Genomic DNA, 226,543 nt, shown 5'->3' on the forward strand with positions numbered 1-226,543 from the left:
TGTCGCTGCCGAAGACGGTGTTCCCGGGCGGCGCGCTGATCGGCGACGACGCGGGCTTCCTGAACGCATCGCGGATCAAGGGCAGCCACGCGGCGATCAAGACCGGCATGCTGGCGGCCGACGCCGCGTTCGACGCGGTGCAGGCTGGCCGCCAGAGCGACGAGCTCAACGCGTACCCGGACGCCTTCAAGCAGTCGTGGCTGTACACGGAGCTGTACCGCGCGCGCAACTTCAAGCAGTGGATGGCCAAGGGGCTGTACCTCGGCACGCTGATGGTCGGGCTGGAGCAGAAGGTGATGGGCGGCAACGTGCCGTGGACGCTGCACCACAAGCATGCGGACCACGAAATGCTGAAGCCGGCATCGCAATGCCAGCCGATCGAGTATCCGAAGCCGGACGGCAAACTGACGTTCGACCGTCTCTCGTCGGTATTCATCTCGAACACGAACCACGAAGAGAACCAGCCCGCGCACCTGACGCTGAAGGATGCGAACGTGCCGGTGAACGTGAACCTGCGCACGTACGCGGGGCCGGAGGCGCGCTTCTGCCCGGCGGCCGTGTACGAATTCGTGAAGAACGACGACGGCAGCGATCGCCTGGTGATCAACGCGCAGAACTGCGTGCACTGCAAGACCTGCGACATCAAGGACCCGACGCAGAACATCGTGTGGGTCACGCCGGAAGGCGGCGGCGGGCCGAATTACCCGAACATGTAACGCAACGCATCCCCGCGCCTGCGGGCGCGAACGAACCGGAGTGAGACGATGAGCAATGCAGCGAAAGAAGTCGTGGTAGTGAGCGGTGTTCGTACCGCGATCGGTGATTTCGGCGGCAGCCTGAAGGATTTCTCGCCGACCGACCTCGGTGCGAAGGTGGTCGCCGAAGTGCTGTCGCGTGCGAACGTGTCGGGCGACGCAGTCGGGCATGTCGTGTTCGGCCACGTCGTGAACACCGAGCCGAAGGACATGTATCTCGCGCGCGTCGCGGCGATCAATGGCGGCGTGGCGCAGCATACGCCCGCGCTGACCGTGAACCGCCTGTGCGGTTCGGGCCTGCAGGCGATCGTGTCGGCCGCGCAGACGATCATGCTCGGCGACGCCGACATCGCGATCGGCGGCGGCTCCGAAAGCATGAGCCGCGCCCCGTACACCGTGCCGGCCGCGCGCTTCGGCCAGCGCATGGGTGACGGCAAGCTCGTCGACATGATGCTCGGCGCGCTGCACGACCCGTTCCAGACGATCCACATGGGCGTGACGGCCGAGAACGTCGCGGCGAAGTACGGCATCTCGCGCGACGCGCAGGATGCGCTGGCGCTCGAATCGCATCGTCGCGCGGCGCGCGCGATCGCGGAAGGGCGCTTCAAGGATCAGATCCTGCCGATCTCGATCCGCACGAAGAAGGGCGAAGTTGCGTTCGACACCGACGAGCACGTGCGCCTCGAAGCCAGCGCGGATGATTTCACGAAGCTGAAGCCGGTGTTCCAGAAGGAGAACGGCACCGTGACGGCCGGCAACGCGTCGGGCATCAACGATGCGGCCGCGGCCGTGCTGATGATGAGCGCGGACGCCGCGCGCGCGCAGGGCGTGAAGCCGCTCGCGCGCCTCGTCGCCTATGCGCACGCGGGTGTCGATCCGGCGTACATGGGCATCGGCCCGGTGCCGGCCACGCAGAAGGCGCTCGAACGCGCGGGCCTGAAGATCAGCGATCTCGACGTGATCGAGGCGAACGAGGCGTTCGCGGCCCAGGCATGCGCGGTCACGCAGGAGCTCGGCCTCGATCCGGCGAAGGTCAACCCGAACGGCTCGGGCATCTCGCTCGGCCACCCGATCGGTGCGACCGGCGCGCTGATCACGGTCAAGGCGCTGTACGAACTGAAGCGCATCGGCGGCCGTTACGCGCTCGTGACGATGTGTATCGGCGGCGGCCAGGGGATTGCTGCGATCTTCGAGAACATCTGATAATCGAACGCTCAGCACCCGAACACACAGGAAATTTCATGGCCATCGAAATCGTCGGCGTCGTGGGCGCCGGAACCATGGGCAACGGCATTGCGCAGACCGCCGCCGTTGCGGGTCTCAACGTCGTGATGATCGACGTCAGCGACGCGGCGCTCGAGAAGGGCATCGCGACGCTGAAGGGCAGCCTTGAGCGGCTCGTGTCGAAGGACAAGCTCGACGCCGCCACGCGCGATGCGGCGCTGGCGCGCATCACGACGTCGACCGACTACGCGAAGCTCGCAGCGGCCGATATCGTGATCGAAGCCGCGACCGAGAACGTCGAGCTGAAGGGCCGCATCCTGAAGCAGATCGAGGCCGTCGCGCGGCCTGAAGCGATCATCGCGACCAACACGTCGTCGATCTCGATCACCGCGCTCGCGGCGCCGCTCGCCGATCCGGCGCGCTTCGTCGGCATGCACTTCTTCAACCCGGTGCCGCTGATGCCGCTCGTCGAGATCATCCGCGGGCTGCAGACGAGCGACGCGACCGCGTCGGCGGTGCGCGAGCTGACCGAGCGTTTCGACAAGTCGCCGATCGGCGTGCGCAATTCGCCGGGCTTCGTCGTGAACCGGATTCTCGTGCCGATGATCAACGAGGCGTTCTTCGTGCTGGCGGAAGGCATCGCGTCGGCCGAGGAGATCGATGCGGGGATGAAGCTCGGCGCGAACCACCCGATCGGGCCGCTCGCGCTGGCCGACCTCGTCGGCCTCGACGTGTGCCTCGCGGTGATGGACGTGTTCGTGAAGGACTTCGGCGATCCGAAGTATCGTGCATGCCCGCTGCTGCGCGAGATGGTGACGGCCGGCAGGCTCGGGCGGAAGACCGGGCGTGGGGTGTACGACTACAGCAAGTAAGCAGAAGGCTGGAAAGTCATCAACGCGGGTGGCGAGTTGTGTCGGATGGTGTAATTCATCCGGTGCGGCTCGCCACCCGCGTTTTTCATTGATGGAAGCGGCTCGCCGAATACTGTCCGCTGGTTGAATTATTTCGAAAATAGATTTTAATCGTTAAATAGTTAAGTCAGTTAACTTGGAGTTATCTTTCATATCGATTAAATTGACGTTTCAATGTGTAATGTTATATCGTGATTGCCCAAAAACAACCGAGAGAAAATAAAGTGGCAATAAACGAGGGGTTTCAAAAAAAATGCCGCTGGTCGGCCATCGTCGCGTGGTCGGTATTCGCCGGACTGGCAGGCGCCGCATCGGCCAATACCGAGCCGGCGCAGCAGACGCAACCCAGGCAGGCGCGCATGCCTCGCGTGCCGCAGAATCTGCCGGTGTCGCCCGAGCAGGCGCAGTACAACCTGCCGCTCAGCGAGCAGGATCGCGCGGCGCTGACCCGGCCCTCGCCGCTCAAGCAGCCGGCCACGCGCAGCAAGCGCAGCACGTCGGGCGCCGATTGCCGCGACATGTCGGTGATGACCCAGTATCGCGGCGCGGCACTCGCCGATTACATCGCGAATCTTCCCGATTACGAATGCCATTACGGCCTGTTCTCGGTCGATAAAGCGCAGGCTACGCAGATATTCAATGCCGAAAACGTGCACGCTGTCGCGGGTCGTTTCGTGCAGGAAATTTATCAATACGACGCGAGCAATTTGATCCTGGTCAATTTGCTGATTTATCTGCGTGCCGCTTATTACCAATATGATGTATCGGGCATCGCAAACCCGATTCCGAATCTCGCGGTGTCGCTGCGCCCGTATATCAGGCAAAGCCTGGAGGGCGATGCGCTCTATCGCGACAATTCGCGTGCGCCGAGCACCGCGAACGAGCTGATGAAGCTCATCACGAACATGCGGGACGAAGCGTACTACCTGCCGACGCTGAAGAACCGCATCGCGTCCTACACCGTGAGCGCGTCGAATCCGCAGGCAGCGGCGCCGCTGCTGCAGCGCAGTGCGGCGGGCGGCTTCACCGGCTTGCTCACGGTGTTCTTCTACGCGCACCAGCGCAGCGGCGCGCAACCGATGCTCGACAGCGATGCGACGCTCCCGGAGACGCTCAACCGCTTCGTCACCGCGAACCGCGCGAGCCTGTCGAACACGAGCGCCGCCTATCAGCTGGCCGACGCGGCGCGCGAGACGTTTCGCTTCCTCCGTTATCCGGCGCAGAAGCCGCGCGTGAAGAAAATGATCCAGGACATGCTCGCGTCGACGAGCATGACGGGCGCGGACAGCGACCTCTGGCTCGCGGCGGCGGAAGCGGTCGACTACGGCGATCCGGGCAACTGCGCGGACTACGGCACCTGCGACTACAAGAAGCGGCTGACCGACGCGGTGCTCTCGCATCGCTACGCATGCAATGCGGGCGTGCGCATTCTCGCGCAGGACATGACGCCGCCGCAGCTGCAGTCGGTCTGCACGGCAGTCGCGCGGCAGGACGACTACTTCCACCGGATGATGAAGACCGGGCGCAAGCCGGTCGCGGGCGACCGCAACGACACGATCGAACTCGTCATTTTCGATGACTACGCGAACTATCGAAAATACGCGTCGGTGATCTACGGCATCAGCACCGACAACGGCGGCATGTACCTCGAGGGCGATCCGTCCGCGCCGGGCAATCAGGCGCGCTTCATCGCGCACGAGGCATCGTGGCTGCGGCCCGAGTTCAAGGTGTGGAATCTCGAGCACGAGTTCACGCACTATCTCGACGGCCGCTACGACATGGCGGGCGACTTCTCGGTGAGCACCGCGAAGCCGACCGTGTGGTGGATCGAAGGCGTCGCCGAGTATCTGTCGAGAAAGAACGACAACCCGGAGTCGATCGACGCGGTGCGCACGGGCACGTACCGGTTCTCTGACGTGCTCGGCACGCGCTACACGTCGAGCGACTACGTCACGCGCGCGTACCGGTGGGGCTACATGGCGACGCGCTTCATGTTCGAGCGCCATCGCGCGGACGTCGACACGATCGTGTCACGCTTCCGGGTGGGCGATTACGACGGTTACGCAAACCATGTCGCTTACATCGGCAATCGCTACGACACCGAGTTCGTCGACTGGGCGCGCAGCGCGACGACGGCGGGCGAGCCGCCGGTGCCGGCGAAGCGCTGACCGGCACGGGCCGGCGCCGCGTGATCGGACGCCGGCCTCCGATCGTCACCCCCGCTCTGCCCGGGTGTGACGCGCCGGCCTGCACGAACGGTTGCACTTCCCGGATGTCAGTCACGCGCCGTCGGCATCGCGCGCGTCTATCGCGCGCCTTTCTTCCATCGTCGGGTTCACGTTCACGCAGCTGGTGGTGCATTTGCCGCTGGTGATCGTCATGCTCTGGGCGCTTGCGAGCACGCTCAGCTACCATCCGCCCGTCATGCCGTGACGAACGTCGGGCTTGCTTGCCGCCGGCGGATTGCGTGTCCGGCAGGCGCGGCGTGAAGTCGGTGCCGGCCGCGTACTGCGTTGGACACGACTACGCGCCCAGCACCGACAGATCCCGCGGCAGCGCACGCTTGAACATCGCGAGAATCTGCTGCGCCGCCTTCGGCGGCAGCGTGATCGCATGGCGCACGGCCGCCGCGATCTGGATCATCATCAGCTCGGCGAATGTGCTCCGTTGCGCATGCGGAATATCGGGCGCCACTTCGCCCAGCGCATCCGCGAACAACCCCGCCAGGAATTCCCCGTCCGCCCGGTCGAGCGCCTGCAATGCGCGGTCGGCCTGCGTGGCGCGCCAGATGTCGCGCATCAGCGGCTCGTCGACGAACATCCGGTAGTAGCTGTCCGTGATGCGGGCGAGCGTGGCGTGCAGGTCGTCGAGCGTCTTCATCGTCGCGAGGTCGCGCCGCACGCAGACGTGGCCGGCTTCGTTGTAGCGCTCCGCGAGCGTGCCGATCACGGCCGCCTTGTCAGGGAAGTACTGGTACAGCGAGCCGAACGAGATGCCCGTGCGTTCGACGATGTCGCTCATCCGGAACGCATCGCAGCCTTTCTCGATCATCACTTCCGACGCGCACGCGAGGATGCGCTCGAACCGCTCGCGGCTGCGCTGCTGCGTCGGCACCAGCCGTGCGCGCGCCGGTGTATCCGCTGTGTCCGCCGTTGTTGCAGGCCCGTCGTTCTGCCCCGATTTTTGTCGGCCCATGCCGCCTCCAGAAAAACTTGACGTTGCTAATGCGAGAGTCTATCGTGTTTTATAAACACGAGACGCTCTCGTATTTTAGTCAAAGGAGACGGTCATGTCGGCACTTCCCATCCTCATCGTCGGCGGTTCGGGCAAGACGGGCGCCCGCGTCGATGCCCGGCTGCGTGCGCGCGGCATCGCGACCCGGCCCGTGTCGCGCACGTCGGCCGTCCGCTTCGACTGGACGGCGCCCGACACGTGGCCGGCCGCGCTCGACGGCGTATCGGCCGCGTACGTGACCTATCAGCCCGACCTGGCTGTCGAAGGCGCGGTGGATGCGATCGCCGCATTTGCACGCCTTGCGCGGGAAAGCGGTGTCGAGCGGGTCGTGCTGCTGTCCGGGCGCGGCGAGCCCCGCGCGCAGGCCGCCGAGGCCGCGCTGCAGGCGTCGGGCGTGGGTTGGGGCGTGGTGCGCGCGAGCTGGTTCAACCAGAACTTCTCCGAGGGCTACCTGATCGACGGCGTGCTGGCCGGTGAGGTCGCGCTGCCGGCCGGCGCGGTGCGCGAGCCGTTCGTCGATGCGGACGACATCGCCGATGTAGCGGTGGCCGCGCTCACCGATGAGCGCTTTGCGAACCGCGTGATCGAGGTCACGGGGCCGCGCGCGCTGACGTTCGCCGAAGCGGTCGGCGAAATCGCACGGGCTGCCGGCCGGCCGGTCGTCTATCGCGAGATTCCGGCCGATGCGTTCGTCGCCGGATTGCGCGAGGCGGGCGTGCCGGAGCCGGTCGTCGCGCTGCTCGACGATCTGTTCAGCGTGGTGCTCGACGGGCGCAACAGCGCGGTGACGCACGGTATCGAAGCGACGCTCGGGCGGCCGGCGCGCGATTTCGCCGACTATGCGCGCGCGACGGCCGCCACCGGCGTGTGGCGCGCACGATCATGATCGCGTTCGCGACCGCCGCCTTGCTGTGGGGCTCGGCCATCGGCTGCGGGCTGATGGCCGGCGTGTATTTCGCGTTCTCGACGTTCGTGATGACGTCGCTCGGACGGATCGCGCCGCAGGCCGGCGTGGCCGCGATGAACGCGATCAACGTCGACATCGTGCGCTCGCCGTTCATGCCGCTGTTCCTCGTCACGACGCTGATGGCGCTTGCCCTAGTCGTGCTCGCGCTGTTCGATCGCGAGCAGCCGGGCGCGATGCTGGCGGTCGCCGGCGGCGTGCTGTACGTGGTCGGGATGTTCGCGGTGACGATGGCCGTCAACGTGCCGCTCAACGATGCGCTCGCCGCGGCCGATCCGTCGACCGCGCAGGGCGCGGCGCTGTGGACGCGTTACGTGCACGACTGGACGATGTGGAATCACGTGCGCACGGTGGCGTCGGCCGCCGCGTGCGTGTTTTTCATCGCGGGGATCGCGGCGCGCTAGCGGCGGGCGTCATGCGGTGGACGCGGCCTGTGCGGGCAACCGGCATTCGTCGAGCGTGCCGCACAAGAACCCGCCCTACGCATAAAACGCCGACGGCGACACGCCGAAATGCCGCTTGAACATCGCGGAGAACGCGCTCTGGCTGCTGTAGCCGTGATCCATCGCGACGGTCAGCACCTTCTCGCCGTGCGCGAGGCGCTTGAGCGCGAGCAGCAGCCGCGCCTGTTCGCGCCAGCGGCGGAAGCTGAGCCCCGTCTCGCGGCGGAACGCGCGATGGAGCGTGCGGACCGACAGCCCGAGCCGGTCGGCCCATTCGGCGATCGTGCGCAGGTCGTCTGGCGCGGCGACGAGCGCGTCGCAGATCGTGCGCAGGCGCGGGTCGTGCGGCCACGGCAGGTACAGCGGCAGCAGCGGGGCGACCGTCACCTCGGCGAGCAGCAGGTGCATCAGGTGGTCGTGGCGCGAGCCCGGCGCGTAGTCGAGCGGCACGTCCACCGCGGCGAGGATCAGCTCGCGCAGCAGCGGATGCACTTCCACGACGCAGCTCCGCGCGGGCAGGTGCTCGACCGCGCCCGGCTCGACGAACACGGTGCGCATCTGCACGTCGCCGCTCATCTGCACCGTGTGGTCGAGACCGGCTTCGAGCCACACGCCGCGCGTCGGCGGCACGACCCACGACGCGCCTTCGGACTGCACGTGCATCACGCCCTCGATCGCATAGAGCAGCTGCGCGCGGCGATGCCGGTGCGGCGCGATCGACGTGCCGTGCGCGTACGTCGCCGCCATCGCCGAGACGGGCATCGGCGTCGATTCGAAGCGCAGGTGGGCACCGGGCGGGGTGGACTCGAGTGTCCGATTGGCGACAAGTCGTGACATTTTGGCGTGAGACAGGCAGGTGGACGGGCGGGCACGATGGCGTTCCCATCCACGCCAACCCCCTGCCAGGATATTAATCCGTCGAATGCGATGAACAAGTCTCCTTTTCTGTTTCCCTTCTGCGCGATCGCGCTGTGGGCCGGCAACGTGGTCGTGTCGAAGCTGTCGGCGTCGACGATCGACCCGTCGGCGATCACCTTCTACCGGCTGCTGCTCGCCGTCGCGCTGATGAGCGTGTTCACGCTGCGCCCCGCGTGGCGCAATCGCGCGGCGCTCGTCGCGCACCTGCCGAAGCTCGCGGTGCTCGGCTTTCTCGCGATGGCGCTGTTCCAGAGCCTGTCCTACGAGGCCGCGAAATCGACCAGCGCGACCAACATGGCGATCATTACGGCGCTCGTGCCGCTGATGACGATGGCGCTCAGCTCGCTGCTGCTCGGTGATCCGCCCAGCGTGGGCATGATCGGCGGCGGGGTGCTGTCGCTCGCGGGCGTCGTCTACCTGATTGCCGAAGGGCACCCGACGACGATCGCCGCGCGCGGCGTGCATACGGGCGACCTGCTGATGCTGGCCGCGTCGGCCGCCTATGCGCTGTACGGTGTGCTGCTCAAGCGCTGGCGCATCGGTGCGCTGCCGGCGTGGCAGTCGACCTACGTGCAGGCGCTCGCCGCGCTCGTCTTCATGGTGCCGATGCTGCTGCGCTTGCCCGCGCCGGCGGCATGGCCGACGCGTGCGAGCGTGCCGCTGATCCTGTATGCCGGCGTGCTGGCGTCGGTCGTGCTGCCGTATCTGTGGATGCAGGGCGTGCGGCTGCTCGGCCCGAGCCGGTGCGCGATGTTCATGAACCTGCTGCCGGTGATGACGGCCGGCGGCGCGATCGTTCTGCTCGGCGAATCGCTGCGGCTGTATCACCTGATCGGCGGCGGCGTGGCGCTTGTCGGCGTGGCGATCGCGCAGCGGTTTCCGTTCCAGGCGAGCGCTTCGCAGGGCGTGCGGCAATGAGCGGCGACCGCGATATGCAGCACCTGATGGCCGCGCTGCCGGACGCGCTTGCATCCGTGGAGGGCCCGGCGCTCGCGCATCAGCTCGAACGGATCGCAGCCGCGCTCGAAGCGCTGGCGGGCACCGGCCAGCCGGCGCAAGTCGATTTCGATGCGGCCGTCGCATTCCGCTGGCGAGGCTTCGACGGCGGGCCGCGAGCGGCGCCGCTCGAACCGGTCGCGGCGCCCGCGCTCATCGCGTTCGATGCGCTGCGCAACGTCGAGCGACAAGTGGCGATCGTCGAGCGGAACACGCGGCAGTTCGTGCACGGCTTCGCGGCGAATCACGTGCTGTTGACCGGCGCGCGCGGCACCGGGAAGTCGTCGATCGTGAAGGCGTGCCTGCATGCGTTCGCGCCGCACGGGCTGCGGCTGATCGAGGTCGGCAAGGAGCAGTTGAGCGACCTGCCGGCGATCGTCGAGCTGGTGCGGGCGCGGCCGGAACGATACATCGTGTTCTGCGACGACCTGTCGTTCGAGGCGGGCGAGACCGGCTACAAGGAACTGAAGACGGTGCTCGACGGCTCGGTCGCGAGCGACCTGTCGAACGTGCTCGTGTACGCGACGTCGAATCGCCGCCACCTGATGCCCGAGCAGGCGAGCGACAATGCGAACGTGTCGCGTGCGGAGAACGGCGAGCTGCATCCGGGCGACGCGGTGGAGGAGAAGATTTCGTTGTCCGAGCGATTCGGGATCTGGGTGACGTTTTACGGGTTCACGCAGGACGCATATCTGGCGGTGGTCGACAGCCGGCTGAGCGAAGCCGGGTTCGATACGGAGCAGATTCGCGCGGCGCGCGAACCGGCGCTGCGGTGGGCGCTGGAACGCGGTGCGCGGTCGGGGCGGATTGCCGTGCAGTTCGTGCGGGATTACATCGGGCGGATGGCGGACGAAAGTGACGCGGAGGAAAGCGCCCGCGCGTTGCGAGCGGGTTGAGCAGGGCGTTACAACACCCGCTCCGACAGCACCTTGAACGCGACATCCGGCACGACGAAGCACATCGGCTCGCCGGTCGCGCCGATGCGCGCGAGGAATTCGCCGCCGCCCACCGGTTCGACCGGTTTCAGCGGCCGAACCGCGTCGACATCGATCGGCAGTTCGATCGACGCATGCGCGAGGCGGTCGCAGTCCGCGACATGCGCGACGGCCGCGTGCTGCAGCGACAGGTAAGCGACGGCGTCGCGCCAGCTTTCGAAGAACGGCGCGAACGCCTCGGGTAGCGTGGCGTCATCCGACATCGCCGCCGAGCAATGGAAATCCGGCGCGCTTCCGCTGCCGCCCGACAGCCGCGTCCGATACCGTCCATCTTGTTCGGCATGCGTGAAGCGTTCGGCGAGATGCGACGGCAGCGCATCGCTGAAGAGTCGGCTGCCGAGTGCATAGAGCGGATGATCGAACACGTTCTTGACGAACAGCACCGTGCGATCGGCCGGCACACCACCCGGCAGCGCATCGACGTAAAGCCGCCAGTTGCTTTGCAACGGCGACGGGAACACGCGTCGCAGCGGGCCTGCGATACGTGGGCCGAAATGGCGGTGCGCATAGGTGAGGATCGTGAACGGCGTGCGGCCGTCGCGGCTCGCGAGCGTGACGCCGCGCGGCACCAGATGCGCGACCGCCGCAACATCGACGAGCCACGTGCAGTACACGACGTTCTCGACCTCGCTCGCGAGCTGCAGGAACGGCAGGCGCGACAGCAGCGCGCGGCGTGTGCGCAGCAGCGGGCGACTCGCGACGAGCCGGTTGACGAGGCGGCCGACGGGGCCGGCGGACGGGGAAACGAAGGCGTTGTCCTGGAGCATGAGCGGCATTGTGCCGATGTCGCGGGGCGGGTGGAAGAGGCGTTGCGGTGCCCCTGTCGAAACTGTCAGGGCATGTCGATCGCGAGCAGGATGCCGGGGATTTCAAGCAGGCGGAGAGCGCTCTCGTCGGATGGACGCAGGCGCCGCGCGCAAGCCGGCGCACAGGCGCGAAGCCTGGCGTCGTGCCCGCGTCCGCGTCCGCCAATCCGTCGGCGGCCTGCAGCATCGGTCAATACCCCGACCCACTCCCGCCCTGATCCGTCACGATCGCCACCCCCGAGCTCGTGCCGAGCCGCGTCGCGCCGGCCTCGATCATCGCCAGCGCGGCCGCGCGGTCGCGCACGCCACCCGACGCCTTCACGCCGAGCACGGGGCCGACCGTGCGGCGCATCAGCGCGACATCCGCGAGCGTCGCGCCGCCGTGGCCGAACCCGGTCGACGTCTTCACGAACGCGACGCCGAGATCGCGGCACATCTCGCACACGCGCACCTTCTCGTCGTCGGTCAGCAGCCCCGTTTCGAGGATCACCTTGAGCGGCACCGCGCCGCATGCCTGGTGCACGGTGTCGATGTCGGCCTTCACGTCGTCGGCGCGGCCGCTCTTCAGCGCACCGATGTTGATCACCATGTCGATCTCGCCGGCGCCCGCCGCGATCGCGGCGGTGGCTTCGAACGCCTTGGCGGCCGACAGCCCGGCACCGAGCGGAAAGCCGACCACCGCACAGACGAGCACGCCGGTATCGGCCAGCTCGCGCGCGGCGAGCGGCACGTTCGCCGAATTCACGCAGACCGAGTAAAAGCGATGCTCGGCCGCCTGGCGGCAGAGTTCGCGGATCTGCGCGTCGCTCGCGTCGGGCGCGAGCAGCGTGTGATCGATGGTTTGAGCGAGTTGGGCGTTGGAAAGCGGCATGTTTCAGGACTCCACGGAGCGTGTGCCGGGAGGGCACACGTAAAGTTGATGTTTTCACATCGGTTTGTTACAAATACGACATTCCGGCCGGGCCCGCGCGCCCGGCACGACGAGCGACGGATGCAGCGGGCACGCAGGATACTGGCATGGAAACGAAGAAAGGCGAACGGATCAAGACATTGATGAACGTGCTGCAAGGGCAGAACGCGATTCATCTGAAGGAAGTGGCCGAGCTGTTCGGTGTGTCCGAGATGACGATCCGCCGCGATCTCGCGGACAACCCGCACGGCCTGAGCCTGATCGGCGGCTACGTGACGCGCCACTTCGCCGCGCAGCGCAGCGACATCGGCGAGTACGTGGTCAGCACCGAGAACGACCGGCAGACCGAGGAGAAGCGCCGCATCGGCAAGCTGGCCGCGCAGTTCGTGACGACCGGCGACACGATCTTCGTCGACTGCGGCTCGACCACGCCGTTCATCGTCGACTTCATTCCGGACGACCTCGAATTCACCGCGGTCTGCAATTCGCTGAACGTGTTCGCGAAGCTGCAGCAGAAGCCGCATTGCAGCGTGATCCTGTGCGGCGGCGTGTACCACCGCAAGAACATGGTGTTCGAGTCGGTAGCCGAGACGGGCATCCTCGACACGGTGCGCGTGTCGAAGGCATTCATCTCCGCCGCCGGCGTGAGCGACCGATGTGGCGTGACCTGCTTCAACTTCCACGAAGTCGACGCGAAGAAGAAGGTGATGGCGCGTGCGCAGAACCGCTTCCTGCTCGTCGACCACACGAAGTTCGACGAAGTGCGCGCGGCCTACTTCGCCGAGCTGACCGACTTCAACTACGTGATCTCGGACGGGCAACTGAGCCGCCGCTACGAAACGGCGATCCGCGAACACGGGATCGCGCTCGTGACCTGACGCCGCGCGGCCGCGCATCGCTTCACGCATGGCGGGCTTCCGCCGCGCTCAGGTAGCCGGTGACGACTTCGAAGCGGCGCGTCGCGCCCGGCGCGAGCGCCGCCACATGGCCCTTGCGGCGCTCGGCTTCATACCCCTCCGGCTCGCAGGTCGACGGCAGCGCGAACGCGGCGACCTGCTGGTCCGCGTTGTGCAGGATCCAGCGCGTCGCATGCGGGAATTGCTCGGGGCCGTACGCGGTATGGAAGGCGCCGCCATCCGGATGTTCGAGCAGGAAATGCGCGAGCCCGTCTGCATCCGTTTCCGCACCGTTCATGAAGAACACGATCTCCGGGTCGTACAGCGCGGGCGCATCGAGCGTGTGAAGCCGTTCCGGCTCGTGCGCGAGCGTGGCCGTGTAGTCGCGCCACGCGGCGGTCGGCTTCACGTGTGCCGGCACGCTGTCGCGCAAGCGCAACCCGCCACGCGGCAGCGATTGCACGAAACGGCCGCCCGGCACGTACGCGTAGTTCAGGTGGGCCATGTACATCAGGTCCATCGGCGTGCCGCCGAGATTCGTCACGTCCATCGCGATCGTCATCTGCGCGTCGTGCCCGGCGAGCCGGACCGACGGGCGGGCCAGATAGTGGCTGCCGAAACCCTGCACGTATTCGTATTCGCCGGTCACTTCGACGAACGCGCCGCGCGCATCCGAGCCGACGACCAGGCTCGCGCGATCCATCGGCGCGCACGGCATTTCGCCGTGCAGCGCATGCGTGTCGTCCGGCCCCGGGCAGCCGTTGCGCAGCAGCCCGCTGTGGAACATGAAGCAGCCGTAGGTATCGATGATCGATGCCGCGCGCTTCGGCTGCCGGAACATGTGCTTCATCGTCAGGTCGCGGCCGTCGAACGCGGCGGCCCAGATCATCTGGCCGAGATACGGCAGCACGACGAGGTGGCCGCGACGGTTCTCGAGCTTCAGCGCCTCGACGCCGGACGGATACGCGAACGCTGTGACGGTCAGGCCGTCGGTGCGGTACAGCGTGCGCGGCGTGTCGCGGCAGTCGTCGCGGCGCAGTTCGATTTCGCCTCGCATGCTCAGGCTCCCGACGTGTTGCGCGTGGCGGCGTAGCGCGCGGGCGCGTTGCCGTCGGCGGCTGCGTCGGGCGTCGCGGCCGGCAGGTGGCGCAGGCAGTAGAAGCCGTAGTAGACGATCACGACGAAGCACGCGAGCGGCACGACGAACGCGAGCTGCATGTTGCCGCCCGTGTGATCGGAGATCAGCCCCTGGATCAGCGGCACGACCGCGCCGCCGACGATGCTCATCACGAGGATCGAGCCGCCGTATTCGGTGTCCTTGCCGAGCCCGTCGATCGTGAGGCCGTAGATCGTCGGCCAGCACGGGCCGAGGAACACGCTCACGCCCACGGCCGCATAGACGGCCGTGATGTCGTGCACGCTGATCGTGTACGCGAGCAGCGCGATGCACAGGATGCCGTAGACGATCAGCACCTTGGCCGGGCCGACACGCTTCATCACGAGCGTGGCGACCAGCTTGCCGACGAAGAAGGCGAAGAACGTCGCGAGCAGGTAGTGCGACGCGCCGCGCTCGGTCAGGCCGCCGATCTGCATCGCGAGCCGGATCGTGAAGCTCCACACGCCGACCTGCGCGCCGACATACAGGAACTGCGCGACGACGCCCGCGACGAAGCGCCGGTTGCCGAACAGGCGCGCGAGCGTGCCGCGCGCGTCGATCCGGTGCGTGGCCACGCTCGGGCCGTTGCCCTTGCAGGCCGGGTAGGGCGTGAGCGCGAACACGATGAACACGGCCACGAGCACGACGATCAGCCACTTGTACGGCTCGAGCGTGGCCTGGATCATCGCGAGCTGGTGCACGTGCGCGTCGGCGGCCGACATCGCGGCGAGCTGCGCATGCGACGCATCGCCTTCCTTGAAGATCAGGAAGCTGCCCATGTACACGCCGGCCATCGCGCCGAACGGATAGAACGTCTGCGAGATGTTCAGCCGCCGCGTGCTGGTTGCGCGCGGGCCCATCAGCGTCGAATACGAGTTCGATGCGGTTTCGAGGAACGACAGGCCGGCCGCGATCACGAACAGCGCGACGAGGAACATCCCGTACTTCGCCATCGATGCTGCGGGGAAGAACAGCAGGCAGCCGGTCGTGTAGAGCAGCAGGCCGACGAGGATCGTCGTCTTGTAGCTGAACTTCTTCACGACGGTCGCGGCCGGAATCGCGAGGAAGAAGTAGCCGAGATAGAACGCGGACTGCACGAATGCCGATTCGAAATCGGACAGGAAGAACGACTTCTTGAATTGCGCGATCAGCACGTCGTTCAGGTTCGCGGCGGTGCCCCACAGCGCGAACAGGCAGCACAGCAGCGTGAACGCGAAGAGCGGCGTGCGGTTCAGGTAATAGCCGTCGGGGGTGTGTTCGATCCTGGCTCGGCTCATGGGTGTCTCCTTCCCAATTGTCTCGTCGATGAAGGCGCCGCTTACATGCCGGCGTCGCGGAGGAAGCGTTCGAACGTCGCGGTGTCGGCATACGACTTCTGCGTACCGAGGCCCGTGACCGAATGCGCGGCATACGCGGACGCGTAACGCATCGCGTCGAGCGCGTCGCGTGACGCGGCATAGCAGCGCGCGAAGCAGCCGATGTACGCATCGCCGGCGCCCGTCGTGTCGCGTGCGTCGACCGGCACGCCCGGCACATGCCGCACGCCGTCGCGCGATACCAGCAGCGAACCGTTGCTGCCGAGCGTGACGAGCACGTGCTTGAGCCCGCGCGCGACCAGCGCTTCGGCGGCACGCGCCGCGCTGTCGCGCGAATCGACCGGCATGCCGGACACGATCGCGAGCTCGGTTTCGTTCGGCACGAAGAATTCGACGGTGCGGATCCGCTCGAAATCGAGATCGGCCACCGCGGGCGCGGGGTTCAGCAGCACCGGAATGCCGTGTCGCGCGCCGAATGCGATCGCGTGATAGACGGTGTCGAGTTCGATCTCGAGCTGCAGCACGATCAGCGCGCATGCGGCGAGCTGCGGCGCGGCCGCGTCGATGTCGGCCGGCGTCAGGTGGCGGTTCGCGCCCTTGACGATCAGGATGCTGTTGCTCGAATCGGGTTCGACGAAGATCGGCGCGACGCCGCTCGGCACGCCGGCGACCTTGCGCACGTGCGTGGTGTCGATGCCTTCGCGCTCGAAGTTGCGGATCGTGTTGTCGGCGAAGACGTCGTCGCCGACCTTCGTGACCATCACGACGCGCGCGCCGAGGCGGGCGGCCGCGACGGCCTGGTTCGCCCCCTTGCCGCCGCAGCCGAGCTCGAAGTTCGGTGCTTCGAGCGTTTCGCCCCGGGCGGGCATGCGTGCGACGTAGGTCACGAGATCGACCATGTTGCTGCCGATGACGGCGATTGTCTCCATCTGCGTCTCTTCCTTGGTATGGGGTGCGCCGCGCGCGTGGTGGGCGGCGGCGTGCGACAGGTGGTAATAAAATCACATAAAATGTGATAATGCAATCATGTGATGTTCGGAGGGTTACTTTTGTCGGGGCGCAGCTGTGCCGGCATGTGCTACCGATGCCGCCTGATGCAAGCCTTGATCCGGCCGGGCGGCGCTTTCGGCGCTGTTCCGATGCGCTCGTCCTGGCCGTGACGAAACCGCTCGACGAAATGTCGCTCAGCAAGCTCGGCGTTGCTCAATGGGTGCGGCGTGCAGGCATGAGGGAATCCGAACGCAGCGGAAGGGGCTGCCTCACCTTGCTGGGCGGCGGCCTGATGTGAACGGCGGTGCACCGGCTTCGGCAGGGCCCGCGCGCGCGAATCCGGACGCGACGGCCACGCGAATGGCCGGCACGTCGGCGACGATCCTCGACGCGTTCGATCCGACGTGCGGGTTCGCGCAGGCCGGCTCCAAATAACGGCGGCAGGGGCTCGGGAGGGCGCCTTTAAGTTCGGTTGCATACGCGTTCACGACGCGTGCGATGTGCGGACATCGCCGTCCGGGTCGTCCTCGGTACCCGTCGTCCGCACCGCGCCCGCGTGTGCCGAGCTGCCCGTCCCCTGAATACCGATCGGCGCCGCCAATGGGGATTCGGGGGTTCGCCACCGCACGCCACGCTGACGGCCTGATTACCGTTTTGTCATCCACCCCGTTCCCGCTTGCACCGTGCAGTGCGCCGTCGCCGTTTCCCGGTAACATCGCCGCATGTCACCACGACCGCGACGGAACCGCCATGCGCATCCTGATAGTTGAAGACGAGCCGAAGACGGGCGCCTACCTGAAGAAGGGCCTCGAGGAATCGGGGTTCAGCGTCGATCTCGCGAAGGACGGCGGCGAAGGGCTGACGCTCGCGCAGGAAGAGCGCTACGACGTGATCGTGCTCGACGTGATGCTGCCGGTGCTCGACGGCTGGGGCGTGCTGAAGCGGCTGCGCGACACGCATACGACGCCGGTGCTGTTCCTGACCGCGCGCGACGACGTGCAGGACCGCGTGCACGGCCTCGAGCTCGGCGCCGACGATTACCTGGTGAAGCCGTTCGCGTTCGTCGAGCTGCTGGCCCGCATCCGCACGCTCGCGCGGCGCGGGCCGCCGCGCGAAACCGAGCATCTCGCGGTGGGCGACCTCGAAATCGACGTCGTGCGCCGCCGCGTGAAGCGCGGCGCCACGCGGATCGACCTGACGCCGCGCGAATTCTCGCTGCTGCAGCTGCTCGCACGCCGGCAGGGCGAGGTGCTGAGCCGCACGCAGATCGCGTCCTACGTGTGGGACATGAATTTCGACAGCGATACCAACGTCGTCGAAGTCGCGATCCGGCGCCTGCGCGCGAAGATCGACGACGCATTCCCGGTGAAGCTGATCCACACGGTGCGCGGCGTCGGCTACGTGCTCGAGCCGAAGGACGACGCATGAGGTGGCCGCGTTCGCTGGCCGCGACGCTCGCCCTCGCGATTGCCGCGACCACGCTGGCCGCGTTCGGGCTCGTCGGCGTGTACGTGTACGCGAGCCTCGAGCGGCAGGTCAATACGCAGGACGACCTCGACATCGTGCTCGCCGCGCGCCATACGCGCCGGCTCGCGGGCGAGCTCGAATCGCTCGACGCGGTGCGCGCGCATACGGAGCGGCTCACGAGCCAGGTGCTCGGCAACGAGGCGCTGTCGATGGTCGTCACCGACGGGCAGGGCGACATGCTGGTGCGCCACAACGTCACGCTCGCCGCGCTCGACGACGCGCGGCCGGCCGCGTCGATGCCGCTGGCCGACGCGCAGCTGGTTGCGCCGAACGCGACGCCGATACCCGCGAACGACCGGATCACGGCCGACCAGCTCGTCACATGGATCGCTGCGAGCGGCACGCCGATGCGCGGCGTCGTGATCGAGGCCGTGCTCGGCGATCGCACGCCGATTCACATCGCGATCGCGCGCAACATGCGCGACCGGGCCGCGCTGCTCGACGGTTACCGCGACCGGCTGAAGCTTGCCGGCGGTGTCGGCGCGCTGTTCGCGCTGCTGCTCGGCTACGGGCTGATCCGCAGGGCACTCGAGCCGCTGCGCGAGATCGTCGACAACACCGGCCGGATCACGGTCGACAAGCTCGACACGCGGCTCGACGCGTCGCGCGCGCCGCGCGAGCTGCGGGCGCTCGTCGATGCGCAGAATGCGATGCTCGGCCGCCTGCAGCAGGCGTTCTCGCACCTGTCGCAATTCAGCGCCGATCTCGCGCACGACCTGCGGACGCCGCTGAACAACATGCGCGGCGCGACCGAAGTCGCGCTCGCCCGGCCGCGGCCGGCCGATGAATACCAGGCGCTGCTCGAATCGCATCTCGAGGAGTACGACCGGCTCGCGCGGATGATCGACAACGTGCTGTTTCTCGCGCGCGCCGAGCATCCGAGCTTCGTCACGCGGCAGCGGGCGTTCGACGTGCGCGACGAACTCGAACGCATCGCCGGGTATTTCGAGGGGCTCGCCGACGAAGCGGGCTCGACGCTGCGCGTCGAAGGGCAGGGGCGGCTGACTGCCGACGTCGAGCTGTTTCGCCGCGCGATCGGCAACCTGCTCGCGAACGCGCTGCGTTACACCCCGGCCGGCGGTGTCATCACGCTCGCCGTCGACGAAACGCCGGATGCGGTGCGCGTCGTCGTCGCCAATCCCGGCGAGCCGATCGATCCCGCGCTGCTGCCGCGGATCTTCGACCGGTTCGTGCGCGGCGACCCGGCGCGCAGCGGCGGTGCGCCGGGCGGCACGGCCGGGCTCGGCCTCGCGATCGTGCGGTCGGTGATGGAACTGCACGGCGGGAACGCGCGCGTCGAAAGCGATGCGGCCGGCACGCGTTTCATGCTCACGTTCAGCCGGCCGTCGGCGTCGTAACGGCGGTATCGTGCGGCGCGGCGGCCGCGTCGCTTGCGATGCCCGTCTGCGTCTGTGCCGCCGCGCCGGGCGCCGGCTCCGCCTGCCAGCCACCGCCCAACGCCTTCAACAACCCGACCTCGGCCTCCATTCGCCGCGCGTCGATCTGGTCGGCCGTGCGCCGGTTCGTCAGCGCGATCGTCTGCGCGGTCACGACATCCAGGTAGCTGACGGCACCTGCGTTGAACCGGTTCGTCGTCAGCCGCAGCGACAGGTCGGCCGCGTCGGTCGCGCGCTGCTGGCTGTGTGCCTCCGACGCGAGCGCATCGAGCGACGACAACTGATCTTCGACCTGCTGGAATGCCACCAGCACGGTTTGCCGGTAATCGGCGACCGCGCCGTCGTATTGCGCATGCGCGCCGCGCAGCGACGCGCTGCGGCGGCCACCGTCGAACAGCGTGCCGGCGAGCTGCGGGCCGAGCGACCAGAACAGGCTCGGCGCGGTGAGCCACGGCGCAAAGAACGAACTTTCGAGCCCGGCGCTCGCCGACAGCACGAGGTCCGGAAAGAACGCCGCGCGCGCCTCGCCGATCTGCGCGTTCGCGGCCGCGACGCGGCGCTCGGCCGCCGCGATGTCGGGCCGACGCTCGAGCAGTTGCGACGGCACGCCGGGCGGGATGGCCGGCACGTCGTACGACCGCACACGCGGCGGTAGCGCGAACGTCGACGCGCTTTCGCCGACCAGCGTTGCAATCGCATGCTGGAGTTGCGCGCGCGACGCGTCGATGTCGGTGTCCTGCGTGCGCGTCGCTTCGAGCTGCGTGTCGGCCTGCGCGACCGCCGATGCGTCGATCGCACCGGCCGCGAGCTGCTGCTTCAGCAGCGTCAGCGCGTCCGCGTACGCGTGCACCGTGTCGTCGAGCAGTTGCTTCTGCGTGTCGAGCGAGCGCAACGCGAAATAGTCGGTCGCGAGCTCGGCCGTCACCGACAGCTTCACGGCCTGCAGGTCGGCCGCGCTCGCGGCGGCGTTCGCCTGCGCGCCCGTCACCGCATCGCGCACGCGGCCGAATACGTCGGGCTCCCAGCTCGCGGCCACGCCGGCCTGATAGTCGGGCGTGGTCTTGCCGGCCAGCGACGAGCCGAGCCGGTTCTGCGACACGCGTGCGCGGCTTTGCGCGGCGCCCGCGGTGATCGTCGGCAGGAACCCCGCGTGCTGGTAGTCGACCATCGCGCGGGCCTGCTGCAAATCGGCGAGCGCTTTCTTCACCGTCTGGTTCGATACGTCGACGCGCGCTTCGAGCGCGTTCAGGTCGGCGTCGCCGAACACCGTCCACCACGCGCCGCGCGCAGCGGCGTCGGCGGGCATCGCGACGTGCCAGCCGGCTTGCGCAGCCGGTGCGGTCGGTGCGGCCGGTGCGCCCGCAAAGTGCGTCGGGACGGCGACCGCAGGCGGTGAATACGGCGGCAGCGTCGTGCAGGCGGTCAACGCGGCCAATGCCGCGGCGGCGCCGAGCGCGACGGCGCGGCGGGCGAACGGGAACGGATGAGCGAGGCGCATGGCGGATATCTCGTCAGGGGTCTTCGATAGGTCAGCCGCGTGCGGGCGCCGAGGCGGGTGTCGATGCGGCCGGCGCGGCCGGTGCTGCGCCGCTCGCGCGCATCGGCGGCACGCCGCCTGCACCGCTCGCGGGCGCGGGTTGCGCGCGTTGCGCGGACGAAGCGGCAACCGGTGCCTCCGCGTGCGCGATCGACACGATCTTCACGACTTCGCCGGCGGTGATCGCATCGCCCGGGTTGTCGATCACGCGATCGCCTGCCGCGAGCCCCGAGACGATCTCGACGCGTGTGCCGAAATCGCGCCCGATCTGCACGCGCTTGAGCGCGGTGCGTCCGTTCGCGGCGACGGTCGCCACCGTCACGCCGTCCGGCCGGAACAGCAGCGCGCTGACGGGCAGCTCGAACGCGGGCGCGGCGCTCGCGACGACGAGGTGCGCCTGCGCATACGCACCGGGCAGCAGCGCGCCATCGGCGTTGTCGACGTCGATTTCGACGCGCAGCGTGCGCGTGACCGGATCGATCGCGCCGGCCGTGCGTGCGACGCGCGCGGCAAAGTGCCGCCCCGGATACTGCTGCGTGGTCAGGTAGACCGGCGTGCCGGTCGAGACGTCGGCTGCGCTGTCCTGCGGCACGTCGACGAATACGCGCAGCGTGCCGGTTTGCTCCAGATGGAACAGTTCGCCGGACAAGCCCGGACTGCCCGGCGTGCCGCCCGCGGTGACGAGCGTGCCGACGTCGACGTTGCGCGCGGTGATCACGCCGTCGAACGGCGCGCTGACCGCTTCGTACGACACCAGCTCGTTCAGGTGCGCGACGTTCGCCTGCGCGGATGCGAGCATCGCACGCTTCGCGTTCATGTCGGCCACCTTCGTGTCGGTGTCCTGCTGCGACACCGATTGCGACGTCAGCATGTCCTGCCAGCGCTGCGCGGTCGATTTCGCATAGTCGTAGTTCGCCTGCGCGGTGGCCGCGTCGGCGCGCGCCTGGCGCAACTGCGCATCGAGATCGGGCGCGGCGATCTGCGCGAGCGGCTGGCCGGCCTTCACGTGCGCGCCGAGATCCGCGCTCCAGTGCGCGATGTAGCCGCTGGTGCGCGCATAGATCGACGCTTCCGCGAACGGCATCACCGAACCGGGCAGCGTCAGCGTCTGGTCGGCGGGTGCCGTGCCGGGCGCGATCACCGATACCGGCAGCGCCTGCTGCGCGGCCACCTGCGCGCGCTGCGCGGCGCGCGCATCGATGCGCGGCACGATACCGATCGCGAGCAGCACGGCGGCGAGCGCGACGGCGGCGAGCGGCACGGTCAGTCGGCGGCCGCGTCGGCGGTGCGGCGCATCGGGCGCCGCCTCGCGGGAGCCGGGCGGGACGGCCGCGCGTTCGATCGTGCTTCCGGCAGGGTGGGCCGCGTCGGCGGCCGGCGGGGCGAGGGGTTCGATCGAGTCGTTCATGATGGGGGCTCGAGGTTGGACGAATCGGATGAAAGGGCGGCGGCGCGATCAGCCGAGCGCCGGCGTATCGGAGGTGGGCTGCGCGCGCCGTGCGGCCGCGGCCTCGCGACGCCGGTCGAGCCATGCGTGGACGAAGCCGAACACGACCGGCACGAACAGCAGCGTCGACACCGTGCCGAACGCGAGCCCGCCGATCACCGCGCGGCCGAGCGGCGCGTTCTGCTCGCCGCCGTCGCCGAGGCCGAGCGCCATCGGCAGCATCCCGATCAGCATCGCGAGCGCGGTCATCAGCACCGGGCGGAAGCGGTTGAACCCGGCGTCCAGCGCGGCCTGCCACGGCGGCGCGCCGCCGGCGAGCAGTTCGCGCGCCGTGTTCACGACGAGGATGCTGTTCGCGGTCGCGATGCCGATGCACAGGATCGTGCCCGTCAGCGCAGGCACGGACAGCGTCGTGCGCGTGACGAACAGCATCCACGCGATGCCGGCGAGCGACGCGGGCAGGCCGCCGACGATCACGAGCGGGTCGAGCCACGACTGGAAATTGACGACCATCAGCAGGTAGACGAGCGCGATCGCGAGCACGAGGCCGCCGAGCAGTCCGGTGAACGACTCGTGCATCGCCTGCACCTGGCCGCGCAGCACGATCGACGCGCCGGGCGGCAGTTGCGCGCGGGCTTCGTCGACGAGTGTCGTCACGTCGGCGGTGACGCCGCCGAGGTCGCGCCCCTGCACCGACGCGAAGAGGTCGAGCACCGGCTGCACGTTGTAGTGCGACACGACCGCCTGCTGCGTGGTGCGCGAGAAGCTGCCGAGCGTGCCGAGCAGGTTCTGCGCGGGTGCGCCGGCCGCCGGGCCGCCGGCCGGCGTCTGCGGCGCGCGGGCGGTGCCGGCGGGCAGCGGCACGTTCGCGAGCGCCTGCAGCGAATTCACCGTGTACTGCGGCGTCTGCACGAGCACCGGGTAGCTGACGCCGTTGCGCGGATCGAGCCAGAAGTTCGGCGTGGTCTGCGAGCTGCCGGACAGCGCGATCAACAGGTTCTGCGCGACGTCGCGCTGCTGCAGCCCGGCCAGGATCGCCTTCGTGCGGTCGACGTTCACGTCGATCGCCGGCTCGTCGCCGGGTTGCTGGATGCGTGCGTCGACGAGGCCGCGCACGCCGCGCAGCTTCGCGAGCAGCGCGTTCGCGACCGCGCGGTTCTGGTCGAGCTGGTTGCCGACGATCTGGATGTCGATCGGCGCGGGCAGCCCGAAATTGAGGATCTGGCTGACGATGTCGGCCGGCAGGAACGCGAACGTCACGCCGGGGAACGACTGCGCGAGCACGTTGCGCAGCGTCGCGACGTACGCGGCCGTGGACGCATGGTTCGGCTTCAGCGTGATCAGCACGTCGGCGTCCCCGGTGCCGATCGGGTCGGACGCGTCGTACGTGAGGTTGATCCCGCTCACCGGCACGCCGATGTTGTCGAGCACGCCCGCGAGCTGGTCCGCCGGGATCACGCCGCGGATCTTCGCTTCCACTTCGTCGGTGAGCCGTGCGGTCTCCTCGATCCGCGTGCCGGTCGGCGCGCGCAGGTGCAGGCGGATCTCGCCGGTATCGACCGACGGAAAGAAGTCCTGGCCGGCGAACGCGAACAGGCCGGTCGATGCGACGCAGGCGAGCAGGAACGCGGCCGCGAAGCGGCGGCGCCGCGCGATCGCCGCGGTGAGCAGCGCGCGATAGCGCAGCCGGACGGCCTCGAAGCGATGTTCGAACGCGGCCTGGAAGCGCACGAAGCGGGCGAACACGCCGCGCGGCGGCCGGCCGTGGCCCTTCGCGCGCATCAGCGCCATCGCGAGCGTCGGCACCAGCGTGCGCGAGAAGAAGTACGACGCGATCATCGCGAAGATCACGGCTTCGGCCAGCGGCACGAACAGGTAGCGTGCGACGCCGGTGAGCAGGAACATCGGCACGAACACGATGCAGATCGACAGCGTCGACACGAAGGTCGGCACCGCGATCTCGCCCGCGCCGGTCAGAATGGCCTCTTCGAGCGGCGCGCCCCGTTCGAGATGATGCGTGATGTTCTCGATCGCGACGGTCGCGTCGTCCACCAGGATCCCGACCGCGAGCGCGAGGCCCCCGAGCGTCATGATGTTGATGGTCTGGCCGAGCACGGCGAGCGCGAGCAGCGACGTGAGCACCGCGAGCGGGATCGTGATCGCGATGATCAGCGTCGCGCGCCAGCTGCCGAGGAACAGCAGGATCATCAGCGCGGTCAGGCACGCGGCGATCAGCGCCTCGCGCACGACACCCTGGACTGCCGCCTTCACGAACACCGACTGGTCGTCGAGCGGCGAAATGTGCAGCGCCTTCGGCAGCCCGGCCGCGATCTTCGGCAGCATCGCCTTCACCTGGTCGATGATCGTCAGCGTCGACGCGCTACCCGTTTTCTCGACGGTCAGCAGCGCCGCGCGTTTGCCGTCCACCCGCACGATATTGGTCTGCGGCGCGTAGCCGTCGCGTACATGAGCGACGTCGCGCACATAGACGACCGTGCCGCCGATCGTCTTCACCGGCAGGTCGTTCAGCGCGGCCACCGTCTGCGTGCTGCCGTTCATCTGCACGTCGTACTCGTGCGTGCCGATCTTCGCGGTGCCGCCGGGCAGGATCAGGTTCTGCGCGTTGATCGCGTTCACCACGTCGATCGGCGCGAGGCCCTTCGCCTGCAGCGCACGCGTGTCGAGATCGACGACGATCTGGCGGATCTTGCCGCCGAACGGCAACGGCACGGCCGCGCCCTGGACGGTCGCGAGCTGCGTGCGGATGAAGCTGTTGCCGAGGTCGTACAGCTGCTGCTCGGCGAGCGTGTTGCTCGACAGCCCGAGCTGCAGGATCGGCACCGTCGACGCGTTGTACGTGATGATGTTCGGCGGCAGCGTGCCGGGCGGCAGGATGCGCAGGATCGACGCGGCGTTGCTCGAGGCTTCCGCGATCGCGCGATTGATGTCGGCGCCCGGGTGGAAGAAGATCTTCACGACCGACACGCCGTTCAGCGATTGCGATTCGATGTGCTCGATGTCGTCGACGTCCGACGTGAGCGCGCGTTCGTAGTTCGACGTGATGCGCTTGGCCATGTCCTCCGCGGAGAAGCCGTTGTACGACCAGACGATGCTGACGACCGGAATGTCGATGTTCGGGAAGATGTCGGTGGGGGTGCGCAGCAGCGCGAGCGGCCCCGCGATGAAGATCAGCAGCGCGAGTACGACGAACGTGTAGGGCCTGCGTAACGCCAGCCGGACGATCCACATGATGGTGCTCCTCGAAGCGGGGAATGGACGCGCATTCGATGCGACGAGCACGCAGTCTGCCGGCGCGGCGTTGACCCGACCCTGACTCGAAGATTACGAAACCGTTATCCGTGCCGGCGCGGCGGCAGCGGCCGTGCGGCGGGCCGCGCAGCGCGATGCGGGCTGGCCGGACTCTCGCCGCCGACGGCGGGGCGCCGCTTCATCCATAATGTCCGGCGGCAAACCTTCGCTCATTCGCGTATCTCGCCGATTTCAGGAGCCAGACCGATGTCGTTGCGCACCGATGCAAACTTCTTCCGCCTTCTTGCCGACTCGTATCGCCGGCTCGTGAACTGCCCGCTCGTGCCCGACGGCATGAGCGCATCCGACGGCGCCGCGTGGCTGTACGAAGCGGCGCCGTTCGGCATCCTGGCGCACGACACGTCGGCCGACCCGGTGTTCGTGTACGGCAACCGGCGCGCGCAGGCGATTTTCGAATACGACTGGGATGAACTGACGGCGTTGCCGTCCCGTCTGTCGGCGGAGCCGATGGAGCGACACGAGCGCCAGGTGTTTCTCGACAAGGTGATGCGCGATGGCTTCGTGGCCGAATATCGCGGCGTGCGCGTGACGAAGTCCGGCAAGCGGTTCTGGATCGAACGCGCGACCGTGTGGCAGCTCATGGACGCGGACGGAGTCGTGCACGGCCAGGCCGCGATGATTCCGGAAGTACGGCCGCTCGACGCGCCCGCATGAACGCGACGATCGACTGGCACGCGCATCGCGTCGCGGGCCCGCGCGATGTCCGGCGAACCGGGGCGGCCCGCCCACGACGGACGCGAGCGATCAGATAACAAAACCGTAATCGAAGCCTCACCTTCAGGAAAGCGCGCGAATCGCAGAATGAATCCAACTCTTCATCACATCGATGGGGAGCGGATGTCCGGCCTGATCTGCGGACGCGAACACGCCATCATTGAGAGGTGAACATCATGAACAACCTGATTCGTGCAGTCCTGCTTTCCTGCGCACTGAGCGCACCGATCGTCGCATTTGCGCAAACCGCCGACCATGCGCTCACACGGGCCGACGTGCGCGCCGATCTCGTCCGCGTCGAACAGGCCGGCTATCGGCCGATCGGTAACGATCCGAACTATCCCGACGACATCCAGGCCGCCGAGGCGAAGGTCGCCGCGCAGCAAGCGCAATCGGCCGCCGCGCGGCCGAGCGTCGCCGCAAAGCGCACTGATGCGCAATCGCTCGCGTCGCTCGACGAGCACCAGTTGTACGACCATCACTGAGCGCGATTGGCGACCGCCGTCCGCGGCCCGACGGCGGTTCCTTCAACGGACGGCACGCATGCCGTAGCGAGTCAGTCGTCGCCTTTCTCGAGCACGTTCTGCGTCAGCGTGATCGACGGAATCGTCGGCTTCAGCAACGCGCGGCGCGCGCGACGGCTCAGCCACTTCCAGCCGGCCACGAGCAGCAGCGCGACCAGCGGGATCGACGCGATCGTCCATGTCCCGTTCGGGTAGTCGAATGCCATCAACACCAGCACGCCGAGCAGGAACAGCAGGGTGAGCCACGACGTCACGGGCGCGCCGGGCATCCTGAACGAGACGTCCTCCACGTCGCCGCGCCTGACCGCGGCGCGGAACTTCATCTGGCATACGACGATGAAGCCCCATGTGCTGATGATGCCGAGCGACGCGATGTTCAGCACGATCTCGAACACGCTCGACGGCACCAGATAGTTGAGCAGCACGCCGACCACATAGATCGCGACCGTCACCAGAATGCCCGCGTACGGGACGGATTGCCCGCTCATCCGCGCGAGGAACGCGGGGGCCGAGCCGCCCATCGACAGCGAACGCAGCACGCGCCCCGTCGAATACAGGCCGGAGTTGAGGCTCGACAGCGCGGCCGTGAGCACCACCAGGTTCATCACCGAGCCGATGCCCGGCACGCCGAGCGCGCCGAAGAACGTGACGAACGGGCTCTGGCCCGCCTTGTACGCACTCCACGGCAGCAGGCAGACCAGCAGCACGACCGATGCGACGTAGAAAATCGCGATGCGCCAGATTACGTTGTTGATCGCGCGCGGCAGCACCTTGCGCGCATCCTTGCATTCGCCGGCGGCCGTGCCGACCAGTTCGACGCCCGCGAACGCGAACACCACGCCCTGCACCAGCACCAGCGCCGGCATCAGTCCGTGCGGAAAGAACCCGCCGTTGTCGGTGATCAGATGCAGGCCGGTGCCATGGCCGGCCACCGGCATGCCCGTGCCGAGGATCGCCGCGCCGATCACGAGAAACAGCACGATCGCGGCGACCTTGATCAGCGCGAACCAGAACTCCATTTCCGCGAACCATTTCACGCCGATCAGGTTCATCGTCGCGACGATGCACAGCGCGACGAGCGCGAAGATCCACTGCGGCACGGCCGCGAACGGCGCCCAGTAATGCATGTAGAGCGCGACGGCGGTGATGTCGACGATGCCGGTCATCGCCCAGTTCAGGAAGTACATCCAGCCTGCGACGAACGACGCCCTCTCGCCGAGGAATTCGCGTGCGTACGATACGAAGCTGCCGCTGCTCGGGCGATGCATCACGAGCTCGCCGAGCGCGCGCAGGATCAGGAACGAAAACGCGCCGCAGACTAGATAGACGATGGCGAGCGCCGGGCCGGCGGCCTGCAGCCGGGCGCCGGCGCCGAGAAACAGCCCGGTGCCGATGGCCCCGCCGATCGCGATCATCTGCACCTGTCGATTGCCGAGGGTCTTGTGATAGCCGGCTTCGTGCGATTCGAGCCAGCTGCGTTTGTCGGTTTCGCCGGTTGTCGACGGGTCGGGAATCGATGCCATGACGGGTTCCTCGCGCATGGAGGGGATGGGATTCGTCCCGGTCGCGGACGATCGGGACCACCGGTACCGGAGGTCCGGCGCGCGCAATCGCGCGCGCCCGTCCAGATTGCGGTTCGTCGGACGTGACGAAAGGCACGGTACGTCGCGAACGTATTCAGCCGTAATTCCGGTCACAAACGGAATGCAAATTTGGACTGAGCCTGGTCGAATCCATGCATAGGTGTCGGCGCCGGGTGAACCGGATAGGTAATTTGGTGCGCCGGCGCGCGCTGCGGGGGCAACCGTTACCGACGGCGCCGGCTCATGCACCGAAATGAGGAATCCGGCACATCGAATTTTTCGTCTCGCGCCGGTGCGGCAAGCGTTTCACGGCGATGGCCCGGTTTTTGCTGGAGTGGTGTCGGCCGCGCAATCGTTGCGCGCTGCCCGACGACATACCAGACAAGGAAGATTCACCGTGAGCCCGACGACCCGACCGTTCCCCCGACGCACCTGGCTGGCTGCGCTGCTCGCCGCCCCCGTGATCGCGCTGTTCGCCGCCGCGCCGGCCCACGCCGATGCGCTCGACACCATCGCGAAAAACGGCACGCTGCGCGTCGCGGTGCCCGAGGACTATCCGCCGTTCGGTTCGGTCGGCACGGACATGCAGCCGCAGGGCTACGACATCGACATGGCAGGCCTCCTCGCCAAGGCGCTCGGCGTCAAGCTGAAGCTGGTGCCCGTGAACAGCGCGAACCGGATTCCGTACCTGACGACCAACAAGGTCGACATGGTGATTTCGTCGCTCGGCAAGACGCCGGAGCGCGAGAAGGTCATCGATTTCTCGAGCGCGTACGCGCCGTATTTCCAGGGCGTGTTCGGGCCGTCCGACGTGAAGGTGAGCGTGCCCGCCGACCTCACCGGCAAGACGGTCGGCGCGACGCGCGGCGCGCTCGAGGAGATCGCGCTGTCGCAGCTCGCGCCGAACGCGACGATCAAGCGCTTCGAGGACAACAACGCGACGATCCAGGCGTTCCTGTCGGGGCAGGTCCAACTGATCGCGGCCGGCAACATCGTCGCGGCGGCGATTCTCGCGAAGCATCCGCCGCGCCGCCCCGAGGTCAAGTTCGTGATCAAGAATTCGCCGTGCTTCGTCGGCGTCAACAAGAACGAACCGCGCCTGCTCGCGAAGATCGACGATGCGATTGCGCATGCGAAGCAGGACGGCTCGCTCGGCGAGCTGTCGCGCAAGTGGCTCGGCCAGCCGCTGCCGGCCGGGCTGTGACGTATCGCAGTGCAGCCTGACACGTTGCCGCGGCCGGGATGCCCGGCGTGGCGCGTGTCGTTGTCCGAACCCGAATTCATCCGCTTCCCATGAGCTACCAGCTTCAATTCGGCGAGCTCGCCGATTACGCCGGCGTGTTCGCGAGCGGCGCGGCGATCACGCTCGCGCTGACCGCGGTCGCGACCGTGCTCGGCGCGGCCGTCGGCGTGCTCGGCGCGGCCGCGTACAGTGCCGACGCGCGCGCGGCCGTGCGCTTGCGCCCGCTGATCGGCGCGTACGTCGAGGCGATTCGCAATACGCCGTTCGTCGTCCAGCTGTTCTTCATCTTCTTCGGCTTGCCGGCGCTCGGCGTGCACATCGACGAATACACGGCCGCGATCCTCGCGATGACGCTCAACCTCGGCGCGTACTCGGTCGAGATCGTGCGCGCGGGCGTGGCCGCCGTGCCGAAGGGGCATCTGGAGGCGGCGTCCGCGCTGGCGATGTCGCGCGCGCAGATGCTGCGCCACGTCGTGCTGCCGCAGGCGCTCGCCAAGGTGTTTCCCGCGCTGTCGAGCCAGATCGTGATCACGATGCTCGGTTCGGCGGTCGTGTCGCAAATCTCGGTGGCCGACCTGACCTATGCGGCCGGCTACATCCAGTCGCGCAACTTCCGTGCATTCGAGACGTACTTCGTGATCACGCTCGCGTATCTGGCGATGGCGCTGCTGATGCGCGCCACGCTCGGCGCGATGGGCCGCCGCCTGTTCTCCCGCCGCGTGCGAGGTGCGCGATGACCGATTTCACGTTCGGGCAGATTCTCGCGAACCTGCTGCTGGCCGCGCGCTGGACGATCGTGCTGTCGATCGTGTCGTTCGTGTCCGGCGGCCTCGTCGGGCTCGGGCTGCTCGTGATGCGCGTGTCGGGTTCGACGGTGCTGCGCGGCATCGCGAAGCTCTATATCGAAGTGTTCCAGGGCACGCCGTTGCTGATGCAACTGTTTATCGTGTTCTTCGGCCTGCCGCTCGTCGGGCTCGACGTGCCGCCGTGGGTCGCGGCCACGGCGGGGCTCACGTTCTTCACCAGCGCCTATCTGGCGGAGATCTGGCGCGGCTGTGTCGAGGCGGTGCCGAAAGGGCAGTGGGAGGCGTCGGCCAGCCTGGCGATGAGCTATGTCGAGCAGTTGCGTCACGTGATCCTGCCGCAGGCCGCGCGCATCGCGATCGCGCCGACGGTCGGCTTCGGCGTGCAGGCGGTGAAGGATACGGCGCTCGTGTCGATCATCGGCTTCACCGAGCTGACGAAGGTCGGTATCGCGATCTCGAATGCGACGTTCCGGCCGTTCGTCGTGTATGGCCTCGTTGCGCTGATCTATTTCGCGCTCTGCTATCCGCTTACCCGTTATGCGCGCACGTTGCAAAGGAGATGGCATGCCGCTCGTTGAAACCCGGGGTCTCGAAAAGCACTTCGGCACCCATCATGTGCTCAAGGGCATCGACCTGTCCGTCGAGCGCGGGCAGGTCGTGTCGATCATCGGCCGCAGCGGCTCGGGCAAGAGCACGCTGCTGCGCACGCTCAACGGGCTCGAGAGTATCGACGCGGGCACGATCTCGGTCGACGGCGAACGCGTCGATGCGCGGCATGCGGACTTGCGTGCGCTGCGGCTGAAGGTCGGCATGGTGTTCCAGCAATACAACCTGTTTCCGCACCTGAGCGCCGGACAGAACGTGATGCTCGCGCAGTCGGTGGTGAAGAAGTCGCACCCCCAGCAGGCGCGCGCGATCGCGGAGCTGATGCTCGAGCGCGTCGGCCTCGGCGACAAGTTTGACGCGTTTCCGGAACACCTGTCGGGCGGCCAGCAGCAGCGCGTCGCGATCGCGCGTGCGCTCGCGATGAAGCCGAGCGTGCTGCTGTGCGACGAAATCACGTCGGCGCTCGATCCCGAGCTCGTCGGCGAGGTGCTGGGCGTGATCGAGCAACTCGCGCGCGAGGACATGACGCTGATCATGGTCACCCACGAGATGAACTTCGCGCGTGCGGTGAGCGACAGGATCGTGTTCATGCACCAGGGACGCGTGTGGGAGAGCGGGACGGCCGACGAGATCTTCGAGCGTCCGCAGACGGTGGAATTGACGCGGTTTCTGGGCAGCGTGCGGAACCCGGAAACGGTTGCGCGCTGACTGACACGGCCGTGCGGCCGGGCCGCGACCTGATAACAAGACCGTAATCGAAGCCTCACCTTCCGGAAAGCGCGCGAATCGCAGAATGGACACACTCCTCATCGCATCGATGCGGAGCGGATGTCCGGCCTGATCTGCGGACGCGAACACGCCATCTCGAGAGGTGAACGTCATGAACAACCTGATTCGTGCAGTCCTGCTTTCCTGCGCACTGAGCGCACCCGTCGCCGCATTCGCGCAAACCGCCGACCATGCGCTCACCCGCGCCGACGTGGTCGCCGACCTGATTCAGGCGGAGCGCGACGGCACGTTGCCGACGTCGAACTGGGACTATCCGCCGAGCGCGCCGACGATCGCGCGCAATCGCGAGCTGTATGCGATCGCGCACGGCGAGCCGCGCACCGCGACGGCGGGCGTGGGAACGGGCGCGGCTGTTTCAACGGCGAGCGCGCAATGAAGCCGGCTGCCGTACTGGCCCGCGTGGCGGGCCTGGCGCTCGCCGCGTGGCTCGCGGCGCATGGCGCGCCGGCCGCCGCGCGTGGCCAGCCGCAACTGCCCGACGACGATGGCGGGCGCGCCAGCGTGCTGCGCGCGCTCGATCCGTCGAGCGATACGCTGCGCCGGCCCGCCCACGCGCGGCCGGCCCATGTTCAAGCCGCGCCCATCAGGCGGGCGCCCAGCGCGATGCCGCGCGCGGCGATCATCGCACTCGCGGCGCGCTGACGGGCGTCCCAGCCCGCCAGCGCGGCGTCGAACCCGCGGCCGTGGCCGACTTCACGCAGCGCTTGCGCGAGGCCGACCGCGTCGTCCGCCGCTTTCGCGACACCGGCCGCCGTGTGCGGGCGAACGAGGCACGCGGCGTCGCCCAGCAGCACCGCACGCCCCACCGCCATCCGTTCGACCGCGAGATCCTGGATCGCCTGCGCGAACGGCGCGGGTGTCGCGTCGACGAGCGCGGCGAGCGTCGGCGCGAGCATCCGGCCACCGGCGTCGACGAGTTCCGCGCGGCTGTCGTCGCGCATCGCGCCGGGCGGCAGCGATCCGTCGCGCTGCGTGCCGTCGCGCGCGACGAACAGCGACCGCAGCCGGTCGGACGCGAGACGCCGGTACCAGACCCAGTTCACGCGCCGCTTGCCCGGCTCGATCGCGCCGTCCGCGCCGGGCACCAGATAGGTGAGGAACAGGTGCGCGTCGCCTTGCTGGAACGTGAAGCGCTCGCGCAGCAGATCCAGCACCTGTTCGGGCAGCGCCCGCTCGTCGACGAGCCCGCGCCATGCGACATAGCCCGCATACGTCGGCCGCACGTCCGGCATCAACTGTGCTCGCACCGCCGAGCGGCCGCCGTCCGCACCGATCAGCAGGTCGGCCGTCTCGGCGTGGCCGCTCGCGAAATGCGCGACGATGCGCTCGCCGTCCTGCTCGAATCGCTCGAACGCGTCGCCCGCCTGGACGATGCCGGCCGGCAGCGCGCGCTTCAACGCCGTGTAGATCACGTTCCACGCGGTCTGCGTTTGCGGCATCGTGAAGCGTTGCACGATGCGGTCTTGCGCATCGACGTAGATCCGGTCGATCGAATCGACGGCGGCCTCGCGCGGCAGCGGTACGTTGCCGAATGCGAACGCCCGCTCGATCGGCGGCTGCAGCACGATGCCGCCGCCGCGGCTGTCCAGGTCGTGCGGGGATTGCTCGAATACGCCGACGTCCCAGCCGGCTGCGCGCAGGGCGGTCGCGGCGAACAGCCCGCCGACCGACCCGCCGACGATGACGGCCTTGCGGCCCGATCCGTGTTCCATCCGATGTCTCCCGATGATGGCCGAGCATAGGGCAAGCAACGGACGCAGCGGTTGAATCGTTCTGAAGCGGCCTGCGTGACAGCGTGACGCGTGCGCCGCCGCTCAGCCTCGGCGGCGTTTGGCGGGGGCGGCGCAGGAGCCGGATGCCACGCATTGCAGTGCGGCCGGCGTGCCGTTCAGGAACGCGTCGACCTGCCGTTCGATTTCGGCGTCGAGATCGTCGGGCACCGGCAATCCGTATACCCGCTTGCACACGCCCAGAGGGAAGAGGCTCGCGTGCGGGCTCCAGCCCCGTTCGATTTGCGCGTTGCGCTGCGCTTCCGCCGCCGGCGTTGCTTCAGAAAAATTCAGTTCGCCGCCATGACTTTCAGGCGCACGTCCCCTAGTCTTGCTACCGAACCGCCGCATGGGCCGGGCGCGCAGGTCGAGGGCGCGGACTGCGCCGGCAAAACCAAGGAAACCACGACATGCAACCTGGACACGTAACGGCCGCCGGCGCGGCCGCGCCCGATCGCCTGCCCGGCGAAGACGTCTTTCTCGCGTCGATCGCAGGCTATGTCGACACGCTCGGCTTCGTCGCGCTGTTCGGCCTCTTTACCGCCCATGTGACCGGCAACTTCATCCTGATCGGCTCGGGCCTGGCCGGGGTCGGGCAGGGGCTGCTGATCAAATGGCTCGCGTTTCCGGCGTTCATCGCCGGGATCGTGGCCGCCCGCCTGCTCGACCACCGGATGCGCGTGCGCGGTCATGGCGCGCGGGCCGGTTCGCTGTACGCGTTGCAGGCGATCCTGCTCGCCGGCTTCATGTTCGCGGGGATCGCGGCGTCGCCGATCGGCAGCGCCGACGCGCCCGCGACGATCGTCTGCGGGCTGCTCGGCGCGGCGGCGATGGGCGTGCAGAACGCGCATGGCCGGCTGACCGCGCGCTCGGTGGTCGCCAACACGGTGATGACCGGCAACGTCACGCAGGCCGTCATCGATGCCTTCGACTGGCTCGTGCCGATCGCCGCGCCGGCCGAACGGGACGCCGCCCGCGCGCGGCTGCAGCGCACGCTGCCGCCGGTGGCCGGCTTCGCGCTCGGCGCGGGCGCCGGCGCGACGGCGTACCTGTATGCCGCGTTCTGGGCGCTCGCGCTGCCGCTCGCGGTGCTGGGCTTTCTCACGTATCGATCCGCACGCTTGGCCGAGCTGCCCGCGTCGCGCTGAACCCGTTTTCGCGCGCGGCGTGCCGCTGCGCGCCACCTTCAAGGAGAACCCGATGATTTCACTGAACCTGCGCCACGTGCTGCGCATGACGACTGCGTCGACGGCGATGCTCGCCGCGTTGCTGGCGGCCGCCCCGTCGCATGCCGACGAAACGCATCTGGACGACACGGCGCGCCAGCCGGCCGCCGCGCGCTTCCCGGCGGTCGCGGTCGGCCCGCAGTACGACACGACGCACGTGTGCGTCGCGCCGGAAGACTTCGACCGCTTCACCGACAGCTTCGTCGCGACGTTCGGCGGCAAGAAGTCGAAGCAGGGCGTGTTCCAGGTCACGCCGACGCCGAGCCAGACGATGTCGCAACTGGTGCTCACGCCGGTCGGCACGATCTCGGTGTTCGGCTTCAAGACGCCGATCCCGTATCCGTTCTGCGAGGAGCGCACCGGCTATCTGGTGACCGACATGGACATGGCCGTGAAATCGGCGCGTTCGCATGGCGCGGACGTGGTCGTCGCGACCTTCCCCGATCCGATCGGGCGCGACGCGATCATCCGCTGGCCGGGCGGCGTGAATATGCAGCTGTACTGGCATACGCAGGCGCCGAATTACGACCCGCTGCAGACGGTGCCGGAAAACCGCGTGTATGTGTCGCCGGAACGCGCGGGCAAGCTCGCGCACGACTTCGCCGCGTTCTCGCACGGCAAGATCGTGTCGGACGTGCGCAAGGCGCCGGGCATCGAGATCGGCCGGCCGAACGACACGTACCGCCGCATCCGCATCGAATCGGGCTTCGGCAAGATGACCGTGCTCGCGACGGACGGCCATCTGCCGTTCCCGTTCGGGCGCGAGATGACCGGCTATGAAGTCGCCGACCTGGCCACGACGCTGAAGCAGGCCGAAGCCGCGGGCGTGACCGTGCTCGTGCCGCCGTTCACGTCGGACGGCCGCGACGCGGCGCTCGTGCAGTTCCCGGGCGGCTACGTCGCCGAAATCCACGCACGGTCGAAATAACGGTGCGCCGGCCGATCAAACCATCGTGGCGCGGCGCGCTGCCGGGCGTCGTGCTGGCCGGCGGCGTCGCGCTGCATGCCGGGACGGCGGCCGGTGCCGATGCGCCGGCCGCAGCAGCCGCAGCAGCACCCGTCGTTCAGCCGCAGGCGCCGGCGGCAGCGAGCGCCGCCGTGGCGTGCACCGCGAAGCGTCCGACCGTGCTGTTCAACCGCTGGCAGGAGGACTGGTCGGTGCTCGCGAACCCGTGCGTGCCGCGCAAGCCGTTCGACGCTCTGAAATACGTGCCGCTCGGCGACGACCCGTCGACCTACCTGTCGCTCGGCGCGAACCTGCGCGAGCGTTTCGAGCTGAACAACGCGCCGCTGTTCGGCCTCGGCTCCGCGCACGACGACAACTACGTGATCCAGCGCACGAACGTGCACGCGGACCTGCGCTATCGCGGCCATCTGCAGGCGTTCGTGCAGTTCGTCGATGCGCGGCCGTTCGGCAAGAATACGGTCGGCCCGGTCGACAGGGACCAGCTCGACATCGAGCAGGCGTTCGTCGCGTATGTCGACCAGATCGGCCCCGGCACGTTGAAGACGCGGGTCGGCCGGCAGGAGATGGCGTTCGACTTGCAACGCTTCGTGTCGGTGCGCGACGGCCCGAACGTGCGGCAGGCGTTCGACGCGCTGTGGGCCGATTACGAAATCGGCAAGTGGCGGCTGATCGGCTACGTGACGCGCCCGGTGCAGTATCGCGACGCCGCCGCGTTCGACGACGTGTCGAACCGGCACCTGCGATTCGACGGCGTGCGCGTCGAGCGCAACGGCACGGGGCCGGGCGACCTGTCCGCGTACTGGTCGCGCTACACGCGCGACAACGCGCGCTTTCCGGATGCGTCGGGCACCGAGCGGCGCGACGTGTTCGACATGCGCTATGCGGGCAAGGCCGACGGGCTCGACTGGGACGTCGAGGCGATGCTGCAGACGGGCCACGTCGGGCAGGACACGGTCGGTGCGTGGGCGTTCGGCGCGCTCGGCGGCTATACGTTCGCGAAGACGGCCGGCACGCCGCGCATCGGGATCCAGATTGACGGTGCGTCGGGCGATGCTCACCCGGGCGACCGGCGCGTGGGCACGTTCAATCCGATGTTTCCGAACGGCTATTACTTCACGCTCGCCGGTTATACCGGATACAGCAACCTGATCCACGTGAAGCCTTCGCTGACCTTCAAGCCCGCCAGCTCGGTAACGGTGCTGACCGCCGTCGGCTTCCAGTGGCGGCAGACGACGGCCGATGCGATCTACGGACAGGGCATGTCGGCCGTGCCGGGCACGGCGGGCAAGGGCGGCGCGTGGACGGGGGTGTACGCGCAGGCTCGCGTGGACTGGCTCGTCAATGCGAACACGGCCCTGGCCGTCGAGGCGGTGCACTTCCAGCTCGCCGATTCGATTCGCGCGCTGGGCGCGCGTAATGCCGACTATGTCGGCGTGGAAGCGAAGTTCGGTTGGTGACGCGGCGCGCGCTGCCGCTTCTGCAGGGCGGCGCGCGTGTAACCGAACGACGCCGGGCACGGGGCAGGTCGCCCAACGACCTGCGCGAATACGTCGTTCAGAGGGTGCCGATCGGAAAAGTCGCAAATGGCCCCGATCTCGGCGAAGGTCAGGTCGGCGTGCCGATCAGATGCGGAGCACGCGTCATGCGTCGTTCGAGCAGCCGGCGGTGCTGCCGGCGGACGGTCGCAGAAACAGCGGCGTCACGCAGGCCATTGACGAACGTCTTGAAACACATGCAAGCGCCCCGACCGTCCTGGTCGGATGCGCTCGAACCTTCCGATCACAGCGGTGTCGATTCGCGGCGCTTCGCGCCAGCGTCGGTTGCATGGGCGCCCGGCAGCGCACCGAACATGTGCTGGCTGCACTTCGCGTCGCGCCATGCGGTTCCCAGCCGGATGCCGCTGAACAGCCGTCGTGCCAGCGGGAGAATCTGTTCGCCGGCCAGAATGCCAAGCAGGCCCGCCAGGGCGACCGCGGGCGGCGCCGGCGATTGCACGCCGATCAGCGCATAAACGATGCCGGCGAGGATGCCGGCGAACAGCGAAGCAGTGTACGGTTTCATAGGTCTGGAATGGTGTGTCGGCAGTTGGAAATATGGACAACTACCGATCTTGAGTCGATCCGAAAGTCCTGGGTCAGCCTATCAGTTCTGCCTGTTCGTTGCGGGTCCGTTCAATGAAATTCAGATCTTTTCAGCCTGGATTCATGAAGGTCGCGAGAATCAGAACAATTAATTGGTGTGGCCGCGCATTAGTCGATTGAATGACGCAGGCCGGCTGCCGAGTCTTCCGCCCCAGCGCATTCGACGCGTCGCGGATTCGTCGGCCCGGCGAGCCTCATTTCTCTCTGCGTCAAAGGACATCACCGCCATGAGCAACCCGAAGCTTGAAGTACTTACCCCGCACAACAGCCAACTGATCTTCATCGATCAGCAGCCGCAGATGGCGTTCGGCGTGCAGTCGATCGATCGCCAGACGCTGAAGAACAACGTCGTCGGGCTCGCGAAGGCCGCGAAGGTCTTCAACATCCCGACCACGATCACGACGGTCGAAAGCGACAGCTTCTCCGGTCACACGTATCCGGAGCTGCTCGACGTGTTCCCGAACCAGAAGACGCTGGAACGCACGTCGATGAATTCGTGGGACGACCAGAAGGTGCGCGACGCGCTGGCCGCAAACGGCCGCAAGAAGGTGATCGTGTCCGGTCTGTGGACCGAAGTCTGCAACACGACGTTCGCGCTGTGCGCGATGCTCGAAGGCGACTACGAAATCTACATGGTCGCCGACGCATCGGGCGGCACCACGCAGGCCGCGCACGACTTCGCGATGCAGCGCATGGTGCAGGCGGGCGTCGTGCCCGTCACGTGGCAGCAGGTGCTGCTCGAGTGGCAGCGCGACTGGGCGCACCGCGAGACGTACGACGCCGTGATGGCGATCGCGAAGGAGCATTCGGGCGCGTACGGGATGGGCGTCGACTACGCGTACACGATGGTCCACAAGGCCGCGCCGCGCACCGCGACGCCGCACGAGTCGATCGCGCCCGTTCCGGCGAAGTAAGCGCGGACGGCCTGCGATCGTTGATGCCGGTGCGGCGGGTTCGAGGCGAACGCGCCGCATTGGCTCCCTTGCGCGGGCGGCGGACGTGACCGAAACACGAATGCCGCCCGCAGCAGGCTGATCGGAACACGGCCGCTGCATTCGAAATTTCCGGGAGATTTATCGCATGGAACCTTATCTGGTTTCCCTTGGTGCGGGCCTGCTGATCGGTGTGATTTACAGCGCCATCAAGGTTCGCTCTCCCGCACCGCCGCTGATTGCGCTGGTCGGGTTGCTCGGCATGCTGATTGGCGTGCAGGCGTTGCCCACCGTGAAACAGCTGCTTGGCTTCTGATCAACAAGAGGTGATGTCTATGACCGCAACCGTGACCCAACCGGATCTGATCCTGCATAACGGAAGATTCACGACGCTCGACCGCGCGAACCCCGTCGCGACGGCGGTCGCGATTGCCGCCGGCCGCTTCGTCGCCGTCGGCAGCGACGCGGACGTGATGCCGCTCGCGGGCCGCGCGACGAAGGTGGTCGATCTCGGCGGCCGTGGCGTGCTGCCGGGTCTGATCGACAACCACTGCCACGTGATTCGCGGTGGACTGAACTACAACATGGAACTGCGGTGGGACGGCGTGCCCTCGCTCGCGGTCGCGATGGAAATGCTCAAGCGCCAGGTGGCCGTGACGCCCGCGCCGCAGTGGGTCCGCGTGGTCGGTGGCTTCACCGAGCATCAATTCGTGGAGAAACGGCTTCCGACGATCGACGAACTCAATGCCGCCGCGCCGGACACCCCGGTGTTCATCCTGCACCTGTACGATCGCGCGCTGCTGAACGCGGCCGCGCTGCGGGTGGTCGGCTACACGAAGGACACGCCGGAGCCGCCGGGTGGGACCATCGTTCGCGATGCCGCCGGCAACCCGACCGGCCTGCTGCTTGCGAACCCGAACGCGACGATCCTCTACGCGACGCTCGCGAGGGGCCCGAAGCTGCCGTTCGAGTATCAGTACAATTCGACGCGCCATTTCATGCGCGAGCTGAACCGGCTCGGCGTGACGGGCGTGATCGACGCGGGCGGCGGCTCGCAGAATTATCCCGACGACTACGAGGTGATCCGCAAGCTGCACGACTCGGGCGAGATGACGATCCGGATCGCGTACAACCTGTTCACGCAGAAGCCGAACGCGGAGAAGGAAGACTTCGTGAACTGGACGAAGAGCGTCAAGTACCACGACGGCACCGACTATTTCCGCAACAACGGCGCCGGCGAGATGCTGGCGTTTTCCGCGGCAGACTTCGAGGACTTCCGGGTGGCACGCCCGGACCTGCCCGACCAGATGGAGGATGATCTCGAAGGCGTGGTGCGCGTGCTCGCGGAAAACCGTTGGCCGTGGCGCATGCACGCGACCTATGACGAGACCATCAGCCGCGCGCTCGACGTGTTCGAAAAAGTGAACCAGGACATCCCGCTCGACGGGCTGAACTGGTTCTTCGATCATGCGGAAACCATCACCGAGAAATCGATGGACCGGATCGCCGCGCTCGGCGGCGGCATCGCGGTGCAGCACCGGATGGCGTACCAGGGCGAATACTTCGTCGAGCGCTACGGCGCGCAAGCCGCGGAGGCCACACCGCCCGTGGCGAAGATGCTCGGCAAGGGACTCAAGGTCTCGGCCGGCACCGACGCGACCCGCGTCGCGTCGTACAACCCGTGGGTGTCGCTCGCATGGCTCGTCACCGGCAAGACGGTCGGCGGGATGCGGATGTATCCGCAGCGCAACCTGCTCGATCGGGAGACGGCACTGCGCATGTGGACCGAGTACGTGACGTGGTTCTCGAACGAGGAGGGCAAGAAAGGGCGCGTCGCGGTGGGGCAGCTGGCCGACCTGGTGGTCCCGGATCGCGATTTCTTCGCGTGTGCCGAGGACGACATCGCCGGCACGACGGCGTTGCTGACGGTCGTGGGCGGAAAGATCGTGTGGGGCGCGGGGCCGTTCGAGTCGTACGATGCACCGATCCCGCCCGCGATGCCCGACTGGTCGCCCGTGCGTGAGTTCGGCGGCTATGGCGGCTGGGGGGCGACGCAGCGCGCCGGCGCGCCGCTGCAACGGGCGGCCGCCGCTGCGATGTGCGGTTGCGCGAACGCATGCAACGTTCACCAGCATGCGCATGCGAGCGCATGGGCAAGTGCGCTACCGACGTCCGACGCAAAGGGCTTCTGGGGCGCGTTCGGGTGCTCCTGCTGGGCGGTCTGACACGGCGCGCGGCCCCATTGCGACTCCGCGACGTGGGTCCGCGCGCTTCATCGCCCTTGACGCCTTTTGCGAGCCCCCGGGACTGATCGGCGGGCTCGTTCTCGTCACTTCTGCTCGACCATGGACGAGACCCGGCTGGCAGTCGTCCCGTCGTTCGGTGACGATACGACGACCGGGATAAAGCGATGAGCCCGCCTCCTCCACCAAAAAGGTGGATGGAGCGGGCTGGCGCCGCAATCTGTCGGATCAGACGGATGGCGGCATGAACCTCGATTGAACAATCGGCCGGGCTACCGGTGCGCGCGTCCGCGACCGCGCAGAGGCTTCAGCGCGAGCGTGCGCGCCGCCACGCGCCGGGCGGATGGCCGACGATCCGCGCGAAGATGCGGTTCAGATGGCTCTGGTCCGCGAAGCCGCACGCGATCGCGATGTCGGCGAGCGTCATGTCGGACGTCTCGATCAGTTCGCGCGCACGCGTCACGCGCTGTTCGAGCAGCCACTGGTGCGGCGTGCGGCCGGTGGTGCGCGAGAACGCGCGGATGAAGTAGCCGCGCGACAGGTCGCATTCGTTCGCCACTTCCTCGATCGATACGCCGAGATCCGCCTTTTCCAGCAACAGCTCCTGCGCGCGCGCCAGTTTCGCCGGCGACAGGCTGCCCTTGTGGTCGAGTTCGCGCGTGCGCGCGTTGCCGTAACGGCGCACGAGGTGCGTGCCGATCGCGAGCCCCACCTGCTCGATGAACAGCGCGTTCAGCGGGCCGGGCGCGTCGAGGCTGCCGGCCACCGCGTGCGCGAGATGGCCGAGCACCGGATCACGCACGTCGGGGCGGCACGTGAGGCCGCCGATTGCCTGCCCGCCGTGCTCCGGGCCGACGCGCTCGAGATACGCATGCGGCAGCTCGACCAGCACGAAGTCGAAGTTGCCGTACAGGTCCGCATGGAAGTGGCGCGAGAAATCGCGAATGTAGATCGAGTGATGCTGGAACCGGCGCTCGCTCGCGCCGGCGCGCCCGTAGAGCGTGCGGCGATGGCCGGCGGCCAGCGATACGCCGACCAGGAAGCCGCGGTCGCACGCGGGCATGTCGATGTGTTCCACGTGCGCTTCGCGCATGCATTTGCGGTGAAGCCGCAGGCCGCCGGTGGCGGTCTCGACATCCTTCGACAGCAGGCTGGCCACGCAGCCGAGCGTGTCCTTCGGCGGTGGGGGCGGGGATACCGCCGGCGCTGCGGTAACGGAGTCTGACATGGAATTCCCGGGCAAGTGACTCGGCGCGCGAAATGGCGAGTCCAGTTTAGCGACGCAAGTGAACATTCAAAATGAATTTGCACAAACGTCCGCTCGTGAATCTGACGAATTGCTTTCAATGACGGCGCACGGCCGCCGCATCGCCCGTCACGTCCGGCGTGCGAGCGGCCCGGCAGAGTATCGCGCCCCACTTTTACATGCAAGCGAATGCGCCGATCGCGTGATCCGGCCGCCGTCCACAGTGCATTTTCCTTCAAGATTTTCGTCGCGCGCCCGTCTACACTCAGCCCGTAATTCAACAGTGTCCGGCCGGCGCCACGGTGCGCCGGGGCCGGACATCCTGCCGGGTGGACTGCCGCGTTCACCGGGCGGTCATCCTGAGGGACCCGGAGGCGGCCATGATCCAGATCGGAACGTTGTCGGTGGATTTCGAGCAGCGCGACATTCGCCGTCAGGGCGCGTCGTTGCGCATCGGTGCACGCGCGCTCGACATTCTCGAAGTGCTGCACCGCGCGAGCGGGGCGGTCGTGTCGAAAGACGACATCATGGACGCGGTCTGGCCCGGGCTGATCGTCGAGGAAAACCGCCTTCAGGTGCATGTGGCGACGCTGCGCAAGGCGCTCGGCACGAGCCGCGATCTGATCAAGACGGTGCCCGGGCGCGGCTACCTGCTGGTCGCGTGCGCGTCGCCGGGCCCGGAACCCATGCCCGCGGCCGACACGCCGGCCGCCGTACCGACCGTACCTTCCGCCCTACCGACCGATGCCCACGCGTCGTCGCTGCCCGCGCCGCTCGCCGGACGCGACGCCGAAATCGCGCCGCTCGTCGGACGCGACGCCGAAATCGCGCAGATCGTCGAGATGCTCGAACGCACGCCGGTCGTCACGCTCGTCGGCGCGGGCGGGATCGGCAAGACGAGCCTCGCCGTACGCGTGGCCCACGCGGTGCGCAGCCGCTCGCGCGAGCGCGTGCTGTTCGTGGAGCTGGCGCGCGCGGGGACGCGCGCCGACATGCTGATCGCCGTCGCGGCCGAGCTCGGCCTGGACACGCAGCGCGTGCCCGCCATCGAGGACATCGGCGCCGCATTCGCGGCGTCGCGCTACCTGCTCGTGTTCGACAATGCCGAGCACATCGTCGACCTCGTCGCGAGCCTCGTCGAAACGCTGACGTCGTGCGCCGGCTCGCTGCGCGTCCTCGTGACGAGCCGCGAGCCGCTGCATATCTCGGCCGAAGCGGTGTTGCGCTTGAGCCCGCTCGCGGTGCCCGACGACGACGCGCGCACCGACGAGATCGTTCGTTGTTCCGCCGTCGAGCTGTTCCTGGAACGGGTTCGCACGGCCGCGCCGGATTGTCCGGTCGACGAAGCCGGCATGCGGCTGATCGCCGATATCTGCCGGCGACTCGACGGGCTGCCGCTCGCGATCGAACTGGCCGCGGCGCGCGTCGCGACGCTCGGGCTCGCGGTCGTCGCGTCGCGGCTGGACGACCGGCTGAACCTGCTGACCGGCGGGCTGCGCTCGGCGCTGCCGCGTCATCAGACGCTGCGGGCGACGTTCGACTGGAGCTACGTGCTGCTCGACCCGGCCGCGCGTGCGCTGTTCCGCCGGATGGGATGCTTCATCGGGCCGTTTACGTTCGATGCCGCGCACGCGGTCGCCACCGAGCCCGGCACATCGGCCGCGGACATGATCGCGGTGCTCGGCGAACTGGTCGCGAAGTCGCTGGTGACCGTCGAGTTCCACGGCGCATCGGCGCGGTACCGGCTGACCGAATCGACGCGTGCGTATGCGCTGGAAAAACTGCACAACGAGGGCGAGTTCGAGCGCATCGCGGCGCGTCACGCACGATACGAGCGTGAGCAAGGGCATGAACGCGAGCACGCGCACGCGGCGGCGAGCGTGGACGCCGCGCGGCGCGACGATGGGGTCACCGAAACACCGAACGACGCATCAGCGGATGCGGTCACCGGGGCACTGAACGACGTAACAGCCGGTGCGGTCACGACAGCGCCGAACGACGCACCAGCCGATCCATCAACCGACGCGCCCGTCCTGGCCGCCGACGCAACGCCCGTGCCCGAAGCGGACCGCCTGGCGCGCGCGCTGCTGGAGCCGGCACGGATGCACGAGTGCGCGGCGCGGGCGCGCCAGGTGCTCGACGCTTTCGACACGGCGGCGGCCGACCCGGTCGATGCCGCGCGCGAGATGCGGTTGCGCGCGGCCTGCGCGTCGGCACTGCTGCATACGGACGGCGACGCCGTGGCCGCGGCCGCGATGTGGGACCGCACGCTCGGTCTTGCCGCCCAGGTCGGCGACGATACGTTCGATGCGCGCGCGCTGGTCGGGCAGTGGCATACGATGCTGACGCTGTCGGACATTCACGAATCGCTGCGCTACGCGACACGCTTCGAGCGCGCGGCCGAGCGGCGCGGCGACCGCTCGCAGCGGCTCCTGGCCAACGCGATGGTCGCAACGTCGCTGCACTACTTCGGCGAGCACGCGCAGGCGCGCGAGCGGCTCGAGGCGGCGACGGCCGAACTCGGCGCGGTGGGCGAGCCGCCGTGCGCGCAGGCAGCGCTCGGCGTCGACATGACGACGCTCGCGCGCACGATGCTCACGCGGCTCGTGTGGATGCAGGGCGACCCCGACCATGCAATGCGCATCGCCGCGCAAGCGGTCGAGTGCGCGCGCCGCGGCCCGTCCGCGCTCGCGCTTTGCGTGGTGCTGGGGGCGGCCGCCGTGCCGATCGCACTGCGCTACGGCGACCACGACATCACGTCCGACTATCTCGCGACGCTGCGCGCGACCGCGAGCGCGCACGGCTTCGACATCTGGCGCAATCACGCGGAATGCCTGACCGGCCAGTTCGACATCCAGGCCGGTCATCCCGGCGCGGGCCTCGCGCGGCTCGAACCCGCGCTGCGGCGTGTCGAGGCGAGCGGATTCCGGCGGCTGCTCGCCCCGTTGAACGTCGCGTATGCGGAGGGCCTCGTGCGCGTCGGCCGCGCAAGCGAGGCGCGCATGCGGCTCGATGCGACGCTCGCGCGCTGCCGTGCGCACGGCGAGCATCTGTTCGTGCCGGAACTGCTGCGCGTGACGGGCGTCGCGATGCTCGAACAGGCACGCTCCGCGGCCCCCGACGTCGCGCTCGCGTACGAGGCCGACGGGCATCGTCATCTGCAGATGGCGATCCAGACCGCGAACGGGCAGGGCGCCGCGATGTGGGCGCTGCGCGGCGCGCTGGATCTCGCCGATCACCTGATCGAGCGCGGGCGCACCGCGCACGCGTCGACACTGGTCGCCGGCGTCGCGCGGCACTTCGATCCGCATTCGCGCGCGCATGACGTGCGGCGCTTGCTGCGCGTGCAGAATTTCGTGCGCCAGGACGCGCCGTCTCCGCCGTCCCGCACGCGTGCGCGCCACGACGCCGCCGACGCGGCGCAGCAGGCCGCATAGCGATGCGCGCGTTCCTGGCAGCCGCGCGACTGCGCGATCGCGGCATGCGTGCCGATGCGTGCGACGCAGCCCTGTTCCGTCGTTCGACGACGCGCCGCACGTGCGGCGCGGCGCGGCGTGCGCGTGCGCACGGGAGGCCCGACGGTGCTTAGAGCGACGGAACCCGCGCGCGCGGCGGACCTCGTCGTCTTCAACGGCAAGATTGCGACCCAGGACGAGCAGCGCTCGTTCGTCAGCGCACTGGCGGTGAAGGACGGGCGCATCGTCGCGACCGGCAACGATCGCGACGTGCTGCGTCATGCACACGGTGACACGACCTGCATCGACCTGAACGGCCGCACGGCGATTCCCGGCCTCGTCGACGCGCACCTGCAGGCGATCCGCGGCGGCACGCACTTCAACCTCGAGCTGCGCTGGGACGGCGTGCCGTCGCTCGCCGCCGCGCTCGACCTGCTGCATCGGCAGGCCGAGCGCACGCCCGCACCGCACTGGGTGCGCGTGGGCGGCGGCTGGACCGCGCTGCAGTTCGCGGAAAAGCGTGGCCCGACGGTGGCCGAGCTCAATGCGATCGCACCCGATACGCCGGTGTTCGTCCGGCATCTCGGCGACAGCGCGTGGTTGAATGCGGCCGCGCTGCGCGCGATCGGCTACGGGCGCGACACGCCCGATCCGCCGGGCGGCGAATTGCGGCGCGACCGCCATGGGCGGCCGACCGGGCTGCTGCTCGCGCGCCCCGATCCGGCCGTGCTGGCCGCGGCGCTCGCGCGCGCGCCGGTGCTCGGCGCGGCCGACCGGGTCAACTCGACGCGGCAGTTCATGCACGCGCTGAACCGCGTCGGCGTGACGAGCGCGATCGACGCCGGCGGCGACGGTCTGGCGTATCCGGACGATTACGCGGCGGTCATCGCGCTGGCACGCCGCGGCGAACTGACGACGCGCATCGCGTACGCGCTGGGCGCGCGGCACGCCGGCCGGGAAATCGACGACTTCGCGCAGTGGATCGCGCTGACCTCGCCCGGCGACGGCGATGCGTTCCTGCGCGCGAACGGCGCAGGCGAGCGGCTGCTGTTTTCGGCGGTCGACCTGGGGAATTTTCTCGACCCGCGCACCGAGCTGCCCGCGTCGGTCGATGCGGAACTGGCCGCCGTCGTCCGGCTGCTGGTCCGCCACCGCTGGCCGTTCCGGCTGCATGCGACCTACGACGAGTCGATCGGCCGCTTCCTCGACGTGTTCGAGGCGGTGAACCGCGAAACGCCGTTCGCCGGGCTGCGCTGGTGTTTCGACCGGTGCGAGACGATGTCGGATGCGAACATCGCGCGCGTGGCGGCGCTGGGCGGCGGCGTGACCGTGCAGCCGCGCATGGCGTTCGAGGGTGAGGCGTTCATCGCGCGCGACGGGGCGGCCGCGGCGACGCGCGCGCCACCGATCCGCGCGATGCTCGCGGCCGGGCTGCCGGTCGGGGCAGGCTCCGGCGCGCTGGATGCCGGGAGCTACAACCCGTTCGTCGCGCTGTACTGGATGGTGTCGGGGCGCAGCGTCGGCGGCACCGTGCTGTATCCGGCGCGCAACCGGCTCGGCCGGATGGAGGCGCTGCGCCGCTACACGGTCGGCAGCGCATGGTTCTCCGCCGACGAGCATCGCAAGGGGGCGCTGGTGCCCGGCCGTTACGCGGACTTCGCGGTGCTGAGCGACGACTATTTCACGATCGACATGGCGCGCATCCCGCAGCTGTCGTCGGTGCTGACGGTCGTCGACGGCAAGGTCGTGCACGCGGAACGGGAATTTGCGTCGCTCGCGCCGCCGCCGCCGCCGCCCGTCAGCCCCGAATGGTCGCCGGTCGCCGACGGCGGCGGCACGCCTGCGCCCGGTGCGAACGGGCACGGCGGTCCGCGCGCAGCGGCGGTGGGCGACGCGTGCACGGAACCCGGTACCGATGCGTGCCGGGCACGCGGCCCCGGGCGCCGCTTCGCGCGGCCGCGCTATCCGACGGCCAGCGCGGCCGGCGGCCGCTGCGACGCGTGCGGCGGCCGCTGCGCCGTGTGCTAGCCGGCACGCACCGGTGCGCGCGCCGGTGCGGCCGGGGCACGGCCTTGCCTTGAACGATTTTTGTGTCCCGTGCACGGGACAGGAAGGAGACACGATGAACGTTGCGCACACGCGCGCACCGTCGAGCGCCGACGAAGTGGCCGGCGTCAGCATTCCGCGCACGACGCTTGCGGTCGAGGCGGCCGACGCGGCGCGCGCATCGTTGCCTGCCGCGCTCGCCGATCATGCCGCACGCGTGTTCGTGTTCGCGTCGCTCGCCGCGCGGCGCGCGGGCGAAGGGTGCGATCCCGATGCGCTGTACGTCGCCGCGATGTACGCGAACATGGGGCTGAGCCCCGCTTACTGCCGTTCGCCCGAACGTTACGAACTCGACGGCGCCGATGCCGCGCACGCGCTGCTGGTGCGGCATCGGCGCGCGCGCAGCATGCGCGACGAGGTATGGCACGCGATCGCGCTGCATACGACGCCCGGTGTGGCCGCGCGTGCGTCGCCGCTCGCCCGCGCGCTGGCCCGCGCCGTGTCGACGGATCTGATGGCAACCGATTTCGACCGCTACACCGACGACGAGCGCGCCGCGCTGCTCGCCGCGTACCCGCGCGGCAGCGGATTTCGCGAAACTTTCCTTGCTGCGGTCGCGCGCGGCGTCGAGCATCGGCCGCAGTCGACGTTCGGCACGTGGAGCGCCGACGTGCTCGAGCGCGCGGATCCGGATTTCCAGCGGCCGAATTTCTGCGGGCGCGTGCTGGGGGCGCGCTGGAACGACGCGTGACGGCGCCGTTGCCCCGCGCGGGAATCGGCCGCGCGGGCCCGGTATCGCGATGGGGTGCGTGACGACCCGTGCCGTGCGCGGGGCATTCGCCGGTTACGCGGGCGATTCGGCCGCGTCGTGCCGCGCATAGTCGACGTAGCCCGCGCGGTCGCCGCCGTACCAGCCGACGTTTTTCGGCTCCGCGAGCGGGGCGCGTGCGGCGAGGCGCTCGACGAGATCGGGGTTCGCGATATAGGCGCGCGCGAACGCGACGAGATCGGCGTCGCCTGCGTCGATCAGCGCGTTCGCCGCGTCCGGTGAAATGCCGCCGTTGACGATCAGCGTGCCGCCGAATGACCGGCGCGCGTGCTCGACGATACGCGGCAGGTCGGGCTCGCCGCTCCAGCCGTTGGTGTCGGCCGCGTGCAGGTAGGCGACACCCGCGTCGTCGAGCATCCGGCCGACGTACGCGAGCGTCGCATCCGGATCGGCATCGCGCACGTTGTTGTACTTCGCGTACGGCGAGATCCGCACGCCGACACGGCCGAGCGGCATCACGCCGCCGACCGCGTCGACGATTTCCGCGAGAAAGCGCGCGCGGTTCGCGACCGAGCCACCGTAGCGATCGTCGCGGCGGTTCAGCGTCGACGACAGGAACTGGTGCGGCAGGTAGCCGTTGGCCGCATGGATCTCGACGCCGTCGAAGCCGGCGGCCATCGCGCGCGTTGCCGCTTGCCGGAATTCATCGACGGCCGCGACGACTTCGTCGGTCGTCATCGCGCGCGACGGCGTCGCGTGAATCTTCGTGTAATAGCCGTTCTGCAACTGCGCCCATACCTGCAGCCGTTCGAGGTCGTCGTTCACGCCGGACGGCGACAGCGGCGCGGCGCCGCCTAGCAGCGTCAGCGAGCTGACCCGGCCGCCGTGCCACAGCTGCGCGAAGATCCGGCCGCCGTTCGCGTGCACGGCATCGGTGACGACCTTCCAGCCGGCGGCTTGAGCATCGTCGACGAGCCCCGGCGTCAGCTCGAATGCGGCGGAGGCCCGGCTGACGTTGGTCGCCTCGGTCACGATCAGGCCGGCCGACGCGCGCTGCGCGTAGTACTCGGCCATCAGTTCGGTAGGCAGCCCGCGCGACGGCGCGCGCGAGCGCGTCATCGGTCCCATCACGACGCGGTTCGGCAGCGCGAGGCCGCGCAGATCATAGGTACTGAGCAGGGAAGACATGATGGACTCCTTTTCTTCGACGGGGAGCGGGACGGCAACGCGCCCCGCGAACGAATCGGTTTGAAGGGCGGCGGCGGGGTTCAGCCGAGTACGTGACGTTGCGCGTGCGGCCGCCCGACGAGCAGGTAGTGCGCGAGCGCGACGATCGGGAACGCACCGGCCACCGCCGCGACGAGCGACCAGCCGCCATGCTCGTACAGCGGGCTCGCAAGCGCCGAGCCGACGGCGCCGCCGACGAAGATGCTCGTCATGTACAGCGCGTTCAGCCGGTTGCGGCTGGCCGCGTGCAGCGCGTAGATCTCGCGCTGGCCGAGCACCATGTTCATCTGCACCGCGAAGTCGAGCACGATGCCGGTCACGACGAGCCCGTACAGGCCGGTGCCGTGCACGAACCCGATCGCGTACGACAGCGTGCCGGCGACCAGCGCGATCAGCGTCGCGCGCACCGTATGGCCGGCGTCCGCGAGGCGCCCGGCCACCGGTGCCGACGTCGCGCCGATCGCCCCGACCAGCGCGAACAGGCCGATGGCCGACTGCGACAATCCGTAGTGACGCGTCAGCTCGACCGGCACGGCGGTCCAGAACAGGCTGAACGACGCGAACATCAGGCCCTGGTAGAACGCGCGATGGCGCAGGACGGGCATCGTGCGGACCAGTTGCAGCAGCGAGCCGATCAGCTCGAAATAGGTCGCGCGATGGTCGGGCTGGCGCGGCGGAATCGTCAGCGCGAGCACGGCCGTGACGAGCGCCATCAGCACGGCGGCCGCCGCGAACACGAAACGCCAGCCGAACGCGTCGGCCACGACGCTCGACAGCGGGCGGGCCAGCAGGATGCCGAGCAGCAGCCCGCTCATGATCGTGCCGACCACGCGGCCGCGCGAATGATCCGGCGCGAGATGCGCGGCGAGCGGCACGAGGATCTGCACGGCCACCGAGCTGAAGCCGATCAGCAGCGAAATCGCGAGAAAGAGCCCGGGTGTGCGCACGAGCGCCGCCGCGGCGAGGCTCGCAATCGACACGACTGCCGTCACGATCATCAGCTTGCGGTTCTCGAGCAGGTCGCCGAGCGGCACGATGAAGAACAGGCCGAGGGCATAACCGATCTGCGTCAACGACACGATCAGGCTCGCCGTGCCGCCGGACATGTGCAGGCCCGGCGCGATGAGTTCCGTGATCGGCTGCGCGTAGTACAGGTTCGCGACGATCGCGCCGCAGCTGAATGCGAACAGCAGGATCAACCCCTGCGTGAGTTGGGTGCCGTGCGCAGGCGGCGCGAGCGGCGTGGAATCTGCTGACATGGTGGACTCCTTGAGAAGAGAGAGGTGGGTCACCGTGTCGCCGCGCCTGCACGGGGTTCGCCGGGGGCGCGATACGGTGCACCGCGTTGCCGCCCATACTATTGACCGGTCGATCAAACCGGAATCGAGCCGCAGCGCAATCGAGCTTTGCGCGACACGCAAAGGTCGCGTCCGGTCAGCCGCGCTTGCCCTGCAGCGTCGGAATCTGCTCGAACAGGCCCGCGAGCCAGTCGACGAACACCTTGAGCTTGACGGGCACGTGGCGATTGGGCGGATACAGCACCGAGATCGGCCGGGCCGGCGCGTTGAAGTCGGTCAGCACTTCGCGCAGCCGCCCCGATTTCAGATAGGGCTCGACGAGGTACAGCGACGTCTTGATCAGGCCGATGCCCGCGATGCCGCACTCGATGTAGTTGTCCGCATCGTTGACGGCGACCGTGCCGCACATCTGCACGACGCGCGGCTCGCCGTCGACGACGTAGTCCCACACGCGGGGGCGCCCGGTATCGGCCGAGATGTGGCTGACCGCCACGTGCTGCGCGAGATCGTCGACGGTCTCCGGCTCGCCGCACCGTGCCAGGTACGCGGGCGAGCCGCACGTGCAGGTGGTCAGGCTGCCGATGCGCCGCGCGACCATCCCCGAGTCGTCGAGCGCGCCGATGCGCACCACGCAGTCGACGCCTTCGCCGACGAGATCGATCTGCCGGTCGGTCACGCCAAGCTCGATCATGATGCCCGGATGGGCGTCGAGGAAGGTGGGCAGCGCGGGCACCACGACCTGCTTGGCCATCGCCGGCGGCAGGTTCACCTTCAGCCGGCCGCGCGGCACGTTGCGCGCCTGCGAGACCGACGCCTCCATGTCGTCGATTTCGCGCAGCACCGCGACGGAACGTTCGTAGTAAGCCTGGCCGTCCTCGGTCAGCGAGATGCGGCGCGTCGTGCGGTTCAGCAGCCGGCAGCCGAGGTGCTGTTCGAGCGCGCTGAGCAGCGCGGACACGCGCGGCGTCGTGAGGCCGGTCGTGTCGGAGGCGCGCGTGAAGCTGCCGGTTTCGACGATGCGCGTGAACACGCGCATCGAAAGCAAGGTATCCATCGTCGGGGGGCTCCAGTTCTGTCGGGTCGCGGCGCCGGTTCATGCCGGCGCCGTCCGTCGTGTCGGGTGTCGGTCGCGCATATCGGGCGCGACCGGATCGCTATGCGTCGATGCGTCGTCTCAGCGCGTCGCCGGCGAACGGCATTTCGCGCATGCGCTGGCCGGTCGCGTCGAAGATCGCGTTGGCCAGCGCGCCGGCGGTGGGCCCCATCGACGCCTCGGCCGCGCCGAGGAACGGCGCGCCCGGGCGATTGATCAGGTGGACCTTCACGCTCCGCGGTGCGGCCGAGAAGCGCAGGATCGGGTAGCTGCTCCAGTCGAAGCTGCGAATTCGTTCGGTGTCGTACTTCAGCGCCTCGTACAGCGTCCAGCTCGCGGCCTGCACGATGCCGCCCTCGATCTGGTTGCGGATCCCGTCCGGCGATACGACCTGCCCCGCATCGACGGCGGCTTCCGCGTGCTCGAGCGTCACCTGGCCGGTTTCCGGCACGACCGACACCTCGACCGCGATCGCGACGTACGCCATCAGGTTCTTGTACTTGCCGAACGCGAAGCCGACGCCGCGGTTGCGCGCACGCGGCGGCCGCGGCCAGCCGAAGTGCGTCGCGGCGAGCTTGATCACCTGAAGCGCGCGATGATCTTCCATGTGGCGCAACCGGAATTCGACCGGATCGACACCGGCCGCGTGCGCGAGTTCGTCCATGAAGCTTTCGATCGCCCACACGTTGGTGTGTGCGCCGAGCGAGCGCATCGCGGACGTCTGCAGCGGCATCGTCGGCGAGAAGTTGTTCACGATGTGCTGGTTCGGCAACGCGTACAGCGGAATCGCGTTGCGATCGGCGCCGCCCTCCGGTTGCAGCATCGGCGTCGACGGCGCGGGCACGAACGGCGGCTCCAGCATCCGCGCCGGCAGCAGCCTGCCGGCGTTGACGATCCGCTCGTTGTGCGAGCTGCTCCACAGCGCGTAGTTCCAGTCGACGATGCGGCCGCTCGTGTCGAGCGAAGCGCTGACCTCCGTCACCATCGCCGGCGTGAAGTGGTCGCACGTATGTTCCTGCTCGCGCATCCACTGCACGCGAATCGGCTTGCCGGGCATCGCGGCGGCGATCAGCGCCGCGTGCGCGGCGGCGTCGTCCGCCCCGTTGTGTCCGTAGCAGCCCGATCCTTCGGTATGAATGCAGCGGATGCTCGCCTTCGGCATCGACAGCATCTCGGCCAGCGCGTCGCGCAGCGGATAGACGCCCTGCGAGTGGGTCCATACCGTCATCGCCCCGTTCTCGAGATGCGCGACCGCACACGACGGCCCGATCGAGCCGTGCAGCAGGTAGTTCTTCAGGAACGTCGCATTGAGCGTCTTCACGGCCGGCGCGGTGGCCGCGTGCGTGTTGGCGATCTCGATGCGCTGCGTTGCGATCCGCTTCAGGTCGGCATGCACGGTGGCGCGATCGGGCAGCTTGCGGCCGGGCGACCAGCGGCACGCGGCGGCCAGCGCGCGTTGCGCGACCACCGCCTGCCATTCGCCCTGCGCGACCACCGCGAGCATGCTGCCGTTGCGCACGATCCGCACGACGCCCGGCAGCTTCAGGATCGCCGCGTCATCGAACGACAGCAGCTTCGCTTCGTACACCGGCGGCATCACGATGCGTGCGTGCAGCATGCCGGGCAATTCCATGTCCTGCACGTAGCTGACGCCGCCCGTCACCTTGTTCGGGATGTCGATGCGCGGCAGCGACGTGCCGATCACCGTGAACGTCGCCGGGCTCTTCAGCGGCGACGTGGGCGCGGCGCTGCGATGCAGGTCGACGGTGCGGATCGCGTCGCCGTAGGTCATCGTGCGGCCGTCGGGCGCCTTGATGACCGCGTCGGCGGTCGTCAGCGTGCGCGCGTCGACGCCGAAGCGCTTCGCCGCGCCTTCCACCAGCAGCGCACGCACCTGCGCGGCCGCGTTCAGCAGCGCGGAACCGCTGTCGGCCATCGTGTGGCTGCCGGCGGTCAACCCTTCGTCGGGCGAGGCGCCGGTGTCGGCCGTCAGGAACGTGATCAGTGACGGCTTCATGTCGAGTTCTTCGGCCGCCACCTGCAGCAGCGCGGTGCGCACGCCGGTGCCGAGCTCGACCTTGCCGGTGAATACGGTGACCTTGCCGTCCGGCGCGATCTTGATCCACGCGTCGAGCAGCGGATTGGTCTTCAGGCTGCCGGCGAGCGCCTGCGTGGCTTTCGCCACATGCACGGCGGCGCCTTCGTCCGCGATCACGAGCTGCGCGGCCGCGCGGGTGGCCGGCGCGAGCGTGAACGCGACGAACAGCGCGCCGGAGACGATGAAGTGCCGGCGGCCTTCGTCGATGTCGTCGTGGGAATTCATCAGTTGCTCCGAGAAACCCCGTCCTTCAAGACGGGGAGGAAAGGCGTGCTGTTGACAGGCTGCTTCTTCCACGGGTTAGGATCACCGGCATGATCCTTGTCTATCGCTACCGGGTGAAATCGCTCAACGGACTGCTTAACAAGCAGAGCCGTGCGGTGAATTACGTCTGGAACTTCTGCAATGACACGCAGAAGCACGCGCTCAAGTGGGGCAAGAAGTGGCCGACAGGATTCGACCTGAACGTACTGACGACCGGCAGCAGCAAGGAACTCGGGATCCATTCCGGCACGGTCAACGCAACGTGCGAGCAATACGCGAAGTCGCGCAGCCAACACCGTCGGCCCTACCTGCGCTATCGCGGCAGGAAATCGCTGGGCTGGGTGCCGCTGAAGGGCCGTGACCTGAAACGCGAGGGTGACGCGTTCCGTTTCGCCGGCAACACGTTTCGCGTGTTCAACAGCCGCCCGCTTCCCGAAGGCAAGATCAAGGACGGGACCAACTTTGCGCAGGATGCGCGCGGCAACTGGTTTCTCAACATCGTGATCGAGATGCCCGATGTTCAGGCGCGCCCGATCCGTTCCGGCGTCGGCATCGATCTTGGCCTGAAAGACTTCGCCACACTTTCGACGGGCGAGAAGCTGCCCAATGACCCGTTCGGTCGACGAGCGGCGGACAAGCTGGCGAAAGCGCAACGGGCGCGAAAACACAAACGGCATATCGCGAAGCTGCACGCCAAGGTCGCGAATGCCCGTGCCGATTTCCAACACAAGCTCGCGCTCGATCTGGTGCGGCGTTTCGATTACATCGCGGTCGGCAACGTGTCGGCTGCCAAGCTCGCCAGAACCAGGATGGCGAAGAGCGTCTACGACGCATCCTGGTCGTCCTTCCGAAGCAAGCTCCGCTACAAGGCGATCGCGCACGGGGCCACGTTCGAGGAAGTCGACGAAAGCGGTTCTACCCAGTCCTGTTCGGCGTGCGGGTCGAAAGACAGCACGACGCGGCCGAAAGGTATCGCGGGACTGCGAATAAGAGAGTGGGCCTGCAGTGACTGTGGTGTCGAGCATGATCGAGATACCAACGCTGCGTTGAACATTCTCCGATGCGGACGTGCATCGCCAGGTGTGGGAATCCTCTCCCTTTAGGGAGCGGAGGACGTCAACAAAGTCCCTTGCTGATCGTAACGGGGGCGGAGGCGGGTTCCGGGGGCGGCAGCCCGGCGACCGAGCGCACGGCCGCGAGGATCCGCATATGGGTGCCGCAGCGGCACAGGTTCGGCTCCATATGCGTACGCAGTTCCTGTTCGGTCGGCTTCGGGTTGCGCTCGAGCAGCGCCTGCGCACGCATGATCATCCCCGCGATGCAGTAGCCGCACTGCGCGGCCTGATGCTCGACGAACGCGCGCTGCAGCGGGCCCGGATGCTCGGCGGTGCCGAGGCTCTCGATGGTGCGCACGCTGCGCGCGCCGACCGCGGCCACCGGCATCAGGCACGAGAACGTCGGCTTGCCGTCGACGATCACCGTGCAGGCGCCGCATTGCCCGAGGCCGCAGCCGAATTTCGCGCCGTGCAGGTGCAGGTCGTTGCGCAGCGCATACAGCAGCGGCGTGGACGGATCGATGTCCAGCGTGTGCCGCACGCCGTTGACGGTGAGGGTAATCATCGGGCGGTGTCCTCTTTTCTGAGCTTCGCGGCGAGCGCGTCGATGCCCGACCATGCGGGGCGATCGGTGTAGGTCGCGCGCACGTATGCGGCGAGATCGGCGATTTGCGCGTCGTCGTACTGGTCGATGAACGACGGCATGTAGTTCAAGGTGTCTTCGCCGTGCCAGCCGATGCCGTTGAACATCATCTGGATCGCATTGCGCGGCGCATCGGCGTTGACCGCCGTGCTGAACGCGAGCGTCGGCCGCTCGCCGATCGACTGCATCGGCGCGGCCGGCCCGTGGCACTGCGCGCACGATGCCTGGAACAGCACCGCGCCACGCTGCGCGGCGGGCGTCGTCGCGGCGCGTTCGGCCGGTGCGGCGGCCGCGGTCGCATGCCCGTTCGCCGGCTTCTGGATCGACAGGATGTACGCGGCGATCGCTTCCACGTCCTCCACCGGCACCGTCGCGAGATCGCGCGTGACGGGCAGCATCGGCCCGGCCGCCGCGCCGTGCTCGCTCGCGCGGCCGGTGCGCAGGTACGTGACGAGCTGCGCCTGCGTCCACGGCCGTGCGGCATGGCCGAGCGTATTGAGCGGTGGCGCTTCCCAGCCGTCGACGATGCCGCCGTCGAATGCGCGGCCGCTTTGCTCGCCGCCGATCGCGTTCAGCGGCGAATGGCACGACGCGCAATGGCCGAGCCCGTCGACGAGCATCCTGCCGCGGTTCCATTGCGCGGACTGCGCGGGGTCGGGTTGAGACGCGCCTTCGCGCAGGAACAGCACGTTCCAGAACGCGACCAGCGGCCGGAAGTTCAGCGGAAATATCAGGTCGTTGGCGGGTGTCGTCGCGCGAACCGGCGTGCGGGTCATCAGGTACGCATACGCGGCGGCGATGTCGTCGTCCGACATCTTCGTGAAATGAATGTACGGAAACGCCGGGTACAGCGGCTGGCCGTTACGCCCGATCCCGGTGCGCAGCGCACGGGCGAACGCGTCGCGCGACCAGCGGCCGATGCCGGTTTCCGGATCCGGCGTGATGTTGGTCGCATAGATCGTGCCGAACGGCGTCGCCAGCGGCAGGCCGCCGGCGAACGGCTTGCCGTCCTTCGCGGTATGGCACACGACGCAGTCGCCGAGCGCGACGACGCGCGCGCCGGCGCGCACCAGCTGCGGATCGAACGAAGCAGGGGCGGGCGGATCGATCGGCGCGATCGACGGCCGGATCATGATGCCGATCGCGACGGCGATGCCCGCGATCGCGATGCCGGCCGCGCCGATCCAGAGTCGTTTGTGCTTCATGCGCGCTCCAGGCGAAGTGGTGCGGCGCAAGTGATGCGATGCGCGGCAACACCGGACGATGCGCATCGGCCGTGCGTGGCCGTCCGATGCGGCCGCGACCGTCTTGCGGCGCGGCGTTGATTGGCGACGGGAATCAAGTTGTCACTCCAGCAGTCGATAACGGGCGCCGAGCGCCGTCCTGCGCGGCAGCTCGTGACCGCAGTCTACGCAGAGGCCGCGATCATGGCCTGAAGCGGCGCTGAAACGTTCTGAACGGTGTCCGGCCCCGGATCAGCCGGGCCGCGGCGCGCGGGCGGATGACGGGCGCGCCGTGTCGCGGCGGCCCCGCGCGTCACGTCAAGACGGAATCTCGCCGGCGACGACTTCGTCCGCGTAGCACCAGATCCAGCGCTCGCCGGGTTCGATCGAGCGAACGAGCCGGTGGCCGGTGTCACGGAAATGCCGGCTCGCATGGCGATTCGGCGACGAGTCGCAGCAACCGACGTGCCCGCAGCTCAGGCACATCCGCAGATGCACCCAGCCGCTGCCCGATCTGACGCATTCCTCACAGTAGTCCTTGTCGGTGTCGAACACGCGTGCTTCGTCGAGATGCGTACAGTCGTTGGCCATCTTGCGCTCCGATGCCGGCGCGGGAGCGACGCTCGCGGCGTGGCCGGCACGCGGCCGCAAGCGGGAGGGATACGCGGCATTGTGCAGCGTCGCGTCGCGGCCGGACCTTAATTGTCATGAAGCGGCCCGCGCGGCGCGCGGCGGCGGCGTACAGTCGCGAATGCGTTCGGCCACGCCGCGGCACCGGCCGAACCGCATCCGACATCGACATCGACATCATCGGGAGGCGCTCATGGATCAACCGCAACACGTGCGGATCGTCGGTCTGCCGCGCAGCAGGGACGCGTACGCGATCCGCGATTTCCTGCAGCGGCGCATGATTGCGTACGACTGGTGCGAGCTGACCTCCGACGCCGACTGCGCGCAGGTGCTCGGCATCGCGCCGCTGCGCGACATCCGGCTGCCGGTCGTGATCTTTCCGGACGGCTCGCGCCTGTACCAGCCGACCCTGGCCGAGATCGCCGCGCGGCTCGGCTGGGTCGCGCGCCCGCGCTTCGTCGAATACGACGTGTCGATCTACGGCGCGGGGCCGGCCGGGCTGTCGGCGGCGGTCTACGCGGCGTCCGAAGGGCTGCGCGCGGTCGTGATCGAGCGCGGCGCGATAGGCGGGCAGGCCGGCACGAGTTCGCTGATCGAGAACTACATGGGCTTCCCCGACGGCATCCCGGGCGCGGCGCTCGCGGAACGCGCGCGCGAGCAGGCGGTGAAGTTCGGCGTCGAACTGCTGACGATGCGCGAGGGCGTGCATGCGACGTTCGTCGACGGCAAGATCCGCGTCGAGCTCGCCGACGGGTCGATCCTGGTCGCGCGCGCGAACATCTGCGCGACCGGCATCGAATATCGCAGCCTCGGGCTGCCGGAGGAGCCGGCGTTTCTGAATGCGGGGCTGTTCTACGGCGCCGGGTCGAGCGAAGCGCCGATGTGCGCGGGCGAGCAGGTGTTCATCGTCGGCGGCGGCAATTCGGCCGGCCAGGCCGCGATGAATTTCTCGCGGCATGCGCGCCAGGTGACGATGCTCGTGCGCGGTGCGTCGCTCGCGGACACGCTGTCGCGCTACCTGATCGACCGGATCGAGCGCACGCCGAACATCGAGGTCCGCTACCGGTCGAGCGTCGCCGCGCTGCACGGCGACGGCTGGCTCGACGCGATCGAGCTTCGCTCGGCGGATGGCACGCGCGAACGGCTGCCGGCCACGCGCCTGTTCGTGTGCATCGGCGGCGCGCCGAATACCGACTGGGCGAAGGACACCGACATCATTCGCAATCCGGACGGTTATCTCGTCACCGGCGGCGACCTGTACGACTGTCCGGCGTTCGAACGCGTGTGGCCGCTCGAACGACGGCCGTATCACCTGGAAACCAGCGTGCCGGGATCGTTCGCGGCCGGTGACGTGCGATCGGGATCGGTCAAGCGCGTCGCGTCGGCGGTCGGCGAAGGCGCGATGGCGGTGACCTTCGTGCACCGGTTTCTCGGCGAGGATGCGTATCGGCTCGCGAGCGCGTGACGCAGGTGCGGGCCGTTCGATGGATTCATCGTGCGTCCGCCTGCGTCGCGTCGCGCAATCCGTCCCGGGCGGCGCGCGCCGGCGGTGTCCAGCCGCCGCCCAACGCACGCACGAGACTCACCGTCGCGACGGCCAGTGCCTGCCGGCTGTGAATCAGCTGGCGTCGCGCATTCAGTGCATCGCGATCGGCGTCGATGACTTCCAGATAGCTGACGTACCCATGCGCATAACGGCTCAGCGACAGCCGCGCCGCCGCATCCGTCGCGCGCGCCGCGTCGTCGTAGCGCACGATCCGCTCCTTTTGCGCGGCGATGTCGTTGAGCGCGTCCTGCACGTCGCGCAACGCGCCGATCGCGGTGGCGCGATAGTTCGCGTCGGCTGCGTCCATGCCGGCCCGCGCGGCGGCCACCGTGGCGTCGCGCTTGCCGCCGTCGAACAGCGTCAGCGCGACGTTCGCGCCGAGACTCCACAGCGAGCTGTTGCGGTCGAGAAACGACCGCAGGTCGCGGGTGGCGAAACCGCCGTCGGCGGTCAGCGTCAGTGTCGGCAGCCACGCGGTGCGCGCGATGCCCAGTTCGAGCGACGCCGCATCGGCGCGCCGTGCCGCCGCGAATACGTCCGGGCGTTGGGCGAGCAGCGCGGACGGCAGCCCGGCCGGCACGTCGGGCACTTGCACGGGCACGGGGCGCGCGTCGACGTCGAACGCGGTCGGCGACACGCCGGTCAGCACCGCGATGGCGTCGACGAGGTTCTCGCGCAGCCGGCGGCTCTCCGCGAGATCGGCATGCGCGGTATCGAGATCGGCCGACGCGCGCAGCCCGTCGAGATCGCTCGCCGCGCCGGCCCGCACGCGGGCGGCGATCACGTCGAGCGCGGTGCGCCGCAGCCCGATCGCGCGCGTGAGCGTCACGAGATCGTCGTCGACGTAACGCAGCGTCAGGTAGTCGACGGCCACTTCGGTCGCCACCCGCAGACGCACCGCATCGCGATCGGCCGCCGCCTGCAGCACGTTCTGTTCGCCGATGTCGGCGCCGCCGCGCAAGCGGCCCCATAGATCGACTTCGTAGCTCGCGGCGACGGGAACCGACCAGTTGTGCATCGTGCGCTTCGGCAGCGCGTTGTCGACCGTGCCGGATACGCGCGTGCGGCTGAACGACGGGTCGACGCGCACGGTCGGCGCCAGCGCGGCATCGCGCACGCCGAGCAGCGCCTGCGCCTGGTCGACGCGTGCGGCCGCTGCGCGGATATCGAGGTTGTGCGCGAGCGCGGCGTCGACGAGGGTGCCGAGCTGCGGGTCGCCGAACCACGCGGGCCACGCAGCGAGCGACGGCGTGCGCGTAGCGGGCGACGTATTGGTCGACGGATCGGCATGGCGGAACCCGTCGTGTCCGACCGGCACGGGCGCGAGCGGCTGCGGCGCGATCGAGCACGCGGCGAGCAGGCTGGCGGCGAGTACGGCGGCGGCGCGCTTCATCGCGATTCGCCGCCGGGTTGCAGCGTGACGACGACCGACAGCCCGGGCCGGATGCGCGGCTCCGTCGCGGCCGGGCCGTCGAGCAGGATCTTCACGGGCACGCGCTGCGTGACCTTCGTGAAATTGCCGGTCGCATTGTCGGGCGGCAGCAATGCGAACTGGGCGCCCGTCGCGGGCGACAGGCTGTCGATGCGGCCGGTGAACACACGCTGCGGCAGCGCATCGAAGCGCAGTTGCACGGCATCGCCGGCGCGCACGCGGCGAAGCTGCGTCTCGCGGAAATTCGCGACGATCCACGGGTGCGGCTCGACCAGTGTGAGCAGCGCCTGGCCGGGCGCGACGTGCTCGCCGGTCTCGACGGTCTTCTTGCCGACGTAGCCGTCCGACGGCGCGACGACCGCCGTGTAGCCGAGCTGCAGCAGCGCGTCGCGCAACTCGGCATCGTTCTGGCTCGCCGCGGCATCGGCTGCCTCGGCGGCGGCGACGGCGCTGCGCCGTTGCGCATCGGCCGCCGCGACGCGCGCGCGGGCCGACTTGCGGGCGGCATCGGCCGCATCGAACTCCTGCTTCGACAGCCCGCGCGGCGTCTCGCGGGTCAGTTCGCGTGCACGCGCGTAATCGAGTTCGGCCTTGTCGGCATCGGCGTGCGCCGACACGAGCGCCGCGTCCGCCTGCTCGATCAGCGCGTGTGCGCGGCTCGCATCGGCATGTGCCTGGGCGACGCGTGCGCGCTGCGCGGCGACCCGCACGTCGAAATCGCGCCGGTCGATCTGCACGAGCGCGTCGCCCGCGTGCACGAACTGGTTGTCGTCGACGAGCACGCGTTCGACGGTGCCGGCCACGCGCGGCGAGATCACGTGCAGGTGGCCGGTCACATATGCGTCGTCGGTGCCGCGATCGCGCGCGTCGAACTCGTACACGAGCAATCCGACGAGCAGCAGCGCGATCGCGGCGATCGCCACGATCGCGGGCCGGCGCGAGCGAACGGGCGCGGCGGTCGGCGGCGCCGAAGCGGCCGGCGTATCGGCAGAAGGTGAGGTCATGGTCGACAAACTCCATCGTACGGGCAGGGTTCGATGCATCGCGTTATGCTTGCGCCAGCTTGACAGCGGGGAGCCGCTTGACGATGAACACCACGTTTGCAACCGGTCGTGCCGCGCCGGCGGCGGCGCCGGACATCCCGACGTTCCGCTCGATCGCCGCGATCGCGGCAGTCTTGCTCGGCGCGATCATCGCGACGCTGACCTCGCGCATCACGTCGCTCGGGCTCGCCGACGTGCGAGGCGCGCTCGGCGTCGGCGTCGACGAAGGCGCGTGGATCAACACCGCGTTTACCGCGTCGCAGATGTTCGTCGGGCCGCTGGCGATCGCCGCGGCATTCATGTTCGGCACGCGCCGCGTGCTGGTCGCGGGCGCCGTCGTGTTTCTCGGCGCCGAAACCGTGCTGCCGCTCTGCACGCAGTTCGGCGCGTTCGTCGTGTTCCAGGCGATCGCGGGGCTCGCGTCCGGCGTGTTCGTCCCGCTGACGGTCGGCTTCGTCGTCCGGACGCTGCCGCCGCGCCTCATTGCGTTCGGCATCGCCGCGTATGCGATGAATCTCGAGATGTCGCTGAACCTGTCGGCCACGCTCGAGGGCTGGTACAGCGAACACCTGAGCTGGCGCTGGCTGTTCTGGCAGAACGCGGTGCTGACGGTGCCGTTCATCGCGTGCCTGCTGCTGTCGCTGGCGGACGAGCCGGTCAAGCGCTTCGCGTCCGGCCTCGATGCACGCGGGATGCTGCTCGGCGCCGGCGGCTTCGCGTGCCTGTGCGTCGCGCTTGACCAGGGCGAACGGCTGTTCTGGCTGCAGTCGCCGCTGATCGTCGCGCTGCTTGCGCTCGGCATCCTGATGGTCGCCGCGTTCCTGATCCATGAGCTCGCGTCGCCGCGTGCGGGCCTCGACCTCGGCTATCTCGCGCGGCCGAACGTCGCGCTGCTGATCGTGCTCGTCGGCCTCGTGCGCTTCACCGTGCTCAATACGAGCTTCATCCCGTCGCTGTTCCTCGCCAGCACCTACGGGCTGCGGCCGTTGCAGATCGGCGATACGCTGCGCTGGATCGCGATTCCGCAGCTGTTGTTCGCGCCGTGCGTCGCCCTGCTGCTGCAGCGCGTCGATCCGCGCCGGCTGATCGTGGCCGGCTTCGTGACGGTGGCGTTCGCCTTCGCACTCGGTGCGCGCCTCACGTCCGCGTGGGCCGAACCCGACTTCATTCCGTCGCAACTGCTGCAGGCGCTCGGGCAGACGATGGCGCTGACGTCGGTGATCTTCTTCTTCGGCAAGCACGTGACGGCCGAACACGCGCTGACGTTCGGCGCGGTCGTGCAGACGACGCGCCTGCTGAGCGGGCAGCTCGGCACGACGTCGATCGCGGTGATTCAGCGGATCAGGGAGGGTACCCATTCGAGTCTCGTCGGTCTGCATGTGTCGCTGTCGGATCCCGAGACGCTCGAGCGGCTGCGCGCCGGCGCGGCGTCGCTGGTCGCGCATGGCGCCACGGTCGCGACCGGCAACCAGGCTGCCTACGCGCTCGTCGATCGGGCGGTGCGCGTGCAGGCGACCACGCTCGCGCTGGCCGACAATTTCCGCGTGGCGATGGCGTGCGCGCTCGCCGGTGCGCTGATCGGCATCCTGCTGCGGCCGGTGCGCTCGCCGTGAGCGCGGCGCGGCTGAATTTTTCTGAAAAATCCTGAACGGCACGTCTGCCGCTGCGGCATGCGCGCCGCGACGGCAGACGGCGCGCTTACGCCTGCAGGAACGCGAGCAGCTCGGCGTTGATGCGATCGGCGTTCACGACGCACATGCCGTGCGAGCCGCCTTCGATCACCTTCAACTGCGCGTGCTTGACGATCTTCGACGACAGCCGGGCCGAATCGTCGATCGGCACGATCTGGTCGTCATCGCCGTGCAGCACGAGCGTCGGCACGTCGATCTTCTTGAGATCGTCCGTGTAGTCGACTTCGGAAAACTCCTTCACGCACAGATACTGGCCGTGAATGCCGCCCATCATGCCCTGCGACCAGAACGCGTCGATCGTGCCCTGCGACGGCTTGGCGTTCGGGCGGTTGAACCCGAAGAACGGTACCGCGAGATCCTTGTAGAACTGCGAACGGTTCTCGGCGACGTTCTTGCGGATGCCGTCGAACACCTCCATCGGCAGGCCGCCGGGGTTGGTCGGCGACTTCACCATCTGCGGCGGCACCGCGCCGATCAGCACGGCCTTCGCCACGCGCTTCGTACCGTGGCGGCCGATGTAGCGCGCCACTTCGCCACCGCCCGTCGAGTGGCCGACGAGCGTGGCTTCGCGCACGTCCAGGGCGTCGAGCAGGGCGGCCAGATCGTCCGCGTACGTGTTCATGTCGTTGCCGCGCGACGGCTGGCTCGACCGGCCGTGGCCACGACGGTCGTGCGCGATCACGCGATAGCCGTGCTGCACGAGGAACAGCATCTGCGCGTCCCACGCGTCCGCACACAGCGGCCAGCCGTGCGAGAACACGACCGGGCGGCCGGTGCCCCAGTCCTTGAAGTAGATCTGCGTGCCGTCCTGGGTGGTGATCGTGTTCATCGAATGGGCTCCTGGGTGGGCTGAAGAGGCGCTGCGGGCGGGGGTGCCGGCCGCGGCCGCCATCGCGGGCAGCGCGGCGGCCGCGACGGCCGTCGCGCCGGCAAGCAGCATGTCGCGGCGGCGCGCCGACGAAACGGCGTCGGTCTGTACGGGGTGCATCTGGACTCCTGAAATATGCGGCGCAACGATGCCGCGCGGGAGGGTGGATCGGTGACGACCGGCCGCGGCCATCCCGCCGGCAGCCGGTCCGCTTGCGTCGTCGCACGTCGGTTCGTGCCGCGTGGGCGAACGAATGCCGTCGGGAGCGTATCGCGGTGCGCCGCGCGCCGTACTGAAATCCGGCTGAATTTTCTTGAACGCGCTGCGTCGCGGACGGAAATTCGCCGGGCTGCAGAAAAATTAAGCGCGCAACCGGGACTCTTCAGCGCGCGGCGACTATCGTCGACATCGGATCATCCGCGCACCTTTCGCGCCGCGCGCACGGATCCGACACCCGCACCGCCCGTCACTCGCCTGGATATGCCGCCATGGATGCCTTCAATCGCTGGGAGCACATGATCACGTCGCTCGGGCCGCCTTCCGTGGCGGGCCTCCGGTCGATGCCGATGCCGCGCGCGCGACAGGCGGACGGCCCGCGCCGCGGTCATCGCGGCGACGCGCCGACGCCGTCGAGCGGCGACATCCGCCGCCGCAGCGCGATCGTCACCGCCGAGCGGCAGACCGATTCGTCGATGCTGGTGTCGTGGAGCGACCCGACGCACTGCCGCTACGACGAGCAGCGCTGGATCAGCGCCAAGGCGCGCGGGATTGGGCGTTGCGCGCTCACCGGCGGGCCGATCCGGGTCGGCGATGCCATCTACAAGCCCCAGTGGCGCGGCGCGAAACGGCCGGCGAACTGCCGCGAGATGATTCTAGCGTCGGCGCTCGACGTGTTCGCCGCGCGACAGTCCCGGCCATGACGCCGGCAGCGCGGCGCTGCGCCGGTTGCGACCGGCGCGATACATCGTGAAGCCGCCAGCCGCGGAATGGAGGCGACCGCGACACGCTCGCCGATACCGCGTGACGAATGGCCGCAGTTTGCACCGGCCCGATCGCACGGCTGCTCGAAGCGGGAATCGTTCCGCTATCGACACGGAGCAACGATCTACTGGCGCGATAGGTGGAGCCCGCGCGCATTCGATCGACCGGCCGAATCAAACGGAAAATACGTCGAATTTTCCCGAACCGGCAAGCATATCGTCTGATATATGAAAATCATATTTACGAGCGAATCGGCAATTCGCACATGAATCGTGCGCCGCCGTGCTTCTCTTGCCGCATTCGGGTGCATAGGGCCACACGCTTGCCACACGACGTCGTCACGGCATTTTTCGTCATTTCAAAAAATTCGATCGCTTCATTCTGATAATTTGAATCATTCTGCTACGTAAATACCGTAGCATTGACGCGAAACCGGCGCGCGGTTAAACCGTGCGCCGTTGAATGTCACCATCAAGAAATTGCGATGATCCGAATTGGAACACTTCACGTTTTTCTCGACAGACGTGAAATTCGTTCGAACGGCAAGCTGTTGCGCATCGGTAGCCGCGCATTCGAGATTCTCGAGCTGTTGATTCGGGCGAACGGCGCACTGGTATCGAAAGACGAAATCATGCAGCGCGTGTGGCCGCACACCGTGGTGGAAGAAAACAACCTGCAGGTGCACATCGCGTCGCTGCGCAAGGCGCTGGCCGACGATCGGAACCTGATCGTGACGGTGCCGGGCCGCGGCTATCGGCTCGTCATCGAGCAACATGACGACGGCGGCGCGCCCGTGCGCCCCGCGATGTCGCGGCCGTCCGCCGCGCCCGGCGCGCTGTTCGGCCGCGAACGCATGGTCGGCGAGGTGCTGGCCGCGTTGCAGGACGCACGCATCGTGACGCTGGTCGGCGCGGGCGGCATCGGCAAGACGCGAATCGCGATCGAGGCGGCCGCGCGCGCGGATGCGCGTTTTCCCGAAGGCACCGTGTTCGTGTCGCTCGCGACGGTCGCGTGCCCGCGCTTCGTGCCGGATGCGCTCGCGGGCGCGTTCGGCATCGCGCAGCCGACCGGCGCGCTGACCCTCGAAGCCGTGCTCGCCGCGGTCGCACGGCGCCGGATGCTGCTCGTGCTCGACAATTGCGAGCACCTGCTCGATGCCGCGGCGCGGATCGCGAGCGCGCTGACCGATGCGGACGACGGGCTGTGCGTGCTCGCGACGAGCCGCGAATCGCTGCGCATCCACGGCGAGCGCGTGTGCCCGGTGTTGCCGCTCGACGTGCCGGACGAAGGCGCGGCCGAACACGATGCGATGCGCGCGAGCGCCGTGCAGTTGTTCGCCGCACGCGCCCGCGCGGCCGATCCGCGTTTTCCGCTCGATGCGCGCAGCCTGTCGCTGATGGCGTCGGTCTGCCGCCGGCTCGACGGTCTGCCGCTCGCGATCGAACTGGCCGCGGCGCGTGCCGCCGTGCTCGGCATCGACGTGCTGGCGGCCCATCTCGACGATCATTTCCGGCTGCTGACGGGCGGTTTTCGCACCGCGCTTCCGCGCCATCAGACATTGCAGGCGATGTACGACTGGAGCGACCGGCTGCTGGGCGATGCCGAGCGCCTGCTGTTGCGCTGGCTCGGCGTGTTCCGCGACGGTTTCTCGATCGAGGCCGTGCGCGCGGTGGTCGGCCCGAACGGGCTGGCCGGCGCCGACCTGCTCGATACGATCGCGGGCCTCGTGTCGAAATCGCTGCTGATCCTCGAGACCGCGCACGGCGCGCCGCGCTACCGGTTGCTGACGACCACGCGCGCGTATGCGCAGCAGCAGCTCGACGCGCACGGCGACGGCGCGGCGGCCGCGCGGGCGCACGCCGGCTATTTCCTCGAGTTGTTCCGGCAAGCGGCGCATGGCGGCGGCGCGCGGGGCAGCGATCATGGCGGCTCCACGCAACTCGAGGCGGTGCGGCGTGAGCTCGGCAACCTGCGTGCCGCGCTCGACTGGGCATTCTCGGCGAACGGCGATGCGGCGCTCGGCGTCGCGCTCGCGGCCGTCGCGGTGCCTTGCCTGTTCGACCTGTCGCTCGTCGACGAATGCCGCGAACGGGCGCGCGTGGCGCTCGATGCGATGCGCGACGCCGACACCACGGCAGAGGCCGCCGATGCGCGCGTGCGCCTGCTCGCCGCCTATGCGGCGGCGCTCGCGCATACGGCCGGATCGACGCAGGCGGTGCACGACGCGTGGTCGGAAGTGCACGCGCTCGGCTTCGATGCGGCCGAGGCGGAGCTGCCGGCGCGCGACGGCTGACGGCGAATGGGCGGTGTGCCTGCCGCGCTTCAGAACGTTTCAGCGCGGCTCAAGGACACGGGCACGCGGCACGCGTAGATTGCGTGCGTAAGGCGCGGCCATTCCGGCACGCTTGCGTGGCGACCCTGTGCGCGCGCCGAGATATCGCGACGCCATTCGCCACGCGGGCGTCGCGACGCGTGCGGTGCCACCTGCGCCGCCGCGTACCCGCCCAACCGGACGAACCGCCGCATGAAACTTCCCGAATCCGACCTTTCCCGCCACGCGGCCGACCTCGGCCTGCTGTTCCTGCGCGTCACCGCCAGCGTGCTGCTGCTCGTGGTTCACGGCTTGCCGAAAGTCCTGCACTACACGTCGGAAGCCGCCGCCATCGAGGATCCGTTCCATCTCGGCCGCACGCTGTCGATCCTGTTTGCGATCTTCGCGGAAGTCGTGTGCCCGGTCTTCATGATCGTCGGCGTATGGCCGCGCCTGGCCGCGCTGCCGGTGATGATCATCACGCTCGTCGCGCTGGTGTTCGTCCATCCCGACTGGTCGCTGCGCGATGCGCAGTTCGCGTGGATGCTGCTGATCCTGTTCGGCACGATCGCGATCGCGGGGGCCGGCCGCTATGCGTTGCCGGGCGTGGTGCGCCGGCGCGAGTAACGTGGCGGCGGGCGTCGCCCGCGCCCATCATCCCGTCGCAGCGACGGCGGACCGACCGTCACGCTGCCGTCGCCATCGTTCCGTTCCGTTCCGTTTCGTTCCGATATGCTGAATCTCTCCGACACGGCGCTCTACGGCGCGCCGATCGTGCTGGCCGATCTCGTCGCGTGGCGCCTGTTCGGACGCGGTCGCGGCGCGACGCGGGCGGTGTGGCGCTGTGCGGCGTTCGCCGCACTGACCGCCGTGCTGTTCGCGCACGGCGTGAGCCCGCTCGCCGTTCCCGCGTCGGCCACCGGCCTCGATCGCGTCGCGCTCCAGGCCATCTGCGTCGCGTGGTGGCTGCAATGCGCGATCGTCTTCAGCCTGCTGCTCGATCATCTGCTGTTGCCGCCCGCGTGGCGCAGCCAGCGGCTCTTTCACGACATCGCCGCGGGCATCGTGTTCGGCGCGGCCATGGTCGCCGCGCTGGGCTACGTGCTCGGCCTGCCGTTGAGCGGCGTCGTCGCGACGTCCGGCGCGGTGGCGGTGATCCTCGGTCTCGCGCTGCAGAACACGCTGAACGACGTATTTTCCGGACTCGTGCTGAATACCACGCAGCCGTTTCGGCTGAACGACACCGTGTCGATCGGCGAAATCGAAGGGCGGATCGTCGAGAGCAACTGGCGGGCGACGAAGCTGATCGACAGCCTCGGCAACCTGGTCGTCGTGCCGAACAGCGCCGCGGCCCGCGCCACCATCGTGAACCTCAGCGAACCGTCCGGCCTGCACGGCGTGACGCTCACGCTCGACGTCGATCCCGCGGTGCGGCCGGCGGTCGTGGTCGGCGCGCTCGAGCGCGCGGCGGCCAGTTCGCTCGACGTGCTCGCGCGCCCCGCGCCGGTTGCCGTCGTGAAGGCGTTCGGCACCAACGCGATCCGCTACGAGCTCCTCGGCTACGTCGACGCGCTGCAGAAGACGACGGCCGTGCGCAACGCGCTGTACGATCTCGCGCATCGGCATCTGGCCGCGGCAGGCACCGCGTGGCGGCCGCTCGCGAGCGCCGCGCCGGCAGCGGCGCCGGACGGGCGCGACGGGCACGATCGACGTGACGTGTCGCGCCGGTTGCTGCTGTTGCGTGCGGTGGACCTGTTCGCGCGCGTCGACGGCGACGATCTCGCCGCGCTGGCCGATGCGCTGGTCCCGCGTTCGTTCGGCCAGGGTGACGTGATCTATGCGTCGAATTCGGATACGCGCGTGCTGACGATCGTCGAATCCGGCGTCGCGGCCGTATTCGTGCCGGGCCCGTCGGGCGACGTCGAGGTGCGGCGCATGGCGCCCGGCGATGCGATCGGGCAATCGGTCGTGCTGGCCGGCACGCGCCTGCATGCGACGGTGCATGCGGTGACCGCGATGACCGTCCTGCAGCTGCGCAGCGACGACCTGTCGGCGCTGATCCGCAGGAAGCCGGAGCTCGGCAGGCTGATGTGCGAATCGGTGACCGAGCACATCGCGGCCGAGGAAAGGATGATGATCCCGCCGGTCGAGAAGGCGCACGCGTCATTCAGCCTGATCGCGTGGCTCGAGAAGGAAATGAAGCGCGTGCACGATTCGATCGTCTGACGCGGGTCGCGCCGCGGTCAGTGACCTTCGCTGGCGCCGAACCACGCGCCCGGGCAAGCGCAGCGGCTAAGGGCCGGCGCGTTGCAAGCGTTCAGGCGAGTCAGGTCGTTCAGGCGGGAAGGCCGGAAGGCAGACAGCACGCGTGCGCGCGGCGCACGGACGGCGCGATCACGCGAGCTGCAAGAGGCGATCGACGAGATCGGGGCGATCGAGTTGCTCGACCCACCACAGGAGTGCACGGCCGGCCTCGTCGCTGCGCCAGGCGAGATAGCAATGCGTGGTGTCGCGCATGCCGGTCACGCTGCGGGCGACGAGCTTGCCGTCGGCGATCGCACGGGCGGCGATGCATTCCGGCAGCGTGCCCACCGCCAGCCCTTCGCATTGCGCATCGAGCTTGGCAGCGAGCGTCGGCACCGCGAGCGTCGGCTGGCCCGCGTCGATCGCAACCGATTGCGGCGGCAGTTCGCGCGACGTATCGCTGATCACCGCGCCGCGATACCGGACGACCGTTGCCATCGACAGCGGCTCGGGAAGCGCGGCGAGCGGGTGGGTCGGCGCAACGGCGAACACGTGTTTCAGCGCGCCGATCGGGCGCGCGATGATGTTCGGCAGCTCGGGTGGCGCGCCGGCGGCGCCGACGACGAGATCCGCGCGGCGCGAGATCAGCGCGTCCCAGGCCCCGCCGAGCACTTCGGTCGACAGCCGCAGCCGCGTGTCCATCTCGAGCGCATAGAACCGGTGCACGAACGGCCACATCGCATCGAACGGCAGGATCTCGTCGATACAGATGCGGACCTCGGTTTCCCAGCCTTCCTGCGCGCGCTGCGCCTTCATCTCCAGCTGTTCGGCCGCATGCAGGAGCCGCCGGCCTTCCTCGACGACGATGCGGCCCGCGTGCGTGAGCTTCGCGCGTCGCCCGCTGCGGTCGAACAGCATGACGCCGAGATCGCTCTCGAGTTTCTGTACCAGGTAGGTCAGGGCGGACGGCACGCGATGCAGCAGTTCCGCGGCTTCGGCGAACGTTCCGGTACGGTCGATCGCATCCAGTGCTTCGAGCGCTTCGAATGACAGCTTCATCGCGAGTTCCGGGTGGAGGAGGCTGGCGCATCATACCAGCGCGTGCCGCACGAAGGGCAGCGCACGTCATGGTGGTTTGCTAGACTGACACGCCTCGTCATTCACTTGCTTGTCTCCACTCATGACTGCGCGTCAGGCGGACAACGCTTCTTCCGATTTCATCCCGGCCGACGTCAGGCAGACCGTCGTCGCGCAGGCGCTGCCGAAGGGACAGGTCAGCATCGTCCGGCTGAAGACGCTGCGCCGCAACAGCGGGCTCACCGCGCCCTATCAACTGGAGAATTCGGATCTCATCGTGTTGCAGTTGCGCCCGTTCGGCGAACAGGATCTGTGGCTCGACGGCCGCCGCGCGCCGTTCGTGCCGTACGGCGCGGGCACGGTCACGGTTTACGATCTCGATCGCGACTGGGTAGCCGATCTGAAGGGCGCGTTCGACTGCCTGCATTTCCACATGCCGCGCCCGCTGCTCGAGGAAACGGTGGACGACCTCGGCGGCCGGCAGCGGCCGCGGCTTTACCTGCCGCCTCACCTGAGCGCGCACGATCCGATCATCCACTCGCTCGGCCAGTCGCTGCTGCCCGCGCTCGCGCGGCCGGGCGAGGCGTCGCAGATGTTCATCGATCACGTCGGCCTCGCGTTTCAGGCGCACGTGGCCCACCGTTATGGCGGCGTCAGCGAGCGACGGGAAAAGACGTACGGGAAACTCACGCCGTCGCAGGCGCGCCGTGCGAAGGAATTGCTGCTCGAGCATCTCGACGGCAACCTCGGGCTGGCCGACGTGGCGAGCGCATGCGGGCTGTCTCGCAGCTATTTCGTGAAGGCGTTTCACCAGACCACCGGGCTGCCGCCGCATCGCTGGCTCATCGTGCAGCGCGTCGAACGGGCGAAGGAGTGGATGCGCAATCCGAGCCTGCCGTTGAGCATGATCGCCGACGCGTGCGGCTTTGCCGATCAGAGCCACTTCTCGCGGACCTTCACGCGCCTGACCGGCGTCAGCCCTCGCCGCTGGCGCGCGGACCATACCTGAGCGTCGTGATGCGGGGCCGGGCAGGCGAGGTTCGCTTCGTCATCCGGTATCGGAGCGTGTGCATCCTGCGCGGCTCGATTCGGCCGGGTGCGGGGCGGGCGCGGTAGCGGCGATCGCACGTGCGGCGCGCGGCTTGCGCCACGCCGGCCGGATTAGCGCGCGCCTGTAGCGGTGTGCGCAGGGTGCTTATGCGTAGAAGCCGATCAGCATGTCGAGATTGCGTTGCGCGTGCGGCTCGAGCGGCGCGAATTCCGCCGATCGAAACAACGGGGCCTGCGCGCGCAGATGCTCGAGCGCCTGCTTCCGGCCGGCGCGGAAGGCTGCCGACGGTGCATCGGGATCCTGCGCGCACTCGCACGCGATTGCGCGGTCGTACTCGCGCAGCCGGTCGGGTGCGGCCGCGAGGATCGCGAGATCGGCATCGAGAAAAATTTGCGTGGCGCGCTGCAATTCCGGATCGGCGGCGAACCCGTCAGGCAGCCGGTGCGACTTCGTCGCCAGCACCAGGTCGCGGGCAACGGACACGTGCGATGCATGCGCATGCAACCAGGCTGCGTCGCAACGCGCGTGCGTGACCTGCGCGAGCCATTGCGCGCTGAGCGCTTCGTTGTCCGCATACGCCGGCAGGGTCGTCGCGTAGACGATATCGTGCGCCCACACGGCCAGCTCGATGGCCGGCCACAGCGGGTTCGCACGATACGGCGCGAGGTGAGCGAACAGTTCCGCCAGATGGGCGAGCGTGTGATAGAAGCGCTGCGGCTCGCCGTACGCGCGCTCGACGAGCGGCCACACGGCCGTCGTGCCGAAGCAGGCGTTGCAGGCGGCGCGCAGCGTGCGCGCGATATCGGGATCGAGGGCGTTCATGGCGGCGATCGGCTCGGGCGGGCGATGCGCGCAGCATAGCAAACGTGGCCGCGAGCAGGCATGCCGCTTGCGCACGCGCACGGATTGCACCGTATCGGAGGTTGCCATGAAACGAATCTGGCCGCGCTTCCCGCTGCTCGCGATCTGGGCGGTCGGGGCGCTCGCGCTGTACGCAGACCTCGCCTCGGCGGCGCCCGATGTATCGATCAGCCGCGCGGATGACGGAACGACCGCGTCCGGGCAGCGGGTGAGCCAGTACACGCTGGCGAACCAGCGCGGCGTGACGCTGAAAGTCATCACGTACGGCGCTATCGTGACCGCGCTCGACGTGCCGGATCGAACCGGCCACGTTGCCGACATCGTGCTCGGCTTCGATTCGCTGCACGACTACGAAGCGCACAACGGCAACATCCATTTCGGCGCACTGATCGGCCGGTATGCGAACCGCATTGCCGGCGGCCGGTTCCCGTTCGATGGCCGGACGTGGACGCTGCCGGTCAATGACGGGCCGAACACGCTGCATGGCGGCCCCGGCAGTTTCGACGCGAAGGTATGGACGGTCACCGGTACGCACAGCGACGCGAGCGGGTCGAGCGTCACGCTGCGCTACGTGAGCCCCGACGGCGAGAACGGCTTTCCCGGCACGTTGACGACTGACGTCACCTACACGCTGACGCGCGACAACCAGATCCGCATCGACTACCGCGCGACGACCGACAAGGACACGGTCGTCAACCTGACCAACCACAGCTATTTCAATCTGGCCGGGCAGGCCGGCGGCAGCGTCGAGCGGCAACTGATCGAGATCGCCGCCTCGCGCTTCACGCCGACCGACGAGACGTCGATTCCGACCGGGCAACTGGCGAGCGTGGCGGGCACGCCGATGGATCTGCGCCAGCTGACACCGATCGGCGCGCATTTGCGCGACGCCTATCCGCAGCTCGTCATCGCGCATGGGTACGACCAGAACTGGGTGCTCGACCAGGGCGGCCAGCCGGCGCCGGCGTTTGCTGCGCGCGCTTACGACCCGGCGTCGGGGCGTTTCCTCGAGGTGTACACGACGCAGCCGGGGCTGCAGTTCTATACGGCCAACGGATTGAACGGCAGCGTCGCGGGCAAGGGCGGGACGGTCTATCGGCAAACCGATGCGTTTGCGCTGGAGGCCGAGCATTTTCCCGATTCGCCGAATCATCCGGCATTCCCGACGACGGTGCTCAAGCCCGGCGAGACGCTGCACGAAGTGACGGTGTGGCGGGTGGGGGCGCGATGAGCCGGGGCGCGGCCCGGATCGTCTCCGCTACAGGTTGAGCACGCCGCGCCCGAGTTCGATCACGCGGCCGCCCACGCCGATTTCGCCGCTCGCATTGACCGACAACCGCAACCGGCAAGGCCGGCCGACGGCGTCGCCCTGTTCGACCTGAAACGCGGCCGGCAGGTCGCGCTTCATCGCAAGCAGCCACCCGCCCAGATTCGCGCAGGCCGACCCCGTGCCCGGGTCTTCGGAAACGCTGCCTTGCTTCACGAAGAAGTAGCGCGACACCACCGTCCCCGGACGCTCGGCATCGAACGCGAAGACGTAGGCGGTCTTGCGGCCGAGGCTGCTGGTCGGCCAGATATCGAGGCAGGCGCTGTCGGGCTGCGCGCGGCGCACGGCGGCGGGATCCTTGAGCGCGACCAGCAACTGGTCGGCGCCGGTGTCGACCCAGATCGGCGACGTGAGCAGATCGTCTTCCGTGAGCCCCAGCAGCGCCGCCATCCGGGCGTCCGACAATTCGCACGGCGCCGTCTTCGGCATGCCTGCGTGCGGCGCGGTGAACGTCCACACGTCGTCATGCGCGCTCACGTCGACCACGCCGGCCTTGAATTCGAGCGCGAGATCGCCGCCGGCGCCCAGCAAGTCGCGCACGACATGCGCGGTGCCGAGCGTCGGATGGCCCGCGAAGGCCATTTCATAACCGGGCGTGAAGATGCGAACCCGCGCATGGGCGCGCTCCGACGGCAGCACGAAGGTCGTTTCGGACAGGTTGAACTGCACCGCGAGCGCCCGCATGGTCGCGTCGTCCATGCCGCGCGCATCGTCGAATACGCAAAGCGGGTTGCCGCCGAAAGTCGATTCGGCGAATACGTTCAGCAGGCGGAAGGCGTAGGCAGGCATTTGAATCTCGTGTGGGTGCGGCAATCGACGGACCGAGGGGCACGTTTGTCGGCGGCTTGCGGCAGAGCGGCGGCGACATCGCGTCGCAATGCGGTGCGTCATTGTGCCCGCAAGATGCGATGAAAGGGCGCCATCTGGGCTGGCCGTTTTTCATGCATGATCGGGGTCTCCGGTTTGCGGATGGAGATCCGGTTCGATCATTCGACTATCCGCAACGTGCAGGTTCGAGCGTGCAGGGGGACGACATGGGATCTGACGGAAGCGCCCCGGACACCGGCGGCGACCAAGCGAATGCCGGCTCGCCGCAAACGCTCCTGGACGCGATCGTCCGTGGCGTCGAAGGCCACGGCATTCCTGCCGGCACCGATTGGCCGACCGCGAAGCAACTCCTCGCGGACAACGATGGCCAGTGGAAATTCTCGGCGGTGCTGGTCCCAATCGTCGCGCGGCGCGAGCCGACGATCCTGCTGACCCGACGCGCGTCGGACCTCAGCGAATACTCGTCGCATGTGAGTTTTCCGGGCGGACGCCCGGCCGAGTCCGACCGCGATATCGGTACGACCGCTTTGCGCGAGGCATTCGAGGAAATCCGTCTCGCGCCTGATGCGGTCCGCGTGGCCGGCAGCTTGCCGATCCACAAAACCAGAAAACGCAATCACGCGATCTTTCCCGTGGTCGGCATCGTGCCGGAAACGGCGATATGGGAGGCGGCGCCCGCGGAAGTCGCGGAGATCTTCGAGTTTCCGTTCGCCGTGCTGCTGAATCCGGATCTGCTGCGGCAATACACGGACGGCGAACGCACGGGCGCATGGTACTGGGCGGAGCAGGCGCAGGACATCTGGGGCGTGACGGCGCTCATCCTGAGATCGCTCGCCGGTCTGGTGCGCGATGCCATGCGTTGACGGCATGCGTCGACGGTCGCATGCCGACGCACGTCAATGCGACGACACGAATTGCGCATCCTCGAAGGCTTCCGGAATCGCGAAGCTGTCGCGCATGCGCTGCGTTTCCTTCGCCGGCGTCAGGCCGAACAGGCGCTTGAATTCGCGGCTGAACTGCGACGGGCTCGCATAGCCGACCGCGTAGCCGGCCGCCTCCGCCGTCAGGTCCTCACGCACCATCAGCAGGCGCGCCTGATGCAGCCGTGTCGACTTCAGGTACTGCATCGGCGACACCTGCGTGATCGCCTTGAAGTGGCTGTGAAAGCTCGGCACGCTCATGCCGGCTGCGTCGGCCAGTTGCGGCACGTCGAGCGGCTGCGCGTAATCGGCATGGATCACGCGCAGTGACCGGCCGATCCGGCCGAACTGCCCGCGCATCGCCAGCGCGCTGCGCATCGCGCTGCCCTGCGCGCCGGTGAGCACGCGGAAATACAGCTCGCGCAGCAGTGCCGGGCCGAGCACCGCGGCGTCGAGCGGCCGGTGCATCGCCTCGACGAAACGCAGCACCGACGCGTGCATCGTCGCATCCATCGGCGTCGACATCATGCTCCTGGGCGCCTGCACCGGCTCCGCCGTCCCTTCGCGGTCGATCTGCGCCGCGAGTTCGGCGGCCATCGTGAAATCGAGGTGCAGATACAGCGCGAGCAGCGGGCGCTCGGGCGTGGCGTCGGTTTCCATGCTGAACGGCACGGGCACGGACACCGCCAGGTAGTGATGTTCGTCGTACAGATAGCGCTCGCCGCCGAAGTAGCCGCGCTTGCAGCCCTGGCACACGATCACGATGCCCGGGTCGTACAGCACCGGCGTGCGCGACAGCGCGCGGTTCGAACGCAGGATGCGCACGCTCGGCAGCGCCGTCAGGTTGTAGCCTTCGTCGGGCGCCAGCGTGCGCAGCAGCGCCACCAGGCGCTTCCGGTCGCGCGGCGGCAGCGTCGGGGATCGGGCGGGGACGGGATCGGCGCTCATAGTTTTGTGCAAGAAAATCAGCGGAATCGGGCTTATTCGACGTGGCTCGTCAGACTAGTATGCACGCTCCAATCGACATTCGGGAGAAGCTCACATGGCATCCGGCAAGCTCATGCTCATTACCGGCGTCAGCAGCGGCTTTGGCCGCGCGCTCGCGCAGGAGGCCCTCGCGGCGGGTTACACGGTGGTCGGCACCGTGCGAAGCGCGCAGGCGGCGCAGGATTTCGACGCACTGTCCGCGCGGGCGTTCGCGCGGGTGCTCGACGTGACCGACTTCGACCGCATCGACGGCGTCGTGGCGGACATCGAGGCGAACGTCGGGCCCGTCGACGTCCTGGTGAACAACGCCGGCTACGGGCACGAAGGGATCATGGAAGAGGCGCCGCTCGCGGAGATGCGCCGGCAGTTCGACGTGAACGTGTTCGGCGCGGTCGCGATGATGAAGGCGGTCATACCTTACATGCGCGAACGGCGGCGTGGCCACATCCTGAACATCACGTCGATGGGCGGCCACATCACGATGCCGGGCATCGCGTACTACTGCGGCAGCAAGTTCGCGCTGGAAGGTATTACCGAAACCGTCGGCAAGGAGCTGGCGCCGTTCGGCATCGCGGTGACGGCCGTGGCGCCGGGTTCGTTCCGCACCGACTGGGCCGGCCGCTCGATGCTGCGCACGCCGCGCTCGATCGCCGATTACGACGCGCTGTTCGATCCGATCCGCCAGGCGCGCGAAGAGAAGAGCGGCAAGCAGCCGGGCGATCCCGCGAAGGCCGCGCGGGCGATGCTCGCGGCGATCGCGGCGGACCATCCGCCCGCGCACCTGCTGCTCGGCAGCGATGCGTTGCGGCTGGTACGCGGCAAGCTGGCGGCGCTGGACGCGGAAATCCGCGCGTGGGAGGCCGTGACGGTGTCGACGGACGGTTGACGTGCCGTGCCGCACGATCGTTCGCCCGTAGCGGGTTCGTCCACGTTGTCGACATCGTCGACGGTCATTCGCAACTTGGCATCCTCGTTTAACAAACCTGTCCGATAATGGCTGCCGGCCAGTGCGCCGTTCATCCACCTCACAGGAGTCATCGCGATGCCATACGTCACAACGAAGGATCACGTCGAGATCTTTTACAAGGACTGGGGCCCGAAGGACGCGCAGCCCATCGTCTTCCATCATGGCTGGCCGTTGTCATCGGACGACTGGGACGCGCAGATGCTCTTCTTCGTCCAGAAGGGCTATCGCGTGGTGGCGCACGACCGGCGCGGCCACGGCCGGTCGGCGCAGGTGTCGGACGGCCACGACATGGATCATTACGCGGCGGACGCGTTCGCGGTCGTCGAGGCGCTCGACCTGCGCAATGCGGTGCACATCGGCCACTCGACCGGTGGCGGCGAAGTCGCGCGCTACGTCGCGAAGCACGGCGAGCCGGCCGGCCGCGTCGCGAAGGCGGTGCTGGTCAGCGCGGTGCCGCCGCTGATGGTGAAAACCGCATCGAACCCGGAAGGCTTGCCGATCGAGGTGTTCGACGGCTTCCGCAAGGCGCTCGCCGACAATCGCGCGCAGTTTTTCCTCGATGTGCCGAGCGGCCCGTTCTACGGGTTCAACCGCGAAGGTGCAACCGTGCATCAGGGCGTGATCCGCAACTGGTGGCGACAAGGGATGGAAGGCAGCGCGAAGGCGCATTACGAAGGCATCAAGGCGTTTTCGGAAACGGATCAGACCGAAGACCTGAAGTCGATCTCCGTCCCGACGCTCGTGCTGCATGGCGAAGACGACCAGATCGTGCCGATCGCGGATGCCGCGCTGAAGTCGATCAAGCTGCTGAAGAACGGCACGTTGAAGACGTACCCGGGCTACTCGCACGGGATGCTGACGATCAACGCGGACGTCCTCAACGCCGACCTGCTGGCTTTCGTGCAGGCGTAACAGTGTGAGCGCAGGCCCGCTTCGGCGGGCTGCGCTGCCCTTGCGGGCCGGCGGCGCGCGGTCGCGCCCGTCGCGCCGTCGGCCACGCGGCCGGATCACTGGCCGCTGCGGTTCAGCCCGGGCCGTTGAAGCGGATGCCCGGAAACGTCAGGCGCGGCAGCCGGCTTTCCAGAAACGCGAGCAGTTCGCGCACCTGCGCGGCCTTGGCGGAATCGTCCGGCCAGACGAGGTAGTACGCGTCCCCCGTATTGACGGCGGTCTTGAACGGCAGCACGAGCTGCTTCTCGTCGATGGCCGTCGCGCACAGCGCGAGATCGCCGATCGAAATGCCGTGGCCGGCAATCGCCGCCGCGATCCCCTGTTCGAGCATGTCGAACACCTGCCCGCGCGTGATGTCCACCTCGAGATCATGGCCGCTGCCCTTGAGCCAGCGGCGCCAGTCGCGCCGGTCGGGCGACGGGTGGATCAGCTCGCACGCCGCCGGATTCGTGCGTGCGACCGTCGCGGTCGCTCGCGAGCACACCGGAATCAGCCATTCGTCGAACAGCTTCACGCACTGCGTGGCCTCGCCGAACTTGCCCGCGCCGAGCAGGATCGCGCAATCGTAGGATTCGCTGAAGAAATCGACGGTATCGACGTCCATCCACACGCTCGCGATCTGCACCTCGAACGCGGGCCGCGTGGCGCGAAACGCGGCCAGGGCGTCGAGCAGCCAGCGCATCGTGAGCGTGGACGGCGCCTTGAGCCGCAGCACGTCGCGTTGCGACTGGAACAGCACGCACGCTTCCTCGATCTGCCGGAAGCCGCGCCGCAGGCCCGACGCGAAGATGTGCGCTTCCGCCGTCACGGTCATTTTCGGGCCGTGCCGGACGAACAGCTTCCGCCCGAAGTACGCCTCGAGCGTCCTCACGTGCTTGCTCACCGCGCTTTGCGTGAGGCTGAGTTCCTCGGCGGCCAGCGTAAACGAGCCGGTGCGCGCGGCGCTTTCGAACGCGCGCAGCGCGTAGACAGGCGGGAGCGGTTTGGCCTTCATGGGTTTAGAACAGGAATAAAACTCATGTCATCCGGCAGGATTTTCCGTTTTTTAACAGCAGGCCGGGTACGCAATACTTCAGAAAACCGTGCAATCCGGTGCGCTGAAGCACGATGATGCCACCGTGGCGGGCACGCGCGTCCATTCACCCCACAACTTTTTTTCATGGCACTTCATTACCCGCTGCTGTTCGCCTATCTCGCCGCGATCGTGCTGCTCATCGCGACACCCGGCCCGGTCGTCATGCTCGTGGTCGGCACCGTCGCGCGGCGCGGCTTCCGCCAGGGGATGCTGACCGCGGTGGGCGCGAATGCCGCGAGCCTCGTGATGATCGCGGGGGCGATGCTGATGGTGTTCGGCGTCGTGCTCGTCAGCGAGCGTCTGTTGACCGGGTTGCATGTGGCCGGTTGCGTGTTCATCGCGGTGCTGGCGGTCCGGACGCTGCTCGGCGAATGGCGCGCCGGCCGCACGCGTAACGGCAACGGCGCGCGGGAAGGAGAACCGGCAGCGCAGGCGCGCGGCTTGCCGGGCGTCGTGCGCGGCTTTCTCGTCGGCATCGCGAATCCGAAGGACCTGCTGTTCTTCGTCGCGTTCTTTCCGCAGTTCGTCGGCATCACGCCGGATTCGCGCGTGAGCCTGGCCATCCTGGCCGCACTGTGGATCGCGGTCGATTTCACGATCCTGACCAGCTACGTGGCCGCGATCAACCATCCGCTGATTCAGCGCAAGCAGCGCTGGATCACGGCGTCGTCGGCGGGTGCGCTGCTCGTGATTGCGCTCGCCGGGCTCGGCAGCACGATCGCGGGCGCCGCGTAAGGCCGCCGGCGATCTGCGTGACGCTTCGTTCGCTCCCACTCCTTGACCGATTTCGATCATGTCCAGCACCCGTCCGGCTTTCTCCGAACACCTCTTTTCCTATGGCACGCTGCAACTCGAACCCGTGCAGCTCGCGACCTTCGGCCGCAAGCTCGACGGTCGCGAGGATGCGATGCCCGGTTACGCGATGACGATGCTGAAGATCGACGATCCGGAAGTGGTGGCGACGAGCGGGAAGACGCATCATCCGGTGGTGGCTTATACCGGCCAGTTCGGTGATCGTGTCACCGGCACCGTGTTCGCGATCACGCCGGCAGAACTGCAGCACGCGGACGACTACGAAGTCGACGCGTATCGCCGCGATCGCGTGGTGCTCGAATCGGGCGTCGCCGCGTGGGTGTACGTGGACGCGACTTCGCCGCGACCGGCCTGAATCCGGCGCGTGGACAGGCGCGTGGCTGTCGCGCCTGCGCCTGCTAGTCGTTGCGCAGGAACACGACGTAGCCGCGGAACCACGGATTCGTCGCGAGGTACGGCGGCGCGTCCCATTCGCCGCCCTGGAGGATGCCGATGCGAAACGGCAACTGCAGCCGTGCGACGCGCGGCAGGTAGTCCGCATAGTCGGGGATCGTGCGGCGGCCCTGGTAGGTCTGCACGACCACCTCGTCGACGATCCCCCTGAGCTGGTTGACCTGGTCGGTATCGATGCGGCTGCTCCAGTCGAGCAGCCCGGTGATGCTCAGCCGGCAATCGGCGGGCAGCGTGTCGCGCAGCGACCGCAGGAATTCGAGGTAATCCTGCAGGTGGCGCGTGCGCGCATCGAAGTCGATCTGGATGCCGGTGATCGTGCGGCCCGACGCGCGCCAGCGCGTGAGTTGCGCGAGCATGATCTGCGTGACGCGCGGCGTCCAGCGTAGCGTATGCGCGCGATAGACGAGCCACACGCGCGCCTGCGGCGCGGGCGGCAGCGCCACCCCTTGCGCGATCACGCGGACCTGCGACTCGTCCCGCGGCGACGCCTCGATCTGCCCTTGCAGCACGTAGACGGCACGTGCGCCGTGCACGACCGCCTGCGGCTTCACGCCTGCCCACAGCCAGAACGCGTCGTACCGCGCGGCGTCGACGGTGCCGGCCAGTGCGACGCGTCCGGCCAGCAGCAGTGCGAGGCACGCCAGGCATGCGATGCGCGTCACGCGGCGCTTACCAGTAGTAGCGAAGCTTCTGCGCCCACGGGCTCCCCGCGTAGCTGGCCTTCAGCGTATCGAACCAGCGCTTGCGCACGTTCTTCGGTACTTCCTTGCCGCCGCATTCGTTGGAGCCGCCCGGTGCATAGCACTTGATCGCGCGGTAGTACGCGTAGGCGCGGTCGTTCGGGTTCGCCTGCGCATCGGCCATCACCGTCACGTAGCTCGACATCCGCTCGAACGGCTTGCCCGCGAACTGGGACGGCGCGGCGCCGAGCGTCGGCGGGATGCGCGTGGCGGCCGTCGTCGACGCGTTGCGCATCCACAGCGGCACCGGATCGTTTTCGAGGCCGGCCGCGGGCGGGTGCAGGCGCACGAAATCGGCGAGACAGTTCAGCCCTTTCGCATCGGCGGGATTCTGCTGGAGCACCGTGGCGATGTCGTGCGCGGACGGGCACGTATAACCGTCTTCGTTCCTGGCGCCGGCCGCGATGAACGGCTTCAGCGGATCGGCCGGCTTGCCGGACACCAGCGCGGCATCGGCGATGAATTCGGCGTAATGCGAACGCGTGAGCTCCTTGTACAGCAGCGTGTACAGCGCGGTGTCGCGCAGCGCGCCGCCGGTCGCCTGGTTTTGCGCCTGGGCGCGCAGCAGGTCCGCATTGGCCGAGCGTTGCAGCAGCACGGCGCGGATCGCGGCGTTCTGCACGGGCGAATCGTCGGCGAACGCATCGTTGACGAGTCCGGCCTGCTCCAGGTTGATCGCGAGCGCGAGTTCCAGCGCCTCGCGCTGGAAGCGGAATGTCGCGAGCGGGATCAGGTCGCGCCACAGCTGGCGCGCCTTGTCGGACTGGCCGCTATCCTCCAGCGCGAACCCGCGCAGCGCCTGCTGGCTCAGGCCGAAGTAATCGAGCGGCTCGGCGGGCGTCTGCGGCAGCAACGCGAGTGCGGCGTCCGGCTTGTGGCCGATCTGCACGTACCAGGTCGCGAGCAGGTAGTCGTAGAGCGCGGGCGCGTTCGCGAAGCGCGGCTTCTGCGCCTGCAGGTCGTCCAGCGTCAGCGGCTTGGCGCGGCTCGAGTCGCTGTTTTCCGACGTGCGCATGCGCAGCAGGTCGACGGTCGCGAGCACGGTCGGCGACTGGATCTGGCTCGCGTCGAATTCCGACCCGAACAGCAGCTTGCTGTCGAGTTCGTTCGCCAGCTGGATCAGCGGCACGTTCGACGTCGCCGGCGACCAGCGCGCGAGCGCGTGGCCGTACAGGTCGGCCTGCTGCGTGACGTTGCCGCCGAGCCACGCGACCCGCCGCAGCAGCCCGTTCGCGGAGGTCGCATAGCGCCCCTGCGGGTACACCTTCAGGTAAGTGCGAAACACCGTATTCGCGGCGTCGAGCGACACCTTCGTCACGCGGCCGCGCGACGGCGTGGGGCTGTCGTTGTCGAACACGTTGGCCTGCGCGGCGTTCAACTGCGCGCGCCCGGTCATGTAGAGTCCGGTTTCCTTCAGCCACGGGTTCGCGCTGTGCGACGCGCTCGCGAACGCACGGGTCGCGGTGAGGAAGTCGGCGCGGTAGAACGCGTTCGTGCCGTCGAGGTACGCGGCGAACTGCTGGCCGAGCGGCGACTTGACCGGCGGTTTCGTCCACGCGGCGCTCGCGCCGCCGGCGGCGCAGGTCTTCTGCGCGATGTCGGCACGCGCTGCGCGCAGGCGCGCGGCTTCGTCGGCGGGGAGGCCGCCGGCACTGCCCAGTGCGTCGTTGAATGCGTCGGCGCCCGAGGTCATGCTGCGGCAGATGCTGCCTTCGCCGTCGGCGTACTGGTTCGACGGTGTTTCGGTCTGCGCCGCGCCGCCGGTCTTGTCGGGCGTCTTCTGCCCGATAGAGATCCATCCGGAAAAGTCCATCGGAAACGGCACGATGATCTGGTGGATCCGGTCTTTCGCCGGGATCGTCTTCGGGTCGGGAAACGCCTGCGCGACCTTGGTGCTGTCGACCATCATCAGCATCGCGTTGATACGCGTGTCGTTGGCGGGGCTCAGTATCGGCAGGTTGCCGCAGAAGTACGCGTTCTGCCGGAGCGTGACCGGCGCTTCGCAGCTATCGTCCGAGCTGGCATGGGCCGCCGGAATCCAGAACAGGCTGACCGCCAGCGCGGCGAACAGGTTTCGATGCAGCAATGGGCTTTTAGGCATTTTTTCTTGTGCCGGGTGTGGGGCCGCAGCGGCCGGGTCTCTCAGGTGAGGCGTTTCGCCCCGGCGCGTATCGTACCTCACTGGTCGCTTCGGCCGCGAGCGCGCGCAGGCCGGCCGATCGCCGCATCGAATGCGGGCCGGCGAAATGGAAGTCCACTTACTGTAGACGCAACGCCACCTTGAATCCGGACCGCCTGAATTAAGATGCAGCCGGCAGTGACGGACATCCGACGATAGACGACCTGTCGTCGTCCTCGCTGCCTGACGGGGGCGGTCTGCCGGAAGCGGCGTTCGCATCGATCCGCACGACCGGGTCGATCATGATTGAGGGTGAGCGGACGCCGGTTTCCATGCCTGTTCAATAGTATTGCTTATCAATAGGCCGATCGACGCGAGGCATCGTGAGGCGAACGGCAGACGAGAGTGCGCCGGCACACGAAAAGAAGAGGATCCCGATGAAACCCATTACATGGATGGTCATGGCAGTCGCGCTCGCGCTGTCCGCCTGCGGCGGCGACGACGTCGCCACGAACGGCGGCGCGTCGTCGTCGCCGAACACGCCCGGTACGCCTTCCGGCCCGACCTCGCCCGGTGGCGGCTCGAACGGCGGCTCGAACGGCGGGCCGACGGGCGGCGGCGGGACGACGCAACCGCAGGCCGGCTGGTCGAAGGCTGCCGCCGTGGACGGCAACGGGCCGGAGGGCCAGCCCAGCGTGACCATCGACGCGAGCGGCAACGCGCTCGCCACCTGGATGACCAATGGCCCGGCCGGCACGAACGGCAACGAAATGTGGGGCGCGCGCCGTGTGGCGGGCTCGGGCTGGGGCAGCGCGACGCGGCTCGACACGGGCGACGGTTCGCATGCGATGAACACGCTGACCGGCGTGCAGCCGAAACTGGTCGGCAATGCGAGCGGGCAGGCGGTCGCGTTCTGGACCGAATGGACGCCGGGCGCCAACACGTACGCGTTGTGGGCGCGCCCGTACAGCCCGGGTAGCGGCTGGGGCACGCCGGTCACGCTCGCGCCGGACATGGCCGGGTCGTCCTATTCGGCCGGCATGGACAACCAGGGCAACGCGCTCGTCACCTGGACGCAGTCGATCAGCCTGCTCGATACGCGCATCGCGTGGTCGCGCTATACGCAGGCCGGGCAGTGGTCGCCGACGGCGCTGGTCCAGATGCCGGTGCAGAGCGGCCCGGACGCCGTGACCGGCGACACCGACAACGTGCGGCCGATGCTGTCGGTGCTGTCGTCCGGCCGGGCGGTGCTCGCGTGGCGGCAGACCAACCATACGAAATCGGCGCTGTGGACGGCCACGTACGACGCGACCAACGGCTGGACCAACGTCAACCCGGTCGTCTCGAACTCGAGCCTGTTCACGACGATCATCTCGCCGGTCGCCGGCATGGACGCGAAGGGCAACATCACGCTGGTCTGGGGGCAACTCGACGTGACGGGCGGCAAGCTCTACAACGCCACGATGTCGCAGCGCTATGTGTCCGGAACCGGGTGGCAGCCCGCGCAGCCGGTCGCCCCGGCGATCGTGGTGCCCACGGGCTTCATCGCGACGCCGATGCTGACCGTCAACGAAAACGGCGTGGCCGCCGCGATGTGGGCGGAAGGCGGCGCGGTGCTGCAGGCGAGCGTGTCGGACGCCAGCGGAAACTGGGGGCCGCTGCAGAAGCTGACGGAACACCTGAACGGGGCGGCGCTCCAGTACCCGCCGCTGGTGATCGACCCGGCCGGCAACGTGACGGTCGCCTGGGAGGACACGGGCACGCCGAACGCGTCGGTCCTCCTCGTGGCCGGCTACCGGAACGGCGCGTGGAGCACGTCGACGGCGGATCCGCAGGATGGAACGTGGCCGGCGCTGGCCGTCAACGCGGCGGGGGCGATGGCGCTCGTCTGGCAGGGGTTTGCCGCGAACATCGGCAGCCAGATCCAGTCCAGTTTTTATACGCCGGGCTCGTAATCATGTCGCGTCGGGCATTCGAAGGAGAAGCCATGAAGCAAGTCTTGCAATGCACTGTTGCTACCTTGCGGACCGCGCTGGGCGCGGCGGCCGCCGGCCTCGTGTTGTCCGCGTGCGGTTCGACGCAGATGAACATGGTCGACGTGCAGACGTCGACCGCGAAGACGCTCGGCCTCGCGTCGTCGGACGAGATCACGATCGCCAACGTGCAGTACGGGAAGAAGGACGGGCTGGGTGGCCAGAAGGTGGGTTACGACGCGACGACCGGCAAGGGGCGGCGTTTCGGCTGTACGGTGTTCATGATTCCGGGGCTCACGCCGATCGATCGGCCGACGTACAACAACTGGGAATGCCATCCGCAACGCTGATGGCCGTGAGATCGACGGCGCCCGTTGCAGGGCGCCGGTCGGCCGCTTGTGTGGACGACATGCCGCGCCGGCCTTGCGCCGGCGCAATTTGGTCCGATAATCGACGAACCGATCTATCCTCCCGTGTCGGCTCGATAAAAAAAACTGTCATGGATCAAGCGGCATTCGTCCCTGTTTTCAAGTTTCGCACGATCGACTACCCCGAACAGGACCGGTTCCACGTCTGGGTCAAGGACATGCTGTGCGACTACCGTCTGGATGACGACGGCGGCCACGGCGCGTTCGACGCGGAAGCGAGCGGCGCGGCGCTCGGCCCGCTGATCCTGTCGGGCCGGCAATGGCGGTCGCGCGCACCGGCCTATCGGGTCAATCGCACCACACGGCGAATCCGGCTCGACGGCCAGGATTCGATCCGCTTCACATTGTTGCTCGGCGGGCGGCTGGCCAGTTACACCGGCGGGCCCGAACTGGTCAAGCGCGCCGGCGACGTGTTCGTCTACGACGTCGCGCAGGTCAACGACTGCCGGGTCGAGGCCGGCGACGTGATCAGCCTGGTCGTGCCGAGGTACCTGCTGCCGAGCCATGCCGCACAGGCCCACGGCCAGACGCTGACGAGCGGCGTGGGGCGGCTGCTGGGCGATCACCTGCTGTCGCTGTTCCGCAACCTGCCGACTCTGCGCACGCACGAGATCCCGGGCATCGTGCAATCGATGTTGCTGCTGCTGGCCGCGGCCGTTTCACCCACCACGCAGGCGCTGCACGACGCACGCGGCCCGATCGACGGGGCGCTGGCCGAGCGGGTCCGGCGCTACATCGACGTGCATCTGCTGGAGCCCGATCTCGATCCCGACCGGATCTGCCGCGACATCGGCGTGTCGAGAGCGCGGCTCTACCAGTTGTTCAAGGAGGACGGCGGCGTGATGCGGCAGATCACGCGCCGGCGGCTGCGCCATGCGTACCACGTGCTGGGCGACCCGCAGCGCCGGCATCGGCGCATCGCGGAAATTGCGTGGGCGCACGGCTTTCCCGACGAGAAGTATTTCCACCGGCTGTTCAAGGCGGAGTTCGGCCACACGCCGAAGGAAACGCTCGAATGCGCGACCGCGCCGGTGCTGCTGCCATGCGATGCGGCCGAGGATCGATGGGCGGACGGCGGCCGGCTGACAGGGTGGACGTTGCCGTTCGGCGTGCTCACCAACTGAGCGGGCGGGGCACGCCGGCCGCCGCACGGCGGTTCGTGTCGTGCGTCACGCGTACGCGCTGCTCGCCACACCGCCTTCGTCGACATCGTCGATCGCGGCCCGCAAGTCGTCGATCGCCACCATCAGCTCGCGGACCTGCCGCAACGACGGGTACTGGTGCAGCACCGCATGCCATTGCGGCAGCGTCAGCAGCGCGTGCCAGACCACACCGAGGCCGTCCGGATCGGCATCCGGCCGCTGCGCGAGCGCGCTCGCGTATTCGAGGCTCGCCTGTGCCGACAGCAACTGCATCCGGCTGGCGGCGCCCAGCAGGCGCGGCGTCGTGTCGGCGGACGCATCGCAGCAATAGAGCACTTCGCGTGGCAGCGTCGCTTCATCGGTCGTCAGTGCGCGCAGCGACGCGCCGTGCACGCGCACCGTGCCCTGGTGCGTCTCGAACGCATAGAGTGTGTCCGGGTCGGCCTGCGCGAGCAGGTTCAGGCCGCGCAGCAGCCGCGGCAGATCGGTCGTCGCGGCATCCGCGGACGCTTTCGCTTCGACGAGGAAGCGTACGTTCCAGGCGGGCGCCGGGTCATCGCCGCGCGGGCGTTCGAGCAGGATCGCGTCCCATTCGGTTTTCGCGCGATCGTGGCGGCCCGGAATCGATGACGGCACGCGCATCGACGTCACCACCCGGTACGTGCGGCGTGCGTCGACGGCGTCGAGCCGGCGCGCCAGCGCATCGAGCGCCTGCGCGGCCAGCGCTTCGACGGCCGCGCCGCGCTGCTGCGACGCGACGCCCTGCGCGACGGCGACGGTGCTGCCTTCGAGCGGGCCCTGGCGCACCCACAGCGCCCGGTAGCGCCGCACGTGCTCGTCCGATGCCAGTGCGGCGACGCGCAGCATGCGTTCGAGCGCGGGGCTGTCTTTCAGCTTGACGATGTCCTGCTCGAACGCGGCGTCGGTCGCCATGTCGGGCAGCGCGAGCAGGTGCAGCAGCGTGTCGTGCAGGTCGGCCCACGACGCGGTGGTGGCGGCCGCATGCAGCCGCGCGAGGCCGTCGCGTTGCCAGGGGCGGGCGCTGCGCTCGAGCTTGGCCGGGTGCGCGATCGCGTTGACGGCCGAGTGCAGCGCGCGACGGTCCTGCTCGGCGTGCGCGGACAACGACGCGTATTCGCGCACGCTCGGCGCATCGTGCCGCAGCACCGCGGCCTGAAAGGCGGGATCGCCGGCGTGCGTGTCCATTGCATCGCGGATCATCCGCGCGAGGGCGTCGATGAAGCGCTGCCGTAGCGCCGCGTCGGGCGTCCGTCCGTCGCTTCGCATCCGGCGCGCTTCCTCGATCACGATCGCGAGCGTGGCGGCCGGGTTCGCGGCGTCGGCCGGCGACAGCGTGCTGTCGAGCGGCGGCAGCCGGTAGCGGCGCGCGACGGTGTGCAGGATTTCGTCGAGCAGGGCGGGAAGCGGTGTCAGCGACATGGTCGGTATCGGCTTGAAGGCGATGCGCGGGCCCGGGGGTAGGGTGTGGTGGACGCGATGATGATGTGCAACGTTATCACGCCGGGTCGGTCGGCACGACGGCGCAGGCGTACCTGCGCGTCAGCGATCAGCGCAACCGCTCCCGCACACCCCACGCATCACGCCGTCAACGTCACCGACAGGCTGCCGAGTTCGCCGAAGCGCACCGTCAGCGCATCGCCGAGCGGCACGTCGATCGCGCCCGCGTACGAACCGGTCGTCACGATCTGTCCGGCGCGCAGGGGATCGCCGCGCGACGCGAGGAAATTGACGAGCCACACCAGCGGCTTCAGCGGATCGCCGTCCGGATGGCGGCCGTCGATCGTGCGGTTCAGCGCGCCTTCGAACGACAGCGCCAGCGTCTCGAGCGGCACGTTCAGCCCGTCGGGCACGACCGGGCCGACGCACAGCCCCTGGTTGAATTGGCCGTCGGCCAGCAGCTCGAACTTCGACGCGCGCGTGGGCTCCGCATAGCGGCAACCGAGCACTTCGAGCACGATGCGCACTTCGCGGATCGCGGCGCGCACGTCCTGTTCGTCGTACGGCTGTTCGCGTGCAGGCAGGTCGCGATCGAGCACGAACGCGATTTCCGGTTCGATCCGTACGATCGGGCCGCCGACGACGCGGTACGGCGCATCGGCCTCGCGGATCGTCGACGCGAAGATCGGCGCCAGGATCACGCGGTCGGGCGGCGGCAGCGCGCATTTCCAGCCGCCGACGGGTTCGCCGAGCAGGTCGGCCACGCGCTGCTGGATCGCGAGCGCAGTCTCGACGTCCTCGGGGCGCAGCGCATCGGGCAGCAGCGGGCCGGGCGAGCCGGCATGGCGGGCGGCGACGAGATGCTGGGCGGCGCCGTCCACGCGTTCGGTAGTCGTTGTCATGTCGGTTGAGCGAGTTGAATGTGGGCCGGCAAATAAGGGCCGGACGAAAGTCGCACATTCGATGATAGCGCTTTCGGCACGATGACCGCTCGATCCCGCTGCGTCGGCTTCCGTGTCAGCCGGGTTTGCGACCTGGCCGCAAGCGAGCGGTAGCGGCATCACGTCGCGACGCTTTGCCGCACGGACGGTGTCCGGTCGACCTTGATCGCCATCAACATTCGAACCTGCCATCCGCCGATGATGGTGACAAGGCCGCGCGATCGGACGCGTGGCAACTCACCCCAGCGAGGTTCGCATGTACGAGAAGATCATGGTGGCCGTCGACGGCAGCGCTTCGTCGAAGCAGGCGCTTGCCGAGGCAGTGAAGGTCGCGCTGGCAGGCGACGCACACGTCAGCGTCGTGTATGTGGTGGACAAGTCGGTGCTGTTCACTTACGCGGGCCGTTTCGATCCGCACGCACTGGTCGAGGAGATCCGCGACGACGGGCGCAAGGTGCTGCGCGAAGCCGAGCAGATCATCGCGCTGGCCGGCGCGAAGGGCGAGGCCGAACTCGTCGAGACCGAAAGCATCGGCGAGGACATCGCGGAGCGGCTGCAGCGCTACGTGAAGGAAGGCGGGTTCGATCTCGCGGTGGTCGGCACGCATGGGCGGCGCGGGATCCGGCGCGTGCTGCTCGGCAGCGTCGCGGAGCGCTTCGTGCGCGGCTCGAAGTGCCCGGTGCTGCTGATTCGCGGCGACGATGACGACGTCGCGGCTACCGCCGCGGCTGCCTGACGCGGCGCGCGATGATCCGCCGCCAGTCCCGCGTCGTCGTCGCGGCGATCGCCGTGTTCGTGTCGCTCGCGGGGATGATGGCCGTCGTGTCGGGGCTGCTGTTCGACAACGCGATGGCGCTGCACGGCGGCGCGATCGCGCTGGTCGTCGGCGTGGCCGGCTTCGTCGTAATGCTCAACCCGGGCGCGAAGGGCGAAGAGTGAGGCGGGCAGGCCCGCACGGCTGCTTGCGTCCGAGCGGGCGGGAGGCAGCCGGCAACCGCTTTCCGCAAGACCGGCGACAGTCGCTGCCGCGCGGCTTTTCCACTTACTCGCTGGCGGTACCCGGCGCCTTCGTGTCGTCCTGCCCGATCCGTATCGCCAGCCGCTTCAACGTTTCCGCCAGCTCGTCGTTCTTCGGCTGAATCTTCCGCGCCTGCGCGAACACCTCGCGCGCTTCATCCTGGCGGCCCAGTTTCCACAGCACTTCGCCCTTGTGCGTCAGCCCGGTCGCATGGGCTTCGCTTGCGTCCTTGTCCGTGTCGCCGCCCTTCGCGAAGATCGCAATCGAGCGGTCGAACCACGTCAGCGCCTCGTCGTTGCGGCCGAGGCGATACAGCGCCCAGCCCTTGCTGTCGAGCGCATACGCATCGTCCGGCGATTCCGCCAGATGTGCGTCGATCATCGCGAGCCCGCGCTCGACTGCGACGCCGGCGTCGGCGAGCCGATAGCCGATGTCGTTCCGGCGATCGTCGGGGATCCTGTCGAGATCGAGCGCGGCGGCCACGCGCCCCTCATCGCGTTCGGCGATCGCGAGCGACAGCAGCTTGGCGACTATCTGCTGCCGCAACTCGCTGCTGATCCGGTCGCGGTTGGCGACCAGGCTGCCGAGGTATTGCGTGTAGAGGTCAGGCGCGCCCGGCGCATTCGCGCTGTTCGCGATGGTCAGGCCCGCGCCCGCGCACCAGTCGGTGTCGGCCGACCCGGCCAGCGTGCCGGCGTAAAGATTGACGTTGCGCGGCGTGCGCGATTGCGCGTAGTAGGTGTAGCCGTTCGCATCCGAATAGCCGCACGCCAGGTATTCGTTCTCCACGTCCAGCACGTACGGGAAATGGCCGATCGGTGCCGAGCCGCCCGGCTCGACCAGCCGGAACGATTCGCCGAGATCGCCGTCGCCGACGATCGGGTTGAACACCCACTGCTTCTCCGGATGCAGCTTCGGCAGTCGGATCCGGACGGTGCGCCCGGCCGCGTCGGTCGTGCCGAAGATCACGCTGTCATGCTCCTCCGGCTTGACGGGTAGCCCCGCGATGACCTGACCGGGCAGGAACAGCCGGTAGCGCGCATTCGGCAGCGGCTGGTGCGTGACGGGGTCGCGCAGCACGAACTGGTGAACGTAAGCCCCTTTTCCGAGCGACGCGGTCGGCGCGATGTAGGTGCGTGCGTACGCGGCGGGCAGGGCGGTGCAGTTCAAGGCCGCGGCAACGAGCGCGGCGAGAAGACGGGATGTCATGAAATTTCGGTTCTTGTTGGTAATGGTGTGATTGACGACGGCCGGAATTGCATTGGACGATCCACGCAGCCTTTGATATCCGGCGGCGCATATTGATACGGATGGCCGGATCGTCCAGCGCAGTTCAATGCGGAACCCGCCCGTCGCAACGTGATGCGAAGAAGCGGCGGACGGATGACGCGGGAATGCAGCGCGCAGCATAGCAGGCCACGTTGAGCGTCCTGCGTGTGAACGCGTATCTCGCCCGGAACCCCACGCGCGACGTATCCGGCCGCGCGCGCTTCTGTCAAACTCGCGGTCATGAAACCGCGCCTCGCCTCACCGTCTTCCTCCGATTCCGCGCCTGCGCCCGCAGGCTTTCCCGACGCCGACGAACTGGCCGCGCTGCGTGCGTGGTACGCAGGCATGACCGTGCGCCAGGCCGTCGAGCGCTACCTGCCCGATCGGCTCGGCGAAGGGCGGTCGGCGCGCGGCGTGATCGGCGGCATTCGCCGCCGCCTCGTGCGCGTCGCGCGGCAGGTGGGCCGGCCCGATCTCGCGGAACGGCTCGGTCATGCCGACGGTGAGCGTAGGCAGGAAGCGAAGGCGGCCGCCGAAGCGATCGGCCTGCTGCGTCATGCGCGTGCGCCGGTTCCGCAGATCAGCGACGACGTCGGCCTGTGGCTGCCCACGCGTGCGGTCGGCGCGCTGCGTGCGCACGGGATCGCGACGCTGGCCGATCTCACGGTGCGGATTCCGCGCCGGCGCCAGTGGTGGCGTGCGATCGCGGGCCTCGGCATGGCCGGTGCGCGGCATATCGAGGCGTTTTTCACCGCGCATCCGGCGTTGACCGAACGGGCGCGCGCACTGATCGCGGCGACGCCGCGCGGCGCCATCGTGCCGTGGGAGCAACTGAAGCTGCCGCACGAGGTCGACGGCTCCGCCGGCACCTTCCGCGCGCCGCGCGCGACCAGCACGCTCGATGCGGACAACGATTACGCGGCCGTGCACGCGTGGCTGTCGCTGCACGAATCGGCCGCGACGCGGCGGGCGTACCGGAAGGAGGCCGAGCGGCTGATCCTGTGGGCGATCGTCGAGCGCGGCCGCGCGCTGTCGTCGCTGACGACCGAGGATGCGGTCGCGTATCGCGCGTTCGTGCGGCGCCCGACACCGCACGAGCGCTGGGTCGGGCCCGTGCGGCCGCGCAGCGCGCCCGACTGGCGGCCGTTCTCCGGTGCGCTGTCCGCGCGCTCGGCCGCCTACACGCTGTCGGTGCTCGGCGCGCTGTTCCGCTGGCTGATCGAGCAGCGCTACCTGCTCGCGAATCCGTTCGCGGGCGTCAAGGTGCGCGACACGCGCGGCCCGAACGCACTCGACACGTCGCATGCGTTCACCGAAGGCGAGTGGCTGCTCGTGCGCACGATCGCCGACGGGCTCGAGTTCCGCAAGGGCACGCCGGCCGCGCCGCAGTCGGGCTGGACGCCGGCCGCCGCGCAACGGCTGCGCTTCATTCTCGATTTCGGCTATGCGACCGGGCTGCGCGCGAGCGAGCTGGTCGGCGCGACGCTCGGCGACATCGAGACCGATGCGCACGGCGACGCGTGGCTGAAGGTGATCGGCAAGGGCAGCAAGGCCGCGCGCGTCGCGCTGCCGCCGCTTGCGCGCACGGGGCTCGACCGTTTCCTGGTCGCACGCCGGCTGCCGGTCACGCCGTCGCGCTGGCGGCCCGACACGCCGCTGATCCCGAGCCTCGCGGAAGACGGTGCGGCCGCGATCACGAGCGTGCGGCTGTGGAAGGTGATGCAGCGCTTCTTCGCGCAGACGGCCGATCAGGTCGATGCCGACAACCCCGCGCTCGCGCAGAAGTTGCGGCAGGCCAGCCCGCACTGGATGCGTCATACGCATGCGACGCACGCGTTGGCGCGCGGCGCGGAGTTGACGACCGTGCGCGACAACCTGCGCCATGCGTCGATCTCGACGACGTCGATTTACCTGCATGGCGACGACGTGAAGCGGGCGCGGCAGATGTCGAGCGCGTTCGCGGCCGAGAAGTAACGGCGTCGTGCCGATCGGGCAGAAGCTGGCCGCGCGTCGTGAGCCGGAAAGGCTCGCAGCCCGTGCCTGAATGCGCGTTCCGCAGACGAATGGATGACACGCTGCCATCTCTCTTCCAATCAGGCGGAACGGTCGGCCACCCACTGCGGTCATAAACTTTTTCAAAGGAACAGCGATGGCATCGAGCCAAGGCACGGTCGATTTCATCGTCGAGCAGATGGCGGCGGCCGGTACGGTATCGGCACGCAAGATGTTCGGCGAATACGGCATTTATTGCGACGGCAAGATGGTCGCGCTCGTCTGCGACGATCGGCTGTTCGTCAAGCCGACGGCAGAAGGCCGCGCGTTTCTCGGCACGTGCGAAGAAGGTTCGCCGTATCCGGCCGCGAAGCCGCACCTCGTCATCGCCGGCGAGCGCTGGGACGATCGCGAATGGCTGTCGGCATTGATCCGTATCACCGCCGCGCAGTTGCCGGTGCCGGTGAGGCGGCGCCGATAAGGGTTCGTTCGCGTGCCATGTTGCGCTGCGGCCAGGCGTATTCTGTGTCACATGTGCGCGACCATCGCGCATCCGGTGGGAGCACAAGAATGAAGACATCCGGACATCCGCGCGGCACGTGGCTTGCTCGCCGCGCCCGGCACGCGCTCGTCGCGGCCCTGTGCGTGGGCTGGAGCGCGCTGTCGTTCGGCGCGGACGATGCGGCGACCCTGCTCGAACGTTACCGCAGCCTCGGCCCGCAACTGAAGGACAACGCGTTTCACCGGCCGCTGGTGCTCGAATCGGCGGAAGCGTCGTCGTCGCTGAAGGGCGACATCTACGCGGTGGTCGACTATCCGTATGCGGTCGTGAGCGGCCAGCTCGACGATCCCGCGCAGGGCCCCGCGAACTGGTGCGCGGTGCTGATCCTGCACTTGAACACGAAGTATTGCCACGCGTCGACTGGCAGCAACGGCCCGGTGCTCGACGTGAACCTCGGCCGCAAGATCCAGCAGAAGCTGCCGGACACCTACCGCGTGCAGTTCCGCTATCGCGTGGCGGCCGCGACGCCCGACTATTTCCAGGTCGACCTGACCGCCGACAGTGGCCCGATGGGCACGAAGGATTACCGGATCGCGCTGGAGGCCGTGCCGGTCGGCGCGTCGCGCACGTTCCTGCATCTGACGTATTCGTATGGCTTCGGCACGGTGGGCCGCATGGCGATGAAGACCTACCTCGCGACCGTCGGCAGCGACAAGGTCGGCTTCACGACCGTCAGCGGCGGATCGGCCGCGCAGCCGCAGTACGTCGGCGGCGTGCGCGGGCTGCTCGAGCGCAACACGATGCGCTACTACCTCGCGATCGACACGTATCTCGCGACGCTCGACAAGCCGCTCGACCAGCGCCTCGCGCGCTGGTTCGATGCGACCGAGCAGTATCCGCAGCAACTGCATGAGGTCGAGCGCGGCGCCTATCTGCAGATGAAAGCGCAGGAGGTGCAGCGGCAGCAGGCGGCGCGGTAGGCGGTGCATGCGTGACGGCGCGCGGCCTACCGCGCCCGGAAAATGCTCTCCAGCACGACTTACTTCAGTGTGCGCACGGCTGCTTCCGTGCCGGAAGTAGGGGCCAGTTCGGCAACCACCTTGAGCGGTACCTCGCCCACCCCCATCGCACGGTCGATCAGCAAGTCGTCACCATGTTGGGCCAGCAACGCCTGCAATCGGCCGAACTCGCCACACCAGAGCGTTTCGACATCCTTGTCGCGGGCCACGTCGCGATTCGCGACGAGGGAGACGGCCCGAACCTGCAGGCGACCGGCTTGCGCCTGACCGCCGACTTCGACGCCATAATCCGGCAGCGAAGATTTCTTGACGACGACCCGGCCGTCCTTCGCCCATGCGGTCGCCATGCCCTCATGCACTTCGTAGCCGAGTCGCGCCAGACCGTTCAGGATCGCGTTGCGCCGCGCCTCCGCTGCCTGTTGCTGCCGCACCTGCGTGATCAGGTCCTGTCCGGTTCGGGTCAACTCGGCCACGATGTCCGGCGCGGTGGCGAGATCGCACTGTCGAGCGCGGTCGACAAAAATCGTCGCGTCTGCCGTGTGGCAAGCCCGAATCTCCGCCGTCAGTTCTTCCAGTGCCGCGATCGCCGCACGACGTGCACGGGCGGCCTCGATTGCACTCGACAGGTCGAGGATCAGGCTGTCGAGCAACAGGTTCTTGCGCGCGTCGTTCAGCTCGTCTTCGAGCGCATCCAGTCTCGACGAAAACCCCGCAACGGCTTGCGGATCCAGAAATACCCGTGCCTCCCCGATCTGTCGATCGACACGGTCGATGGACGGATCACGAGACGCCGCTCGTTGCGCGGCCTTCCAGGTCTCGAAGTCCGCCGATGCTTCGGCGGGCATCAGTCGATTCGCCAGCGCCCGTTGCGCATCGGTGAGTGTGCGTCCAACAGCCGGCGTCAGAAGGGCGAACCCTTGCGCCAGCAGCGCATCGGCCTGCTCGAGCAGGTCGCCCGAGCGCAGGCGATCAAGCTGGCCGCGGAGTTCGGCCGGAATTTCTATCCCTTTCGCTTCCAGCGCGCCGAGCAAGGTCGTCGCGCCGTGCCGTCCTTGCCGTCGGCGTGTCGCTGCTTGCTCGGCCTGCTCGACTGCCACCTGTTGACGCCGGGCGAGATCCGCCTTCAGGAAAGCCATCTCGTCGGGCACTTTCTTCTGTAATTCCAGGAACGCGTCGGCGGCGATCATTGCGGCCAGCGCTTCACGTCGAGCCCGGGTTGCCGCGATCTCGTCGTCCGATAGCACGCCGGTACGTCGGCCTTCGGCAATCCAGGTGGCAATGGCCTGGTCGAGGCGCTGCAGATGTCCTTCGCAGATCGCGACGATTTCCTCCCGCGTCACGATCCTGACGACTTTCGGGCCGCTCATGCCATCACCTCCTGGTTCAGTGCCTGCGCTACGGCTGCTTTCAGGCGAGCCTTCTCTGTCTCCGGTTCGTGGTACCAGGCTTGCGACGAGACGCGATGCAGCGTCGGAATGGCGCGCCTCAGCACGGACGGCCGCCAGATTTCCCGCGCACGCGCATGTTCGAGCAGGGGATGACGCGGCGCATCGCACTCGATGCCGATCGCGTAAAGGCCGGTTTCCGGATCGGCGATCGCAAAATCGAGCCCGAAGGCGTCGCCTTCCTGGGCGGGCACCGGCGACAGGCCGAGCTCCTGCAGATAAGCCAGCACATCTTCCGCGAAGCCGTCGACGCCACCCGTCTGCCGCAACTTCGCATGCGCGCGCTCGCTGCTCATGCGGCCAAGCAACGCGCGGCCGGCGGGCAGTTCGCCGTTCGACATCGCGCGAGCGTATTCCATATAGCCTTGAAGATAATCGCGCGGAATCGCCGGCTTGCGCTGCGTCGTGAGCATGTCGGAGATCTCGCGGATCGGCATCGACGTGATGAGCACGACCTTGTGGCGCGCACGCGTCACGGCCACATTGAGGCGCCGCTCGCCGCCGCTCTGGCCCAGCACGCCAAACATGCGCCGGAAGGTGCCCTGGCCGTTGCGCCCGAAGGTCGTGGAGAAGACGATGATGTCGCGTTCGTCCCCCTGGACGTTCTCGACGTTCTTCACGAACACGGCCATGTCCTCGCCGCGATCGGTTCGCTCGAGTTCCTCGCGATACGCGTCGCGGAATGCTTCATCCTCTTCCGCGCGCTGCTCCAGGCGCTCCAGAATGAGGTCGGCTTGCTTGCGGTTGAACGTGACCACGCCGACGGACGGACGCTGCGCGTAAGGCTGTTGCCACAGTTGCGCCAGATAGGCGACCACGCGATCCGCTTCGTCGCTGTTGGTCTGCTGCTCGTAAAGGCCATTCACCTGGATGAGTTCGAGCGGCTTGACCTCGCGCACCGTGGCATCCGGATGGCGAACCGGCACGCTGAGGTTGTTCTCGTAGAACGCGGCGTTGGAATAGCCGATCAGCTCTCGATACGCCGAACGATAGTGAATCTGCAGCGTCGACACGGGCAGTGCGCTCCGTGCCAGTTGCAGCACGTCAGGGCAGTCCTTGATTTCGCGCCGGTTCCAGGTGTCCTCGAAGCGCTCGCGTTCGTCTTCCGTCGCGCCCTCGTCGGGTTGCTCGCCGTCGAAGATGTCCGTCTCGTCGCTGTCCGCGCGGCTCGAAAAGAACGCCGTCGGCGGCATTTGCTTCTCGTCGCCGCTGACGATCGACAGGTTGCCGCGGAACAGCGTCGGAATCGCGTATTCCACCGGCATCTGCGAGGCCTCGTCGTAGACGACGGAATCGAACAGCCCGGATTTCAGCGGCAGTACGCGGCTCGCGACGTCGGGGTTCATCAGCCAGACCGGCCGCAGCGCCATCAGGCCCAGCCCCGTCCCGAGTTCGATGAATTCGCGCAGACGCCGGGAGCGCCTGCCGGTCAAGCGCGTCACGTCTTCCCAATCGCGCGCCGAACCCAGTCGGCCGTGGTCGATGCCGTTGCGAAGCATCTCGCGGTTCAGGCGCCGCATTTCCGCGTCGGCGGCCGCGAGTGCTTCGATCTTGGCGGCCGTTTCGCTCTGGTCAAGCAGCAACTCGGGATGGTCCTGCTCCATGCGCCGCTTCCATCCGAGCCGCGCCTCGCGGTTGATCATGCGCCGCACGGCGTCGTCGAGGCGTTCAGGCGGCAGACGTGTCAGCGCGTCTTCGTGGTCGCGCATGATCGCAAACACGTCGAGTGCGTCGGCGCTGACATGCCGTGCCCGGGTGCGGAATTGCTGGTACGCGGCCAGCGTCGGCAACGCATCGCCGATTCGGTTCAACGGCGCCTGATAACTGATGTTGTCGGCGATGGCCTGCCGACACGCAGTGACGAGTTCTGCCGAGAGCCACTCGTCGAGCAACCTCAGCGCCCGCAGACTATGCTGGCGCGCGTTGTGCCGCACGAACGCGGTCTCGAAGCCGTCGAGCAACTGTTCGACGGGCGCCCGGTCGCCCGTCATCACGGCCGAGTCGAATTCGTCGCCGCGGGGCGCGATCGCCAGATGCTGCGCGAGTTCGCGGATCTCCTCGAGCTGGCGCAGGCGGGTCAGGCAGGCATCGGCGAGCGCAGGCCCGCAGGCGGGTTCGACCGTCTCGAGATGCAAGGCCCGGCTGATCGTGTTCAATGTGTCGCGCAGCGGCCGCCAGGTCTGTTCGAGCCGGCTGGCGGCCAGCAGCTTGCGGAGCGTCTCGTCGGTTGCGGGCGCGCCGCAGCCGGTGACGAATTTCATCAGGCGGCCACGCCGCAGATACGTGACCGGGTTAAGGCGGCGCAAGAGCGACGGGGCGCGAGTCGCCAACGTCGCCTGGGCCTCGAGCTTGCGGAGCGCGGGATCCGGCAGGTGCGCGACGGCCGCCGACAGCACCGCGTCGAAGCCGCTGGTGTCGACGGCCAACAGATCGCGATGCAACGCACCGAGCGCCGTGTAATACCGATGGCCTTCCGCATCGGCATTGTCGGCCGGTCGGAACAAGGGGAGCCATTGAGCCAGCCGTTTGCGTTGCGTCTCGTCCAGCGCGACGAGGCGGCCGGCGTTGGCATCGAGCCACGCCCGATACGGGGCGGGGTCGTCGACATCGAAGCGCGCGGGATGCGCGGCGAGCGTCTCGATCCGCAGGCGCTCCGCTTCGCGGAAATCAGCGAAGGCCGCGTTGAACGCGTCGAGCGTGGCGGCATCGGTCGCGAACGATTTCAATTGCGCCAGCGGGCTGCCCTCGAACTTCGACGGTAGCCAGTAGCGGGCGAGCGGTGCGCAGTGTTCTTCCAGCGTGGTCAGTGCCGAAATATCCAGCGTGGCAAGCCGGGTACGCAACTGCGGCACGCTGACGGGCGGCGTGCCGGCCTCGAGTCGGATCAATTCGCCGAGCAGCCCCCGATAGCTGAGGCCGGTCGATTCGTCGACGCGATGCAGCGCGGCATGCTGGCGATCGAGTTCGCCCTCGAGGGCCTCGATTCTCGCGGCCATGCGTTCACGCTGGCGTATCGAACCGTGGTCGAACACGGCATCGTGAAAGATCGCATCCAGTTGCTCGCGGACGGCTCGAATCGTCGGCTCGCGATCCTTGTTGACGTCGTTGAGCATCACGATGCGATCGCCCAGGCCTTCCGCGACGAGACGCTTGCGAACGACTTCCAGTGCCGCATGCTTCTGGCAGACGATCAGCAGGCTCCGGCCTTGTCCGATCGCGTCGGCGACCATGTTGACGATCGTCTGGCTCTTGCCGGTACCCGGCGGCCCTTCGACCAGCAGGCCGGGGCCCTGACGCGCCTGCAGGATGGCCGCTTCCTGCGACGGATCGCTCGCCACCGTCAGGAATCGGTCGAGCTCGGTCGACTTGGCCTCGGACGCATCGTAGTCGGATTTGTCCTTGAGCCGCAGCATCGATTCGAGCGCCGTGCCGGACGGCGACAATTGCTTGAGCTGACGCAGATCCTCGCCGATGGCCTGGCCGGCGAAGTCGACGTGAAAGAGCACGCCGGCGCAGGCGAGACGCGTCGCGCCGGCGGGCAGGTCGAGGGTCGGCGGCGGCAGCGCGCCGAGTTTGCGGCTTTCCACGTCGGCCAGCAGGCCGAACGCATCGACCACGTCGGCTGCTTTCAACGCGGAACGTCCGAGCACCTCGTCGGCTGCGACACGCCACGCCTTGACGGCTTCGCGTCCCAGCAGGCCCTCGAGTGCGGGATTCAGGCGAACCTCTTCGCGCTCGCCGTCAAAAGCCATCGCCACCTGGCGTCGCGTGCCGAGTTCCATCAGCAGTTTGACCGGCCACAACAGAACGGGGGCGATACGAGGGCGTGTCGTGCTGCGATGATCCTTGGAAAGCAGGAACGGGAAACCGAGATAGAGGCCGTCGATGCCGGTATCCCGCTTGTAGAGCGAGGTCTGCCGGTACAGCGTGTTCAACCGGCCCTCGAGCGTTCCGTTTGCACCGAACACGGCCGGGTCCACCGATACCGTCTGGACATTGCGCTGGAGCAGATGGTCGAGCAGTGCGGTGCTGGCGAATCGCTCGCCGTTCAGTTCGTGAAGATCGACGCGCCCCGTGGTCTTGCCGATGGTCATCCGTACCAATGGGCCGCGCAAGACGGTCGTGGCGACTTTTTTCTCGAAGAAGTCGAGGATCTGCGACACGTATTGCTGCTTCTGCGGCTCCAGCCACTGCTCGGCGGGCACCGACAGCAGAACGACCACTTCGTGCAGCGGCAAGCGACGTTCCAGCCGGAACTGCTCCGCCCATTCATCGACGGTCGGGTTGCCGGTGCGCGCGAATCCGGCGATGCGGTCGTCGACGGCATGGAACAGGTCAACGCGCGGCAGCGCAAGCGCGGTCCGGGCAGCCTGGCGATCGAAGACCAGAATCTGCTCTCGTTGCGCGATGGCCGCCGCCTGGTCGAGGATCTCGTCGACCGAGCGAAACTGCGAAATGGCCGCGCTCAGCAGAACGATCAGGTCTTCCTCGCTGAGAACGCGGCGTTCCGACAGCGACAGCAGGCCGTGATGATCGGAGTCCGGCAACAACAGGCGTCGCTCTTCCCATTGCGCGCCCAATTGGGCACGCGACGTGGAAAGCAGCGCGATGCGCACCAGATCCTCGTTCAGTTCGATGCCAAGTTGCGCGGCCCGGTGTCGTACTTCATCGGCTCGAGCGCGTAGCCTGGACAGCCAGCTTTCCGTGCCCAGCCGCGCCAGGAACGTCGGCACCGGCCCGGTCACCAGGTCGTAACCCTCCAACGGGTTGTGCAGCAACCAGCCGGGCGTGACGATGTCGCCGCGCAGAATGAGCGGCATGTCGGGATTCAGCAGCTTGAGCGCGATCATCAGGCGGCCATCGTCATCGACGCCGTCGAGTTGCGCAACCTGGCGCAGGCCGGCCAGCACTTTCGCATCGGCACCGGCTTGTTCCGCCCAGGTCAGGACGACGCCGCGATTCAGGTGATCGCGTGCCGCTTCCCAGTTCTCGCGCTCCGCCGCGGCGAGCGCGAAGATCGCCGGCTTGCGATATTGGCGGGCGCCCAATGCGATGCTGGCGCCTTCGTCGCCATCGGCATCGATCGTCGCCGCCGATGGTGCATCGACCGGTTTGCCGTCCAGCCAGGCCTTGACTTGCGGCCATTGCCAGCGTTGATGTCGATCGCGCGCGAGCAGGCCGCGCAGCAGCAGGTGAAGCGACGGATCCAGGTCGTCCGGCAGCGTGACGCCGTTGGCCAGCACGTGAATCAGAAACGCGCGCGGGTTGATGCCCTCGAAGCAGCGGCCGTCGGTCAGCTGCTCGAGCAGGATCATGCCGAGGCTCCACCAGTCGGACGCCGCGGCGACACCGCCGGCAATGGCCTCGGGCGCCATGTAGCGCGTCGTTTCGAGCGGCGAGACGATATCGAGATCGAATTCGGACAGCCGTGCCGAACCGAAGCCGCTGATGACGAGATCCAGCGGTTCGCGGCTGCGCACCAGCAGCGTGCCGGGCCGCAGGTCCCGATGCCGCAGCCCCACGTCCGAAAACGCCTGCAAGGCCTGGCCCAGTTCATCGACGACATGGCGGATCGTCGCGCTATCGCGGACGGCCATGCCGAGATCCGCCAGCGTCCCGCCGCTCATCTCCTCGGCGACTTCGTACGCACGTTGATCCCAGCGTCCCGTAGCGATGATCTCCGGCACATGCTCGCGCGGCAGGCGGCGCACCACGTCGTAGACCGCCGGATCCGGTTCCGCGCCCGGTCGATACAGCGTCAGGACGGCTTGCCGGCCGGTCCCGTCCTGCTGGGCCACGTAGCGTTCGCGCACGCCATCCGTGCTGGAAATCTGGCGCAACAACCGCCAGCCGTCGATCCGCGTTTCTTCGACGGGCGGCGGCGCGTCCTCTGCCGAGCGGCCGGCAGGACCCTCGTCGCCGGCGCCGAGCGGCTGGGCGGCGGCGGGCATGGCCGGATCCGCGCCGCATTCGAGGCACATGAGGTCGCCGTCGTTCATCGGATGGCCGTTCGTGCACGACAACGAGGGCGGCAGGGCAGACCCGGGCACGTCCGCAGCCACTTGCTGGCTAACCGTCTCGACCGTGACCACATCCTGGGGGCGCCAGCCGTTTGCCCGGATCGGTACGCCTGACAAATCCCAGTTGCAAACGGCATCGCCGACCGTGCCGGCACAGTACCACTCGTCCACCGACCGCTCGGTTCGGCAATTCGGGCAAAAACGCATCATGGCTGACATTTCCTGTCTTATCTGTTTCTCGCCTTGTCGGCACTGATCCGGACGTGATGCCCCTGATCGGTCAAAAGGTCTCTCAATCGATGAAAATCGTCCCGGCCCGGTATCCCCGCGAACCAGACGCTACCGTCCTCGTCGAACATGACATCCAGCGCCTTGCCGCTGTGCGGCGGCGCGCGCTCGTACTGCGCAAAGCGCGCGTGGCCGAGGGCCGTCAGGCAATGCAATCGCTGGTTGTCGCTGCCGCGCAGCGCGCGTGTCTGCGGCGCGTCGATGTCGAACGGATCGGAGATCAGCGCATCGATCAGGCCGTCGGCGCGGGCCAGCGTATCGGCCAGGGATTCGATCGGGTAGCCGCTGTAGACGAGGATGTCGCCCGCCGACAGTTGCCGCAGGCCATGCAGGAGCGCAATCAGCGCATCGGCCTGCTCGAACGGCTCGCCGCCCGAGATCGTGATGCCGGTGGCGTCAGGCAGCCAGGCTCGGACCTGGGCCAACAGCGCATCGACGGTGGTTTCGCCCCCGGCATGTGCCCAGGTATCCATCGAAATACAGCCCGGGCATCGGACCGCGCAACCCTGAAACCAGATGCCGATCCGCTGCCCCGGCCCGAGCGTCGTCACGGGAAAGTGCAGGCGCGAAACACGGATGTCCATGGCCTACTGCTTTTGCAACTGGAACGAACCCGAGTCGATGCCCGAGATGACGAATCGATCGCCGGCGGCCGCGTCCTGATCGAACAGGCCGCGTGCCAGCGGGTTGAGCAGGTGCGCTTCGATCTGGTTGCGGATGCCGCGGCCGCCGTTGGACAGATCGCCGAGGCATTGCGCCTGGAGCGCGATCCTGGAACTGGCGTCCAGGTCGACGGCGATCCCCTGGGAGGCGACGTCGTCGAGCACGGCACGCACCATCTGCTCGAAGATCTCCGTCGCGACATCGTCGCGGATGAAGTCGAAGACGATGATGTTTTCGCCGATGCGGTTCAGGATTTCAGGCCGGTTCAGGACCAACTTGAAATGCTGCTGGATTTCCCCGAGTACCTTTTTCTGGATGTCCGCAAAGGCGTTTCCTGGATGGATATTCGCGACGCGCTGACCCGATTCGTCCTGGCGGTAAATGCCGAGATTCGACGTGAAAACGATCAGCGCTTCGGAAAAATACACGCGGTCGCCGCGCCCTGACGTCAGCACGCCGTCATCGAGGATTTGCAGAAATTTGTCGAGAATGCGCGGATGCGCTTTTTCGATTTCGTCGAAGAGCACCACGCTGAACGGGCGTTCGCGAATCGCATTCGTCAATTCTCCGCCGACGTCGTAGCCGACGTAGCCGGGCGGCGCGCCGATGAGTCGCTGGTCGGCGTGTTCCGCGCTGAATTCCGACATGTCGAAGCGGATGTAGGCGCTTTCGTCGCCGAACAGCAGGCTCGTGATCGTTTTGGCGAGTTCGGTTTTCCCGACGCCGGTCGGGCCGGCGAGGAAGGCGACACCGCGCGGCCGGTTGCCTTTCCGTTGAGAACCCACCCCCGTCATGGCGCGCTTGACGAGATCGAGCATGTGCGTGACAGCATGCGCTTGGCCTTTGACGCGGCGGCGAATGAACGCGTCGGCGTGACGGATCTTGTCGCGGTCGATTTGCTGCCACGGATCCTCGGTGACGCCCACTTTATAACGTCGCACGGCGTCGGCAATTTTATCGAGGGGCACCTGCTCGACGCGGGCGAGCGTGGCGATCGCATTCATGTCGGCGAGCAGCAATCCCTCGGAGCCGTCGACGAAGGCGGATGCCGCCTCGGCCAGATGATCCGGCGTAGCGGCCTGCGCACCGGGTACGCCGCGCAGCAATGCACCGGCCAACGCGCGACGGGCGGCACTGTCGGGTTTCGACACGGGAATATGCCGGATGCGCGGATTGTCGATCAGCAACCAGTCCGGCAGATCGCCTTCCTTGTCGACGATCCAGATCACGGTATTGAAAAACGGACGTCGCAGTTCTCCCGCGGGGCGCGGGGCCGCCATATGTGCCAGCACCAGGGCGCGTGTGAACAGCGTGTGCTCGGCCGGGTTCAGCGTTTCGGCGCGAATCGCCAGTCGAGAAGCAAAATCGACGACGAGGGCAACCGGCGGGCCGGGCAGCGCGACCAGGCGTTCAATGCATGCGGTGAGTACATCGATGCCGCCCGGCGCCGTGCCATCGACCGGTGTCAGGCCGAGACGTCGCAGGGTTTCATCGGGAGGCTCCGTGTGCGATACCCGGCTATCGGGCACCGTGAAGCCTGAAACCGGATTCCAGACGACCAGCTGCGCATAACCCGCCTCGCGGAGATTGTCGCCGAGCGTATTCACTAGCGACTGCGCCGTCACCACGTCGGGGGCCACTTCACAGGCCTGCAAATCGCGGACGTTTCCCGAGAGCACGAACTGGCTTTTCAACGGGAGGAAACGCAGCAGATCCCGTAACCATCTGGGTTTGACGTAGGCAGGCATGTCGTGATGGCGCGCAAAGAAAGCGAAAGCAAAACGTTATCATAGCCGCCCGACCGATATATACCGAATGAATAGGGCGATCGGAAACGCGTCGATCGTTTTATCGGCGTCGAGAAATGAATCTCGACGGCGCTATTCATTTTCCGGTTTAGCCCAGCAACCCCGCGACCACATCGACGATCCGCTGCAGCAGCGCTTCGTCATAAGGCAGCCACGGCACCGCGCGCAGCGGCGACGGCGGCGGTTCGATCGCGGGTTCGACGGGTTCGCCGTCGCGCGTCACGCGCCCGGTCGCGCAATGCACCGACCACGCGCCGACGCGCACATGGCGTTCGTCGAGCGTCACCCGGCCTTGCGCGATCGGCTCCGCGAACACGAGCGCGAGCACCTGCTTGCGATGCCGCGCCATCGCGCCGAGCGGCAGGTCGGACAGCCGGTGCAGGCGCTGCTCGCGCGCGTTCCGCGCGGCGCGCTGGCGCACCGGGTCCGCCGGCGTGTCGGCCGCGCGCGGCGCTTCATCGTCGAGCGCGAAGGCGGCGACGCTGACGAGCAGGTCGACCGCGCGTGCCACTTCCGAGAACACGACGGGATCGATTTCACCGATCGGCGCGGCCATCCAGCGCCGCTCGAGCCTGCGTTCGACGTGCAGCCGGCCCGACGTGCCCTGGCCGTCCGTGCCGGGAAAGAGCCGCGCGGCGACGCTGAAGGTCGCGCGCACGTCGCCGAACTCGCGTGCCAGGCCGTCGTCGTACGCGCGGATCGACCAGCCTTCGCGGCGCGCGACGCCGAGCAGCGGGCGGCTTGCGAGGACATGACCTTCGAACATCGCGGAATGACTGGTCGCGGTGTCTTCGTCGGCCGGCACGTAGAACTCGCGGAACGCCTGCCGAACGGGCTGCCGGATCGCACGGCCGACGATCGCGCGCTGCCACGCGAGCCGCTCGTCAGCATCGGCCAGCAGCGGATGCCAGAGCCGGATCTCGCTGTCGACGTCGAGTTCGCACGCCACGCCGGCGGCGTCGCGCAGTACGACCTTGCCCTTCGCGATATCGGGCATGAACGAGACCGTCGCGCCGTCGCGCGCGCGTGCCTGCCAGATCGTGCGGGTCGAGAACGCGGCGCCGGCCGGCGCATCGACGAGGCGCTCGCGCCATTCGGCATGGCCGAGCGTCATCGACTGCCAGAAACCCGCTTCCATGCAGGTGGCGAGCATCGTGAGCTGCTTCTTGTCGGGTTTCGCGTCGAGCGTCATGCGCAGCGCGGTGTGCGGTCGTTCGCCGAGCGCGCGTTCAGCGGGCTTCAGGTTACGAGCGAGCTTCTTCTGCACGCCCGCGTGGCGCACGGCGGCCAGCGCATCGCGCAGCGCACGCACGCTCTCGGGTGTCGGGATCGTCTCGACCGCATGGCCGAGCGCGATCGCGAGCGATTGCGACGGCGCGGTTTTCGCGGCGGTCGGCGCGACGCACACGCCGGTCAGCAGCGGCCCGATCAGCGGGGGGAGCCACGGCGCGTCGCGATAGGCCGCGACGCGCGCCGCGCGCGCGACGACCTGCGCGTCGTCGGTCGTGAACGCGCGATCGGCCTGATAGGGGACGTCACCCGCGTGAATCGCGGCGACGTGCCGCGCGGCGTCGGTCAGCGTGTCGCGCGCGAAGTCGACGTAAGCGGGCTCTTCCGCGAGCGTGGCGGCCGGATCGTCGGCGTTGAACCACAGCCGTTTCGGCGCGAAATAGCCGTCGTTCGTCGCGGCCAGCGCGAGCAGCGCCGCCGGCCCGAGTTCGGGCAGCACGTCGAGCTCGCGCACGCGCGCCGGTGAATCGGCGTTCAACTGCGCATACGCGTCGCGCAAGGCCGTGATGTCGCGCTGGCCGGCGAACGCGTGCAGGGCATATTTCCCGTACACGGAGAGTCTTTGCAGGCCGTCGTTCTGCGGTTCGCCGAGGATGCGCGCGAGTTCGGCCTGCAGTGCGGGCGCGGGCAGCGCGTCGAGACACGACAGTTCCTGTAACGCGCGCTGCCACGCGCCGGCCGGAATGTTGCGGAACAGTTCGAGCGCGGCTTCGGCGTCGACGAGCGGCGCGAGCCCGAGCGCGTCGATCTGGGTGCGCAGCCAGCGCGCGAACTCGGCGCGCGGATCGTCGTACGCGTAGTCGTGTTGCGCGACGTGTTCCTCGGTGCGGCGCAGCGCGGGCCACACCGCGCCGAGCGCGTGCGCGTCGAGCGTCGACAGGTCGAGCGGCGCGCCGGTGAAGCGCGGGTGGTCGGCAGTGCCGGTCAGCCGCGCGACGAGCTGGTCGACGAGGGGCGGGTGGACGGATTCGGTCATGAGGTTGGGCGGCCCTCGCGTGGCGGGATCGGATCGGCTTGGGTGGTGTCGTGGCGTCAGCGCGGCCGCAGGCGCTCGACCATCTCGTGGATGACGATATGGCGGATCGCGCGCAGCAGGTGCATCTCACCGCCGAGCGTCGCCGTGAGTTCGGGGCGGGCAGTCTTCATCGCGTCGTTGTCGGCGGCGATCTCGAGCAGCAGCGCGTCGGCCTGCACCGGAATGCGCGCGAGCAGTTCGTCGATGTGGCGCTGCGCGGTCGCGCGCGTCAGCCCGAGCGTCGCGCCGGCCTGGTCGAGCACGTCGCGCGTGAAATCCGCATAGCGCTGCACACCCGCGACGGGCCGCGTGAATTCCGTCAGGTCCGGCCAGCGGCTGCGCGCGCTGTAAGTCGCGGTTTCGTAGACACCGTCGCACAGCAGGTCGTAGTGCGGTGCCAGCGCGAGCCCGCTGTCGGTGACGAGGAAGCTCAGATTCTTCAGGTGTGAATCGCCGTTGCCGACGACGATGCAGAACACGAGCCAGCGGAACAGGCGCAGGCGAACCGGTGCGGGCGCGCGGCACGCGTTGGCGAGCGTTGCGAGCGCGTCGAGCGACCAGCCCGTGTATTTCATCGTCGCGGGCAGGTTGAGCGCCTGGCAACCGTCGATCGCGTGGCGTCGTTCGACGCCGGTATCCGTCTGCGCGCGGTCGAAGCGGCGGATCACGTACACGGGCGCCGGCACGTAGCGGCGCTCGACCTCGGGCACGTCGAGGCCGACGCGGCGCGCGAGCGTCATCACGAACCACTCGTTGATGACCGAATGCGGATAGTCGTGCGCGTGCGGATGATTCGGCTTCAGGATGTGCGTCGACACCGCCTGGCCGCTCGGCTCGAACAGCGCGCCGTCGCGCAGCACGACCGGCAGCTTGTGCTGCGCGCCGGCGAGCGACATCTTCTTCGGCGCGTCGTGCGTCAGCGGCACGGCAGGCAGGTGGCGGATGCGCGCGTCGAGTTCGGTATCGTCGAGCGGGCGCAGGCGCGTGTCCTCGTCGGCCGTGTCCACCGGCAGGCGCAACGTCACCGAGCCGGCCGATTCGCGTCCGTAGTGCTCGAGCAGCGCGAACGCGTCGCCGATGTCGGGCAGGCCCGCGTCACGCGCCAGCAGCGCCCGCACCGATTCTTCCGGCAGCAGGTTGTCGAAATACCACTGGACGGGGCGGGTGGTCGCGCCGTCGCGCAGCACGCCGGCCTGCAGCGGGAGATGCGGGCTCAGCGCGAAGCGGGACGCCTGCGCGAGCCACGACGGCGCGTATTCGAACGCCCACAGATTGCGGTTTTCATGCAGCGTGCCGATTGATTGGCCGTCGATGGCGGCGACGAGGGTGCGCTCAGTCATGCGACGCGTCCTCGCCGGCGGGGCGCGCGTGGTCGGGTACGGCTTCACCGGCGTCTGTCAGCACGCGGCGCGCGATCTCGATTGCACGGGCCGAGGCCTGACGGCCGGCGTCGGTCGTCCTGATCCGCGGGCGGCGCGTGTCGTCCGTCCCCACGCCGAACGCTTCGGCAGGCGACAGCACGAGACGTGCGGCCGAGAGCACGCGTGCGGCCGCGCGGGTGGGCGGCGCGGATTCGCCGGCCGGGGCCGGGTGCGCGGCGTCCGCGCGCAGCAGCAGGCGCTCGGCCGCGCGCCGTGCACGCACGCCGGCCCGATGGCTCGCGCGCGCCGACTGGCGTTCGAGCAGTTCCTCGCTGGCGTCGGGAATGTCGACGACGACCCGAACGCCGAGCCCCTGCAGGATCTGGAACACCTTGGCCCACTGGATGGTGTCCGCGCCGCGCTCGGCCTTGACCATGAACGACTCGCTGACGCCGACGCTGCCGGCCGCGTCGTCCTGGCGCAGTTGCTGCACTTTCCGCGCGGCGCGGATCACGCCGCCGATGTCGGATGCCTGTTCGATCGTGTATCGCATGGTTGGGCCCCGCTACCGTTGCCGGTGCGGCAAGATAAAAACTGTGAGATCAAACAGTATTGCATCTCGATGGAAGAATTCAAGGAAAAACCGTGCGATCGACGAGTTTTGGCTCGTTGGCGACGGTATCGAAAGAAAAACTGTTAGATCGAACAGTTTTTCATCTCCGAATGGCCGGCAACGTGTACCGGCCGCCCCGCGACCGCATGGTGCATTCGCGGTTCGTTGTCGTGCCTTCCCCGAAAGCCACGCGTACCGTCCGGCGTCGCTGCGCGCGATTCACCGCCCTCGCGCCCATTCTTAAGACGTACAGTTTTCCTGCCGTGAGCGATGCGCGCCGAACTGTACTCTTGTTCGCGCGATCGATGTGTGTACTCGTCGCCAACTGTTCTGCTCTTAAGATTCCATCATCAAGTGCACAGTGCCGCAGATCCAGTCGGACCGGAACCCTGTCGGCGCATCTTCAAGAGAGAGCCAGTGCGATGGAAAAGGCAAAACCGGAGGGAAAGATCAGGAATCACGACGGCCCGGCCGGCGGGCGAAACACGGGCGTGTCGGACGCAAACGGCGGGGCAGCCCAGCTGCGCCGCCCGGCGGGAGGCACGCGATGAAACTCTATGAAAAACTCGCGGACGACATCGAGCGCCTGATCCGCCAGGGCGTGTACCGGCACGGCGACCGGATTCCTTCGGTGCGGCAGGCGAGCCAGCAGCACCGGATCAGCATCACGACCGTGCTGCATGCGTATCTGTTGCTGGAAAGCCGCGGGCTGCTCGAAAGCCGCCCGCAGTCGGGCTATTTCGTGAACCTGCGACGCGACGACAGCCATGCGCCGGTGCGCGAGCTGCGGCCGTCGAAGCCGATCGCGATCTCGTCGTCGGTCGACGTGAGCCGGCTGGTGCTGTCGACGCTGCGCTCGATCGGTACCGACGACGCGGTGCCGCTCGGCTCGCCGTATCCGGACCCGAGCCTGTTTCCGTTCGAGAAGCTGAACCGCTACGCGTATGCGGCCGGCCGCGACAAATCGCTGTGGGGCGTGACGGACGGCTTGCCGCCCGGCCATCCGCGGCTGATCCGCCAGATTGCACGCCGCTACCTGGAAAACGGGATGTCGGTGGACCCGAACGAGATCATCGTGACGGTCGGCGCGACGGAGGCGATCAACCTGTGCCTGCAGGCCGTTGCGAAACCGGGCGACACGATCGCGGTGGAGTCGCCGACGTTCTACGCGATGCTGCACGCGATCGAGCGGATGGGGATGAAGGCGATCGAGGTCGCGACACATCCGGAATACGGGATCGACATCGCGGCGCTGGCCGCGATCGCGAAGTCGCAGCCGATCGCCGCGTGCATGGTGATGCCGAACTTCCAGAACCCGCTCGGCTTCCAGATGCCGGACGAACGCAAGCGCGAGCTGGTCGAATTCGCGACGAAGACCGGGATGCCGCTGATCGAGAACGGCGTGTACAACGAACTGTATTTCGGCGATGCGCATCCGAGTTCGCTGAAGTCGTATGACCGCAGCGGGATCGTGCTGCACTGCTCGTCGTTCTCGAAGAGCCTGACGGCCGCGTACCGGATCGGCTGGGCGTTGCCGGGCCGCTATCGTGACCAGGTCGAGAAGCTGAAATTCCTGAACACGCTCGCGACGCCGTCGCTGCCGCAGCTCGCGATCGCTGAGTTTCTCGAACGCGACGGCTACGAGCATCACCTGCGGCGCCTGCGCAAGGCGTATGCGCAGCAGGCGAACCTGATGCGCGCGATGGTGTCGCGGTTCTTTCCGGAAGGCACGCGCATCTCGAGCCCGGCGGGCGGGTACGTGCTGTGGGTCGAGCTGCCCGCGCAGATCGATGCGATGCGGCTTTACCAGCTCGCGCTGGAGCAGGGGATCACGATCGGGCCCGGCTACATGTTCTCGATCACGGACAGCTACCGGAACTTCATCCGGTTGAACTACAGCAGCCCGTGGTCGCCGGAAATCGAGCAGGCGGTGATCACGGTCGGGAAGCTGGCGGCGGCGTGCATGCGGTAGAAGGGGGCGTGCTTGCCTGGCGCCGTCCGGCGTAACCCGGACGGCGCCAGGCGTCAGCGATTGAGCTCCTCGAGCCGCACGCCATTGGTCCTCGGGCCGAACGCGCCGATGACGACGACCACGACGAGCATGAACACGGTGATCCCGGTGAACACGCCGGGCACGCCGAAATCCTTCAGCAGCGCCGCGATGATGAAGCCCGACATCATCGCGCCGGCGCGGCTGGCCGAATACGCGATGCCGCTCGCGCGGGAGCGCACCTCGGTCGGGAACAGCTCGCACTGGTACGCGTGATACGCGACGGAGATGGTTTGCCCGGCGAGGCTGATCAGCACGCCGAGCACGATGAGCGGCACGACGGTCCTGACCTGCGCGAACGCGAGCCCGCAGACGATCACGGCGAGCGCGCCGCCGACGATCAGGTGCTTGCGCTGAATCCGGTCCGCAAAGCGCATCGCGAGCAACGGCCCGGCCGGCAGCGCGAACGCGATGACGAACGCGTACAGCAGGCTCTTCGTGACGGTGATGCCCTGGCCGATCAACAGTGTCGGCACCCAGTTCGCGAATCCGTAGTAGCCGATGGCCTGGCAGAAGTTGAACGCGACGAGCATCAGCAGACGGGTGCGATAAGGCGCACGCCACAATGCCGCGAACGCCGCGCGGTGCACTTCAGGCGCTTCGCTTGTCGGCGCGGGCGGCGGCAGCGGCATGCCCGACTCGCGCTCGGCGATCGCTTCCATCCGGCTCACGATCCGCTCGCTTCGTTCGGCATCGCCGTGCGCGGCCAGCCACCGCGGGCTTTCGGGCACCGCACGGCGGATGAACCAGACGATCACGGCGCCGGCCGAGCCGGCCAGCACCACGATGCGCCAGCCGTCGAGCCCGAACACCGTCGCGGGCACGAGCCACCACGACAGGATCGCGGCGACCGGCGCGGCGGCGAACATCACCACCTGGTTGAACGCGATCGCGCGGCCGCGCATCTGCTGCGGGACGAGTTCGGTCACGTAGGTGTCGATCGTGACGATCTCCAGCCCGACGCCGATGCCGGTGATGAAACGCCACAACAGCACGCCTTCGGGCGTCGTCTGGAACGCCATGATGGCCGAGCCGATCGAGTACCACAGCAGCGAGTACGTGAAGACGGCGCGGCGCCCGTAGCGGTCCGGCATCCAGCCGAAGCCGAACGTGCCGGCGAACAGCCCCGCGAAGGTCGCCGCGATGAAGGCGGCGATGCCGGTGAAGCCGAAGAATGCCTGCGTGGTGGTCTGCAACAGGCCGCTTTTGGCCATGCCCGGTGCGATGTAGCCGGTGAAGATCAGGTCGTAGACTTCGAAGAAGCCGCCGAGGGAGATCAGCAGCACGAGCATCCACTGGTGCCGGGTGATCGGCAACCGGTCCATGCGCGCGGAGATGTCCGCGCCGGTGCGGATGCCGGCGCGTACCTGCGGCGTATCGAGCGGGGCGCCGCCCGCGGTGACGGTCTGATGCATGGGTTGTCTCCTGATCTTCTGTCCGGCGGCATGCTTCTCCGAGCTGCCTGCCTTGATAACGGTTATAGACGCACGCGGCGTGCACGGGGTGCCGGATTCATGGCGGCGCGCGACCGCGCCTGAATCGACGCCCGCAACCTGCTGCCGGGCCTTCGGCGGCTGCCGCTCATGCGACCGCGCGGCGTGTCAGCCGAGCCAGCACTTCCTGCGTGTGCTCGCCGACGCGCGCGAGCGCCTGGCGCACGCCGGGCCGTCGCCCGCCCATCGTGATCGGCAGCAGCACGACATCGGTCGTGTGCCCGTCGTCGGTCTGCATCGGCACCAGCCCGCCGCTCGCTTTCAGGTGCGGATCGTCGAGCAGTTGCTCGGGACGGACGATCGGCGCATACGGAATGCCGGCCGCTTCGAGTTTCGGCGACAGCTCGGCGGCGCGATGGTCCTTCAGGATCGCGCCGAGCCGTTCGAGCAACCGCGGACGCACGGCGACCCGCTGCGCATTGGTCGCGAAATCCGGTTCGGCGGCGAGCCCGGGGCAGGCGAGCACGTCGCACAGCGTGACGAACTGCCGGTCGCTGACCGCGCCGATGAACAGCTGTTCGCCGTCCGCGAGCGTGAACACGTCGTAGACGCTCCACGCGGACACGCGCGCAGGCATCGGCGGCGGCGGTTCATGCGTCATCGCGTATTGCTGCATGTGCTGCGCGCACAGGAACACGCAGTTCTCGAACAGCGCGCTCTGTACTTCCTGCCCGCGGCCGGTGCGTTCGCGTTCGCGCAGCGCGGCGAGCACGCCGATCGCACCGAACATGCCGCCCATGATGTCGTTGACCGACGTACCGGCGCGCAGCGGCCGGCCGACCGGCCCCGTCATGTACGACAACCCGCCCATCATCTGCACGACTTCGTCGAGCGCGAGGCGCCGGTCGTACGGGCCGGGCAGGAAGCCCTTGTGCGTCACGTAGACGAGCGCCGGGTAGCGGGCCGACAGCGTGTCGTAGTCGAGGCCGAGCGTCGCCATCAGGCCGGGGCGGAAATTCTCGAGCATCACGTCGCAGGTGCCGATCAGTTCGACCGCGGCCTGCTTGCCTTCGGGCGTATGGAGGTCGAGCACGACGCTCTTCTTGTTACGGTTGAACGAACGGAAGAAGCCGATGCCGAGGCCGGGCAGGTTGCGCGTCTTGTCGCCGCCGGGCGGCTCGATCTTGATCACTTCGGCGCCGAGATCGGCGAGGATCATCCCGCACGTCGGTCCCATGACCATGTGCGTGAATTCGATGACGCGAATGCCGTCGAGTGGAAGTCGGGTGTCGTGGTTCATGATGGATTCAGACGGTGGTGGTGGCGGCGGCATGGGTGGCCGGCAGGCCCGCGCGCCACAGCGCGCCGTGCAGCGTTTCGCCGTCCAGCCAGCGCGCGACCTTCGCGCGCAGCGTCAGCAGCGCGGCAATGTCGATGCCGGTCTCGATTCCCATGTCGGCAAGCATGAACGCGAGGTCTTCGCTCGATGCGTTGCCGCTCGCGCCCGGCGCATGCGGACAGCCGCCGATGCCGGCGAGCGTCGCGTCGAAGCGGGTGACGCCCGTTTCGAGCGCCGCGTACACATTCGCGAGCGCGAGGCCGCGGGTGTCGTGAAAATGGCCGCACCAGAAGCGCTCGCCGGCGGCGGCGCGCGCCTTGCCGAACAGTTCGCCGACGGCGGCCGGCCCCGCGTAGCCGACCGTATCGGCGAGGCTCACGCGGTCGGCGCCGGCATCGAGCAGCGCATGCAGGTAACGCAGCACCTCCGACTGCGCGACGCGGCCCTGGATCGTGCAGCCGAACGCGGTGCCGATGCCGCCTTCGATCAGCGTCTTCGAGCCGGCCGCGTCGCGCGCGGCGCGGATGCGCGCCACCTCGGCGACGACTTCGTCGGGCGTCTTGCGCAGGTTCGCGATGCTGTGGGCGCGGCTCGCCGAGAGCGGCACCAGCATCAGGTCGGCGCCCGCGTCGAGCGCGTGTTCCGCGCCCTTGAGGTTCGGCACCAGCACCGACACGCGCAGGCCGGGCAGCGTCTTCGCATACGCCACGAGCTCGGCCGTATCGGCCAGTTGCGGGAGCAGGCGCGCCGGCACGAACGATCCGACCTCGATTTCGCGCTGGCCGGCCGCATACGCGTCGCCGATCCACTCGATCTTCCGTTTCGTCGGAAGAATGCGCGGGATGCTTTGCAGCCCGTCGCGCAAGCCGACTTCGCGTATGACTGCATGCTGGGGGAACGACCGCATGTCGCTTGTCTCCGTTGATTTCACCCGTGTCGATGCACCGGCGTCGTGCTAACTTTAGACATTCCTGATGGACATTAAAGCGGTATTTCGGAACCGCCATGTTTCCGGAATGGAATGCCTGAATGCCTGATTGCCTGATTGCCTGGAGACGGCGGATGCGTGACATTGACCTGAAAACGCTGCGGCTGCTGGTGGCCGTGTGCGATCACCGCAACATGGCGCGGGCGGCGGAGGCGGTTCATATCGAGCCGTCGGCGATCAGCAAGCGCATCGCGCAACTCGAAAGCGACCTGGGCGTGCCGCTGCTCACGCGATCGCGGCGCGGCGTCGAGCCGACGGCCGCGGGCAATGCGCTGCTCGAGCACGCGCGCAGCGTGCTCTTCACGATGGAGCGCATCGCGAGCGATGTCGCCGCGTTCGGCGGCGGGCTGAAGGGGCGTGTGAGCATCTGCGCGTCGGCATCGGCGATCGCGGAAGCACTGCTCGACGACATCTCGTCGTTCATGCGCGAACCGGCCAACGAGAACATCCGGGTCGACGTGGAAGAGCGGCTGTCGTCCGAACTCGTGCGGCAGTTACGTGAGGGCGCGGCGAGCGTGGGCGTGTGCTGGGACAACGTCGATCTTCAAGGTTTGCAGCATCGGCCGTATCGGCAGGACCGGCTGGCGCTGGCCGTGCATCGCGATCATCCGCTCGCGAACGAGCCGTCGCTGCGCTTCGAGCAGACGCTGGGCTACGAGCATGTCGGCCTGCTGCCGACGACCGCCGTCCACACGCTGCTGCAGCGCGCGGCTGCCGATGCCGGCACGACCGTGTCGTATCGCGTGATCGTGTCGGGTTTCGATGCCGCGTTTCGCGTCGTAGCGGCCGGGCTCGGGATCAGTGTCGTGCCGATGGAAGTGGCCGACACGTATCGGCCGGTGTTCGGCATCAAGGTGATCCCGCTCGTCGACGCGTGGGCGAAGCGCCGGTTCGTCGTTTGTTTCAGGAGCTTCGACGCACTGCAACCGGCCGCGCAACGGATGGTCGACTATCTGTCGGGCCGGGCCGCGATGCCGTCCGCGAGCGGCTGATACGCAGCGTCGATGCGTGTGACCTGCAACGGGCAATCGATGTCGCGCCGGGTTCCGTCCGGCTCGTCGTGACCTCAGCCGCCCGTCACCGGCGGGAAAAACGCCACCTCGCTATCCTCCCGCACGACGAATCCCCCCGTCACCATCTCGAGATTCACGGCGGCCCGCACGGGCCGGTCCATCCGCAGCGCTTCCGCGCTGCGCGCGTCGCGTGCGGCCAGCGTGTCGCGCAGCGCGTCGACGGTGAGTTCGCGCGCATCGATCTCGACGGTTTCTTCATCGATTGCCAGTTGTTCGCGAATGCTTGCGAAGTATTTGATCGTCAGTTTCATTGCGTTGTCTTCAGAAGGAGCGGCGGAATCGGAAACACGAAGCGAACGCAATCAGCCCCAGCGCCGCATCGCCTGGTCGTCGTGCGCTTTCGCCTCGACCCAGCCGGACACACCGTCGTGGCGGATCTCCTTCTTCCAGAACGGCGCATGGGTCTTCAGGAAGTCCATCAGGAATTCGCACGCGTCGAACGCGGCGCCGCGATGCGCGGCGGCCACCACGACCAGCACGACCGTCTGGCCGAGCGGAATGCGCCCGACGCGATGCACGATCTTGATCGTTTCGAGCTGCCAGCGCGCGCTGGCTTCCTCGACGATGCTCCATAGCGCTTGTTCGGTCATCGTCGGATAGTGCTCGACCTCGAGCGCGATCACGTCATCGACGTCGCCTTCGTTGCGCACCACGCCGAGGAAATTCACGACCGCGCCGACATTCGGATTGCGAACGATCGGCGCGAGCTCGGCGCCGGCATCGATCGATGCGTACTGGACGCGCACTTCGAAGCCCGCGGCAATCGACGGTGGCGGTTCGGGATGCGGGTCGGTCGCGTTGTCGGGCGCGGGGCTGCCCGCGTGCAACGGATCGTCCGGCAGCCCGGCACGGGATTCGGTGAAGCTCGTCATGACGATTCTCCTGTAGGCGGTGCGGCCTGGGGCGCGCGGCGGCCCCTCAGCCGCCGACCAGCGACATGCGCACGGTCGGATAGGTCTTGCCCGGCGCGCGGGCAGGCCGTGCGGCCCGGCGCTCGGAATAGCGGTCGTCGCGGTGCGTCCAGCGTTCGCGCACGGCGGCGGCGAGGTCGGCGCTCGACGCTGCGTCGTCGAGCCATGGCCGCAGATCGGTGCCTTGCGTCGCGAACAGGCACGTGTAGAGCTGCCCGTCGGCCGACACGCGGGCGCGCGAGCAGGTGCCGCAGAACGGATGCGACACGCTCGCGATGAAGCCGACTTCGCCCGCGCCGTCGATGTGCGCGCAACGGATCGCGGTCGCATCGTGCGCCGGTTCGCCGACGAGCACGAGCGGATAGTGTTCGTCGATCAGCTCGCGCATTCGCGCGGCCGGCACGACCTTGTCGCCGGACCAGAAGCTCGCGCCGCCGACGTCCATGTATTCGATGAAGCGCACGGCCACGCCGGTGTGCCGGAAGTGCCGCACGAGCGGGAGGATCTGGTCGTCGTTCGCGCCGCGCTCGATCACCGCGTTGACCTTGACCGGCGCGAGCCCCGCCGCCTGCGCGGCCTCGATGCCGGCCAGCACGCGCGACACGGGCACGTCGGTGTCGCTCATCCGGCGGAACACCGCGTCGTCGAGCGCATCGAGGCTGACCGTCACGCGCGACAGGCCCGCGTCGCGCAGCGTGCGCGCCTTCGCGGCCAGCAGCGAGCCGTTGGTCGTCAGCGCGATCTCGACGGGCTTGCCGTCGACGGTCGTCAGCGCGGCGAGACGTTCGATCAGCGCTTCGAGGTTGCGGCGCAGCAGCGGCTCGCCGCCCGTGATGCGGATCTTTTCGACGCCGAGCGACGTGAACGCACGGGCGATCTTTTCGAGTTGCGCGAACGACAGCCGCTCGGACGACGGCATGAACGCATAGTCGGCGCCGAAGCTTTCGCGCGGCATGCAGTAGCCGCAGCGGAAGTTGCATTGATCGATTACGGACAGGCGCAGGTCGCGCAGCGGGCGGCCGAGCGTGTCGGTCGTGCGGGGGAATGCGCCGGGCGATGCGCCGCCGGATAGTGCGGCAGCGGCCGGCGCGGCGGAAACGATGGCATTCACGATCGGTTCGTCGGCCTGCAAGAAGTAAGCGGTGGGGCGTCGCCGGTCGGCCGTGCGTGTGCGGATGGGCAGGCGCACGGCGCGTGACGAGCCTCATCGTGAGGATAGTCCGCGGGGTTTTCGCGGCAGGGACACAATCGCGCCCGAATTGCAGGGATACAGTTCGTCGTACGACCTGCGCGACGGCGAAGGCCGTGAATCGGGCGGGTGAGGGTCATCGCGCTCATGCAAGCCAGTGCGCGAATTCGTAATACGGTACCGCGTCGCCGCACGCGATGCGCTGCCCGGCCGGCAGCCGCGCGAGCCCGCTCGCCTGCACGAGCGACTGCAGCGTGCCGGCGCCTTGCTGGCGCAGCGTGTCGAGCGCGGGCGTGCCGTCGAGGCCGACGGTGCAGTGCACGCGCACGAAGCGTTCGCGCTGCGGATCCGGTTCGAAGTCGGCGTCGATCGGCAGCGACGGCACGATCGGCAGGCGTGCGCTGCGCCCCTGCAGGCGGCGGATCAGCGGCGCGACGAACAGCGCGAACGCGGTCATCGCGGCCCCCGGATTGCCGGGCAGCAACACCACCGGCCGCGTGTCGAGCCGGGCGAGTGCAACCGGCTTGCCCGGCTTCATGCGCACGCCGGCGACGATGAACGACGCGCCGAGCGCGTCCAGCGCGGGGCGCAGCAGATCCTTGTCGCCGACCGATGCGCCACCGACGCAGATCACCAGGTCGCAACCCGCGTGCAGATCGCGCAGCGCACGATCGACGGCGGCCGCGGTGTCGGCCGCATGCAGGCGCATCGCGACTTCGGCACCGGTTCCCGAAACGAGCGCGGCGAGCATCGGCGCATTGCTGTTGTAAATCTGTTGCGGCGCACGCGGCCGCCCGCACGCGACGAGCTCGTCGCCGGTCGTCAGGATGCCGACGCGCAGCGCCGGGCGCACGTCGACGCGCGCGAACCCCTGCGCGGCGGCCACGCCGACGTGCATCGGGCCCATGCGCACGCCGGCCGGCACGAGCCGGTCGCCGGCGCGCACTTCCTCGCCCTGGCGGCGGATGTGCGAGCCGCTGCGCTGCGGCGCGTCGAACGCGACCCAGCCGTCCTGCTCGCGTGCGTGTTCCTGCATCACGACGGTGTCCGCGCCGGGCGGAATCACGCTGCCGGTGAAGATGCGTGCGGCCGTGCGCGGGGCCAGCGGCGCCGGCGTGTCGCCTGCGTAGCAGCGCTGCGCGACGTGCAGCGGCTCGCCGTGCGCGAGATCCGCGTGACGCACGGCGTAGCCGTCCATCGCACTCTGGTCGGCCGGCGGCTGGTCGAGCACGGCGATGAGCGGCGCGGCCAGCACGTGGCCGGCGGCTTCCGCGACCGGGACGGACGTGGTGGCGCCGAGCGGCGCGAACGCAGTGGCGAAATGCTGCTGCGCGGTGTCGAAATCGGTCAGGGGTTTCATCAGGAGCGCGCCGGATGCGCTTGAGCGAGCGCGGGTTGATCGGGTTGAGAGGGTTGAGCGGCGTCGGGCGACACGTACTCGACGAAGCCGTCGTTGCGGCAGAAGCCGACCAGCCGGACGCCAGCTTCGCGGGCGACGTCGATCGCGAGCGAGGTCGGCGCCGAGATCGTCGCGATCATCGGGATGCCGACCCGCGCGGCCTTGCGCACCAGTTCGTAGCTTGCGCGGCTGGACAGGAACACGAAGCCGTCGTGCAGGTTCGCGCGGCGCCGCGCGAGCCGGCCGATCAGCTTGTCGAGCGCGTTGTGGCGGCCGACGTCCTCGAACACATCGAGCACGTCGCCGTCGCGGTTGCACCACGCGGCCGCATGGATGCCGCCCGTCTCACGCATCAGCGTCTGGTGGGCCGGCAACGCGCGCGCGGCACGTTCGATCGCTGCCGTGCCGATACCGGCGGCCGTGCCGGCGGCAGCGATGCGCGGCGGGTGCAGGTCGAGCTGCGCGATGCTTTCGATCCCGCAGACGCCGCAGCCGGTGCGGCCGGCCAGCGCGCGCCGGTGCGCCTTCATCGCCATGAATGCCTGCTGCGACACGGTCAGCCGCACTTCGGCGCTGCCGGCCCGGCATTCGCTTTCGAGGTCGAACACGTCCGATGCGCGCTCGACGATGCCTTCGCTCAGCGCGAAGCCGAGGCCGAACACGTCGAGGTCGATCGGGGTCGCCATCATGACCGTGTGCGCAATGTCGTTGAACACGAGTGCAACCGGCGTTTCCTCGACGACGCTGTCGACGGTGTCGCGCGCTTCGCCGGCACGGTGGCGCGTCACCTGACACGCGGTGCTGCCGGTCGGCTCGTCGCGGCGGATGCAGGACTCCATGCGGTTTTCTCCAGGCGGATCGGCCGGTGGGCCGGCCGGGTCGGGCAGGTACGCCGGACCAGGGGAATCGGGATGCTGCCGGGCGGGCGCGGCCGAGGGGGCGCGCCGTCGCTTCCGGCAGGCGTTTCATGGGATGTTAAGGGGGATGACAGGCACGCCGGATATACAGCGCTGCAACGCCGAAAGCAGTACAGCTGACCCTCCCGCAGGCACGAAATGTGTTTTCCGTGCACACATCTTCGGCGGCGTAAGCAGCACAGTTTCAACGCACGTTCGAACGATTGCGAGTATCGTTGCAAACGCGATATCGTCATTCACGCTTCGATGCCATGCGAGTGACCGTTTGTGTTCGCATGTGTTGTCGCCAAGCCGTCGCGCGATTTCCTGCTTCGAGCGTACGTCCTCACAACCACGAGCAAATTACGGTCATGGAAATCTTCGATGCGTTCCATCTCGCCCGCTTGCAATTCGCGTTCACGGTGTCGTTCCACATCGTGTTTCCCGCGATCAGCATCGGTATGGCGAGCTTCCTGGCAGTGCTGGAATGGCGCTACCTCGTCACCGGCGATGCCGCCTACAAATCCATGTTCCAGTTCTGGTCGAAGATCTTCGCGATCGGCTTCGGGATGGGCGTGGTCTCCGGCGTCGTGATGGCGTACGAGTTCGGCACCAACTGGGCCGGCTTCTCGCGCGTCGCCGGCAACATCACGGGCCCGCTCCTCACGTATGAAGTGCTGACGGCGTTCTTCCTCGAAGCCGGCTTCCTCGGCGTGATGCTGTTCGGCTGGCAGCGCGTGAGCCCCCGCGCACACTTCTTCGCGACGCTGATGGTCGCGGTCGGCACGCTGATCTCGACGTTCTGGATCCTCGCGTCGAACAGCTTCATGCAGACGCCGCAGGGCTACAAGATCGAGAACGGCCTCGTCGTGCCGGTCGACTGGTTCAAGGTCGTCTTCAACCCGTCGTTCCCGTACCGTCTCGTGCACATGACGATCGCGGCGTTCATCGTCGCGGGCTTCATCGTCGCCGCGTGCGGCGCGTGGCACCTGCTCAAGGGGCGCCGCGACGAGCCGGTGAAGCGCAGCTTCTCGATGGCGCTGTGGATGCTGCTGATCCTCGCGCCGATCCAGATCGTCGTCGGCGATGCGCACGGGCTGAACACCCGCGAATACCAGCCGGCCAAGATCGCGGCGATCGAGGGGCTGTGGGAAACCGAGAAGGGCGGCACCGCGCTGAACCTCTTCGGGTTGCCCGACATGCAGGCCGAAACCACGCGCTATGCGATCCAGGTGCCGCACCTCGGCAGCCTGATCCTCACGCACAGCTGGGACGGCGAGATTCGCGGGCTGAAGGAATTCCCGCCGCAGGACCGCCCGTATTCGCCGATCGTGTTCTGGACGTTCCGGATCATGGCGGGCCTCGGGATGCTGATGCTGCTCACCGCGCTGCTCGGGCTGCTGCTGAGAAAGGGCGGGCGCCTGTATGAAACGCGCTGGTTCCAGTGGTTCGTCGTATGCATGGGGCCGTCGGGCATCCTCGCGCTGCTGGCCGGCTGGATCACGACCGAGGTCGGGCGTCAGCCGTGGACCGTGTACGGCGTGCTGCGCACCATCGATTCGGTCGCGCCGCTGAGCGCGCAGCAGGTCGGCGTGTCGCTGCTGATCTTCGTGGTCGTGTATTTCCTGGTGTTCGGAACGGGTATCTATTACATGATGAAACTGATGAAGCGCGGGCCGGCTGCCCAGGCCGGGTATATCGAGCTGCACCGGCATCCGGGGCTGCGCAAGAGCGCGCTGTCCACGCCGCTGAACGTCACCGAAGCGGAGTAAGCCATGCACATCGATCTTCCTGTCATTTGGGCCGCGATCATCGGCCTCGGCGTGTTCATCTACGTGATGCTGGACGGCTTCGATCTCGGCATCGGCCTGCTGTTTCCGTTCTTCGACGCGAAGGCCGAGCGCCAGGTGATGCTCGACACCGTCGCACCGGTGTGGGACGGCAACGAGACGTTCCTGGTGCTCGGCGGCGCGGGGCTCTACGGCGCGTTCCCGGTCGTGTATTCGACGCTGCTGCCGGCGAACTACCTGCCGCTGGTGCTGATGCTGGTCGGGCTGATCTTCCGCGGGGCGGCGTTCGAGCTGCGCGCGAAGGCCACGCGCACGCAACACATGTGGGATCTCGCGTTCATCGGCGGCTCGGCGCTGGCCGCGTTCTGCCAGGGGATCGTGCTCGGTTCGCTGCTGCAGGGCATCAAGATCGAGAACAACCAGTTCGCGGGCGGGCCGTTCGACTGGCTGTCGCCGTTCAGCCTGCTGTGCGGGATCGGCGTGCTCGTCACGTATGCGACGCTCGGCTGCGGCTGGCTGATCCTGAAGGTCGACGGCGAGCTGCAGCGCAAGATGCGGTTGCTGATGAAGCCGCTCGCGGGCGTGCTGCTCGCCGTGATGGGCGTGGTCAGCCTGTGGACCGTGATCGGGCTGCCGGCCGTCGCGCACCGCTGGTTCGGCAGCGGCAACCTCGGCTGGTTCCTGCCGGTGCCGGTGCTCGTCGTCGCCTGCGTGTGGGGCATCTTCCACACCGTGAAGCGCGAGCACGAGGCCACGCCGTTCCTGCTGACGCTCGCGCTCGTGTTCCTCGGCTACACGGGGCTCGTGATCAGCATCTGGCCGAACATCGTGCCGCCGTCGCTGTCGATCTGGGACGCGTCGTCGAGCCACTCGAGCCAGCTGTTCGCGCTCGTCGGCACCGTGATCGTGCTGCCGATCATCCTCGTGTACAACGCGATGCAGTACCGCGTGTTCCGCGGCAAGGTGCGCGAGGGCGACATCGGTTATCACTGAGCGGCCATCACTGAGCGGCCATCGATGAACGCCGCATGATGTGACGGGCGCGGCGGGCGCTGGCGTGGGCGTATCATCACGCGCAGCGCGGCACACGTGCCCGGCATTCACCCGACAGCGGCCCGCCACGCGCGGGCCGTTGCGCATCGGGCGCAGGCGCGCCGTACGATGCATCCCTTGGCAGTCGAGAAAACACCATGATCGTCCGACCACAACAAAACTGGCTCAGGATGCTGTTCGTCTGGAACGGCTCCGTGCTGCAATCGATCATTCCGCAGCTCGTGTTCATGGCGATCGTCAGCACGCTGGCGGTCTTCACGAACGGGCGCATCTTCGGCGAGAAGATCCCGCTCAACACCGCGCCGTTCACGCTGTTCGGGCTCGCGCTCGCGATCTTTCTCGGGTTTCGCAACAGCGCGAGCTTCGAGCGCTTCAAGGAGGCGCGGCATCTGTGGGGCAACCTGCTGATCGCGGCGCGTACGCTGACGTCGCAGTTCAATCGCTACCTGCCCGACAGCGTGAGCGACGCCGAGCGCAATCGGCTGGCCGACCTGCTGATCGCGCTCACCTATGCGCTGAAGCATCAGCTTCGTCATACCGATCCGACCGCAGACCTGCAGCGCATTCTCGGTGCGGAGCGCACGGCCGAGCTGGGAGGCAAATGCTTCAAGCCCGTCGCGATCCTCGACGAGCTGCGCGGCGGCATCGTCCGCGCGCTGGGCCGTGCGCCCGGCAGCGACGCGACCTGCTGGATGTTCGAGACGCAACTCGACGAGGTCGGCAAATCGGTCGGCGGTTGCGAACGCATCCTGTCGACGCCGATCCCGTTCTCGTACAGCGTGCTGCTGCATCGCACGGTGTATGCGTATTGCGTGCTGCTGCCGTTCGGCCTTGTCGATTCGACGGAGTTCTTCACGCCGTTGATCTGCGTGTTCATCTCGTACACGCTGATCGCGCTCGAGGCGATCGCGAGCGAGGTGGCCGAGCCGTTCGGCCTCGCGCCGAACGCGCTGGCGCTCGATGCGATGACGCGCACGATCGAGCGGTCGGTGCTCGAACTGGGCGACCGCCCTCTGCCGGAGGAATTCGTGCCGGCGTCGACGTACCAGATCACGTAAGCGGCGGCACGTCGCGGCGCTGCGTCGATTTCGGGCCGACGTCGGGCGGCAGGGTCGTGCGTTTCCTGCACGATCCCGACAGCTATGCGGCGATCGCCGACGACTTCGATGGCTACCTGCGCAAGCTGATCGACAACGGTGATGCATTTGTCATCGATTTCGACGAAGAATAGTGGCAGGGCGGTGGCTGCCGCGACAGGAGCGATTGAAATGCGAATCTACGTGACGAGTATCTTTGTCGACGACCAGGACACGGCGTTGACGTTCTATACCGACAAGCTCGGGTTCAAGCTGAAGAACAACGTGCCGGTGGGCGAGACCCGCTGGCTGACGGTAGTGTCGAAAGACCAGCCGGACGGCACCGAGCTGCTGCTCGAGCCGAGCAACCACCGAGCGGTCGGGCCTTACAAGCAGGCGCTGTACGAGGACGGCATTCCGGCGGCATCGTTCCAGGTCGACGACCTCGATGCGGAGTTTGCGCGGCTGACGGATCTCGGTGTGCGCTTCACGCTGGAGCCGATGGACGCGGGGCCCGTGCGTGTCGCGATCATCGACGATACGTGCGGGAACCTGATTCAGCTGATGCAGATGAAGTGACGTCACGCGCCGCGCGCGGGGCGCTCAGCGCACCGCGACCGGCGGCGCATCGTGCATCCAGCTGCGCTCCTGCGTGCGGCGCTGGATGCGCCACCCGCATTCGGTCCGCACCAGCAGGTCGCGATACCAGAGCCCGACGAAGCACACGCGATCGTCGCCGGCTTCATCGGCGGAGATCAGCATCGCCTGGCCGGCCGTTCGCGCGGTCGCCGCGTCGCCGTCGACGATCAGCAGCGACGTCGAGATCGTGTGCTGCGTGCCGCGCATCGCCGACGTCACTTGTTCCAGATACCCGGCAATTTCCGCACGGCTGCCTACCGGACCGCCGAAGGCCGTGTAGTCGAGCGTCGCGTTGGCCGCGAAGAGGCGTTCGAATTCGTGCCAGTCGTGGCGGTCGACGGCGTGGCAATAGCGGGTCAGCAGATCCTGGATCTCCATCCGGTCGATCGTTTCCTGGGGCGTCATGCTGTCGTGGGGAGGTGGATGACGGGGAAACGATACCGGGGGCGTGCGGGGGTGGCATCGGCTGAGTGGACTAAGGCGGCTAGAGATTCACGATCAGTCGAGCAGGCGCGGGAGGCGACCAGTGCCGATCATTCCTTGATTGCCTCGGAGTCCCACCTGCCGAGTGTGACGGCTTTGCACAGCATGTTGACGGTCAGTGCCTCCCGTTTGAACGTATGAGGTTTCCTGAGCAGGTACTTGCGCACGACGTGATACAGGATCCCTTCACCTTCCATCAGTCGCTGGCCGTGTTCAGGGCCAATGCCCGTCTTGAAAGCGGCTTCGTGCTGCATCCGTTTGAGCGTGCAGCGAGCCGAGATGCTGACCGAATGCCGCGACCGGTCGCACGGACGCCAGCAGGGAGGGGCGGTCGAGGCAAAACGCGCACGGGTGTGTAGACTCATGCTCATTCCATGGAGCAAACCCTATGCAATTGCTTGATCACGTATCCATCAGCGTGCCGGATATTGACGTTGCGCGCCCGTTCTACGATGCCATCATGGCCGCGCTCGGCGCAGCCAAGGTCTATGACCGGCCGACCGCGCTCGGCTATGGCGAACGTTGCAATGCGAACGACACCGCATCGACGTTTCTGGCGGTCTATCTGGATCCCGCTGAAATCGGCGCGAGCAAGCGGCACTGGTGCTTCAAGGCCGCGAGCCGCGAGCAGGTGGATGCGTTTTTCGAGGCCGGCCTGGCGACGGGCGGGCAGTCCGACGGTGAACCCGGCTTGCGGCCGCGTTACCACGGCGACTACTACGGCGCGTTTCTCGTCGACCCGGCCGGTAACCGCGTGGAAGCGGTGTGCCACGCGTCCGTGCCAGTGCGGGCATCGTGATGAAGGTGCGGTTCGCTCGGCACTCGCTCGATCGCTCGCGCACGTGACGCGGTGAACGCCACGCGCCGGCTCGGTACCGACCGGCGCGCAAAGCGGGTTCGCGTGCTCGCAGCCTGTGCCGTTCAATCGAAGTAATTCAACCCCATCGCGCCCTTCACCTCGGCGAGCGTCGCGCCGGCCACGTCCCGTGCGTGCATCGTGCCGCACTTCAGGATCGCCATCACTTCAGCCTTGTCGGCCTCGAATTCGCGACGGCGCGCGCGGATCGGCTCGATCAACGCCTGCAGCCGCTCGTTCAGCACGCGCTTGACGACGCTGTCGCCGAGCCCGCCGCGACGGTAGTGCGCCTTCAGCTCGTCGACCTTCTGCACGTCAGGTTCGAACGCATCGAGGAACGTGAACACGACGTTGCCCTCGACCTGGCCGGGATCGCTCACGCGCAGGTGGTTCGGGTCCGTGTACATGTCCTTCACGGCCTGCGTGATCTCGTCCGGCGTCGAGCCGAGCGTGATCGCGTTGCCGAGCGACTTGCTCATCTTCGCCTTGCCGTCGATCCCCGGCAGCCGCGTGACCGCCGACAGCACGGCCTCGCATTCGACCAGCACCGGCTGCTCGACGGTCGCGTTGAAGCGGCGCACGAGTTCGTTGGTCTGCTCGATCATCGGCAACTGGTCGTCGCCGACCGGCACGTGTGTCGCCTTGAACGCGGTGATGTCGGCTGCCTGGCTCACCGGGTAGGTCAGGAAGCCGGCCGGGATGTCGCGCTCGAAACCGCGCAGGCGGATCTCTTCCTTGATGGTCGGATTGCGTTCGAGGCGCGCGACCGTGACGAGGTTCAGCAGGTATTGCGTCAGCTCGGCGAGCTCGGGCACCTGCGACTGCACGACGATCGTCGAGATCGCCGGATCGATGCCGACCGCGAGATAGTCGAGCGCGACTTCGATCACGTTCTCGGTGACGCGCTGGCGGCGGCCCATGTTGTCGGTCAGCGCCTGCGTGTCGGCGAGCAGCAGGAACTGCTTCGCTTCGTGCTGCATCTGCACGCGCGCGCGCAGCGAGCCGATGTAGTGGCCGAGGTGCAGCGGGCCGGTCGTGCGGTCGCCGGTGAGGATGGTCGGTCGGGCGGGGTGGGTCATGTTGGTCGTGGCTCCAGGTTATCGAAGCCGCCAGCCATGGTGTCTGCGCAGAAACGCAAATGCCGCCATCGCTGGCGGCATCACGTTTGGGACATGCAAAAGGAAACGGGCCGCCTGGGTCAGGCGCGCCACCAGCAATGCACGTTGGGCGAGGCGGGTCGGGTTTCCATTGCGTGAGTATAGCGTAGTGCGGGGACGGATGGCCGGGCGCGTCAGCGGATCACCGACTCCATCGCGAGATACGCGGTTTCGGCCGACGGCCACAGCAGATACAGCAGGCCGGCCATCAGCAGCAGCGCGCCGGCGCGCGCCAGCGGCGTGCGGTCTTTGTGCTGCGGGGGGCGGGGGGGCTGCTTCGAGTTCTTCATGCTTTCAGACTTGCCGGCGCGAAAGGCGCCGCTCCAACGGTTGCTGCAACGGGGTCAGGCGGGTGGAGCCTAACGCCGCGGTGTTGCGAAGGTTACAAGGGGCGCGGGTGGCGTGCCGCCGTCGCACTGGCGGGTATCGCCGGTTGCGCAGCACCAAAATAAGGGGGCGATCGGTGGTATCGATCAGGCACGGGGCAGGCTTGTGCTGCCTGTTGTAAGGCGAACGGCATGGTACCAGTCTAGCGAGGTGGGCGCAGTCAAGAATTGTTGGGCGGGGACCAGCGCGAAATATGAGTTTTCAACCCCTGCCGGTGACGGTACGGCTTCGACATCAAGCCAAAACAACGGGCCGGGGTTAGAAAGATATAACTTTGTCCAGGTCGGATCGTTGGACTCACCGATCTTTCCTTGCTTGACCTTGTTTCCGATTCATTTGACTGTAGAATCGCGCGGGAGAGATGTGTGTCATATCGGTGACAATAAGTAATATAAATGTAAGGTTCGGATAAAAATGGATGCGCAAGACATCGTGAGGGCGATGCAGGGTGGATTACTTCAGCAAGATCGGCTGCTGAAGCTCGATACACCCCTTGGGGACAATGTATTGTTACCTCAGCGTGCCGCAGGCTGGTCCCGAGTCGGCAGACATTTCGACTTCACGATCGACGTCCTGTCGACGCACAACGATCTCGAACTGAAAAAACTGATCGGGCAATCCATCACCCTGTGGATTCAACAGGCAAACCGGTCATATCTTCCGCGAAACGGCTACGTCTATGCCGTGCGTAGGCTGGGATCAGAAGGTGGACTGACCAGTTACCAGCTCCGCTTTGCATCGTGGATGCATTTCCTGAAATTCCGACGCGATCAGCGTATCTGGCAGGACAAGCCTGTCGATGAAATTCTCAGGGATGTGTTCAACGCCCATCCGCAGGCGAAAGGGCGATTCGATTTCGCGCTCTCCAGGTCGCTTCCGTCGAGATCGTACTGTACGCAGTACGAAGACGACTGGAATTTCGTCCATCGGCTGATGGAAGAGGAAGGGCTGTTCGGCATCTGGAAGCAAGCCGACGACGGCAAGTCGCACACGCTGACGGTCACGGATCATCTGGATACCTGCGAGCCACTCGCGGTGCGCTCGGTTCAGTTTTCCCGATACGGCACGAGTAGCGAGGTCGATGCGCTGGTTTACTGGTCCGGCTTGCGAACCCTCCATAGCGCGGCTCTGACGACGCGTACGTTCGATTACAAGCATCCGTCACCGCTTGCCAATCCGAAGGGCACCACGATCCCGACCGTGTCGCACGAGTTGCCGGAGCAGCTCGAGATGTATGAGTACACCGGTCCCTATACCTATCTGGAGCAGGAGCGCGGCGATCACCTCACCAAAGTGCGGATGGAGGAGTGGGAGTCGCGCGCAAAGCGATTCCACGGTATGGGGGGATTGCGCGGTGTCGACGCCGGACGGTGGTTCGAACTCGTTGGGCACCCGGAGCACGATCGGGCATCGCGGGAGCGCAACGAATTCGCGGTCATCGAAGTTGCGTGGCTGATAGAGAACAACCTGCCAGGATCGAGCCATCACGGGGATCTTCCGCATAGCTTGAATGGGCGACTGGCCGAAGCGAAAGCAAATTTCAAAGGGCAGCCAGCCTCGGGCGTGACGCATTTCGACGGATCCGAAGGTTTCTTCGTGGTTGAAATCGAAGCGCAGCGCAAATCCGTGCCCTTCCGCAGCCCGTACGAACATCGTCAGCCTGTCATGCAGATGCAGACGGCCACCGTTGTCGGTCCGCAAGGCCAGCGTATCTATACCGATGAGCTGGGTCGTGTCAAGGTCCAGTTCCATTGGGATCGGATCGGTCAGCGTGATGAGCGCAGTTCTTGCTGGGTTCGAGTGAGTCATCCGTGGGCGGGCGAGGGATTCGGGATGATCCATATTCCTCGAATTGGCGATGAGGTCGTCGTGTCGTTTCTGGATGGGGCGCCGGACCGCCCGATCATTACGGGCCGCGTGCCGAACGGCACCAACTTCGTGCAATGGAAGCTGCCGGATAACCAGATGCTCTCGGGGCTGCGCTCTCGCGACCTTGAGGGGACGCAGGCGAATCACGTTGTGGCCGACGACACACCGGGGAAACTGCAGGTGCAAGTATCGAGCGACTACGAGCAGTCGCGCCTCGTCGTCGGCTACAACACTCGCATCAACGGCAATGCGGGGCGCAGCGAAGCGCGAGGTATGGGGTGGGAACTGGCAACGGATTCGTGGGGCGTGCTGCGCGCGAACCGCGGCATGCTGGTGACGACCGAGACACGCTCGGGCGCGACTGCTGCGGCAAAGGACATGAGCGAGACCGTCACGCGACTGGAGAAGGCGCAGCAGTTGCATGAGGCGCTGACGAAAATTGCCCAGCAGAGCGAAGCGCAGGATGCGGACGGCCATCAGACTGACATCGTCAATACCATCGGGGCACAGAATGAACAAATCCGCGGTACGGGTACGAGCAGCGGCAACACGTTCCCGGAACTGTCGGAACCGCACCTGGTGATCGATGGCAAGGCGGGCATCGAGATTACTACGCCAGCTACCGTGCATGTGGCGTCTCAACAGGCGGCGATCACGACGGAAGGGCATATCGGTATTGCGAGCGGACGCAGTCTCTTTGCATCGGTGCGCGATACAGTTCGCCTGTTTGCGCAGACCGGCCCCATGCACCTCGTTTCGGCTGCGGGCGACATCGTATTGAATGCGCTGACGAAATCCATTGTGGCACGGGCGCAGAAGCAGATCCTGCTGGAAAGCGAGGAGATCCTGTTGCGTGCACACAAATTCCGCGTCGAGGTCAACGGCAGCTTTCTGAACATGGATTCAAGCGGTGTGATGAGCGGCACAACGGGCAAGTTCACTGCGTATGCGGCGTCTCACGATCTGCCGGGCCCGAAGGATCAGATGGTCGATCTGTCGCCCAAGAAGATCTGTGTCGAATGCATGCTGAAGGCGGCGCGGGGTGGGGCAGCACTGGTGCCTCGTTAAACCGTAGACCCTATTCACGATGACAGACCGCCTTTCCCGTTACGCGCTATGGGCGAGTTATGGGAGGCTTGCGGGCTGTCTTCCTGCCGGGTGACCGGGTGCGCATCAAGGTAGCGGACGGCTGGAAAGGCGATGCTAGCGACCTTGGCATACGCCCCCCGGACACCGATCAGTACATCGCGCACGGTGCGGTGGATCAGGAATGGAACCGGTTATACCGGAATGGAGGAAGTGCGCAATGAGTCGTAGATGGGCAGACCAAATGTGTCACGGAGAGGACGCGTTAGCGTATGAACAAGTGCAGATAGCCAGGTCGATCCGGACAGGCCGACTTTCCGGGTATGGACGACGCGCGATCCGGGTTGCGGCGCTTATCGCCGTATTGAGTCTCGGAGCATGCGACAAGCATCCCGGCGCGATGGCGCAATCCCTTGACCTCTCCAGCTTGCCCAAGCATTACGACACGCTAGGTGTTGGCACCTCGACTCTGAACTATTCCCCTTGGTATATCCACCAGTGGGGGATAGAGGGGCCTGAAGGGTCTGGTGTGGCCGGTGGTGGTCCCAATGTGTGGCCTGCGGAGGTTGGTGGCAAGCCGTCCGGTGGAGGTAAGGAAACGTGCTGTAGTGACATCCCGTCTGTCTGGCAGCCGGATTTGAGGTTGACCGTGCGTTGGCTGGCCTATCGGAAAGAGGACCACACAACGAATTGGTACAAGGCTGAAAACGTCAGGATACCGAAATACGGAAAAATCATGGGGGGGCTGTGGGCAGTTTTCCTGCCAGGTGAGCGGGTCCGCATCATGGTAGCTGATGGTCAGAAAGGTGATCTGAACGATCCCGGCATACGTCCGTTGGACAGCGATCCGTACATCGCACAAGGGGTAGTGGATCAGGAGTGGAACCGGCTACACCGGGATGGAGGAAGTGCGCAATGAGTCTCAGATGGGCAGACCCGATGCCTCCGGGGGGGCGAGTGGTGGGTAGCGCCGCAGCGTTGAGGAAGGGGCGCGCACTGGTGTGCGATGCGCTGATGTCCTGCCCTCAAACGCTTCACATCACACTATTCTTCGACGGTACGAACAATAATGATGGGCAGACGAATCCGTTCAGGGATTCGCTGGTTCACACACATTCCAACGTTGCCCGACTCTACAACGCGGCAGCGGACAAGAGCGAGCAAGGGATTTACGCATTCTACATTCCCGGTGTAGGCACACCGTTCAAGGAAATTGGCGAACTGACGTATTCAACTTCCGGAAAGTCAATGGCAGCGGGATTTGGAAGCCGTTGTGTTTGGGGTTATACGAGAGTGCTGAACGCCATATATCAGGCTATTGCAACGGACAAAACCCGAAGACTGATTCCGGATGGCGAAGCTAAAAATGTATGCGACGAGGTGTCCGATGGCCATAAACTCCCGCTGGTTGGTTACACGGACCGACTAGGCCTCGCTCACAGACAGGCCGTCAACGAGGGGCGATATCCACAGACGATCAAGCAGATCTGGATTAACGTGATCGGCTTCTCGCGAGGGGCCGCATGTGCGCGTGTATTCGTCAACAAGCTGATCAATGAATGGGCACGAAACGGGCGAATCGGCTACCAGACTGGCCAGTACGCGCTGAATTACAAGGTTAATTTCGTTGGCCTGTTCGACACGGTTGCTTCCGTTGGACCACCTGACTCGACTCGTGCGACCCTGGACATCGGCAAATTCGATGGGCACTTCGCGTTCGCCAACGACGGTCGGCTCGATATTCCGAAGGAGGTGCGATTCTGTTATCACGCGTTCTCGGTACACGAGCAACGCATGAGTTTTCCGCTCGATTCGATCCGCAATGGAGACAGCTACGGCAGCGGTATCCGTGAGGAGGTGGCCTATCCAGGGGTTCATTCGGACGTGGGAGGTGGCTATGCGCCCAATGAACAGGGCAAGGGAGGGGCTACGTCAAAAGCGAACGACGACAGCTTCAAGCTGAGCCAAATCCCGTTGCACGACATGTATCTGAAGGCTGCTGCATATGGTGTGCCGCTTCGAGGCGAGGATGACTTTGACCCACGGTCTCCGCTCGGAAAGGACTTCGCTCTCGACCAATCAGTGATCGATGCCTTCAATGCATGGCGCAAGACCGTCGATAACGTCAGCAGCGTGGAGGACGCACTGAAGGTCGGACTGGGCCAGTTGCTGACGTGGCGGACGCTGCGTGCGGATATCGGAAATCCACAGCGCTATGTGACCGGGCAACCGTTCTTCAAGCGGGCGCATGAAGACAAGATGACGCCGTACAAGGTTCAGCAGGCGCTGCCGAAGGCAGGGGAAAACGATCCGGCCATGCGCAAGCTCAAGTCGCAGTCCGAGTTGCTCGAGGCCAACGCGCTGACGATGGGTGCGGGATACACGTCGTACATGAACCTGCAGAAGGCGCAGGTGACGGCGCTGAAAGAAGCCATGGACCGCCGCAATGAGCAACTGTGCGGCGTGATTGCCCATCCGGGGGTCGCCAACCCGAGACCGGCTCGCCCGGGCGAGGGGCCGCTCGATGTTGTGACCAACGACCAGACCGACATGCGGCAAGGGGCGGAGGAAATGCGGTTGCTTCTCGGGTACCTGTATCCGGACCAGTGTGAGCGATGGCAGGTGAAGCGCGTGGACCATCGCTCGATCGTGACCCGCGGCGGCGACGTAATCAAGGTGCCGACGACGTTCTCCGTCTCGCACGATCAACCCGGTAGCGACTCCCCCTGCGTCACGCTTGCATATAGCGGGATACTGCTCAATTCGACCTGGTCGACGCTCGTGCAGCACTACCGTCCGCAGGACGACGTCGTGGCAGCGCCGCTGCCTGGCGTGGAATCATTCCTGCGGCAGCATACGTCGCCTGATGCAGTGAACAAACTGCCGGCAGGGGCGATTGCCCTGTTCGATGACTACGTGCACGATAGCCGCTGCTGGTTCCGTATTCCGTATTTTCACGAGTACGCGCCGGGCGGGTACGGCTTCCCGCGAGTCGTGTTTATCGGCGGGGACAATCGCAAGGCCTATCTCGGTCTTGCATCGAACGGGGCGCCACTAGACATTGGTGGTGGCAGGACCCAGGCTGGGTGGGCGTGAAGTAGGTTGGAACGCGCACCGATAACCGGAATTTCTGATGGAACTACAGACTTCCTCACCGCCAGCGCGCCTGATGGGGTTGATCGACGCAGCGGTATGCCCGCCGAAGGTCGTGCCTTTGCTGGAGCGCGCCGGCGTCCCGTATCTCTCCGTTTTCGCCGGCTTGCCCGAAGACGAACTCGGGCACGCGTCGCTGTTTCTGGTGTCAGTGACCGACACGGAAGCGGACTGGTTCATGGAACTCGATCGACTCGATCTTCAAAGTCCATGCCTATCGTTGATCTGGAGCACGGTCGAAATGGATGCGCTCGTCACGCATCTGCAGGCATTCCTGTTTGCCGACATAGGCGACAACATGACCGCGATGGTTCGGTTCTTCGATCCGCGTAACACCGAGGCGGTATTCGGCGTATGGGGCGAGCAGGTCCGCGCCATGTTCATGGGACCTTTCGAGAGGTGGATGTACAGGGGCCGCCATAGGGCCTGGCAGCATATCCGGAACGATTCGACCGCGCCAGCCAGGGTTTGCCGATCAGTCATGATTCGACTGGAGCAGGTGGATATCGACGTCCTGACCGTGCACACGGAACCTGACGAAATTCTGGCTGCACTGGTCGAGTCCGGTGACGTCGATGGCGAGCGCCCCTATCTTGACCGGTTCGAGGATTTTATTCCGCGATATCTCCGTGCAGTGCAGTGGGGGATTCGCGAGCCGGGGGATCGCCTGGTTTTCTGTCAGTACACCTACTTGTACGGTGCTGATTTTGATCAGCATCGGGTTGTCAACGATCTGCTGATTCAGCGTCAGCAGTCTGATGAACCGTTCGGGGCCGCGATCGCGGGCGTTCCGGCGAGCGTATGGGATGAGATCGAACGGGGAGCGGTGCGCGACACCGGGATTGCGTCGCAATCGGTAACGATATGAGGAGTTGACATGGCATTGAAGATGATCGTGGTTGGCGACGCGACCTCGCATGGTGGACGGGTCATCACGGGATCGGAAACCCACAGCATCGACGGGAAGAAAATTGCCCGTCTGCATGATCTGGTGGATTGCCCGGAAAAATATCCGGATGGGCGGCCCCACGGTGTGAACAAGATCGTCGAGGCACATCCGACCGTGACGATCGACGGTCAGCGTGTCGCGCTGCATGGCCATCGTACCGAGTGCGGGTGCACGCTGATTGGGAGCATGACGGCCAGCGTCGGGGATTGAAGCAACGGTAACGAACCTATCCGAACTTTTGTGTGCGCGGCATGAACTGATGGCCAAGGAGCCACGTTATGCCACGCAAACGTCAGGACGAAGCGACCGTAGGACCGCGCAAGGGCTTGAACCTGGACCCGGAACTGATCAAGCAACGGGTACCCGGAACGCTGGATCGGGCGACGATCAACGCGCATCCCGCGGCGCTCAAGAAGGCGAATTTCGAGCACGCACTGTGCTGCGCACTGACTCACCACCTCGACTACGAGAAGGACGAAACCAAGCCGGTAGGCGGCACGAACCATCGCAACGGCAGCAGCCGCAAGCGCATCGCGACCGACGACGACCTGCTCGACGTCGAGATTCCGCGTGACCGCGAAGGCACCTTCGATCCGGTGCTGATCGCGAAGAGCGAGCGATGCTTCACCGGGTTCGGTGTCGATGCTCGCCAGCATGCCGGCGTTCTACGCATTGAGCGATCGGGCGGCACGCGTAGGGCGGGCACTGAATGGTCGATTACGAAATAAAAACGGCCATATTACTCAGGATGACAAAAGACTGAAGATCGTATTCGACGAAACATGATCGTGGCGTGAGTCGATTGCAATAATGAGGACCACGCGTTCGGCGGCAAGCGAATGGTGCGCAACGGTATCGGTGGGGATGCGCTGGGCGCTTGCCTGCGAATCGCCGCGTTGGACGTCGGGTCGTGCGCGCAGTGGCGTTCGCGCCGACGCCGCGCAACGAGCATGCGCCGGCAGCGAGTACACGCCTACTTTCGATGTGACGGTGTGGAAGGTCGCAGGAATGCAGTTGATCGGGCGACCATGCCACTGCGCAATATCAAAAAAAGGCGCGGCCATCTCTTGTCAGACGAGGCCGCGTTCAAGCTGATCTGGAAAAGTGTGATGACACGGTTTGCGCTCATTTACCGGAGCGCTTTGGCATCGGAATCCGGGTTTTGACCCGCGTCACACGGAAGTTGCGCGTACGCCAGGCGGCGGTCGTCACTATTCACGATGCTCGCCCTCGCGCTCGTGCTCATGCTCGCGCCACGGATCACGATCGCGCGGATGACGATGCCTCCACTCGTCGCGTTCCCAGTAGCGATGGCCGTCCCAGTAGCGGTCGCCGTGCATGCCGATCTCGACCGATACACCGGCTTCCGGGGCGCGCTCTCGCTCCTCGACCCTCGGTGGTGGTGCACCGTAGCCTTGCGCGAAGGCCGTGCTGGTCGCGGCGAGTGCCCCGCCTGCCACGAGGGTCGCCAGAATGCGACGCGTTGCAATTGTCAGGGGTTTCATCGAGCCGTCCTCCATTGAATGCCGACCACGACTCGCGCGCATGATTCGTTCCCGTATGGCGCGGCAGATGCCTCGCTCGCCACGTCGACCTGCCGCCGCGCCACCTCGCAGCGAGTGCCGACCCGGCGTCGGAACGCATGATGTCTCCGTCCGGAGGTATCCCTGATCCCCCAGCTTTTTTCTCGTCAACAACCACAAAAAACATCATTTCGCCTACGCCTGCGCATCAGCAGAATGTCTCCATTCCAACTCACGCGACAGCCCGAACGTCGCGCCGAGCCGCACTTCCGAAGGAGACAGCCGTGGCAGTCGAAACAACCTCAATCGATACGCTCGTCGTCGGCGCCGGTCAGGCCGGCGTGGCCATGAGCGAGCACCTGGGCAAGCTGGGCGTACCGCATCTCGTGCTGGAGCGCAGCCGCATCGCCGAACGCTGGCGCACCGGGCGCTGGGATTCGCTGGTCGCGAACGGCCCCGCATGGCACGACCGCTTCCCCGGCCTCGAATTCGACGGCCTCGATCCCGATGCGTTCGCAACGAAAGACCAGGTCGCCGACTACTTCGAAGCGTATGCGCGCAAGTTCAACGCGCCGATCCGCACCGGCGTCGAGGTGAAGCAGGTCGTGCGCAATGCCGGCAAGCCGGGTTTCATCGTCGAGACGTCCGACGGCACGATCGAGGCGAACCGCGTGGTCGTCGCGACCGGGCCGTTCCAGCGCCCGGTGATTCCGCCGATCGCGCCGGACGACGCCCGCCTCGTGCAGATTCATTCCGCCGACTATCGCAACCCGGCGCAGCTTCCGGAAGGGGCGGTGCTGGTGGTCGGCGCGGGGTCGTCGGGCGTGCAGATCGCCGACGAGCTGCAGCGCGCGGGCCGGCAGGTCTACCTGTCGGTCGGCCCGCACGATCGGCCGCCGCGTGCGTATCGCGGCCGCGATTTCTGCTGGTGGCTCGGCGTGCTCGGCGAATGGGACAAGGAAGTCGCGACGCCCGGCCGTGAGCACGTGACGATCGCGGTGAGCGGCGCGCGCGGCGGCCACACGGTGGATTTCCGCAAGCTCGCGAACCAGGGCGTGACGCTCGTCGGGCTGACGAAGTCGTTCGACGGCGGCGTGGCCGTGTTCGAACGCGATCTGGCGATCAATCTCGCACGCGGCGACGAGAACTACCTGTCGCTGCTCGACGCGGCCGACGCCTATGCGGCGCGCAACGGTCTCGACCTGCCGGAAGAGCCGGAAGCCCGCCGCATCCTGCCGAACCCCGACTGCGTCGCGCATCCGATCCTCGCGCTCGACCTTGCCGGCGCGGGTGTCACGTCGATCATCTGGGCGACCGGCTACGCGGTCGACTACGGCTGGCTGAAGGTCGACGCGTTCGCCGACAACGGCAAGCCGCAGCACCAGCGCGGTGTGTCGAAGGAGCCGGGCATCTATTTCCTCGGGCTGCCGTGGCTGTCGCGGCGCGGCTCCAGCTTCATCTGGGGCGTGTGGCACGACGCGCGGCACATCGCCGACCACATCGCGATCCAGCGCACCTACCTCGAGTACCACGACGCATCGCAGCGCCGCTCGACTTCGCACGCGGAGCAGGACGGCGCCGCGCCGCACGCCGACGCGCAGCCGCACGCCGATACGCAGCCGCTCGCCGATACGGTGAACTGACCGAACCCCCGCCGCGTGCCGCACCGCGTCTGCTTCCGGTGCGGCGGCGTGACCCCTGACGACTGAAGGATTCCGATGAGCCAACCCACCCATACCCGTATCCGCATGTTCAACACGAAGGATACCTACCCGAACCAGACGCTCGACAACGACCTGTGCCAGGCTGTGCGAGCCGGCAACACCGTCTACGTGCGCGGCCAGGTCGGCACCGATTTCGACGGCAGGCTGACCGGTCTCGGCGATCCGCGCGCGCAGGCCGAGCAGGCGATGAAGAACGTCAAGCAGCTGCTGGAGGAAGCCGGCAGCGACCTCACGCACATCGTGAAGACGACGACCTACCTGATCGACCCGCGCTATCGCGAGCCGGTGTACCAGGAAGTCGGCAAGTGGCTGAAGGGCGTGTATCCGATCTCGACGGGGCTCGTCGTGTCGGCGCTCGGCCAGCCGCAGTGGCTGATGGAAATCGACGTGATCGCCGTGATCCCGGACAACTGGCAGCCGAACCGCGCGTAGGAGGCGACATGACTTTCTCCATCGTCGGGCGTTGCCCGGAGACGGGCCAGCTCGGCATCGCGATCAGCTCGTCGAGCATCGCGGTGGGCGCGCGCTGCCCGTGGGTGCGCGCGGGCGTCGGCGCCGTCGCGACGCAGAACATCACGCTGCCGGCGCTTGGGCCCCAGATCCTCGACCTGATCGAGCACGAGCAGCTCGCGCCCGCCGCGGCGCTCGATCGCGCGCTCAGCGCGAACGGCTGGAGCCAGTACCGGCAGGTCACGGTGATCGACGGGCAGGGGCAGACGGCGTGCTTCACCGGCAAGGAAGCGCTCGGCACGCATCACGCGGTGCAGGGCGAGCAATGCGTGGCGGCGGGCAACCTGCTGGCCGCGCCGGCCGTGATCGACGCGATGGCGCGTGCCTTCGAACAGGCGCCCGGCCTGCTCGCCGATCGCCTGCTGGCCGCGATGCACGCGGCGATGGCGGCCGGCGGCGAGGCGGGGCCGGTGCATTCGGCCGCGCTGAAGGTGGCCGGTGACGTGACCTGGCCGATCGTCGACCTGCGTGTCGACTGGGCCGACACCGATCCGATCGGGCAGCTCGATGCGCTGTGGCAGGCGTATCGGCCGCAGATGCAGGACTACCAGACGCGCGCGCTGAACCCCACCGCCGCGCCGAGCTACGGAGTGCCGGGCGATGAATGACACGTCGAGCCGCGCATTGCTGGAACGGCTGATCGGTTTCGCGACGGTCAGCCGCGAGTCGAACCTCGAGATGGTCGCGTTCATCCACGACTATCTCGCGGGCTTCGGCGTCGAGAGCGAATTGTTCTACAACGCGGAACGGACGAAGGCGAGCCTGTACGCGACGATCGGGCCGCGCGATCGCGGCGGCATCGCGCTGTCGGGCCATACCGACGTGGTGCCGGTCGACGGGCAGGCGTGGACGGTCGAGCCGTTCCGGCTGACCGAGCGCGACGGCCGCCTGTACGGCCGCGGCACGGCCGACATGAAGGGCTTCATCGCGTCGGTGCTCGCGGCCGTGCCGGCGTTCGTCGCCCGGCCGCTGGGCATGCCCGTGCATCTCGCGTTCTCGTACGACGAGGAAGTCGGCTGCCTCGGCGTGCGGCCGATGCTCGATGCACTGGCTGCACGCGCGCACCGGCCGCGCCTGTGCCTGATCGGCGAGCCGACCGAGCTGAAGCCGGTGCTCGGTCACAAGGGCAAGCTCGCGATGCGCTGCCATGTCAAGGGCGCTGCTTGCCACTCGGCGTACGCGCCGTCGGGCGTCAACGCGATCGACTATGCGGCGAAGCTGATCGGCCGGCTCGGCGAGATCGGCGCAGCGCTCGCGCGGCCGGAACGGCACGACGAACGATTCGATCCGCCGTTCTCGACCGTGCAGACGGGGCTGATCAAGGGCGGCCGCGCGCTGAACATCGTGCCGGCCGAATGCGAGTTCGATTTCGAGGTGCGGGCGCTGCCGGATTTCGATGCGCACGACGTACCGAGAAAGCTGCAGGACTATGCGGAATCCGAACTGTTGCCGAGAATGCGTGCGGTGCAGCCCGATACCGACATTCAACTGCAGCCGCTGGGCGCGTATCCGGGCCTTGCGACCGCGCCGGACAGCGAGGCCGCGCGCCTGCTCGCGATGCTGAGCGGCTCCGATGCGTTCGGCACGGTGGCGTTCGGCACCGAGGGCGGGCTGTTCGGGCAAGCCGGCATTCCGACCGTGGTGTGCGGGCCCGGCAGCATGGACCAGGGGCACAAGCCCGACGAGTTCGTCACGCTCGACCAGCTCCACGGCTGCGACGCGATGCTGGGGCGGCTGGCCGCCCATCTTTCCGCAGCCGCCTGACGCGGCGCGCCTGACCGACACGCACGCACCGCCTCCCGCGGCGCGTGCGCTTTCGTGTTCCTTCCGGTTCCTTCAGGTTCCTTATCGCACCGTTTCCGCGACGATCTGCGCGAGCCGCTCGCGGCAAAAATCGACGAACGACTGCGCCTGCTTCGTGAGTTGCCCGCGCTTCAGCCGTGCACTCACGAGCCCCGACGGGCTCACCGTCTCGCTGAGGCCGATCGTCACGACGCGCTGGCCGTCGTACGTGTATTCGGAATGCGGGCGCGTGACGAGCAGCGAGAAGCCGAACCCCTGGCCGACCATCCCGCGCACCATCTCGATCGACGGCGATCCGAACACGATGTTCGGCGTGAGCCCGAGTTCGTGAAAGAGGCTGACGAAATACGTGCGGCTCGGCTGCACGTCGAGCAGGATCATCGGCTCGACACAGAGGTCGCGCAACGACACGTGCGTCTGGCCCGCGAACCGGTGGTTCTCCGGCAGCAGCACGTACGGCTGCTGCGGCGGCATCAGCGGCTCGGTCTCGATCGTGCCGTCGAGATCGTGGTCGTACATCAGCGCGAGATCGAACGTGCCGGACGTCAGGCCCTGCACGAGTTCCTGCTGGTCGCCGTCGCGCAGCCGGATGTTCACGCCCGGGTAGCGCTCGCGAAAGCCCGCGATCAGTTGCGGCAGATAGAGCGGCGCGACCGTCTCGAAGCAGCCGATGTCGATCTGCCCGGTGACCACGTCGTTGTCGGCGAGCGCGTTCTGTTCGAATTCGTGCGCGATGCGCAGCAGTTCCTGCGCCTTCCGGTAGAAGCGCGTGCCGCTCGGCGTCAGCGACACGCCCTGCGCGTGATGGCGGATGAACAGCTTCACGCCGAAGCTTTCCTCCAGACCCTTGATCGCGCTGGAGATCGACGGCTGCGCGATGAACAGCTGGCGCGACGCCTCGGCGACGCTGCCGGATTCCACCGTCGTCACGAAGTATTTCAGTTGCCGCAAAGTGTAGTGAGCCACAAGCACCTCTGATGCACGGCCCCGGCGTGCCGCCGCGGGCGCAATCTGTCCATGGTTTGCGTAGCACCTTACCTGAAAGCCCCCCGGCGCCGAAATGTCCGCTGCAGAGCTTTTTCGTATGTCCCGGAAATATTTTTAGTATTTTCCGGTCGCGCGGGTCGTGGCGCACCATCGTCTCCAACCTGGATCAAGAAGCAAACGAAGCGGCCGCGCACGCACCGGCGGGACATGGCATCCGCCCCCGCCCCCGCATGCGCATCGTCCGCTTCGCTCGACCCGCCGCGCGTGCACGCGGCGCGTCGTCGCTCGCGTATCCGGACCCGATTGCCGGCGCGCCCCCCAACGCGCGCCGGCTGACACGGCAAGCGCGCATCGCCGCGCAGGACAGGAGACATCACCATGACGAACGTGGACCGCAACGCGTCCCCGATGATAGAGAAGCACACGATCGGCTACGTGCCGCCCGCGGAGCGCCACGGCAAGGTGCGCGACCTGTTCACGCTCTGGTTCGGCGGCAACATCGCGCCGCTGCCGATCGTGACCGGCGCGCTCGGCGTGCAGCTCTTCCACCTGAACCTGATGTGGGGCATCGTCGCGATCGTCGTCGGCCAGGCGGTCGGCGGCGTGCTGATGGCGCTGCATTCGGCGCAGGGGCCGCAGATGGGCATCCCGCAGATGATCCAGAGCCGCGCGCAGTTCGGCTCGTGGGGCGCGCTGCTCGTGACCGTGATCGCGGCCGTGATGTACGTCGGCTTCTTCGCGTCGAACATCGTGCTGGCCGGCAAGTCGGTGCACGGCATCGCATCGTCGGTGCCGGTGCCCGTCGGCATCGTGATCGGCGCGGTGGGCTCGGGGCTGATCGGGATCGTCGGCTACCGGTTCATCCACATCCTGAACCGGATCGGCACGTGGGTGCTTGGCATCGGCATCCTGGTCGGCTTCTGGATGATCCTCACGCACGTGACGACCGACGATTTCCTGACGCGCGGCGGCTTCAACTTCGCCGGCTGGCTCGCGACGGTGTCGCTGTCGGCGTTGTGGCAGATCGCGTTCGCGCCGTACGTGTCGGACTATTCGCGCTATCTGCCGGAAAACGTCGGCGTGGCGTCGACGTTCTGGGCGACCTATCTCGGCTGCACGATCGGCTCGACGCTCGCGTTCATCTTCGGCGCGGTCGCGGTGCTCGCGGTGCCGGCCGGCGCGGACGCGATGGATGCGGTCAAGCAGGCGACGGGCCCGCTCGGCCCGCTGATGCTCGTGCTGTTCCTGCTCAGCGTGATCAGCCACAACGCGCTGAACCTGTACGGCGCGGTGCTCGCGGTGATCACGTCGGTGCAGACGTTCGCATACAAGTGGATTCCGACCGCGAAGGCACGCGCGGTGGTGTCGGTCGTGATTTTCGTCGCGTGCTGCTACGCGGCGATCGGTGCGTCGACGAACTTCGTCGGCAACCTCGTCGATCTCGTGCTCGCGCTGCTCGTCGTGCTGGTGCCGTGGACGGCGATCAACCTGATCGACTTCTACGTGATTCACAAGGGCAAGTACGACATCAAGTCGATCTTCATGGTCGATGGCGGGATCTACGGCCGCTTCAACCCGCAGGCGCTGCTCGCGTATGCGATCGGCATCCTCGTGCAGATTCCGTTCATGAACACGCCGATGTATGCGGGCCCGATTCCCGCGCATCTCGGTGGCGCGGACCTGTCGTGGCTGGTGGGGCTCGTGCTGACGTCGCCGCTGTACTACTGGCTCGCGACGCGCGACAGCGCGTACCGGCGCCGGCAGACGGGCGCGACGATGCCGCCGACGGCGGCGCGGTAACGACGGGGAAGGAAGGGGGCCATCGCATCCGTCGAGACACGGTGGCCCGTGGAGGAGGTCGGGCCCGCTCGCGATAGCGTGTGCGCCGCGAGCCGGCCCGTCAGTCGGTCAGACCACCGCCGAGCGCGCGACGCGCACCGGCACCGACTTGTACGACGGCGTGCCGCTTTCCTTGTCGATGTAGTCGAGCGGCACGAGCACGTTCGCTTCCGGGTAGTACGCGCCGACCGACCCCGGCGCGATGTCGTACTCGATCGCGGTGATCTTCTCGAGGCGCAGCGCGCGACCCGATGCGGTGACCGTCTCGATGTCGACGAGGTCGCCGTGTTCGAGCCCGTACTTCGCGAGATCGGCAGGGTTCATGAACAGCACGTCGCGCCGGCCGAACACGCCGCGATAGCGGTCGTCGAGCCCGTAGATCGTCGTGTTGTACTGGTCGTGGCTGCGCAGCGTGATCAGCCGCAGCACCTGCTCGGCGCCGAGCACGTCGGCATCTTCCTTCACGCCCTTGTAGACCGAGAACATCGCCTTGCCGGTCGGCGTCGGCCACACGCGCTCGGTGGGCGGCAGCGGCAGGCGGAAGCCGCCCGGCGTGCGGATGCGCTCGTTGAACGCCTCGAAGCCGGATACCGTTTTGTCGATCAGGTCGCGGATGCGGTCGTAGTCGGCGATCAGGTCGAGCCACGCGACCTTGCTGGCCGGCAGCGTCGCATGCGCGATGCCCGCGACGATCGCCGGCTCCGAGCGCAGCTGGTCGGACGCAGGCTTGAGCTTGCCGGCCGACGCGTGAACCATCGACATCGAATCCTCGACGGTGATCGACTGCCGGCCGGTGGCCTGCATGTCGAGCTCGGTGCGGCCGAGCACCGGCAGGACGAAGGTTTCCTTTGCGACCAGCAGGTGCGAGCGGTTCAGCTTGGTGCCGAGATGCACGCTCAGGTCGAGCTTCGCCATCGCCGGGAACGACTGTTCCGGATCGGGCAGCGCGACCGCGAAGTTGCCGCCGAGGCACAGCAGCGCCTTCGCGGTGCCGTCGATCATTGCCTGCATCGCCTGCACGGCGTCATGCCCGTGATGCGCGGGCGGCGTGAAGCCGCACACGTCCTCGATCTTCTTCAGGAACTCGGCCGACGGCTTCTCGGTGATGCCGACCGTGCGGTTGCCCTGCACGTTCGAGTGGCCGCGCAGCGGGCACACGCCGGCACCGGGCTTGCCGATGTTGCCGCGCATCAGCAGCAGGTCGGCGATCAGGCGCACGGTTGCGGTGCCCTTGTTGTGCTGCGTGACGCCCATCCCGTACGTGACGATGGTCGCGTTCGACTTCGCATACGCGAGCGCGACCTGTTCGAGCTGCGCCTGGCTGAGCCCGCTCGCGCGCTCGATGTCGTCCCACGACGTGGCCTCGAGGTCGGCCGAGAACGCGTCGAAGCCGTTGGTGTGCTGTGCGATGAAGTCGCGGTCGAGCACGTCGCCGCGCTCGGCTTCGAGCTGCAGCAGCGCCTTCATGATGCCCTTCAGCGCGGCCGCGTCGCCGCCGGCGTCGACCTGGTAGTACGTCGATGCGATCCGGGTCGAGCCGAACGACGCCATCTCGATCATGTCCTGCGGATCGGCGAAGCGTTCGAGCGCGCGCTCGCGCAGCGGGTTGAACACGATGATCGGCACGTTGCGGCGCGCGCACTCGTGCAGCGTGCCCATCATCCGCGGGTGGTTCGTGCCGGGGTTGTGGCCGATCGAGATGATCAGCTCGCAGTGGTCGAAATCCTCCAGCGATACGGTGCCCTTGCCGATGCCGATCGACTGCGGCAGGCCGACGCTGGTCGGTTCGTGGCACATGTTCGAGCAGTCGGGGAAGTTGTTGGTGCCGAGCTCGCGCGCGAACAGCTGGTACAGGTACGCGGCTTCGTTCGACGCGCGGCCCGACGTATAGAACTCGACCTGGTCGGGCGGCAGCGCGCGCAGCACTTCGCCGATGCGCGCGAACGCGTCGTCCCATTCGATCGCGCGGAACGTGTCGGTCGCGCGATCGTAGACGAGCGGATGCGTGAGCCGGCCCATGTTCTCCAGTTCGTAGTCCGACATGCGCAGCAGCGACGACACGGTGTTCGCCGCGAAGAACTCGGGCGTCACGCGCTTGGTCGTCGCTTCCCACGTGACGGCCTTCGCGCCGTTCTCGCAGAACTGGAACGTCGACTTGTGTTCCTTGTCGGGCCAGGCGCAGCCGGGGCAGTCGAAGCCGTCGGGCTGGTTGGTCCGCATCAGCACGATCGGCGCCTCGATGGTTTCCATTTGCGTGCGCACCGCATCGGCTGTCGCGCGAAGCGCGCCCCAACCACCGGCGGGCCCGTCGTACTTCCTGATGCCTGGCACTTCGCGTCGATTTGTCATGTTGAATCTCCATCAGCCTTACCCGGTGCGGGCGGCTCGGTTTGCGCCGTGTCGCGGCGTGGGGCGGCTCCGTCCGGTGGACGGAGCCGGTCATGCATGCCCCGGGCGTGCGGGGCATGCTGTTTTTCAGTGCGCGTCCTTCTTCGCGCCCGACGACTTCTTGCCGGACGCTTTCGCGGCAGGCGCGGGCGGCGGTGCGTCGGCGGGCGTGTCGCCCGTCTTCGCATCGTCGGTGGCCTTGGCCGCCTTGCCGTTCGGTTTCGCCTTGCCGTCGGCGTCCTTCTTCGCGTCCTTGGTCTCCTTCGCTTCAGGCGCGGCGAGCTTGGTGAACTTCACTTCGTCGCTGGCCTTGTCGTAGTCGACCTCGCACCGGTCGCCCGACTTCAGCCGGTCGGCGAGGATCTCCTTCGCGAGCCGGGTCTCGATGGTCTGGCGGATCTGGCGCTTCAGCTCGCGTGCGCCGAACTCCGGCTGGTAGCCGGCTTCGGTCAGGTGCTCGACGAGCGAATCGCCCATCACGAGCGTGATGTCCTGCGCGGCGGCGGTGCGCACCACGCGGTCGAGCTGGATCTGCACGATCGCGCGGATGTTCTCCTTCGACAGCGCGTGGAAGACGATCACCTCGTCGATCCGGTTCAGGAACTCGGGGCGGAAATGGCCCTTCAGCACCTGCATCAGTTCCTCGCGGATCGCCTTGTCGGTCTTGCGCGCGGCTTCCGGTTGCGTGAGGTTGTCCATGATGATCGCGGCGCCGAGGTTGCTCGTCGCGATGATGATCGTGTTGCTGAAGTCGACCACGCGGCCCTTGCCGTCGGTCAGGCGGCCGTCGTCGAACACCTGCAGCAGCACGTTGTAGACGTCCGGATGCGCCTTCTCGATCTCGTCGAGCAGGATCACGCTGTATGGGCGGCGCCGCACGCGCTCGGTGAGCTGGCCGCCTTCGTCGTAGCCGACGTAGCCGGGCGGCGCGCCGATCAGCCGCGCGACCGCGTGCCGCTCCATGTACTCGGACATGTCGATGCGGATGATCGCCTGCTCGTCGCCGAACACGGTCTCGGCCAGCGCCTTTGCGAGTTCGGTCTTGCCGACGCCCGTCGGCCCGAGGAACAGGAACGTCGCGATCGGACGGTGCGTCTGGCCGAGCCCCGCGCGCGACAGCCGCACGGCATCGCTGACGGCCACCACCGCGTCGCTCTGGCCGACCACGCGCTCGCGCAGCTGCTCTTCCATCTTCAGCAGCTTCTGGCGTTCTTCCTGCGTGAGTTCGGAAACCGGGATGCCGGTGAGCCGCGACACGACCTCGGCCACCGATTCGACGGTGACCTCGAGCGTTTCGGAGCCCGTCTTGCGCTGCCACGCCTCCATCATCTCGTCGACGGATTTCTGCTTCGCGTTGATCTGCTCCTCGAACTGCTTCGCTTCGTCGAAGCGCTTGCGCGACGTGGCGTAGTCCTGCTCGCGCTTCAGTTGCGCGATCTGCGCTTCGCCTTCCTGGATGTCGACCGGGCGCGAGGTCGCGCCGATCCGCACGCGCGCGGCGGCCTGGTCGATCAGGTCGATCGCCTTGTCGGGGAGGAAGCGCGACGTGATGTAGCGATCGGCGAATTCCGCGGCCGCGACGAACGCGTCGTCGGCGAACGTCACCTGGTGGTGCGCCTCGAGGCTGTCGCGCAACCCGCGCAGGATCACGATCGTCTGCTCGACGCTCGGCTCCGGCACGAACACCGGCTGGAAGCGCCGTTCGAGCGCGGCATCCTTCTCGATGTACTTCTGGTATTCGTTGAGCGTCGTCGCGCCGATCAGGCTCAGCTCGCCGCGCGCGAGCGCGGGCTTCAGCACGTTCGCGATGTCGAGGCCGCCTTCGCCGCCGCCCTGGCCGGCACCGACGATCGTGTGCAGCTCGTCGATGAACAGGATCAGTTCGTCCTGCTTCGCCGTGACTTCGTCGATCAGCTGCTTCGCGCGCTCCTCGAACTCGCCGCGATACTTCGCGCCGGCCACCATCGAGTTGATGTTGACTTCGACGAGCCGCTTGTCGCGCAGCACCTCGGGCACGTCGCCGTTGACGATCCGCTGCGCGAGCCCTTCGACGATCGCCGTCTTGCCGACGCCCGGCTCGCCGATCAGCACCGGGTTGTTCTTCTTGCGACGTGCGAGCACCTCGATCGTGCTCTCGATTTCCTGCGCGCGGCCGAGCACCGGGTCGAGCTTGCCCTGGCGCGCGATCGCGGTGAGGTCGCGGCCGAACTTGTCGAGGTTCGGCGTGCCGGTCGGCGCATCGACGCGGCCGTCCTCGGCGCCTTTGCCGACCACCTTCACGACCTTCTGGCGCAGCGCCTCGGGCGTCACGCCGTATTTCTTCAGCAGCGTGCCGGCGACGCTGTCCGGCACCGACGCGAGCCCGATCAGCAGGTGCTCGGGGCCGATGTACGAGTGGCCGAGATCGCGCGACGCCTGGAACGCGTACTGCACGGCCTTCTTCACGCGCGGCGAGATCGACAGCTTGTCGAGCGGCGCATCGGGATCGGCCGTGCCGGTGTGCGCATGCGCGTCGATGTACGACTTGATGTCCTCCGGCGACAGCTTCAGTTCCTTCAGCAGCGCGGCGCACACGTCGGTGTCCGCGAGCGCGTACAGCAGGTGTTCGGAATCGAGCTCGCTGCGGCGCAGCTCGTGCGCCTTCTCGGCCGCGCGTTGCAGCAGCTCCAGCGTCTGCTCGCTGAATGCGTCGGTCGGATCGACCGATTCGCGCGGAATCTCGGCGGCGAGCGGCGATTCGTCGTCGAGCCCGCCGAACAGCGACGACGAGCCGCCACCGCCGAGCAGCGAATCGAACGGGTTCAGCATGCTCTGATGCCGCATCAGCTGACGGAAGTGGTAATCGCAGATCGAGATCGTCTTGCGCTCGCCGTCCTGCATCACGGTTGCGCGCGCGACGGCCGGCCGCGCGTGGCAGATATCGCAAAGTGCGGGCATGGTGGTCTGGCTCCTGTCGGTGAAAGTGGGTCGAAGGGTGAAGTCCCGATGCGGTGCGGCGCTTGGGCGCATGCCGACCGCGAACGCACGACACGCGGCACGGCGGCGCGCGGGCGGCACCGGTGCTGTCACGCAGCGCGCGTCGGCGTCGTGCACGGTCGCGGTCAGGACGGCAAGCGTGCGTGCCGGGAGGAGCCCACGGCATCGCTTCGACTGCGTTCAAAATAGCGAATCGGCGGAGGCTATCCAAGGCACAGTTCTGCACCGGCCCGGCCGTGAATTGCACCCTCGCATGCGCGCGCGCACGGGCGGCAAGGAGTACAGACGGGCGGGCGCACGGCGCCACGGGCGTGCGCGGCGTGCGTAGCGTGTGATGACAGGAAGCGGAAGCGGGCGGCGCGCGAACGGATCGCGGTGCGACATCGGCGCGCAGGGCGCCGGTTATCGGGGGATCAAAGGCAGCACGGATGGGGCGGCGCGACGCAAGCGCGGCACGGGGCGCGTGCCGCGAGCGGCCAAGCGCCACCACGCACGCACCGCAGACGATGCGTGTGGGGCGGCCGCTGGCGAGGGCGGGTTGCACGGTCCGGGCCGGACACGTCGCAACCGTGGCGTGCCGCGGTCAGTCCGGGAGGGGCATCGCCAGCCGCTGCCGGGCGATCCGCTTCACGTCCTTCGACAGTGCCGCATCCGGCAGGCCATTGGCCCAGACGGAGAACGAATCCTCGATCAGGTTGCGCGTGTCGGGCGGCAACTCCGCCAGGACCAGCGACAAGACGGTGAACAGCACGGCGGTGTCGCCGGCCTGGCTGCTCGCGTTCGCGTCGACCGCCTGCTTCAGGTGGTCGACCGACGCCTGCAGCGCCTGCAATGCCTCATTCGACTCGCTCATCACACACTCCATGCAAGATGGGTTTGATCGGCGACGAACATGCGGCCGGCGGGGCGGCCGCTCGCGCGCGACACCCGGCGGGCATCGCGCGCGGGCAACCGCGGTCAGGCCGCCGTGCCGGCCTGCGGCGCCACGGCCACCGATGCTTCGCTCGTGAGCATCAGGAACGTGAACGTTTCGCGCAGGTACAGGCGGACGACCTTGTCGGTATGGCTCGTGTAGCCGATCGATACGTCTTCCCCGAGGTGCAGCTCGTAATCGCCGCCGCGCGTGGACAGCACGCAGCCGCCGCTGATCGCCGGCGCCCAGATGATCTCGCCGCTGACGATCCGCTTGATATGGCCGAGGACCGGATAGCCCTGGTCGCGCGCTTCGCTGAGCGCCGTGTACGCATCCGAGCCGAGCACGACCGAGTACGGGCCGTCGACGCCGGCAAGCCGCAATGCCTCGAGCGCGTCGCTGATCGCGTCGGGGTAGGCGGCGACGTCCGCCGGCAGCGTGAGCTTGCGGTTCGACGTGCCTTCGCGGATGCCGAGAATGCCGGCGGCCGGGTAGCCGTCGAAAATCGCGCCGTCTTCGGCGAACGCGAGCCGCTGCGCGGCGTCCTTCGCCGGTTGCCAGTCGGCGTCGCGCGCGCCGCGCTCGACGCTGTCGATCGCATCGCGGCTCAACTCGAACGGCACCGTCAGCTCGACGATCGTGCGGACTTCGCGCAGCCGCGCATTCACCAGCTCGCGCGGGGCGGCGACGTCGACGAGGTGCCCGGTGCCGACGGCCGACAGCTCGGGGCCTTCGGGGCCGTCGACATCGACGACGCGGCGGCCGGCCACCGATCGTTTGAACGTGCGTGCCACTTCTTCCTCGATTTGCTCCCAGGCGGAGGACGAGATCGGGGCGAGTTCGCGGTGCAGGTTATTCATGGGTTTGGGTTGCCTCACGTCAGCGAAAACACTTCATGGTGGCCGATCGGCTGACGGACTGCGTCTGAGCACCGCAGGCCGATCGAGGACGAAATGCATATTAGCAGGCTCTATTGACACCGCTGCAGCACAAATCGAAACGACACGCTGCGGTGGCGCAACTGTTCTGCAATTCACGTGCGGGGAGAGGGTGTGCGCTTGTGCTGAACACCGCGGCGGATGGCGATACCCGGGGGCGCACCGGCGCCCGCGTCGCTCGGGCCGGGCTCGACGGCGTGCCGAACCCTTGGCGGCCGACGGCCGATCGCGTGTCGTGCATTCTTACGAACATTCATCCGGCAGGGGTTCCGGACGCCGGGGCTCGGCCGCGTTCAGTTGCCGGGGCCGAGCCCGGATGAATCATAGGCGCAGTCTATTGAAGCTTCGCAACGAGTGAAGGGCGTGCATGGCGCGACCATGCGTCTCGTCCGGCGCGGGGTAGGCGCGCCGGACTGCCCTTGGTGATGATGTGCGTTACGACGGCACGCCTTTCAGCGAGCCGATCTTCAGCGAGCCGTCGCGATGCGGCGCGGAGGATGCCGGTTCCGGTTCCGGCTCCACGGCGTCGGCGGCCGGCGCCGCGCGATCGGCGAGCGCTTCGAGCAGGTCGGCGGACGGCACGAAGAACAGCGAGCCGGTGACCGCGCGGCTGTAGTCGAGCAGGCGGTCGTAGTTGCCGGGCGGGCGCCCGACGAACATGTTCTCGAGCATCTGCTCGATCGGCGCCGGCGAACGGGCATAGCCGATGAAGTAGGTGCCGAATTCGCCCGCACCCGGGCGCCCGAACGGCATGTTGTCGCGCAGGATCTTCACTTCCTGGCCGCCCTCGTCGAGCGTGGTCAGCGAGCTGTGCGAGCACGACGGCTTCACGTCCGGCGCGAGCTCGATGTCGGCGAGCTTGGTGCGGCCGATGATGCGCTCCTGCGTCTCGACCGCGAGCGCGTTCCAGCCGGCCATGTCGTGCAGGTACTTCTGCACGATCACGTAGCTGCCGCCGGCGAATTCCGCGTCCTCGTCGCCGATCACCGTGAAGTCGACCGCCGCGCGGCCTTCCGGGTTCTCGGTGCCGTCGACGAAGCCGATCATCGCGCGCTGGTCGAAATTGCGGAAGCCGTGCACCTCGTCGACGACCGTGACGGCATCGCCGAGCGCGCCGAGCAGCTGCGTCGCGAGTTCGAAGCACAGGTCCATCGCTTCCGCGCGAATGTGCAGCAGGATGTCGCCCGGCGTCGCGACCGCGACGCGCTGGCCCGCGCCGAATTCACGGAACGGATGCAGCGCGGCGGGGCGCGGGTTGCCGAACAACGCATCCCACGCGTCGGCGCCGAAGCCGCACACGCAGGTGAGGTTGCCGCCCGGCACGCGCTTGCCGACCGAGCGCACGAGCGCGGCGATGTCGCCGCACCATGAGCGGATCGTGTCGGCGTGATCGGCGCCGGGATTGATCGTCGCCACGAGGAAGATCGCGCTGCGCGTGATCGTGCTGTGAACGTTTTGGGGGAGCGGGGGAGGTGTCTGCATCGTGGGCTGCCGGTCAGTCATGTCGGGACGGAAGTGCCGTGGCGCGCGAGGGCGAACGGTTGAACTGTGTCATGCGACTGTTCTCTTTGTGTCACGCGGATGAAGGACGCAGTGCGGGCATCCCGCAACGGGCCGCAGCGGTGGCGGCCGCACGGGGCGCGCGACCTGCCTGCCCCGCGTGACGTCGTCGAGCAAGCAATCTAGCAGCTTCGACCGGTCTTTGGAACACGAATCGCCAAACTGTCATGCGAATCCGTCAAACAGGGCCGGATTTTGGCCGGCGCCCGCTCAGCTGTACTCCTGGCCCATGCGGCGCTGTGCTCTTGAGCGTGCGTGCGGCGTGCAGTAGATTAGGTCCCGCTGCGCCGCCACGAGGAGCGTCATCATGAACCTGCTGGAAGCGATGCGTGTGTATGTCGCGGTGGTCGAGCATGGCGGCCTGTCCGGTGCGGCGTCCGAGCTGCAACTCGACGAAGCGCAGGTGAGCGAACGGATCGACGGCCTCGAACGGTATCTCGGCTGCCGCCTGCTGCTGTGCCGCGACCACGACGACGTCGCCTGCACCGATGCGGGTGACGCGTTCCACGTGTGCTGCCGCCGGACGCTGTCCGCGGTCGAGCAGGCGACCGGCGCGGCCGGCCCGCGTGTGCAGGACAGGCCGGATCGGCCCGACGCGCACGATGCCGTGCATGCCGCCGCGCGCGACGCGACGTTCCCGCCGCCGCCCGGCGCCGCTCATGCCTCAACCCAGCGACTGTCACCTTGAATACGACCTCCATTCCCTGCTCGCCCGCCGAGCGCATCCGCCGCCGCTTCGGCCATTTCCTTCACGCGGCCGAACTGGCCGGACTGATCGTGATCGGGCTCGCGACCGCGTTCGCGATGGCGCAGGAAGCGTGGAAGGTCGTGCTCGCGGGCGAGGTGTCGCTGACCGACCTGCTGCTGATGTTCCTGTATCTGGAAGTGCTCGCGATGGACGTGCGCTACCTGCGGCTCGGCCGCTTGCCCGTGCGGTTTCCGCTGTTCATTGCGATGACGTCGCTCGCGCGCGACCTGATACTGCGCGGCGCAACCGACAGCCCCGAGCGGATGCTGATGACGACGGTCGGGATCGTGCTGCTCGCGGTGGGCGTGCTGATCCTGAGTTTCGGCCAGCACCGCTTCCCGGCCGACGTCGCCGATGTCGAGGACGATGCGCATGCGCGCAGGTAACGCGCGGCCGGCCGCATGCATTTTCGCTGTCCCTGCAAGGAGGGAGCTGGATGAGCACACATTCCGTTGAATCGAAGCGGGCGATCGAGCTGCAGCACGCGGCGTCGGACGCCTACCGGCTGGCGCGCGACACGCGCGATGCCGATCCGGCGCTCGCCCGCGCGCCCACCGTCACCGGGTTGCAGCGAGAAGCTGCGTACGCCTATGCCGACGCGGCGCGTGCACGCGAGGCGGCCATCGGCATCTGAATCGAACCTTGGCGTGCCGCATCGGTTGCGGCGCTGCCACTGACCCTCCCACCGAGCGAGGTATCGCATGACCAAGCAACTGATCGTCGCCGTGTTCGGCAGCGTCGACACGGCCCGCCAGGCCGCGAACGATTTCGAGGCGCTGTCGGAGAAGGACGAAGGATTCCACATCGAGAACGGCGTCGTCGTCGAGAAGGACGCGACCGGCAAGCTCGCGGTCCTCCACGCGGAATCGCGTCCGTTCAAGGGCGGCGTGATCGGCGCGATCGCGGGCGGCTTGCTCGGCCTGCTCGCCGGGCCGCTCGGCGTGGTCACCGGCATGGCGGCCGGTGCGGGCGCCGGCATTCTCGCGGAAGCGGCCGGCAACGCGCTGCTCGACGGCACGTTCGTCGAGACGGTGGCGGCGCGGCTCGTGCCCGGCAGCGTCGCGATCATCCTGGAAGCGAAGGAAGACACGCCGTTCTCGGTCGACAACGTCGTGACCGGATTCGGCGGCAAGGTGTTTCGCCAGTCGCTCGACTGAGCGTGTCGTCGTCGAACCGTAAAGGGAGAACCGCATGCACATCGAACAATCGTACCGGCGCTTCGACATCACGGCGACGCTGTCGCCGCTGCCCGGCCACGGCAACCGCGCGATCGCGAGCGTCGAGGTGACGACCGACGATCCGGCCCGCCTCGCCGATCTCGGCACCGGGCAATTCCTGCAGATCCGCAAGTGGGTCGAGTCGAACGACATCGCGTTGCTGACGGTGGTGTTCGACGAGTGCAAGGTCGCGATCGATCACTACGCGGACAACGTCGACGACGCTTGAGCGCACGCGGGGCCGGCGCATCAGCCGGCTTCACGTGACTGGCCGCCCGACGGCCGCCGGCAAACCGCGACGACGCACGCCGGCACCGCGCCCGGCGAATGCTTGCCACGCGATCGCGCGGGGCCGTTTGCGGTCGCGTTCGAATCTGTTCACCACGCCGGCCGGATTTCACGTTTCCTCGCCAAACTGTCACTTACATTCGTCGAAATGACGCAGTAGGATGCCGAACCTTGTCTAGATGAGATTCGCATTGCTATCCGCCTTCAATTTCGATAACGGACGAGGTTCGCACCGGGACGCCCGCGCCTGGGCACGGCTATCCGGCTTCGTGCACCCGCGCGGCCATGCCGCCCGTGCATCGCACGCCGGTTCACCGCTGGCGGGGCGAGGCGGATGAAGCTCTACGAGAAATTTGCAAACGACATAGAGAGACTCATCCGGCAGGGCGTATATCGACACGGCGATCGTGTTCCTTCGGTGCGGCAGGCGAGCCAGCAGCACCGGATCAGCATCACGACCGTGCTGCATGCGTATCTGTTGCTGGAAAGCCGCGGGCTGCTCGAAAGCCGCCCGCAGTCGGGCTATTTCGTGAACCTGCGACGCGACGACAGCCATGCGCCGGTGCGCGAGCTGCGGCCGTCGAAGCCGATCGCGATCTCGTCGTCGGTCGACGTGAGCCGGCTGGTGCTGTCGACGCTGCGCTCGATCGGCACCGACGACGCGGTGCCGCTCGGTTCGCCGTACCCGGACCCGAGCCTGTTTCCGTTCGAGAAGCTGAACCGCTACGCGTATGCGGCCGGCCGCGACAAGTCGCTGTGGGGCGTGACGGACGGCTTGCCGCCGGGGCATCCGCGGCTGATCCGGCAGATCGCGCGCCGCTACCTGGAAAACGGGATGTCGGTGGATCCGAACGAGATCATCGTGACGGTCGGCGCGACGGAGGCGATCAACCTGTGCCTGCAGGCGGTCGCGAAACCGGGCGACACGATTGCAGTGGAATCGCCGACGTTCTACGCGATGCTGCACGCGATCGAGCGGATGGGGATGAAGGCGATCGAGGTCGCGACACATCCGGAATACGGGATCGACATCGCGGCGCTGGCCGCGATCGCGAAGTCGCAGCCGATCGCCGCGTGCATGGTGATGCCGAACTTCCAGAACCCGCTCGGCTTCCAGATGCCGGACGAGCGCAAGCGCGAGCTGGTCGAGTTCGCCGCGAAAGCCGACCTGCCGATCATCGAGAACGGCGTGTACAACGAACTGTACTTCGGCAACATGCATCCGAGCACGCTGAAGTCGTTCGACCGGCACGACATCGTGCTGCATTGCTCGTCGTTTTCGAAGAGCCTGACGGCCGCGTACCGGATCGGCTGGGCGCTGCCGGGCCGCTATCGCGAGCAGGTCGAGAAGCTGAAATTCCTGAACACGCTCGCGACGCCGTCGCTGCCGCAGCTCGCGATTGCCGAGTTTCTCGAACGCGACGGCTACGAGCATCACCTGCGGCGGATTCGCAAGGCCTATGCGCAGCAGGCGAACCTGATGCGCACGATGGTGTCGCGGTTCTTTCCGGAAGGCACGCGCATCTCGAGCCCGGCGGGCGGCTACGTGCTGTGGATCGAACTGCCTGCGCAGATCGACGCGATGCGGCTGTACCAGCTTGCGCTGGAGCAGGGGATCACGATCGGGCCCGGCTACATGTTCTCGATCACGGACAGCTACCGGAACTTCATCCGGCTGAACTACAGCAGCCCGTGGTCGCCGGAGATCGAACAGGCGGTGATCGCGGTCGGCAAGCTCGCCGCCTACTGCCTCGACTGAGTGAGCCGCCGCGCGTCGCGTGTCATGCGGCACGCGCGCGGCGTCACGTCAGCCGGTACGACTGCGCGCCCGTTCCCGCGAGCGTGCCGCCGTCGACGATCAGGTATTCGTTGCGGATCGGCTTGCCGTCGAACCAGCACTGCAGGATCTCCAGCGTGCCGGCCGCGTAGCGCGCCTGCGCGGACAGCGACGTGCCCGAGATGTGCGGGGTCATTCCGTTGAACGGCATCGTGCGCCACGGGTGATCGGCCGGCGCCGGCTGCGGAAACCACACGTCGCCGCCGTAGCCCGCGAGATGCCCGGACGTGAGGGCATTCACGACCGCGTCGCGGTCGACCAGCTTGGCGCGCGCGGTGTTGATCAGGTACGCGCCGCGCTTCATGCGCGCGATCATCGCCGCGTCGAACAGGTGCTCGGTCGACGGGTACAACGGAATCTGCAGGTTGACGATGTCGACGGCGCTCGCGAGCGACGCGGCATCGGCGTGATAGGTGAGCCCGAGTGCCTGCTCGATCGATGCATCGAGCCGGTGGCGTTGCGTGTAGTGCAGCTGCAGCCCGAACGGCTGCAGCCGGCGCAGCACGGCGAGCCCGATGCGCCCCGCGCCGACCGTGCCGAAATGCATGCCTTCGACGTCGTAGCTGCGCGACACGCAATCGGCGATGTTCCAGCCGCCTTGCTGCGCGATCGCATGCGACGGCAAGTAGTTGCGCACCAGCGCGAGCGTCGTCATCACCACGTGCTCGGCCACGCTGATGCTGTTCGAGCCGGTGACTTCGGCGACGGTGATGTGCGCGCGCGCGGCGGCGTCGAGATCGACGTGATCGGAGCCGATGCCGGCCGTCAGCGCGAGCTTCAGCTTCGGCGCGCGGGCGATCCGTTCGGCCGTCAGGTACGCGGGCCAGAACGGCTGCGAGATCACGATGTCCGCTTCGGGCAGCCGGCGCTCGAATTCGGAGTCGGGGCCGTCCTTGTCGCTCGTGACGATCAGCGTGTGGCCGTGCGCTTCCAGATAGGCGCGCAAGCCGAGCGCGCCGGACACCGAGCCGACGAGTTCGCCGGGACGAAAGCCGGGCGGGCCGGCCGGCGTCGGCGCGGTCTGCCCGTCCGCGTAGTGCGTGATGACCGGAATCGCATCGCGCACGTAGCGCGGCGGATAGCCGTCCACGGGATCGGGGTAGAGCACGCACAGGACGGTGGCCATCGGGTAGTACTCCTGGTGACGGGGAGAAGGCGGCACGCGGCTTGCGCGGGAGGCGCGGCGTGCGTCGCGGGCCGCTGCCGTGTTGCGCCGCAACGTTGATGACGTTCTACGCCCGTCATGGATCTCGTACAAGCTACAGTGCGTGTTTGCGTGCGCTGCGGGGACGTCTGTACCTGTTCTTTTCAGGAGGGATGTCGATAATGGGATCGTTACCTGACTTTTCGGGAGCCACGTCATGACTGCAAGCGACGATTCGTCGTCACGCCCCGATCTCACGCAAGGCATCGCGCTCGACGAGCTCGCCGACGGCGCAATGATCGAGGGCCATGTCGGCGATGCAGCGGTGCTGCTCGTGCGCCGCGCCGATGAACTGTTTGCCGTGGGCGCGCAGTGCCCGCACTACGGCGCGCCGTTGGCCGACGGCCTGCTGGAGGGCGACACGATCCACTGCCCGTGGCATCACGCGGCGTTCTGCCTGCGCACCGGCGCGCTGCTGCGCGCGCCCGCGCTCGACGGGCTGCCGTGCTGGCGCGTCGAACGCCGCGACGGCCGCGCCGTCGTGCTCGACGAGCGGCCGGCCGCCGCGCCGCCTGTATTGAATGCCGCCGGACTGCCCGCGTCGGTGGTAATCGTCGGCGGTGGCGCGGCTGCCATCGCGGCCGCGGTGACGCTGCGGCAGGAAGGCTATCCGCATCCCGTCACGCTGCTCACGGCCGATGTCGATCCGCCGTACGACCGGCCGAACCTGTCGAAAGACTATCTCGCCGGCACGGCCGATGCCGACTGGCTGCCGCTGCGTGCGCCGTCGTTCTATGCGGACCATCACATCGACGTGCGGTGCGGCACACGCGTCGTACGCATCGACCCAGCGCAGCAGGCGGTCGAACTGGCCGACGGCAGCCGCGTCGGCTACGGCGCGCTGCTGCTTGCAACGGGTGCCGAGCCGAACCGGCTGACCGTGCCCGGCGCGGATCTGCCGCACGTGTGCATGCTGCGCTCGCGCGCCGACTGCGACGCGCTGATCGGCAAGCTGAAAACGGCGCGTCGCTGCGTCGTGGTCGGCGCGAGCTTCATCGGGCTCGAAGCGGCCGCCGCGCTGCGCACGCGCGGGCTCGACGTGCAGGTCGTCGCGCCCGATGCGCATCCGATGGCGCGCGTGCTCGGCGAAGCGCTCGGCAGCACGATCCAGGCACTGCACGAGTCGCACGGCGTCGTGTTCCATCTCGGTGCGACGCCCGCGCGGATCACGCCGGACAGCGTGACGCTGTCGACCGGCGACGTGCTGCCGGCCGATCTCGTGGTGGTCGGCATCGGCGTGCATCCGAACGTGGCCCTCGCGCAGGACGCGGGGCTGGCCGTCGACCGAGGCGTGACGGTCGACCGCTTCCTTCAGACGAGTGCGCCCGGCATCTACGCGGCCGGCGACATCGCGCGCTGGCCCGATCCGCTGACGGGCGAGCGGATTCGCGTCGAGCACTGGGTCGTCGCCGAGCGGCAGGGCATCGTCGCCGCGCACAACATGCTCGGGCAGCAGCGGCCGTTCGACGCGGTGCCGTTCTTCTGGAGCCAGCATTACGACCTGACGGTCAACTATGTCGGGCATGCAGAGCAATTCGATCGGGTCGAGATCGATGGCGACCTCGCCGCGCACGATTGCTCGATCGCGTACTGGCGCGGCAACACGCGGCTTGCGGTCGCGACGGTGGGCCGCGATCTCGACAGCCTGAAGGCGGAAGCAGCATTCGAGCAGCAGATTGCAGCCGCGTGACAGCGATGTGACGACATGATTCGAACCCGGAGGCGAGATGAATCCCGATGTGCGTGCCCGTTTCGAAACCGAGTTTGCGCCGCGTATCGCGGCGCGCGTGCTCGGCCTGTATCAGCCTGGCGAAGTGAGAGTGGACGTCGTGCCGCACGACGGGCAGGGCAGCCCGACCTGTGTCGACGTGATCGGCCTCACGTCGACGGTCGGCTTGCCGAACCGGCTGAACGCGCGGCTCGCGTGGCGTGACGATGCGATCGATGCGTTGCTGGCCGAGCCCGACCGCAGCCGCTTCGACCGCTATCTCGCGGCGCTGCCGGCCACGATCGAACGCTGGCAGATGGAGTTGCCGGTCGATTTCAGCACGCGCACCCAGCGCGATCGCGAGATCCTGATCGGCGATCTGGATTTCGATGCGTGAACGCGCCGTGCGATGCGCGCGGATGAGCCGGTTGCCGCTAGCGGTCGCGTGTCTTGATGATCACGCGGCCCTGGTCGATGCCGCCGCGCAGGGCTTCGTCGCACGTGAGCCATTCGGGTGTGACGAGCTCGGGCGCGGGCAGGTCGACCGGCGCGCCGTCGCGGAAGATCCGCACCTGCGCGACCCACGCGCCGTTCGCGTTGCGCGTCGCATCGACGCGAATCTCGTGATCCATGAAGGTGTCGGTGGCTTGCATCGGTCGGGGCCCTCCGTCGTGCGTGAACGCGGTGCGTCGATCGTAGCAGCATGGCGTGCGCCGTGCATCCGGAACGAAACGGAACCTGCGCGCGATTCGACGCACGTGTCGACGCGCGAGACGGGAGCGAACCTGTGGCCTTCGACCTGACGTTTTCCATCAAGGTGTTCGCGGCGCTGTTCGCGATCATGAACCCGATCGCGAACATTCCGGTGTTCCTGTCGCTGACCGAAGGCGCGGCGGACGGCGTGCGCCGCAAGGTCGCGCTGACGGCCGCGATCGGCGTGACGGTCGGCTGCATCGTGTCGGCGGTGGCAGGCGGCGCGATCCTGCATGTGTTCGGCCTGACGATCGACGATTTCCGCCTCGCGGGCGGGCTGCTGGTGCTGCTGATCGCGCTGTCGATGCTGCACGGCGCGCCGAGCCGGCAGCATTCGCCGGGCGACGACGAAGGCGCCGATCCGGCCGCGGCCGAGAGCGTCGCGATCTATCCGCTGACGATCCCGTTGCTCGTCGGCCCCGGCACGATCGCGACGATGATCGTGCTCGGGCATGGCGCGTTCTCGACCGGGCAGGAATTCGCGTTCGCGCTCGGGCTTGCCGCGTTTCTCGTGTTGCTGGCCGTCTCGCTGCTGTCGGCACCGCTGATCGGCCATTACCTGTCGCCGCGCGTGACGGCGGTGACGCAACGGCTGATGGGGATGATTCTCGCGGCGATCGCGATGCAGATGATCGTCGCGAGCCTGAAGGCCGCATTCGGGCTGCCGCACTGAGTGCCGCCCATCTCGAACCGGCCGCCTGATTTCATGGAGTCGTTGATGAATACGTTGATCGTGTTGTCCTATCCCGACCTCGCGGCCGCCCATCGCGCGCTCGCCGAACTCGATACGTTGCGCGACCGGCACGTCGTCGCGCTGTCGGGAGTGGCGATCGTCGAGTGCACGGCCGATGGACAGTTGCGCGCGCATGCGGTCGACCCCGATCGCACGCCGCCCGCGTCGCTGCTCGACAGCGTGGTCGAACATATCGAATCGTCGCTCGACGCATGGCGCGAGAAGCCGGTGGACGACGCACTGATCGACCGCGTCGCGCGCAAGGCGCGCCCCGGCACCGTGTCGCTCGGGCTGGCCGCGACGCAACTCGATATCTACGCGCTGAGCACGGCGCTCGCACCGTTCGGCGGAGACGTGATCGACACGACGCTGTCGATCGACGACGAACTGAAGCTCGTCGAAGCGATCTCGAAAGCGCGCGACGGCGGCAGTCAGGCCTCAACCGACTGACGGTTCGACGAAGCGGATAGAGCGCTCGATGGTCGGCAAGTCACGCGGCAGGGTCTGAATCGAACGCACGCTATCAAGCGGCCACTCTCGTCATCCGAGAATTCCGACATGCGAAAAATCAGATCGGAAAGTTTGACCGCATGGCGCGTCAACGTGCACAAAAGACGGGATCCGGGCGACTTCACGCTACATGATCGCCTTGAAGCGATGGCGTTCTTACCGATTGCCGCGCATTGAATCTGGCAATGCAGGTTACGTGGGCGGATAGATTTATTCGATGACCGGCGAATGCACGACATGCCTCTCCTATACTCACAGGGACGCTTTTCACGGGAGGACAGCCCATCCGCACGAGTGCATCGATCAAGCCATATCGTCGTGCGACCGACGGCCGGACCTCGCTACAATCCGCCGCGGTCCCGGCAGGCAAGCGCGCCGGGCCGCCTCACAAGGAGCCACGATGCCCTACGTCCTGATCGTCGAAGATGACGCCGACACGCGGACGATGCTCGCGGCGCTCGCGCGCACGCAGCAGCTTGCGTGCGACACGGCCGCGACGCTCGAGGAAGCGCGCACGCTCGTCACGACGCACCCCCCTGATCTCGTGCTGTGCGATCTCGTGCTGCCGGACGGCAACGGGATGGATCTGTTCGATGCGTTGCCGAAGCATTCGCACTGCGAAATGGTGCTGACCACCGGCCACGCAAGCCTCGAAACCGCGATCGACGCACTGCGGCGCGGCGCGACCGACTACCTGGTGAAGCCGCTCAACATGCAGCGGCTGAACAGCATCTTCGCGCGCGTGCCGCGCACCACCGCACTGCATGAAGAGATTGCCGAACTGCGTTCGGAGCTGCAGCGCCTCGGCCGTTTCGGCCGCATGCTCGGTAGCTCGCCCGCGATGCAGACCGTCTACGATGCGATCGGCCGGGTCGCGCGCACCGAGGCGTCGGTCCTGCTGACGGGCGAATCGGGCACCGGCAAGGAGCTCGCCGCGCAGACGGTGCACGACCTGAGCCTGCGCCGCCGCGGCCCGTTCCTCGCGGTGAACTGCGGCGCGATCGCCGCGAACCTCGTCGAGAGCGAGATGTTCGGTCACGACCGCGGCAGCTTCACCGGCGCGGAGCGCCAGCACAAGGGCTTCTTCGAACGCGCGGACGGCGGCACGCTGTTTCTCGACGAGATCACCGAGATGCCGCTCGAGTCACAGGTCAAGCTGCTGCGCGTGCTCGAGACCGGGCGCCTCACGCGGCTCGGCTCGACGCGCGAGATCGATGTCGACGTGCGCATCGTCGCGGCGACCAACCGCGATCCGGAAGCCGCGATGGCCGACGGCAAGCTGCGGCCCGACCTGTTCCACCGGATCAACGTGTTCCCGATCCCGCTGCCGTCGCTGCGCGAGCGCGGCGACGACATCCCGATGCTCGCCGACGCATTCCTGCAGCAGTTCAACGCCGAAAGCGGCCGGAACCTGCGCTTCGCACCGGCCGCGCGCGACGCGCTGAAGACCTATGCGTGGCCCGGCAACGTACGCGAGCTGCGCAACTTCGTGCAGCGCGCGAGCATCTTCTGCGACGCGGACGTGATCGATACGCTGCCGCCGCCGATCATGGACGAACTGTCGAACCTGGCCGATTCGCACGAGGATCGTGTGACCGTGCCGTTCGGCACGTCGCTCGAGGAAGCCGACCGCAAGCTGATCCTCGGCACGATCGCGCAATGCGGGGGCGTGAAGGCGCAGGCGGCCGAGGTGCTCGACGTCAGCCTGAAGACGATCTACAACCGGCTCGCGCAGCTCGAAGACGAAGTGGACAAGCCTGAATCCTGATGCCGCCGCGACCGACCCGCCGGCAGGAGTGTGATCGATGATCGACATTTCGCGGACCCGCGCCGGCAACTACGTCACGGCCGTGATGCTGGTTGCGATCGCCACCGTGCTGCAGGCGCTCGCGATCCGCTTCGGCGGCGTGAACCTGCCGCTCGTCCTCTACTATCCGCTGCTCGCGGGCGCCGCGTGGGCGACGTCGTTCCTGTTCGGGATGGCCTCGACGGTCGTCAGCGGCCTGCTCGTGTGGACGCTGTTCCTCTCGGATCCCGCGGCCTATACGCAGCCGCTGCCCGATCGGCTCGTGCGGCTCGGCACCTTCGTGCTGATCTGCGCGCTCGTCTGCGCGATCGCGTCGATGCTGCGCCACGCGCGCTTCACGAGCGATGCGGCGCTACGGCGTGAAGTGGCCGCGCGCCGGCGGCTCGAAGCCGTGCTGCAGGCGTTGCCGCATGGCGTGATCGCCACCGACACGAACGGGCGGCTCACTTACCTCAACGCCGCCGCGGCCGCGCTCGTCGGCTGCCGGCCCGACGATGCGATGGGCCGCGCCGCGCGCGACGTGCTGCGGATCGCCGATCGCGACGGCCGGCGCGTTCAATCGACACCGCTCGATCTCGCGCTCGGCGGCGAGGGTGTCACATCGGATCGCCACTGGCTGCAGGCGGAAGGGAGCGAGCCGGTGCCGATCGTCGAGGTGGCCGCGCCGCTCGGCGATGCGGACGGCAACGTCGACGGCGCCGTGCTGCTGCTGCGCGACGCCGGTGCCGACCGTTCGCGGGCCGATGCGTCGCGGTTGCAGCGCGCGGTCGTCGACGCGTCGCCCGACGCGATCGTCGGCATCGATGGCGACGGCCGCATCGTCAGCTGGAACCCGGCCGCGCAACGCATGTTCGGCTACGACGAAAGCCAGGCGCACGGGCGCATGTTCGAGTCGCTGGTGGCGATGCGCTGGCTGAAACGCAAGCCGCTCGTGCAGTCGTTCGACGACATGCACGCGGCGGTCGGGCCGATCGACCTGCTGTGCGTGCGGCGCGACGGCCGGCGCTTCCGGGCGACCGTGTCGGCGGGCCCGGTACGCGGCGACGTGCGTGCCTCCGTCGCGTTGTCGCTGACGCTGCGCGAAGCCGGCGCGCAGCGCCGCCGCGACCTGCGCGCGCAGCGGTCGCTGCAGGGCGCACGCGATGCGCGCGACCAGGCCGATACGTCGAACCGGCTGAAGGACGAACTGCTCGCGACGGTGTCGCACGAGCTGCGCACGCCGCTGAACGTGATCTACGGCTGGGTCGAGGTGCTGCGCAATTCGGGCGACAGCGCGCTGCAGCAGCAGGCGGTCGACGCGATCGACCGCAGCGCGCGCTCGCTCACGCGGATGGTCGGCGACATCCTCGACGCGTCGTCGCTCGCGACCGGCAAGCTGCAGCTCGACGCGCGGCCGGTGGACGTCGTGCGGCTGTTCTCCGATTCGGTCGGCGCGTTCCAGACGGCCGCGTCGTCGGCCGGCATCGTGCTCGAATTCGACTGTGCGGCGTCGACCTGCGTGGTGTCGGGCGATGCCGAGCGTTTGCGGCAGATGCTGTCGAACCTCGTGTCGAACGCGCTCAAGTTCACGCCGTCCGGCGGCAGCGTGACGGTCGGGCTCGCCCGCAACGATGCGCGGGTGGTGCTGACCGTGAGCGACACGGGGCAGGGCATCGTGCCGGCGTTCCTGCCGTACGTGTTCGACATGTTCCGCCGCGCGGAGGATTCGCCGGCGTCGTCGCGGCGCGGGCTTGGCCTCGGCCTGTCGATCGTGCGGCATATCGCCGAGCTGCACGGCGGCGGCGTGACGGTCGAGAGTGCGGGCCGCAATCGCGGCGCGACGTTTACGGTGACGCTGCCGGCCGGCTGGCAACCGGTCGGCGCGATGGCGTGGGGGAATGCGCACGTGGACGGCCATCGCGCCCCGTTGACGCTCGATACGCAACGCGTCCTGATCGTCGACGACGATCCGACGACGCGCGAGAGCCTCACCGCCGCGCTGACGACGTTCGGCGCGGCCGTCGCGATCGCGTCGACGGGGCGCGAAGCGCTCGCGGTGGCCGCCGACCTGCGGCCGACCGTCGTGCTGTCCGATCTCGCGATGCCCGACGGCGACGGCTTCTGGCTGCTCGACGCGTTGCGGCGCGCCGGCATGAACGGCGGCGGCGGGCCGCCCGCCATGCGGGTGCTCGCCGTGACCGCGCATGCGGGCCTGGCCGACGAACGCCGCGCGCTCGAGGCCGGGTTCGACGGCTATCTGTGCAAGCCGGTCGACGTGCGCGAACTGGCGGACAAGATCGTGCGCGTGACGAAGCAGGACGGCTGACGCGGCGGCCGTCCGTCATTGCCCTGTTGCGACGGCCCGTTTCGGTGATGCGGGGCCGGCCTCGACCGGCGGCCGGCAGGCTGCATCGCGCGCGGCATGCGATGCGCCATCACGTCCGCTTCGGCTGCGACACGCCTTCGAGCGTGTTCGCGACGTCGTCGCGCGCCGGGCCGGTCGAGCGCGTCGCGATGTCCGCGAGCGACAGCATCCCGACCAGCCGCTTGTCGTGATCGACGACCGGCAGGCGCCGCAACTGCGCATCGGCCATGTAATGCTGGATCTCGTCCAGCGAATCGTCCTCGAAACACCATTCGATCGGGCCCGACGCGACTTCCTGGATCCGCGTCTCCGGCGGCTTGCCGACCGAGATCGCGCGCACCGCGAGGTCGCGGTCCGTCACCATCCCCACCAGCCGGTTGTTGTCGCATACGGGGAGCGCGCCGATGTCGTAGCGCTCCATCAACTGCGCGGCATGGCGGATCGAATCGGTCGGCGCGATGCGCACGACGTCCTGCGACATGATTTCGTTGACGCGATGCATGACGACCTCCTGGCGGGTTGGATGGGGTGATTCCTCTGCGGATTCGGCAAACCGCATGCCGTGCGGCACGCTCGGCTCGTGATTCGCCGGCGCATTTGCGCGGGTTTTGATGCGGCCTTTCGTCATGCGTATCGCGTAATGCCGCCCGTCGCGCGGAACATGTCCTCGAGCGGCGGGGCGATAGGGCATTCCGAATGACGAATGGCGCGTGCGCCTGTGATCCCGCTGCTTCCGCGGCGGCGACGGATCGGTGCGTCGTTCGTGCATTGGCGCGTCATGGCCGGGCCGGGTCGCATCCTTCATGGCAACGCGCCCGCGGACGACGAAGACGCGAACGTTTCCGCAACGACCATGCCCGCGCTCGGCACGCGGCACGCGACTTGCCGTATCGACGGGGAACACGACGAAGATGACGACGACCACGTGCGGCGCGACCCGTGCCGGCTGCGCACACACCACACGGAGGCACGATGACGATTCCAAAACGGCGAGAGGGCGTGCGCTACGAGCTCAACGTTTGCGGTGGCGGGTTCGATTCGGTGAAGAGCCACTTCCAGGAATGGAAGAGCGAACCGCTGATCTACCGGCCCGAGCGCCGGATGTTCGAGGGCAAGGCGGACGTACGGCCGCTCGGGGAAGAGACGTTCGGCTCGACCGAGCCGGCGCGATTCGCGCTGCAGCGTGCGTGCGAGCCCACCGACACGTATGCGCTCGCGGCACGCGTGCGCGACGACGGCCGCGAGCTGTGGCTCGTGATGGCCGCGTACGACGCATAGCGGCGCGCAGGCAGGCATCGCGGCGAACGACGGTGGTCCCAAACGCGCGGCACACCGCGGGACGATGTGCTTGACGCGTGAACGGACGGCACGTGGATTGCGAATTGGCGGGGACCTGCCCAACCGATTCCGCGGCTGCCGCGGATGTCAGGAGGTGTTCGATGAAACCGATCCGCACGATCCGCACGGGCGCATGCCTGCTGGCCGCCGCGTGCGCGCTGGCTGCATGCACGCAACCTGGCCCCTACGGCGCGCGAGGCGCGCCGCCCGCGCCGCCGGGCGCCCACCCGCCGTCGCCGGGCACGACGATGCCCGACGCCAATACGCGTTACGAGACACGGCCGTCGCCGGGCAACACGTTGCCGCCGGGTGCGACCGGTGGCGACCCGGTCGACGTGCCGCCACCGGGCCCGAACGGCACGCCGGGCGACCCGACGCTGCCGGGCACGCCGCCGCCGACGCAGTACTGATACATCCCACAGCCGGCGCGACGCGGGACGGTGCGCGAAACGCGTGCCCAAAACTTGCCGACAGCTTGTAAAAAAGCGGCCCCGACGCGCTGCAAGACGGGGTACGAACCTGCGCGAGCCGCGACGCGGTGCGATCGCGCCCTCTGGCATGGAAGCTGCATCAATCCTGACCGAATACGAAACGAAACCCGTGAAACGTCAGGAGGACCATCGATGTCCGTCTCGCTTGCGCTGCAGATGCGACAGCATCTGGCACTTACGCCGAGGCTTCAGCAGTCGCTGCGGTTGCTGCAGTTGTCCTCGCTCGAATTTCAACAGGAATTGCGGCAGGCGCTCGATCAGAATCCGTTCCTCGAGGATGGCCAGGGAGACGAGGAGGCTGCCGCCGATGCCCCCGGCCAACCGGCGGAAGCCGCCGCGCCCGAAGCGGCCCCCCAGCCTGACGACGCTCGCCCGCAGGACGGCGAAGCCCCCGAAGTGCCGGAGGTGTCCGAGGTGTCGTTGACGGCCGCGCCCACGCCGCGCGGCACGAGCCGCCAGGGCGACGATGCGGGCGGCCAGTCGCCCGGCGAGTGGCTGGCCGCGGAGCCGTCGCTGAATCAGCAGCTGCACGATGCGTTGCGGCTCTATCCGTTGAACCGGCGTGACCGTGAAGCCGCGCGCCTCGTGATCGACGCGCTCGACGACGACGGCTACCTGCGCCAGGAACTGGCCGAACTGCTGGTCGCGGCCGACCCCGCGCTGCTGCTCTCCGAGCAGGATCTCGCGATCGCACTGCGGCTCGTGCAGATGCTCGACCGCCCGGGCCTGGCCGCGCGCTCGCTGTCCGAGTGTCTCGTGCTGCAACTCGACGCGATTCCGGCCGGCACGCCGGCGCTCGCGGAAGCGAAGGCAATCGCGCGCGAGCATCTCGAGCGTCTGGCCCGCCGCGAGACGGCCGAGATCCAGCGGCGGCTCGGCTGCGACGCGCCGACGCTGCAGGCGGCCTGCGCGCTGGTGCGCGGGCTCGATCCGCGCCCCGGCAATCATTACGGCAGCACGCGCGGCGACTACGTGGTGCCCGACGTGATCGTGCGCCAGGTGCGCGACGAGTGGATCGTGACGATCAACCCGGCCGTGCTGCCGCGCGCGCGGCTGCATGAACGCTATGCGACGCTGTTCGCGCAGTCGAGCGGTGAACGCGATTCGCCGCTCGGCCAGCAGCTGCAGGAAGCGCGCTGGCTGATCCGCAACGTGCAGAAGCGCTTCGAGACGATCCAGCGCGTCGGCGAATGCATCGTCGCGCGGCAGCGCGATTTCTTCCGCTACGGCGAGATCGCGATGAAGCCGCTCGTGTTGCGCGACATCGCCGAGGAACTCGACCTGCACGAATCGACCGTGTCGCGCGCGACGGGCAACAAGTACATGGCCACGCCGCACGGCACGTTCGAGTTCAAGCATTTCTTCCCGCGCAAGCTCGAGGCGGCCGGCAAGGGCGTGTGCTCGGCGGCGGCCGCGAAGGTGCTGATCCGCGACATGATCGCGGCCGAGCGGCACACCGATCCGCTGTCCGACGTCACGCTCGCGCAGAACCTCGCGGGCCGCGGCATCCTGCTCGCGCGTCGCACGGTGACGAAGTATCGCCAGGCGATGAAGATTCCGCCGGCTGACCTGCGCCGCCGCGACGCCGCATGACGGCGGCCCGGGCGAGCCTGTCGCGTGCACGTGCCGACCGTCGCGTCGACGCGTGCGCCCACGACAGGCGCGCAACCATGCCGGCAAAGTCTCAAGCCCGGCAGAGCGCGGCGGGCGCCGTGCTGTCGGCCGGGCGCGGCAACACGAAAATGCGGGACCTCATGCCGTCGGCGAAGCCGATGGCCAGGTCGATGAGCGAAAAGGAACGTGAAAAAATGGCGTCCACGCCGCGATGCGGCAAACCGGAGCACAAGCACGATGCGTGACCGGCGACGACGTGTATTGACCACTGCTGCCATCCAGGAGGTATCCATGCTGCGATACGCGGTCATCTTCTTCATCATCGCGATCGTCGCGGCCGTGTTCGGCTTCGGCGGGATCGCGGCCGGCGCGGCCGAGATCGCGAAGATCCTGTTCTACATCTTCGTCGTGATCTTCCTCGTCACGCTGCTGCTGGGCGTCGTGCGACGATGAGCGGCGCACCCATCCGGTCGCAGCGCATCGCGGAACTCGAGCATGCGCTCGCGATCGGCTTTCCGTCGGAATCGACCGTCGTCGTGCACGCGGACGACACGTCCGGGCGGCTGACGATCCAGGTCTCGTGGGTGCGTGTGCCGTCCGACGAGGACGCGCGCGAATGTCGTTGCACGGTCGACCTGCGGTTCGAGCCGGACGTGATCACGCGCTATGCGTCGCTCGGCGCGGCCGACCGGCTGCGCGTGCGCACGGTTCTGTGTGACCGCGCGCGGCGCGCGGTGGACGAGCGCAAGCCGCGCGTCGAGGAGGCGGTGATCGAATGCAACGTCGCGCTCGACGTGACGCGCGCCGAACTCGACGCGGCGCTGCGCGCGCCCTGACGCCGCTGCCGCTCGCAGGGCGGCGGCGCGGCGATCCGCGTGGCTGCTGCATCCCGAACGCGGCGAGCGCATGTCGATGTCGATGCTTCCCTCACACCCCTGCGGCGCCACCACCCGCGTGGCGGCCTGATTGCGTGGCAGCGCGCATCGTCGTGCACGCGTCAGCGCCGATGCTGCAGCCGGTGATACCAGTTCATCAGCGGCGTCGCGGTGATCCCGTGCGCGATCACCGATGCCGACACGACGGCCAGCACGGGGGCCGCGAGCGGACGCACCGCGGCGGAGGGCCCATGTTCGAGCGCGAACAGCAGATAGTAGAACGAGCCGATGCCGCGGATGCCGAACCATGCCATCAGCCGTCGCTGCGCATGCGTCGCGCGCGAACCGGTGAGCGTGACCAGCACCGCGAGCGGGCGCACGGCGACGAACAGCACGACGGCCAGCGAGGCCGCGCGCCACGTCAGCAGCGGGCCGGGCAGCGTCATGAGCACGCTGCCGATCATCGTCATCACGAGGGCTTCGGCGATCCGTTCGAGCTCGATCGTGAAGCCGAGCACCGATTCGGCCATGAACGCGTGCGCTTTGTCCGGATGCTTCTCGGTGGCGACGACGTCGGACGAATCGATCTGGCCGATCACGTCGCGCGGCGCGCGATCGCCGCTCGCGCGGTGCTCGACCCGGCGCATCGCGACCCCGGCCGCGAACGTCGCGATGAACCCGAATGCATGCGCGAACTGCGCGGCGCCGAACGACAGCACGATCAGCGCGAGCGCGAAGAAGCCTTCGAGGCCGAGCGCCTGCGCGTGGCGCGTGCGCAGCCAGCCGATCGTCTTCGTCGTGATCCAGCCGAGGCCGCCGCCGATCGCGGCCCCACCGGCGATGCCCCACAGCGCGGTGAGCGCGAACGCGCCCGACAGCGGCGGCAGCCCGTGCGTCGTGCCGGGTGCGCCGCACAGCGCGAGCCCGGCCAGCGCGAACGGCAGTGCGATCCCGTCGTTCAGGCCGCCTTCGCCCGACAGCGCGAAGCGTACGAGATCTCGATCGCCCGGGTCGTGCACCTGCACGTCGTGCGCGAGCACCGGGTCGGTCGGCGCGAGGATCGCCGCGAGCAGCAGCGCGGGGCCCCAGTCGAGCCCGAGGGCGAGCATCGCGCACGCGGCCAGCAGCGGCACGGTGAGGCCCATCGCGAGCAGGCCGAGGCGGCACGGCACGTGCCACAGCCGGTCGGTGAGCGGCACGCGCAGCCGCAGCCCGATCGCAAACAGCGAGACGAGCAGCGCGATCTCGACGATTTCACGCAGCAGCCGTGCATCGCGTTCGAGATCGAGATCCAGCAGGCCGGCGCCGGCCGGGCCGAGCACGACGCCGAGCACGAGATAGATCATCGCGGTGCTGACGGGCAGGTGGCGCAGCGCGGACGTCGCGACGCCCATGCCCATCAGCACCGCGCCGACGATCAGGTACCAGAGCGTCTCGTGCATGTGTGCCGTGGCAGGCCGATCAGGTGGTCGCGCGCCGTCAGGGCTTGCGGCCGAACGCCTCGCGCAGCTTCCGCTTCGCGCGTTCGAGCGTGGCGCGGCGCGTTTTCGGCAGGTTGCGGCCCGCGCGGTTCACGTAGAAGTTCAGCATCGACATCGCCGACTGGAATGGCGACCCGTGGCGGCGGCGGCTGTGTTCGGCCGAATGCTTCAGCGACGCGGCGATCGCGACCGGGTCGTCGGACTTGAAAATATTGGGTTCGATGTCGAGCGCATCGCTTTTTTGCGTGACGTCGGCGGACCAGCGCTTGCGGTGGTGCGGGTCGGTGCCGCGGGCGCGGCCCGGGCGTCGCGTCAGGTGCTTGCCATGCGCGTGGGTAGCGGTAGCGGAAGGCATTAAGTCGGCTCCATTGGGGTGACAGGGACGTAGGTGACGGGTTGGCGACGCAAACCGCGTGCCGCGCGGCGCGCGTGATCCGTACGACGAACCCGTGCCGGACGCGGCACGGGTGTTGCTGCACAAGACGGGCTGGACGTGCCATCCCGCCAACACGCAGGAGGACATCATGCAATCGCATTCCCGGATCTGGCTGGAAAACGACGAGATCGACAACGATGCCGATGGCGACATGATCGACGCCGACGATCTCGATACGACGGTCCATGTCGACGTCTCGACGGGCAGGATCATGTTTCAGGCGGCGTGGGCGGAGGCGGCCGACCCGCCGCCCGAGACCGCGCGGCATTCGGTCGTGCTCGTGCTCGACTGCGACACGATGGAGCGCTATGCGGATCTCGACGAAAGCACGCGGATACGCGTGCACGCGATCCTGCACGCCACGGTGGATGACCTGCTCGAGCGCCTGCCCGACGAACACGTGACGCTGACGATCGAGCTGACCGATGCGATGCTCGACGCCGCGCGCCGGCTGCAGTAGCCGCACGGATCGGCTTTCCGATACTCGAGATTGGCGCGCGCGAACGGGCTGGCAGGCACGCCGCTTGCTGCGCGACCGGCATGGCACGACACGTGCCGCCACGCGGACGGAGGGGCTCATGAGCGGAAAGTTGAGGCATTGCAAGGTAGCCATGCTCGCGGTCGGGGACACACCGATCGATCGCTTTTCGGCGCGGGGCGCCTGAGACGATGGCCGCCGATTCCGCCCGCCGCGTGACGCTGGTCGACGAGCCGCCCGTGTTCGACGGGGCGGCGCTGCAGTTGCGTTTCGTCGTCGATGTCGATGGCGAGCTGCAAACCTGCGCCATCACGGTCGAAGCGCTGGAAGATCATTTCGGCGCACGCTCCGCGCTGGAGGCCGACTTGCGCGATGCGTTCGAACAGGGCCGCGCGCGCATCGCAGCCGCCTGCGCCGACGTGCTGGGCGACAGCAGCGGCGGCGGCAACGGTGACGGTAACGGTAACGGCGGCGTGGTGCTGCACAGCGGCTATTTCCGTGCGCCGGCCGGTCGTGCGCGAGCGGGCCTGTTCCGGTCGCGGCGATCCTGACCCGGCTGTGGTTCCCCCCGCGTGTCGTACACCGGTTTGCCTCCCGCCGATTTGTCTCCCGCATTACACGCCGTTGAAAACTTTGCACCGCGCACGGGCCGCCGTGTGGTGCCACATCGTGCCGCGCGCAAGCGGCACGGATAACGAGGGCGCCACGCAACCCGGCATGGTCCCTGCATGCATTGCTGCTCGCCGGCGCGCATCTCGCGCAGCCGCCAACGGGGAACGAGCATGCTGACCGCCCATGAATTCGCCACGCTGCTCCTGGTGCATCGCGCACCGGAGCAGATCCAGATTGACCGCGAGGATGTCCTTGCGCTGGTCGAACAGCACCTGATCGTGATGCAGCACGACGACGCGTCCGGCGAGCGCCGGCCCGCGTTGACGGCCGACGGCCTGTCGGTCGTGCAGTGCGTGCAGCGCAACGACGCGCGAGAGCCCGATGTCACCGACGCGTGACGGGTGGATGCGGGGTTTCCGGTGAGCGGCTAGCTGCGGATTGCCGGCGGGCGCGTTGTCGTGAGGCTTGCTTTATTGTCCGGCCGGTCGTTCAGGGCGGTATCGATCAACGATCGCGGCATCCGTGGAGTCGCCGTCGCGAAAGGCCGAGAATACTGCTTCGACGATCGCGGGCCAGATACCCGGCTGCTGCAAGACGGGCATTTCCTTCGGCCCAGCCAATGCGCAAAACCGATTATGGAAGCTCGTTTCGGGCGTAAATCGATTTTGGATGTACAAAAACGATTACACGCAGGCTGTCTTGCACAAATTTGATTTTCCCTGGCAACTGGGGGTACGAGCAAATGCGCGATGCTCGTGACTAAAGACAAACGCCACGACTTCCCGGAATTTCATCGGCGGAAACGAGCGTGCGCTGGACGATCACGATTCGCTCGTTGGACGCGTAGCCACCAGCACGGCAACCGGTAGCGCGGCCAGCCAGTCACCGAGCTTGATCAACCCTCCCGGCACGTCGACCGCATCCCCCGCCTCCAGTCCATCCATCCACGGCCCGTCGATATCGCGCGGCAGCACGACCGCCGTATCGCCCCATTGCGCGGGCTCCACGCGCGGCAATTCCGGCGCTTCGCCGAGCAATCGACCCGCGAGCCGCGTCGCGACCACCACCACGGTGGCCTCGTCGCTGCAGCGCGCGAACGCCACCGCATGACGCCCGAGCGGGCCGCGTACGCGCAGCGGCACGTACGCGCCGTCCGCGAACGTCGCCGGCCATCGCGCGCGCAGCGCCAGCATGCGCTCGACCAGCGCCCGCTTCACGCGCGCATCGGGCCACGTCGCCAGATACGACGCGACCGGCCCGTCGACCCGCTCGGCCGCGAGCGCGGCGAACGGCACGTCGCGGCGGTTGTCCGGATCGACGAGCGAGTGATCCCATGCTTCAGATCCTTGATACAGGTCGGGCACGCCGGGCGATGCCATTCGCAGCATGGCCTGCGTCAGGCTGTTGACGACGCCGGCCGGCGCGATCCGCGCGACGAACGCATGGAGCCGATGGACGAAGTCGCCGGCGCCACGCGGCCGCAGGATCGCGCGGACGAACGCTTCGCAATCGCGCTCGTAGCGCATGTCGGGCGCGAGCCAGTCGGTGTGACGCTTCGCCTCGCGCAGCGCTTTCGTCTGCCACTGCACGACGCGTTCGGTGAGCGCCGTGAGCCCCGCCGCGTCGTCGGGCGCGAGTTCGGGCGGCCAGCAGCCGACGAGCGTCTGGTACAGCATCGCCTCGGCGGCCGGCCCCGGCGCCCATGCGAGGTCGCGATGCGCGCCGCCGCGATGCGGCCGGTTGAGCGCGGACCAGTCGAGCGATACCGCGCGCCACGCGTCGGGCATTTCGCTGAGCACGGCGAGCCGCGCACGCGCGTCTTCGCCGCGCTTGTGGTCGTGCGTGGCGGTGGCGACGAGCCCGTGCGGCACGGTGCGCGCGCGGCGCCGGTTGCGCGCATGGAACGCGCCGCGCGACAGGCTGAAGTCGCCCGCGTCGGCACCGACTTCATTGCGCGACAAGAGCCGGCCGTAACGATAGTGAGCCGTATCCTCGACACCCTTCGCGGCCAGCGGCGCGGTGAGCTGCGCGAACGCGACGCGCGCCGCGTGCAGCGCGGCGGCATCCGCGCGCGGCACGCGTGCGACCGGCAACCCGAGCCAGGTGGCGACGTGATCGAGTGCGAACCGGTCGGCAGGATCGACGGCCTCGACCGCCCGTTCGTACGCTTGCGCGAGTACGCGACGGTCGGCGTCGGCGGGTTCTTCGTCCTGCACCGGATACATCCGGTACACGGGCAACTGCACCGCGAGTTCCCCCAGTACGCGCCGAATCGCGATCCGGCTCACGTCGCGCGTCGCGGGTGCCGCACGTGCCACGCCGTGCAACGCCCGCGCGGCGCGCGCATGCTCGACGGCGAGCTGGCGCATCAGCACGCGCCGCTTGCCGTCGAGCGCTTCCTGCGCGAACGTGCGCGACGAACCCGACACGTGCGCCCAGTGCGCGGCGAGCGGCGCGGCGCCGGCGGGATCGTGCAGCAGCGCGCCGACATCGTTCATGAAGTCGTAGCCGGTCGTGCCGTCGACAGCCCAGTCGGCGCGCAGCGATTCGCCGGGCGCGAGGATCTTCTCGACGACGATGTACGGCCGCGCGTCGCGTTGCGCGGCCAGCCGCTGATGCAGCCGCCGGCCATACGCGCGCGGATCGGCGAGGCCGTCGACGTGATCGACGCGCAGGCCGTCGATGTAGCCGGCCGCATGAAGCCGCAGCGGCAGCGCATGGACGGCATCGAACACCGCATCGTCGTCGACGCGGGCGGCCGCGAGCGTCGCGATGTCGAAGAAGCGCCGCCAGTTCAGCTCGTCGGCGGCCGTGCGCCACCACGCGAGCCGGTAGTGCTGGCGTTCGAGCACCTGGTGCAGGCAGGCACGCGAGCGCGCGCGGCGCGGATCGGCGCCGCGCAGCACCGCGTCGAGCGCATGCGGGCCGTGCGCGGCAGCGTGATCGCGCAGCGCCGCATGCGCGGCGGCCAGTCGCGTGCTGTCGCGCGGCGGCGCGGCGTCGAAGCGTTCGGCGAGCGCGTTCAGGTCCGCGCGGTTCGCGAGGCGCAGGAGTTCCGCGTAGGTGGCGGCGGCCACCGGCAGCCGTCGCCCGGGGCACGACACGAAGAAGCGCCCGGTGGCCGGATCGGCGTCGAGCGTAATGTCGCCGGCCGCGAGCGCTTCGCCATACGGCGTGCCGAGGCAGGGCAGCAGCACCTTGCCGTCGAGCGCCGCGTCCGGCGGATGCCAGTCGATGTCGAAGTGGTGCGCGTACGGGCTCGCGGGGCCCCATTCGAGCACGTCGTTCCACCAGCCGTTCGACGAACCGCCGACGCCCATGTGGTTCGGCACGATGTCGACGATCACGCCCAGCCGGTGCGCGCGCAACGCATCGACGAGCCGGACGAAACCGGCTTCGCCGCCGAGCTCGGGGTTGAGCGTGCCGTAATCGACGGTGTCGTAGCCGTGCCGCGAACCGGGTTCGGCCGTCGCGACCGGCGACAGGTACAGGTGGCTCACACCGAGCCGCGCGAAATAGCCGGCGTGCGCGGCCGCGTCGTCGAACGTGAAGCCCGCATGCAGCTGCAGTCGCAGCGTCGCGCGTGGCGTCATGGGCCGGGCTCCCGCGAACCGCGTGCGCGCACCACGGCCGCGATGCGGTCGCGCACGTCGGCGTCGAACAGCGTGTCGATCGGGCGTGGCAGGCGCTGCCGCCAGTTCGGGTGCCCGCAGGGCGGCCCCGGCAGGTTCGGCTGCGTGTCCAGCGCCAGCAGGTCCTCGAGCGGCAGGATCGCGAGCGGCGACGGGCTGCGCGCGACGTACGCGAGTATCTCGGCGACCGGCGGCGCATCAGCCGGCGGGGCGGTGTCACCGGCCGGCGCGCAGCCTGCTTCCTGCAACGCTCGCCACAGCGCCGCGCGTTCGGTGGCGCGTGCAGCATGCGCGGCGACGACGTCGGGGTCGACGGCGGGCGGCGGGGGGGCGGGGCCGGCTTCCGGGGGCGGCGTGGTGTCCGCGGTGTCGGGCGGGGCGGCGGCGCCGGGCACGGTCGTGTGCCGATCATCCGCGCTCGCTTCATCCGGCGGTGTGGGCGGCGCTGCGTCGCGCGCCTCCGCGTCGTCGGACTGCTGCGCCGCCTCGGCCGCGATCCGCCGCCAGGCCAGATCGACCCCGCGCCACCAGCCGGCCACGGTCGGCAGATCGTGCGTCGACGGCATCGCGATCGCGTCGCGATCCCATGCCGACGGCGGCCGGAAGGCGCCGCCGGCGTCGCGCTCGAACCACAGCACGCGCATCCCGGCGATGCCCTGCGCGCCGAGCCGTTCGCGGAAGCCGGGCGGCACCGTGCCGAGATCCTCGCCGATCGCGAGCGCGCGATAACGGGCCGCCTCGAGCGCGACGAGCCGCACGAGATCGTCGACCGGATAGCGCAGGTACGCGCCGTCGCGCGGCGAGCCGCCGTCCGGCACGATCCACATCCGCGCGAAGCCGAGCACGTGATCGATGCGGATGCCGCCCGCATGGGCGAACGCCGCGCGCAACAGCTCGACGAACGGCACGAAGCCTTCCGCCCGCAGCGCGGCGGGCGTCCAGGTCGTCACGCCCCACGCCTGGCCGGCCGCATTGAACAGGTCGGGCGGCGCCCCGAGCGACACGCCGCGCAGCAGCGTCGCGCCGTGCGCCCACGCGTCGCTGCCCGCGCGATCGGAGCCGACCGCGAGATCGGCGATCAGCCCGGTGGCCATGCCCGCGCCGCGTGCCGCGTGCTGCGCGTCGCCGAGCGCGCGCGACGCGCACCATTGCAGGTACGTGTGGAACGCGACCGTGTCGGCATGGGCGTGCGCGAACGCATCGACTTCAGCCGATCCCGGTTCGCGCCACGGCGCCGGCCATTTCCGCCAGTCAAAGCCCGCCCCGTGCTCGAGGCAGAACGCCTGCAATGCGTCGAAGCGCGCGTGCGCCTCGAGCGCCGCACCGCCCGCGGCGCGAAACCGCTGGAAGGTGTCACGCGACGGGTCGTCGCTGGTGCGCCATGCGTCGAAGCACGCGCGCAGGCGCCGCAGTTTAAGCGGCAGCACGTGCGGCCAGTCGATCAGTGGTGCGTCGGCCGCGGCGCCGGTTGCGTGAGGCACGGCCGCGGCGCCCGGCACCGCGTCGCAGTCGAGATACGCGACGTTGTGCCAGCGCCGCGACGACGGCGAATACGGGCTGTCGTGCGCGGGCAGCGCCGGAAAGCCGGCGTGGGTCGGGCTGATCGCCACCGCCTGCGCGCCGTGCCGCGCCGCATGCGCGGCCAGCCGCGCGAGCGCGGTGTAGTCGCCCGCGCCGTCGTCGCCGGCGCGGCGCAGGCTGTAGAGCTGCGCCGCGATGCCCCAGCGGCCGCCCGCATCCGCCGCGCGCGGATCGACCGGTTGCGGGCGCGGCGGCGCGATCGTGAGCCCGATGCGCTGGTCGCCGACGTCGAGCGCGTGATAGCCGGGGATCGCGAGCGGCGGCAGCGTGCCGTGTTCGCCTTCGCCGCCGACGCGCCCGTCGACATGCCCGCCCGCTTCGAGCGTGATCCGGAAGCGCGCGCCGGGCGGCGCGATCGCGGCCGGCAGGGTCGGCGGCAGGCCCGCGTCGCCGGTGACGATGCGCGGGGGCGCCGCGTTCGCGTCGGCGAGCGCGTCGGCGCTTTCCACCCGCTGGGCCGCCGTGCCGCACGGCCAGCCGAGCGCGTCGACGAGCCTGACGAGGGCGTCATCGTCCACCCGCCGCGCGATGCCGCCCGCATCGGTCCAGTCGGTTTCCAGGCCGGCCGTGCGCGCGAGTTCGGTGATCGACACGTCGGCCGTCATGATCGGCCCTGCCCGTTCATGCGGTGCTGCCGCGCATCGTGGTTGACCTCGCCGTCGCGCCACGCGATGCACGCGCGGGGCGGCAGCCGCAGGTCGCGCAACCGGTCGCGTGCGCGCGGCGGCGTCTCGAACACGATCTTGCCGACCGGCAGCGCGGGCAGCACCGCGTCGCGCGAGCCGAGGTTCAACGCGATCGTCAGCGTGCTGCCGTCGCCGAGGCGCCAGCGCGCCGCAAGCGCCTGCGGGTCGCCGTCGCCCGCGAGCAGGTCGACGCCGAGTGCGCGCGCGCCGGGCAGGTTCGGCGTCACGAGCGCCGCACGCACGGTCAGTGCGCTGCGGTAGAAGCGCCGCCAGGCGTCGGTGTCGGGCGTGGTTTCGTCGCTGCTGCCGTGCAGCGTCGAACGCACGAACGTCGCGATGTCGTTCGGATCGGGAATCGCGTCGCGATGCGCGGCGTCGGCGAATGCCGGAAAGGCCGCGAATTCGCGGCGCCGGCCCTCGCGCACCGCGTCGGCGAGCGCGCCGCGATAGTCGGTGAAGAACTGGAACGGCTGGGTGCTGCCGTCTTCCTCGCCCATGAACAGCAGCGGGATCGACGGCGCGAGCAGCAGCAGCGCGGTCGCCGCGCGCAACGCGTCTTCGTTCGCGAGCGTGCGCAGCCGTTCGCCGAATGCGCGGTTGCCGACCTGGTCGTGGTTCTGCAGGAACGCGACGAACGCGGTCGGCGGCAGATGCGCGCTCGGCTCGCCGCGCGGGGCGCCGTCGTGCAGCGGCGATGGTTCGCCCTGGTATGCGAAGCCTTCGCCGAGCGTGCGCGCGAGATGGCGCAGCGGCGCGTCGGCGTACGCGCGGTAGTAGCCGTCGCGCTCGCCGGTCAGCAGCACGTGCGCGCTGTTGTGGAAATCGTCGTTCCATTGCGCGTCGAAACCGCCGGGCCCGAGCAGGCTCGCCGCATTGCGCTCGTTCTCGAGCACGAGGTGCACATGGCGCGTGTCGCCCGCGTACGCGCGCACGCGGCGCGCGAGTTCGCGCAGCCACGCGTCGTCGTCGATCGCGTGCGCGGCATCGATGCGCAGCCCGTCGAAACGGAATTCGTGGAGCCAGTACAGCGCGTTCTCGATGAAGAACGCGCTCGTCTGCTCCCGCGAAAAGTCGATCGCCGGCCCCCACGCGGTCTGACGGTCCGCGCGGAAGAACGCGGGCGCGTAGCGCGGCAGCAGGTTGCCTTGCGGGCCGAAGTGGTTGTAGACGACGTCGAGAAACACCTGCAGCCCGAGCCCGTGCGCGGCATCGACCAGCGCCTTCAGTTCCTCGGGCCGTCCGTACGACGGATCGGGCGCGAACGGCAGCACGCCGTCGTAACCCCAGTTGCGCGCGCCGGGAAACGTGTTGACGGGCATCAGCTCGATGGCGGTCACGCCGAGCGCGGCGATGTCCGGCAGCCGCCGCTCGACGCTCGCGTGGCCGCCGAATGCGCCGATGTGCAGTTCGTACAGCACCGTTTCGTGCCACGGGCGGCCGCGCCACGCGTCGTGGCGCCAGCGGTACGCAGCGGGATCGACGACCTGGCTCGGGCCATCCACGCCGCCGGGCTGGAAGCGCGACGCGGGATCGGGCACTGCGAGATCGCCGTCGAGCCGGTAGCGATACAGCGTACCGGGGCCGCACGGCACGACGGCCTCGAACCAGCCTTCGCCCACCGCGGTCATCGGGACGGCGGGCCGGTTTTCGCCTTCGATCTCGACGGCGGCCGTGCGGCTCGCGGGCGCCCACAGCCGGAAGCGCGTGCGGTCGGCCTCGACGCAGGTCGCGCCGAACGACGTGTCGAACGCGTGCGAACCCGATGGACGGGCGGGGCGTGATCTCATGTCGGGTCTCCCGGAGACAGGTCGGTCGGCACGGCGGCCACCGCGATCGCGGCCGCGTGCGCGGCGACGTCGAGGCCGTCGGCCGGCCACGAGCGCGGGCCGGCGTCCGGCGTGGCCGTGTCGACCAGCACGCGATAGTCGAGCGCCGGCGCGGGCGGCGCGAACACGACCGTCTCGGACGACGCGTTCAGCATCACGAGCAGCGCCTCGGTGCGGCCGGTGCGGCCCGTGCCGACGCGGCGCATCGTCAGCGCGCGGCGCTCGTGGTCCTGCCACGCGGGCACGGTCATCGCGTCGCCGTGCTCGTCGAACCAGCCGATCTCGGCCATGCCCGGCGCCGCTTCGCGGTCGCCCGACGGATAGCGCGGCGCGGACATCACCGGATACATGCGCCGCAGCGCGGCAAGCCGCGACACGAAGCGCATCAGCGTCACCGCTTCGTCGCCGCGCGCCAGCTCCCAGTCGAGCCACGACAGCTCGTTGTCCTGGCAGTACGCGTTGTTGTTGCCGTGCTGCGTGCGGCCGAACTCGTCGCCGGCCACCAGCATCGGCGTGCCGAGCGCGGTAAACAGCGTCGCGAGCATCGAGCGCGCGACCCGCGCACGTACCGCGCGGATCGCCGGGTCGTCGGTCGGCCCCTCGACGCCCCAGTTCGCGGTGCAGTTGTCGTCGCGGCCGTCGCGGTTGTCCTCACCGTTCGCGTCGTTGTGTTTCGTCGAATACGACACGAGATCGGCGAGCGTGAAGCCGTCGTGCGCGGTGACGAAGTTGACCGACGCCCACGTATGGCGCCGCTGGTGGTTGAACAGGTCGGCCGACCCCGCGAGCCGCGCGGCGAGCTCCGGCCGCTGGCCCGGGTCGCCGCGCCAGAAGCGCCGCACCGTGTCGCGGAAGCGGTCGTTCCATTCGGCGAAACCGGGCGGGTGGCGGCCCAACTGGTAGCCGCCGGGGCCGAGATCCCACGGCTCGGTGATCAGCTTGCGCTGCGCGAGCACCGGATCCTGCCGCAGCGCGTCGAAGAACCCCGCGCCCGGATCGAAGCCGTGTTCCTCGCGGCCGAGCGTCACGCCGAGGTCGAAACGGAAGCCGTCGATGTTGAACGCGGTGGCCCAGTAGCGCAGCGAATCCATCACCATCTGCACGACGCGCGGATGCGACAGGTTCAGCGTGTTGCCGCAGCCGGTCTCGTCGACATGAAAGCGGCGGTCGTCCGGCCTCAGCCGGTAGTAGCTCGCGTTGTCGAGGCCGCGCCACGACAGCGTCGGGCCGAGCTCGTTGCCCTCGCAGGTATGGTTGTAGACGACGTCGAGCACGACCTCGATGCCGGCCGCATGCAGCTGGCGGATCGCGATGCGCATCTCGTCGAGCCGCCGCGTCGCGAGATACGCGGGCTCCGGCGCGAAGAACGCGGCCGTGTCGTAGCCCCAGTAGTTGCGCAGCCCGCGGTTCACGAGCGCGCGCTGCTGCAGGAACGCATGGACGGGCAGCAGCTCGACCGTCGTCACGCCGATCGACAGCAGGTGATCGATGAACGCCGGATGCGCGAACGCCGCGAACGTGCCGCGCTCGGGCGGCCGCAACCCGGCACGCCGCATCGACGCGCCGCGCACGTGGGTCTCGTAGATCACCGTGTTGCGCCACGACACGCGCGGGCGCCGGTCGGTGCTCCAGTCGAACGCCTCGTCGACCACCACGCACTTCGGCATCGCGGGCGCCGAGTCGCGCCGGTCCATCGACAGGTCCGCGCGGTTCGAATGCAGGCGATAGCCGAACAGCGCGTCCGACCAGCGGAACTGGCCGACCAGCTTGCGCGCATACGGGTCGAGCAGCAGCTTGGTCGGGTTGAAGCGATGGCCGTGCTGCGGCTGGTACGGGCCGTCCGCGCGAAACCCGTACACGGTGCCCGGATGCGCGTTGGGCAGGTAGCCGTGCCAGATCTCGTCGGTGCATTCGGGCAGGTCGAGGCGCGCCAGCTCCTTGCGGCCGGTCGGATCGAACACGCACAGCTGGATGCGGTGCGCGTGCGCGGAAAACACCGCGAAGTTGGTCCCGAGGCCGTCCCAGGTCGCGCCGAGCGGATAGCTGCGGCCGGATTCGAGACGGGCGGGCAGGGCGGTCGGCATGGGGCGGATCTCCGTGTCCAGGGTGCGGGAAATCAGGCAGGGCGCAGCCATAGCGTCGCGAGCGGCGGCAGGCGCAGGGTGGCCGACCACGCCTCGCCGTGCGCGGGCACGGCTTCGGCCCACACGGCGCCGTCGTTGCCGGCGTTGGTGCCGCCGTACGGCGCGGCATCGGTGTTCATCAGTTCGCGCCACTGTCCGGGCGCGGGCAGGCCGACGCGATAGCTCGCGCGCGGCACCGGCGTGAAGTTGCAGACGGCGACCACCCGATGCCCGGCGTCGTCGCGGCGCGCGAACGCGAACACGCTGTTGTCGCGGTCGTCGCCGATCAGCCAGGAGAAGCCGGCCGCGTGGCAGTCGAGCGCATGCAGCGCCGGCTCGGCCGCGTACGTGCGGTTCAGGTCGCGCACGAGCCGCTGCACGCCGCGATGCGCGGGCGCATCGAGCAGGTCCCAGTGCGGCGTCGCGTCGTGCGCGAACTCAGCCCATTGCGCGAATTCGCTGCCCATGAACAGCAGCTTCTTGCCGGGGTGCGCCCACATGAAGCCGAAGTACGCGCGCAGCGTCGCGAGCCGCTGCCACGCGTCGCCCGGCATCTTCGCGACGAGCGAGCCCTTGCCGTGCACGACCTCGTCGTGCGACAGCGGCAGCACGAAGCGCTCGGAGAACGCGTACACGAGCCCGAACGTCATCCGGTCGTGGTGATAGCGGCGATGCACCGGGTCCTCGCGCAGATACGCGAGCGTGTCGTGCATCCAGCCCATGTTCCACTTGAAGTCGAAGCCGAGCCCGCCGTCGCCGGTCGGCGCGGTGACGCCCGGCCACGCGGTCGATTCCTCCGCGACGGTGACGACGCCGGCCGGCGCGGCCGCCCCGTGCAGCGTGTCGTTCAGCATGCGCAGGAACGCGACCGATTCGAGGTTCTCGCGGCCGCCGTGCACGTTCGGCACCCATTCGCCTTCCGCGCGCGAATAGTCGCGGTACAGCATCGACGCGACCGCGTCGACGCGGATGCCGTCGACGTGATACCGGCGCGCCCACGCGAGCGCCGAGGCGGCGAGGAACGCGCCGACTTCCGTGCGCCCGACGTTGAACACGCAGGTGTGCCAGTCGGGATGCAGCCCTTCGCGCGGGTCGGCGTGCTCGTACAGCGCGGTGCCGTCGAACTGCGCGAGGCCATGCGGATCGTCGGGGAAGTGCGCGGGCACCCAGTCGACGAGCACGCCGATGCCGGCCGCGTGCGCGCGGTCGACGAAGCGCGCGAAGCCGTCGACCGGCCCGAAGCGCGCGGACGGCGCGAACTGCGCGAGCGGCTGGTAGCCCCACGAGCCGCCGAACGGGTATTCGGCGATCGGCATGAACTCGACGTGCGTGAAGCCCATCCCCTTCACGTACGGAATCAGCCGCTCGGCGAGTTCGTCCCAGGTCGCGCTGCGGTTCATCTCCTCGGGCACGCGTTGCCACGATTCCGCATGCACCTCGTAGATCGACCACGGCACGCGGTAGCGGTCGGTGTGCGGCCGCGCGTGCATCCAGCCGTCGTCGTGCCACGCGAACGCGTCGAGCGCCGCAACGTCGGCGACGACCGACGCCGTGCGCGGCGGCGCCTCGGTCGCGCGCGCACAGGGATCGGCCTTGTGCGGCAGCACGCGCCCGTCGGCCGCGCGCACCTCGTATTTGTAGCACTCGCCCGCGCCGATGCCCGGCACGAACAGCTCCCACACGCCCGACGGCCGCCGCAGCCGCATCGGATGGCGGCGGCCGTCCCAGCCGTTGAAATCGCCGACCACCGACACGCGCTGCGCGTTCGGCGCCCAGACGGCGAAGCGCACGCCGTCGGTGTCGTCGATGCGCGCCGGCGCCGCGCCGAGGCAGTCAAGCACCGCGGCCGGGTCGCCGGCGGAGAAGCGGGCGAGCACGGCGTCGTCGAGCAGCGTGCCGAACGCATACGCGTCGTCGATCACCTGTCGCGCGTCGGGCCAGTCGATCGCGAGCAGATAGTGGGGCGCGCCGCCGTCGCGCGGGATCGTCCCCGCGAAGCAGCCGGCGCGATCGACGCACGCGAGCGCGCCGAGGTCGTCGCCTTCCGGCGACAGCGCATGCACGCTTTTCGCGCCGGGCAACAGTGCGCGCACGACGACCTCGCCGGCCTGCCCGTGCGGGCCGAGGCAGGCGAACGGATCGGGATGACGGCCGGCGAGCAGCGCATCGATGTCGGATCGTTCGAACAGCGTTTCAGTCATTGCGTGCCTCCGTCGTCGGATGCGCCGCCGTCGCCGAGCAGCCGTTCGACCAGCGCGGCGAGCCCGCCGACCGGCACGCTCAGCCAGTCGGGCCGGTTCGCGGCTTCGTAGCACAGCTCGTACGACGCCTTGTCGATCAGGAACAGCGCGAGCAGGCGATCGGCGTAGCGCGGGTCGACGAAACGCGCGGGGGCCTGCTCGGCGGCCATGCGATAGCAGTCGACGAAGCGGTCGGCGGCGGCCTGCCCGAAGCGGTCGAACAACGCACGCTTGCGGCCGGCCGCCTGCGGCGGCGCCTTCTCGATCGCGAACTGCGCGGTCGCGCTCACGTACGACAGCGACCGCAGCAGGCCGGCCACGTCGCGCAGCGGATGCGATTTCGCGCGGCGGTGTTCGAGCGGGCGCGCCGGCTCGCCTTCGAAGTCGATCAGCAGCGCGTCGCCCTGCACGTCGAGCACCTGGCCCAGATGGAAATCGCCGTGGATCCGCATGCACTGCGCATCGAGCGTGCGCGGCACGAGCTCGCCGAGCGCGCGCACGGCCGCGTCGCGCGACGCGAGCAGCGTGTCGGCCGCCGCGCGCATGGCAGGATCGAGCGCATCGAGCCGCGTGTGCAGCACGTCGAGCGCGTGCTCGAACGACGCGATCGCGTCCGCGCACCAGCCGTCGACGTGTTCGGGCGTTGCATGCTCCGGCGCGAACGCGGGGTCGTCGGACGGCTGCGCGAGCGCGACGTGCAGCTGGCCGAGCCGCGTGCCGATGATCCCCGCGAACGCCGCATAGCCGAGCAGCGCGTCGGGTTCCTCGTTGGCGTCGTCGGTGTGCTCTTCGTCGGCGGCCGGCAGCGCGAGTTCGTCCACCGCGCGCCGCAGGAAGTCGAACGAGCGCGTCCACGCGTCGCCCTGGTTGTCGACGTAGCGCTGCAGGATCGCGACCGTGTGCGGCGTGCCGTCCGGATCGACGTGCACGACTTCGCCCGCGAGCGTCGCGGTGTTCGGGTAGCCGATCCGCGTCAGGTACCGGCTCATTTCCGCTTCCGGATGCACGCCGTGCGCGACCTTGCGCACCAGCTTCAGCACGATCGCGTCGCCGATCACGAGCGAGCTGTTGCTCTGCTCGGCCGCGAGCCAGCGCACTTCGGCGTCGTCGCCGGGATCGAGTGCGGCGAGCGCGTCTTCCGGCAGGAACGCGAGCCGGCCGCCGTCGGTGGTCGGCACCGTCGCGCCGTCGCGCAGCTTGCGCAGCATCCCGTGCGCGAACGCCGGCAGCGCGAACGCATCGGTCAGGTAGCCGACCGAATGGCCGCGCCGCACGCGCGCCAGCGCCAGCTGCGCGAACAGCGGCTGCGAGGTTTCACCGCCCCACGCGGCCGCGAGCGGCACGACGTAGCGTTCGACGTCGCCCGTCTCACCGGATTCGACCCAGGCCTCCGCATACTGGAACGGTTCGCCCGGCACCGGCGTGACGACGTTCAGCCGGGCCGTGCCGATCGCGCGGTCCTTCGACGCGAACCAGCGCCGCCGCGCGAGCCACGAGGGCAGGGCATCGTGCGCGAGCACGTGCAGCTGTTCGACGTTCGGCCGTGTATCGCCGCGTCGCATCACGAGCGTCACGTATTCGGGCAGCGGCTCCGCGTGCGGCTGCCGCCACGACGGCTCGCGGCCGTGCTCGGCGAGCACGAACCACAGGAATCCGTACGGCGGAAAGGTCAGCAGGTACGTGAGCTGCCCGATCGGCGGAAACGGCGAATCCGACGTCATCTCGATCGGCACGCGGCCCGCGAATTCGGACAGGTCGAGCTCGACGGCCTGCGACGCCCGCGACAGGTTCGCGACGCACAGCACCGGATCATGGCCGTCCAGCTCGCGCAGGTACGCGAGCACCTTGCGGTTCTCCGGGCGCAGGAAGCGGATCGTGCCGCGTCCGAACGCCTGCGACGCGCGGCGCGTCGACAGGATGCGGCGCGTCCAGTTCAGCAGCGAATGCGGGTCGCGCGTCTGCGCCTCGACGTTGACCGCGTCATAGCCGTACAGCGCGCCCATCACCGGCGGCAGCACGAGCTGTTCGGGGTCGGCGCGCGAGAAGCCGCCGTTGCGGTCCGACGACCACTGCATCGGCGTGCGCACGCCGTCGCGGTCGCCGAGGTGGATGTTGTCGCCCATCCCGAGCTCGTCGCCGTAGTAGATCACCGGCGTGCCGGGCATCGACAGCAGCAGCGAGTTGATCAGCTCGATGCGGCGCCGGTCGCGTTCCATCAGCGGCGCGAGCCGGCGCCGGATGCCGAGGTTCAGCCGCGCGCGCCGGTCGCTCGCATAGGTCTGCCACAGCAGGTCGCGCTCGGAGTCGGTGACCATCTCGAGCGTCAGCTCGTCGTGGTTGCGCAGGAACACGGCCCACTGGTTGCTCGGCGCGAGTTCCGGCGTCTGCCGCATGATGTCGACGATCGGGAAGCGATCCTCGCTCGCGATCGACATGTAGATGCGCGGCATCAGCGGGAAATGGAACGCCATGTGGCATTCGTCCTCGTTGCCGAAATATTCCTGCACGTCCTCCGGCCACTGGTTCGCCTCCGCGAGCAGCATCCGGTTCGGATACTCGGCGTCGATCGTCGCGCGGATCCGCTTCAGGATCGCGTGCGTCTCGGGCAGGTTCTCGTTGCTGGTGCCTTCGCGCGCGACGAGATACGGCACCGCGTCGAGCCGCAGCCCGTCGATGCCGAGGTCAAGCCAGAAGCGCATCACCTGCATCACCTCGCGCACGACGGCCGGGTTGTCGAAGTTCAGGTCCGGCTGGTGCGAATAGAAGCGGTGCCAGTAGTACTGGCCGGCGATCGGGTCGTGCGCCCAGTTCGACGTTTCCGTATCGAGGAAGATGATCCGCGTGCCCGCGTATTTCGTGTCGGTGTCGGACCACACGTAGTAGTCGCGATGCGTGGAGCCGGGCTTCGCGCGGCGCGCGCGCTGGAACCACGGATGCTGGTCCGACGTGTGGTTGATCACCAGCTCGGTGATCACGCGAATGCCGCGTGCATGCGCTTCGCGGATGAAGCGCCGCACGTCGGCCAGCGTGCCGTAGTCGGGATGCACGTCGCGATAGTCGGCGATGTCGTAGCCGTCGTCGCGGCGCGGCGACGGGTAGAACGGCAGCAGCCAGATCGTGTCGACGCCGAGTTCGGCGATGTAGTCGAGCTTCGCGATCAGGCCGGGGAAATCGCCGATGCCGTCGTTGTTCGAGTCGTAGAACGACTTCACGTGCACCTGGTAGATGATCGCGTCCTTGTACCACAGCGGATCGTCCTCGCAGAGCGCCGGCGCGCGGCGGCGTGCGCGGCGCCGGCGCGGGGTGCCGGCCGGCGCCAGCGACGGGAATTGCGCGCGGCGTACGTCGTCGAGGGAATCTTCGCGTTTCATCATCCGTGGGCTCCCGAGGAGGGCCGGGCGTCGCCCGGTTCGCGCGCCGCCGCCCGCGCGGCGCCTGGAGACGGCGTGAGCCGCCAGATCGCATACGGGCGCACATGCGGATCGAGCGAGACGTACTGGCGATGCCCGCGCCAGGTTTCCGCATGCGTGGCGTCCTGTTCGAGCGCGTCGAGCGGTTCGCCGTCGACGAGCCCCAGGCCGCGCCACAGCGACGCATCGAGCGTGAAGTTCGTGACCTGCGGATGCCACGGATCGGTGCTGATCGCGACGACCACCACGCTGTCGAACGCCGGCGTCGCCTTCACGAACACGAGCACCGCGTCGTTGTCCGCGTCGGCGAACGTGAGGCCGAGATGGGTCTGCAGCGCCGGGTGCGCGCGCCGCGCGCGGTTCAGCCGCGCGACCTCGGCGCCGATATGCGCGGCCTTGCTCCAGTCGCGCGCACGCAGCTCGTACTTCTCCGCGTCCGCGTATTCCTCGCTGTCGGGCAGCGGCGCCGATTCGCCGAGCTCGAAGCCCGAGTACAGGCCCCACGAGCCGGCCAGCGTCGCCGCGAGCGCCGCGCGGATCACGAACTGCGTGCGCGGCGCGTTCTGCAGGTGGCGCGGGTTGATGTCGGGCGTGTTGACGAAGAAGTTCGGCCGGAAGAACTCGCGCGCCGGGCCGGTCGTCAGCTCGGTCAGGTAGTCGATGAATTCGCGCTTCGACTCGCGCCACGTGAAGTACGTGTACGACTGCGAGAAGCCGACTTTCGCGAGCCGATACATCATGGCCGGCCGCGTGAACGCTTCGGACAGGAATACGACGTCCGGATGCCGGCCGCGCACGTCGTCGATCATCCACGTCCAGAACGGCAGCGGCTTCGTGTGCGGGTTGTCGACGCGGAAGATCCGCACGCCCGCGTCGACCCAGAACAGCACCGCGTCGCGCAGCGCGAGCCACAGGTCGGGCAGCGCGTCCGGCGCGTAGAAATCGGGGTTGACGATGTCCTGGTAGCGCTTCGGCGGATTCTCCGCGAAGCGCAGCGAGCCGTCGGGCCGCCACGCGAACCAGCCCGGATGCGCGGCGAGCCACGGATGGTCGGGCGAGCACTGGATCGCGAAATCGAGCGCGATCTCGAGCCCGTGGCCGCGCGCGGCATCGACCAGCGCGCGGAACGAGTCGAGCGTGCCGAGCTGCGGATGCACGGCCGTGTGGCCGCCGTCCGGCGAGCCGATCGCGTAAGGGCTGCCGACGTCGTCGGGGCCGGCCTTCAGGCTGTTGTTGCGGCCCTTGCGCGCGGTCGTGCCGATCGGGTGGATCGGCGGGAAATACAGCACGTCGAAACCCATGTCGCGGATGCGCGGCAGGTGCGCGATCACGTCGTCGAACGTGCCGTGCCGGTGCGGATCGTCGCTCGCCGAGCGCGGAAACATCTCGTACCAGCTGGAGAAGCGCGCCGCGCGGCGCTCGACGTCGACCGGGAAGGTCGTCGTGTCGTGCGTGACGAACGGGCGGTAGCGCAGCGCCGCGAACGCGTCGGCGAGCGGCGCCGCGCCGAGCTGCGCGAGCCGCGCGTCGGCCGGCGCATCGTTGAATTCGGCGACGAGTCGTTTCATCTGCGTGAGCGCGCGCGTATCGCGCGGATCGGCGAGCTTGAGCGCGGTCGCGAGCAGCAGCTGCGCTTCGCGCAGTTCGAGCGTCACGTCCTGGCCGGCCGCGTGTTTCTTCGCGACATCGTGGACGAGCGAGGCCCAGTCGTCGCGCCAGGCAATCACGCGAAATTCATGGCGGCCGAGCCTGTCGAGCGCGACGCGGGCGTGCCAGCCGTCGTTCGGTTCGGCTTCGAACGGGATTTCGCGCCAGTCGTCGTCGCCGGCGGCGCGCCACTGCAGCGCGGCCGCGAGATGCGCGTGCCCGTCGGTGAAGATCGATGCGTGGACGACGAGCGTCTCGCCGATCACGCGCTTGACCGCGAAGCGGCCGCCGTCGACCGACGGCTCGACGCGCTCGATCGCGATCCGTTCGGCCGCGAGCGCCGCGGACAGCGCACCGCGCTCGTGTGCGGCGTCGTGGCGGGTCGTGACGGGCGGCGCCCGCCACGCATGCAGCAGCGCGTACGCGCCGGGGTCGAGCGTGAACGGTTCGAGCGCGGCCGGCGGGTGGGTTTGCGTGCCGCCGTGCGTGGCGACATGCGTGAATCCGCCCGGCACGCCGGGCAGGATCGTCGCGGGGTCGACCGTCACCGCTGCGTCGAGCTCGGGATTCAACGCGATCAGCAGCGCCGCTTCGTCGTGTTCGAGCGACGGCCCGGTGCCGCGCAGCAACGCGGTCGCCGGTGCGCCGGGTGCGCTCAACTGCACGATTTCGCCGCGTGCGGCCGCCACAGGCGTGGCGCGGCGCCACGCGTTCGCGTCGGCGATCGTGCCCGACAGGTCGAAGCGCGCGCGCTCGAACGCGGCGCGGTAGCGCGCCGCATCGGCGTCGCGCGCCATCAGCGGCACCGTGACGCCGCGCTCGAAGCCCATCGGCACGAGCCAGCCGGTGCCGACGGCGGCAGCGGTCCACAATGCGCGGCGATAGGCGCGCACGACGAGCTCATCCGGCGCGCCGGGCCAGTCGTCGGCGAGGCGTGTGCCGTCGAACGCGTCGGGAAACGCGATCGGCGCGCCGATGCGCCGCAGCAGCCGGTGTTCGTCGACGAACCACGGCGCGCGCAGATCCCACCAGCGCACCGATGAAAACACCGCGTCGAACCCGGCGCCTTCGAGCTGCGCCAGCGCGTCGCGCGCATGGCCGGGCACGCCGGCGAGCACCGCGGCGTCCGGGCGCGTACGGCGCAGCGCCGCGCGCCAGCCGGGCCACCAGTCGGCCGGCAAATGATGCGGCGCGTCGATCAGGAAGCCGGCCGCGCCCGCATCGGCGAACGCGGCGAGGTGCTGGCACCACCACGCGGACAGCGCATCGCGCGCGGCTTCATCGCCGAGGTTCGCGTGGGCGACATCCAGCGCGTGCGCGGTGCCGCGCGGATCGATCAGCGCGTCGTCGTGCGTGTGCTCGACGTACCAGTCCGGATGCTCGGCACGCAGCGGGTTCTCGCGCGCGACCCGATCCGGCACGACTTCGAGCAGCAGGCGCAGCCCGTGGCCGTGTGCGAGCTGGGCGAGCCGCGAGAAGGTTTCGAGCGCGCTCGCGCGGGTCGCGAACGCTTGGGACGGCCGCCGGAAATCGGCCACGTGGCGCGGAAAGCCGGCGACGCTCGCGGCCCAGAACGCGCCGACGAGCACATGATCGAAGCCCATGCCGGCGACATGCGCGAACGTCTGCGGCCATGCGTCGAGCGGTCCGACGAGGCGGGCGTCGCAGAAGTAGAGGTGCGGAGAAAAGGGCGGCGTGGAGTCCATGGCGCGGGCGTACGGGCGGCAGTCAATGACGCCGGTTCGCCGCAACGCGCGTGCCTGCCGGGTGGTTTCCCGTGGGGCAAGGGCGGGTGGGAGACCCGCGGCGGCGGGGACTGTCGTTTTTACATGACCGCTGGGTACTGCATGCACTTACATGCGCGGCACCGAGCGGATATCCGTGCTGTCGCCCGTGGCACGATCGTCATCGGCTTCGGGAAGCGGCACGCCGGGGTCGCAGCGCACCACCGTACCGTGTTCGATCCGGTGCGGGAACGGCGGCGGTGCATCGATTTCGTCGCCAAAGCGTGCGCGCACGAACGCCCGCAGCAGGGCCACACGCGCATCGCGCCCGTGCGCGCCGCAGGTGCACGGGCCGTCGACGAAGGTCGCGTCGCATTCGACGTCGTCGCCGTGCCGTGCGATTCGAAGATCGTCGACACGGTCGAGCACCGCGCCCGCATCGGACCACGACGTCGACGGCACGAAACACGTGTCGAGCCGCCTGAGTGCGTCGCATGCAGCCGTCACGACCAGGTGCGGTGCGACGGCGGTGAAACGCAGCGTGTCGTCGTCGTCGGCGCACAGCGCGCGTGCACACCAGTAGTCGAGATCGTTTCCGTCGAGTGCGTCGGTTCGCATGGGCCGGCTCCGTCCGATCAAAACGGGCTCACCGCGCAAGCGACGTGCCCGCTGCGGGGCGTCGCGCGCGTCCGGCACGATCACCATGCGTCGATGTCCCGGTTGCTGTCGATTCGCTGCAGCAGCACGTCGCAACGTTCGCGCAGCGCGTTCAGTTCCGGTGAATCGGCGTCGAGCCGCACCCGTTCGCCGCTGTCGGGATCGCGGTTCGCGATTGCGATGTCGTAGATCCCTTGCGCGATCGTCGCGGACGCGTCCGCGATCCTGACCCGCGCAAGCCATCCGCATTCGGCGTGATGGCACGCGAGCCACATCCGCTGCACGTCGACGAGCTGACCGGTCGTGAGCCATGCACCGGACCGCATGCGCGCGGCCAGCTGGCTCGTCACGAGATAGGAGAGCAGATCGGTCGTTTGATTCACACGAGGCTCCTTCGAAGGGTCGGGACGTTCGATCCGCGAGCCGGGTCGCGGGAGCGGAGCCGGGGAAGGCGTCGGTGCGCGGATCGTCGTCCGGTTGCAGGGGAACCGCTTCGCGGGCTCGGGCCCGTGCCCGTGGCGGTTCGGTGCGCGAGCGGCGCGCAAGCCGCGTGCCAGCGGGCCGGTATCAGGCACGGCGCGTGCGTACGGGGCCGAGGGGGTGCGCGGCGATCATGCGGCGCGTATTTTTTGCATCGCCATCGCAGATAGGTACAAGGAGGCCACCGTGCAAAATCAACAGGACGCACAGATTCGGGATCCGTATCGCGGGCACGAGATACACGTGTGGGCGCGGCGCAACGACAGCGGCGCGTGGCGCGACGAGGTGCAGGTGTATGTGGGCGGCAAGCGCATCGAGCTGGTCGCGCCGGCGGCCGATGGCCCCGACTGGATGACCGAGAACGAAGCGCTGCTCGCGGGTGTCGAGCGGGGGCGCTATCTGATCGACAAGCGCATTGACGACGATTGAGCTGCGCGGCGGCCGCCTGCCGGTTCGGCGCAGGCGTGGCCGGTGGTCGTTCGCGGCCTGACGAAACCGACGGCGCACCGGTGCAGGCGCCGTCGGCGAAGCAGGCGTTTCAGGGCCGCGCTGCAATCTCGTCGAGATGCCACAGCAGATCGGCCGGATCGTCGTACACGCGCAGCGCGCCCGCGCGTTCGAGTTCGTCGCTGCCGTACCCGCCCGACAGCAGCCCGACGCCGAGCGAGCGGCAGCGGGCGGCGGCGAGCATGTCCCAGATGCTGTCGCCGACCACGACCGTGTGTTCGATCGGCACGTTCAGTTGCGCGGCGGCCGTCAGGAACAGGTCGGGGTCGGGCTTCGCGTACTTGACCTGGTCGCGCGTCACCACCACGTGCTTCGCCGGGTCAACGCCGAGCGCTTCCAGATTGATGGCGGCCGTTTCCATCCGCCCGCTGGTCGCGATCGCCCAGCGTATGCCCGCCGCCGACAGCGCGGCCAGCAGTTCGCGCGCACCCGGCAGCGGCCGGACCTGCGCGCGCAGCCGCTGGTACGCGGCCGCATGGAGGCGCGCCAGCCGCTCGACGCGCTCGGCGTCGAGGTCGCCCGACGTCTCGCGCAGCAGCTGATTCAGGAACAGGCCGCCGCTCATGCCGATCTTGCGGTGGATGCGCCACACCGACAGTTCGATGCCTTCGGCATCGAGCGCTTCCTTCCACGCGAGTACGTGCTGGTAGACGCTGTCGACGAGCGTGCCGTCGAGATCGAACAGAAAAGACGTTTCAATGCGCATGTGTACCTCCTGGCTCGAAAGGGGGCGAGCGAACGGGTCGTGAGAAGCGTGTCGGCACATTATCGGCGCACGGCCGTGTCATGACCATGTCCCGCGGCCCACCGACGCTCCCCCGCGCCGCGCCGGGTCATGTGCCGCTGGTACAATCGCGGCGATCGCCGGGCCGGGTTCTCCGCGCCGCGCGCCCCCAACCCTCGTTTCGCCGATTCCAGGTATGGCTACACCGGACGCCGTCAGTTCCAAGCACTCGTGGTGGGGTGTCCTGACCCTGGCACTCACCGCCTTCATCTTCAATACCACCGAATTCGTGCCCGTCGCGCTGCTCAGCGCGATCGGCGACAGCCTGCACATGCAGCCGACCGACGTCGGCCTGATGCTGACGATCTACGCGTGGGCCGTGGCCGTCGTGTCGCTGCCGCTGACGCTCGCCACGCGCCACGTCGAGCGTCGCAAGCTGCTCACGTGGGCGTTGCTGGGGTTCATCGCTAGCCACGTCGTGACCGGCGTCGCGTGGAATTTCGCGGTGCTGATGGTTGGCCGGCTGGGCATCGCGTGCGCGCATGCGGTGTTCTGGTCGATTTCCGTGCCGCTGGCCGTGCGGCTCGCGCCGAGCGACCGGAAAAGCCGCGCGCTCAGCCTGCTGGCGATGGGCACGGCGATCGCGATGGTGGCCGGCATTCCGCTCGGGCGCGTGGTCGGCGAGACGTTCGGCTGGCGCGTCACGTTCCTGATCATCGCCGGCGCGGCGGGCGTCGCGTTGCTGCTGCTGCGCGCGACGTTGCCGGTCTTGCCGAGCGAGGGCGCCGGGTCGCTCAGCAGCATCGGCGTGTTCCTGCGCAAGCCCGCGCTGGTGGCGCTGTACGCGATCACCGTGCTCGTCGTGTCCGCGCATTTCACGTCGTACACGTACATCGAGCCTTTCGTCCAAAGCGTGAACCACGCGAGCAGCAGCCGGATCACCTATGTGCTGATCCTGTTCGGCGTCGCCGGCATACCGGCCGCGATCTGCTTCAACCGCCTCTATCCGCACCGGCCGGACGACTTCCTGCTCGGGTCGATCGTCGCGCTGGCGGGATGCCTGCTGATCCTGTTCCCGTGCGCGCTGAACATCGTCACGCTGTCCGTGCATACGCTGGTCTGGGGCGGGGCGATCGTCTGCTTCGGGCTGGCGATGCAGGCATGGGTGCTGAAGCTGGCGCCGGAGGGAACCGACCTCGCGGTGTCGATCTTCTCCGGGCTGTACAACGTCGGCATTGGCGCGGGCGCGCTGATCGGCAACCATATCGCCGGCGACTTCGGGCTGCCGTGGGTCGGCACGTTCGGCGGCGTGGTCGGCGCTGTGGCGGTCGGGATCGCGTGGCTGGCGCTGCGGCTGCACGCGAGGCAGGCGGTGGCCTAGGGCCTGTTCACGCTAATAACGGGCTTGCGGACGTGGCTCGCGCGTTGCCCGTCATGCCACCGAGTAGCCGCCGTCGGCCACGAGCGCATGCCCTGACACGTAGCTGGAATCGTCCGACGCGAGGAACGCGACGATCGTCGCCATCTCCTCGGCGGAGCCCCAGCGTCCTGCCGGTGTCGATGCGGCGAATGCCTGTTGCGCCTCTTCCGACGGCCAGATGCCGCGATGATGGAACGGCGTTTCGATCAGCCCCGGGCACAGTGCGTTCACGCGCACGCCGCGTTTGAACCATTCGATCGACGCGGTCTTCGTCATCCCGATCACCGCGTGCTTGCTCGCGATATAGACCGATGCATTCTCGAAGCCGATCAGCCCGCCCATCGACGCGTTGTTGATGATGCTGCCCGACCCCTGCCGCAGCATGATTTCAGCGGCGTACTTCATCGAGTTGAACACGCCGCGCACGTTCGGTTCGAACACCCTGTCGAACCGCTCGGCATCCTGCTCGAGCAGCGGCGCGAACACGCCTTCCGTGCCGGCGTTGTTGAACGCGATGTCGAGGCGTCCGTAGGTTTCTACTGCGAAATTGAACAGCTTGCGCAGATCGTCTTCGTTCGCGACATCCGCGACGAAGGTCTTCGCTTCGCCGCCGGCGGTCACGATTTCGTCGACCAGTCGATCGAGCTCGGGTTTGCGCCGCGCGGAGACGACGACCTTGGCGCCGCGCCGCGCGAGTTCGATCGCGGACGCGCGGCCGATGCCGGAGCTGGCGCCCGTCACCAGGGCGATGCGGCTGTCGAGTTGGGTCGGTTTCGTGCTTGCGTTCATGATGAGATTCTCCAGAGTGAGGGATGAAAGCGGCGCATGGGGCTGAGTTGAATCGGTTGAGATGCACGCTTGATGGGCATTGTGGTCGCTCGCCGATCGTAAAAAAATGGAACAATGGCGCATTCATAATTCCCGTTTTGGGAATGAAAAGCGCTGCCGCATGCGCGTGCCACGAGGGTTCTCCATGCTCAACCGACTCGACATCCTGAAGATCTTTTCCGCGGCCGCCGCGGCGCCCACGTTCCGCGAGGCGGCGGCGCGCCTCGGCGTGTCGCCGCAAGTCGTGACGCGCGCGGTGCGCGAACTGGAGGAGATGCTCGGCGAAACGCTGTTTCACCGGACGACGCGGAGCATCCGGATCACCGCGTTCGGGCAGGCGTTCGCCCGTGACGCGCAGACGGCGCTGGCTGCCGTCGACGGGCTGTTCGGCCCCGCGACTGGCCAAGCCGACGAGCCGGTGGGCGTCGTGCGGATCACGGCGCCGTCGGGCATGGGGCGTCGTTACGTGCAGCCGATCCTGAGCGATCTCATGCAGCGGTATCCGGGGCTCGTGCCCGACTTGCGGCTGTCGGACGTGCTTTCGCCGGTGGTCGACGAGCAGATCGACATCGGCGTGCGCGTCGGGGCGATCGGCGACAACCGCTTCGTCGCGCGCATGGTCGGGCCGTTGCCGATGTGGATCGTCGGCGCGCCGTCGCTGATCAGGCGGCTGGGTGAGCCCAGGAACCGCAAGGAACTCGAATCGATGCCGGTCACGTGCCTGATCGATCGCGCGAGCGGCCGCGCGTGGCCGTGGATGTTTCGGGGGGAGCACCAGTTCGTCCCGTCGTCGCCGGCGTATCTGACCGACGATACCGAGGTGGAGATCGAGGCCATCTGTGCGGGGGTGGGGCTGGGGCAGTGCTCGGAATACCTCGTCCGGCCGTACGTCGACAACGGGCGCCTCGTGCGGCTGCTGCCCGGCCTCGAACCCGAGCCGTGGAAGCTGCACGTCTATCGGCCGCGGCGCGGGCCGATGCCCCGGCGCATCCGGGTCGTGTACGACGAACTGGTGGCGAAGCTCGCGGACGCGACATGGCGAGGGTAGGCAGTGCGGCCGGGCTACGGATCGCGTTGGCGTGAAGCGGTGTCAACCACCACTCGACGACGTCGGCGCACCGGCGAAACGGTGACGTGCGAGTAACGTGCATCGCGCGCGGCCATCCGGCCCGGCGTGGTCGCGCCATTCGCCGTTCACCGCCATGCATGCGGCAAGCCGACATATTGCGGCATCATCATGGAGCCGACGCACCGGCACCCGGTGCCCGATATTCGACAGGAGACTGTGCATGCCGATACCCCGGATTGAAACCCGCGACGCGATGGGCGACCCCGATGTGGTCTATCTCAACCCGGATCACGTGCTGTGGATGTCGCAGCCGACCGCTGCGCAGCGGCGCCCGGGCGGCACGGCCATTCGCGTGGACGACCGCGTGAAGGGCGGTTCGTTGCTGATGGCCGACAATCCGCCCGCCGCTCAACTGCTGCAGGATCTCGGGCCGTTCGTGACGGTGACGCTGGCGAACCCGTCGTCCGACTATCCGGACGGTCTCGTGCATGTGCGTGCGCAGGCGATCGTCAAGATCGCGACGGACGACCACGACAAGCCGCTCGCCGAGCGCACGCTCGGCTGGGTGCACGTCAAGGATGGCTCCGCGTTCAAGGTCCGGGATTACGCCGGCGTGGCCGCGCAATGGCAGGCGTCGGTGGGGGCTGCCAGCCGCTGAGCGGAGCTTCACGTTGGCGCTATGACGCAGCGGCTCGGTGTGCCGCAGTGGGCCGGCCGTCATTCCCCCAGGAGTTTTGCCAGCCCGTTTCTTCGTTCCAAATTACAGCCCAGTTTCACAATGATCGTTTCACTCACTGGTGGTAAGCCTGTAGATGAGCGACCAGTCGAGATTGAGGAGCGCGTCGCGATGCTCAATCTCGACGCGTCAAGCGGGTACGAAGGCGATGAAAATCAGCCGCGGAGAATAAAGTCAATTATTTTGCAAATAATTTTGACATCACTCCCCACCCCAAAACCACCGTCATAAGAAGGGCGATAAATCCATTTAATTTAACCATCTTAAAAATCGTTTCATCTTTTACTTTCGCTATATTTATTCCGAAAACGATTCTAAGATATGCGTCCCACATTTTGCTGGTGCGAACAAAATTCACCACTTGCTCAGTCAATATCAGCATTAAATATGCCATAACAGCAACAAGGGCAAAGGAGGAAAAAAGAAGTGGATAATTTGTCATGCCCTACCAACCAAAAGAAGATTGATATACCGGAATGCTATATCCCGGCGAGCCACCCGGGGCAGAAAATCCGAATCCGACTCTTCCCTCGAGATCTCCGGGCGTGCCTGGTGAAGATAGTGCTGGCCCGGACCCATACTAGCAGTGGCGTTAAACCCGCCTGTATGAAGAGCCGACGCAAAAGACTGACGGGCGGACGTGCCGCCCATCGGTAGAAAAAGGGGGCTATATACGTCGATACGCAATGCGTCGATCCGCCAGGTAACATGGCGCATCGCGACGCACCCAAGCTCGTTCGGGCCTTCGCCGCGACACCCCCGTCGAAGCGCTCGATGCAGGTGTTCTCCACCGGCTTGCCGAGGAACCGTCCGTCATGAACCTTTCCGCGTCCGATATCACACCGGAGGAACTCCGGCTGTTCGGCGACACCGTCGCCCGCCTGGAAGAACTGGGGCCGGTCGTCGACGTGAGGACGGTCGTGCTGCCCGCGATCACGCAGCTGCTCCGCGCTGATTTCGCCGCGTCGTTCGATTGCGACGAACACACCGGCCTGTGGCGCAACGGCTTCTCGTACAACCTCGATCCGTTGCAGATCGCCCGGTACGAAGCGTGGTTCCAGCATATCGATCCGGTCACGCCGCCACTGCGCGCGCGCCGCGTGGCGACCTGCGTCGACGAGGTGGTGAGCCGGCGCGAGCTGGAGAAGACCGAGTTCTACACCGATTTCCTGTGTCGCGACGGCATGCACCACGGCATCAACGTCTATGCGTTCGACGGCGCGACCCACGTCGGCGACCTGCGCATCTGGCGGGCGCAAGGGCGGCCCGATTTCACCGAACGCGACAAGCTGCTGCTGAACGGCATCGAGCCGTTTTTCCGGCGCGCGCTGCTGCGGCGGCGCCATGCGTGCGCGGGGCTGACCGAGCGCGAGAGCGACGTCGCGCGGCTGGTTGCCGCCGGTTATACCGACAAGGACGTCGCGCGCACGCTCGGCATCGGGGTGCCGACGGTCCGCACGCACCTGCGGCGCGTGATGGCGAAGAAGGGCGTCGCCAACCGCGCGAGCCTGGCGGCAACGCTGGCGTAACGGCGGGTTGCATGGCCGTCGGCCGGGGTCATCCATTGTGATGATGGGCGTCAAAATCGGCGCGCCCTACCTTGTGACGATCCCCCGTGACGAGGAACGACGACGATGCCCACCCTGGGAACCCTGACGCTCACCGAAGCCCGGCACGCGATCCTGCGCCGTGAGTTTTCCTGCGTCGAATACGCGTACGCCATGATCGAGCGGCACGCACGCTGGCGCTACCTGAACGGCTTTACGTGCGTCGACGATGCGCGGCTGCTCGCCGAAGCGGCCCGCTGCGATCGCGACCTCGCGACGTCGTCCACCCCGCACGCGCTGCTGGGCCTGCCGATCGCGATCAAGGACAACATCGACACCGCGTGCCTGCCGACCGGCAACGGCACGCTGGCGCTGCACAACCGCGTGCCGCCGCAGCATGCGCCGGTCGTCGCGCGGCTGCTCGCGCAAGGGGCGCTGATCGCGGGCAAGGCAAACCTGCACGAGCTGGCGTTCGGCGTGTCGGGCAACAACCGTGTGACGGGCGCGGTACGCAACCCGTACGATTTCAACCGGATTCCGGGCGGCAGCAGCAGCGGTTCGGGCGCGCTGGTCGGCGCGGGCGTCGTGCCCGCCGCGCTCGGGACGGACACCGGCGGCTCGGTCCGGATTCCGGCGGCGCTGTGCGGTGCCGTCGGCCTTCGCCCGACGGTGGGGCGCTACCCGTCGGGCGGCGTGGCACCGATTTCGCGCACGCGCGACACCGTCGGCCCGATCGCGCGGTCGGTCGAGGACATCGCGCTGCTCGACGCGATTCTGTCCGGCACCGGCGCACCCACGTCGCAGCCGGTCCGCAGTGCGACGCGCCCCCTGCGCCTAGCGGTCCCGCGCACGACGTTCTGGCGCGGCCTCGCTCAAGATGTCGAAAGGGTGGCGAATGTCGCGGTGGCGAAACTGGCGCAGGCGGGCTTCGAATGCGTCGATATCGACCTGAACGACTATCCTGGGTTCTTCGACGACGAGCCGGCCGTCATTGCCCTGTACGAATTCCGGTCATCGATGCACGCGTATCTGGTCGAGAACGGCTACGACCTGTCGGTCGACGACATCGTCGCGAACGTGGGGAGCCCGGACGTCGCGAAGATCGCCCGCCATATCACCGGCCCCGACGGGATCGGCGAAGCGGCATACCGCACCGCGCTCGACCGGCGTACGCGGTCGCGTGCCGCGTATCGGCAGTGCCTCGCCGACAGCGGCGCCGACGCGCTGGTGTTTCCGACCACGATCGCCACCGCGTGCCCGATCCCGGCGGGCGACGTGATGATGCTCAACGGCGAGCCTGCGTCGGTGTTCGCGACTTACATCCGGAATACCGAGCCGGGCAGCAATGCCGGCGTACCGGGCATGACCGTCCCGGCCGGCCTGACGGCGGCCAGGCTGCCGGTCGGCCTCGCACTGGATGGGGCGGCCGGCACCGATCGCGAACTCATCGCGGTCGCGCTGGAGGTCGAGCGGGTGCTCGGGCGGTTGCCGGCGCCGAATGATGGATTCGGGGTGGAGGGCAGGTTGGGTGGGTACGCGGGTGTCGATGGGGAGTCGTGATGCGGTGCCGCCGCGCCCCGGGGGCGGTGCGGCGGTTGAATTGCCGGAGCCGGTGACGCTCGCCACGAAGCCGGCCGGCATACGCATGAGGTGACCTGCGGTGACGCCGGGCCCTTCGCGCACCCAACCCGATGCGCAAGCATCGCTGACGTGAATCCCGCTGGCGCCGCAGCGTCTTGACCCGACAACCGCTCGAACCAACGCACGCGAAGCCGGCCGCCAACAGCGCATATCGAGAAACCTGCCCCCGAGCCCCCCGAGCGAGGCATCAGGAAAACCCTGACAGCGGCCCATCGAGGCCGCTTTTTTGCGTCGCCGCGCGCATGGCGGCCGATGCCTTTCGCGTATCCGGCCGTCCGCATCCCGGTTGACCGCTCCTCTCGATCCAGCGCGGCTCCCCGGCCATATTGCCTGTCATTGAGGGTATGGTGACAAGCTAAATCAACCGAATATCCGCGAATTTCAATACCTGCGAGGTATTGAAATGACCGCCTAAAAGTATTGGACGCTCGATCTGGCCGAGACGTATAAATCGCCTCAAGAACTTCACCCCCACGGCGTGCCCCATGTCCTCCGTCACCATCGAACGCATCGAAACCCGTCTCGTCGACCTGCCGACGATCCGCCCGCACAAGCTGTCGGTGGCCACGATGCATGGCCAGACGCTGATGCTCGTGAAGGTGTGCTGCAGCGACGGCGTCACGGGTCTCGGCGAAGGCACGACGATCGCCGGCATGGCGTACGGCCCGGAAAGCCCCGAAGCGATGAAGCTGGCGATCGACACGTATCTCGCGCCGGCGATCATCGGCAAGGACGCGACGCGCATCCAGACGCTGATGGCGTTCCTCGGCAAGCTCGCGAAGGTCAACCACTTCGCGAAGAGCGCACTCGAAACCGCGCTGCTCGACGCGCACGGCAAGCGGCTCGGCGTGCCGGTGAGCGAGCTGCTCGGCGGCCGCCGCCGCGATCGCCTGCCGGTCGCCTGGACGCTCGCATCGGGCGACACGGCCACCGACATCGCCGAAGCCGAGCGGATGCTCGACCAGCGCCGCCACAACGTGTTCAAGCTGAAGATCGGCGCGAAGTCGCCGGAGACGGATATCCGCCACGTGGCCGAGATCAAGCGGGCCGTCGGCGATCGCGCGGCGGTGCGTGTCGACGTGAACATGGCGTGGAGCGAAACGCAGGCCGCGCGCGCGATTCCGGCGCTGGCCGATGCCGGTTGCGAACTGGTCGAGCAGCCGGTGGCTTCGGCCGCGGCGCTGGCGCGCCTGATGCGGCGCTTCCCGGTCGCGCTGATGGCCGATGAAATCCTGCAGGGCCCCGACAGCGCATTCGAGATCGCGAAGCACCACGGCGCCGACGTGTTCGCGATCAAGATCGAGCAAAGCGGCGGCTTGTTCGCCGCGCAGCGCGTCGCCGCGATCGCGGATGCGGCCGGCATCGAGCTGTACGGCGGCACGATGCTCGAAGGCGCGTTCAGCACGGTGGCGTCCGCGCACCTGTTCGCGAGTGTCGCGAACCTGCAGTGGGGCACCGAACTGTTCGGGCCGCTGCTGATCACCGAAGAGATCCTGACGCAGCCGCTCGATTACAGCGACTTCGAACTGACCGTGCCGGACGGCCCGGGCCTCGGCATCGAACTCGACGAGGACAAGGTCAGGCGTTTCACCCGCGACGGGCTGACGAAAGTCGCGCGATAGATAACCCGAGCCAGGCAAAGGCCGTCATTCCCCCCAATACACGTGGAGACACCATCATGAGCGTCAAAGTTTTCGAGTCCCGGGAAGTGCAGGATCTGCTGAAGGCCGCGTCGAACGCGGGCGCGAACGGCACGTCGGGCGGCAACGCGCGCACGCAGCAGGTCGTGCTGCGGCTGCTCGGCGACCTGTTCAAGGCGATCGACGATCTCGACATCACGCCCGACGAGGTGTGGGCCGGCGTCAACTACCTGAACAAGCTCGGCCAGGACGGCGAAGCGGCGCTGCTCGCGGCGGGCCTCGGCCTCGAGAAGTATCTCGACATCCGGATGGATGCCGCGGACAAGGCGGCCGGCCTCGACGGCGGCACGCCGCGCACGATCGAAGGGCCGCTCTATGTGGCCGGCGCACCGGTGCGCGACGGCGTGTCGAAGATCGACCTCGACGAAGACGACGGCGCGGGCCCGCTCGTGATCCACGGCACGGTCACCGGCCTCGACGGCAAGCCGGTCGCGGGCGCGCTGGTCGAATGCTGGCACGCGAACTCGCACGGCTTCTATTCGCACTTCGACCCGACCGGCAAGCAGAGCGATTTCAACCTGCGCGGCGCGGTGAAGACGGGCGCCGACGGCAAGTACGAATTCCGCACGCTGATGCCGGTCGGCTACGGCTGCCCGCCGCAGGGCGCGACGCAGCAGCTGCTGAACGGCCTCGGCCGCCACGGCAACCGCCCGGCGCACGTGCACTTCTTCGTCGACAGCCCCGACCACCGCAAGCTGACGACGCAGTTCAACATCGACGGCGATCCGCTGATCTGGGATGACTTCGCGTATGCGACGCGCGAGGAGCTGATCCCGCCCGTGGTCGCGAAGACCGGCGGCACGGCGCTCGGCATGAAGGCCGATGCGTACCAGGACATCGAGTTCAACTTCGTGCTGACGCCGCGGGTGCAGGGCAAGGACAACCAGATCGTCCACCGCCCGCGCGCAGCCGCGACGGCGTAACCACCCGCCGGCACGGCGCGAATACGCCGCCGCCGGCCGGGTTCCCGCGAGATTCAACCGATTACCGATGCGAGCGTGCTTGCAGGACGCGGCACGCGCATGGGAGGAGCCAACATGTCCGCCACGATCGACCAAGCCACCGACCTGGATCACCTGCTCGCCACCGCCGTGCAGGACGACAAGGAAGCCGGCGTATTCCGCTGCCGCCGCGACATCTTCACGAACGCCGAGCTGTACGAGCTCGAGATGAAGCACATCTTCGAAGGCAACTGGGTGTATCTGGCGCACGAAAGCCAGATCCCGGCCAACAACGACTACTACACGACGTGGATCGGCCGCCAGCCGATCGTGATCACGCGCGACAAGACCGGCGAGCTGCACGCAGTGATCAACGCCTGTGCCCACAAGGGCGCGATGCTGTGCCGCCGCAAGCACGGCAACAAGGGCAGCTTCACGTGTCCGTTCCACGGCTGGACCTTCTCGAACACCGGCAAGCTGCTGAAGGTGAAGGACGAGAAGACGACCGAGTATCCGGTGCAGTTCAACACGCACGGCTCGCACGACCTGAAGAAGGTTGCACGCTTCGCGAACTATCGCGGCTTCCTGTTCGGCAGCCTCAGCGCCGACGTGCTGCCGCTCGAGGACTACCTCGGCGAAGCGCGCGTGATCATCGACCAGATCGTCGACCAGGCGCCGAACGGGCTCGAGGTGCTGCGCGGCAACTCGTCCTACATCTACGAAGGCAACTGGAAGATGCAGATGGAGAATGGTTGCGACGGCTACCACGTCAGCACCGTGCACTGGAACTACGCTGCGACGATGGGCCGCCGCAAGGAAGACGGCACCAAGGCCGTCGACGCGAACAGCTGGAGCAAGTCGGTCGCGGGCGTGTACGGCTTCGACAACGGCCACATCCTGCTGTGGACGCAGACGATGAACCCGGAAGTGCGGCCGGTGTACCAGCACCGTGACGAGATCAAGGCGCGCGTCGGCGACGTGCAGGCGGACTTCATCGTCAACCAGACCCGCAACCTGTGCGTGTACCCGAACGTGTTCCTGATGGACCAGTTCAGCACACAGATCCGCGTGGTGCGGCCGCTCGGCGTCGACAAGACCGAAGTCACGATCTTCTGCTTCGCGCCGAAGGGCGAGAGCGAGGCCGACCGCACGATCCGGATCCGCCAGTACGAGGATTTCTTCAACGTGACGGGCATGGGCACCGCCGACGATCTCGAGGAATTCCGCGCATGCCAGGCCGGTTACGCGGGCATCACGGCGATGTGGAACGACCTGTCGCGTGGTGCGCCGTTGTGGATCGACGGGCCCGACGAGAACGCGAGGAAGATGGGGCTGAACCCGCGCATTTCCGGCGAGCGCAGCGAGGACGAAGGGCTGTTCGTGTGCCAGCACGAACACTGGGTGCACGTGATGCGCGATGCGCTGAAGAAGGAACGTGGGGAGGTGGCAGCATGAGCTTCGATTACCGGATCATTTGCGCGGCGCTGTATCGCGAAGCGCGCCTGCTCGACGATCGTCAGTGGGACGCGTGGCTGACCTGCTACACGGAGGACGTCACGTACTGGATGCCCGCATGGGACGACGACGATCGGCCGACCGACGATCATCAGAGCCAGATCTCGCTGATGTACTACCCGGACCGCGGCGGCCTCGAGGATCGCGTGTTCCGGATCAAGACCGAGCGCAGCGGCGCGTCGACGCCCGAGCCGCGCACCAGCCACAACGTGACGAACGTCGAGGTGCTGGCCGAACGCGACGACGAGGTGGACGTGCGCTACAACTTTCACACGCTGAACCACCGCTACCGCGTGACCGATCACTTCTTCGGCACGATGTTCGTCACGTTGCGCCAGGTGGGCGATGAGCTGCTGATCTCGTACAAGAAGATCGTGCTGAAGAACGACTACATCCGGCAGGTGCTCGACGTCTATCACGTCTGACGCCCGTTGTTTCGTCATCAAAGACAAGGAAGTGGAGGCGACGCCATGTCCAGCTACAAGATTGCACTGAATTTCGAGGACGGGGTAACCCGCTTCATCGACTGCAAGGCCGGCGAGAAGGTGCTCGACGCGGCCTTCCGCGCGAAGATCAACCTGCCGATGGATTGCTCCGACGGCGTGTGCGGCACCTGCAAGTGCCGCGCCGAAAGCGGCAGCTACGACCTCGGCGACGATTACATCGACGACGCGCTCACCGAAGACGAAAAGGACGGCGGCCTCGTGCTGACCTGCCAGATGGTGCCGCAAAGCGATTGCGTGATCGCGGTGCCGACGTCGTCGGTCGCGTGCAAGACCGGCCAGAGCAGCTTCGCCGCTACGGTGACGAAGGTCGAGCAGCACAACGACGCGGCCGTCGTGCTCGAACTGGACGTCGGCGCGGCCGCGCCCGTTTTCCTGCCGGGCCAGTACGTGAACATCGACGTGCCCGCGAGCGGGCAGCACCGGTCCTACTCGTTCTCGTCGGCGCCGGCCGATGCGAAGGTCAGCTTCCTGATCAAGAAGATCCCCGGCGGCGTGATGAGCACGTGGCTCGAATCGGCGCAGCCCGGCGACACGCTGGAACTGCACGGGCCGCTCGGCAGCTTCTACCTGCGCGACGTGCAGCGGCCGCTGCTGTTCCTCGCGGGCGGCACGGGGCTGGCGCCGTTCCTGTCGATGCTCGAGGTGCTCGCGCGCGCCGGGTCGCAGCAGAAGATGCACCTGATCTACGGCGTGACGCGCGAGCTCGACCTCGTGCTGGTCGACGCGATCGAAGCCTACGCGGCGAAACTGCCGAACTTCAGCTTCGCGACGGTCGTCGCGGACGCCGCGTCGAGCCATCCGCGCAAGGGCTGGGTCACGCAGCACATCCCGGCCGAGGCGCTGAACGACGGCGACGTCGACGTGTATCTGTGCGGGCCGCCGCCGATGGTCGACGCGGTGCGCCAGTATTTCGACGACGAAGGCGTGAAGCCGAACAGCTTCCACTACGAGAAGTTCACCCCCAACGTCACGGCAAAGGCGGCGTGATCATGCAACGATTCTCTGGCAAGGTCATCGTCGTCACGGGCGCCGCGCAGGGCATCGGCCGTGGCGTCGCGCTGCGCGCGGCGGCCGAAGGCGGCAGGGTGCTGTTCGTCGATCGCGCGGATTTCGTCGCCGACGTCGCGGCCGAAGCGACCGGTGGCGAGACGGCCGGCTTCGTCGCCGATCTCGAAACCTACGACGGTGCGCATGCGGCGATCGCGTACGCCGCGCAGACGTTCGGCGGCGTCGACATCCTGATCAACGGCGTCGGCGGCGCGATTCGCATGCGCCCGTTCGCCGAATTCGAGCCCGCGCAGATCGATGCGGAAATCCGCCGTTCGCTGATGCCGACGCTCTATACGTGCCACGCGGTGCTGCCGCACCTGCTCGCGCGCGGCGGCGGCACGATCGTCAACATCTCGTCGAACGCGACGCGCGGCATCCGCCGCGTGCCGTACTCGGCGGCGAAGGGCGGCGTCAATGCGCTGACGGCAGCGCTCGCGATGGAATACGCGGAGCACAACATCCGGGTCGTGGCGACCGCGCCGGGCGGCACCAGCGCGCCGCCGCGCCGCGTGCCGCGCAATGCGGCCGGTGACAGCGAGCAGGAACAGGCATGGATGGGCGAGGCGGTGCGCCAGGTCACCGAGTCGACGTTCTTCAAGCGCTACGGCAGCCTCGACGAGCAGATCGCGCCGATCCTGTTCCTCGCGTCCGACGAGGCGAGCTACATCACCGGCACGGTGCTGCCGGTCGCGGGCGGCGATACGGGTTGAGCGATGTGTCGTGGCGCCACCTGCACGTGTTCAACCTGTGTTCATCGACAACCCACCGGTCGGCGCCAAGACGCCGGCCACGGAGACCCTCATGCGTGATCGCAAAGCCATCGTTCCGGCGGGAATGGAAGCGGTGTACGAGAAAATCGGCTATGCACCGGGCCTGAAGGTCGGCGATACGCTGTACGTATCCGGCCAGATCGGCCGCGATGCGGCGATGCAGCTCGTCGAAGGCCGTGAAGCGCAGATCGTGCAGGCGTTCGAGAATCTGAAGCTTGTGCTGGAGGCGGCGGGCGCATCGTTCAACGACGTGGTCGACCTGACGACCTTCCATACCGACATGCGCGACCTGCCGTTGTTCATGCAGGTGCGCGACCGCTACCTCGCGGCGCACCCGAAGCCGGCGTGGACGGCGGTCGGTGCGCACATGCTGGGCGGCGCGCCCGGCTATATCGTCGAGATCAAGGCGGTGGCCGTGTTGCCGGTGTGATGGGCGCAGATGAGGAGCGGGCGCGTGGTGCCTTGGTCCGCGCCTCGAATCGGCTCGTCGCGTGCTGACCGGGAGCGACAGGCTTCGCGACGCAAGACGGCATCCTGACGAAATCCTTTCTCTCGACCCGCGGCGTGAAGCGTCATGCGTCGGTCAGCGACAAGTCGCGCGAGTTCGTTTATGGTGCGAGGGAACGCCGCGTCGTTTCTTTCCTTACGCCGGGAATCCGCGATGAAATGCCTGCCACGCGCCATCCTCGCCGCCCTCACTGTCACCGTCGCGCAAGCCGTGCTCGCCCAGGCGCCGGGCACGGTGCAACTCGAAGACATGACCTGGATCGAACTGCGCGACAGCATCCGGGCCGGCAAGACCACGATCCTGATTCCGATCGGCGGGACCGAGCAAAGCGGGCCGTACGTCGCGCTCGGCAAGCACAACGCGCGGGTCAGGGTGCTGTCCGAGCGGATCGCGGAAGGGCTCGGCAACGCGATCGTCGCGCCCGTCATCGCCTATGTGCCCGAGGGTGGCTATGCGCCGCCGACGTCGCACATGCGCTTCCCGGGCACGATCACCGTGCCCGACGACGTCTTCGAAAAGACCCTCGAATCCGCGGCCAACAGCTTCCGCGTCCATGGCTTCACGAACATCGTGTTCCTCGGCGACCACGGCGGCTACCAGAACGACATCAAGCAATCCGTGGCCCGGCTGAACAAGTCCTGGGCCGGCACGGGGGCGCGCGCGTTCGTGCCGGCCGCGTACTACGGCACCAGTTCCGACGGTTATGACCAGATCCTGCGCGAGCACGGCGTGCCGGGCGCGGAGATCGGCACGCATGCGGGGCTGGCCGACACGGCGCTGCTGCTGGCGGTCGAGCCGCGCATGGTCAGGGTCGACCAGCTGCGCAACGCCGCGAAGCCGGGCGCGGTCGACGGCGTCTACGGCGGCGATCCGCGTCACGCGAGTGTCGAACTCGGCCGGCTGGGCACCGACGCCATCGTGTCGCGCACCGTCGATGCGATCAGAAAGGACATCGCCGGCCGCTGACGCAGCCGCGCCATCGCGCTACCTTTGTCGTCGTTCCCTTCAATCGAACCGGGACATCGTCATGCAACCGCGCTTTCGCCGTCATCTTCGCTTCTCCCGTCCCGCGATCGTCATCGTGGCGGCGCTGGCCGTCGGTGCCCGCGGGGCGATCGCGGCGGCTGCCGTCGCGACCGTACCCGGCATGCCGCCCGTCCTTCATCCCGACAACCTGTACAGCGAGGCGCAGGCCGGCCGCATGAGCGCGGCGGTAGCGGGCGCGTTGCCGCGCATCTATGTGCCGAACCTGAGATCGAACGACGTCTACGTGATCGACCCGGCCACGTATCAGGTCGTCGACCGGTTCGCCGTTGGCCGCAGTCCGCAGCACGTCGTGCCGGCATGGGACCTGCAGACGCTGTGGGTCGCGAACAATGCGGAAGGGCGAACCGACGGCAGCCTGACGCCGATCGATCCGAAGACGGGCAAGCCCGGCCAGCCGGTGAGCGTCGACGATCCGTACAACATGTATTTCACGCCCGACGGCCAGGACGCGATCGTGGTGGCCGAAGCGCATGCGCGTCTCGACTTCCGCGACCCGAAAACGATGGCGCTGAAATCGAGCCTCGATGTGCCGCACTGCAAGGGCATCAACCATGCCGACTTTTCGATCGACGGCCGGTATGCGCTCTTCACGTGCGAGTTCGGCGGCAAGCTGGCCAAGATCGACTTCGTGAACCGCAAGGTGGTCGGCTATCTCGAGCTCGACCGGAAAGGAATGCCGCAGGACATTCGCGTGTCGCCCGACGGCAAGGTGTTCTATGTCGCCGACATGATGGCGGACGGGGTGTACGTCATCGATGGCGACGCCTTCACGAAGCTCGGCTTCATCCCGACCGGCGTCGGGACGCACGGCCTGTACCCGAGCCGCGACGGCACGAAGCTCTATATCGCGAATCGCGGCTCCAATCGCGTCCATGGGCCGCGTCACGGCAAGGGCAGCGTCTCGGTGCTCGATTTCGCGACCCGCCAGGTGGTCGCGACCTGGCCGATTCCCGGCGGCGGCAGCCCCGACATGGGCAACGTCAGCGCGGACGGCACCACGCTGTGGCTGTCGGGCCGCTTCGATGACGTCGTCTACGCGATCGACACCGCGAGCGGCGCGGTCCGGTCGATTCCCGTCGGCATGGAGCCGCACGGCCTGACGGTGTGGCCGCAGCCGGGCCGCTATTCGCTGGGCCATACGGGAAACATGCGGTAGGGCGGCGGCCGGTCAGCGCGTACCGGCACGGCCGCTCGACACGCGGGCCGCATGGCTCGCCGATGAAACCCGCGCACGCAACCGGCGCGGCGCAAGCGGTACGCGGTTCGCGCACCTGCCCGGCCTGCCGCCGGGCGGGCGGCGTCAGACGAACGACACGCAACCGGCGCGCGTGGCCGCCGTCGCGGCGGCCACGTGGCGTCCCAACCGGAGAAAGCCGATGACCGAACGTCAGTCCCCCGAAACGACGCCTCCGCACCCGGAGCCCAGCGCGCACGATGCGCTCGAACATTTGCTCGGCAGCCTGCACCGGCATGGATTCCTGCATTTGGCGACCGAGGTCGTCAGCGCGAACGCGCGGCTGGCCGACACGTTCGTCGATGCGCTCGACAAGCCGGGCATGCAGAGCGGCATGCAGAATCTCGCGGTGCTGTTGATGGCGCTGTCGCGCATTCCGCCCGAACAGTTCGGCAAGGCCGTGTTCGCGGCCGCCGACGCGCTGCATCACGTCGGCGCGTGGCAGCCGGCGCAGCATGAGCATGTCGCACCGGGCGTGCGCGGCGTCTACCGACTGCTGCACGACGAAGCGCTGTGGGACGCGCTGACGCCGTTGCTGGAAGGGTTGAAGGTGTTCGCGCAAGGGCTGGCGCGCGCCCCGGAGACGCCCGTTACAGCGCCCGGCGAGAAGACGACGGGCACCTGAGCGCAGCGCGTCAGTCCCACGCGTGCTTGCTGAACTGATAGCCCTTGCCGCGAATCGTCTTGATTCGCTTCGGTTCCGTCAGGTCGTCACGCAGCTTGCGGCGCAGCTTCGAAATGCGGCCGTCGATCGAGCGGTCGAAGCCGTCGAACTCGATGCCGCGCAGCAGCAGCGTCAGGTCTGTTCGGCTGACCACCTCGCCGGCGCGGCAGACGAGCGCCCACAGCAGGTCGAACTCGGTCGACGTCAGGCGGGGTGCGCTGCCGTCGGGAAGACGCACCTTGCGATCGGCCCGGTCGATCGAAAACTTGCCGAACTCGAAACGATGAGGCGATGCCGGCTCGACATCGTCCGGGCGCATGCGCACCCGTCGCAGGTGGGCCTTGATCCGCGCGAGCAGGATGCGCGGCTCGATCGGCTTGTGGAGAAAGTCGTCCGCGCCGAATTCCAGGCCGAGCAACTCGTCGAACTGTTCGTCGCGAGCCGTCATCATGATGACGATGCCGTCGTACTGCGTGCGTGCGTCGCGACAAATCTCGAAGCCGTCCTTGCCCGGCAGGTTGATGTCGAGCAGCACCAGGTCGGGGTGACGTGCGACGATCGTGGCGACGGCGTCGGTGCCGTCGAACAGGCGGTCCACCTCGTACTGATGCGTGCGCAGATAGTCTGCGATCAGTGCGGACAATGGGACGTCGTCTTCGACGAGCAGGATTCGGATGGGCATCGCTAAACGAGGGGGTGAAACGGGAAAGTGGCGAGCGTTCAAGCCCAGTCCGAGCATGGGGTGGCTGAAGAGACGCGCATGATACGTCCAAACAATCCGGTGGAATGTGGCGAAATCTGCATCGCTCGACCGCCCGGTCCGCACGCGAATCACCCGGCCCAGGCAGCCAGGCAAATGGGCGAAGGGGTGGAATCGTGTCGTCGCGGAACGGGGCGACGGTTGGGCGATAAGGTCGGGCGTGGAATCCGGTTAAAGGCCGGCAAGGATCGCTGGCGCGATGTCGTTCGCACGAAAACGTTTGCGGAAAAATGGCGCGTGAAAAGCACGCCCGCCCGCGCCGCAAGCCGGTAAAGATTGCTCGACATATCATTACAAAATATTACGAAACGGGCAACGGACAGGTCCTTACAATCGTGGCGACTCGGTGGCGAGCATGACGCACGCCGGCTTCCGGCCGGCCGCCGAAGTGAATGCCAATGCGATGGCGGTGACTGACGGCGTGCCATTGCTCGCATGGTGCGTCCGTTCGGTGCGGCACTGTCGGTGCCTCGACGCGCGCGAAACAATGTCGACGTCACCCCGCCTTCCAGGCGGCAAACGTCTGACCGGCACGATGCTCTGATAGGAATGCGAAATGACGCCGCTTCAAATCATCCGGAGTCTCGATTCACTCACGAACGCGATCGAAGTCGCGGTCGCCCACGCCGACTGGAGCGAGGCCGTCCGGGCAGCGGAAACACGTTCGGCGTTCTTGACGGCGCTATCACCCGATCAACCCGACGAGGTTCACGCGGCGATCCGGAGAATGCGGGAGATCGATATCCGGATCTCGATCACCGCACGGGAAGCGCTGGAGGCACGCGTCGCGGAGAGCCGGAAGGCGTTGTACGAAACCCGGCCGCCGTCGCCCGGGGCGGATGCCATGGCCGCCCGATCCCCTTCGTGGCGCTCAGCCATTTCACGGCGGTACGCGCCGTACACGCATTGACACGGACAGGTCCTTGAACGTGCCGGTCGGGTCTCAACATTTCGGTGGCGGTATGCGATTTCGAAAACGCATCAGTTATGTCGATGCAACACGGTGGTTCGCGGATGGCGACCACGATCGGGTGGAAACCCGTGAAGGCGGGCGCGCGATCGCCACACCGGAAGGCTGGCGTTCGGTGAAGTCAGGTGACTGGATCTTGCGCGATGATTGCGGCAACTGCTGGCCGATGGACAACGGGCTCTTTACGAGCCTGTATGAACCGGTCGTGGAGTGAGCGGCGAGGGCGCGCGGGTGCCGTCCATACGGTACGCCTTCGTCACCCGTACGCCGGCAGCCTATCGGCGCGCGCGCGAAAACAGCAATGAGTCGGTATCGTTGAACCGGATCTGCATCGGCTCCCCATAACCCGCCTTTTCCGCCACGCGGATCGACGCGACGTTGGTCGGCGCGATCAGGCACACGCTGCGCTCGAACCGGTGTTGCCCGTCGAGCCATGCCAGCGCGGCCGAGAGCGCCTCGGTCGCGTAACCCTTGCCGTGCGCCCACGTCGCAAGGGCCCAGCCGGCTTCCGGCACGCCGCGAATCGACGGCTCGATGAGCCGGTGGAAATCGGCGAAGCCCAGATCGCCGACATAGCGGCCCGACGCCTTCTCGCGAATCGCCCAGTACCCATAGCCGAGCAGCGGCCACAGCCCGCGATACGCGAGCATGCGCATCCACGAGTCGCGCGGCGCGGACGGCTTGCCGCTGAAGATGTGCTCGACGACCTTCGGCTCGGCCCACATCGTGGCGAGCGCCTCGAAGTCGCCGAGCGGATGGCCTTCGAGGATGAGACGCGGCGTATCGAGAACGGGCGGGGAGGAGACAGGCGGCATCGTGGCTTCCGGAGAGGAGGGGCATGGGACGGTCAGGCCGTCAGCATGTCGATGCCGCGCTGGTTGGGTCCCATTCACGCACCGGCAGGCAGATCGGCCGGCGATGTTCCTCGGCGAGCGACGACGTGCGATTGACGGCAGGCGACGGCGGCCCGCTGCGAGCGGGCATGTCCAATTCGGCAAGACAGGGAGCCGGAATGATAGCAAAACCGTTGCACGGACGAGCTTCGGTGCGGCCGGCCGGAGGTGGTGCCGCCGCATCGACGACGTCGCACGGGAAGCGGGCGCAATTCCATCGGCTTCCCGCGCGATAACCGGACTTTCATGCGGTGCGCCGCCCTTCCGATGTGCCGCCGTCATTCGACATGATGCTCGGAGGGATCAATCCGATTCGCGGCCGCAGGCGGTCTACTTCCGGTTCTTCAGGAAGGTCCGGCCTTCGGCCGTGATCGAGGCGCCCGAGCGGCCGTGTGCGGGATGGCTGACGAAGCCCGCGCTGACGAGTTCGCTCGCGATCGACCAGCCGAGCGCCGGCGCGTCGCGCCCGTAGCGGACGTCGGCGAGGCGTTCGAGCGCCCAGATGGCGGAGGCCGACAGGTTCGGGGTGTTGGACGTGAAGTTGTCGCTCATCGCTTCCTCGTGAAAAGGGGATTCGGGGTGGGCGGGATGCCGTGACATCGGGTGGCGCGCCGGTCAGCGCGCTTGCAGCACGGGCAGCAGCGCCTGCAGGGCTGCCTCCTCGTCGGGGCCGGTGGCCAGCACCTGTGCGGACGTGCCGCCGTGCACCTGCAGCGCCGCGACGGCGGCGCTGTCCTTCGCATCGCTGCTGATCCCGTTCGCGATCAGCAGGATGTCGCTTTCGAAGCCGCGCGCCGCGTCGGCGGCGGCTGCTCGTGCGGCGTGGCCGCGATTGCGGTTCCACGCGGGGCCGATTTCAACGAACACAACGGTTGCCACGATGTCGGAGAGCCTCTGGACGGAACGTCGGGATCGGTGTGCGGCGCCGGGCCGGCGGTGCGCCAGACAGGCGAGAAACGCGCTGTTCCGCATGACTCCGGAACGCCGGCAGCGCTGCCGGGGCATGCGCATCCTGCGTGGATGTGCCGGCATTCTCGGTGAAACGGGCCGCAAGTCCGGCGAACGGCGCGAAAAAGCCCATTATAATACAGCAGCCAAGATATGTGTATTGCATTATAATGCCGTGTGCGCCGAAGGCGGCTCGCCGACCCGTCGGCACGTGCCTTCAGGCGGGCCGGGCGACGCTGCCAGCGCGCCCGGCCTTTTTATCGACGACTCAACTCCCCCTGAATGGAAGCCGCAATGAACGCCGCCCCCGCCTGCCCGCAATGCGCGATGGAAAACACTTACCCGGACGGCACGCTGACCGTATGCGCGGACTGCGGCCATGAATGGTCGGCCGGCGCCGGCGCCGAAACGGGCGACGAACCGGCGGGCGACGTCGTCAAGGACGCCAACGGCAACGTGCTGTCGGATGGCGACTCGGTCGTGCTGATCAAGGATTTGCGCGTGAAGGGCTCGTCGATCACGCTTAAGATGGGCACCAAGGTCAAGAGCATCCGGCTCGTCGGCGGCGATCACGAGGTCGACTGCAAGACCGACATGGGGGGCTTCATGCTGAAGGCCTGCTACCTGAAGAAAGTCTGAGCGCGCCCGCTCCAATCGACCGTCAGTAACTGACTGCCCGTTCATGGCCGAGGATCGAATTTCCTACGACGCGTTCGTCAGGTTCCTGGCAACGCCGCTGAACGACGGCCGGCCGTTCGTGCTGGAGACGCAGCACGCGCTTTCGCTGCACTTCGACCATTTCGGCACGCAGAGCTTCATGTCGCTCCGGGATCCGGGCCGGCTCGAGCTCGGCTATACGCGCGTGATGATGGGCTTTCTGCTGCTGCAGCCCGAGCCCGCGCACATCTGCATGCTCGGGCTCGGCGGTGGTTCGCTGGCGAAGTACTGCTACCGGCACTTGCCCGGCGCGACGATCGACGCGGTCGAGATCAATCCGGACGTGATCGCGCTGCGTGACGCTTTCAGGATTCCCGCTGATGACGGCCGGTTCACGGTGGTGTGCGCCGACGGCGCGGATCATCTGGACAGGGCGGATGTCCGGACGGACGTGATCCTGCACGATGCGTTCGTCGCCGACGGCATGCGTGGCCGCTGTACGGGCGCCGCATTCCTCGCCGCATGTCACGCGCGCCTGAGCGAAAACGGCGTGCTGGCAATCAACTTCATGGACGACGATCCCGCGCTGCCGGAGCATCTCGAGCAGTTGCGATCCGTATTCGGCATGTCGTATACGCTGGCGCCGTGCGGCGACGACAACAACTTCATCGCGTTCGCATGGAAGGGTGGCAGCCGGCTGCCGTCGCTGCGGATCCTGCTCGAACGCGCACTGGCGTGTGCGCGGGCCGGCGAGCTCAAGCTGGCGGCCACGGCGAGGCGGATGAAGGCCGGGGAGAGCGTCGACCCGCAGCGGCTGGTGATGCGTGCGCAGCCGCACGGGCGATGGGAAATCGGCGCGTAGCCTGCAGGTAGGCGCGGCCTGTACGGCCGTCTTTACTTCACGCGCTTGCCGAGCGCGCTCTTGGTCTTGTACGTTACGCCGTGGCGGTCGAGATACTCGCGGATCAGTTGCCGCACGACTTGCGACGGCGTGAGATCCTGCTCCGCGCAGAGCATCTCGAAGGCTTCCTTTTTCGCGGGATCGATCAGGACGGTCAGGCGGGCGGTTTTCGTTTCCATTGCGGGGCGAGGGTGGTCGGTATGTTAATCAAATTATAATCGATCCGCCTTCGGCGCCACCGCCGAAAGCGCGCTACCGGTGCGCGATCAGCGCCTGCTGCGGAGCAACGCGAGCAGGTCGTCGATCACCGGCACGATCGCGAGCGTGACGAGCACCGCGGCAAGCGGCACGGTCGACACGTAGCCGACATGCTTGAAGCCGATCGCGCCGGCCAGGCCGCCGATGAAGAACGACGCGAGCATCGTCGCGTGAATCCGCAGTTTCGAGCGGTTGGCGACCACCGCATGCGCGTCGACGTCGACCGCCGACCGGTTCCAGTAGAACACCTTCCCGAGCTCGATGCCGAGGTCGGTCACGATGCCCGTCATGTGCGTCGTGCGGATCTCCGCGCCCGACAGCTTCGTGATCGTCGCGTTCTGCAGCCCCATGATGAAGCACAGCAGCGTCACGGTCACCGGCACGAAGAAGGTTTCCCACAGCGCGAGGTGGCTGCCGAGCAGCCCGAACAGGAGCAGCAGCGCGGCCTCGACCAGCAGCGGCAGCATGAACTGGCTGTGCAGGCCGCGACGGCGGCCCCAGTTGACGAGGATCGCCGAGCAGCTGGCGCCGATCAGGAACGACCCCAGCGAGCTGATGCCGGCCAGCGCGAGCCGCACGTCGCCGAGCGCCGTCTGGTCGGCGATCGCCGACACGATGCCGCTCATGTGCGACGTGTATTGCTTGACCGCGAGGAAGCCGCCGGCATTGGCCGCGCCGGCGACGAACGCCAGCGAAAACCCGAGCTGACGGTTCGCGGTCGCGCTGCGGTGTTTTCCCGTCAGGTTTCGAAAGTACTGCGCTGGCATAGGGGCTCAGGGGCTTCGCTCAATCGCCGCGAATCGCGGGCACGGACGTGACGACCGGCACCGGACGGCAGGGCGGGCACGCCGCCTGCCCACAGGTGCCGGCTCTCTCGAATCATGTGACGAACATGATAATGCCATTATCATACTCTGTTAGTCGAATAGGGCTTTCAGTACAATGTCATCCGGCGCGGCCTGACAGCGGCCCGACTGCGGCTTCGCTGCCGCACGGCCGCGCCGCCCGCCTTCGCGATCACTTCTGCCCACCGCTTCATGACCCCGATCAAGTTCATTCTTCGCTATACGGCGATCCCGTTCACGGCCATCGTGGCTGTGGTGATCTGGACTGTCATACCATCGTCGAAAGAGATCGATGCGAGACAATATGCGGCGCTGTCGCGCGCGTACGCGAGTTTCCCGCTGCCGTTCCGGCGCGAGATCTCGGAAACGATGGACCACGGCCGGATCAACGACCGGCGCTACCAGGCGCTCGTGCGCGATTCGCTGGGCAATGGCGTCGCGCTGGACTGGCCGGCGTCGGGCGTCGGCGCGCTCGCCGACGAGCGGCACAAACTGGCCGAACTGCTTCAGGCCGATTCCGATCTTCAAGGGCATCACCAATGAAAACTCTGCTGGTTTCCGTGGCATTCGCGATGATCATCGCGAGCCTGATCTTCGCGCTGTATTTCATGAATCACGATCGCGGCAAGTCCAAGCGGATGGCATGGTCGCTCGCGGCACGCGTCGGGCTGTCGGTCACGCTGTTCCTGTCGCTGCTGATCGCTTACAAGCTGGGCTGGATCGAGCCGACCGGGTTGCCGATCGGGCGCTGAAAGGCGAACGCCCCGTTGCATGCGGGGCGTTTGCGCAAATGCGAGTTTGGCTCTCTCATCGATCTATTGTGATAAGAAAACTTATCGTGATGATGGGGTTGTGTGATCCAAAATCAGGTTTCGCACGACGCGCGACAGAGACTGCCCACGCTGCAACGGCAGCGCAGGGGCGTTGACACGGGTCTTCGCGAGACCACGGCCAGTGACAAACCTGAATTCGCGACGTGCAGCCTCATGAATTCACGAGACCTTCGCACCTTCCGGCCAACGTTGAACGGCTAGGTGACAACCTTGCTTCGCAAACCGCGACAATTTCATTCTGGTCAACGCTACCCGGCACACGGCACCGCGCGTGCAACAGTTGTGATGCGCAGAGGCCCCATGGACAAAGCCGCCGCGCTCGCTCGCCGAGCGCGGCGTGCTACTCTCGCGAACGGCACCGGCCAGGACAGTTCAGTGGTGCGCGACCCGTCAACATGGTGGATTCACGCATATGTACTCGATCTTGCCTGCGTTCGTATCTGCGTTGTTTCTCGGGTTCGGCCTCTACGTGCTGGCCACCAAGGGGCTCACGCGGGTATCCGTCCCGTTCGCCCTGATGTGCGCGACGACCTTCGTCTGGCAGGGAACGTGGGCCTTCCTGTTCCAGACCACCGACGCGGACGTCGCCAACGTGCTGGTCAAGGCCGGCTATCTGTTCATCCTTTTTCTGCCGACGACCTTCTATCATTTCGTGACGGAGATCGTGTCGCGTCGGGACGAGCGGCCGATCATATTCGCGTCCTACGGACTCAGCGTCCTGCTGGCCGTGCTGCTGGTCACGAGCAATGCGGTCGTCGATGGATTCCGCCCGCATTTCTTTGGCCCGTATCCCAAGGCGGGCCCGCTGCATCCGTTGCACGTCGTGCAGACGGTACTCCTGGTCTGCCGCAGCGGTTGGCTCCTGATCGAGGCAAGACGTCAGGGGCGGGCGCGAGACGTCCGGCAGTTGCTCACGCAATGCCTCGTCAGCCTGGGCCTCTACTCGCTCGCGGCGACCGACTACGCGGTGAACTACGGCGTCGACTTCTATCCGGTGGGGGTGCTGTTTATCGCGATCAGTCTCGGGATACTCGCGACGTCGATCGTCCGCTATGGGCTGATGGGTCCCTATCTGCTGGCCGCGACGGTCGCGCACGAAGTGGCCACGCCGCTGGCGGCGATCGGCCTGCACGCGGACGAGCTGCGCGCTGTCCTGCCGGAGCTGCTGCGCGGGTATCGGCTGGCGGTGCAGCACCGGTTGTGCGCCGACGGTTTGTATCCCGGACAGCTGGAGCGGCTGCCGACGCTCGCGTCGTCGATCCGGCGCCAGGTCGACACCACCAGCACGGTGGTCGAGATGTCCCTGGCGTCCTTTACGCTGGACCGACTCGATCGCCACAGCTTCGCGGCCTATCCGATACGGGCCTGTGTCGACGCCGCCGTGGATCGCTTTCCGTTCCGTCCGGGTGAGCGGGACCGCGTATCGGTCGACGCGATCGATACGGACATCCGGTTTTTCGGCTCCGACTCGCTCGTGATCTTCGTCATCTTCAATCTGCTGAAAAATGCCCTGTACGCGATCCACGCCAACGGCCGTGGGCAGATCGAGATCGACGCGCATCGCAGCAACGGTTACTGCGTGGTGCGTTTCAGCGATACGGGCCCGGGCATCGCCCCTGATGTGCTCCCTCAAATTTTCGACGCCTTTTTCTCGACCAAGTCGCACGGTCGCGGCGCCGGCATGGGCCTGAGTTTTTGCCGCCGCGCATGTGAAGCGCTCGGTGGCACCATCACGTGTGAATCCGTTCCCGGCATCCGCACCACGTTCACGATCCGGCTGCCGGAGCCCGGGGCGCCGGCGGACCCGACACTGAACGGTCCGCCGGCGCTCCCCCCGCGCTATCGCATCGGGTAGGGCGGTCTCACGTTCAGTTCGCGGCGGACGGCAGGATCAGCTCATACGCCTTGACCCGCTCGATGATGCCCGGCGGAAACCGGCGGATCCGCTTGTCGGAACCGGCAAACACGATTTGCTGATACCCCAGCGACACCTGCCGCCCGTCCACGTAGAAGCGAAACAGCAGGTAGGCCGAACATTGCCGAACCTCGAACGTATTGAGAAAGCAATCGACACGCTGGAACGGAAACGTCTCATGGACGTATTCCTGATGCGCGCGCTTCGTCACGAATGCCCCGCCGGCCCCCATCAGGTTGTTGTGGATGCATTCGTGAAACCAGCGTTCACGGCACACGCCCTGCCATTCGAAATAGCGTGCGAAATAGGTATTCATGAAGGCATTGGAATCCTTGAGGTAAATGTCCACCACATGGTGGAAGGTTTTCTCGGAAATATGGGCCGTTTCGTTGGAAAGGACGTGAAGAATCGCGTCTCGCGTCAACATGGATAACTCCTTGAATCGCTACTGGCGGTAGCGGCGCATTCCTTCAACGAGAAGGAATGGCCCGATTCTCCCCGTGCAATTCCGCGGAGCGGTGCAGTCGAAACGTGCCGAATTAGCGAATGAAGAGCAGTTGATGTGCGTCGCACTTTCGCCGGATAATTGCCGCGATAATCATTCGCGGCAAAGCGTCTCCGTTGCCGCATTTTCTTTTGCTGATTTATCGAGACCCTTATGCAACCCTTCGTCAGGCAGCCGGTGCTTTACCCCGTGTCCGTGGTATTTGTCGACGACAATCCGGATTTCCTGCAGGCGCTGCGGGGCGCATTTCCGGACGAACGCCTGAACCACTTTTTTACGCACCCCCGGGCGGCGCTCGACTTCGTGTCGTCGCGCGACGCGGAGATACCCCCCACGGCTGCGGACTATTTCGGTGCGGAGAAAACCGGCGGGAATGCGATCGGCGAGGATGCGCTCGCCGATCCTGCCCGATTCGAGGCGGTGGGCGCGGTGGTCGTCGACTATTCGATGCCGGAGGTCGACGGCATCCAGTTCCTGACCTCCATCCGCAACGCGAACTGCATGAAAATCCTGCTCACCGGCATCGCCGACGAGCGCGAGGCGGTGGCCGCGTTCAACGCGGGACTGATCGATTGCTATCTGAAGAAAACCGACGTCGAGATGGCGCGCAAGCTGGCGAGCGCGCTGGACGACGCGAAACGCAAGTGCTGCGCGGCCCGCGGGCACATCAGCCTGCATGAAGCGGGAGCGACCTACCGGGATCCACGGATCGTCAAGCTGATCGATGAGGTGGCCGCGCGGGAAGGCATCGTCGAATACTACTGGCGCCCCAATCAGGACGCGGTGCTGATGTTCGATGCCGCCGGCGCGCCCAGTGTATTTCTCGCCTGGAGCGAAGAGGACTGGGCGTTCCACTGCGATATCGTGTCCGACGCGGGCGGACCGGCCGAATTGCGCCAAGGCATGGAAGCGCGCCGCATCATGCCGCTATTCTGGCCATTTCAGGCCTATCGGCCGGGCCTCGCGGACATTCGCCGTGCGGCCCCGCTTCCCGTTCCGGGATGGCATGGCACGTTTTATAGCTGGATCCGGCTGGATGATCCGGCCACCGAGCACGAACTGCCTACATTGGCAAAATGGCGTCACGCGTAAAGGATCATCCGCTCATTTTCAAACGGGCGGTGCTGTCGTCGTCTCGGTAGCCACTCAAACTGGAACAATCCCTGTCAATGTTGTCAGTTATCAGCGGCGCGGGATTTTGTTTCAATACACACCTTGTTCCGAGGGCCACCCAATATTCCAATAGACGGCACATCCGTTCAGTGCAGACCGTTGACCAACGGTCTGCACGCGCTCTCAATATCGATCGATTCTCGATCTGATATTGTCACCACACTTCACAAAAGCTGCAGCGGCAAACGATCCGCGAATTTCCGATTGGTGCGTTGAAGCGCGTTTTCACGGCGCGTCGATTGAGCTCGTTTGCCGCATTGCGTCCGTCGGGCCCGTCATGCATTGAAACGGACGCCCACAGGCGCCCAACACCATTAATACGCGCCGGAATGCGGCAATCGAACTGAAATCGAAAGCCGTGCAGTGATCGTCGTGAAATGCGGGATCGGACCCGCATCCGATCGAGCGGTATTTCAACGGCCTGTTATCCGCCCGACTCACTCGCAAAGTCATGGCGATACGCGCGGGGCGAGCAGCCCACGATGCGCTTGAATGCATGTCCGAACGCGCCATCCGAGTCGTATCCGAGCCCAGCACGCGAATGTCCTGAAGGGGCCGTGCACGTACCCGACCCGGCGACGGAATCGTGACGGCCGCCGCGATCGGCCGTTTTCGCACGTGAGCCCGCCGTCCGCCGCCGCGCCGTATGCGGGAGCAGCGATCTTTATCAGCGCAGCAGATAAACGTATCGGAATCGCTTCGTTGACGCCGTCCGGCACGCACTCGTAGATTCGCGTTTTGACCGAATCAGGGGCCGTGCCATGACGACTACCGCCATCCGCGACGACGCATCGCTTTGCGCCGGGCATCCGCCCGCGTCGCGGCCGCGCGTTGCGGCGCAGCATTTCGACATCGTGCCGTTCGATGCGCCGCTCGGTGCCGAAGTGGTCGGCGTCGACCTGTCGCAACCGCTCGACGCCGGCGACTTCGCGCGCATTCATCGCGCGCATCTCGACCATCACGTGCTGGTGTTTCGCGACCAGCGCATCACGCCGGACGAGCACATCGCGTTCAGCCGCCGCTTCGGCCCGCTGCAGATCCACGTGCTTCACCAGTTCGCGCTCGCCGGCCATCCGGAGGTGCTGATCGTGTCGAACGTCGTCGAGAACGGCAAGCCGATCGGGCTCGGCGACGCGGGCCATTTCTGGCACTCCGACCTGTCGTACAAGGAGAAGCCGAGCCTCGGCTCGCTGCTGCATGCGCAGGAACTGCCGGCCGAAGGCGGCGACACGCTGTTCGCGAACATGCATCTCGCGTGGGACACGCTGCCGGCCCATCTGCGCCGCGCGGTAGAAGGGCGGCGTGCCGAGCATACGTATCTCGCACGCTATGCGGAGCTGCAGGCGCGCAATCCGTGGCGGCCGAACCTGTCGCCCGAGCAGATCGCGCAGGTTGCCGCGGTCGTGCATCCGGTCGTGCGCACGCATCCGGAAACGGGCCGCAAGGCGCTGTTCGTCAGCGAGCATTTCACGACGCGCATCGTCGGGCTGCCCGACGACGAAAGCCGCGCGCTGCTCGACGAGCTGTTCGCACACAGCGTGCGTGCCGAGCATGTGTACCGGCACCCATGGCGCGAGCACGATCTCGTGTTCTGGGACAACCGTTCGCTGATGCATCTCGCCGCCGGCACGCCCGACCACCTGCGCCGCAAGCTGTACCGCACGACGATTGAAGGCGACGCGCCTTTCTGAGCCACGTGCCGCGTCAATCTTCCGCCCCATCCTGACTGGAGTTCCGATGCCGTTCTCGTTTTTGCCGGCGCGCCGCGCGCTGGCGGCCGCACTGACCGCAACGCTTGCGTTCGCCGGCGCGCTCGCCCCGCAAGCCGCGCACGCGGAAGGCCGCATCCGCATCGCCGAGCAGTTCGGCGTCGTCTACCTGATGCTGAACGTCGCGCGCGACCAGCAGTTGATCGAAAAGGAAGGGCGCAAGGCCGGCCTCGACATCAAGGTCGACTGGGTCCGGCTGTCGGGCGGCGCGGCCGTGAACGACGCGCTGTTGTCCGGCGCGGTCGACATCGCGGGCGCGGGCGTCGGGCCGCTGCTGACCGTGTGGGACCGCACGCGCGGCCGGCAGAACGTGAAGGGCGTCGCGTCGCTCGGCAATTTCCCGTACTACCTCGTCAGCAGCAACCCGAACGTGAAGACGATCGCCGACCTGAGCACGAAGGACCGCATCGCGGTGCCGGCGGTCGGCGTGTCGGTGCAGTCGCGCGTGCTGCAGTACGCGGCCGCGAAGCAGTGGGGCGACAAGCAGTTCGACAAGCTCGACGCGCTCACGCAGGCGATTCCGCATCCGGACGCGACGGCTGCCATTCTGGCGAACAGCACCGTGATTACCGGCCACTTCGGCAATCCGCCGTTTCAGGAGCAGGAACTCGCCGGCAACCCGAATGCGCACATCGTGCTGAATTCCTATGACGTGCTCGGCGGCCCGAGCTCCGCGACGGTGCTGTATGCCACCGAGAAATTCCGCGACGACAACCCGAAGACCTATCGTGCATTCGTCGCCGCGCTGGCCGATGCCGCGCGCCAGATCGCGGCCGATCCCGAGCGCGCGGCCGATACCTATATCCGCGTGAACGCATCGAAGATCGATCGCGCGCTGCTGCTGAAAATCCTGCGCAATCCGCAGGTGCAGTTCAAGACCGCGCCGCAGAACACGCTCGCGCTCGCGCAGTTCATGCACCGCACCGGTGCGATCCGCACCGAACCGAAGTCGTGGCGCGATTACTTCTTCGACGATCCGGCGACGGCCGGCGGCAGCTGAGCGGAGCCGCTTCGACGCCGCGATCGACGCTTATGCGTCGGTGCGGTTTCGATATGGGCAATCGATGGTTGGTCCGCGAAAGGTCTGGCCGCATGCTGATGCTTTACCCGCAAGAGATTCGATCGTGAACGCCACTTCTCCCCGAACCTGGATGCCGCCGTATGCGGCACGCGGCGGCGCGGCGCCTGCCGTCCACCCCGTGCCCGACGCGCAGGTCGCCGGCCGGCCCGCGCCGGATGCCGCACAGGCCGGCGCGCGCAGTGAACGCCTGCTCGTCATCGACCGCGTGAACCTCGAATACCGCAGCGGCGCGCGGATCGTGCGCGCGACCCACCAGGTCAGCTTCGACGTGTATGGCAGCGACCGCTTCGTGCTGCTCGGCCCGTCGGGGTGCGGAAAGTCGACGTTGCTGAAGGCGAT

The 226,543-nt window shown here is 67.8% G+C and carries 204 protein-coding genes and 1 pseudogene (1 of these 205 cut by a window edge); 119 read left to right on the forward strand and 86 right to left on the reverse strand.

All coding sequences use genetic code 11. The features are described from left to right. The 4 genes from CFB40_RS31975 to CFB40_RS31990 all read left to right on the forward strand — a co-directional run. The coding region (locus tag CFB40_RS31975; protein ID WP_179255329.1) for an electron transfer flavoprotein-ubiquinone oxidoreductase at positions 1 to 716 on the forward strand (716 nt) is incomplete at its 5' end. A gap of 48 nt (positions 717 to 764) precedes the next feature. Next, positions 765 to 1,958, forward strand: coding sequence for a beta-ketothiolase BktB (gene bktB, locus CFB40_RS31980; protein ID WP_089429494.1), 1,194 nt, complete (start codon positions 765 to 767; stop codon positions 1,956 to 1,958). 38 nt (positions 1,959 to 1,996) lie between these two features. Next, positions 1,997 to 2,851 carry a 3-hydroxybutyryl-CoA dehydrogenase gene (locus CFB40_RS31985; RefSeq protein WP_089429495.1) on the forward strand — a complete coding sequence of 285 codons (855 nt, stop codon included), beginning with the start codon at positions 1,997 to 1,999 and terminating at the stop codon, positions 2,849 to 2,851. Positions 2,852 to 3,120: 269 nt separating this feature from the next. Then, positions 3,121 to 5,058 (forward strand): collagenase, encoded by a 1,938-nt coding sequence (locus tag CFB40_RS31990; protein WP_089433998.1) that lies wholly within the window; start codon positions 3,121 to 3,123, stop codon positions 5,056 to 5,058. A gap of 355 nt (positions 5,059 to 5,413) precedes the next feature. Here the strand turns inward: CFB40_RS31990 and CFB40_RS31995 are convergent, their stop codons facing one another. Then, on the reverse strand, positions 5,414 to 6,085 hold the full coding sequence (locus CFB40_RS31995) for a TetR family transcriptional regulator (protein ID WP_089429496.1): 672 nt from the start codon (positions 6,083 to 6,085) through the stop codon (positions 5,414 to 5,416). Between the two features lie 94 nt (positions 6,086 to 6,179). Between CFB40_RS31995 and CFB40_RS32000 the strand changes: the two genes are divergently transcribed. Then, positions 6,180 to 7,010, forward strand: coding sequence for an NAD(P)H-binding protein (locus tag CFB40_RS32000; protein WP_089429497.1), 831 nt, complete (start codon positions 6,180 to 6,182; stop codon positions 7,008 to 7,010). Further along, positions 7,007 to 7,492, forward strand: a complete 486-nt coding sequence (locus CFB40_RS32005; protein ID WP_089433999.1) for an anthrone oxygenase family protein — start codon at positions 7,007 to 7,009, stop codon at positions 7,490 to 7,492. The genes CFB40_RS32000 and CFB40_RS32005 overlap by 4 nt, the downstream gene beginning before the upstream one ends. A 75-nt stretch (positions 7,493 to 7,567) precedes the next feature. Here CFB40_RS32005 and CFB40_RS32010 read toward each other — a convergent pair whose 3' ends face one another. Further along, the gene (locus CFB40_RS32010; RefSeq protein WP_089429498.1) at positions 7,568 to 8,368 is read right to left on the reverse strand and encodes an AraC family transcriptional regulator; all 801 of its coding nucleotides are present in this window, start codon (positions 8,366 to 8,368) and stop codon (positions 7,568 to 7,570) included. Positions 8,369 to 8,458: 90 nt separating this feature from the next. Here CFB40_RS32010 and CFB40_RS32015 point away from each other — a divergent pair, with 90 nt between their 5' ends. Then, positions 8,459 to 9,367, forward strand: coding sequence for a DMT family transporter (locus CFB40_RS32015; protein WP_089433565.1), 909 nt, complete (start codon positions 8,459 to 8,461; stop codon positions 9,365 to 9,367). A gap of 26 nt (positions 9,368 to 9,393) precedes the next feature. After that, complete coding sequence (locus tag CFB40_RS32020) at positions 9,394 to 10,341, forward strand: ATP-binding protein (RefSeq protein ID WP_373452708.1); 948 nt, start codon at positions 9,394 to 9,396, stop codon at positions 10,339 to 10,341. An 8-nt stretch (positions 10,342 to 10,349) separates the two neighbouring features. Here the strand turns inward: CFB40_RS32020 and CFB40_RS32025 are convergent, their stop codons facing one another. Beyond that, positions 10,350 to 11,216 carry a DUF2071 domain-containing protein gene (locus CFB40_RS32025; protein WP_089433567.1) on the reverse strand — a complete coding sequence of 289 codons (867 nt, stop codon included), beginning with the start codon at positions 11,214 to 11,216 and terminating at the stop codon, positions 10,350 to 10,352. A gap of 220 nt (positions 11,217 to 11,436) precedes the next feature. After that, the gene (deoC, locus tag CFB40_RS32030; protein ID WP_089429502.1) at positions 11,437 to 12,117 is read right to left on the reverse strand and encodes a deoxyribose-phosphate aldolase; all 681 of its coding nucleotides are present in this window, start codon (positions 12,115 to 12,117) and stop codon (positions 11,437 to 11,439) included. Positions 12,118 to 12,263: 146 nt separating this feature from the next. Between deoC and deoR the strand changes: the two genes are divergently transcribed. Next, positions 12,264 to 13,034 (forward strand): DNA-binding transcriptional repressor DeoR, encoded by a 771-nt coding sequence (gene deoR, locus CFB40_RS32035; protein ID WP_089429503.1) that lies wholly within the window; start codon positions 12,264 to 12,266, stop codon positions 13,032 to 13,034. 22 nt (positions 13,035 to 13,056) lie between these two features. Here the strand turns inward: deoR and CFB40_RS32040 are convergent, their stop codons facing one another. The 3 genes from CFB40_RS32040 to rbsK are packed head-to-tail and all read right to left on the reverse strand — an operon-like array spanning position 13,057 to position 16,453. Continuing rightward, positions 13,057 to 14,109, reverse strand: coding sequence for an aldose 1-epimerase family protein (locus CFB40_RS32040; protein WP_089433568.1), 1,053 nt, complete (start codon positions 14,107 to 14,109; stop codon positions 13,057 to 13,059). Positions 14,110 to 14,111: 2 nt separating this feature from the next. Further along, positions 14,112 to 15,485 carry an L-fucose:H+ symporter permease gene (gene fucP, locus CFB40_RS32045; protein ID WP_089429505.1) on the reverse strand — a complete coding sequence of 458 codons (1,374 nt, stop codon included), beginning with the start codon at positions 15,483 to 15,485 and terminating at the stop codon, positions 14,112 to 14,114. Positions 15,486 to 15,526: 41 nt separating this feature from the next. Then, entirely contained in the window at positions 15,527 to 16,453 is a 927-nt protein-coding gene (gene rbsK / locus CFB40_RS32050) for a ribokinase (RefSeq protein WP_089433569.1), read from the reverse strand. A 155-nt stretch (positions 16,454 to 16,608) separates the two neighbouring features. Between rbsK and CFB40_RS39285 the strand changes: the two genes are divergently transcribed. The 3 genes from CFB40_RS39285 to CFB40_RS32065 all read left to right on the forward strand — a co-directional run bounded on the left by CFB40_RS39285 (position 16,609) and on the right by CFB40_RS32065 (position 19,399). Beyond that, positions 16,609 to 16,812: a hypothetical protein gene (locus tag CFB40_RS39285; RefSeq protein WP_089433570.1), complete on the forward strand. Its 204-nt coding sequence runs from the start codon at positions 16,609 to 16,611 to the stop codon at positions 16,810 to 16,812. Between the two features lie 452 nt (positions 16,813 to 17,264). Next, on the forward strand, positions 17,265 to 17,942 hold the full coding sequence (locus tag CFB40_RS32060; RefSeq protein WP_027786146.1) for a heavy metal response regulator transcription factor: 678 nt from the start codon (positions 17,265 to 17,267) through the stop codon (positions 17,940 to 17,942). Beyond that, positions 17,939 to 19,399 (forward strand): heavy metal sensor histidine kinase, encoded by a 1,461-nt coding sequence (locus CFB40_RS32065; protein ID WP_089433571.1) that lies wholly within the window; start codon positions 17,939 to 17,941, stop codon positions 19,397 to 19,399. Before CFB40_RS32060 ends, CFB40_RS32065 begins: the two co-directional genes overlap by 4 nt. Here CFB40_RS32065 and CFB40_RS32070 read toward each other — a convergent pair. From CFB40_RS32070 to CFB40_RS32080, 3 genes are read right to left on the reverse strand one after another with little or no spacing between them, the layout of a single operon-like run. After that, entirely contained in the window at positions 19,377 to 20,936 is a 1,560-nt protein-coding gene (locus CFB40_RS32070; protein ID WP_089433572.1) for an efflux transporter outer membrane subunit, read from the reverse strand. The genes CFB40_RS32065 and CFB40_RS32070 overlap by 23 nt on opposite strands. Before the next feature lie 31 nt (positions 20,937 to 20,967). Continuing rightward, complete coding sequence (locus CFB40_RS32075) at positions 20,968 to 22,383, reverse strand: efflux RND transporter periplasmic adaptor subunit (protein WP_089433573.1); 1,416 nt, start codon at positions 22,381 to 22,383, stop codon at positions 20,968 to 20,970. Positions 22,384 to 22,431: 48 nt separating this feature from the next. Then, complete coding sequence (locus CFB40_RS32080; RefSeq protein WP_089433574.1) at positions 22,432 to 25,671, reverse strand: efflux RND transporter permease subunit; 3,240 nt, start codon at positions 25,669 to 25,671, stop codon at positions 22,432 to 22,434. A gap of 267 nt (positions 25,672 to 25,938) precedes the next feature. Between CFB40_RS32080 and CFB40_RS32085 the strand changes: the two genes are divergently transcribed. Both CFB40_RS32085 and CFB40_RS32090 read left to right on the forward strand, forming a co-directional pair. After that, positions 25,939 to 26,406 (forward strand): MEKHLA domain-containing protein, encoded by a 468-nt coding sequence (locus CFB40_RS32085; protein WP_089433575.1) that lies wholly within the window; start codon positions 25,939 to 25,941, stop codon positions 26,404 to 26,406. A 236-nt stretch (positions 26,407 to 26,642) separates the two neighbouring features. After that, positions 26,643 to 26,951, forward strand: coding sequence for a DUF4148 domain-containing protein (locus CFB40_RS32090; RefSeq protein ID WP_089430105.1), 309 nt, complete (start codon positions 26,643 to 26,645; stop codon positions 26,949 to 26,951). Positions 26,952 to 27,022: 71 nt separating this feature from the next. On the opposite strand, the gene ansP is transcribed toward CFB40_RS32090, so the two are convergent. Next, positions 27,023 to 28,513 carry an L-asparagine permease gene (gene ansP / locus CFB40_RS32095; protein ID WP_089434000.1) on the reverse strand — a complete coding sequence of 497 codons (1,491 nt, stop codon included), beginning with the start codon at positions 28,511 to 28,513 and terminating at the stop codon, positions 27,023 to 27,025. A gap of 457 nt (positions 28,514 to 28,970) precedes the next feature. Between ansP and CFB40_RS32100 the strand changes: the two genes are divergently transcribed. From CFB40_RS32100 to CFB40_RS32125, 6 genes are all read left to right on the forward strand, one after another. After that, positions 28,971 to 29,777 carry a transporter substrate-binding domain-containing protein gene (locus CFB40_RS32100; RefSeq protein WP_089433576.1) on the forward strand — a complete coding sequence of 269 codons (807 nt, stop codon included), beginning with the start codon at positions 28,971 to 28,973 and terminating at the stop codon, positions 29,775 to 29,777. An 89-nt stretch (positions 29,778 to 29,866) separates the two neighbouring features. Further along, on the forward strand, positions 29,867 to 30,553 hold the full coding sequence (locus tag CFB40_RS32105) for an amino acid ABC transporter permease (protein WP_089429512.1): 687 nt from the start codon (positions 29,867 to 29,869) through the stop codon (positions 30,551 to 30,553). Next, complete coding sequence (locus CFB40_RS32110; protein ID WP_089433577.1) at positions 30,550 to 31,200, forward strand: amino acid ABC transporter permease; 651 nt, start codon at positions 30,550 to 30,552, stop codon at positions 31,198 to 31,200. The genes CFB40_RS32105 and CFB40_RS32110 overlap by 4 nt, the downstream gene beginning before the upstream one ends. Next, positions 31,187 to 31,936, forward strand: a complete 750-nt coding sequence (locus CFB40_RS32115; protein ID WP_089433578.1) for an amino acid ABC transporter ATP-binding protein — start codon at positions 31,187 to 31,189, stop codon at positions 31,934 to 31,936. The genes CFB40_RS32110 and CFB40_RS32115 overlap by 14 nt, the downstream gene beginning before the upstream one ends. Before the next feature lie 172 nt (positions 31,937 to 32,108). Continuing rightward, on the forward strand, positions 32,109 to 32,393 hold the full coding sequence (locus tag CFB40_RS32120) for a DUF4148 domain-containing protein (protein ID WP_089433579.1): 285 nt from the start codon (positions 32,109 to 32,111) through the stop codon (positions 32,391 to 32,393). Continuing rightward, positions 32,390 to 32,659 (forward strand): hypothetical protein, encoded by a 270-nt coding sequence (locus tag CFB40_RS32125; RefSeq protein WP_089433580.1) that lies wholly within the window; start codon positions 32,390 to 32,392, stop codon positions 32,657 to 32,659. The genes CFB40_RS32120 and CFB40_RS32125 overlap by 4 nt, the downstream gene beginning before the upstream one ends. On the opposite strand, the gene CFB40_RS32130 is transcribed toward CFB40_RS32125, so the two are convergent. Together CFB40_RS32130 and CFB40_RS39290 are read right to left on the reverse strand one after the other, a co-directional pair. Continuing rightward, positions 32,587 to 33,729, reverse strand: coding sequence for an FAD binding domain-containing protein (locus tag CFB40_RS32130; protein ID WP_089433581.1), 1,143 nt, complete (start codon positions 33,727 to 33,729; stop codon positions 32,587 to 32,589). The two genes, CFB40_RS32125 and CFB40_RS32130, sit on opposite strands and share 73 nt — an antisense overlap. Positions 33,730 to 33,831: 102 nt before the next feature. Then, positions 33,832 to 33,957, reverse strand: coding sequence for a hypothetical protein (locus CFB40_RS39290; protein ID WP_256976945.1), 126 nt, complete (start codon positions 33,955 to 33,957; stop codon positions 33,832 to 33,834). Between the two features lie 239 nt (positions 33,958 to 34,196). Here CFB40_RS39290 and CFB40_RS32140 point away from each other — a divergent pair, with 239 nt between their 5' ends. The 3 genes from CFB40_RS32140 to CFB40_RS32150 are packed head-to-tail and all read left to right on the forward strand — an operon-like array spanning position 34,197 to position 37,436. After that, entirely contained in the window at positions 34,197 to 34,934 is a 738-nt protein-coding gene (locus CFB40_RS32140; RefSeq protein WP_089429518.1) for a YoaK family protein, read from the forward strand. Between the two features lie 52 nt (positions 34,935 to 34,986). Continuing rightward, positions 34,987 to 35,940, forward strand: coding sequence for a glyoxalase (locus CFB40_RS32145; RefSeq protein ID WP_089434001.1), 954 nt, complete (start codon positions 34,987 to 34,989; stop codon positions 35,938 to 35,940). A gap of 14 nt (positions 35,941 to 35,954) precedes the next feature. Further along, the gene (locus CFB40_RS32150) at positions 35,955 to 37,436 is read left to right on the forward strand and encodes an alginate export family protein (RefSeq protein WP_089434002.1); all 1,482 of its coding nucleotides are present in this window, start codon (positions 35,955 to 35,957) and stop codon (positions 37,434 to 37,436) included. 322 nt (positions 37,437 to 37,758) lie between these two features. On the opposite strand, the gene CFB40_RS32155 is transcribed toward CFB40_RS32150, so the two are convergent. Next, a complete protein-coding gene (locus tag CFB40_RS32155; RefSeq protein WP_089429519.1) occupies positions 37,759 to 38,040 on the reverse strand; it encodes a XapX domain-containing protein in 282 nt (93 codons plus the stop codon). Between the two features lie 307 nt (positions 38,041 to 38,347). On the opposite strand from CFB40_RS32155, the gene CFB40_RS32160 reads away from it, so the two are divergent. The 3 genes from CFB40_RS32160 (at position 38,348) to CFB40_RS32170 (ending at position 41,277) form a co-directional block, all read left to right on the forward strand. Next, positions 38,348 to 39,034: a hydrolase gene (locus CFB40_RS32160; RefSeq protein WP_046546706.1), complete on the forward strand. Its 687-nt coding sequence runs from the start codon at positions 38,348 to 38,350 to the stop codon at positions 39,032 to 39,034. Positions 39,035 to 39,200: 166 nt separating this feature from the next. After that, positions 39,201 to 39,368, forward strand: a complete 168-nt coding sequence (locus tag CFB40_RS32165) for a DUF1427 family protein (protein WP_039362659.1) — start codon at positions 39,201 to 39,203, stop codon at positions 39,366 to 39,368. Positions 39,369 to 39,387: 19 nt separating this feature from the next. Beyond that, positions 39,388 to 41,277 carry an amidohydrolase gene (locus CFB40_RS32170; RefSeq protein WP_089429520.1) on the forward strand — a complete coding sequence of 630 codons (1,890 nt, stop codon included), beginning with the start codon at positions 39,388 to 39,390 and terminating at the stop codon, positions 41,275 to 41,277. A gap of 325 nt (positions 41,278 to 41,602) precedes the next feature. On the opposite strand, the gene CFB40_RS32175 is transcribed toward CFB40_RS32170, so the two are convergent. Beyond that, a complete protein-coding gene (locus CFB40_RS32175) occupies positions 41,603 to 42,523 on the reverse strand; it encodes a helix-turn-helix domain-containing protein (RefSeq protein ID WP_089429521.1) in 921 nt (306 codons plus the stop codon). A 398-nt stretch (positions 42,524 to 42,921) separates the two neighbouring features. Between CFB40_RS32175 and CFB40_RS32180 the strand changes: the two genes are divergently transcribed. The 3 genes from CFB40_RS32180 (at position 42,922) to CFB40_RS32190 (ending at position 48,793) form a co-directional block, all read left to right on the forward strand. Continuing rightward, on the forward strand, positions 42,922 to 45,978 hold the full coding sequence (locus tag CFB40_RS32180; protein ID WP_089429522.1) for an ATP-binding protein: 3,057 nt from the start codon (positions 42,922 to 42,924) through the stop codon (positions 45,976 to 45,978). Positions 45,979 to 46,122: 144 nt separating this feature from the next. After that, positions 46,123 to 48,024, forward strand: a complete 1,902-nt coding sequence (locus CFB40_RS32185) for an amidohydrolase (protein ID WP_089434003.1) — start codon at positions 46,123 to 46,125, stop codon at positions 48,022 to 48,024. Between the two features lie 94 nt (positions 48,025 to 48,118). Beyond that, entirely contained in the window at positions 48,119 to 48,793 is a 675-nt protein-coding gene (locus CFB40_RS32190; protein WP_089429524.1) for a phosphohydrolase, read from the forward strand. A 93-nt stretch (positions 48,794 to 48,886) separates the two neighbouring features. On the opposite strand, the gene CFB40_RS32195 is transcribed toward CFB40_RS32190, so the two are convergent. The 4 genes from CFB40_RS32195 to CFB40_RS32210 all read right to left on the reverse strand — a co-directional run bounded on the left by CFB40_RS32195 (position 48,887) and on the right by CFB40_RS32210 (position 54,752). Beyond that, the gene (locus CFB40_RS32195; RefSeq protein WP_089433582.1) at positions 48,887 to 49,999 is read right to left on the reverse strand and encodes an alkene reductase; all 1,113 of its coding nucleotides are present in this window, start codon (positions 49,997 to 49,999) and stop codon (positions 48,887 to 48,889) included. 80 nt (positions 50,000 to 50,079) lie between these two features. After that, the gene (locus CFB40_RS32200; RefSeq protein WP_089433583.1) at positions 50,080 to 51,297 is read right to left on the reverse strand and encodes an MFS transporter; all 1,218 of its coding nucleotides are present in this window, start codon (positions 51,295 to 51,297) and stop codon (positions 50,080 to 50,082) included. Positions 51,298 to 51,472: 175 nt separating this feature from the next. Next, entirely contained in the window at positions 51,473 to 52,390 is a 918-nt protein-coding gene (locus CFB40_RS32205; RefSeq protein WP_089429527.1) for a LysR family transcriptional regulator, read from the reverse strand. Between the two features lie 100 nt (positions 52,391 to 52,490). Further along, positions 52,491 to 54,752 (reverse strand): xanthine dehydrogenase family protein molybdopterin-binding subunit, encoded by a 2,262-nt coding sequence (locus CFB40_RS32210; RefSeq protein ID WP_089433584.1) that lies wholly within the window; start codon positions 54,750 to 54,752, stop codon positions 52,491 to 52,493. A gap of 89 nt (positions 54,753 to 54,841) precedes the next feature. On the opposite strand from CFB40_RS32210, the gene CFB40_RS32215 reads away from it, so the two are divergent. Beyond that, entirely contained in the window at positions 54,842 to 55,894 is a 1,053-nt protein-coding gene (locus tag CFB40_RS32215; RefSeq protein WP_089433585.1) for an RNA-guided endonuclease InsQ/TnpB family protein, read from the forward strand. Between the two features lie 13 nt (positions 55,895 to 55,907). On the opposite strand, the gene CFB40_RS32220 is transcribed toward CFB40_RS32215, so the two are convergent. The 3 genes from CFB40_RS32220 to CFB40_RS32230 all read right to left on the reverse strand — a co-directional run bounded on the left by CFB40_RS32220 (position 55,908) and on the right by CFB40_RS32230 (position 58,303). Further along, positions 55,908 to 56,411: a (2Fe-2S)-binding protein gene (locus tag CFB40_RS32220; RefSeq protein WP_089433586.1), complete on the reverse strand. Its 504-nt coding sequence runs from the start codon at positions 56,409 to 56,411 to the stop codon at positions 55,908 to 55,910. Then, positions 56,408 to 57,694: a c-type cytochrome gene (locus CFB40_RS32225; RefSeq protein ID WP_089433587.1), complete on the reverse strand. Its 1,287-nt coding sequence runs from the start codon at positions 57,692 to 57,694 to the stop codon at positions 56,408 to 56,410. The genes CFB40_RS32220 and CFB40_RS32225 overlap by 4 nt, the downstream gene beginning before the upstream one ends. A gap of 336 nt (positions 57,695 to 58,030) precedes the next feature. Then, a complete protein-coding gene (locus CFB40_RS32230) occupies positions 58,031 to 58,303 on the reverse strand; it encodes a UBP-type zinc finger domain-containing protein (protein WP_089430109.1) in 273 nt (90 codons plus the stop codon). A 232-nt stretch (positions 58,304 to 58,535) separates the two neighbouring features. Here CFB40_RS32230 and CFB40_RS32235 point away from each other — a divergent pair, with 232 nt between their 5' ends. Further along, positions 58,536 to 59,807 carry an NAD(P)/FAD-dependent oxidoreductase gene (locus CFB40_RS32235; RefSeq protein WP_089429530.1) on the forward strand — a complete coding sequence of 424 codons (1,272 nt, stop codon included), beginning with the start codon at positions 58,536 to 58,538 and terminating at the stop codon, positions 59,805 to 59,807. Between the two features lie 25 nt (positions 59,808 to 59,832). On the opposite strand, the gene CFB40_RS32240 is transcribed toward CFB40_RS32235, so the two are convergent. Both CFB40_RS32240 and CFB40_RS32245 read right to left on the reverse strand, forming a co-directional pair. Then, positions 59,833 to 61,281 (reverse strand): efflux transporter outer membrane subunit, encoded by a 1,449-nt coding sequence (locus CFB40_RS32240; RefSeq protein WP_089433588.1) that lies wholly within the window; start codon positions 61,279 to 61,281, stop codon positions 59,833 to 59,835. Continuing rightward, on the reverse strand, positions 61,278 to 62,324 hold the full coding sequence (locus CFB40_RS32245; protein ID WP_089433589.1) for an HlyD family secretion protein: 1,047 nt from the start codon (positions 62,322 to 62,324) through the stop codon (positions 61,278 to 61,280). Before CFB40_RS32245 ends, CFB40_RS32240 begins: the two co-directional genes overlap by 4 nt. An 83-nt stretch (positions 62,325 to 62,407) precedes the next feature. Here CFB40_RS32245 and CFB40_RS32250 point away from each other — a divergent pair, with 83 nt between their 5' ends. Next, positions 62,408 to 63,976: an MFS transporter gene (locus CFB40_RS32250; protein ID WP_089434004.1), complete on the forward strand. Its 1,569-nt coding sequence runs from the start codon at positions 62,408 to 62,410 to the stop codon at positions 63,974 to 63,976. Between the two features lie 85 nt (positions 63,977 to 64,061). Here the strand turns inward: CFB40_RS32250 and CFB40_RS32255 are convergent, their stop codons facing one another. Further along, entirely contained in the window at positions 64,062 to 65,042 is a 981-nt protein-coding gene (locus CFB40_RS32255) for an alpha/beta fold hydrolase (protein WP_089433590.1), read from the reverse strand. Between the two features lie 368 nt (positions 65,043 to 65,410). Here CFB40_RS32255 and CFB40_RS32260 point away from each other — a divergent pair, with 368 nt between their 5' ends. From CFB40_RS32260 to CFB40_RS32280, 4 genes are all read left to right on the forward strand, one after another. Further along, positions 65,411 to 65,842, forward strand: a complete 432-nt coding sequence (locus CFB40_RS32260) for a DUF3331 domain-containing protein (protein WP_089433591.1) — start codon at positions 65,411 to 65,413, stop codon at positions 65,840 to 65,842. Between the two features lie 545 nt (positions 65,843 to 66,387). Then, positions 66,388 to 68,196 (forward strand): winged helix-turn-helix domain-containing protein, encoded by a 1,809-nt coding sequence (locus tag CFB40_RS32265; RefSeq protein WP_089429535.1) that lies wholly within the window; start codon positions 66,388 to 66,390, stop codon positions 68,194 to 68,196. Positions 68,197 to 68,427: 231 nt separating this feature from the next. Then, positions 68,428 to 68,841 carry a DoxX family protein gene (locus CFB40_RS32275; protein WP_089433593.1) on the forward strand — a complete coding sequence of 138 codons (414 nt, stop codon included), beginning with the start codon at positions 68,428 to 68,430 and terminating at the stop codon, positions 68,839 to 68,841. A gap of 105 nt (positions 68,842 to 68,946) precedes the next feature. Continuing rightward, entirely contained in the window at positions 68,947 to 70,440 is a 1,494-nt protein-coding gene (locus tag CFB40_RS32280) for a mechanosensitive ion channel family protein (protein WP_089433594.1), read from the forward strand. 168 nt (positions 70,441 to 70,608) lie between these two features. On the opposite strand, the gene CFB40_RS32285 is transcribed toward CFB40_RS32280, so the two are convergent. Beyond that, complete coding sequence (locus CFB40_RS32285; RefSeq protein ID WP_089429538.1) at positions 70,609 to 71,517, reverse strand: LysR family transcriptional regulator; 909 nt, start codon at positions 71,515 to 71,517, stop codon at positions 70,609 to 70,611. A gap of 121 nt (positions 71,518 to 71,638) precedes the next feature. Between CFB40_RS32285 and CFB40_RS32290 the strand changes: the two genes are divergently transcribed. Beyond that, on the forward strand, positions 71,639 to 72,544 hold the full coding sequence (locus tag CFB40_RS32290; RefSeq protein ID WP_089429539.1) for a helix-turn-helix domain-containing protein: 906 nt from the start codon (positions 71,639 to 71,641) through the stop codon (positions 72,542 to 72,544). A gap of 186 nt (positions 72,545 to 72,730) precedes the next feature. On the opposite strand, the gene CFB40_RS32295 is transcribed toward CFB40_RS32290, so the two are convergent. Continuing rightward, a complete protein-coding gene (locus CFB40_RS32295) occupies positions 72,731 to 73,408 on the reverse strand; it encodes a hypothetical protein (protein ID WP_089433595.1) in 678 nt (225 codons plus the stop codon). A gap of 106 nt (positions 73,409 to 73,514) precedes the next feature. On the opposite strand from CFB40_RS32295, the gene CFB40_RS32300 reads away from it, so the two are divergent. Beyond that, entirely contained in the window at positions 73,515 to 74,678 is a 1,164-nt protein-coding gene (locus CFB40_RS32300; protein ID WP_089434005.1) for an aldose epimerase family protein, read from the forward strand. Between the two features lie 27 nt (positions 74,679 to 74,705). Here CFB40_RS32300 and CFB40_RS32305 read toward each other — a convergent pair whose 3' ends face one another. Beyond that, positions 74,706 to 75,563 carry a PhzF family phenazine biosynthesis protein gene (locus tag CFB40_RS32305; RefSeq protein WP_089433596.1) on the reverse strand — a complete coding sequence of 286 codons (858 nt, stop codon included), beginning with the start codon at positions 75,561 to 75,563 and terminating at the stop codon, positions 74,706 to 74,708. Positions 75,564 to 75,574: 11 nt separating this feature from the next. Here CFB40_RS32305 and CFB40_RS32310 point away from each other — a divergent pair, with 11 nt between their 5' ends. Continuing rightward, positions 75,575 to 76,465 (forward strand): NUDIX hydrolase, encoded by an 891-nt coding sequence (locus tag CFB40_RS32310; protein ID WP_256976946.1) that lies wholly within the window; start codon positions 75,575 to 75,577, stop codon positions 76,463 to 76,465. A 33-nt stretch (positions 76,466 to 76,498) separates the two neighbouring features. Here the strand turns inward: CFB40_RS32310 and CFB40_RS32315 are convergent, their stop codons facing one another. Beyond that, on the reverse strand, positions 76,499 to 77,470 hold the full coding sequence (locus tag CFB40_RS32315; RefSeq protein ID WP_089433598.1) for an AraC family transcriptional regulator: 972 nt from the start codon (positions 77,468 to 77,470) through the stop codon (positions 76,499 to 76,501). A gap of 94 nt (positions 77,471 to 77,564) precedes the next feature. On the opposite strand from CFB40_RS32315, the gene CFB40_RS32320 reads away from it, so the two are divergent. After that, the gene (locus tag CFB40_RS32320; protein WP_089433599.1) at positions 77,565 to 78,395 is read left to right on the forward strand and encodes an oxidoreductase; all 831 of its coding nucleotides are present in this window, start codon (positions 77,565 to 77,567) and stop codon (positions 78,393 to 78,395) included. A 156-nt stretch (positions 78,396 to 78,551) separates the two neighbouring features. Then, positions 78,552 to 79,388 (forward strand): alpha/beta fold hydrolase, encoded by an 837-nt coding sequence (locus tag CFB40_RS32325; protein ID WP_089433600.1) that lies wholly within the window; start codon positions 78,552 to 78,554, stop codon positions 79,386 to 79,388. Positions 79,389 to 79,500: 112 nt separating this feature from the next. On the opposite strand, the gene CFB40_RS32330 is transcribed toward CFB40_RS32325, so the two are convergent. Then, on the reverse strand, positions 79,501 to 80,421 hold the full coding sequence (locus tag CFB40_RS32330) for a LysR substrate-binding domain-containing protein (protein ID WP_089429546.1): 921 nt from the start codon (positions 80,419 to 80,421) through the stop codon (positions 79,501 to 79,503). A gap of 165 nt (positions 80,422 to 80,586) precedes the next feature. Here CFB40_RS32330 and CFB40_RS32335 point away from each other — a divergent pair, with 165 nt between their 5' ends. Then, on the forward strand, positions 80,587 to 81,237 hold the full coding sequence (locus CFB40_RS32335; protein WP_089433601.1) for a LysE family translocator: 651 nt from the start codon (positions 80,587 to 80,589) through the stop codon (positions 81,235 to 81,237). 58 nt (positions 81,238 to 81,295) lie between these two features. Then, positions 81,296 to 81,670: a gamma-glutamylcyclotransferase family protein gene (locus CFB40_RS32340; protein WP_089433602.1), complete on the forward strand. Its 375-nt coding sequence runs from the start codon at positions 81,296 to 81,298 to the stop codon at positions 81,668 to 81,670. A 43-nt stretch (positions 81,671 to 81,713) separates the two neighbouring features. On the opposite strand, the gene CFB40_RS32345 is transcribed toward CFB40_RS32340, so the two are convergent. Next, positions 81,714 to 82,430, reverse strand: a complete 717-nt coding sequence (locus CFB40_RS32345) for a DUF3142 domain-containing protein (RefSeq protein WP_373452701.1) — start codon at positions 82,428 to 82,430, stop codon at positions 81,714 to 81,716. Positions 82,431 to 82,437: 7 nt separating this feature from the next. After that, entirely contained in the window at positions 82,438 to 84,609 is a 2,172-nt protein-coding gene (locus CFB40_RS32350; protein ID WP_089433603.1) for a hypothetical protein, read from the reverse strand. A gap of 455 nt (positions 84,610 to 85,064) precedes the next feature. On the opposite strand from CFB40_RS32350, the gene CFB40_RS32355 reads away from it, so the two are divergent. The 3 genes from CFB40_RS32355 (at position 85,065) to CFB40_RS32365 (ending at position 88,152) form a co-directional block, all read left to right on the forward strand. Beyond that, entirely contained in the window at positions 85,065 to 86,582 is a 1,518-nt protein-coding gene (locus CFB40_RS32355; protein WP_089433604.1) for a hypothetical protein, read from the forward strand. 32 nt (positions 86,583 to 86,614) lie between these two features. Then, positions 86,615 to 86,950, forward strand: a complete 336-nt coding sequence (locus CFB40_RS32360; RefSeq protein WP_089429551.1) for a hypothetical protein — start codon at positions 86,615 to 86,617, stop codon at positions 86,948 to 86,950. Positions 86,951 to 87,099: 149 nt separating this feature from the next. Then, positions 87,100 to 88,152, forward strand: a complete 1,053-nt coding sequence (locus CFB40_RS32365; RefSeq protein ID WP_089433605.1) for a helix-turn-helix domain-containing protein — start codon at positions 87,100 to 87,102, stop codon at positions 88,150 to 88,152. A 45-nt stretch (positions 88,153 to 88,197) separates the two neighbouring features. Here CFB40_RS32365 and CFB40_RS32370 read toward each other — a convergent pair whose 3' ends face one another. Both CFB40_RS32370 and CFB40_RS32375 read right to left on the reverse strand, forming a co-directional pair. Then, a complete protein-coding gene (locus CFB40_RS32370) occupies positions 88,198 to 89,610 on the reverse strand; it encodes a 3-deoxy-D-arabino-heptulosonate 7-phosphate synthase (protein ID WP_089433606.1) in 1,413 nt (470 codons plus the stop codon). A 158-nt stretch (positions 89,611 to 89,768) separates the two neighbouring features. Then, positions 89,769 to 90,530, reverse strand: coding sequence for a 2-keto-4-pentenoate hydratase (locus CFB40_RS32375; RefSeq protein WP_089429555.1), 762 nt, complete (start codon positions 90,528 to 90,530; stop codon positions 89,769 to 89,771). Between the two features lie 295 nt (positions 90,531 to 90,825). Here CFB40_RS32375 and CFB40_RS32380 point away from each other — a divergent pair, with 295 nt between their 5' ends. Both CFB40_RS32380 and CFB40_RS32385 read left to right on the forward strand, forming a co-directional pair. After that, on the forward strand, positions 90,826 to 91,305 hold the full coding sequence (locus tag CFB40_RS32380) for a universal stress protein (RefSeq protein ID WP_089429556.1): 480 nt from the start codon (positions 90,826 to 90,828) through the stop codon (positions 91,303 to 91,305). An 11-nt stretch (positions 91,306 to 91,316) separates the two neighbouring features. Beyond that, the gene (locus tag CFB40_RS32385) at positions 91,317 to 91,508 is read left to right on the forward strand and encodes a DUF2964 family protein (protein ID WP_089429557.1); all 192 of its coding nucleotides are present in this window, start codon (positions 91,317 to 91,319) and stop codon (positions 91,506 to 91,508) included. Between the two features lie 103 nt (positions 91,509 to 91,611). On the opposite strand, the gene CFB40_RS32390 is transcribed toward CFB40_RS32385, so the two are convergent. Beyond that, the gene (locus CFB40_RS32390; RefSeq protein ID WP_089433607.1) at positions 91,612 to 92,796 is read right to left on the reverse strand and encodes a tetratricopeptide repeat protein; all 1,185 of its coding nucleotides are present in this window, start codon (positions 92,794 to 92,796) and stop codon (positions 91,612 to 91,614) included. Positions 92,797 to 93,096: 300 nt separating this feature from the next. Here CFB40_RS32390 and CFB40_RS32395 point away from each other — a divergent pair, with 300 nt between their 5' ends. The 3 genes from CFB40_RS32395 (at position 93,097) to CFB40_RS32405 (ending at position 96,330) form a co-directional block, all read left to right on the forward strand. Continuing rightward, entirely contained in the window at positions 93,097 to 94,830 is a 1,734-nt protein-coding gene (locus CFB40_RS32395; RefSeq protein WP_089433608.1) for a site-specific integrase, read from the forward strand. A gap of 175 nt (positions 94,831 to 95,005) precedes the next feature. Next, positions 95,006 to 95,329: a TfoX/Sxy family protein gene (locus CFB40_RS32400; protein ID WP_089433609.1), complete on the forward strand. Its 324-nt coding sequence runs from the start codon at positions 95,006 to 95,008 to the stop codon at positions 95,327 to 95,329. 89 nt (positions 95,330 to 95,418) lie between these two features. Continuing rightward, positions 95,419 to 96,330, forward strand: a complete 912-nt coding sequence (locus CFB40_RS32405) for a hypothetical protein (RefSeq protein WP_089433610.1) — start codon at positions 95,419 to 95,421, stop codon at positions 96,328 to 96,330. Positions 96,331 to 96,389: 59 nt separating this feature from the next. Here the strand turns inward: CFB40_RS32405 and CFB40_RS32410 are convergent, their stop codons facing one another. The 7 genes from CFB40_RS32410 to CFB40_RS32440 form a co-directional block, all read right to left on the reverse strand. Continuing rightward, positions 96,390 to 97,736 (reverse strand): hypothetical protein, encoded by a 1,347-nt coding sequence (locus CFB40_RS32410; protein ID WP_089433611.1) that lies wholly within the window; start codon positions 97,734 to 97,736, stop codon positions 96,390 to 96,392. Then, entirely contained in the window at positions 97,733 to 104,044 is a 6,312-nt protein-coding gene (locus tag CFB40_RS32415; RefSeq protein ID WP_089433612.1) for an AAA domain-containing protein, read from the reverse strand. Before CFB40_RS32415 ends, CFB40_RS32410 begins: the two co-directional genes overlap by 4 nt. Before the next feature lie 17 nt (positions 104,045 to 104,061). Further along, positions 104,062 to 104,706: a 4Fe-4S single cluster domain-containing protein gene (locus CFB40_RS32420; protein WP_089429564.1), complete on the reverse strand. Its 645-nt coding sequence runs from the start codon at positions 104,704 to 104,706 to the stop codon at positions 104,062 to 104,064. 3 nt (positions 104,707 to 104,709) lie between these two features. Then, the gene (locus tag CFB40_RS32425; RefSeq protein WP_089433613.1) at positions 104,710 to 106,533 is read right to left on the reverse strand and encodes an AAA family ATPase; all 1,824 of its coding nucleotides are present in this window, start codon (positions 106,531 to 106,533) and stop codon (positions 104,710 to 104,712) included. A gap of 148 nt (positions 106,534 to 106,681) precedes the next feature. Then, on the reverse strand, positions 106,682 to 108,859 hold the full coding sequence (locus tag CFB40_RS32430) for a DUF4132 domain-containing protein (protein ID WP_089433614.1): 2,178 nt from the start codon (positions 108,857 to 108,859) through the stop codon (positions 106,682 to 106,684). Between the two features lie 56 nt (positions 108,860 to 108,915). Next, positions 108,916 to 110,238, reverse strand: a complete 1,323-nt coding sequence (locus tag CFB40_RS32435; RefSeq protein ID WP_089430113.1) for a HipA domain-containing protein — start codon at positions 110,236 to 110,238, stop codon at positions 108,916 to 108,918. Next, positions 110,231 to 110,812 carry a helix-turn-helix domain-containing protein gene (locus tag CFB40_RS32440; RefSeq protein WP_089433615.1) on the reverse strand — a complete coding sequence of 194 codons (582 nt, stop codon included), beginning with the start codon at positions 110,810 to 110,812 and terminating at the stop codon, positions 110,231 to 110,233. The genes CFB40_RS32435 and CFB40_RS32440 overlap by 8 nt, the downstream gene beginning before the upstream one ends. A gap of 607 nt (positions 110,813 to 111,419) precedes the next feature. Between CFB40_RS32440 and CFB40_RS32445 the strand changes: the two genes are divergently transcribed. After that, positions 111,420 to 112,844 (forward strand): aminotransferase-like domain-containing protein, encoded by a 1,425-nt coding sequence (locus CFB40_RS32445; protein WP_089429568.1) that lies wholly within the window; start codon positions 111,420 to 111,422, stop codon positions 112,842 to 112,844. Positions 112,845 to 112,897: 53 nt separating this feature from the next. Here CFB40_RS32445 and CFB40_RS32450 read toward each other — a convergent pair whose 3' ends face one another. The 3 genes from CFB40_RS32450 to CFB40_RS32460 all read right to left on the reverse strand — a co-directional run bounded on the left by CFB40_RS32450 (position 112,898) and on the right by CFB40_RS32460 (position 116,601). After that, the gene (locus tag CFB40_RS32450) at positions 112,898 to 114,337 is read right to left on the reverse strand and encodes an MFS transporter (RefSeq protein WP_089433616.1); all 1,440 of its coding nucleotides are present in this window, start codon (positions 114,335 to 114,337) and stop codon (positions 112,898 to 112,900) included. A 166-nt stretch (positions 114,338 to 114,503) separates the two neighbouring features. Next, complete coding sequence (locus CFB40_RS32455; protein ID WP_089433617.1) at positions 114,504 to 115,655, reverse strand: CaiB/BaiF CoA transferase family protein; 1,152 nt, start codon at positions 115,653 to 115,655, stop codon at positions 114,504 to 114,506. 7 nt (positions 115,656 to 115,662) lie between these two features. After that, complete coding sequence (locus CFB40_RS32460) at positions 115,663 to 116,601, reverse strand: hydroxymethylglutaryl-CoA lyase (RefSeq protein ID WP_089433618.1); 939 nt, start codon at positions 116,599 to 116,601, stop codon at positions 115,663 to 115,665. A gap of 155 nt (positions 116,602 to 116,756) precedes the next feature. Here CFB40_RS32460 and CFB40_RS32465 point away from each other — a divergent pair, with 155 nt between their 5' ends. After that, a complete protein-coding gene (locus CFB40_RS32465) occupies positions 116,757 to 117,674 on the forward strand; it encodes a LysR family transcriptional regulator (RefSeq protein ID WP_089433619.1) in 918 nt (305 codons plus the stop codon). A 74-nt stretch (positions 117,675 to 117,748) separates the two neighbouring features. Here CFB40_RS32465 and moaD read toward each other — a convergent pair whose 3' ends face one another. The 5 genes from moaD to fdhD all read right to left on the reverse strand — a co-directional run bounded on the left by moaD (position 117,749) and on the right by fdhD (position 122,093). Then, on the reverse strand, positions 117,749 to 118,006 hold the full coding sequence (moaD, locus tag CFB40_RS32470; protein WP_089429569.1) for a molybdopterin converting factor subunit 1: 258 nt from the start codon (positions 118,004 to 118,006) through the stop codon (positions 117,749 to 117,751). 51 nt (positions 118,007 to 118,057) lie between these two features. Beyond that, positions 118,058 to 118,627, reverse strand: a complete 570-nt coding sequence (locus tag CFB40_RS32475; protein WP_089429570.1) for a molybdenum cofactor biosynthesis protein MoaE — start codon at positions 118,625 to 118,627, stop codon at positions 118,058 to 118,060. Between the two features lie 46 nt (positions 118,628 to 118,673). Continuing rightward, a complete protein-coding gene (gene moaA / locus CFB40_RS32480; protein WP_089433620.1) occupies positions 118,674 to 119,798 on the reverse strand; it encodes a GTP 3',8-cyclase MoaA in 1,125 nt (374 codons plus the stop codon). A 202-nt stretch (positions 119,799 to 120,000) separates the two neighbouring features. Then, entirely contained in the window at positions 120,001 to 121,215 is a 1,215-nt protein-coding gene (locus CFB40_RS32490) for a molybdopterin molybdotransferase MoeA (protein WP_089433621.1), read from the reverse strand. Beyond that, positions 121,215 to 122,093 (reverse strand): formate dehydrogenase accessory sulfurtransferase FdhD, encoded by an 879-nt coding sequence (gene fdhD, locus CFB40_RS32495; RefSeq protein WP_089433622.1) that lies wholly within the window; start codon positions 122,091 to 122,093, stop codon positions 121,215 to 121,217. Before fdhD ends, CFB40_RS32490 begins: the two co-directional genes overlap by 1 nt. A gap of 428 nt (positions 122,094 to 122,521) precedes the next feature. Here fdhD and CFB40_RS32500 point away from each other — a divergent pair, with 428 nt between their 5' ends. From CFB40_RS32500 to CFB40_RS32520, 4 genes are all read left to right on the forward strand, one after another. Next, entirely contained in the window at positions 122,522 to 123,922 is a 1,401-nt protein-coding gene (locus tag CFB40_RS32500; RefSeq protein ID WP_089429575.1) for a cytochrome ubiquinol oxidase subunit I, read from the forward strand. Positions 123,923 to 123,925: 3 nt separating this feature from the next. Continuing rightward, a complete protein-coding gene (cydB, locus tag CFB40_RS32505; protein ID WP_089433623.1) occupies positions 123,926 to 124,933 on the forward strand; it encodes a cytochrome d ubiquinol oxidase subunit II in 1,008 nt (335 codons plus the stop codon). Between the two features lie 197 nt (positions 124,934 to 125,130). Next, positions 125,131 to 126,051 carry a bestrophin family protein gene (locus tag CFB40_RS32510; RefSeq protein WP_089433624.1) on the forward strand — a complete coding sequence of 307 codons (921 nt, stop codon included), beginning with the start codon at positions 125,131 to 125,133 and terminating at the stop codon, positions 126,049 to 126,051. Between the two features lie 210 nt (positions 126,052 to 126,261). Beyond that, positions 126,262 to 126,648: a VOC family protein gene (locus tag CFB40_RS32520; protein WP_089433625.1), complete on the forward strand. Its 387-nt coding sequence runs from the start codon at positions 126,262 to 126,264 to the stop codon at positions 126,646 to 126,648. 24 nt (positions 126,649 to 126,672) lie between these two features. Here CFB40_RS32520 and CFB40_RS32525 read toward each other — a convergent pair whose 3' ends face one another. Beyond that, the gene (locus tag CFB40_RS32525; protein WP_089429579.1) at positions 126,673 to 127,113 is read right to left on the reverse strand and encodes a nuclear transport factor 2 family protein; all 441 of its coding nucleotides are present in this window, start codon (positions 127,111 to 127,113) and stop codon (positions 126,673 to 126,675) included. A gap of 128 nt (positions 127,114 to 127,241) precedes the next feature. Then, on the reverse strand, positions 127,242 to 127,556 hold the full coding sequence (locus tag CFB40_RS38355) for a hypothetical protein (RefSeq protein WP_143329915.1): 315 nt from the start codon (positions 127,554 to 127,556) through the stop codon (positions 127,242 to 127,244). 23 nt (positions 127,557 to 127,579) lie between these two features. Here CFB40_RS38355 and CFB40_RS32535 point away from each other — a divergent pair, with 23 nt between their 5' ends. Continuing rightward, positions 127,580 to 127,990 (forward strand): VOC family protein, encoded by a 411-nt coding sequence (locus CFB40_RS32535; RefSeq protein WP_089433627.1) that lies wholly within the window; start codon positions 127,580 to 127,582, stop codon positions 127,988 to 127,990. 122 nt (positions 127,991 to 128,112) lie between these two features. Here the strand turns inward: CFB40_RS32535 and trpS are convergent, their stop codons facing one another. After that, on the reverse strand, positions 128,113 to 129,126 hold the full coding sequence (trpS, locus tag CFB40_RS32540) for a tryptophan--tRNA ligase (protein WP_089429583.1): 1,014 nt from the start codon (positions 129,124 to 129,126) through the stop codon (positions 128,113 to 128,115). A 212-nt stretch (positions 129,127 to 129,338) separates the two neighbouring features. Continuing rightward, positions 129,339 to 129,494 (reverse strand): hypothetical protein, encoded by a 156-nt coding sequence (locus tag CFB40_RS38855; RefSeq protein ID WP_174970848.1) that lies wholly within the window; start codon positions 129,492 to 129,494, stop codon positions 129,339 to 129,341. 511 nt (positions 129,495 to 130,005) lie between these two features. Between CFB40_RS38855 and CFB40_RS32545 the strand changes: the two genes are divergently transcribed. The 6 genes and pseudogenes from CFB40_RS32545 to CFB40_RS32575 all read left to right on the forward strand — a co-directional run. Then, the gene (locus tag CFB40_RS32545; RefSeq protein WP_089433628.1) at positions 130,006 to 132,528 is read left to right on the forward strand and encodes a type VI secretion system Vgr family protein; all 2,523 of its coding nucleotides are present in this window, start codon (positions 130,006 to 130,008) and stop codon (positions 132,526 to 132,528) included. A 418-nt stretch (positions 132,529 to 132,946) separates the two neighbouring features. Next, entirely contained in the window at positions 132,947 to 133,465 is a 519-nt protein-coding gene (locus CFB40_RS32555; protein ID WP_256976949.1) for a DUF3304 domain-containing protein, read from the forward strand. A 95-nt stretch (positions 133,466 to 133,560) separates the two neighbouring features. Further along, complete coding sequence (locus tag CFB40_RS32560; protein ID WP_256976950.1) at positions 133,561 to 135,642, forward strand: T6SS phospholipase effector Tle1-like catalytic domain-containing protein; 2,082 nt, start codon at positions 133,561 to 133,563, stop codon at positions 135,640 to 135,642. A gap of 37 nt (positions 135,643 to 135,679) precedes the next feature. Beyond that, the gene (locus tag CFB40_RS32565; RefSeq protein WP_089433631.1) at positions 135,680 to 136,567 is read left to right on the forward strand and encodes a DUF4123 domain-containing protein; all 888 of its coding nucleotides are present in this window, start codon (positions 135,680 to 135,682) and stop codon (positions 136,565 to 136,567) included. Positions 136,568 to 136,576: 9 nt separating this feature from the next. Continuing rightward, complete coding sequence (locus CFB40_RS32570) at positions 136,577 to 136,858, forward strand: PAAR domain-containing protein (RefSeq protein WP_089433632.1); 282 nt, start codon at positions 136,577 to 136,579, stop codon at positions 136,856 to 136,858. A 68-nt stretch (positions 136,859 to 136,926) separates the two neighbouring features. Then, positions 136,927 to 137,283 (forward strand): annotated as a pseudogene (locus tag CFB40_RS32575) (transposase); the annotation flags it as partial. A gap of 108 nt (positions 137,284 to 137,391) precedes the next feature. Here CFB40_RS32575 and CFB40_RS38360 read toward each other — a convergent pair. Together CFB40_RS38360 and CFB40_RS32580 are read right to left on the reverse strand one after the other, a co-directional pair. Then, the gene (locus CFB40_RS38360) at positions 137,392 to 137,712 is read right to left on the reverse strand and encodes a hypothetical protein (protein ID WP_143329916.1); all 321 of its coding nucleotides are present in this window, start codon (positions 137,710 to 137,712) and stop codon (positions 137,392 to 137,394) included. Between the two features lie 147 nt (positions 137,713 to 137,859). After that, positions 137,860 to 138,153: a hypothetical protein gene (locus CFB40_RS32580; protein WP_089434008.1), complete on the reverse strand. Its 294-nt coding sequence runs from the start codon at positions 138,151 to 138,153 to the stop codon at positions 137,860 to 137,862. A 302-nt stretch (positions 138,154 to 138,455) separates the two neighbouring features. On the opposite strand from CFB40_RS32580, the gene CFB40_RS32585 reads away from it, so the two are divergent. From CFB40_RS32585 to argE, 4 genes are all read left to right on the forward strand, one after another. Next, on the forward strand, positions 138,456 to 139,814 hold the full coding sequence (locus tag CFB40_RS32585; protein ID WP_089433633.1) for a flavin-containing monooxygenase: 1,359 nt from the start codon (positions 138,456 to 138,458) through the stop codon (positions 139,812 to 139,814). A 75-nt stretch (positions 139,815 to 139,889) separates the two neighbouring features. Next, positions 139,890 to 140,327: a RidA family protein gene (locus CFB40_RS32590; protein WP_089433634.1), complete on the forward strand. Its 438-nt coding sequence runs from the start codon at positions 139,890 to 139,892 to the stop codon at positions 140,325 to 140,327. Positions 140,328 to 140,335: 8 nt separating this feature from the next. Further along, positions 140,336 to 141,013, forward strand: coding sequence for a DUF1028 domain-containing protein (locus CFB40_RS32595; RefSeq protein WP_089429587.1), 678 nt, complete (start codon positions 140,336 to 140,338; stop codon positions 141,011 to 141,013). Next, on the forward strand, positions 141,006 to 142,169 hold the full coding sequence (gene argE, locus CFB40_RS32600) for an acetylornithine deacetylase (protein ID WP_089433635.1): 1,164 nt from the start codon (positions 141,006 to 141,008) through the stop codon (positions 142,167 to 142,169). Before CFB40_RS32595 ends, argE begins: the two co-directional genes overlap by 8 nt. An 81-nt stretch (positions 142,170 to 142,250) precedes the next feature. On the opposite strand, the gene CFB40_RS32605 is transcribed toward argE, so the two are convergent. Next, a complete protein-coding gene (locus tag CFB40_RS32605; protein ID WP_089429589.1) occupies positions 142,251 to 143,174 on the reverse strand; it encodes a LysR substrate-binding domain-containing protein in 924 nt (307 codons plus the stop codon). A 399-nt stretch (positions 143,175 to 143,573) separates the two neighbouring features. On the opposite strand from CFB40_RS32605, the gene CFB40_RS32610 reads away from it, so the two are divergent. Next, on the forward strand, positions 143,574 to 144,995 hold the full coding sequence (locus CFB40_RS32610) for a purine-cytosine permease family protein (protein WP_089429590.1): 1,422 nt from the start codon (positions 143,574 to 143,576) through the stop codon (positions 144,993 to 144,995). A 108-nt stretch (positions 144,996 to 145,103) separates the two neighbouring features. Here the strand turns inward: CFB40_RS32610 and CFB40_RS32615 are convergent, their stop codons facing one another. From CFB40_RS32615 to CFB40_RS32635, 5 genes are all read right to left on the reverse strand, one after another. Next, the gene (locus CFB40_RS32615) at positions 145,104 to 147,383 is read right to left on the reverse strand and encodes an FdhF/YdeP family oxidoreductase (RefSeq protein WP_089433636.1); all 2,280 of its coding nucleotides are present in this window, start codon (positions 147,381 to 147,383) and stop codon (positions 145,104 to 145,106) included. 126 nt (positions 147,384 to 147,509) lie between these two features. Then, positions 147,510 to 150,359: an ATP-dependent Clp protease ATP-binding subunit gene (locus CFB40_RS32620; protein WP_089433637.1), complete on the reverse strand. Its 2,850-nt coding sequence runs from the start codon at positions 150,357 to 150,359 to the stop codon at positions 147,510 to 147,512. A gap of 622 nt (positions 150,360 to 150,981) precedes the next feature. Further along, positions 150,982 to 151,251 carry a hypothetical protein gene (locus tag CFB40_RS32625; protein WP_089433638.1) on the reverse strand — a complete coding sequence of 90 codons (270 nt, stop codon included), beginning with the start codon at positions 151,249 to 151,251 and terminating at the stop codon, positions 150,982 to 150,984. Between the two features lie 104 nt (positions 151,252 to 151,355). Further along, on the reverse strand, positions 151,356 to 152,171 hold the full coding sequence (locus CFB40_RS32630) for a family 1 encapsulin nanocompartment shell protein (protein WP_089433639.1): 816 nt from the start codon (positions 152,169 to 152,171) through the stop codon (positions 151,356 to 151,358). Between the two features lie 513 nt (positions 152,172 to 152,684). After that, a complete protein-coding gene (locus tag CFB40_RS32635) occupies positions 152,685 to 153,752 on the reverse strand; it encodes a Dyp-type peroxidase (protein ID WP_089429595.1) in 1,068 nt (355 codons plus the stop codon). A 364-nt stretch (positions 153,753 to 154,116) separates the two neighbouring features. Between CFB40_RS32635 and CFB40_RS32640 the strand changes: the two genes are divergently transcribed. The 6 genes from CFB40_RS32640 to CFB40_RS32665 all read left to right on the forward strand — a co-directional run bounded on the left by CFB40_RS32640 (position 154,117) and on the right by CFB40_RS32665 (position 157,821). After that, positions 154,117 to 154,497: a LysR family transcriptional regulator gene (locus CFB40_RS32640; protein WP_089433640.1), complete on the forward strand. Its 381-nt coding sequence runs from the start codon at positions 154,117 to 154,119 to the stop codon at positions 154,495 to 154,497. Next, positions 154,494 to 154,943, forward strand: coding sequence for a phosphate-starvation-inducible protein PsiE (locus tag CFB40_RS32645; RefSeq protein WP_089429597.1), 450 nt, complete (start codon positions 154,494 to 154,496; stop codon positions 154,941 to 154,943). Before CFB40_RS32640 ends, CFB40_RS32645 begins: the two co-directional genes overlap by 4 nt. A gap of 50 nt (positions 154,944 to 154,993) precedes the next feature. Beyond that, positions 154,994 to 155,191, forward strand: coding sequence for a hypothetical protein (locus tag CFB40_RS32650; protein ID WP_089429598.1), 198 nt, complete (start codon positions 154,994 to 154,996; stop codon positions 155,189 to 155,191). Positions 155,192 to 155,258: 67 nt separating this feature from the next. After that, entirely contained in the window at positions 155,259 to 155,714 is a 456-nt protein-coding gene (locus CFB40_RS32655; RefSeq protein ID WP_089429599.1) for a DUF1269 domain-containing protein, read from the forward strand. A 34-nt stretch (positions 155,715 to 155,748) separates the two neighbouring features. Next, positions 155,749 to 156,003 (forward strand): hypothetical protein, encoded by a 255-nt coding sequence (locus CFB40_RS32660; RefSeq protein ID WP_089429600.1) that lies wholly within the window; start codon positions 155,749 to 155,751, stop codon positions 156,001 to 156,003. A 393-nt stretch (positions 156,004 to 156,396) separates the two neighbouring features. Beyond that, on the forward strand, positions 156,397 to 157,821 hold the full coding sequence (locus CFB40_RS32665; protein WP_069249479.1) for an aminotransferase-like domain-containing protein: 1,425 nt from the start codon (positions 156,397 to 156,399) through the stop codon (positions 157,819 to 157,821). Between the two features lie 43 nt (positions 157,822 to 157,864). Here CFB40_RS32665 and CFB40_RS32670 read toward each other — a convergent pair whose 3' ends face one another. Further along, the gene (locus CFB40_RS32670) at positions 157,865 to 159,025 is read right to left on the reverse strand and encodes an NAD-dependent formate dehydrogenase (protein WP_089433641.1); all 1,161 of its coding nucleotides are present in this window, start codon (positions 159,023 to 159,025) and stop codon (positions 157,865 to 157,867) included. A gap of 235 nt (positions 159,026 to 159,260) precedes the next feature. Between CFB40_RS32670 and CFB40_RS32675 the strand changes: the two genes are divergently transcribed. Together CFB40_RS32675 and CFB40_RS32680 are read left to right on the forward strand one after the other, a co-directional pair. Then, a complete protein-coding gene (locus CFB40_RS32675; RefSeq protein ID WP_089433642.1) occupies positions 159,261 to 160,793 on the forward strand; it encodes an FAD-dependent oxidoreductase in 1,533 nt (510 codons plus the stop codon). A gap of 37 nt (positions 160,794 to 160,830) precedes the next feature. After that, positions 160,831 to 161,208 (forward strand): DUF5594 family protein, encoded by a 378-nt coding sequence (locus tag CFB40_RS32680; protein WP_089433643.1) that lies wholly within the window; start codon positions 160,831 to 160,833, stop codon positions 161,206 to 161,208. A gap of 37 nt (positions 161,209 to 161,245) precedes the next feature. Here the strand turns inward: CFB40_RS32680 and CFB40_RS32685 are convergent, their stop codons facing one another. Further along, positions 161,246 to 161,464 carry a DUF6566 family protein gene (locus CFB40_RS32685; RefSeq protein WP_011349700.1) on the reverse strand — a complete coding sequence of 73 codons (219 nt, stop codon included), beginning with the start codon at positions 161,462 to 161,464 and terminating at the stop codon, positions 161,246 to 161,248. A 134-nt stretch (positions 161,465 to 161,598) separates the two neighbouring features. On the opposite strand from CFB40_RS32685, the gene CFB40_RS32690 reads away from it, so the two are divergent. The 4 genes from CFB40_RS32690 (at position 161,599) to CFB40_RS32705 (ending at position 166,919) form a co-directional block, all read left to right on the forward strand. Next, entirely contained in the window at positions 161,599 to 162,237 is a 639-nt protein-coding gene (locus CFB40_RS32690) for a MarC family protein (RefSeq protein ID WP_089429605.1), read from the forward strand. Between the two features lie 45 nt (positions 162,238 to 162,282). Then, positions 162,283 to 162,747 (forward strand): DUF1269 domain-containing protein, encoded by a 465-nt coding sequence (locus CFB40_RS32695; protein ID WP_089429606.1) that lies wholly within the window; start codon positions 162,283 to 162,285, stop codon positions 162,745 to 162,747. Positions 162,748 to 163,207: 460 nt separating this feature from the next. After that, the gene (locus CFB40_RS32700; protein ID WP_089433644.1) at positions 163,208 to 164,575 is read left to right on the forward strand and encodes a sigma-54-dependent transcriptional regulator; all 1,368 of its coding nucleotides are present in this window, start codon (positions 163,208 to 163,210) and stop codon (positions 164,573 to 164,575) included. Positions 164,576 to 164,612: 37 nt separating this feature from the next. Next, positions 164,613 to 166,919 carry a hybrid sensor histidine kinase/response regulator gene (locus CFB40_RS32705; protein WP_089433645.1) on the forward strand — a complete coding sequence of 769 codons (2,307 nt, stop codon included), beginning with the start codon at positions 164,613 to 164,615 and terminating at the stop codon, positions 166,917 to 166,919. A 109-nt stretch (positions 166,920 to 167,028) separates the two neighbouring features. Here CFB40_RS32705 and CFB40_RS32710 read toward each other — a convergent pair whose 3' ends face one another. Next, positions 167,029 to 167,460: a CBS domain-containing protein gene (locus tag CFB40_RS32710; protein WP_089433646.1), complete on the reverse strand. Its 432-nt coding sequence runs from the start codon at positions 167,458 to 167,460 to the stop codon at positions 167,029 to 167,031. Between the two features lie 216 nt (positions 167,461 to 167,676). Between CFB40_RS32710 and CFB40_RS32715 the strand changes: the two genes are divergently transcribed. The 7 genes from CFB40_RS32715 (at position 167,677) to CFB40_RS32745 (ending at position 171,237) form a co-directional block, all read left to right on the forward strand. Next, positions 167,677 to 167,934, forward strand: a complete 258-nt coding sequence (locus CFB40_RS32715; RefSeq protein ID WP_143329917.1) for a hypothetical protein — start codon at positions 167,677 to 167,679, stop codon at positions 167,932 to 167,934. Beyond that, the gene (locus CFB40_RS32720; protein WP_089433648.1) at positions 167,931 to 168,236 is read left to right on the forward strand and encodes a hypothetical protein; all 306 of its coding nucleotides are present in this window, start codon (positions 167,931 to 167,933) and stop codon (positions 168,234 to 168,236) included. Before CFB40_RS32715 ends, CFB40_RS32720 begins: the two co-directional genes overlap by 4 nt. A gap of 161 nt (positions 168,237 to 168,397) precedes the next feature. Beyond that, a complete protein-coding gene (locus CFB40_RS32725) occupies positions 168,398 to 168,706 on the forward strand; it encodes a hypothetical protein (RefSeq protein ID WP_089429612.1) in 309 nt (102 codons plus the stop codon). Between the two features lie 213 nt (positions 168,707 to 168,919). Continuing rightward, positions 168,920 to 170,380 (forward strand): RNA polymerase factor sigma-54, encoded by a 1,461-nt coding sequence (locus CFB40_RS32730; protein ID WP_089433649.1) that lies wholly within the window; start codon positions 168,920 to 168,922, stop codon positions 170,378 to 170,380. A 77-nt stretch (positions 170,381 to 170,457) separates the two neighbouring features. Continuing rightward, positions 170,458 to 170,646, forward strand: coding sequence for a DUF3008 family protein (locus tag CFB40_RS32735; protein WP_089430114.1), 189 nt, complete (start codon positions 170,458 to 170,460; stop codon positions 170,644 to 170,646). A 46-nt stretch (positions 170,647 to 170,692) separates the two neighbouring features. Beyond that, entirely contained in the window at positions 170,693 to 170,854 is a 162-nt protein-coding gene (locus CFB40_RS32740; RefSeq protein WP_011349711.1) for a DUF1328 domain-containing protein, read from the forward strand. Then, positions 170,851 to 171,237, forward strand: a complete 387-nt coding sequence (locus tag CFB40_RS32745; RefSeq protein ID WP_089433650.1) for a DUF3022 domain-containing protein — start codon at positions 170,851 to 170,853, stop codon at positions 171,235 to 171,237. Before CFB40_RS32740 ends, CFB40_RS32745 begins: the two co-directional genes overlap by 4 nt. 161 nt (positions 171,238 to 171,398) lie before the next feature. Here the strand turns inward: CFB40_RS32745 and CFB40_RS32750 are convergent, their stop codons facing one another. Continuing rightward, positions 171,399 to 172,718, reverse strand: a complete 1,320-nt coding sequence (locus CFB40_RS32750) for a cation:proton antiporter (protein WP_089433651.1) — start codon at positions 172,716 to 172,718, stop codon at positions 171,399 to 171,401. Positions 172,719 to 172,755: 37 nt separating this feature from the next. After that, the gene (locus CFB40_RS32755; RefSeq protein ID WP_089433652.1) at positions 172,756 to 173,112 is read right to left on the reverse strand and encodes a DUF3175 domain-containing protein; all 357 of its coding nucleotides are present in this window, start codon (positions 173,110 to 173,112) and stop codon (positions 172,756 to 172,758) included. A gap of 169 nt (positions 173,113 to 173,281) precedes the next feature. Here CFB40_RS32755 and CFB40_RS32760 point away from each other — a divergent pair, with 169 nt between their 5' ends. From CFB40_RS32760 to CFB40_RS32770, 3 genes are all read left to right on the forward strand, one after another. Then, complete coding sequence (locus CFB40_RS32760; RefSeq protein ID WP_089434009.1) at positions 173,282 to 173,653, forward strand: DUF3022 domain-containing protein; 372 nt, start codon at positions 173,282 to 173,284, stop codon at positions 173,651 to 173,653. A 209-nt stretch (positions 173,654 to 173,862) separates the two neighbouring features. Then, a complete protein-coding gene (locus CFB40_RS32765) occupies positions 173,863 to 174,222 on the forward strand; it encodes a DUF1488 domain-containing protein (protein ID WP_089433653.1) in 360 nt (119 codons plus the stop codon). Positions 174,223 to 174,453: 231 nt separating this feature from the next. Beyond that, a complete protein-coding gene (locus CFB40_RS32770; protein ID WP_089429619.1) occupies positions 174,454 to 174,681 on the forward strand; it encodes a hypothetical protein in 228 nt (75 codons plus the stop codon). 423 nt (positions 174,682 to 175,104) lie between these two features. Here CFB40_RS32770 and treY read toward each other — a convergent pair whose 3' ends face one another. The 9 genes from treY to CFB40_RS32815 all read right to left on the reverse strand — a co-directional run bounded on the left by treY (position 175,105) and on the right by CFB40_RS32815 (position 194,135). Beyond that, on the reverse strand, positions 175,105 to 177,876 hold the full coding sequence (gene treY, locus CFB40_RS32775) for a malto-oligosyltrehalose synthase (RefSeq protein WP_089433654.1): 2,772 nt from the start codon (positions 177,874 to 177,876) through the stop codon (positions 175,105 to 175,107). Continuing rightward, a complete protein-coding gene (malQ, locus tag CFB40_RS32780) occupies positions 177,873 to 180,101 on the reverse strand; it encodes a 4-alpha-glucanotransferase (RefSeq protein ID WP_089433655.1) in 2,229 nt (742 codons plus the stop codon). The genes treY and malQ overlap by 4 nt, the downstream gene beginning before the upstream one ends. Next, positions 180,098 to 181,969 (reverse strand): malto-oligosyltrehalose trehalohydrolase, encoded by a 1,872-nt coding sequence (treZ, locus tag CFB40_RS32785; RefSeq protein WP_089433656.1) that lies wholly within the window; start codon positions 181,967 to 181,969, stop codon positions 180,098 to 180,100. The genes malQ and treZ overlap by 4 nt, the downstream gene beginning before the upstream one ends. Further along, positions 181,966 to 184,092, reverse strand: a complete 2,127-nt coding sequence (glgX, locus tag CFB40_RS32790) for a glycogen debranching protein GlgX (RefSeq protein ID WP_089433657.1) — start codon at positions 184,090 to 184,092, stop codon at positions 181,966 to 181,968. Before glgX ends, treZ begins: the two co-directional genes overlap by 4 nt. A gap of 32 nt (positions 184,093 to 184,124) precedes the next feature. After that, complete coding sequence (glgB, locus tag CFB40_RS32795) at positions 184,125 to 186,332, reverse strand: 1,4-alpha-glucan branching protein GlgB (protein WP_089433658.1); 2,208 nt, start codon at positions 186,330 to 186,332, stop codon at positions 184,125 to 184,127. Beyond that, positions 186,329 to 189,742, reverse strand: coding sequence for a maltose alpha-D-glucosyltransferase (gene treS, locus CFB40_RS32800; protein WP_089434010.1), 3,414 nt, complete (start codon positions 189,740 to 189,742; stop codon positions 186,329 to 186,331). Before treS ends, glgB begins: the two co-directional genes overlap by 4 nt. Further along, positions 189,742 to 193,134 (reverse strand): maltotransferase domain-containing protein, encoded by a 3,393-nt coding sequence (locus CFB40_RS32805; RefSeq protein WP_089433659.1) that lies wholly within the window; start codon positions 193,132 to 193,134, stop codon positions 189,742 to 189,744. Before CFB40_RS32805 ends, treS begins: the two co-directional genes overlap by 1 nt. 147 nt (positions 193,135 to 193,281) lie before the next feature. Then, positions 193,282 to 193,770, reverse strand: coding sequence for a phage protein NinX family protein (locus tag CFB40_RS32810; protein WP_089434011.1), 489 nt, complete (start codon positions 193,768 to 193,770; stop codon positions 193,282 to 193,284). Between the two features lie 80 nt (positions 193,771 to 193,850). Next, entirely contained in the window at positions 193,851 to 194,135 is a 285-nt protein-coding gene (locus CFB40_RS32815) for a hypothetical protein (protein ID WP_089434012.1), read from the reverse strand. Positions 194,136 to 194,475: 340 nt separating this feature from the next. On the opposite strand from CFB40_RS32815, the gene CFB40_RS32820 reads away from it, so the two are divergent. Further along, positions 194,476 to 194,718 (forward strand): DUF6566 family protein, encoded by a 243-nt coding sequence (locus CFB40_RS32820; RefSeq protein ID WP_089434013.1) that lies wholly within the window; start codon positions 194,476 to 194,478, stop codon positions 194,716 to 194,718. 109 nt (positions 194,719 to 194,827) lie between these two features. On the opposite strand, the gene CFB40_RS32825 is transcribed toward CFB40_RS32820, so the two are convergent. Continuing rightward, the gene (locus CFB40_RS32825) at positions 194,828 to 195,502 is read right to left on the reverse strand and encodes an HAD family hydrolase (protein ID WP_089433660.1); all 675 of its coding nucleotides are present in this window, start codon (positions 195,500 to 195,502) and stop codon (positions 194,828 to 194,830) included. A 214-nt stretch (positions 195,503 to 195,716) separates the two neighbouring features. On the opposite strand from CFB40_RS32825, the gene CFB40_RS32830 reads away from it, so the two are divergent. Continuing rightward, entirely contained in the window at positions 195,717 to 196,901 is a 1,185-nt protein-coding gene (locus CFB40_RS32830) for a sugar transporter (protein WP_089429629.1), read from the forward strand. A gap of 51 nt (positions 196,902 to 196,952) precedes the next feature. Here CFB40_RS32830 and CFB40_RS32835 read toward each other — a convergent pair whose 3' ends face one another. Next, positions 196,953 to 197,729, reverse strand: a complete 777-nt coding sequence (locus CFB40_RS32835) for an SDR family NAD(P)-dependent oxidoreductase (RefSeq protein WP_089429630.1) — start codon at positions 197,727 to 197,729, stop codon at positions 196,953 to 196,955. 184 nt (positions 197,730 to 197,913) lie between these two features. On the opposite strand from CFB40_RS32835, the gene CFB40_RS32840 reads away from it, so the two are divergent. Together CFB40_RS32840 and CFB40_RS32845 are read left to right on the forward strand one after the other, a co-directional pair. After that, a complete protein-coding gene (locus CFB40_RS32840) occupies positions 197,914 to 198,816 on the forward strand; it encodes a LysR family transcriptional regulator (RefSeq protein ID WP_089433661.1) in 903 nt (300 codons plus the stop codon). A 241-nt stretch (positions 198,817 to 199,057) separates the two neighbouring features. Further along, positions 199,058 to 199,495 (forward strand): hypothetical protein, encoded by a 438-nt coding sequence (locus CFB40_RS32845; protein WP_143329919.1) that lies wholly within the window; start codon positions 199,058 to 199,060, stop codon positions 199,493 to 199,495. 256 nt (positions 199,496 to 199,751) lie between these two features. Here CFB40_RS32845 and CFB40_RS38370 read toward each other — a convergent pair whose 3' ends face one another. After that, the gene (locus CFB40_RS38370) at positions 199,752 to 200,015 is read right to left on the reverse strand and encodes a hypothetical protein (RefSeq protein ID WP_143329920.1); all 264 of its coding nucleotides are present in this window, start codon (positions 200,013 to 200,015) and stop codon (positions 199,752 to 199,754) included. Between the two features lie 373 nt (positions 200,016 to 200,388). Between CFB40_RS38370 and CFB40_RS32850 the strand changes: the two genes are divergently transcribed. From CFB40_RS32850 to CFB40_RS32905, 12 genes are all read left to right on the forward strand, one after another. Beyond that, complete coding sequence (locus CFB40_RS32850; protein WP_089433663.1) at positions 200,389 to 201,102, forward strand: helix-turn-helix transcriptional regulator; 714 nt, start codon at positions 200,389 to 200,391, stop codon at positions 201,100 to 201,102. Between the two features lie 105 nt (positions 201,103 to 201,207). Then, entirely contained in the window at positions 201,208 to 202,680 is a 1,473-nt protein-coding gene (gene iaaH / locus CFB40_RS32855) for an indoleacetamide hydrolase (RefSeq protein ID WP_089433664.1), read from the forward strand. A gap of 566 nt (positions 202,681 to 203,246) precedes the next feature. Next, positions 203,247 to 204,383 carry a muconate/chloromuconate family cycloisomerase gene (locus tag CFB40_RS32860; RefSeq protein ID WP_089433665.1) on the forward strand — a complete coding sequence of 379 codons (1,137 nt, stop codon included), beginning with the start codon at positions 203,247 to 203,249 and terminating at the stop codon, positions 204,381 to 204,383. A 56-nt stretch (positions 204,384 to 204,439) separates the two neighbouring features. After that, positions 204,440 to 205,384, forward strand: coding sequence for a catechol 1,2-dioxygenase (gene catA, locus CFB40_RS32865; protein ID WP_089433666.1), 945 nt, complete (start codon positions 204,440 to 204,442; stop codon positions 205,382 to 205,384). Between the two features lie 114 nt (positions 205,385 to 205,498). Beyond that, complete coding sequence (locus CFB40_RS32870; RefSeq protein ID WP_089429637.1) at positions 205,499 to 206,857, forward strand: Rieske 2Fe-2S domain-containing protein; 1,359 nt, start codon at positions 205,499 to 205,501, stop codon at positions 206,855 to 206,857. Further along, positions 206,854 to 207,342, forward strand: coding sequence for a benzoate 1,2-dioxygenase small subunit (gene benB, locus CFB40_RS32875; protein ID WP_089429638.1), 489 nt, complete (start codon positions 206,854 to 206,856; stop codon positions 207,340 to 207,342). Before CFB40_RS32870 ends, benB begins: the two co-directional genes overlap by 4 nt. Positions 207,343 to 207,387: 45 nt before the next feature. Further along, positions 207,388 to 208,410 carry a benzoate 1,2-dioxygenase electron transfer component BenC gene (benC, locus tag CFB40_RS32880; RefSeq protein WP_089429639.1) on the forward strand — a complete coding sequence of 341 codons (1,023 nt, stop codon included), beginning with the start codon at positions 207,388 to 207,390 and terminating at the stop codon, positions 208,408 to 208,410. 2 nt (positions 208,411 to 208,412) lie between these two features. Then, complete coding sequence (benD, locus tag CFB40_RS32885) at positions 208,413 to 209,183, forward strand: benzoate diol dehydrogenase BenD (protein WP_089429640.1); 771 nt, start codon at positions 208,413 to 208,415, stop codon at positions 209,181 to 209,183. 91 nt (positions 209,184 to 209,274) lie between these two features. After that, entirely contained in the window at positions 209,275 to 209,673 is a 399-nt protein-coding gene (locus CFB40_RS32890; RefSeq protein WP_089434014.1) for a RidA family protein, read from the forward strand. A 231-nt stretch (positions 209,674 to 209,904) separates the two neighbouring features. Beyond that, a complete protein-coding gene (locus tag CFB40_RS32895; protein ID WP_089433667.1) occupies positions 209,905 to 210,717 on the forward strand; it encodes a creatininase family protein in 813 nt (270 codons plus the stop codon). Between the two features lie 61 nt (positions 210,718 to 210,778). Continuing rightward, complete coding sequence (locus CFB40_RS32900) at positions 210,779 to 211,954, forward strand: YncE family protein (RefSeq protein WP_179255331.1); 1,176 nt, start codon at positions 210,779 to 210,781, stop codon at positions 211,952 to 211,954. 220 nt (positions 211,955 to 212,174) lie between these two features. After that, positions 212,175 to 212,657, forward strand: coding sequence for a DUF1641 domain-containing protein (locus CFB40_RS32905; protein ID WP_089429642.1), 483 nt, complete (start codon positions 212,175 to 212,177; stop codon positions 212,655 to 212,657). A 10-nt stretch (positions 212,658 to 212,667) separates the two neighbouring features. On the opposite strand, the gene CFB40_RS32910 is transcribed toward CFB40_RS32905, so the two are convergent. Further along, positions 212,668 to 213,378 (reverse strand): response regulator, encoded by a 711-nt coding sequence (locus CFB40_RS32910; protein WP_089433668.1) that lies wholly within the window; start codon positions 213,376 to 213,378, stop codon positions 212,668 to 212,670. A gap of 433 nt (positions 213,379 to 213,811) precedes the next feature. On the opposite strand from CFB40_RS32910, the gene CFB40_RS32915 reads away from it, so the two are divergent. The 3 genes from CFB40_RS32915 to CFB40_RS32925 are packed head-to-tail and all read left to right on the forward strand — an operon-like array spanning position 213,812 to position 214,640. Further along, positions 213,812 to 214,000 (forward strand): hypothetical protein, encoded by a 189-nt coding sequence (locus tag CFB40_RS32915; protein WP_089433669.1) that lies wholly within the window; start codon positions 213,812 to 213,814, stop codon positions 213,998 to 214,000. Positions 214,001 to 214,012: 12 nt separating this feature from the next. Beyond that, positions 214,013 to 214,366 carry a hypothetical protein gene (locus tag CFB40_RS32920; protein WP_089433670.1) on the forward strand — a complete coding sequence of 118 codons (354 nt, stop codon included), beginning with the start codon at positions 214,013 to 214,015 and terminating at the stop codon, positions 214,364 to 214,366. A gap of 19 nt (positions 214,367 to 214,385) precedes the next feature. Beyond that, positions 214,386 to 214,640, forward strand: coding sequence for a hypothetical protein (locus CFB40_RS32925; RefSeq protein WP_254600147.1), 255 nt, complete (start codon positions 214,386 to 214,388; stop codon positions 214,638 to 214,640). A gap of 61 nt (positions 214,641 to 214,701) precedes the next feature. Here the strand turns inward: CFB40_RS32925 and CFB40_RS32930 are convergent, their stop codons facing one another. The 3 genes from CFB40_RS32930 to CFB40_RS32940 all read right to left on the reverse strand — a co-directional run bounded on the left by CFB40_RS32930 (position 214,702) and on the right by CFB40_RS32940 (position 216,198). Next, positions 214,702 to 215,241, reverse strand: a complete 540-nt coding sequence (locus CFB40_RS32930; RefSeq protein ID WP_089433672.1) for a GNAT family N-acetyltransferase — start codon at positions 215,239 to 215,241, stop codon at positions 214,702 to 214,704. Between the two features lie 408 nt (positions 215,242 to 215,649). After that, positions 215,650 to 215,871 carry a hypothetical protein gene (locus CFB40_RS32935; protein WP_039371644.1) on the reverse strand — a complete coding sequence of 74 codons (222 nt, stop codon included), beginning with the start codon at positions 215,869 to 215,871 and terminating at the stop codon, positions 215,650 to 215,652. 63 nt (positions 215,872 to 215,934) lie between these two features. Next, positions 215,935 to 216,198: an HPr family phosphocarrier protein gene (locus CFB40_RS32940; protein ID WP_174970737.1), complete on the reverse strand. Its 264-nt coding sequence runs from the start codon at positions 216,196 to 216,198 to the stop codon at positions 215,935 to 215,937. Positions 216,199 to 216,561: 363 nt separating this feature from the next. Between CFB40_RS32940 and CFB40_RS32945 the strand changes: the two genes are divergently transcribed. Together CFB40_RS32945 and CFB40_RS32950 are read left to right on the forward strand one after the other, a co-directional pair. Then, entirely contained in the window at positions 216,562 to 216,906 is a 345-nt protein-coding gene (locus tag CFB40_RS32945) for a zinc ribbon domain-containing protein YjdM (RefSeq protein WP_021158207.1), read from the forward strand. Positions 216,907 to 216,949: 43 nt separating this feature from the next. Then, positions 216,950 to 217,786, forward strand: coding sequence for a spermidine synthase (locus CFB40_RS32950; protein WP_089433673.1), 837 nt, complete (start codon positions 216,950 to 216,952; stop codon positions 217,784 to 217,786). A 32-nt stretch (positions 217,787 to 217,818) separates the two neighbouring features. On the opposite strand, the gene CFB40_RS32955 is transcribed toward CFB40_RS32950, so the two are convergent. Together CFB40_RS32955 and CFB40_RS32960 are read right to left on the reverse strand one after the other, a co-directional pair. Further along, positions 217,819 to 218,004, reverse strand: a complete 186-nt coding sequence (locus tag CFB40_RS32955; RefSeq protein WP_021158209.1) for a ribbon-helix-helix protein, CopG family — start codon at positions 218,002 to 218,004, stop codon at positions 217,819 to 217,821. 87 nt (positions 218,005 to 218,091) lie between these two features. Then, on the reverse strand, positions 218,092 to 218,850 hold the full coding sequence (locus tag CFB40_RS32960; RefSeq protein WP_089433674.1) for a YoaK family protein: 759 nt from the start codon (positions 218,848 to 218,850) through the stop codon (positions 218,092 to 218,094). 270 nt (positions 218,851 to 219,120) lie between these two features. Between CFB40_RS32960 and CFB40_RS32965 the strand changes: the two genes are divergently transcribed. The 3 genes from CFB40_RS32965 (at position 219,121) to CFB40_RS32975 (ending at position 221,616) form a co-directional block, all read left to right on the forward strand. Beyond that, positions 219,121 to 219,471: a hypothetical protein gene (locus tag CFB40_RS32965; protein ID WP_089429650.1), complete on the forward strand. Its 351-nt coding sequence runs from the start codon at positions 219,121 to 219,123 to the stop codon at positions 219,469 to 219,471. Next, positions 219,468 to 219,680, forward strand: coding sequence for a twin transmembrane helix small protein (locus CFB40_RS32970; protein ID WP_006489184.1), 213 nt, complete (start codon positions 219,468 to 219,470; stop codon positions 219,678 to 219,680). The genes CFB40_RS32965 and CFB40_RS32970 overlap by 4 nt, the downstream gene beginning before the upstream one ends. A gap of 493 nt (positions 219,681 to 220,173) precedes the next feature. After that, positions 220,174 to 221,616: a sensor histidine kinase gene (locus tag CFB40_RS32975; RefSeq protein ID WP_089433675.1), complete on the forward strand. Its 1,443-nt coding sequence runs from the start codon at positions 220,174 to 220,176 to the stop codon at positions 221,614 to 221,616. A gap of 13 nt (positions 221,617 to 221,629) precedes the next feature. Here CFB40_RS32975 and CFB40_RS32980 read toward each other — a convergent pair whose 3' ends face one another. Next, on the reverse strand, positions 221,630 to 222,103 hold the full coding sequence (locus CFB40_RS32980) for an acyl-CoA thioesterase (RefSeq protein ID WP_089429652.1): 474 nt from the start codon (positions 222,101 to 222,103) through the stop codon (positions 221,630 to 221,632). Positions 222,104 to 222,334: 231 nt separating this feature from the next. Between CFB40_RS32980 and CFB40_RS32985 the strand changes: the two genes are divergently transcribed. The 4 genes from CFB40_RS32985 to CFB40_RS33000 form a co-directional block, all read left to right on the forward strand. Continuing rightward, positions 222,335 to 223,273, forward strand: coding sequence for a response regulator (locus CFB40_RS32985; protein ID WP_089433676.1), 939 nt, complete (start codon positions 222,335 to 222,337; stop codon positions 223,271 to 223,273). An 842-nt stretch (positions 223,274 to 224,115) separates the two neighbouring features. Continuing rightward, positions 224,116 to 225,045, forward strand: a complete 930-nt coding sequence (locus CFB40_RS32990) for a TauD/TfdA dioxygenase family protein (RefSeq protein WP_089433677.1) — start codon at positions 224,116 to 224,118, stop codon at positions 225,043 to 225,045. A gap of 46 nt (positions 225,046 to 225,091) precedes the next feature. Beyond that, on the forward strand, positions 225,092 to 226,123 hold the full coding sequence (locus CFB40_RS32995) for an ABC transporter substrate-binding protein (protein ID WP_089433678.1): 1,032 nt from the start codon (positions 225,092 to 225,094) through the stop codon (positions 226,121 to 226,123). A gap of 64 nt (positions 226,124 to 226,187) precedes the next feature. Continuing rightward, positions 226,188 to 226,543, forward strand: the start of a protein-coding gene (locus CFB40_RS33000) for an ABC transporter ATP-binding protein (protein ID WP_089433679.1). The gene runs 634 nt beyond the window's last position; 356 of the gene's 990 nt are visible here — the first part of the coding sequence; the start codon lies at positions 226,188 to 226,190; its stop codon lies off the right edge, out of view.

This window comes from Burkholderia sp. AU31652 (assembly GCF_002223155.1).
Classification (GTDB): domain Bacteria; phylum Pseudomonadota; class Gammaproteobacteria; order Burkholderiales; family Burkholderiaceae; genus Burkholderia.

Excerpts from the sequence above, each read along its gene's own strand:
- bktB (WP_089429494.1), top strand. The coding sequence starts at position 765 with ATGAGCAATGCAGCGAAAGAAGTCGTGGTAGTGAGCGGTGTTCGTACC.
- CFB40_RS31985 (WP_089429495.1), top strand. The coding sequence starts at position 1,997 with ATGGCCATCGAAATCGTCGGCGTCGTGGGCGCCGGAACCATGGGCAAC.
- CFB40_RS31995 (WP_089429496.1), bottom strand. The coding sequence starts at position 6,085 with ATGGGCCGACAAAAATCGGGGCAGAACGACGGGCCTGCAACAACGGCG.
- CFB40_RS32000 (WP_089429497.1), top strand. The coding sequence starts at position 6,180 with ATGTCGGCACTTCCCATCCTCATCGTCGGCGGTTCGGGCAAGACGGGC.
- CFB40_RS32005 (WP_089433999.1), top strand. The coding sequence starts at position 7,007 with ATGATCGCGTTCGCGACCGCCGCCTTGCTGTGGGGCTCGGCCATCGGC.
- CFB40_RS32010 (WP_089429498.1), bottom strand. The coding sequence starts at position 8,368 with ATGTCACGACTTGTCGCCAATCGGACACTCGAGTCCACCCCGCCCGGT.
- CFB40_RS32015 (WP_089433565.1), top strand. The coding sequence starts at position 8,459 with ATGAACAAGTCTCCTTTTCTGTTTCCCTTCTGCGCGATCGCGCTGTGG.
- CFB40_RS32020 (WP_373452708.1), top strand. The coding sequence starts at position 9,394 with ATGGCCGCGCTGCCGGACGCGCTTGCATCCGTGGAGGGCCCGGCGCTC.
- CFB40_RS32025 (WP_089433567.1), bottom strand. The coding sequence starts at position 11,216 with ATGCCGCTCATGCTCCAGGACAACGCCTTCGTTTCCCCGTCCGCCGGC.
- deoC (WP_089429502.1), bottom strand. The coding sequence starts at position 12,117 with ATGCCGCTTTCCAACGCCCAACTCGCTCAAACCATCGATCACACGCTG.
- deoR (WP_089429503.1), top strand. The coding sequence starts at position 12,264 with ATGGAAACGAAGAAAGGCGAACGGATCAAGACATTGATGAACGTGCTG.
- CFB40_RS32040 (WP_089433568.1), bottom strand. The coding sequence starts at position 14,109 with ATGCGAGGCGAAATCGAACTGCGCCGCGACGACTGCCGCGACACGCCG.
- fucP (WP_089429505.1), bottom strand. The coding sequence starts at position 15,485 with ATGAGCCGAGCCAGGATCGAACACACCCCCGACGGCTATTACCTGAAC.
- rbsK (WP_089433569.1), bottom strand. The coding sequence starts at position 16,453 with ATGGAGACAATCGCCGTCATCGGCAGCAACATGGTCGATCTCGTGACC.
- CFB40_RS39285 (WP_089433570.1), top strand. The coding sequence starts at position 16,609 with ATGCCGCCTGATGCAAGCCTTGATCCGGCCGGGCGGCGCTTTCGGCGC.
- CFB40_RS32060 (WP_027786146.1), top strand. The coding sequence starts at position 17,265 with ATGCGCATCCTGATAGTTGAAGACGAGCCGAAGACGGGCGCCTACCTG.
- CFB40_RS32065 (WP_089433571.1), top strand. The coding sequence starts at position 17,939 with ATGAGGTGGCCGCGTTCGCTGGCCGCGACGCTCGCCCTCGCGATTGCC.
- CFB40_RS32070 (WP_089433572.1), bottom strand. The coding sequence starts at position 20,936 with ATGCGCCTCGCTCATCCGTTCCCGTTCGCCCGCCGCGCCGTCGCGCTC.
- CFB40_RS32075 (WP_089433573.1), bottom strand. The coding sequence starts at position 22,383 with ATGAACGACTCGATCGAACCCCTCGCCCCGCCGGCCGCCGACGCGGCC.
- CFB40_RS32080 (WP_089433574.1), bottom strand. The coding sequence starts at position 25,671 with ATGTGGATCGTCCGGCTGGCGTTACGCAGGCCCTACACGTTCGTCGTA.
- CFB40_RS32085 (WP_089433575.1), top strand. The coding sequence starts at position 25,939 with ATGTCGTTGCGCACCGATGCAAACTTCTTCCGCCTTCTTGCCGACTCG.
- CFB40_RS32090 (WP_089430105.1), top strand. The coding sequence starts at position 26,643 with ATGAACAACCTGATTCGTGCAGTCCTGCTTTCCTGCGCACTGAGCGCA.
- ansP (WP_089434000.1), bottom strand. The coding sequence starts at position 28,513 with ATGGCATCGATTCCCGACCCGTCGACAACCGGCGAAACCGACAAACGC.
- CFB40_RS32105 (WP_089429512.1), top strand. The coding sequence starts at position 29,867 with ATGAGCTACCAGCTTCAATTCGGCGAGCTCGCCGATTACGCCGGCGTG.
- CFB40_RS32110 (WP_089433577.1), top strand. The coding sequence starts at position 30,550 with ATGACCGATTTCACGTTCGGGCAGATTCTCGCGAACCTGCTGCTGGCC.
- CFB40_RS32115 (WP_089433578.1), top strand. The coding sequence starts at position 31,187 with ATGCCGCTCGTTGAAACCCGGGGTCTCGAAAAGCACTTCGGCACCCAT.
- CFB40_RS32120 (WP_089433579.1), top strand. The coding sequence starts at position 32,109 with ATGAACAACCTGATTCGTGCAGTCCTGCTTTCCTGCGCACTGAGCGCA.
- CFB40_RS32125 (WP_089433580.1), top strand. The coding sequence starts at position 32,390 with ATGAAGCCGGCTGCCGTACTGGCCCGCGTGGCGGGCCTGGCGCTCGCC.
- CFB40_RS32130 (WP_089433581.1), bottom strand. The coding sequence starts at position 33,729 with ATGGAACACGGATCGGGCCGCAAGGCCGTCATCGTCGGCGGGTCGGTC.
- CFB40_RS32140 (WP_089429518.1), top strand. The coding sequence starts at position 34,197 with ATGCAACCTGGACACGTAACGGCCGCCGGCGCGGCCGCGCCCGATCGC.
- CFB40_RS32145 (WP_089434001.1), top strand. The coding sequence starts at position 34,987 with ATGATTTCACTGAACCTGCGCCACGTGCTGCGCATGACGACTGCGTCG.
- CFB40_RS32155 (WP_089429519.1), bottom strand. The coding sequence starts at position 38,040 with ATGAAACCGTACACTGCTTCGCTGTTCGCCGGCATCCTCGCCGGCATC.
- CFB40_RS32160 (WP_046546706.1), top strand. The coding sequence starts at position 38,348 with ATGAGCAACCCGAAGCTTGAAGTACTTACCCCGCACAACAGCCAACTG.
- CFB40_RS32165 (WP_039362659.1), top strand. The coding sequence starts at position 39,201 with ATGGAACCTTATCTGGTTTCCCTTGGTGCGGGCCTGCTGATCGGTGTG.
- CFB40_RS32170 (WP_089429520.1), top strand. The coding sequence starts at position 39,388 with ATGACCGCAACCGTGACCCAACCGGATCTGATCCTGCATAACGGAAGA.
- CFB40_RS32175 (WP_089429521.1), bottom strand. The coding sequence starts at position 42,523 with ATGTCAGACTCCGTTACCGCAGCGCCGGCGGTATCCCCGCCCCCACCG.
- CFB40_RS32180 (WP_089429522.1), top strand. The coding sequence starts at position 42,922 with ATGATCCAGATCGGAACGTTGTCGGTGGATTTCGAGCAGCGCGACATT.
- CFB40_RS32190 (WP_089429524.1), top strand. The coding sequence starts at position 48,119 with ATGAACGTTGCGCACACGCGCGCACCGTCGAGCGCCGACGAAGTGGCC.
- CFB40_RS32195 (WP_089433582.1), bottom strand. The coding sequence starts at position 49,999 with ATGTCTTCCCTGCTCAGTACCTATGATCTGCGCGGCCTCGCGCTGCCG.
- CFB40_RS32200 (WP_089433583.1), bottom strand. The coding sequence starts at position 51,297 with ATGTCAGCAGATTCCACGCCGCTCGCGCCGCCTGCGCACGGCACCCAA.
- CFB40_RS32205 (WP_089429527.1), bottom strand. The coding sequence starts at position 52,390 with ATGGATACCTTGCTTTCGATGCGCGTGTTCACGCGCATCGTCGAAACC.
- CFB40_RS32210 (WP_089433584.1), bottom strand. The coding sequence starts at position 54,752 with ATGAATTCCCACGACGACATCGACGAAGGCCGCCGGCACTTCATCGTC.
- CFB40_RS32215 (WP_089433585.1), top strand. The coding sequence starts at position 54,842 with ATGATCCTTGTCTATCGCTACCGGGTGAAATCGCTCAACGGACTGCTT.
- CFB40_RS32220 (WP_089433586.1), bottom strand. The coding sequence starts at position 56,411 with ATGATTACCCTCACCGTCAACGGCGTGCGGCACACGCTGGACATCGAT.
- CFB40_RS32225 (WP_089433587.1), bottom strand. The coding sequence starts at position 57,694 with ATGAAGCACAAACGACTCTGGATCGGCGCGGCCGGCATCGCGATCGCG.
- CFB40_RS32230 (WP_089430109.1), bottom strand. The coding sequence starts at position 58,303 with ATGGCCAACGACTGTACGCATCTCGACGAAGCACGCGTGTTCGACACC.
- CFB40_RS32235 (WP_089429530.1), top strand. The coding sequence starts at position 58,536 with ATGGATCAACCGCAACACGTGCGGATCGTCGGTCTGCCGCGCAGCAGG.
- CFB40_RS32240 (WP_089433588.1), bottom strand. The coding sequence starts at position 61,281 with ATGAAGCGCGCCGCCGCCGTACTCGCCGCCAGCCTGCTCGCCGCGTGC.
- CFB40_RS32245 (WP_089433589.1), bottom strand. The coding sequence starts at position 62,324 with ATGACCTCACCTTCTGCCGATACGCCGGCCGCTTCGGCGCCGCCGACC.
- CFB40_RS32250 (WP_089434004.1), top strand. The coding sequence starts at position 62,408 with ATGAACACCACGTTTGCAACCGGTCGTGCCGCGCCGGCGGCGGCGCCG.
- CFB40_RS32255 (WP_089433590.1), bottom strand. The coding sequence starts at position 65,042 with ATGCACCCCGTACAGACCGACGCCGTTTCGTCGGCGCGCCGCCGCGAC.
- CFB40_RS32260 (WP_089433591.1), top strand. The coding sequence starts at position 65,411 with ATGGATGCCTTCAATCGCTGGGAGCACATGATCACGTCGCTCGGGCCG.
- CFB40_RS32265 (WP_089429535.1), top strand. The coding sequence starts at position 66,388 with ATGATCCGAATTGGAACACTTCACGTTTTTCTCGACAGACGTGAAATT.
- CFB40_RS32275 (WP_089433593.1), top strand. The coding sequence starts at position 68,428 with ATGAAACTTCCCGAATCCGACCTTTCCCGCCACGCGGCCGACCTCGGC.
- CFB40_RS32280 (WP_089433594.1), top strand. The coding sequence starts at position 68,947 with ATGCTGAATCTCTCCGACACGGCGCTCTACGGCGCGCCGATCGTGCTG.
- CFB40_RS32285 (WP_089429538.1), bottom strand. The coding sequence starts at position 71,517 with ATGAAGCTGTCATTCGAAGCGCTCGAAGCACTGGATGCGATCGACCGT.
- CFB40_RS32290 (WP_089429539.1), top strand. The coding sequence starts at position 71,639 with ATGACTGCGCGTCAGGCGGACAACGCTTCTTCCGATTTCATCCCGGCC.
- CFB40_RS32295 (WP_089433595.1), bottom strand. The coding sequence starts at position 73,408 with ATGAACGCCCTCGATCCCGATATCGCGCGCACGCTGCGCGCCGCCTGC.
- CFB40_RS32300 (WP_089434005.1), top strand. The coding sequence starts at position 73,515 with ATGAAACGAATCTGGCCGCGCTTCCCGCTGCTCGCGATCTGGGCGGTC.
- CFB40_RS32305 (WP_089433596.1), bottom strand. The coding sequence starts at position 75,563 with ATGCCTGCCTACGCCTTCCGCCTGCTGAACGTATTCGCCGAATCGACT.
- CFB40_RS32315 (WP_089433598.1), bottom strand. The coding sequence starts at position 77,470 with ATGAGCGCCGATCCCGTCCCCGCCCGATCCCCGACGCTGCCGCCGCGC.
- CFB40_RS32320 (WP_089433599.1), top strand. The coding sequence starts at position 77,565 with ATGGCATCCGGCAAGCTCATGCTCATTACCGGCGTCAGCAGCGGCTTT.
- CFB40_RS32325 (WP_089433600.1), top strand. The coding sequence starts at position 78,552 with ATGCCATACGTCACAACGAAGGATCACGTCGAGATCTTTTACAAGGAC.
- CFB40_RS32330 (WP_089429546.1), bottom strand. The coding sequence starts at position 80,421 with ATGAAGGCCAAACCGCTCCCGCCTGTCTACGCGCTGCGCGCGTTCGAA.
- CFB40_RS32335 (WP_089433601.1), top strand. The coding sequence starts at position 80,587 with ATGGCACTTCATTACCCGCTGCTGTTCGCCTATCTCGCCGCGATCGTG.
- CFB40_RS32340 (WP_089433602.1), top strand. The coding sequence starts at position 81,296 with ATGTCCAGCACCCGTCCGGCTTTCTCCGAACACCTCTTTTCCTATGGC.
- CFB40_RS32350 (WP_089433603.1), bottom strand. The coding sequence starts at position 84,609 with ATGCCTAAAAGCCCATTGCTGCATCGAAACCTGTTCGCCGCGCTGGCG.
- CFB40_RS32355 (WP_089433604.1), top strand. The coding sequence starts at position 85,065 with ATGAAACCCATTACATGGATGGTCATGGCAGTCGCGCTCGCGCTGTCC.
- CFB40_RS32360 (WP_089429551.1), top strand. The coding sequence starts at position 86,615 with ATGAAGCAAGTCTTGCAATGCACTGTTGCTACCTTGCGGACCGCGCTG.
- CFB40_RS32365 (WP_089433605.1), top strand. The coding sequence starts at position 87,100 with ATGGATCAAGCGGCATTCGTCCCTGTTTTCAAGTTTCGCACGATCGAC.
- CFB40_RS32370 (WP_089433606.1), bottom strand. The coding sequence starts at position 89,610 with ATGTCGCTGACACCGCTTCCCGCCCTGCTCGACGAAATCCTGCACACC.
- CFB40_RS32375 (WP_089429555.1), bottom strand. The coding sequence starts at position 90,530 with ATGACAACGACTACCGAACGCGTGGACGGCGCCGCCCAGCATCTCGTC.
- CFB40_RS32380 (WP_089429556.1), top strand. The coding sequence starts at position 90,826 with ATGTACGAGAAGATCATGGTGGCCGTCGACGGCAGCGCTTCGTCGAAG.
- CFB40_RS32385 (WP_089429557.1), top strand. The coding sequence starts at position 91,317 with ATGATCCGCCGCCAGTCCCGCGTCGTCGTCGCGGCGATCGCCGTGTTC.
- CFB40_RS32390 (WP_089433607.1), bottom strand. The coding sequence starts at position 92,796 with ATGACATCCCGTCTTCTCGCCGCGCTCGTTGCCGCGGCCTTGAACTGC.
- CFB40_RS32395 (WP_089433608.1), top strand. The coding sequence starts at position 93,097 with ATGAAACCGCGCCTCGCCTCACCGTCTTCCTCCGATTCCGCGCCTGCG.
- CFB40_RS32400 (WP_089433609.1), top strand. The coding sequence starts at position 95,006 with ATGGCATCGAGCCAAGGCACGGTCGATTTCATCGTCGAGCAGATGGCG.
- CFB40_RS32405 (WP_089433610.1), top strand. The coding sequence starts at position 95,419 with ATGAAGACATCCGGACATCCGCGCGGCACGTGGCTTGCTCGCCGCGCC.
- CFB40_RS32410 (WP_089433611.1), bottom strand. The coding sequence starts at position 97,736 with ATGAGCGGCCCGAAAGTCGTCAGGATCGTGACGCGGGAGGAAATCGTC.
- CFB40_RS32415 (WP_089433612.1), bottom strand. The coding sequence starts at position 104,044 with ATGATGCGTTTTTGCCCGAATTGCCGAACCGAGCGGTCGGTGGACGAG.
- CFB40_RS32420 (WP_089429564.1), bottom strand. The coding sequence starts at position 104,706 with ATGGACATCCGTGTTTCGCGCCTGCACTTTCCCGTGACGACGCTCGGG.
- CFB40_RS32425 (WP_089433613.1), bottom strand. The coding sequence starts at position 106,533 with ATGCCTGCCTACGTCAAACCCAGATGGTTACGGGATCTGCTGCGTTTC.
- CFB40_RS32430 (WP_089433614.1), bottom strand. The coding sequence starts at position 108,859 with ATGACCGAATCCGTCCACCCGCCCCTCGTCGACCAGCTCGTCGCGCGG.
- CFB40_RS32435 (WP_089430113.1), bottom strand. The coding sequence starts at position 110,238 with ATGACTGAGCGCACCCTCGTCGCCGCCATCGACGGCCAATCAATCGGC.
- CFB40_RS32440 (WP_089433615.1), bottom strand. The coding sequence starts at position 110,812 with ATGCGATACACGATCGAACAGGCATCCGACATCGGCGGCGTGATCCGC.
- CFB40_RS32445 (WP_089429568.1), top strand. The coding sequence starts at position 111,420 with ATGAAACTCTATGAAAAACTCGCGGACGACATCGAGCGCCTGATCCGC.
- CFB40_RS32450 (WP_089433616.1), bottom strand. The coding sequence starts at position 114,337 with ATGCATCAGACCGTCACCGCGGGCGGCGCCCCGCTCGATACGCCGCAG.
- CFB40_RS32455 (WP_089433617.1), bottom strand. The coding sequence starts at position 115,655 with ATGAACCACGACACCCGACTTCCACTCGACGGCATTCGCGTCATCGAA.
- CFB40_RS32460 (WP_089433618.1), bottom strand. The coding sequence starts at position 116,601 with ATGCGGTCGTTCCCCCAGCATGCAGTCATACGCGAAGTCGGCTTGCGC.
- CFB40_RS32465 (WP_089433619.1), top strand. The coding sequence starts at position 116,757 with ATGCGTGACATTGACCTGAAAACGCTGCGGCTGCTGGTGGCCGTGTGC.
- moaD (WP_089429569.1), bottom strand. The coding sequence starts at position 118,006 with ATGAAACTGACGATCAAATACTTCGCAAGCATTCGCGAACAACTGGCA.
- CFB40_RS32475 (WP_089429570.1), bottom strand. The coding sequence starts at position 118,627 with ATGACGAGCTTCACCGAATCCCGTGCCGGGCTGCCGGACGATCCGTTG.
- CFB40_RS32490 (WP_089433621.1), bottom strand. The coding sequence starts at position 121,215 with ATGAAACCCCTGACCGATTTCGACACCGCGCAGCAGCATTTCGCCACT.
- fdhD (WP_089433622.1), bottom strand. The coding sequence starts at position 122,093 with ATGGAGTCCTGCATCCGCCGCGACGAGCCGACCGGCAGCACCGCGTGT.
- CFB40_RS32500 (WP_089429575.1), top strand. The coding sequence starts at position 122,522 with ATGGAAATCTTCGATGCGTTCCATCTCGCCCGCTTGCAATTCGCGTTC.
- cydB (WP_089433623.1), top strand. The coding sequence starts at position 123,926 with ATGCACATCGATCTTCCTGTCATTTGGGCCGCGATCATCGGCCTCGGC.
- CFB40_RS32510 (WP_089433624.1), top strand. The coding sequence starts at position 125,131 with ATGATCGTCCGACCACAACAAAACTGGCTCAGGATGCTGTTCGTCTGG.
- CFB40_RS32520 (WP_089433625.1), top strand. The coding sequence starts at position 126,262 with ATGCGAATCTACGTGACGAGTATCTTTGTCGACGACCAGGACACGGCG.
- CFB40_RS32525 (WP_089429579.1), bottom strand. The coding sequence starts at position 127,113 with ATGACGCCCCAGGAAACGATCGACCGGATGGAGATCCAGGATCTGCTG.
- CFB40_RS38355 (WP_143329915.1), bottom strand. The coding sequence starts at position 127,556 with ATGAGTCTACACACCCGTGCGCGTTTTGCCTCGACCGCCCCTCCCTGC.
- CFB40_RS32535 (WP_089433627.1), top strand. The coding sequence starts at position 127,580 with ATGCAATTGCTTGATCACGTATCCATCAGCGTGCCGGATATTGACGTT.
- trpS (WP_089429583.1), bottom strand. The coding sequence starts at position 129,126 with ATGACCCACCCCGCCCGACCGACCATCCTCACCGGCGACCGCACGACC.
- CFB40_RS38855 (WP_174970848.1), bottom strand. The coding sequence starts at position 129,494 with ATGAAGAACTCGAAGCAGCCCCCCCGCCCCCCGCAGCACAAAGACCGC.
- CFB40_RS32545 (WP_089433628.1), top strand. The coding sequence starts at position 130,006 with ATGGATGCGCAAGACATCGTGAGGGCGATGCAGGGTGGATTACTTCAG.
- CFB40_RS32555 (WP_256976949.1), top strand. The coding sequence starts at position 132,947 with ATGGCGCAATCCCTTGACCTCTCCAGCTTGCCCAAGCATTACGACACG.
- CFB40_RS32560 (WP_256976950.1), top strand. The coding sequence starts at position 133,561 with ATGTCCTGCCCTCAAACGCTTCACATCACACTATTCTTCGACGGTACG.
- CFB40_RS32565 (WP_089433631.1), top strand. The coding sequence starts at position 135,680 with ATGGAACTACAGACTTCCTCACCGCCAGCGCGCCTGATGGGGTTGATC.
- CFB40_RS32570 (WP_089433632.1), top strand. The coding sequence starts at position 136,577 with ATGGCATTGAAGATGATCGTGGTTGGCGACGCGACCTCGCATGGTGGA.
- CFB40_RS38360 (WP_143329916.1), bottom strand. The coding sequence starts at position 137,712 with ATGGCCGCGCCTTTTTTTGATATTGCGCAGTGGCATGGTCGCCCGATC.
- CFB40_RS32580 (WP_089434008.1), bottom strand. The coding sequence starts at position 138,153 with ATGAAACCCCTGACAATTGCAACGCGTCGCATTCTGGCGACCCTCGTG.
- CFB40_RS32590 (WP_089433634.1), top strand. The coding sequence starts at position 139,890 with ATGAGCCAACCCACCCATACCCGTATCCGCATGTTCAACACGAAGGAT.
- CFB40_RS32595 (WP_089429587.1), top strand. The coding sequence starts at position 140,336 with ATGACTTTCTCCATCGTCGGGCGTTGCCCGGAGACGGGCCAGCTCGGC.
- argE (WP_089433635.1), top strand. The coding sequence starts at position 141,006 with ATGAATGACACGTCGAGCCGCGCATTGCTGGAACGGCTGATCGGTTTC.
- CFB40_RS32610 (WP_089429590.1), top strand. The coding sequence starts at position 143,574 with ATGACGAACGTGGACCGCAACGCGTCCCCGATGATAGAGAAGCACACG.
- CFB40_RS32615 (WP_089433636.1), bottom strand. The coding sequence starts at position 147,383 with ATGACAAATCGACGCGAAGTGCCAGGCATCAGGAAGTACGACGGGCCC.
- CFB40_RS32620 (WP_089433637.1), bottom strand. The coding sequence starts at position 150,359 with ATGCCCGCACTTTGCGATATCTGCCACGCGCGGCCGGCCGTCGCGCGC.
- CFB40_RS32625 (WP_089433638.1), bottom strand. The coding sequence starts at position 151,251 with ATGAGCGAGTCGAATGAGGCATTGCAGGCGCTGCAGGCGTCGGTCGAC.
- CFB40_RS32630 (WP_089433639.1), bottom strand. The coding sequence starts at position 152,171 with ATGAATAACCTGCACCGCGAACTCGCCCCGATCTCGTCCTCCGCCTGG.
- CFB40_RS32635 (WP_089429595.1), bottom strand. The coding sequence starts at position 153,752 with ATGACTGACCGGCAGCCCACGATGCAGACACCTCCCCCGCTCCCCCAA.
- CFB40_RS32640 (WP_089433640.1), top strand. The coding sequence starts at position 154,117 with ATGAACCTGCTGGAAGCGATGCGTGTGTATGTCGCGGTGGTCGAGCAT.
- CFB40_RS32650 (WP_089429598.1), top strand. The coding sequence starts at position 154,994 with ATGAGCACACATTCCGTTGAATCGAAGCGGGCGATCGAGCTGCAGCAC.
- CFB40_RS32655 (WP_089429599.1), top strand. The coding sequence starts at position 155,259 with ATGACCAAGCAACTGATCGTCGCCGTGTTCGGCAGCGTCGACACGGCC.
- CFB40_RS32660 (WP_089429600.1), top strand. The coding sequence starts at position 155,749 with ATGCACATCGAACAATCGTACCGGCGCTTCGACATCACGGCGACGCTG.
- CFB40_RS32665 (WP_069249479.1), top strand. The coding sequence starts at position 156,397 with ATGAAGCTCTACGAGAAATTTGCAAACGACATAGAGAGACTCATCCGG.
- CFB40_RS32670 (WP_089433641.1), bottom strand. The coding sequence starts at position 159,025 with ATGGCCACCGTCCTGTGCGTGCTCTACCCCGATCCCGTGGACGGCTAT.
- CFB40_RS32675 (WP_089433642.1), top strand. The coding sequence starts at position 159,261 with ATGACTGCAAGCGACGATTCGTCGTCACGCCCCGATCTCACGCAAGGC.
- CFB40_RS32680 (WP_089433643.1), top strand. The coding sequence starts at position 160,831 with ATGAATCCCGATGTGCGTGCCCGTTTCGAAACCGAGTTTGCGCCGCGT.
- CFB40_RS32685 (WP_011349700.1), bottom strand. The coding sequence starts at position 161,464 with ATGCAAGCCACCGACACCTTCATGGATCACGAGATTCGCGTCGATGCG.
- CFB40_RS32695 (WP_089429606.1), top strand. The coding sequence starts at position 162,283 with ATGAATACGTTGATCGTGTTGTCCTATCCCGACCTCGCGGCCGCCCAT.
- CFB40_RS32700 (WP_089433644.1), top strand. The coding sequence starts at position 163,208 with ATGCCCTACGTCCTGATCGTCGAAGATGACGCCGACACGCGGACGATG.
- CFB40_RS32705 (WP_089433645.1), top strand. The coding sequence starts at position 164,613 with ATGATCGACATTTCGCGGACCCGCGCCGGCAACTACGTCACGGCCGTG.
- CFB40_RS32710 (WP_089433646.1), bottom strand. The coding sequence starts at position 167,460 with ATGCATCGCGTCAACGAAATCATGTCGCAGGACGTCGTGCGCATCGCG.
- CFB40_RS32720 (WP_089433648.1), top strand. The coding sequence starts at position 167,931 with ATGACGATTCCAAAACGGCGAGAGGGCGTGCGCTACGAGCTCAACGTT.
- CFB40_RS32725 (WP_089429612.1), top strand. The coding sequence starts at position 168,398 with ATGAAACCGATCCGCACGATCCGCACGGGCGCATGCCTGCTGGCCGCC.
- CFB40_RS32730 (WP_089433649.1), top strand. The coding sequence starts at position 168,920 with ATGTCCGTCTCGCTTGCGCTGCAGATGCGACAGCATCTGGCACTTACG.
- CFB40_RS32735 (WP_089430114.1), top strand. The coding sequence starts at position 170,458 with ATGCCGGCAAAGTCTCAAGCCCGGCAGAGCGCGGCGGGCGCCGTGCTG.
- CFB40_RS32740 (WP_011349711.1), top strand. The coding sequence starts at position 170,693 with ATGCTGCGATACGCGGTCATCTTCTTCATCATCGCGATCGTCGCGGCC.
- CFB40_RS32745 (WP_089433650.1), top strand. The coding sequence starts at position 170,851 with ATGAGCGGCGCACCCATCCGGTCGCAGCGCATCGCGGAACTCGAGCAT.
- CFB40_RS32750 (WP_089433651.1), bottom strand. The coding sequence starts at position 172,718 with ATGCACGAGACGCTCTGGTACCTGATCGTCGGCGCGGTGCTGATGGGC.
- CFB40_RS32755 (WP_089433652.1), bottom strand. The coding sequence starts at position 173,112 with ATGCCTTCCGCTACCGCTACCCACGCGCATGGCAAGCACCTGACGCGA.
- CFB40_RS32760 (WP_089434009.1), top strand. The coding sequence starts at position 173,282 with ATGCAATCGCATTCCCGGATCTGGCTGGAAAACGACGAGATCGACAAC.
- CFB40_RS32765 (WP_089433653.1), top strand. The coding sequence starts at position 173,863 with ATGGCCGCCGATTCCGCCCGCCGCGTGACGCTGGTCGACGAGCCGCCC.
- CFB40_RS32770 (WP_089429619.1), top strand. The coding sequence starts at position 174,454 with ATGCTGACCGCCCATGAATTCGCCACGCTGCTCCTGGTGCATCGCGCA.
- treY (WP_089433654.1), bottom strand. The coding sequence starts at position 177,876 with ATGACGCCACGCGCGACGCTGCGACTGCAGCTGCATGCGGGCTTCACG.
- malQ (WP_089433655.1), bottom strand. The coding sequence starts at position 180,101 with ATGACGGCCGACGTGTCGATCACCGAACTCGCGCGCACGGCCGGCCTG.
- treZ (WP_089433656.1), bottom strand. The coding sequence starts at position 181,969 with ATGAGATCACGCCCCGCCCGTCCATCGGGTTCGCACGCGTTCGACACG.
- glgX (WP_089433657.1), bottom strand. The coding sequence starts at position 184,092 with ATGCCGACCGCCCTGCCCGCCCGTCTCGAATCCGGCCGCAGCTATCCG.
- glgB (WP_089433658.1), bottom strand. The coding sequence starts at position 186,332 with ATGACTGAAACGCTGTTCGAACGATCCGACATCGATGCGCTGCTCGCC.
- treS (WP_089434010.1), bottom strand. The coding sequence starts at position 189,742 with ATGAAACGCGAAGATTCCCTCGACGACGTACGCCGCGCGCAATTCCCG.
- CFB40_RS32805 (WP_089433659.1), bottom strand. The coding sequence starts at position 193,134 with ATGGACTCCACGCCGCCCTTTTCTCCGCACCTCTACTTCTGCGACGCC.
- CFB40_RS32810 (WP_089434011.1), bottom strand. The coding sequence starts at position 193,770 with ATGCGAACCGACGCACTCGACGGAAACGATCTCGACTACTGGTGTGCA.
- CFB40_RS32815 (WP_089434012.1), bottom strand. The coding sequence starts at position 194,135 with ATGCGGTCCGGTGCATGGCTCACGACCGGTCAGCTCGTCGACGTGCAG.
- CFB40_RS32825 (WP_089433660.1), bottom strand. The coding sequence starts at position 195,502 with ATGCGCATTGAAACGTCTTTTCTGTTCGATCTCGACGGCACGCTCGTC.
- CFB40_RS32830 (WP_089429629.1), top strand. The coding sequence starts at position 195,717 with ATGGCTACACCGGACGCCGTCAGTTCCAAGCACTCGTGGTGGGGTGTC.
- CFB40_RS32835 (WP_089429630.1), bottom strand. The coding sequence starts at position 197,729 with ATGAACGCAAGCACGAAACCGACCCAACTCGACAGCCGCATCGCCCTG.
- CFB40_RS32840 (WP_089433661.1), top strand. The coding sequence starts at position 197,914 with ATGCTCAACCGACTCGACATCCTGAAGATCTTTTCCGCGGCCGCCGCG.
- CFB40_RS32845 (WP_143329919.1), top strand. The coding sequence starts at position 199,058 with ATGCCGATACCCCGGATTGAAACCCGCGACGCGATGGGCGACCCCGAT.
- CFB40_RS38370 (WP_143329920.1), bottom strand. The coding sequence starts at position 200,015 with ATGACAAATTATCCACTTCTTTTTTCCTCCTTTGCCCTTGTTGCTGTT.
- CFB40_RS32850 (WP_089433663.1), top strand. The coding sequence starts at position 200,389 with ATGAACCTTTCCGCGTCCGATATCACACCGGAGGAACTCCGGCTGTTC.
- iaaH (WP_089433664.1), top strand. The coding sequence starts at position 201,208 with ATGCCCACCCTGGGAACCCTGACGCTCACCGAAGCCCGGCACGCGATC.
- CFB40_RS32860 (WP_089433665.1), top strand. The coding sequence starts at position 203,247 with ATGTCCTCCGTCACCATCGAACGCATCGAAACCCGTCTCGTCGACCTG.
- catA (WP_089433666.1), top strand. The coding sequence starts at position 204,440 with ATGAGCGTCAAAGTTTTCGAGTCCCGGGAAGTGCAGGATCTGCTGAAG.
- CFB40_RS32870 (WP_089429637.1), top strand. The coding sequence starts at position 205,499 with ATGTCCGCCACGATCGACCAAGCCACCGACCTGGATCACCTGCTCGCC.
- benB (WP_089429638.1), top strand. The coding sequence starts at position 206,854 with ATGAGCTTCGATTACCGGATCATTTGCGCGGCGCTGTATCGCGAAGCG.
- benC (WP_089429639.1), top strand. The coding sequence starts at position 207,388 with ATGTCCAGCTACAAGATTGCACTGAATTTCGAGGACGGGGTAACCCGC.
- benD (WP_089429640.1), top strand. The coding sequence starts at position 208,413 with ATGCAACGATTCTCTGGCAAGGTCATCGTCGTCACGGGCGCCGCGCAG.
- CFB40_RS32890 (WP_089434014.1), top strand. The coding sequence starts at position 209,275 with ATGCGTGATCGCAAAGCCATCGTTCCGGCGGGAATGGAAGCGGTGTAC.
- CFB40_RS32895 (WP_089433667.1), top strand. The coding sequence starts at position 209,905 with ATGAAATGCCTGCCACGCGCCATCCTCGCCGCCCTCACTGTCACCGTC.
- CFB40_RS32900 (WP_179255331.1), top strand. The coding sequence starts at position 210,779 with ATGCAACCGCGCTTTCGCCGTCATCTTCGCTTCTCCCGTCCCGCGATC.
- CFB40_RS32905 (WP_089429642.1), top strand. The coding sequence starts at position 212,175 with ATGACCGAACGTCAGTCCCCCGAAACGACGCCTCCGCACCCGGAGCCC.
- CFB40_RS32910 (WP_089433668.1), bottom strand. The coding sequence starts at position 213,378 with ATGCCCATCCGAATCCTGCTCGTCGAAGACGACGTCCCATTGTCCGCA.
- CFB40_RS32915 (WP_089433669.1), top strand. The coding sequence starts at position 213,812 with ATGACGCACGCCGGCTTCCGGCCGGCCGCCGAAGTGAATGCCAATGCG.
- CFB40_RS32920 (WP_089433670.1), top strand. The coding sequence starts at position 214,013 with ATGACGCCGCTTCAAATCATCCGGAGTCTCGATTCACTCACGAACGCG.
- CFB40_RS32930 (WP_089433672.1), bottom strand. The coding sequence starts at position 215,241 with ATGCCGCCTGTCTCCTCCCCGCCCGTTCTCGATACGCCGCGTCTCATC.
- CFB40_RS32935 (WP_039371644.1), bottom strand. The coding sequence starts at position 215,871 with ATGAGCGACAACTTCACGTCCAACACCCCGAACCTGTCGGCCTCCGCC.
- CFB40_RS32945 (WP_021158207.1), top strand. The coding sequence starts at position 216,562 with ATGAACGCCGCCCCCGCCTGCCCGCAATGCGCGATGGAAAACACTTAC.
- CFB40_RS32950 (WP_089433673.1), top strand. The coding sequence starts at position 216,950 with ATGGCCGAGGATCGAATTTCCTACGACGCGTTCGTCAGGTTCCTGGCA.
- CFB40_RS32955 (WP_021158209.1), bottom strand. The coding sequence starts at position 218,004 with ATGGAAACGAAAACCGCCCGCCTGACCGTCCTGATCGATCCCGCGAAA.
- CFB40_RS32960 (WP_089433674.1), bottom strand. The coding sequence starts at position 218,850 with ATGCCAGCGCAGTACTTTCGAAACCTGACGGGAAAACACCGCAGCGCG.
- CFB40_RS32965 (WP_089429650.1), top strand. The coding sequence starts at position 219,121 with ATGACCCCGATCAAGTTCATTCTTCGCTATACGGCGATCCCGTTCACG.
- CFB40_RS32970 (WP_006489184.1), top strand. The coding sequence starts at position 219,468 with ATGAAAACTCTGCTGGTTTCCGTGGCATTCGCGATGATCATCGCGAGC.
- CFB40_RS32975 (WP_089433675.1), top strand. The coding sequence starts at position 220,174 with ATGTACTCGATCTTGCCTGCGTTCGTATCTGCGTTGTTTCTCGGGTTC.
- CFB40_RS32980 (WP_089429652.1), bottom strand. The coding sequence starts at position 222,103 with ATGTTGACGCGAGACGCGATTCTTCACGTCCTTTCCAACGAAACGGCC.
- CFB40_RS32985 (WP_089433676.1), top strand. The coding sequence starts at position 222,335 with ATGCAACCCTTCGTCAGGCAGCCGGTGCTTTACCCCGTGTCCGTGGTA.
- CFB40_RS32990 (WP_089433677.1), top strand. The coding sequence starts at position 224,116 with ATGACGACTACCGCCATCCGCGACGACGCATCGCTTTGCGCCGGGCAT.
- CFB40_RS32995 (WP_089433678.1), top strand. The coding sequence starts at position 225,092 with ATGCCGTTCTCGTTTTTGCCGGCGCGCCGCGCGCTGGCGGCCGCACTG.